Below are 227,694 nucleotides of genomic sequence, written 5' to 3' on the forward strand. Positions count from 1 at the left end.
CTGCTGACCGGACTGCCCGACCCGGCGGACGCGGCGGCCAAGCTGAGCCGCCATGTGCCGCTGGTGGTCACCAAGCAGGGTGCGCGCGGAGCACTGGTGGCCGCGTCCGGGGCGATCGCCGCGCGGATCCCGGCGGCCCCGGCCACGCCCCGGGACACGACGGGCGCGGGGGACGCGTTCACCGGGGCGTTCCTGGCGGCGCTGCTCGCGGGGGCAGAGCCGGAGGAGGCTGCGACGGAAGGGTGCGAGGCGGGGGCGATGGCGGTCGAGACAGTCGGAGGGAGACCCATGAGGAGCGTGCGGTAGCCCCGGCAGGCTCCGCCGTGCCCGGCGACGGCCCTTTCCCCTCGACCTCCCGGCTCTTACTCCTTGCGGCCCCACGCCGAGATCATCGGAGCGGTCGCCAGGTCCATCGTGCCGGAGGCGACGTTGGCCAGGTGCCGGTCGATGTCCTCGTCCGTGGCGAGGCCCGCGGAGACGAGCTGGTCGCGGATCTGCCGGATCGTCGCGGATTCGAGCGCCGCACAGGCCGGAGAGGCGAGCGGGAAGTAGGCGTCGGCCTCGACCCGGCTGAGGCCCCCTTCCCGCAGCAGACGCGGGAGTCTGCGGCCGTAGGAGAGGTCGGCGCCGCGTTCGGCGAGCAGCGTACGGAAGCCCTCGCGCAGGCGGTTGGCGAGCCTCTGCTCGGGGCCGTACTCGTCCGGGCAGCTCTGCTGACCGGACTGCCCGACCCGGCGGACGCGGCGGCCAAGCTGAGCCGCCATGTGCCGCTGGTGGTCACCAAGCAGGGTGCGCGCGGAGCACTGGTGGCCGCGTCCGGGGCGATCGCCGCGCGGATCCCGGCGGCCCCGGCCACGCCCCGGGACACGACGGGCGCGGGGGACGCGTTCACCGGGGCGTTCCTGGCGGCGCTGCTCGCGGGGGCAGAGCCGGAGGAGGCTGCGACGGAAGGGTGCGAGGCGGGGGCGATGGCGGTCGAGACAGTCGGAGGGAGACCCATGAGGAGCGTGCGGTAGCCCCGGCAGGCTCCGCCGTGCCCGGCGACGGCCCTTTCCCCTCGACCTCCCGGCTCTTACTCCTTGCGGCCCCACGCCGAGATCATCGGAGCGGTCGCCAGGTCCATCGTGCCGGAGGCGACGTTGGCCAGGTGCCGGTCGATGTCCTCGTCCGTGGCGAGGCCCGCGGAGACGAGCTGGTCGCGGATCTGCCGGATCGTCGCGGATTCGAGCGCCGCACAGGCCGGAGAGGCGAGCGGGAAGTAGGCGTCGGCCTCGACCCGGCTGAGGCCCCCTTCCCGCAGCAGACGCGGGAGTCTGCGGCCGTAGGAGAGGTCGGCGCCGCGTTCGGCGAGCAGCGTACGGAAGCCCTCGCGCAGGCGGTTGGCGAGCCTCTGCTCGGGGCCGTACTCGTCCGGGCAGCTCAGAGGCTGCAGCGCCGGGTCCGCGTCCTCGATCAGGAGGCGTCCGCCGGGGCGCAGCGCCTTGATCATGGAGTGCAAGGCCCTGTCCCTGTCCGGGACGTGTACGAGGACGAGCCGGGCGTGCACGAGGTCGAAGTCCTCGCCGGGGGGTTCTTCCGTGCCCACGTCGTGAGTGCGGACCTCGATGGGAGGCTGTGCGGCCTGGGCCGCCCAAGAGGTGTCGATGTCGGTCGCGACGACCTGCCCGGTCGGTCCGACTTTCTTGGCGAGCCAGGAGATCACGGAGGTGCCACCGGCGCCGACCTCCCAGCACCGCCAGCCGAGTCCGATGCCGAACCCCTCGATGTGGCGGAAGGTCGCGGGGTCGAAAAGGGCGGACAACGCCTCGAACCGCCGGCCTGCCTCGGTCTGCCGGTTGTCGAGAAGGTACCCGTCGCTGTGCGTCATGCGGAGATCATCGCAGTCGGGGTGCGGTCCGTGCGGGGCGACGCTCCGCAGGGCCTGCCTGGCCCCCGCCCAGAGCGGCGGACAGCCCAGGCGCCAAAGCGGAATGTTCCGTTTCCACAGGCTTCTCCGGCGATCGCGGCGGACTGGCAGACTGGCTCGCGACGGCGCAGAGTGCGGCGCGAGGAGATCCACGCAAGGAGATCCAGATGTCCATGGCAGGGAATCTGCGGAAGGTCACGAGTCTCGGCAGGGTCGGCGGCCTCCGCAAGGTGGCAGGGTTGGGGCGGCGCCGTGCGCGCGTCGATCTGAGCCACCCCGCCCGTTCGCCGCTGGGCTCCGCGGTGGTCAACTGCGTGATCTATCAGGACGGCGTGCGCGTTCCCGGGGGCGGCGATCTCGTCGAGGCCGTGGAGCGGGTCCGCAAGAGGGACGACGGTTTCGTCTGGCTGGGGCTGCACGAGCCGACGGACCAGGAGTTCGCGGGCATTGCCGAGCTCTTCGACCTGCACCCGCTGGCGGTCGAGGATGCCGTGGAGGCGCATCAGCGTCCGAAGCTCGAGCGGTACGGGGACACGCTGTTCGCGGTGTTCAAGACCGTCTGCTACGTGGAGCACAAGGAGTTGACGGCGACGAGCGAGGTGGTGAACACCGGCGAGATCATGGTGTTCATCGGCCCCGCCTTCGTCATCACGGTGCGGCACGGCCGGCACGGTTCGCTCGGCCCGCTGCGCGAGGAACTGGAGGCCGATCCCCAGCAGCTCGCAAAAGGGCCGGCCGCAGTGCTTCACGCGATCGCGGACCATGTGGTGGACGACTACCTCAGCGTCACGGACGCGGTCCAGGAGGACATCGACCAGGTCGAGACGGGCGTGTTCGCGGAGAACGGCGCGCGGCTGGATCCGGGACGCATCTACCAGCTCAAGCGTGAACTTCTGGAGCTGAAGCGTGCGGTGGCACCGTTGCACCGTCCCATCCAGGAGCTGGCCACCCAGCCGATCCGGGTGATCGATCCGGAGATACAGGCGTACTTCCGGGACGTCTCCGACCATCTGCTGCGCGCCACCGAGCAGATAGCAGCGTTCGACGAGCTGCTCAACTCGATCCTGCAGGCGCATCTCGCCCAGGTGAGCGTCGCGCAGAACGAGGACATGCGGAAGATCACGGCCTGGGCCGCGCTGATCGCGGTGCCCACCATGGTCACCGGGGTCTACGGCATGAACTTCGCGTACATGCCCGAGCTGCACTGGAAATTCGGCTACCCGCTGGTCCTCGTCGTGATAGCCGTGGCCTGCGTCGTGCTGTACCGGGGGTTCAAGCGCAACGACTGGCTGTGACCCCGGCGTGGCTCCCGACGGATTGCCGGGTCAACGCGAGGCCGTCCTCGCGTAGACGCTCTCGACCCAGGTGGCGAGCTGATCGTCCGTCAGGTGCTCGGCGAGGTCGGACTCGCTGATCATGCCCACGAGGCGCTTGTTGTGGATGACGGGAAGCCGGCGGATCTGGTGTTCCTCCATCTCGTGGAGCACGTCGCCGACATCGGCGTCCGCGTCGATCCAGCGCGGCGTGCCCTTGGCCAGGTCGCCCGCGGTCACGCGCGAGGGGTCGTGGCCCATGGCCACGCAGCCGACGACGATGTCGCGATCGGTGAGGATGCCGCAGAGCCGCTCGTTCTCGTCGCTGATGGGCAGGGCACCGACGTTGAGTTCGCGCATCAGCTGCGCGGCGCGGTCCAGCGTCTCGTGGGCGGGGATCCACTGGGCACCACGGTGCATGATGTCTCCGGCGGTGGTCATGGGTACCTCCCGGTGCCTGACGGCCGGCGCGGCACGGGACGCACCGCAGGTCCCGGCGCACTTCAATTCTCGCCGGGCCTTCGGGCAAACGCACCCGGAACCACCGGACGGCAGGAGCGCCTCGGAGGCGGCACGGAGGCGGCTTACGCCATCGGGCGGGTGTGTGATCAGCCGTTCCAGGCCGGGTGGCGGGGATCGTCCGCGCGGATCAGTACGTCGGCGACGGAGCCCGGGTCCGTCTCCGCCTCGTAGCGCTCGAACGCGGGCAGGGTCCAGTGTTCCGGCTCGGGCGTACGGCGGCGCAGCGCGCCCGGTGAGAGGAGCACGTGGACGGTCAGGTCGAAGGGGAACCAGTGCCGAAGGAGGAGGGGGCCGTGGAGCAACAGCAGGCCGCCGGGCGGAAGGTGGACGTAGGGACTGCGGGTCGCGCGGTCGGTGACCGGGTCCCAGAGGTCGGGCAGGACACGTCCGTCACCACCGGGCTCGAGGGGGCCGAAGACCTCGCGCCACAGGGCACCGGTGTCGAGCCAGCCGTCATAGTAGGAGTCCAGGTCCCGATGACCGTGCTCGAGGCGGACCGACGCGGGCCGCAGGAAGCCCTCCGCACCGACGACGAGCGAGGGGCGGCCACGTATGCGCAGGGCCTCGGACACGCGCTGGGCGAGGTCACCGGGGCGCGCGGCCGGGGCTCCGTCGAAGGCGATGCGCGGCCAGGGGCTGCCGTCGCCCGGCTTCAGGTCGAGCAGCCGGTCGGCGAGGGTGTCGCCGAGCCGTTCCCAGGTGATCGCTTCGAGTCGCACAGGGCCCATGATGCCGCGCCACGCCGGCAAACCCACTTCACGGCTTGTCCCAGGCGGACGGCACCGGGGCGGTACCGGGCTCGGCCCGGAGCGGAGCGCTGAAGCAGGGCGGGGCCGTCGACGTCAGCCGCGCAACCAGGAGGGAAAAGGGCAGAGGGCGAGCTGCGCCCGTTGCGGTCGGCGCCCGGATGGACGGGGAAGGAGACGGATATGGCACCGACCCCAACTCCCCCGCGATGCGGCGTACTTCTGGTCTTTCAGCCGGTCAAGCGGCGACACTGTGCCGAGTGCCGGAGGGGACCGTTGCCGTTGCTGGTGCTGGAGGAGGGGAAGCCGTGGTGCCTGGAGTGCGCGGATCTCGGGCATCTGGTGTTCCTGCCGCGGGGTGATACGGCGCTGACCCGGCGGGCGCGGGAGGCGAGCGGCCTGTCGGCGGTGGTGGTGCGGTTCAACCGGCGCCACGGCCGGTATGAGCGGCAGGGTGTGCTCGTCGAGGAGGCTGCGCTCGCCCTGGCCGAGGAGCGGTGCCTGGCGGACGCGGAGGCGCGGCGCAGGCGGCGGGCGCGGGACGCGCGGCGGCGGGCGGAGGAGGACGCGCGGTTCACGGAGGCGTTCGCTGCGGAGATCCGGCGACTGTTTCCCGGATGCCCGGCCGAGCGGGCGCGGGCGATCGCGGGCCATGCGTCGGTGCGCGGCAGTGGACGGGTGGGGCGCAGCGCGGCGGGACGGGCCCTGTCGCCGGAGGCGGTCACGGCGGCGGTGCGGGCGTCCGTACGGCATCTGGAGACGCCGTACGACCAGCTGCTGATGGATGGCGTGGCGCGGCCCGAGGCGCGACGGCGCATCGCGGGACGTGTGGAGGCGGTGCTCCGGGAGTGGAGTCTTCGGGAGGCGGCGTGATCCGGGGCCGTCCGGCTTCCGGGGACAGCATGCGGGGAGTTGACATGATCGATGGGCCTTACTTCGTGCTGATCACGATCGGGGTGCTCGCGGCCGGGCTGGTGGCGGGGGTGTGCTGCGCGTTCTCCACCTTTGTGATGAGGGGGCTCGGCTCACTGCCTCCGGCGCAAGGGGTCGCCGCGATGAACGCGATCAACAGGGCCGCGATGACACCGGCGTTCATGATCGTTTTCCTGGGGGCGGCGGTGCTGTGCGCCGTGCTCGCCGTGGTGACGGTCGTGCTCTGGCCGGACGACGGGAAGGCGCCGCTGCTGGTGGGCAGTGCCTTGTATCTCATAGGTGTCTTCGGAGTGACCGCCATGGCGAACGTGCCCCGCAACGACACTCTGCTGCGGATGGACCCCGGCTCCCCCGAGACGGCCGTGTACTGGCGTGCGTACCTGCGGGAGTGGACGTTGTGGAACCACGTCCGGGCGGTCGCCGCGGCCGGCGCCGCGGTGTCGTACGTACTGGCCCTCACCTGAGGCATCAGCCGTAGCGGGGCCCCGATGGCAGGGCGCGCACGGGACCCTGGCGTCGTATCGTGGCACGAGACGATCCGGTATGGACGCAAGGGGGACGGCGATGGCCGATCCCAAGGGTTTTATGACCACACCCCGCGAGGAATGGCCCCGCAGGCCGGTCGAGGAACGGGTGCGGGACTGGAACGAGGTGTACGTCCCCGGTGCCCTGCTGCCGATCATCAGCCGACAGGCGAACCGGTGCATGGACTGCGGGATCCCGTTCTGCCACGACGCCTGCCCGCTCGGAAACCTGATTCCCGAGTGGAACGACCTCGTCTCGCGCGAGGACTGGCGGGCGGCGAGCGACCGGCTGCATGCCACGAACAACTTCCCCGAGTTCACGGGGCGGTTGTGCCCCGCTCCCTGTGAAGCGGGCTGCGTGCTCGCCATCAACCAGCCCGCGGTCACCATCAAGAACGTGGAGGTGGCCATCGCCGACCGGGCCTGGGCGGACGGGTTCGCCCCACCGCGCCCGCCGGAGCGGCTGTCGGGGCGCACCGTCGCGGTCGTCGGATCCGGCCCCGCGGGCCTTGCCGCGGCCCAGCAGCTCACCCGGGCCGGTCACACCGTGGCTGTCTACGAGCGGGCGGACCGGATCGGGGGGCTGCTGCGATACGGGATACCGGCGTTCAAGATGGAGAAGCGGCATCTGGACCGCCGGCTGGAACAGATGCGTGCGGAGGGGACGAAGTTCCGTACGTCCACGGTCATAGGGAAGGACATCGGGGCGGCGGAGCTGCGGTCGCGGTATGACGCCGTGGTGATCGCGACCGGCGCGACGGCATGGCGTGAACTGGACGTACCCGGACGCGAGCTGGCCGGGATCCATCAGGCCATGGAGTATCTGCCGCTGGCGGACCGGGTGTGCGAGGGGGATCTGGAGGTCTCGCCGTTGTCGGCGGCCGGGAAGCACGTGGTGATCGTGGGAGGTGGGGACACCGGGGCGGACTGTCTGGGGACGGCGGTGCGTGAACGGGCCGCGTCCGTGACCCAGCTGGACATCTATCCGCAGCCGGAGCCGGAGCGGAACCAGGACGCCGAGCCGTGGCCGACGTATCCGAAGATCTACCGGTTGTCCGCGGCGCACGAGGAGGCGCGTGATCTGCGCACGGCTCCGGCGGCGGACGCGGACGCGCGGCTGTTCGCGGCGTCCACGCTCCGCTTCACGGGAGACGCGGACGGGCACGTTCGGGAGCTGCATCTGGTCGAGGTCGACGAGCGGCGCCGGCCGCTGCCGGGCTCGGATCGGACACTGCCCGCCGACCTCGTGCTGCTCGCGCTGGGGTTCTCGGGGCCCGACCGGAAGGACGGGATCATCGAGCAGCTCGGACTCGCACTCGACGCTCGCGGCACGATCGCGCGGAACGAGGACTTCGAGACGAGCGTCCCGGGCGTGTACGCCGCCGGGGACTCGGCGCGCGGGCAGTCACTGATCGTGTGGGCGATCGCGGAGGGGCGGGCCGTGGCGGCGGCGGTGGACCGGCGGCTGTCCGGCGGGACGTCACGCCTGCCGGCACCGATCGGTCCGTACGACCGCCCGATGACGGCGTGAGCAAGCGGGACCCGGTGGGCACCCGGCGATGGTCCCGTCAGGTGCCCACCGGTCGCGGCCGCTGCGGCGTCGCTGCGCCGCGCAGGACGTGTCCCGGCCCTGTCGTCGGGCTATCCCTTGCGCCCCACCGCCCCATACCCCGGAATGACCCCGTCGTCCTCGCCCGGGACCGGTTCGCCGAGTTCCGGGTGCCATTTGTGGACCACCTCGACGCCGGGGTCGACGAGGTCGAGGCCGTCGAAGAAGCGGGCGAACTCCTCGCGGGAGCGGAGCGCCAGTGTGACCCCGGCCGCCTTGAGCTTCTCCGTGGCCGCCGCCGACTCCTCCGGGGTGAAGTCGGCCGTGGCGTGGGTCATCACCAGGTAGCTGCCGGAGGGCAGTTCGGACAGCAGGCGGCCGACCAGGTCGTGGGCGCCGTCCTCGTCGGAGACGAAGTGCAGCAGCGCGACAAGGGACAGCGCCACGGGCTTGGAGAAGTCCAGGACCTTCCTGGCCCCCTCGACGATGGCCGCGGGGTCCCGCACGTCGGCCTGCAGGTACTCGGTCGCGCCTTCGGGCGTGCTGCGCAGCAGGGCAGCCGCGTGGGCCAGCACGATCGGATCGTTGTCGCAGTAGACGACGCGCGCCTCGGGCGTGATCCGCTGGGCTATCTGGTGCAGGTTCGGTTCCGTCGGGATGCCCGTGCCGATGTCCAGGAACTGCCGCACGCCGTTGTGGGCCAGCCAGCGTGTGGCGCGGTGCATGAACGCGCGGTTGACGCGTGCCATCACCGGCACCCTCGGGTCGAGGGCGAGCATCTGCCGGCCCATCTCCTCGTCGACGGGGTAGTTGTCCTTCCCGCCGAGGTACCAGTCGTACATGCGCGCGGGGTGCGGCTTGCTCGTATCGATGACGACGGCGTCCTGGGCGGGGTCCTGCCCGGTCATGAGGAACTCCGTAGGTGTCTGGGGAACTCAGTGGTCAACTGAACGCCAAGTTGGTGATGCGAATGACAACAGGGGGGGCACCAAGGTGGTTATGACAGCAGGAAGTCCGCCTCCCCCGCCTTGGCACCTTCGATGAACGCGGTCATCTCGTCGGAGGTGTAGATCAGCGCGGGCCCGTCCGGGTCCGTGGACTGGCGGACGGCGATCCGGCCGTCGGGCAGCTTCATCGCCTCCAGGCAGTTGCCGCCGTTGCCTCCGCTCCACGGCTTGTGCCAGCCCTCGCTGCCCAGTTCACGGGCCGGCATGCCGTTGTAGACGCGTTTGCGCGGCGTGATGCGGTCCATTCACAGCTCCTTGCGGAGATCCTCGAGGATCTCCTTCGTGCGTTGTGCAGGGGCGGCCTGGGCCGCCATGCGGTCCATGACCTCGAGGTGGGTCGCCACCTCGGTGCGCGCGTCCAGGTAGACGGCGCCGGTCAGGTACTCGCTGTAGACCATGTCCGGCAGTTCTGACATGGCGAACCGGAACAGGACGAAAGGCCCGTAGGTCCCGGGGTGGGGGCCCGAGGAGAACTCCAGCACCTGCAACGTCACATGGGGCAGTCGCGTGACCTCCAGCAGCCGTTCGACCTGGGCCCGCATGACCGCCGGACCGCCGACCGGGCGGCGCAGCGCGGTCTCGTCCACCAGGGCCCAGATACGGGGCGCGTCGTCGCGCGTGAGCAGTTCCTGACGCTGCATGCGCAACGCCACATGACGCTCGATGTCCTCGGGTCTGGTCTGCCCGATGGCGCCCGACTTCAGGACGCCTCGGGCGTACTCCTCGGTCTGCATGAGGCCGGGTACGAAATGGGGCTCGTACTGGCGGATTAGTGCGGCCGCGCCCTCCAGGCTGACGTACATCGAGAACCAGCCCGGAAGAATGTCGTGAAACCGCTGCCACCAGCCCGGCCTGTTGGCCTCCTCGGCCAGTTGGACGTAGGCCTCGGCCTCCTCGTCGCTCACCCCGTACGCCTTCAGCAGGAGTTGCAGGTAGGGGATTTTGAGGGCGACCTCGGCGGTCTCCATGCGGCGGACGGTGGCGGGTGCGACGCGCAGGATACGCGCGGCCTCCTCCCGCTTGAGGCCCGCACGTTCACGCAGGTCCAGCAGGCGTCGACCGAGGACCACCTGACCGACCGTCGGCGCCGAGCGCGGCTCGCTCACCTCGCACCCTCCCGTCCTTTTGGCGCGGACTGCCCAGGCGGCACCGTTCGAATTCTTTCCGCACCGCCGCCCGCACATGTTCGATTGCGGTTCACGGACTTTCGACGCGGGCTCCGGACTCTGACGTCCGTATCTCAGACCTCAACCGGCGCCGTTCGGCCTGCCGTTGCGAGCAGTGTGCCATGCCCCTCCTCGGAGTCACACAGCACTCTGCAATTTTCAGAGTGACTCTTGCCAAGTGTTCATGTCACGGCGATAGTGGCAAGCGTGATTCCGCCCGCGTCGTTAGGAACAGACGCCCCCGCAGACCGGTCCGGCATGGGTGGCGCCTCAGGGCTGCGTCCCGACGCGGCCGCCGAACGCCGGTTCCGCTTCCAGCTGGCCGCGCACCCGGCCTCCGTGGCGCGGGCCCGGCAGCTGACGCGTGCCCGGCTGGCCGGCTGGGCGGTGTGCGAAGACACGTGCGCCACTGCCGCACTGGTCGTCTCCGAACTGGTGACCAACGCGATCGTGCACACCGCCGGGGAGCACGTCGTATGTGAACTGCACGACGAGGGCGACCTGGTGCGCATAGGCGTGCGCGACGAGGGTTGCGCCCCCGGCGAGCCGCGGCCCGCGCGGCAGCGCCCCGAGGAGGAGCACGGGAGGGGATTGCTTCTCGTCGCGGCTCTGTGCCGCTCCTGGGGAGCCCAGGAGGCGGGGCCCGGGCTGCTGGTCTGGGCGGAACTGGCACGCGAGGCCGACCAGTCGGCGCCCGCCCGAGTCGCCCGCCCGACGCAGCCGTCCCGGGACCTGTCGTGTTCCGGCGACAGGTCCCGGGCGCGGGAGGAGGCGACGCGGCCCGATCCCGGCAGGGAAGGGGCGATGGCGCGGTCCGACCCGGGCTGGAGCGCCAAGAAGCCGCCCGCGGAGGGCGGTGCGCGTTTCGATCCCGGCCGGAGTGCCGAGCGGCTCCCCGCGGACGGTCGGGGTTCCGAGATGGAGCCGTCCCTGGGGACGGGGACCGCATGGGTGTGAGGGGGACGCAGACCGCGGGCCCTGGGGTCACCCGGGTCCTGAGCCTGGACTCGCTGGCCCGTCTCGACCGGGCGCGCCGGGCGTCCGGCGCGGCGTCCAGCCGGCTCCCTCTGCCCGACGGCATGACCGTGCCGCTCGGCTGCGACGCGGTGGCCGTGCCCGCCCGCTACGGGCCCTTGGTGCTGCCCAGACTGCCGCGGCTTGGCTGTGTGTACGCCGACCGGGCCGACTGGTGGTGGATCGTACCGTCCGACTCCGACGTCGCCCTGGACTGGCCGGCACCCGCCCGATACGCCCGCGGCGCGCTCGTCCCGGACGCGGAGAGCGTCCCCGAGCTCATCCGCCGCACCGACGACAGCGTGCCGTACACCCCGCCGATCCCCTTGTATCTGGCGCTGTGCCGGGTCACGGGCGCCACTCCGGCATGGGCACGCCCGATCAACGCGTGACCGTACGGCCGCCCCATGTCATGGGGCCGCGCGCGTAACGGCATGACGCACGCACACGTGCCTTGCGAACGCCCGCAAGGTGTCCCCTGACGGTTGCAGGCGCCACTGACGCTTGCAGGCGTGCCGCTGACGACTGAGACGTGTCTTTGAGGGCTGCGGCGTGCCGCCCATGACTGCGTCGCGTACGCGCCCCTGCCGTACCCGACCGGTGCAGCGGTCACTCGGCGGCGTCGGCCCCTCGCACGACCACCAGGAACGCGTCCGTCATGAGGTCCATCACGACCTCCGCGGGCTGCCCCTCCACGCGCCGCGCCTGCGCGAACTCCTCCGCGGGCCACGAGCCCCGCGGCCCGCCGGCGGGAAAGCGCGCCAGCACTGTTCGCCCGTTCACCCTGTACCTCCTTGCAACGCCGTGTCTCGGCGAGCCGATCACGGTCGACTCCTAGAGTTAAACGCTGAGCTTGGGTGAACGGCGCATTAAGTGACGCTACTGAGACGCATTTGACACGCGGCCAATGCGAGATCGGGGCGAATTCACCGGACAGCCCGATTTGCCAGAGGCTCGGACCTGCCGCGCGTGGGCCGCGACCGCAGGGGCGCCACGGCCGCGATGGCTTGCGCTACACGGCCAAGGGCAGCCGCGGGGTCTCCTCCGTGCCCAGTCCGGCATGCGCACGGTGCTCGGCGAGTTCGTCGAGCAATTCGGCGAGCCGTTGGCGGTGCCGGGGCGTGAGGCGCCCGCTGTCATCCAGGTGCACGGCACAGGCGGTGGTGGTGTCGACGAGTCGTTCGAGTGTCGCGGCCACCTCGTCGGTGCCCTCGGTGTGGCGGGCGAGAGCGGGATGCTCGGCGGCGGCGAGGTCGATCGCAAGGCGGGCCTCGGCGAGCGCGCGGTAGGCCTCGCGGCGCAGCGCCCAGCGCCCGGCCCGGTCGTCCTCCCGGGTCAGGACGTGCGCGAGGTAGGCGTGTGCCGCGTCCACCGCGCGTACCAGCCGGGCCCGTACGGTGCCGCCGCGCTGCCCCGGTGCCGGCAGATGCCCGACGAGCAGCACGATCCCGCAGGCCAACAGCGTCTCCCCGATACGGCTCCAGGAGGCCTGGGACTCGCCGCCGACCATGACCAGGGCGAGGACGAGGACCGTGACGACCGCGGTCTGCGCGGCGAAGTGCCGTGTGGCGACCGGGATGAGCGCCCCGCACAGCGCCACGATCGTGACGAGGCCCGCGGGCCGGGGCACGACGGCGGCGAGGGCGGCGAAGGCGACGGCACCCAGCACCGTCCCGGCCGCCCGGCACAGCACACGGGAGACCAACGGCCCGAGGTCGGGCTTGACGAGGAAGACGGCGGTGGCGGGCATCCAGTACCAGTGGGTGTGGTGCCCATACCAGTGGGTGTGATGCAGGGCCTGCGCGATGGCGGCGCTGGCGCCGAAGCTGAGGGCGACGCGGAGTCCGTACTCGCGTCCCCCGGCGCCCAGGACGGTGCGCAGCACGGAGGCGGCGGTACGGCGCCGGGCGTGCAGGCCGTGTCCGTCGCCGCCTCGGTCGAAAGTGTCGGCGGCGTGCAGGAGAGCGTCGTCGAGGGCGCGCAGCGCGGGGGCGGTGCGGGTCGGCGCGGGCAGCGGTCCGGTGTGCGTGTTGCCGCGTACGGCGGCAGCGAGGCGGCGCGGCCCCTGCGCTGCCCGTGCGGGAACGGAGTCCCCGGCCCAGGCGAGCGCGGTGGCGGCCTCGGCGAGAGGGAGAGCGGCGGCGTACTGCGCGTGCAGGCGCCGTTCGGCGGAGGACGACGCGCACCGCCGCAGCCGGGGCCCGGCGAGGGCGTCCTGGGCGTGGTCGAGGGCGGCGGTCAGGGCCGCCCTCCGCGCGGTGGCGTCCGCAGTGGCGGTGGCGAGGAGCAGGTCGGCGATGGCGTCGTACACCCCGGCGACGGCGTCGCGTTCCCCGTCGAAGCGGTAGTCGCCGGTGGTCGCGCCGGGCGTCGGCAGCACCAGGCGCAGCGCGAGCAACCAGCCGGCCCCGGCGAGGAAGGCGAGGGCCCGCTGCCAGCCGCTCTCGGGCAGCGGCATCCCGGCACCGATGGCCGCGCCGACGAGCAGTTGCGTACCGGCCCCGGAGGCGACGGGCCCTATGGCGCTGACGGCTCCGGCGACGAGTCCGAGGACGGTGAGCACGAGAGTGAGGAGGACGGCTTCGGTGTGCTGTCCGGCATACGTCCCGGCGAGCAGCCCGCCGGCCCCCGCGAGCGCGGGCGCCCCGAGCCGCTGCACGGAGGCCCGCCGGCTGCCGGGCCGGTCGTTGATCCCGGCGAGCATGGCCCCGAGGGCGGCGAGGACACCGGCCGACGTACGCCCGACGAGCAGGGCGGCCGACAGCAGCGGTCCCGCGGCGAGCGCCCCCCGGGCGACGGCACTCCAGGGCACGGGACCACGCTGGGCACGCAGGGCGTGGGCGAGCCAGGGCGGCAGGGCGAACACGGGACGCGACACAGGGCTCCTGTCCGGACGAGGGCGGGGATGTGCCTTCGGGCGACGGTGGCCGGGCGGTGTGGGGTCCACGGTAGGGCGTGTTCTTGGAGCGAAGAGGACGTGAGCGTTTCAGCGGTGTGAAAGGGCGGGCGGGGGGCGTGTTCTTTATGAACGCAACCCCACGCCGCCAAGATCGTCGCTCACGCCCGGATGAGTGCCTCTGCAGCAGCGACCGACCGGGTCAACGACTCCGGGTCCGGGCCCAGGCCCGCGATGATGTCGTCAGCCGCTCTGAGTCCTGCACGCTCCAGCAGTCGTTTTTCGTTGGTCACCCATTCCCCGCGCGCAGCGAGAACGGCATGTGCCGCTTGGGCGGTTGCCACCGCGATGGCACCGGCGACCTCCGTCCGCCGTCCGGCCGGGGCGTGGTTGGCCTTGGCGTATGCGAGCGTCGCTCGTGCGGTGCCGAGCCATCGCGCGGGCGCGCTCGTGCGCAGCTTCTCCGGGTAGCGGGCGGGGCGTGGGATCGCTCCGCGCAGGACTCGGTTGACGGCCAGTTCGGCGACCAGCAGGTACGTCGGGATTCCGGCCAGATGGAACAGCAGCGGCTCGACCTGGAACCGCCCCTCTTCCGCCTCCGTGAGAACGCGGTCGACAACGTCCAGGTCCCGGTAATGGACGTCCACGCGGCGGCCCTCGATCGTCAGCCAGGCACCGCCGTTGAAGACGCCGCCGCCCCAGCCGCCGATCTCCGAGACCTCGCCCTCCCAGCCGACGGACCGAAGGTCGTCCGGGTCGAAGGGGCCCCGGTAGTAGACGGCCAGATCCCAGTCGCTGGCCGGCGTGTGGATGCCCTGGGCGCGAGAGCCGCCGAGGGCGACGGCACGGACCGCGGGGAGGGCGGCCAGGCGGTCCGTCACGGCGTCGAGGAACGTGTCGTCGTCGGTCACCGTCTGCGTCACCGAGGCGTTCCCGTTCACCTGGTCCCCTTCCTCGCAGGTACGACGCCCGCAGGTACGCCCACGGTAGTCCGGCGCGAGCGGTACGTCGCCGGGATTTCGAGCGGTTGCGGTGACGGGACCGTTCCGCCTCACCCCCGCCCCCACACCCTCCGTTTCGGCAGTGGCTTCGCCCAGCTGCCCGCCCGACTCGTCGACAGGCCCAGGGAGACCAGGGACTCAGCGAGCTTCACCGCCGCGGCCACCCCGTCGACCACCGGAAGCCCCAGCTTCTCCCCCACCGCCCGCTGCAGCCCGGTCATCCCGGCGCAGCCCAGGACCAGGACCTCGGCGCCGGCCGCGCGGGCCCGTTCGGCGGCGGTCACGAAGGCCTCCTCGGTGCGGGCCGTGTCGCCGAGGTCGAGGACGCCGATGCCGGTGCCGACCACGGCGGCGCAGTTCTGCAGGACGCCCGCCGTGTACAAACTGTCCTCGATCTGCCCGCACGAGCGTTCCAAGGTGGTGACGACCCCGAACCGCCGCCCGAGCAGGCACGCCAGGTGCGCCGCGGCTTCGGTGATGTCGACGACCGGCACGTCCAGCAGTTCCCGCGCGCCCTCGCGTCCGTGCTCTCCGAAGCCCGCCATGACGACGGCGTCGTACGGGCCCTCGTAGGTGCGCAGTGCGTCGAGGACGGCGGCGGCCGAGAGATAGCTGTCGAGCCAGCCCTCCGCGGACTCGGGCCCCCACAAGGGGGTCAGTCCGGTCACGGCGGTGCCCGGGCCGGCGGCGGCCCGGGCACCACGGAGGATCTCCTCGGTCATCTCCTGCGTGGTGTTGCAGTTGGTGACGACGATCCGCACGCTCAGCCCTCCACGACGGCGGCGGCCGGAGCGACGGCCGGAGCCGAGCGCTCGGATCGGCACAGCACCAGGTACAGCGCCGCGGACAGCGCGGTCCCGATGAACCACGAGTACGGGGCCACCGCGCTGAAGTCCTTGACCAGCGCAAGCACCGCCGCGACCGCCGCCGAGGGCAGGAACGCCCACAGCGCCTTGGGGTTGACCCCCTTGCGGTAGTGGTAGCGGGACCCGGGTTCGGCGCTGAAGAGCTGGTCGACGTCGATGCGGCCGCGCTTCACCCAGTAGTAGTCGAGCATGATCACACCGAACAGCGGGCCGAGGAAGGCGCCGAGGCCGCCGAGGAAGTAGTTGACGACGGTGGGGTTGGAGAAGAGGTTCCAGGGGGTGACGACCAGCGCGGCGACCGTGCTGATCATGCCGCCGACCTTGAAGCTGATCTTCTGCGGCCAGACGTTCGCCAGGTCGTAGGCGGGTGAGACGAAGTTGGCGACGATGTTGACGCCCATGGTGGCGACGGCGAAGGTGAAGGCCGCCAGCACCAGCACCCAGGTGTTGCCGATCTTCGCGACGAGCATCGCCGGATCGGTGATGGCCTCGCCGAACACCTTGATGGAACCGGCCGTGACGATGACCGACACGATCACGAAGGCCGTGGAGTTGACCGGCAGACCCCAGAAGTTGCCGCGCTTGACGGTTGTGTAGCCGGGAGCGAAGCGGGAGAAGTCGCAGAAGTTCAGCATCAGGGTGCCGTAGGTGGCGAGGATGAGCCCGACGGCGCCGAACCACTGCCGCCACTGCTCGCCCACGGATACCGGGTGAGGCGTGGAGGTGAGCGAGATGCTCCAGTCGGCCTTCGCGAGGATCCAGACCGCCAGCGCGATCATCACCAGCCAGATGGCGGGACCGCAGAAGTCCTGGAACTTCCGTACCGACTCCATGCCCTGGCTGATGATCAGCGCCTGGATCAGCCACAGGGCGACGAACGACGTCCAGCCGAGCGCGTTGAGGCCGAGGAAGGAGTGGTGGGTCCACGACGTCAGGCCCGGCCAGGCGGCGAGCAGCATGACGTTGACGGCGACGGACGCGAGGTAGGTCTGGATGCCGTACCACATGATGGCGATCACGGCCCTGATCAGGGCGGGGATATTGGCGCCCCAGACCCCGAAGCTGATCCGGCTGACTACGGGGAACGGGACCCCGTGCCGCTGGCCGATCCTGCCCATCATGTTCATCCCGAGGTAGATGAGGACGAAGCCGACGAGCAGGGAGGTGAAGATCTGCCAGACGTTCATGCCGAGGACCAGCAGGCCGGCGGCGAAGGTGTAGTTGCCGAGGTTGTGGACGTCGGACATCCACATGGCGAACAGGTCGAAGACCTTCCACTTGCGCTCGGCGGCGGGTGCGAGGTCTTCGTTGGTGAGGCGGGGGTCGGGGACGAACGCTGGGACGCCGGTGGCTTCGGCGCGGTCGGCGAGGGACACGGGGCCTCCATGGGCGAGGGGACGGAGGGGCCTTTCAGTACGATCCGTGCGGGTCGATGGCGGGGAGGGGACGTCCGGATGGGGGCCGGATGCCGGTGCGGTCCGGGTGGGGGCCGGATGCCGGTGCGGTCCGGGTGGGGTCCGGGTGCCGGTGCTTCTCGAGCAGGAACCAAGGCGGGGTGTTTGGTATACCAAACTGCCGTCATGGTCTCGCCGTCAACCGTTCCGACCGATGTCCGTCCTGTTACACCTCCGTAAAACACCCTCCGAGTCCGCGAAGATGACCCCATGACGAAGATCGAACCCCTGGGCGCGGTGCGCGAGCGGGTGCTCGCCACGTTGCGGCAGGAGATCATCGCGGGGCGGCTGCGCCCGGGCGACCGCCTGGTCGAGCGCGAGCTCGCCGAGCGGTTCGGGGTCTCGCGCGTCCCGGTCCGGGAGGCGATCCGCGCACTGGTCGCCGAAGGGTTCGTGCTCTTCGAGACGCCGCGCAGAACCGTCGTGCGCCGGCTGACCCCGACCGACGTCAAGGAGCTCTTCGAGCTGCGCGAGGCCCTCGAGGTCTACGCGGCCGGGCTCGCCTCTACCCGGGCGGGCGAGAAGGACCTGGCGGAACTGGCGGAGCTGCTGGACCAGGCGGCGGCCGCGACCGCCGTCGGCGACGCCGAGACGATCACAGACATCAACACCCGTTTCCACGACCGGATCCTCGCCATGGCCGGCAACAGCCTGCTGATCTCGGTCATGGAACCGGTCGACGGACGGCTGCGCTGGCTCACCCGCCAGAACGAGGAGTGGCCCCAGCTCCTGACCGAACACCGCGAGCTGTACGAGGCGATCGCCTCCGGCGACCCGAACCGCGCCCGCGCCCACGCCCTCGCCCATGTGCGCGCCAACTACCGCTCCACGGTGCGGCATCTGTTCGGAGACGGAGAGCTGCTGCCCTAGGGCCTGTCGTCTACGGCTCGACCGGAAGACCCGCCGCGTCCGCCGCCGTGCGCAGTACGTCCCGCAGCATCCGAGGCGTGAGCCGACCCGTGAAGGTGTTGCGCTGGCTGACGTGGAAGCAGCCGAAGAGTTCCAGTCCGTCCAGTGACACCCGGGCCCCGTGCCCGAAGGCGGGCCGCGGCCGGGGAACCGCCCAGCCGGCCTCACCGAGCGCGGTCAGCGCGGCCTGCCAGCCGAAGGACCCGAGCGCGACCACGGACCGCAGCGACGGACGCAGCAGCCGCAGCTCCTGCACGAGCCATGGCCGACATGTGTCCCGTTCCTCGGGCGTCGGCTTGTTTGCGGGCGGAGCACAGTGCACGGGAGCGGTGACGCGTACGCCGTACAGCTCCAGGCCGTCGTCGGCGGACACCGACGTGGGCTGCGACGCCAGACCCACGTCGTGCAGCGCCGCGTACAGCACGTCCCCGGAGCGGTCTCCGGTGAACATCCGTCCGGTCCGGTTTCCGCCGTGGGCCGCGGGGGCGAGGCCGATGACGAGCAGCCGTGCGTCCTGCGGTCCGAAGCCCGGCACCGGCCGCCCCCAGTACGTCCAGTCGGCGAACGCGGCGCGCTTGGTGGCGGCCACCTCCTCGCGCCATGCGACCAGGCGCGGGCAGGCACGGCATCCCGTGATCCGCTCGTCCAGCCGGGCGAGGCTGCTGCTGTCCATGCCTCCACGGTAGGCCGGGCGACGGAGACCCAAAGCGGCACCCCGCTGCCTGGCCTTCAAGCGCGGAAACGGCGTCGGGTCCCCCGGGCTCGACGAGCTAAGGTCGGGAGCATGGCTTCTGAGGGTGCGGACCACGAGACGACGGGCGGGACCGAGGGGGCCCGCGCGGCTGCGGCACACCGGGACTCCGGGACGCGCGGCGAGGACGAGGCGGACCGGCGGGACTCCGGCACGGGCGCGGACGGCCGAGCCACCGACGCCCAGCCCTCCCCGCAGCCGGCGGACGCCGCACCGACCGCCATGGACCCGAAGACCGCCGCCGCGGTGGCCGCCGCCGAGGCGGCCGGCCCGGGGAACGGCGAGAGCGTCCGCATCGACAGCTGGATCTGGTCGGTACGGCTCGTCAAGACCCGCTCGATCGGCGCCGCGGCCTGCCGGGGCGGGCACGTGCGGGTGAACGGCGAGCGTGTGAAGCCCGCGTACAACGTGCGCATCGGCGACGAGGTGCGCCTCAGGCACGAGGGCCGGGAGCGGGTCGTCGTCGTGAAGCGTCTGATCCGCAAGCGTGTCGGCGCCCCGGTGGCCGTGCAGTGCTACATCGACAACAGCCCGCCCCCGCCGCCCCGCGAGGCGATCGCCCCGGCAGGTGTCCGCGACCGTGGCACGGGCCGGCCCACCAAGCGCGACCGCCGCGAGACGGAACGCCTCCGCGGCCTGGCCGCGGCCGCGGGCGGCGGCTTCGCGAGCGGCCTGGGCACACAGGGCCGGCCCGGCGGCCGGCGCCGGACCAAGGGTGGGAGTTGAGCTACGCCGCCCGCACCGCCCTGACCCATGTCCGGTCGTCCGTCAGATACCTGTCCACGCGCAGTCCCGCCTCCGCCAGCGCCTCCTCGAACTGCTGTCTGCTCAGGGGCCGGGAGAGGAACATCTGAGTCCAGGTCGCGTCCGGGAATTCGTACTCCGCGCGTACCGAGTTGACCCCGTCCCCCACCGGCTCCGCGGACACGATCCGTACCGTGAAGCCGCTCGGGTCGATCCGTTCACGTGGCAGGTTCGTGTGGTAGTCCTCGCCCTCCCTCTGGATCAGCACGCATCCGCCGTCGGCCACGTGCCGGGCGCAGGTCCGCAGCAGTCGTCTGCGCACCCCGACGTCCCCGGCGTGCACGAGGAACGACGCCAGCAGCACCACGTCGAACGTCTCGCCCAGGTCCAGGGACTCGATCGGGCTGCATATCGTGCGTGCGCCGCGCACCCGCTCCAGCATCTCCGGTGACTCGTCCACCGCGGTGACCGTGACACCGCGCTCCAGCAACGGATGGGTCATCCTCCCCGCCCCGCTGCCCAGTTCCAGGATGTGCGCCCCCGTCGGCACGGCCGCGGCGACGATGTCCGGTTCGTCCCCGGGCGGTAATCGTGAGTACAGCTCGACGGCACACCCGTCGGGTGTGATCACGCCGGGGCCCGTGCCTCCGTAACCGGTCCGCATCTTCTGCTTCATGCCCGTCCAACGGGCCGCCACGAGTGCCCCGTTCCCGGCCTGCTGTCACCCGATGGGGTGAAACGTTCGAGGGTCGAACGGCTTCACAGCGCGAACCAGCCGTGGCCCCCGTACCAGTGCCCGCCCGCCCGCAGATGATCCCCCACCGCCCGCTCCACACTGCTCCGCCGGGGCAGCTCTCCGACCGGCAGCTCCGGGTCGCCGAAGACGAAGCCGACCGGTAGCCCGTCGTCCGGTGTCGTGTCCTGGTAGGCGAGTTCGAAGCGATCCTGGAAGCGGATGATGTTGGAGTCCGCCGGAAGATACCGCTTGAGCTGGGGATCGAGCAGCCAGGAGTGGCACACGGCGATCTCATGGCGCTCGTCGGGGTAGTGCCGGGCGAAGAATGCCCGTGCCAGCGTCAGGGACCGCTCGCAGGCGGACGGGGACAACGGGCCACTGAAGTCGGGTATGTGCAGGCTCAGACAGAGGTCGCCGGGCCCGTGCACCCGGCCCGCCGCCGCGACGGCCCGCCCGGTGCGCTGTCCCAGGCGCGCCCGCTGGAACTGCAGCCGCCCCAGTTGGAACAGCTCCCCATGAAAATGGAGCGCGATCCACCAGGGGAAGAGCAACCCGCCCGTGCCACTGCGTCGGCGGTGCACCGCCATGTGCCGGCCGAGGTCGGCGAGCGTGCGCCGGGACACCTCCTCCGGGATGCCGCGCTCGCGGTGGTACGCCCGCACGTACGGCAGCGCCGCGACGAAGACGTACACGGGGAAGAGCCGTCCGAGCGGCCCCGCCGACGCGGGGAACTGCGGTGGTTCCCAGCCCTTGCCGATCTCCCCCATGTCCCGTACCAAGCGGGCGACGCACCGCTCCAGCAACGCCGTCGCCTCCGGGTCCCGGCCGAGCCGGGCGCGCTGGGCGACGAGTTCGTTGATGTCCTCGTGGGGCACGGACAGGTCGAGCAGGACGTCGGGCAGCTCGTCCGCGTCGGGCAGGGCGGCCTGGACGCGGGTGTCACCGTCGCTGTCGAGGTCCCTCAGCCACTCGGCGAGCCGCGCGTCCGCCCGCAGCGTCTCCAGCAGCACCGTTGCCTCCCCACACGGACCGGGCCCCGCTGCGGTTCGCGGACGCCCGGATCCGGTCACCGTCCCATGGTGAACGTGCACCACGAAGGGTACTGGTGCCTTGAGGAGCAGTGAGAGCGATGCGTACGGGCAGTGAACCGGCGACGGCGCGCAGTGCGCTGCGGGCTCGCTTCTGGCTGAGCCTGTGGGGCTTGGTGTGGGCCACTTTCGGCACGGTCGTGTTCGCGCTCATCGGCCGGCCGGGCTGGGCGGCCGCGTGCGGTGCGCTGTGGCTGGTCGCGGCCGTGGACATGACCGTGATCGTGCGGCACATCCGTCAGGGCCCGCACTGGCAGCCGGGCCGTGAGGTCCCGCCGTACCCGCCCCCGGAACGCCGCGGCCGCTAGGTGATTGACCTGGAGCGTTGTTGACGCGGCTGATCGGTGGGTGGCCGCTGAGCGGATCCCGCGGGCGGCGCGGGCCGCGGACGCACGCGCCAGGTCGCGCGATGCCGAGCCGAGGCCGAGCTGATCGGGAGCGCGGCCCCAGGGTCTTTCGTTTGGATCAGGCCCCGCGAGCCCGGCATGATCCAAACGAGAGGCCCTAGGCGTCGAAGCGTGCCGCCTTCAGGTACTGAGGGTTCGGGTCCAGTGCGGCGGCCAGCCGGAAGTGCCGCTTCGCCTCGTCGTGCCGTGCCTGGCGCTCGTAGGTGCGGGCGAGTGCGAAGTGCGCGTACGCGTTGTCCGGCTCGCGTTCCAGCACGATGCTGAACTCCAGTTCGGCCGGTCGTAGTTGCGCGGCGGCGAAGAAGGCACGCGCGCGAAGCAGCCGGGCGGCGGTGTTCTCGGGGTGGGCGGCGATCACGCCGTCGAGCAGCTTGACCGCGCCCCGCGGGTCCCGCGCGGCGAGGAGTTGCTCCGCGGCGCGGAAGTCGATGACATGCGTTTCCGGAGTTGGTCCGGTGGAATCGCTGGTCTCGGGCACGGCAGAGTCCTTCCCTTACTGCACCGGTTCAACGCCCCCGCGGGCGGACGCTATTCCGGGGAACGGCGCGCTCTGCGGACGAGTTCCTCCCATACGTCCCTTACCCGCTGCTTCAGCTGCTCCAGGGGCACATCGTTGTCGATCACGATGTCCGCGACTTCCAGGCGCTTCTCCCGTGGTGCCTGGGCGGCCATGCGGGCGCGTGCGTCCTCCTCGGTCATACCGCGCAGACGGACCAGCCGGTCGAGCTGGGTGGCGGGGCTCGCGTCGACGACGATCACGAGGTCGTAGAGCGGGGCCAGCCCGTTCTCGGCGAGGAGGGGGACGTCGTGGACGACCACGGCGTCGTCGTCAGCGGTGGTCTCCAGTTCGCGGGAGCGGGCGCCCACCAAGGGGTGCACGATCGAGTTCAGGACCGCGAGCTTGTCCGGGTCGGCGAAGACGATGGAGCCCAGCCTGGGGCGGTCCAGGCTGCCGTCCGCGGTGAGGATGTCCTCGCCGAACGCCTCGACGACCGCCGCGAGCCCGGGAGTGCCCGGAGCGACGACCTCGCGTGCTATGCGGTCCGCGTCGATCAGTACGGCCCCGCGCTCCACGAGCAGCCGCGACACCTCGCTCTTGCCGGCGCCGATACCGCCGGTCAGGCCCACCTTCAGCATGCCGGGAAGCTTACGGCCTGCCACCGACAATGCCGGTGGCAGGCCGCGGGTCGGGCTGTGGGCCCTGGACTCAGCTGTCGCCCTCGCGCTCCGCGAGGAAGCGCTCAAACTCCTGGCCGATCTCGTCCGCGGACGGGATCTCCATGGGCTCGGCGAGCATGTTGCCGCGTGTCTCGGCGCCCGCGGCGGCATCGTACTGGTGCTCGAGCCCCTGGACGAGCCGCACCAGGTCCTCGTCACCCTCCCGGATCTGCCGCTCGATCTCCGTCTGCGTGCGGTGCGCGTCGTTGCGCAGGGAGTGCGCGACGCTCGGCAGGACGAGTCCGGTGGCGGCCGTGATGGCCTCCAGGACGGTGAGCGCGGCGTCCGGATACGGGGAGCGGGCGATGTAGTGGGGGACGTGCGCGGCGACGCCCAGAACGTCGTGTCCGGCCTCAGCGAGCCGGTACTCGATCAGGGACTCGGCACTGCCCGGTACCTGCGCCTCCTCGAAGGGGCTACGGTGACCTGGCACCAGGTCGGTGCGGTTGCCGTGCGGGGTCAGGCCCACCGGCCGGGTGTGCGGCACGCCCATGGGGATGCCGTGGAAGTTCACGGACAGACGGACGCCGAGCCGCTCCACGATCTGTCCCACGGCCGCGGCGAACCGCTCCCACTCCACGTCCGGCTCGGGCCCCGACAGCAGCAGGAAGGGCGCTCCGGTGGCGTCCTGGAGCAGGCGCACCTCGATGTTGGGGACCTCGTAGTCGGTCCAGCGGTCGCGCCGGAAGGTGAGCAGGGGACGGCGGGCGCGGTAGTCCACGAGCCGGTCGTGGTCGAAGCGGGCCACGACCTGCTGGGGCAGCGCGTCGAGGAGCCCGTCGACGATCAGGTCGCCGGTCTCTCCCGCGTCGATGTATCCGTCGAAGTGGTAGAGCATGACCAGTCCGGCCGATTCCTGGGCGAGCGCCATGTCGACGACGGCGAGGCCCTTCGGCTCCCATGCGTACAAACCCTGCGGATCAAGCACTGTAGACCGCTCCTCCTCGTGTTCGTACGGCACAACGCGGGCCGGGGCACGGTCATTCCCGGTTCGCGCACCGGGAGTACGGCCGTCACAGCCGACAGTGGCCGGGCCCCGGAACGCGTCTGAGGGCCCGCCCCACAGGGGACGGGCCCTCAGTCATCGGCTAACGCCTAGCCGCGAGCGTTCAGCTCTGGCCGCCGGCCAGCTTCTCGCGCAGGGCCGCCAGCGCCTCGTCCGACGCCAGGGCGCCGGAGTTGTCGCCGCCCTCGGAGGAGTACGAACCGCCGGTCGCGGCCGGAGCGGCGGCCTCGCCACCCTCGGCAGCGGCAGCGGCGTCCGCCTCGCGGGACTTGATGACCTGCTGCTGGTGCTGCTCGAAGCGGGCCTGCGCCTCGGCGTACTGGCGCTCCCACTCCTCGCGCTGCTTCTCGTAGCCCGGCAGCCAGTCGTTGGTCTCCGGGTCGAAGCCCTCGGGGTAGATGTAGTTGCCCTGGTCGTCGTAGGACGCGGCCATGCCGTAGAGGGTCGGGTCGAACTCGACGGCGGTCGGGTCGGCACCGAAGGACTCGTTGGCCTGCTTCAGGGACAGCGAGATCCGGCGACGCTCGAGGTCGATGTCGATGACCTTGACGAAGATCTCGTCGTTGACCTGGACCACCTGCTCCGGGATCTCCACGTGGCGCTCGGCCAGCTCGGAGATGTGGACCAGACCCTCGATGCCCTCGTCCACGCGGACGAACGCACCGAACGGAACCAGCTTCGTGACCTTGCCGGGCACGACCTGGCCGATCTGGTGGGTGCGGGCGAACTGCTGCCACGGGTCTTCCTGGGTCGCCTTCAGCGACAGGGAGACACGCTCGCGGTCCATGTCGACGTCGAGAACCTCGACGGTGACCTCCTGGCCCACCTCGACGACCTCGGAGGGGTGGTCGATGTGCTTCCAGGAGAGCTCGGAGACGTGGACCAGACCGTCGACGCCACCCAGGTCCACGAAGGCACCGAAGTTGACGATCGAGGAGACGACACCGGACCGGACCTGACCCTTCTGCAGGGTCGTGAGGAAGGTCTGGCGGACCTCGGACTGGGTCTGCTCCAGCCAGGCGCGGCGGGACAGGACCACGTTGTTGCGGTTCTTGTCCAGCTCGATGATCTTGGCCTCGAGCTCCTTGCCGACGTACGGCTGCAGGTCGCGAACGCGGCGCATCTCGACCAGGGAGGCCGGCAGGAAGCCACGGAGGCCGATGTCGAGGATGAGACCACCCTTGACGACCTCGATGACGGTACCGGTGACGATGCCGTCCTCTTCCTTGATCTTCTCGATGGTGCCCCAGGCACGCTCGTACTGGGCGCGCTTCTTCGAGAGGATCAGGCGGCCTTCCTTGTCCTCCTTCTGGAGGACCAGGGCCTCGATCTCGTCGCCCACGGCGACGACCTCGTTCGGGTCGACGTCGTGCTTGATCGAGAGTTCGCGGCTCGGGATGACACCTTCGGTCTTGTAACCGATGTCGAGCAGGACCTCGTCCCGGTCGACCTTCACGATGACGCCGTCGACGATGTCGCCGTCGTTGAAGTACTTGATCGTCTCGTCGATCGCTGCGAGGAACGCTTCCTCGTTACCGATGTCGTTGACCGCTACCTGCGGGGTGGTGGCGGTGGTCTCGGTGCTGCTCGTCATGTGGAAAAGGGCTCCGGTACGGACATTGAAGTCGTAGGTACTGCTCACGCTGGAGCCCGTTTCGCTCTGCAGAAGCCGGACAGCCAAGGAAGCGCCCCACCAGCCGACTGGTGGTGGCGCCTCGACAACCGAGGGGACATACAACAGATGCGAGCGCAGCCTGCTACGTCTGAGGTGCGCAGGCCCGCAGCGCAACTTGTAGCATACGGGGGCAGCCGGACAGGGTCAATGCGCGAAGGCGCACACCCGGGGCGGATCGCCGCATTCCCGGCACAAGTCACCGTGCGACACCGGCCGCACCCGGCCGATTCCACGAGACCGTGCAGGCCACAGGACCCTCTTCCGTGACACCGCCGCGTCAGGCTGGACGGAAGAGTACGACGAGGGAGCCCATCATCCAAGAGGCCGAACAGTTCGAACCGGAAGCCACCCGACGCGCGGCGGGTGTCACGGAGAGTTCCCGGGCCAACCGGGGCTGGTGGGACCGGAACGCGGACGAGTACCAGATCGAGCACGGCACGTTCCTCGGCGACGACCGCTTCGTCTGGGGGCCCGAGGGCCTGGACGAGGTCGAGGCCGAGCTGCTGGGCCCGCCCGAGGACCTGAAGGGCAAGGACGTCCTGGAGATCGGTGCCGGCGCGGCGCAGTGCTCCCGCTGGCTCGCCGGGCACGGCGCCCGCCCTGTGGCCCTGGACCTCTCCCACCGCCAGCTCCAGCACGCCCTGCGCATCGGCGCCGGCTTCCCCCTGGTGCAGGCGGACGCCTGCGTCCTGCCCTTCCGGGACGCCTCCTTCGACCTGGCGTGCTCGGCGTACGGGGCGCTGCCCTTCGTGGCGGACCCGCGGCTGGTGCTGCGCGAGGTGCACCGGGTGCTGCGCCCCGGCGGCCGTTTCGTGTTCTCGGTGACCCATCCGATCCGCTGGGCGTTCCCGGACGAGCCGGGACCGGAGGGCCTCGCGGTCTCGGCCTCCTACTTCGACCGCACGCCGTACGTGGAGCAGGACGACGAGGGCCGGGCGGTGTACGTCGAGCACCACCGCACGCTCGGCGACCGGGTACGGGACATCGTGACGTCCGGCTTCCGGCTCGTCGACCTGGTCGAGCCGAAGTGGCCGGCCTGGAACACGTCCGAGTGGGGTGGATGGTCGCCGCTGCGCGGCGGACTGATCCCGGGGACGGCGATCTTCGTGTGCGAACGGGACTGAGGTACCGAGGGACCGGTTCCGGCCAATCTGCGGGTGTGGCGGCCGCGCGCGTATGCCGGCCGTACCGGCAGGGCACAAACGATGAGTCGACATATCACCCTCAAGGCCGCGCTCCGCGGTGCCAGGCGGTGGGGGGTACGCGCATGCACGTCTGCCCGGTCTGCCGGCGAGGGGACAGGACCACCCGGCTCCGCACGTACTGGAGGACGCTGTCGCCCGAGGCGCGCGCCGGGGCACCGCACCTCGCGCGGCCCGCACTGGACGAGGAGCGCTGGGCGGCGCCGCTCGGGCTCCTGACCGTGGGCTGCGCCCTGCTCGTGTCGGAGGTGTGGCTGGGGTTCGTCGGGCTGGCCGGCGGGGGCCTGTGGCTGGTGTCCCTGCGCGGCAGCGTCACGCAGGCGGCGCGACAGCGGGCCGACTGGCGCAGGCAGCTGTTCTGCCTGCGGTGCCGGCACGTCTTTCTTCCGTGACCCGGCCGCCTGGAACACTGGTGCGGTGATCCGCCGCGACGCTCTCGACCGCCTGCCCGTCCGTTCCGCCGTGCCCGCTCTTCGGGCCGCTCTGGGCGAGCACGGTGCGGCGGTGCTGTGCGCGCCGCCGGGCACCGGCAAGACGACGCTCGTGCCGCTCGCCCTGGCGGGGCTGCTGGGCGGCGGTCCCGCTCGGCGGGTGGTGGTGGCCGAGCCACGGCGGATCGCGGCGCGGGCGGCGGCCCGGCGGATGGCGTGGCTGCTGGGCGAGAAGACCGGTGAGAGCGTCGGCTACACCGTGCGTGGGGAGCGTGTGGTCGGGCGGCACGCGCGCGTGGAGGTCGTCACCACCGGTGTGCTGTTGCAGCGGCTGCAGCGGGACCAGGAGCTGGCGGGCGTCGACGTGGTCGTTCTCGACGAGGTCCACGAGCGGCACCTGGACGCCGACACGGTCGCCGCCTTCCTGCTCGATGTGCGTCAGACGCTGCGGCCGGAGCTGGAGTTGGTGGCTGCCTCCGCGACGACGGACGCGGTGGGCTGGGCACGGCTGCTGGGCGGGGCACCGGTCGTCGAGGCGGAGGGCGTGTCGTACCCCGTGGAGCTGGTGTGGGCGCCGCCCGCGCGTCCCGTGCGGCCGCCGCACGGGATGCGGGTGGATCCGGCGCTGCTCGCGCATGTGGCGTCGGTGGTGCGGCGGGCGCTGGCGGAGTGCGAGGGGGACGTGCTGTGCTTCCTGCCCGGTGTCGGGGAGATCGCGCGTGTGGCGGGTCATCTGGGGGATCTGGGCGGCACCGAGGTGCTCCAGGTGCACGGGCGGGCGCCGGCGGCCGTGCAGGAGGCCGTGCTCTCGCCGGGCTCGGCACGGCGTGTGGTGCTGGCGACGGCCGTGGCGGAGTCGTCCCTGACCGTGCCGGGGGTGCGGGTGGTCGTCGACTCCGGTCTCGCGCGCGAGCCGCGGGTCGACCACGCGCGGGGGCTGAGCGCGCTGACGACGGTACGGGCCTCGCAGGCGGCGGGTCGGCAGCGGGCGGGACGGGCGGGGCGTGAGGCACCGGGCCGGGTGTACCGCTGCTGGTCCGAGGCGGAGGACGCGCGGCTGCCGCGTTACCCGGCGCCGGAGATCCGGCTGGCCGATCTGACCGCGTTCGCCTTGCAGGCGGCGTCCTGGGGCGACCCGGACGCGTCCGGGCTGGCGCTCCTCGACGCACCGCCGCCCGGGGCGATGGCGGCGGCGCGGTCGGTGCTGACGGCGATCGGCGCGGTGGACGCGGCGGGACGGGTCACTGAGCGGGGCGTACGGATGTCCCGGCTGGGACTGCATCCACGGCTGGCGCGGGCGCTGCTGGACGCGGCCCCGCGTGTGGGCGCGGAGCGGGCCGCGGAGGCGGTGGCTCTGCTGAGCGAGGAGCCGCCGCGGGAGTACGGCGACGACCTGGCGACGGTGTGGCGGGCGGCCCGGCGCGGGGGCGACGCGTACGCGGGGCGCTGGAGGGAGGAGGTGCGCCGACTGCGGGCCGCGGCGGGCGACGTGCCTGCCGGTGCTGCGGAGGCGGGCGACGACCATGTGGTCGGACTCGTCGCCGCGCTCGCCTTCCCGGAGCGGCTCGCGCGGGCCGATGACGGCTCCTGCCTCATGGTGAACGGCACCCGCGCCGAGCTGAGGGAGGGGTCGGGGCTGCGCGGCGCCCCGTGGCTGGCGGTGGCCGTGGCCGACCGGCCCGTCGGTGCGGGGCACGCGCGCGTGGGGCTCGCCGCCGTGGTCGACGAGGACGTGGCGCGGCGGGCGGCCGGGGCCCTGTACTCCACGGGCGAGGAGGTGCACTGGGCCGACGGGGACGTCGTCGCCCGGAGTGTCGAGCGGCTCGGGGCCCTCGAGCTGGCGGCACGGCCGCTGCGGGACCCGGCGCCCGCCCTCGTACGTCGGGCCCTGCTGGAAGGGCTGCGGCAGGAGGGCTTCGGTCTGCTGCGATGGTCCCCTCAGGCCCGTGTGCTGCGGCAGCGCCTCTCCTTCCTGCGACTGCACCTGGGCGAGCCGTGGCCGGACGTCCGGGATGACGCGCTCCACGCGCGCGTGGACGAATGGCTGGAGCCCGAGCTGAGCCGTGCCCGGCGGCGGGCCGACCTCGCCCGGATCGACGCGGGGCAGGCCCTGGCCCGGCTGCTGCCCTGGTCCACCGGGGAGGCCGCCCGGCTCGACGAACTCGCCCCGGAGCGGCTCACCGTCCCGAGCGGGTCCGCCATCCGGATCGACTACGCCGACCCCGAGCGGCCCGTGCTCGCCGTGAAGCTGCAGGAGATGTTCGGGGTGCAGGCCTCGCCCGAGATCGCCGGTGTGCCCGTCGTCGTGCACCTGCTCTCCCCCGCCGGGCGGCCCGCGGCCGTCACCGCCGACCTCGCCTCCTTCTGGCGGGACGGCTACCGGGCCGTACGGGCGGAGCTGCGCGGCCGCTACCCCAAGCACCCCTGGCCGGAGGACCCGGCCACCGCGGAGCCGACCCGGCACACGAACGCGCGGCTCAGGCGGTGACCGGCTCGGGCTCCTCGACCGCGGTGGGCTCCGGGTCGTCCGGGCGGCGGCCGCGCGCCTCCAGATAGAGGGACAGCGACAGCAGGGCGGCGCCGAGGATCAGGAAGCCCCGCGGCAGCCAGGACGTCAGCAGCAGGATCAGCAGGCGGTTGTGCTCGACCAGGGCGACCGTCGAGGCGATGTAGTCCTCGCGCATCTTCACCTGCCCCGCGAAAACCGTGACCCTGTCACGTCCCCCGAGGAGCGTGCCGCCCCGCAGTTCCTCCTTGTGGATCTCCTCGCCGTAGACGGGCGCGCCGGTCAGGGGTTCGACCCAGAACTTGCGGACCGTCGTGTACCAGCGGGTCGTGCCGGTCTTCGCGACCGACTCGGGGGTGATGCCCTCGACGGGCATGATCTTGGGGAAGGGGACCTTGGTCCACGGGATCGTCTGTTCGAAGTAGTAGACCTTGACGCCCCGGAAGGTCCGCGTGCCCTTGTAGTGGATGGGGCGGGTGACGCGGGCTTGGGCGTCGAAGTACTCGTAGTCCCGCTTCTGGGTCAGGAACGGCCATTTGAACTCGATGCCGTCACGGTGGACGGGGTCGCCGTCGACCATCTCGCCGGTGGCGTGGACGGGTTCCTGGCTGTGGGCGTCGAAGATGTACCGCTCCGGGATGCGGGACACCATGGCGCCGTCGGGTCCCTGCACATAGGACAGGCCGTCCCAGACGACCACGTCCCGGCCCGCGGTCTGCTCGATCTTCTCAGCGGCCTCCACGTTCCCTCTGAGGGTCTGCACGATGATGACCCTGGGGACCGTGCGGGACGTCATGGTGCCGTAGTCGAGGAGGGTGGCGTTCTTCGCCTCGAGGACCATGGTCTGGTACTGGTTCGCGGGGACCTTGGCCAGGCGCGGGAAGGCGTACCAGCGCAACAGTGGGGACAGCGCCGTGAAGAACACGGCGAAGGCGAGCAGGAACAGGCCGGCCTTGCGGCGCATCTCGCATCCTCCCTGTGCGCGCGTCACGGATGGCTGGGGACCGTCGTCAGCAGTGGTTTCGGGGACGTCGTGCCGGACGGCGAACCCAGGGCCGTCAGGCCGAACACCAGGACGAACGCCGCGGCCAGGCCGATCGCGGCGGCGATGAGGGCGCGCATACGGGCCTCCCGGGACGGCAGCCGGCACACGGAAACTGATGGGCCGTCAGGTCCGGCACCGTAGCAACGGAGGCGTGAGATGAGAACAGGACGGACGAAAAGGCGGCGGCGCCCCTCCACGGTGGAGGGGCGCCGCCGTCGTACGTTCCCAGCCGGCCCTACGAGCTGGGGCTCGGGCTCGGGCTCGGGCTCGGGGACGAGTCGGCCGCCGCGACCTTCAGCTCGACCGTCAAAGTGGCCCCGCCCGCGGTGGTGATGCGGAGCAGGAATGTGCCGGTCGTGTCGTCGGCGTACAGCTTCGGCAGCTTCAGCAGGCCGTCGGCGTCGGTCTTGAGGCCTGTGAGGGTGCGTACGGTCTTGCCGCTCGCGTCCTTGAAGTAGGGGCCCTTGTCGTTCTCGGTCGGGTCGTCGGCCGACTTGACGAGCGTCGCCGTGGCCGCGACACCGTCCGCGACGGCGCCCTTGTACGTGGCCTTCACCTCGACCTGGTCCGCGAACTCACCGCCCGGCGTGCAGGTCGGCTCGGTGTCGCTGGTACGGACGAGGGTGTCGGCCTGGCGTTCGACGACGGTGGCCGAGTAGTCGAGACCGGTGACCATGCGGCCGACGACCAGGGCGCGGACCGTGAAACCGCCGGTCTTCTGGCCGGCGACGAGCGCGGGCGCGGTGGCCTTGCCCGAGCTGTCGGTGACGACGGTCGCGACGGTCTCCCCACCGGTGAAGGTGGCGTCCGTGTCGCCCATGATCGAGAACCGCACCCGGACCTTCGACACGGCCTTCCCGGCCTTCGTGACGGCCTTCACCACGACTTTCCGGTCGAAGGTGTCGCCCGTCTTCGCGGAGAGCTGCCCGGTGCCGCTGTCGGCCAGGTGGTCCACCGTGTCGGTGGGGGTGGGGGTGGGGGTGGGGGCGGGCGGCGTCGGCTTCGGAGTGGTGGGCTTGCTCGGCGACGGGGTGGGGGTGGGGCTGGTGCTGCCGCCGGCGGTGCTGGGCTTGCTGGTGTTCCTCGGCTTCGGGTCGGGGCTCGCACCGGAGTTCCGGTCGCTGCGGTGCGAGGGCAGGGTGCCCGTGCCGTCCGGGATCGAGTGGGTGCCCTTGCGGTAGTACTCGTACCAGGACAGAACGGTGTTCAGGTAGTCCTGCGAGTTGTTGTAGCTGAGAATCGCGGCGTTCATGTCGGCCTGCACCGACAGGTCACGGTCCGCGCGGCACAGGTAGTGCGCGGCGGCCAGAGCGGCGTCGTAGACGTTGTTGGGGTCCTTGACGCCGTCGCCGTTGCCGTCGCGGCCCGCCCACGCCCAGGTGGACGGGATGAACTGCATGGGCCCGACCGCACGGTCATAGGTGCCGTCGCCGTCGTAGGCGCCGTTGTCGGTGTCCTTGATGCTGGCGAAGCCGTTGCCGTTCAGGACCGGGCCGAGGATCTTCGTGTACGTGGTGCCGTCCGCGTCGACCCGGCCGCCCTCGGCCTGGCCGGACTCCACCTGGCCGATGGCGGCGAGGAGTTGCCACGGCAGATTGCAGCCGGGCTTGGAGCTCTGGACTTCCGCCGCGGCCTTCTTGTAGGCGTCGAGGACGGTGGCGGGTATGCCGCCCTGCCCTGTGCCGGAAGGGCCCGTGGTGGGCGTGGCGCTGGGGCCGGGCGACTCGGTGGGGCTGTTGAGCGGGGGCAGGTCGGTGTAGTAGCCGCCGTTGCCGGTGGCGGTGTCACCGCCGCTCGTGTTGCCGGTCGTCTCGGGCGTGGACTGCGCGCCGGTGGCCTGTCTGCCCTGGTCGTCGCTGGTGACTCCCGGGGCCTGGGATGCCGCCAGAGCCGCGACCGCGGCCGCGGCCAAAGCCGTGGTTGCCGCCCCCTTGCGCAGCCTCCTGCCGAAACGCGCCGCCATTGAGTGAACCCCTCCCGTCGACGACCTGGTGTGTGCTGCTCTGCTGTGTCCGTGTGTTCGACCACGCACCCGTGCGCGGCGACCCAGTGACCCTACGACAACTTGCGACCCCTCGACACCGGTTGGTGCCCGGTTTTCACCAGTTGGTCATCCTCCGCTTGGGGTGGACGCAGAAGCAGGGCGGTCGCCTCACCTTTCTCATGCGTCCCTCATACTGGACGTTCGGGATCGCCGGGTGGTTGTGCTCGGTCAACATCTGCGGCGGGAGGCGTCGTGCCGTTCACGCTCAGCCATGCCGCGGCCGTCCTGCCGGCCGTGCGCGGGGACGGGTCGGGACGCGGGCGGCTGGTACCCGCCGTTCTCGTCGCGGGATCGTTCGCGCCCGACATGACCTACTTCGCGGCGAGCGTGGTGTCGGGGGGCATGGAGTTCGGCACGGTCACGCACTCCTTCACAGGGGTGTTCACCGTCGATGTGCTCATCGCATGGGCACTGGTGGGGTTGTGGCTGGCACTGCGGGAGCCGTTGGTGGCGCTGCTGCCGCCGGCGGCGCAGGGGCGGGTGGCGGCGCTGGTGCACTGCGGTACACCGCTGCGCAAGGTCTCGTTCGCACTCCTGGCGCGGTGGTACGTCTCCGCGGTACTGGGCGCGCTGACGCATGTCGTGTGGGACGCGTTCACGCACATCGGCCGGTGGGGGGTACGGCTGTTGCCCTGGCTTACGCAGCCGATGGCGGGTGCGCCGCGCTACACGTATCTGCAGTACGGGAGTTCGGCCCTGGCGGCCGTCGTGATCGCCGTGTTCGTGGCGGTCGCGCTGCGGCGGGCGTCCGCCGGTTCGTCGGCGGTGTCGGCGCTGCCAGTGCTGTCGTGGGCGGACCGGTGGCTGGCGGCGGCGGTGATCGGCGGGTGCGCGGCGGCGGGGGCGGTGCAGCGGGCGTCGCGGTGGTGGGCCTACTGGGGAACCCACGCGAAACCGTGGGAGGTGATCCCGCCGACGTGCTTCGGCGCGGGCGCGGGCCTCGCGGTGGGGATGGCGCTCTATGTGACCGGGGTCCGGGCCCTGCGCCGCACGCCCCCGGACCGCCAGGGCACCGATCGGGAACCGGCTCGACCGGCGTCACGCTGAGCGCCTCAGGGTCACCCGGGGTGGACTGCCCGGACCCGCGGGTTGCTGCGGCGACGGGCGACAGTCGCCCCGTCGCGCGCCTGGCAGGCGCCCCCACCCTCGAACCGGCTTCAACGGCTCGGGCGGGGGCAGCCCCACAACGCCGGTCCTTGGCGAGCAAACGCTGCCCGCCGGGCGACGCTCAGTGCGCCGCCGACTCCCAGTCCGTCCCGTAGCCCACCGAGACGTCCAGTGGTGCCCGCAGCCGTACCGCTGCTGCCATTTCCCGGCGGACCAGGTCCTCCGTCTGCTGACGTTCGCCGGGGGCGATCTCCAGCACGATCTCGTCGTGGACCTGGAGGAGCATCCGGGACTTCAGGCCCGCCTCACGCAGCGCCCGGTCCACGTTCAGCATCGCAATCTTGACGATGTCCGCCGCCGTGCCCTGGATCGGGGCGTTCAGCGCCATCCGTTCGGCCATCTCTCGACGCTGGCGGTTGTCGCTGTTCAGGTCGGGCAGATAGCGGCGGCGGCCGAAGAGCGTCTCGGTGTAGCCCGTCGCCCTCGCCTCGTCCACCACACGGCGCAGATAGTCGCGCACCCCGCCGAACCGCTCGAAGTACGTGTCCATCAGCGCGCGGGCCTCCGCGGCCTCGATGTTCAGCTGCTGGGACAGGCCGAACGCCGACAGCCCGTACGCCAGACCGTAGGACATCGCCTTGATCTTGCGCCGCATCTCCGCGTCGACCGCGTCACGGCCGACCCCGAAGACCTGGGAGGCGACCGTGGTGTGCAGGTCCTCGCCGGAGGTGAACGCCTCGATCAGACCCTCGTCCTCGGACAGGTGGGCCATCACGCGCAGCTCGATCTGGCTGTAGTCCGCGGTCATCAGGGATTCGAAGCCCTCACCGACCACGAAGCCCCGGCGGATCGCCCTGCCTTCGTCCGTGCGCACCGGGATGTTCTGCAGGTTCGGGTCCGTCGACGACAGGCGGCCCGTCGCGGCGACCGTCTGGTTGAACGTGGTGTGGATGCGGCCGTCCGTCGCGATCGTCTTGATCAGGCCCTCGACCGTCACCCGCAGCTTCGCCTGCTCCCGGTGGCGCAGCATGATCACCGGCAGTTCGTTGTCCGTCTGGGTCGCCAGCCACGCCAGTGCGTCCGCGTCCGTCGTGTAGCCCGTCTTCGTCTTCTTCGTCTTCGGCAGGCCCAGCTCACCGAAGAGGACCTCCTGGAGCTGCTTGGGCGAGCCCAGGTTGAACTCGTGCCCCGCCGCGGCGTACGCCTCCTTCACCGCCTGCTGGACGGCGCCCGCGAACATCTGCTCCATGGTCTCCAGATGCGCTCGGTCCGCGGCGATGCCGTGCCGCTCCATCCGGGCCAGCAGCGCGGAGGTGGGCAGCTCCATGTCGCGCAGCAGATCCGCCGCACCGACCTCCCGCAGCTTCTCCTCGAACGCCTGGCCGAGGTCCAGGATCGCCCGGGCCTGGATCATCAGCGCCTCGGCCTCGGCGCCCTCGTCCGTGCCGAAGGCCAGCTGCCCGTCCGCCGTGGCCGCGGGCGCCAGCTCACGGCCCAGGTACTCCAGTGAGAGCGCGTCCAGCGCGAAGGAGCGACGGCCCGGCTTGACCAGGTACGCGGCGAGCGCCGTGTCCATGGTCACGCCCTGAAGGGACCAGCCGTGCTCGGGAAGGACGCGCATCGCGCCCTTGGCGTTGTGCAGGACCTTCGGCCTGGCCGGGTCGGCGAGCCACTCCGCGAACGCCCTCTCGTCGGCCTCGTCCAGCTCCGCCGGATCGAACCAGGCCGCCGCGCCGTCGGCCGCGGCGAGCGCGATCTCGGCCACCGCGCCCGTGCCCAGCGCCCACGAATCGACCGTGGCGACACCCAGGACCTGTGTGCCGTGCTCGGTGAGCCACGGCTTCAGCTCGCCCGCACCCAGCACCGCCCCGTCCAGCTCGACGCCGTCCGCCACGACCGGGTGCACTTCGACCTCCTCGGCGCCCGGGTCGACGGCGAAGAGCCGCTCGCGCAGCGAGGGGTTCCTGATCTCCAGGGTGTCCAGGACCATGGCGACGGCCTTGCGGTCGTACGCGGCGCGCCTGAGGTCGGCGACCGCCTTCGGCAGCTCCACCTGCCGCTCCAGCTCGGTCAGCCGGCGGTTCAGCTTCACCGACTCCAGGTGGTCGCGCAGGTTCTGCCCGGCCTTGCCCTTGACCTCGTCGACGCGCTCGACCAGCTCCGCGAACGAGCCGAACTGGTTGATCCACTTCGCCGCCGTCTTCTCACCGACGCCCGGGATGCCGGGCAGGTTGTCCGACGGATCGCCGCGCAGGGCGGCGAAGTCCGGGTACTGCGCCGGCGTGAGCCCGTACTTCTCGAACACCTTCTCCGGGGTGAACCGGGTCAGCTCCGAGACGCCCTTGGTCGGGTACAGCACCGTCGTGTGCTCGCTGACCAGCTGGAAGGAGTCGCGGTCGCCGGTGACGATCAGCACCTCGAAGCCCTCTGCCTCGGCCTGGGTGGCGAGCGTGGCGATCACGTCGTCCGCCTCGTACCCCTCGACCGCGAAGCGGGCGGCGTGCATGGCGTCCAGCAGCTCGCAGATCAGCTCGACCTGGCCCTTGAACTCGTCCGGGGTCTTCGAACGGTTCGCCTTGTACTCGGTGAACTCCTCCGAGCGCCATGTCTTGCGGGAGACGTCGAACGCCACCGCGAAGTGCGTGGGCGCCTCGTCGCGCAGCGTGTTGGCCAGCATCGACGCGAAACCGTAGATCGCGTTCGTCGGCTGGCCGGTCGCGGTGGTGAAGTTCTCCGCGGGCAGCGCGAAGAACGCGCGGTAGGCCAGGGAGTGCCCGTCCATGAGCATCAGCCGGGGACGGTCGCCGCCGGTGGTCTTGTCGGTCTGCTTCGATGCTGTCTCTGCCACGCCCCCGATCCTGCCACGCCCCACTGACACTCGGCCCCCGCCGTGGGGTCCTGCGGCGGCCGGGCGGGGCCTCGCGGTGCGCGGACGGTGCCGCAGCGCCCCGCGAGGCCAGGTGCAGGACCGGCGCCGGCCCGTCGCTGCCGAAACTCGCGCATCGTTGCCTGTTCCGCAACCCTTGCATGATGCGCAACCATGGCCTCTCCCCTCCACACACTGCCGTCGTTGTCGGCAGCGCGTGCGAGGATCAGAGACGTAGTTCACGGGTGCCGGTGAAGGAGAGCGCAGCGATGGCAACGAAGCCGCCCACGGGCGATCCGGTTCAGGACGCTCCGCAGGTCGCCGAGCCCAAGCACGCCGCGGCGGGGCTGCCGGCGATCGGGCACACCCTGCGCATCGCCCAGCAGCAGATGGGCGTGCGCCGCACCGCCCTGACCCTCCTGCGCGTCAACCAGAAGGACGGCTTCGACTGCCCTGGCTGCGCCTGGCCCGAGCCGGACCACCGGCACAAGGCGGAGTTCTGTGAGAACGGCGCGAAGGCGGTGGCCGAAGAGGCCACCCTGCGCCGGGTCACACCCGAGTTCTTCGCCGCGCACCCGGTGAGCGACCTCGCCGGCCGCAGCGGCTACTGGCTGGGCCAGCAGGGGCGGCTGACGCACCCCATGTACCTGCCGGAGGGCGCCGACCACTACGAGCCGGTCACCTGGGAGCGTGCCTTCGACATCATCGCCGAGGAGATCGCCGCCCTCGACTCCCCCGACCAGGCCGTGTTCTACACCTCCGGCCGCACCAGCAACGAGGCCGCGTTCCTCTACCAGCTGTTCGCCCGCGAGCTGGGCACCAACAACCTGCCCGACTGTTCGAACATGTGCCACGAGTCGTCCGGCTCCGCACTCTCCGAGACGATCGGCATCGGCAAGGGCAGCGTCCTGCTCGAGGACCTCTACAAGGCGGACCTGATCATCGTCGCCGGGCAGAACCCCGGCACGAACCATCCGCGCATGCTCTCCGCCCTGGAGAAGGCCAAGGCGAACGGCGCGCGGATCATCAGCGTCAACCCTCTGCCCGAGGCGGGCCTGGAGCGGTTCAAGAACCCCCAGACACCCAAGGGCCTCACCACGGGCGCCGCGCTCACCGACCTGTTCCTGCAGATCCGCATCGGCGGCGACCAGGCCCTCTTCCGCCTCCTGAACAAGCTGATCCTCGACACAGAGGGCGCGGTCGACGAGGAGTTCGTCCGCGACCACACCCACGGCTTCGAGGAGTTCGCGAAGGCCGCCCGCGCCGCCGACTGGGACGAGACGCTCACGGCGACCGGACTCACGCGCGAGGAGATCGAGAAGGCCCTGCGGATGGTCCTCGCCTCGCAGCGCACCATCGTCTGCTGGGCGATGGGCCTGACCCAGCACAAGCACTCGGTTCCCACCATCCGCGAGGTGGTCAACTTCCTGCTGCTGCGCGGCAACATCGGCCGCCCCGGTGCGGGCGTGTGCCCGGTGCGCGGTCACTCGAACGTGCAGGGCGACCGCACGATGGGCATCTTCGAACGGCCCGCGCCCGCCTTCCTGGACGCCCTGGAGAAGGAGTTCGGGTTCGCGCCGCCGCGCGAGCACGGCTACGACGTCGTCCGGGCCATCCGCGCGCTGCGGGACGGCGAGGCCAAGGTCTTCTTCGCGATGGGCGGCAACTTCGTGTCCGCCTCCCCCGACACGGAGGTGACGGAGGCCGCCATGCGGCGCGCCCGCCTGACCGTGCACGTGTCGACGAAGCTGAACCGCTCGCATGCGGTCACCGGCGCGCGCGCCCTGATCCTGCCCACCCTCGGCCGCACCGAGCGCGACCTTCAGGGCGGCGGCGAGCAGTTCGTCACCGTCGAGGACTCCATGGGCATGGTCCACGCCTCCCGCGGCCGTCTGGAGCCCGCGAGCCCGCACCTGCTCTCCGAGCCGGCCATCGTGTGCCGCCTCGCCCGCCGGGTCCTCGGCGCCGACAGCAAGGTGCCGTGGGAGGAGTTCGAGAAGGACTACGCGACCATCCGCGACCGCATCGCGCGCGTGATCCCCGGCTTCGAGGACTTCAACGCGCGCGTGGCCCGCCCAGGCGGATTCGCGCTCCCCCACGCCCCCCGCGACGAGCGCCGCTTTCCCACCGCCACCGGCAAGGCCAACTTCACGGCTGCCCCCGTGGAGTACCCGAAGCTGCCCGAGGGCCGGCTCCTGCTGCAGACCCTGCGCTCCCACGACCAGTACAACACCACGATCTACGGCCTCGACGACCGCTACCGGGGGATCAGGAACGGCCGCCGCGTCGTCCTGGTCCATCCCGAGGACGCCCGTGCGCTCGGCGTGGCGGACGGCTCGTACGTCGACCTGGTCAGCGAGTGGCAGGACGGCGTCGAGCGGCGCGCCCCCGGCTTCCGCGTCGTGCACTACCCCACCGCGCGGGGCTGCGCGGCCGCCTACTACCCCGAGACCAACGTGCTGGTCCCTCTGGACGCCACCGCCGACACGAGCAACACCCCCGCGAGCAAGTCCGTGGTGGTCCGCCTGGAACAATCGGCGACCGACTGAGCGTTTGCTCAGCCACAGTCGAGTGACCGATCACCACGAACGGAGCCGTGCCCCATGGGCGAGCAGCACACCGTGAAGTTCCCCCAGGAAGTCGTCGACGAGTACGCCGCGCTCGGCGTCGACCTGCCCGCCCTCTTCTCCGCCGGGCACCTCGGCACGCGGATGGGCGTCCAGATCGTCGAGGCGTCCGCAGAGCGCGTCGTCGGCACCATGCCGGTGGAGGGCAACACCCAGCCGTACGGACTGCTCCACGGCGGCGCCTCCGCCGTCCTCGCCGAGACCCTCGGCTCGGTCGGCGCCATGCTGCACGGCGGCAGCTCCAAGATCGCCGTGGGTGTCGACCTGAACTGCACCCACCACCGCGGGGTGCGCTCGGGCCTGGTCACCGGCGTGGCCAGCCCCGTCCACCGGGGGCGCTCCACCGCGACGTACGAAATCGTCATCAGCGACGAGAGCGGCAAGCGCGTGTGCACCGCCCGCCTCACCTGCCTGCTGCGCGATGTGCAGCCCGGCGACGAGGCGCACCTGCGCACGGCGGACTGAGCCGCGAAAGCCCGTGGCGCGCACGGCCGTTGCCCCCGGACACCCGGCGGCTTAGCGTCATGGCATGACAACGGGAGGAGTTTCCCGGCCGGGGCTGACGGCGTGCGGGGTCTGGCTCGGACTGGCGCTGCTGACGAGCACGGTGGCCACCGGCTGCGGCGCCTCCGGCCAGAGCGACGTCACGAGCGCGGGAGGGATCGCCTCCCCCTCGACGTCGCCACGGGCCACGCCCGACGAGGAGTTGTGCACGCGGGTCGTCGCCTACTGGTCGCGCAAGGTGCTGGACACCCACACCTACGGGGACTACCAGTCGATGGGGCTCTCCAACGGTCAGTGCGGGATCCTCCGGACAGTCGTGGACGCCGCGCGGGCCGAGAAGAGGCTTCAAGGCCCCGAAGCCGCCCGCAAGCTGATCGACCGTCAGTCCCGCGAGGGGTGTGCCGCCTGGTACCGCACCGGCGGCCCGAGCAAGGGCCCGTGGGGTTGAGCGGCATAGGCCCCCTCGAGCCGGGCGAGGGCACGCACGCGGGGGACGCGGACCCGGACGGTGTCCCCGGTGTCCGCCGTGGACCTCTCGCCCGACTGTTCGACCGGCACCGCCGTACGGCCCTCACGGCCGCGACAGCCGCCGCCCTCCTCGCGGCCGGCGGCTATGTCTATGCGACCAGACCCCACAAGCCACCGGCCCCGGCCCCGCCGTACCCCTCCCAGGTGGTCGACATCACCTATCTGCACAGCGAGGCCCCGCCCCGGGGCGCACCCGCCGGGAGCTTCAGTTTCGAGGTCGCACTGCGCGTGCAGTCCGGCCCACCGGTCACCGTGACACGGATGGCCCAGCCCTACGCCGGCCTGTCGCTGACCTCCGAGCCCTCCGTCCCTTTCCGGACAGCGGCAGGATCCCAGCGCAAGATCACTGTCACGATGCACGTGACGGATTGCGGGAAAGCGCCGGAGAACGCCGGACTCCCTTTCCTGGACGTAACTCTGCGTAATACGCGTGCAATAGAGGCTCACAGTTACATACCCGGGTCACGGTATGCGCACGACCTCTCGGAAGCCCTGCAAGTCGCCTGCAGCAACCGTTCCAGGTAATCACCAAAACGGCCGAGACACCTGAACGCACCCCGGCGCGTCCTGCGAGTTCTCACTATGCGGACTGGGCGAATCAGTCCGAATTCCGCTCTTCCGCCCACCCAGTACCGCTCTCCATTACCCGATGTCATAACAAGAGCGTCACAGCCTCGTTCAACCTCTCCTTTACCTCCCCCACAGCCGCTTAGAGTCACGGCCAGTCACCGCGCGGTCTGAATGTCACTTCGGCCCAGCGCTCGACTCGGCCGCTTCCAGGGGGGAGGGCCGTGCCAGGGAAAGGACTGATCGTGCGTCAACGTTCGCTCATCGCCATCACCGCCGCGCTGGCGGCGGGAGCACTCACCCTCACCGCCTGCGGCTCGCGCGACAGCGGCGACAAGGGCTCGTCCGGCAACGGTGGTACCACCGTCACCATCGGAGTCGACGCCCCGCTGACCGGCGACCTGTCCGCCATGGGCCTGGGTATCAAGAACTCGGCCGACCTCGCTGTCAAGAACGCCAACAAGCAGAACTACGTCAAGGGCATCACCTTCAAGATCGAAGCCCTCGACGACCAGAAGCAGCCGTCCCAGGGCCAGCAGAACGCCACCAAGCTCGTCGCCGACAAAAACGTCCTCGGCGTCGTCGGCCCGCTGAACTCCTCCGTCGCGCAGTCCATGCAGAAGGTCTTCGACGACGCCAAGCTGGTCGAGGTCTCCCCGGCCAACACAGGCCCCTCCCTCACCCAGGGCCCGGACTGGCAGACCAAGAAGGTTCGCCCCTACAAGTCGTACTTCCGCACCGCGACCACGGACGCCATCCAGGGCCCGTTCGCCGCCCAGTACATCTTCAACGACGCCAAGAAGAAGAAGGTCTTCGTCATCGACGACAAGAAGACCTACGGCGCGGGCCTCGCCGCCACCTTCACCGACGAGTTCAAGAAGCTCGGCGGTCAGGTCGTCGGCACCGAACACATCAACCCCGACACCACAGACTTCTCCGCGGTCGCCACCAAGGTCAAGCAGTCCGGCGCCGACATCGTCTACTACGGCGGCGAGTACCCGCAGGCCGGCCCCCTCAGCAAGCAGATCAAGGCCACCGGCGCCAAGATCCCGCTGGCCGGCGGCGACGGCATCCAGGACAAGACCTACGGCCAGCTGGCCGGTCCCGAGGCCACCGGCGACCTCGCCACCTCGGTCGGCGCCCCCGTCGACACCCTCCCCTCCGCCAAGCAGTTCGTCGCCGACTACAAGGCGGCCGGTTACAAGGACGGATACTCGGCCTACGGCGGTTACTCCTACGACTCCGCCTGGGCCATCATCGAGGCCGTGAAGAAGGTCGTCGAGGACAACGGCGGCAAGCTGCCCTCCGACGCCCGGGCCAAGGTCACGGCCGCCATGCAGAACGTCTCCTTCGACGGTGTGACCGGCAAGGTCTCCTTCGACGAGTTCGGTGACGCAACCAACAAGCAGCTCACCGTCTACGCCATCAAGAACGGTGCTTTCGAGGCGGTCAAGTCCGGCACCTTCACCGGCTGACCGAAGCCTGCACCATCCTCACGAGCCGCGCGGGGCGCTGTTCCACTGGCGTCCCGCGCGGACTCACATCCGGCCACATCCGTCGAACTTTTCCGAACGTCTCGGAGGACATGCGGTGAACGAACTGCCGCAGCAGCTGGTCAACGGCCTGCTACTGGGATCCATGTACGGGCTGGTCGCCATCGGCTACACAATGGTCTACGGCATCGTCCAGCTCATCAACTTCGCCCACGGCGAAATCTTCATGACCGGCGCCTTCGGCGCCCTGACGGTCTACGCGTACGTGCTGCCCGACGGCACGTCCATGTGGATCGCCCTGCCGCTGATGCTCATCGGCGCCATCCTGGTCGCCGTTCTCGTCGCCGTGGGAGCGGAACGATTCGCCTACCGCCCCCTGCGCAACGCGCCGCGCCTGGCACCCCTCATCACCGCGATCGGCCTCTCCCTCGCCCTCCAGCAGGCGGTCTGGGCCTGGTACCCCGACGCCAAGTCCGCCCGCACCTTCCCGCAGATCGACGGAGGCCCCTTCCACATCGGCAGCGTCACCATCCAGACAGGTGACGTCTTCCTCCTCATCGCGGCCCCCATCAGCATGGCCATCCTCGCCTACTTCGTCATGAGGACCCGCACCGGACGCGGCATGCAGGCCACCGCACAGGACCCCGACACCGCCAAGCTCATGGGCGTCGACACCGACCGCATCATCGTGATCGCCTTCGCCCTCGGCGCCACCTTCGCCGCAGTCGGAGGAGTCGCCTACGGCCTCAAGTACGGCCAGATCGACTTCAAGATGGGCTTCCTCCTCGGCCTCAAGGCCTTCACCGCGGCCGTCCTCGGTGGCATCGGCAACATCTACGGCGCCATGATCGGCGGCGTCGTCCTCGGCATCGCCGAAACCCTCGCCGCCGCCTACATCGCCGACCTCCCCGGCATGGAGAAGTTCGGCAGCCAGTCCTGGGCAGACGTCTGGGCCTTCGTACTCCTCATTCTCGTGCTCCTGTTCCGGCCCCAGGGCCTGCTCGGCGAGCGCGTCGCGGACAGGGCGTGACACCGATGACCACACAGACCACCGCACCCGACACCCCCAGCGCCCCCACCGCCGGCACCGCCCCCGGCCTCATCGGCATCCCGCCGCACATCGGCCGCGCCCTCGCCACCGCCGGCGGCGCCCTCACCGTCGTCTCCACCTTCCTCTCCTGGACGTGGACCGACGCCTTCCCCGGCAACCTCACCATCAACGGCTACCCCGGCGGACTGCAGATCCTCGTCCTCATCGGCGGCGCCCTCACCACCCTCTTCGCCCTCGCCTCCTACGGCGTCAAAGGCCTCACCTGGCTCGTGCCCGCCGGCGCCGACGCGGCCATCAAATTCGCCGCCCTCACCGCCTTCGCCACCGCCTGGTACACCGTCCTGTCGATCAGCGTCGAACTCGGCGGCCTCGTCAACCTCCAACCCGGCGGCTTCATCGTGGCCGTCACCAGCCTCGCCGCCCTGCTCGGCGCCCTCGCCCTGCCCTTCGAACGGCCCCAGCCCGACCCGATCGACCCCGACGACACCTCCTGGGAACACTTCAAGCACAAGGCCGCCCACCAGTGGGAGACGGTCAAAGCCGCCTTCGCCTCCGGCACGGCCCGCCCCGTCGGCAAACTGCCCGCCTACGCCGAGATCCTCATCATCGTCGCCGTCCTCGCACTCGGCCTGACCGTCTTCACCTACGGCATCGGCACCCAGTACGACGAACTCTTCATCGGCTTCCTGATCACCGCAGGCTTCGGCTTCGCCGCGCTCAACAAGGCCGGTCTCATCAACCAGGCCTCCCAGATCACCGCACGCCACCAGTCCATCACCACATGCGGCGCCTTCATCGCGGCGGCCCTGTTCCCCTTCACCCAGACCGACGACCAGTACGCGACCCTCGGCGTCTACATCCTCATCTTCGCCACCGTCGCCCTCGGCCTGAACATCGTCGTCGGCCTCGCCGGCCTGCTCGACCTCGGATACGTCGCCTTCCTCGGCGTCGGCGCCTACGCCGCGTCCCTGGTCTCCGGCTCCCCCAGCTCACCGTTCCACGTGCACTTCCCCTTCTGGGCCGCCGTCATCATCGGCGCCCTCGCCTCACTGGTCTTCGGCGTCCTCATCGGCGCCCCCACCCTGCGGCTGCGCGGCGACTACCTCGCCATCGTCACCCTCGGCTTCGGTGAGATCTTCCGCATCACCGCCAACAACCTGGACGGCACCTCCGGACCGTCCCTCACCAACGGCTCCAACGGCATCTCCTCGATCCCGAACCTCGACATCCTCGGGTTCGACTTCGGCGCCCAGCACAGCATCGCCGGCTTCACCATCGGCCGCTTCGCCAACTACTTCTTCCTGATGCTGATCATCACCGCCGTCGTCGTCCTCGTCTTCCGACGCAGCGGAAACTCCCGCATCGGACGCGCCTGGGTCGCCATCCGCGAAGACGAGACCGCCGCCCTCGCCATGGGCATCAACGGCTTCCGGGTCAAGCTGATCGCCTTCGCCGTCGGCGCCTCCCTCGCCGGCCTCGCCGGCACCGTCCAGGCCCACGTCACCTACACCGTCACACCCGAGCAGTACCTCTTCGCCGGCCCCATCCCGCCCAACTCCGCCTTCCTGCTCGCCGCAGTCGTCCTCGGCGGCATGGGCACCATCAGCGGCCCCCTCATCGGCGCCGCACTGCTCTTCCTCATCCCCAACAAGCTCCAATTCCTCGGCGACTACCAGCTCTTCGCCTTCGGTGTCGCACTCATCCTGCTGATGCGCTTCCGTCCGGAGGGCGTCATCCCGAACCGGCGCCGGCAGCTCGAATTCCACGAAGAGGCGGAAGCGCCCACAGTCCTCAGCACGACAGGGGCCTGACCACCATGACCACCGACACCACCACCACGGACACCACCCCGGGAGCCACCGCCCCCGGCCAGACCGTCCTCGACGCACGCGGCGTCACCATGCGCTTCGGCGGACTCACCGCCGTGCGAGGCGTCGACCTGACCGTGAACAGCGGCGAGATCGTCGGCCTCATCGGCCCCAACGGCGCCGGCAAAACCACCTTCTTCAACTGCCTGACCGGCCTGTACGTCCCCACGGAGGGCGAAGTCCGCTACAAGGGCAACGTCCTGCCGCCCAAGTCCTTCAAGGTCACCGCCGCAGGCATCGCCCGCACGTTCCAGAACATCCGCCTGTTCGCCAACATGACGGTCCTGGAGAACGTGCTCGTCGGAGGCCACACCCGCACCAAGGAAGGCTTCTGGTCCGCCGTCCTGCGCGGCCCCGGCTTCCACAAGGCCGAAGCAGCCTCCCGCGAACGCGCCATGGAACTCCTCGAGTTCGTCGGCCTCGCAGACAAGGCCGAACACCTCGCCCGCAACCTCCCCTACGGCGAGCAGCGCAAGCTCGAAATCGCACGAGCGCTCGCCAGCGAGCCCGGCCTGCTCCTGCTGGACGAACCGACCGCCGGCATGAACCCGCAGGAAACCCGCGCCACCGAGGAACTGGTCTTCGCCATCCGCGACAAAGGCATCGCCATCCTCGTCATCGAGCACGACATGCGGTTCATCTTCAACCTCTGCGACCGCGTCGCCGTCCTCGTCCAGGGCGAAAAACTCATCGAAGGCGACAGCGCCACCGTCCAGGGAGACGAACGCGTCATCGCCGCCTACCTCGGCGAACCCTTCGAAAACGCCCCCGGCGAGGAAGAGATCGCCGAAGTCGAAGCCGCCGAAGCAGCGGCCGAGACCACGACGGACGCCGCGCCCGGCAAGGAGAACGACCGATGACCGCACTGCTCGAAGTCGAAGACCTCCGAGTCGCCTACGGCAAGATCGAAGCCGTCAAGGGCATCTCCTTCAAGGTCGACGCCGGCCAGGTCGTCACCCTCATCGGCACCAACGGCGCCGGCAAGACCACCACCCTGCGCACCCTGTCGGGCCTGCTGAAGCCCGTCGGCGGACAGATCAGATTCAACGGCAAATCGCTGAAGAAGATCCCCGCCCACCAAGTGGTCTCCCTGGGCCTCGCCCACTCACCCGAGGGCCGGCACATCTTCCCCCGCATGACCATCGAGGACAACCTCCGCCTCGGAGCGTTCCTGCGCAACGACAAGCCAGGCATCGAAAAGGACATCCAGCGCGCCTACGACCTCTTCCCCATCCTCGGAGAACGCAGGAAGCAGGCCGCAGGCACCCTCTCCGGCGGCGAACAGCAGATGCTCGCCATGGGCCGCGCACTGATGTCCCAGCCGAAGCTGCTCATGCTCGACGAACCCTCCATGGGCCTCTCGCCGATCATGATGCAGAAGATCATGGCGACGATCGCCGAACTGAAGTCCCAGGGCACGACCATCCTGCTCGTCGAGCAGAACGCCCAGGCGGCACTCTCCCTGGCCGACCAGGGGCACGTCATGGAGGTCGGCAACATCGTCCTCTCGGGGACGGGCCAGGACCTGCTGCACGACGAGTCGGTGCGCAAGGCGTACCTCGGCGAGGACTGAGCGCGCTCTCTCTCGGCCACACGCCGAACGACGAGGCCCGCACCCCGTGGCAACGGGATGCGGGCCTCTCCGCTGTACCGACGGGGATGTCAGCCCTTGGCGGCCTTCTTCTCCTCCGCGTCCTGAATGACAGCCTCCGCAACCTGCTGCATGGACATACGACGATCCATCGACGTCTTCTGAATCCACCGGAACGCAGCCGGCTCCGTCAGCCCGTACTCCGTCTGGAGGATCGACTTCGCCCGATCCACCAGCTTCCGGGTCTCCAGGCGCTGCGAGAGGTCAGCGACCTCCTTCTCCAGCTCCTTCAACTCCGTGAACCGCGAGACAGCCATCTCGATGGCCGGAACGACATCACTCTTGCTGAACGGCTTCACCAGATACGCCATCGCACCCGCGTCCCGCGCCCGCTCCACGAGGTCACGCTGCGAGAACGCCGTCAGCATCAGCACCGGCGCGATACGCTCCTCGGCGATCTTCTCCGCCGCCGAGATGCCATCGAGCTTCGGCATCTTCACATCGAGAATCACCAGGTCGGGCTTGTGCTCACGGGCCAGCTCGACGGCCTGCTCGCCATCGCCGGCCTCACCGACGACGGTGTAGCCCTCCTCCTCGAGCATCTCTTTGAGATCGAGCCGGATGAGCGCCTCGTCCTCGGCGATGACGACACGGGTCGTCAGCGGAGGCACGTGCGACTTGTCGTCGTCGGGTACGGGCTGGGGCGACTCGGCGGCGGTCACGGGGGCTCCTCGTTCAGGGCAGGGGTACTGCTGACAAGAGCCTACCTAGCTGCGGTAAGGTAGTGAGCACGGAGTCGGCCTTAACCTTCGATTCCTAGGGCCCCGGTAGTCCAATTGGCAGTAGACAATGGTCTCAAACACCATACAGTGTGGGTTCGAGTCCCACCCGGGGCACTTTTCCTTTGATTCCAAGGTCGCCCAACCCGTAGCGGATGTTCCCGTTCTCGTGAACATCCGCTATTTGGCGCGTGCCGTCACCATCGTTAACCCATGGTGGCCGCATGAACCTTCATGGCACTGAAGTACGACAGCGGGCGCTCACACTGCTGCGCAACGGCGAGACGAACGCCGATGTGGCTCGGAAGCTCAAGGTGCCGAAGGGGACAATCAGCTACTGGAAACACATGGACCGAGCCAAGCGCGGCGAGTGTCCCGGTCGCGTTCAACGGCCACCATGTCCGCGATGCGATGAGGCACTGAACGGTTCGGCATACGCCTACCTCCTCGGCCTCTATCTCGGAGACGGCCACATCGTTCGGAATCGCGCCATGCGGTCACCCAGCCTGTCGATCGCATGCGCCGACGCGCATCCCGGGCTCCTGAGCCAGTGCGAGATCGCCATGCGCGCGGTGTTCCCGAACAACTCAGTGTGCAGGGTCCGCCGGAAAGGGTGCTGGGAGGTGAAGCTGTACTCCATGCACATGTGGTGCCTGTTCCCACAGCACGGCCCCGGGAAGAAGCACGAACGCCGCATCGCCCTCGAACCCTGGCAGCAGGCCCTCGTCGACGCGCACCCCTGGGAATTCATCCGTGGCCTCATCCACTCCGACGGCTGCCGTATCACCAACTGGACCACCCGGCTCGTCGGTGGTGAACGCAAGCGCTACGAGTATCCGCGGTACTTTTTCACCAACACGTCGACCGACATCGTCAAGCTCTTCACGGACACTCTCGACAAGGTGGGCGTGGAGTGGAAATCGCTCAACCAAAGCCGCGCTGCCGTGACGATCTCCATCGCCCGCAAAGCCTCCGTCGCCCTCATGGACGCCCACGTTGGCCCCAAGTACTGACCGACTACTTCGGGCTGTCGTCCTCCCCGATGTGATGCACCCGGACCATGTTCGTCGAGCCCGACACCCCCGGCGGCGAGCCCGCCGTGATCACCACCACGTCGCCCTTCTGGCAGCGGCCGTACTTCAGCAGCAGTTCGTCGACCTGGTCGACCATCGCGTCCGTGGAGTCCACGTGCGGTCCCAGAAACGTCTCCACGCCCCAAGTGAGGTTGAGCTGCGAGCGCGTGGCCGGCTCGGGGGTGAAGGCGAGGAGCGGGATCGGGGAGCGGTAGCGGGAGAGGCGGCGGGCGGTGTCGCCGGACTGGGTGAACGCGACGAGGAATTTCGCGCCGAGGAAGTCGCCGATCTCCGCTGCCGCACGGGCGACGGCGCCGCCCTGGGTGCGGGGCTTGTTGCTGTCGGTCAGGGGCGGTAGGCCCTTGGCGAGGAGGTCTTCCTCGGCGGCCTCGACGATGCGGGCCATGGTCCTGACCGTTTCGATGGGGTAGTTGCCGACGCTGGTCTCGCCGGAGAGCATCACGGCGTCGGTGCCGTCGATGACGGCGTTTGCCACGTCGGAGGCCTCGGCGCGGGTGGGTCGGGAGTTCTCGATCATCGAGTCGAGCATCTGGGTGGCGACGATGACGGGTTTGGCGTTCCGCTTGGCGAGTTTGATGGCGCGCTTTTGGACGATCGGGACCTGTTCGAGTGGCATTTCGACGCCGAGGTCGCCGCGGGCGACCATGATGCCGTCGAAGGCGGCGACGATGTCGTCGATGTTCTCGACCGCCTGGGGTTTTTCGACCTTGGCGATGACGGGGAGTCGGCGGCTTTCTTCGTCCATGATGCGGTGGACGTCCTTGATGTCCCGGCCGCTGCGCACGAATGAGAGTGCGATGACGTCGAAGCCGGTGCGCAGGGCCCAGCGGAGGTCGTCTTCGTCCTTTTTGGAGAGTGCGGGGACGGAGACGGCGACTCCGGGCAGGTTCAGTCCCTTGTGGTCGGAGACCATGCCGCCTTCGACGACGGTGGTGTGGACGCGGGGGCCGTCGACGGCGGTGACCTGGAGGCAGACTTTGCCGTCGTCGACGAGGATGCGTTCGCCGGGGGTGACGTCGGTGGCGAGGCCGGCGTAGGTGGTTCCGCAGGTCTGGCGGTCTCCTTCGGCGCCTTCTTCGACGGTGATGGTGAAGGTGTCTCCGCGTTCAAGGAGTACGGGGCCTTCGGTGAAGCGGCCGAGTCGGATCTTCGGGCCCTGAAGGTCGGCGAGGATTCCGACGCTGCGGCCGGTTTCGTCGGCGGCCTTTCGTACGCGTTGGTAGCGCTCCTCGTGTTCGGCGTAGGTGCCGTGGCTGAGGTTGAAGCGGGCGACGTCCATTCCGGCTTCGACCAGTGCCTTGATCTGGTCGTATGAGTCGGTGGCGGGGCCCAGAGTGCAGACGATCTTTGCTCGGCGCATGGTGCGAGCCTATGACTTACCGGCCGGTAGAGAATTCGTTGTGCGTGACTCCTCAACAACCTTTGAGTGAAGCCTTGTTGCCAAGTGTTGAATTGTGCGGCCTCCCGCTCCGATGAGCATCCGAGGGAAATTGCCGCGGCATATTCACCGGCACCGGGGCCCCGGGTCGAGGGGGCGGGGCCCCCGGGGGCTGCTCCGCAGGCCGCCGAGGTCACCGGATCGCAACCTGCGGGGACTGTTGCCGTTGGTCATGTTCGGGTCAGAATCTACGCGCGTCGTTGACCTTTTCCCGAGGAGCTCGAGAGATGCCGTTGAACCGCCGGAAGTTTCTGAGGAGATCCGCTGCGACCGGGGCGGGGGTGGCGCTGGCGGGTGCCGCGGCGGCTCCGGCGGCCGAGGCCGCCCCCGCGGAGAGGGCCCGGAAGCGGTATGCGCTGACCGTGATGGGGACGACGGATCTGCACGGTCACGTCTTCAACTGGGACTACTTCAAGGACGCGGAGTACGCGGACAAGGCGGGCAACGCGCAGGGCCTGGCCCGGATCTCGACGCTGGTGAATCAGGTGCGCGAGGAGAAGGGCCACTGCAACACGCTGCTGCTGGACGCGGGTGACACGATCCAGGGCACGCCACTGACGTACTACTACGCGAAGGTTGATCCGATCACCGCTGAGGGCGGTCCGGTGCATCCGATGGCGCGGGCGATGAACGCGATCGGGTACGACGCGGTGGCGCTGGGGAACCACGAGTTCAACTACGGCATCGAGACGTTGCGGAAGTTCGAGGCGCAGTGCGACTTCCCGCTGCTGGGTGCGAACGCGCTGGATGCGAAGACTCAGCGGCCGGCGTTCCCGCCGTACTTCATGAAGACCTTCCGTGTGCCGGGCGCTCCGCCGGTGAAGGTCGCGGTGCTCGGTCTGACGAATCCGGGTATCGCGATCTGGGACAAGGCGTATGTGCAGGGCAGGCTGACGTTTCCGGGTCTGGAGGAACAGGCGGCGAAGTGGGTGCCGAGGCTGCGGTCGATGGGTGCGGATGTGGTCGTGGTGTCGGCGCACTCGGGTGCGTCGGGCACGTCGTCGTACGGTGATCAGGTGCCGTACGTGGAGAACGCGGCCGCGAACGTGGCGCGGCAGGTGCCGGGTATCGACGCGATTCTGGTGGGGCACGCGCATGTGGAGATCCCGGAGTTGAGGGTCACCAATGAGCGGACGGGCCAGACGGTCGTCCTGTCGGAGCCGCTGTGCTACGCCGAGCGTCTCACGCTGTTCGACATCGACTTGGTGTTCGACAAGGGTCGGTGGGAGGTCGAGTCGGTGTCAGCGTCGCTGCGGAATTCGAACACGGTCGCCGACGACCCGAAGATCACCAAGCTGCTGTCGGACGCGCATGCCGCCGTGGTGACGTATGTCAATCAGGTGGTCGGCAAGGCGACGCAGACGCTGACGACAGTGGAGGCGAGGTACAAGGACGCGCCGATCATCGATCTGATCACCAGGGTGCAGGAGGATGTCGTCAGGGCGGCGCTGGTGGCCACGGAGTTCGCGTCGCTGCCGGTGATCGCGCAGGCGTCGCCGTTCTCTCGGACGTCGGAGATCCCGGCGGGGGATGTGACGATCCGGGATCTGTCGAGTCTGTACGTGTACGACAACACGCTGGTGGCGAAGCTGATGACGGGTGCGCAGTTGCGGGCGTACCTGGAGTACTCGGCGGAGTACTTCGTGCAGACGGCGGCGGACGCGCCGGTCGATATGGAGAAGTTGACGAACGCGGGCGGTCGGCCGGACTACAACTACGACTACGTCTCGGGTCTGGCGTATGACATCGACATCGCGCAGCCGGCCGGTTCGCGGATCAGGAATCTGTCCTTCTTCGGGGCCCCGTTGGACGACGGGCAGCAGTTCGTTCTGGCGGTGAACAACTACCGCGCGAACGGTGGCGGTGCCTTCCCGTATGTGGCGTCGGCCAGGGAGCTGTGGTCGGAGTCGACGGAGATCCGGACCCGGATCGCGGAGTGGGTGACGGCGAAGGGGGTCCTGGATCCGAAGGACTTCGCGTCGGTGGACTGGCGGCTGACGCGGGACGGCACGCCCGTCTTTTGATGGCCGCTGAGGGTTGAGCAGGTCAGGCGGGCGGCGCCGGCGCGGGTTTTCGTGTCGGCGCCGCCTGGTTTCCCAGGCTTCTACCGTTCGTCGACGAGTGGGGTGAGGATCTGGGGCCGTCGGCTGGGCGGGATGCGGTCGGGCTGCTGGAGTCCGAAGGTGGTGAAGGCGGTTCGGCGGGGCAGGGGGTAGGGCTCTTTGCCGGTGAGGGAGTTGAGGATGGTGGCGCTGCGCCAGGCGGCGAGGCCGAGGTCGGGGCTGCCGACGCCGTGGGTGTGGAGTTCGGCGTTCTGGACGTAGACGTGTCCGGTGACGGTGGGGTCGAGGATCATGCGGAAGTGGTCGTCGATGCGGGGGCGGCCGCTCGAGTCGCGGTGCAGATAAAGGTCGAGTCCGGCGAGGAGGCGGCCGAGGGGGCGTTCGCGGTAGCCGGTGGCGAGGACAACGGCGTCGGTGGTGAGGCGGGAGCGGGTGTCCTGCTGGACGTGTTCGAGGTGGAGTTCGATTCGGGTGGTGCCGACGCGGCCGGCGGTGCGGACGCGGACTGCGGGGGTGAGGACGGTGTCGGGCCAGCCGCCGTGCAGGGTGCGTCGGTAGAGCTCGTCGTGGATGGCGGCGATGGTGCCGGCGTCGATGCCCTTGTGGAGTTGCCATTGGGCGGAGACGAGGCGGTCGCGTACGGGTTCGGAGAGGGCGTGGAAGTAGCGGGTGTAGTCGGGGGTGAAATGTTCGAGGCCGAGCTTGGAGTACTCCATGGGGGCGAAGGCTTCGGTGCGGCCGATCCAGTGGATCCTCTCGCGGCCGGCCGGGCGGTGGCGCAGCAGGTCGAGGAAGACTTCGGCGCCTGACTGGCCGGAGCCGATGACGGTGATGTGGTCGGCGGCGAGGATCGTGTCGCGGTGCTGGAGGTAGTCGGCGGCGTGGATGACGGGTAGGCCGGGGGCTTCGACGAGGTGTTCGAGGGGTTCGGGCACGTGGGGTTCGGTGCCGACGCCGAGGACGATGTTGCGGGCGTGGGTGCGGCCGAGGGCTTGGACTTGGCCGGCTGTGTCGAGTTGGGTGTAGTCGACTTCGAAGACGTCGGCGTCGGGGTTCCAGCGGACGGCGTCGATCTGGTGTCCGAAGTGGAGTCCGGGCAGGTTGCCGGCGACCCAGCGGCAGTAGGCGTCGTATTCGGCGCGCTGGATGTGGAAGCGTTCGGCGAAGTAGAAGGGGAAGAGGCGGTCGCGGGTCTTGAGGTAGTTGAGGAAGGACCAGCGGCTGGCGGGGTCGGCGAGGGTCACCAGGTCGGCGAGGAAGGGGACTTGGAGGGTGGCGCCGTCGATGAGGAGGCCGGGGTGCCAGTCGAAGCCGGCGCGTTGTTCGTAGAAGGCGGTGTCGAGTTCGGCGAGGGGGTGGGCGAGGGCGGCGAGGGAGAGGTTGAACGGGCCGATGCCGATGCCGACGAGGTCGCGGGGTGCGTCGGGTTCGTGGTGGGTCGGGGTGGTCATCGGGGCGTGCTTCCTTCCACCAGGTTCAGGAGTGCGGCCAGGTCGCCGGGCCGGGTGTGGGGGTTGAGGAGGGTGGCTTTGAGCCACAGGCGGCCGTCGAGGCGGGCGCGGCCGAGGACGGCGCGGCCGTCGTTCAGGAGGGTGCGGCGGACGGCGGCGACGGTGTCGTCGGACGCTCCGGTGGGCCGGAACAGGACGGTGCTGATGGTGGGCGGGGCGTGCAGTTCGAAGGCAGGGTGGGCGGCCAGGAGGTCGGCGAACTCGTGTGCGAGGGCGCAGACCTCGTCGACGAGGGTGCCGAGTCCGGTGCGGCCGAGCGTCTTGAGGGTGACGGCGATCTTGAGGATGTCGGGGCGCCGGGTGGTGCGCAGGGAGCGTCCGAGGAGGTCGGGCAGGCCGGCGTCGGTGTCGTCGTCGGCGTTGAGGTAGTCGGCGCGGTGGTGCAGCGTGTGCAGGTCGTGGGGGTCGCGGACGGCGAGGAGGCCTGCGGCGACCGGCTGCCAGCCGAGTTTGTGCAGGTCGAGGGTGACGGTGTGGGCGCGCTCCAGGCCGGTGAGGAGGGCGCGGTGGCGGTCGCTGAAGAGGAGTCCGCCTCCGTAGGCGGCGTCGATGTGGAGGCGGGCGCCGTGGGTGGCGCACAGGTCGGCGAGGGCGGGCAGGGGGTCGATGAGGCCGGCGTCGGTGGTGCCTGCGGTGGCGGCCACCAGAACGGGTCCGCGGGGGCCGGCCAGGTCGGTGAGGGCGGCGTGGAGGGCGGCGGGGTCCAGGGTGCCGCGCGGGGTGGGCAGGACGACGGGCTGCGGCAGTGCGAGGAGCCAGGCGGCGCGGGTGAGGGAGTGGTGGGCGTTGGCCCCGCAGACGAGGCGGACGGTGCCGTGGGCTTCGCGGGCGAGGAGGAGGGCGAGCTGGTTGGCTTCGGTGCCGCCGGTGGTGACGAGGGCGGTGGCGGTTTCCGCCTCCGGGGCGCCTGTGTCGGCGTAGACCTCTTGGGCGAGTGCGCGGGTGACGAGCGTTTCGAGTTCGGAGGCTGCCGGTGCCTGGTCCCAGGAGTCGAGGGAGGGGTTGAGGGACGAGGCGGCGAGGTCGGCGGCGGTGGCGACGGCCAGGGGCGGGCAGTGCAGGTGGGCGGCGCACAGCGGATCGGCGGGGTCAGCGGCGCCCTCCGCGAGGGCGCGCACCAGGGCTCGTACGGCGTCCGGGTCGCCCTTGTCCGGCAGGACGTCGCCGACGGCGTCGCGTACTCGGGCGGCGACCGCGGTGGGGCCGCCGGCGGGCAGGGGGCCGCCGCGCGCTCGTGCGCCCTCGTGCAGGGCGTCGAGGACGGTGGCGAGCAACGGCCGCAGGGCGCTCGGTCCGTCGGGTCCTGAGGCGAGGGGCGGCAAGCTCATGGGATGTCCTCCCGGGGGCGCGCGGCAAGGGTAGTCAAGCCTGGCGGCAAGGGGGTTCGACACGCCCGAAGAGGACAACGATCAGACCTGAATGCAGGTACTGCCCCGGTGAGGACAGGAACGGGAAAGGGCGGCGGGGGCGGCGCGCGCGGCGCGCGTTCGGCGCCCGGTGGTGAGCCGGGCGCCGGTCTGTGGGGAGGCCGGCCCCTTACGCCTCGCGGATGCGCAACGCCCGGGCCAGGTCGTCGAGTTCGTCGACGAGCCTGCGGCGCAGCGCCGGGGTGGGGTCTGCTTCGCGCAGGCACTGTTCGCCGCGGCGGAGGGTGTCCTCGCTCACGGCGTGGCGGGGGAACGCCCAGCGGCCGGCGGCGGTGGCGATGGCGGGGCCGCGGCGGGCGGCGACGGCCGGCGCGTCGGTCCAGTAGCGGTCGACGTACTCCTCGACGAGGTCGGCCTGCTCGGGCTGCCAGAAGCCCTGGGCTGTGGCGGTGAACAGGTAGTTGGACAGGTCGTCGGTGGTGAACATCGCCTCCCAGGCGCGCCGCTTCGCCTCCTCGTCGGGCAGAGCGGCGCGGCAGCGGGCGGCGCCTTCCTGGCCGGTTGCGCTGGGGTCGCGGGCGAGTTCGTCGGCGATCGTGGCCTCGTCGACGGCGCCGAGGACGGCGAGGCGGCCGAGGATGCGCCAGCGCAGTTCGGGGTCCAGTTCGGGTCCGCCGGGCACGGTTCCGTCGGCGAGCCAGGCGGCGATGGTGTCGGGGTGGGCTGCGGCGTCGATGAAGTGGCGCACCGCAATCAGGCGCAGCCCCGGGTTGTCGCCGTCCTCGGTGCGGCGGATGAGGTCGCGGCACAGTGCGGTGAGGGTGGCGAGGGCGGCGGGGCGGGCGAGGGGGGTACCTCCCTGCTCGAGCGGAGTCGAGAGCTTGGCGGAGGGCAGGTAGCGGTCGGCGATGTGGCCGGAGGCGAACGCGAGGACGCCGTCGACGAGGGCCAGGTCGGTCTCGTGCGGGAGGTGGGTGCGGGCGGTGTCCAGGTAGGTGGTGGCGGGCAGCCGGGCGTCGCGGACGGCGTCGCGCAGGGCGTTCCACACGACGGCGCGGCTGAGCGGTTGCGGCAGCCCGGCCAGAGCGTTCTGGACGGTTTCGAAGGACTCGGCATCGAAGCGGACCTTGGCGTAGGTGAGGTCGCCGTCGTTCAGCAGGAGCAGGTCGGGGCGCTTGCCGAGGGGCTGGGGCGCGGCCTGCGGGATGTCGAGGTCGAGGCGTTCGCGCAGGGCGAGGGCGCCGTCGTCGGCGATGTGGTGGTCGTAGAGGCCGACGCTGATGCGGTGCGGGCGGCTGCCGTCGTGGTCGACGGTGAGCGCGTAGGTGCCGTCGGCGGCCTGGGTGAGGTGCGGGGTGAGGGTGTCGACGCCGGTGGTGCGCAGCCAGGCGTCGGCCCAGGCGTGCACGTCGCGGTCGGTGGCGCTCGCGAGGGAGTCGATGAAGTCGGCGAGGGTGGCGTTCCCGAAGCGGTGGCGGGCGAAGTGGGCGTTGATGCCGGCGAGGAAGTCCTTCTCGCCGAGCCATGCCACCAGTTGCCGCAGCGCGGAGGCCCCCTTGGCGTAGGAGATGCCGTCGAAGTTGAGGAGCGCGGAGGCGGTGTCGTCGACCGCTTCGGGGGCGACGGGGTGGGTGGAGGGCCGCTGGTCGGCGTCGTAGCCCCAGGCCTTGCGGGCGACGCCGAAGTCGGTCCAGGTGTCGGTGAAGCGGGTGGCTTCGGTGAGGGTCTGGTAGCCCATGTACTCGGCGAAGGACTCGTTCAGCCAGATGTCGTCCCACCAGCGCAGGGTGACGAGGTCGCCGAACCACATGTGGGCCATCTCGTGGGCGATGACCATGGCGCGGGTCTGGCGCTGGGTGTCGGTGACGGCGGAGCGGTAGACGAACTCGTCGCGGAAGGTGACGAGGCCGGGGTTCTCCATGGCTCCGGCGTTGAACTCGGGGACGAACGCCTGGTCGTAGGAGTCGAAGGGGTAGGGCTCCTCGAACTTCTCGTGGTAGCGGTCGAAGCACTGGCGGGTGATCTCGAACAGTTCGTCCGCGTCGGCGTCGAGGTGGGGGGCGAGGGAGCGGCGGCAGTGGATGCCGAAGGGCAGCCCGCGGTGCTCGGTGGTGACGGAGTGCCACGGTCCGGCGGCGACGGCGACGAGGTAGGTGGAGATGAGGGGGGTGGTGGCGGCGCGCCACAGGCCGTCGCCGTCGTGGGTGGTGATGCCGTTGGCGAGGACGCTCCAGCCCTCGGGTGCCTTGACGGTGAGGTCGAAGACGGCCTTGAGGTCGGGCTGGTCGAAGGCGGCGAAGACGCGCTGGACGTCGTCCAGGAACAGCTGGGTGTAGACGTATGTCTCGCCGTCGGTGGGGTCGGTGAAGCGGTGCATGCCCTCGCCGGTGCGGGAGTAGCGCATGACGGCCTCGATGCGCAGTTCGTGCTCGCCGGCGGTGAGGTCCTTCAGCGGCAGCCGGTTCTCGACGAGGGTGGTGGGGTCGAGGGGCTGTCCGTCCAGGGTCGCGGAGCGCAGCTCGGCGGGCTTGAGTTCGACGAAGGTGTCCCCGGCCGTGCGGGCGGTGAAGCCGATGACGGTACGGGAGTCGAAGGTCTCGTCGCCGCCGGTCAGGTCGAGGGAGATCGCGTAGCGGTGGACGTCGAGGAGCCGGGCACGGGTCTGCGCTTCGTCGCGCGTGAGTACGGACATGGGGGACATGCTGCCCGATGCCGCCGAGCGGGCACAGGGGCGGTCCGGTACACGCGCTATGTCCGTCCGTCGTCGCGTGCGCTGGTGGGTGCGCGGGGCGGCTCGGTGGCGTGGTCGTCGCGCTGGCCCGGGAGGCGGGGCTCCGGGTGCGGCAGGGCGCGTGCCGGGGGCGCGGTGCCTTCCTTGAGCCGGGCGCGCAGGGCGCGGACCTCCTGCTCCAGCGTCCGGGAGCGCTGGTGGGCGTTGTAGAGGTAGCGGACCTTGGTGCGCAGGGCCCAGGGGTCGACGGGCTTGGTCACGAGGTCGGCGACACCGAGCGCGAAGGCGGCGGAGGTGAGTTCGGCGTCGATGCCGAAGCCGGTGAGCAGGATGACGGGGATGTGCTGGGTCTGCTCCACCCGCCGCATGTAGCGCACGACGTCGAGACCGCTGACCTTGGGCATGCGCACGTCGAGGAGCAGAAGGCCGACCTGGCCGCGCAGCACTTCCTTGAGTGCGGCATCGCCATTGGTCGCGCGGGTCACGCGGTAGCCCAGTGGGGCGAGGGCGCTTTCCAGCGCATAGAGCGTGTCCACATGGTCGTCGACGATGAGAATCCTGGCATCAGACGGCATGGCCCGAGGTCCCCTCGCTTGGGCAACCAGCTTATGCCGGAACCGTCTTACCGCGCGCACCTTTGACCGGACAAAGAGCCTTTCGGCCGATTCGGAAGACGTACGCATGTCCGACGGGCGTTCGATCGATCGAGCATATGTCCGCCTGGTCGGTGCGCGGTGGCGCCCGGGTGGCCGACTGCCTGCCGGGCGCGACCGCGGCCGTGCCGCCCGGGTCCGCGGCCGCCCGGGTCCGCGACCGCTCGGCAGTCGGCGGCCCTCCCGGCGGGCCGGACCCTCGTGCATCCCCGGCGCGGCACGTGCGGTGAGGTGCGGAAGACGCGGCGCGGGAGGCGCGGCGCGGGAGGCGCGGCGCGGGAGGCGCGGCGTAGAAGGCGCGCCACAGGGAGGCGGGCCGGCCGCGGATGTCACTCCGTGGGGGTGTCCGTCGCCGATGTGGCGTCCCCGGCGATGCTCTCGTGGTGGCGGATGACCTCCGCGATGATGAAGTTGAGCAGCTTCTCTGCGAACGCGGGATCAAGTTTCGCGCTCTCGGCGAGCCGGCGCAGCCGGGCGATCTGAGCGGCCTCCCTGGCCGGATCGGCGGGCGGCAGCTGGTGCGCGGCCTTGAGGTGGCCGACCTGCTGGGTGCACTTGAAGCGCTCGGCGAGCATGTGGACGACGGCGGCGTCAATGTTGTCGATGCTGTCGCGCAGCCGGGCCAGTTCGGCGCGCACGGCCGGGTCGACGTCTCCGGTGGTGCTGTGGCGGGTGGTCATGGGCGACCACCCTACGGGGCGGGCCGTTCCTCGATCATCGGCGTCCGAAGTGCGGATCGCTCCCCTCCGCGCGCCCGGCGCACGACCGCCCGCCGAGGGCGCACCGCCCCGGTGGCGCGGCGCCGCGTGTACGCTCCCGCCCCCGACCGCGAGCCCGCCTACAGTGGAAGCACAGCCGGCGTCTTTAGGGGGTGCGGACGTGGCGAACGGCGGACCGGTCGAGCACGGCTATCCACATCTGGACACGGTGCGGGCGGCCATCACCGCCCTGTACAAGCGGCTCTCGTACGACACCATCCGCACCTTCGCGACCAGTGTGCTCCCTGCCGACGTCGCCTTCTGCGACCAGGACGACCTGCACCTGGGGGCGCAGCGGGTGGCGCGCGAGTTGGTGCGGCACTACCGGCTGCCGGACGCCCGGGTGATCGTCAGCTTCCGTGAGATGACGCACGCGGCGAACGTCGAACTCGCTGCGGGTCCCGAGTACTTCGTGGAGCTCAACGACCGGTTCCGCACCCATCGCCGGGACATCGGCGCGGCCCTCGCGCACGAGGTGATGCATGTCTATCTGCACCGTCTCGGCCTCTCCTTCCCCGGCACGCGTGACAACGAGATCCTCACCGACACGGCGGCGACCTACCTGGGCGCGGGCTGGCTGCTGCTGGACGCCTTCCGCGAGGACGGGGTGTCGTCGCAGAAGCTCGGCTACCTCACCCCGGAGGAGTTCGGCTACGTGCTCGCCAAGCGGGCGCTGGTGTTCGGGGAGGACCCCGCGGTCTGGTTCACCAGCCCGCAGGCGTACACGGCGTACATGAAGGGCATGGCGCAGGCCCGCCGTGACGAGCAGCAGCCGCCGCTGACCGCGGCCGGCTGGGCGGGTCGCCGCCGCTACGCCAGGGACCGCCGCTCGGCCCAGGACCACCTGACCGTCGGTCCGCACCCGGGTGTCCCGTACTCCTTCACCCCGGCCGGCCGCGACCCGCTGCGCGTCTGCTTCCCGTGCCCGACCTGCCACCAGCGGATCCGGGTGCCGGTACGGGGGCGGGTGCGGGCGCGCTGCGGACTGTGCCGCACCGTACTGGAGTGCGACACGTAAGCTCCGGCCGTCGCCCGGAGCGACCGGAGCGCCGCGTGCGAGGGTGCGGCCGTCTCCCGGAGGGACCGGAGCGCCACGTGTGAGGTGCGGCCGCCTCCCGGAGAGACCGGAGCGCCGCGTGCGAGGTGCGGCCGTCGCCCGAGGCGACCTGTGAGGCGGCTCGGAGGCGGCGCAGAGGTGGCACAGAACACCTCATATGTCTTTGCGTCCGCGGCCCTCTCGGAGCGAGGGTCGAGTCATGAACACGCACGAGCCGCCGGGGCTGTTCGCGGCGGTGTACGCAGGGGACGAGGACGCGGTCCTCCGGTTGCTGCGCACGGGTACGAGCCCGGAGTCGACGGATGAGGAGGGCCAGACGGCCCTGTATCTGGCGGCGGTGAGCGACGCTCCGGGCGTCGCACGGCTGCTGCTGGCGGCAGGCGCCGACCCCGACCGGCTCAGCGCGGGCGCCGACGCTCCCCTGTGCGGCGCCGCCTGCGGGGGCCATACCGAGGTCGTACGGGCGCTGCTGGCGGCCGGGGCTGATCCGGATCTGGAGGAGGGGTACGGGTTCCGGGCGCTGACATGGGCGGTGCAGCGGGGCCATGCCGAGGTCGTCCGGCAGCTGCTCGCGGCCGGTGCGAACCCGGACCTGCCCGGCCCCGCCGGGGAACTTCCGCTGGTGGCGGCCGCCCGCCGCGGGTCCCCCGCCTGCGTGCGGGCCCTGCTGGACCATGGCGCCCGGGCACGGCGGGAAGCACTCGCCGAGGCGCGGCGCTGGCTGGCACTGGACGTCGCGGCCGAGCTCCGGGCGGGCCTGGAGGCGGCATACGGCCCAGGGCACGAGTACGTCACGCGGCGCTGGGAGCAGGAGCCCGGCACGGTGACCGTCGAGGTCGCCCTGGTGCGCGACGGCCGGCCGGCGGCGGGGAACGACCAGCAGACGGGACACCGCCTGATCGTGGACCTGTTGCAGACGGGGCCCGGCGCCCTCACCGGGTGAGGCGCACAAGCGGGGGCGCGGACCTCGTGGCCCACGCCCCCGAAGCTCCTGTGGCGCTCACTCCTCGTGCGCGGCCACCGCCCGCCGGGGCAGTGCCGTGCACAGCGCCGCGCACAGCACGAACACGCCCGTCACCCAGGGCATCGCCCCGGTCAGCGCCCGCGTCGGACCATGCGAGATGTGCTCGAAGAACACGGTGCCGACCACGGCCGCCCCGAGCGCTCCGCCGAACTGCTGGGCCGTGGAGAAGATGCCGGACGCGGCGCCCGCGAGATCGCCGGGCACGGCGGACAGCACGACGTTGACGAGCGGTACGACCAGCAGGCCCAGCCCGGCGCCGGCGAGCACCAGGCCCGGTACCAGCGGCCAGGCCCCGGTGTGCGTGGCGGGCGCGCCGTGCACCGCCGCCCGGACCAGCCCGAATCCGCCCGCCATGAGCACCGCACCCGCACCGAGCACCAGCCGCCCGAACCGCACCGCCAGCCCGTCCGCGATCGGCGCGGTCAGGAAGCTGCCGGCGGAGAACGCCACGGTCACCACACCCGCCTGCATGGGCGTGTAGCCCTCGCCGCCCTGGAGCCAGATCGCGAAGATCAGGAAGAAGCCCTGCATGCCCAGGGAGAACAGGAGTTGGACGAGGAAGCCGACGGAGAACGCCGGCAGCCGGAACGCCCGCGCAGGCAGCAGCGGCACCGTCCCCGCTCCGCGCCGTCGGGCCTCGTGGACGCCGAGCCCGACGACCGCGACGATGCCGGCGACGAGGCAGATCCAGCCCCACAGCGGCCAGCCGTTGACGCGTCCCTGCACCAGCGGCAGCACGATCGCCACCAAGCCCGCGGCCAGGACCAGGCTGCCGAGGACGTCCGGGCGTCCGGCCGACCGCTCCTTCGTCGCGGGGACGAGCACGAGTCCGGCCGCGAAGGTGACGGCGGCGACGGGGACGTTCACCAGGAACACCGACCGCCAGCCCCAGCCGAACAGATCGGCGTCCGTGAGCAGCCCGCCCAGCAGCAGTCCGATCGCGGAGGCGAACCCGGCGACGGCCCCGTACATCCCGAAGGCGGCGCCCCGCTCCCGGCCCTGGAACAGCGTCCGGAACGAGCCGAGGACCTGCGGCAGCAGCACCGCGGCCATGACGCCCTGCACGGCCCGGGCAGCGATCAGCTGACCCGGTGACTGGGCGATCCCGCACCCCAGGCTGGCCAGCCCGAAGCCGGCGGTGCCGAGGAGGAAGAGGCGACGGCGGCCGAACCGGTCACCGAGGTGCCCGGAGATGATCAGTGCGGCCGCGAAGCCCAGCAGGTAGGCGGAGACCAGCCACTGCAGGGCGTTCTGCGCGGCGTGCAGATCACGGCCGATGGACGGGATGGCGACGTTCACGATGGTCCCGTCGAGCAGGTCCATCAGGGCCGCCACCATCATCACGGCGGCAGCGGCCCAGCGGCGCGGATACGACTCCGCCACCGGTGCTGAGGTGGCGGCGAGGGTTGAGCTCATGGTGACTCCCGGCGACAACGGCCGTTGGCACGGCCCGGATTTATTTCGTTCGACCTAACGAAAGACTTGCATCGAGAGGGCGCGGGGCGCAAGTCCTTAGTTCGTCCGAACGAAATACTTGCTAGCCTGATCCCATGAACAGCGCTGAGACGGATGGCACGACCGGGAGCCGGGGCCCGGCAGCGGTCGCGGTGGACGACGAGCGGCGGGCCAGGGCGCTGGAGCAGCTCATGGCCGTGGGGCGGCAGCACAGCGCTGTCACGGTGATGTTCCATTCGGCGATCGCCGCGAAGCAGGGGCTGAACGCCACGGAGGAGAAGACCCTGGACTTCCTCGAGCGGCGCGGCCCGCTCACCGCGAAGGACCTCGCCGAGCTGACCGGTCTGGCTCCCGCGTCCGTCACGGGGCTCGTCGACCGTCTGGAGTCCAAGGGGTTCGTGCGCAGGGTCAAGCACCCGACGGACAAGCGGCGTGTGCTCGTGGAGCTGAACCAGCGAAAGCTCGGCGAGTTCGCCGTGTTCTTCGAGGAGTGGGCGCGGGACATCGTCGATGCGTGCGAGGAGTTCAGCGCACAGGAACTGGAGACCGTGGTCCGGTTCTTGGCGGTGATGTCCGAGCGGCAGAGCAAGTTCGTGGCCCGCCTGTCCGAATAGGACGCACGGACCCTCGCCATCGGCTCCCGACCCCTGGCACTCGCTGCCGGCCCCTGGCACCCGACTGCCGGCCCCTGCCCGGCTCCCGACCCCTGGTACCCGGCTTCCGGGTCCTGGCTTCCGGGTCCTGGCACCCGGCTTCCAGCCCCTGGCTTCCGCGTCCTGGCTTCCGACTCCTTGGACTCCCGGCCTCAGCCGGCCCCGGCCCCGTACACCGCCCCCGGCGTCTCGGCCTCCGCCAGGAGTTTCAACGCCGCCTCCCCCGCCTCGGCGGGGGTCCACCGCGCACCCTTGTCCGCTGTCGGGCCCCGCCTCCAGCCCTCCATGACGCTGATCCTGCCGCCCTCCGCCTCGAAGACCCGGCCGGTGACGCCGGCGCTCACGGTGGACCCCAGCCAGACCACCAGGGGCGAGACGTTCTCCGGGGCCATGGCGTCGAAGCCGGCGGCGGGTGCCGCCATCGTCCCGGCGAACGTCCGCTCGGTCATCCGGGTGCGCGCGGCGGGCGCGATGGCGTTGACCTGCACTCCGTAGCGTCCGAGTTCCGCCGCCGCGACCAGCGTCAGGGCCACGATCCCGGCCTTGGCCGCGCTGTAGTTCCCCTGCCCCACCGAGCCCAGCAGTCCGGCGCCGCTACTGGTGTTGACGACCCGGGCGCAGGGGGCGCGCCCCGCCTTGGCCTCGGCACGCCAGTGCGCCGCCGCGTGTTTCAGCGGCAGGAAGTGTCCCTTGAGGTGGACGCGCACGACCGCGTCCCATTCGTCCTCGTCGAGATTGACCAGCATCCGGTCGCGCAGGAAGCCGGCGTTGTTGACGAGGGTGTCCAGCCGCCCGTACGTGTCCAGGGCGGCCGCCACCAGGGACGCGGCACCGGCACTGGTCGCGATGTCACCGCCGTGCGCGACCGCTTCGCCACCGGCCGCACGGATCTCCTCGACGACCTGCCCGGCCGGACTCTCGGCGCCGGGTGTGCCGTCGAGGCCGACTCCGAGGTCGTTGACGACGACCCTCGCTCCCTCGGCGGCGAACGCGAGGGCGTGGGCGCGTCCGAGACCGCGGCCCGCGCCGGTGACGATCACCACCCGGCCGTCGGCGACACCGGTCACGGCATGCCTCCTGTTCCTGTTTCCGAAGCGCCCTCGCCGTCCTTGTTGACGGTCGCCGCGTCAAGGAACGCCGGGCGTTCCCCTCCCCCGTGGACGAGGAGGCTCGCTCCGGTGATGTACGCGGCGGCGTCCGAAGCGAGGAAGACGGCGGCCTCGCCGATGTCGGACGGCTCGGCGAGACGTCCGAGCGGGACGGTGCGGGAGACGGCCGCGACGCCGTCCACGTCGCCGTAGTGGAGAGAGGACTTTTCCGTCCGGACCATCCCGACGACCAGCGTGTTGACCCGCACCTCGGGCGCCCATTCCACGGCCATGGAGCGGGCGAGGCTCTCCAGTCCGGCCTTGGCCGCCCCGTAGGCGGCGCTGCCCGGTGAGGGGCGGCCGCCGCTCACACTGCCGATCATCACGATCACTCCCCGGGCGCGCCGGAGGTGCTCGTAGGCGGCGAGGGAGACGGTCAGGGGTGCGAGGAGGTTGAGTTCGACGACTCGGGCGTGCCGTTCGGGCCCGGCGTCGGCGAGGAGCCGGTAGGAGGTGCCGCCCGCGTTGTTGACGAGCACGTCGATTCGGGGCAGGGGCGGTGCGGCGAAGACGTCGCGTACGGCGTCCGGGTCGCGCACGTCGAGCGGGACGAACTCGGTGCCGGGCAGGGCGGCTTCGGGCGGCCGGCGGGCGCAGACGACGACCCGGGCACCCGCCGCGACGAACGCCCGGGCGATGCCGGCGCCCACGCCGCGGGTGCCGCCGGTGACGACGGCCGTACGGCCCCGCAGGTTTTCCACAGGCTCTCCCACCGGCTCGCGGCGACTGCTAGCTTCGAATCGCACCTAACAAACGTTTGGTGGAAAGGTAGCTGATGTGCCCATGGGTGTCTCCACCTCGTGCCCGGAAAAAGGGGTCACCGTCGTCACGGTCGACTTCCCGCCGGTGAACGCGTTGCCGGTGGCCGGCTGGTTCGCCCTGGCCGACTCCGTGCGGTCGGCGGGCCGCGATCGGGAGGTCCGCTGTGTCGTGCTGGCCGCGCCGGGGCGCGGTTTCAACGCGGGTGTGGACATCAAGGAGATACAGGCCGAGGGCAGCGGCGCGCTGATCGGGGCCAACCGGGGGTGCTACGAGGCGTTCGCGGCGGTGTACGAGTGCGAGGTGCCGGTCGTCGCCGCGGTGCAGGGGTTCTGCCTGGGCGGCGGGATAGGGCTCGTCGGCAACGCGGACGCGATCGTGGCGAGCGAGGACGCCGTCTTCGGGCTGCCCGAGCTGGACCGGGGCGCCCTGGGTGCGGCCACGCATCTGGCGCGGCTCGTCCCACCGCATCTGATGCGTGCCCTGTACTACACCGCGCGCACCGTGACGGCGGGCGAGCTGCACGCGCACGGCTCGGTGTGGCGGGTCGTGCCGCGGGACGGGCTCAGGGCTGCGGCGCTGGAGCTGGCCGGTGAGATCGCCGCCAAGGACGGTGAGCTGCTCCGGCTGGCCAAGGCCGCGCTCAACGGCATCGACCCGGTCGACGTGCGCCGTAGCTACCGCTTCGAGCAGGGCTTCACGTTCGAGGCGAACCTCAGCGGGGTGGCCGGCCGGGTCCGGGACACCTTCGGGAAGGAGGGCGGATAGGTGGGGGACAAGACGATGACCGCCGCGGAGGTCGTCTCCCGGCTGGAGAGCGGCATGACCCTCGGCATCGGGGGCTGGGGCTCGCGCCGTAAGCCGATGGCCCTGGTGCGGGCGCTGCTCCGCTCCGGGATCACCGATCTGACGGTCGTCTCCTGCGGCGGTCCGGACGTCGGCATGCTCGCGGCAGCGGGGCGGATCCGAAGACTTGTCGCCGCGTTCACGACGCTGGACTCGATCCCGCTCGAACCGCACTTCCGGGCGGCCCGGGAGAGCGGTGCGCTGGAGCTGGCGGAGGTCGACGAGGCGATGTTCCTGTGGGGGCTGCGCGCGGCGGCGAACCGGCTGCCGTTCCTGCCGGTGCGGGCGGGAGTCGGCTCGGACGTGCTGCGGGTCAACCCGGGCCTGCGGACGGTGACGTCGCCGTACGGGGACGGGTGGCCCTTCACCGGCGACGGCGGGACGGCCTCGCCGGGCCCGAGCGAGGAGTTCGTGGCGATGCCCGCGTTGCGGATGGACGCCGCCCTGGTGCACGTCAACCGTGCCGACCGGCTGGGCAACGGCCAGTACCTGGGCCCGGACCCGTACTTCGACGACCTGTTCTGCGAGGCGGCCGACGCGGCGTACATGTCGTGCGAGCGGATCGTGGACACCGCGGAGCTGACGAAGGAGGCCGCACCGCAGACCCTGTTGATCAAGCGGCACACCGTGACGGGGGTGGTCGAGGCTCCGAACGGCGCGCACTTCACGTCCTGCGCACCCGACCACGACCGGGACGAGGCTTTCCAGAGGCACTATGCGACCACCGAGTGGTCCCGGTTCGCCGGGCGGTTCCTCGCCGGGGACGAACACGCCTACCAGTCGGCCGTCCGGGCCTGGCACGAGGAGCGGTCATGAGCGGAGTGAGCCGCGCGGAGTACTGCGTGATCGCGTGCGCCGAGGCCTGGCGCGGCGCCGGGGAGATCCTCGCGAGCCCCATGGGCCCCATCCCCTCGATCGGAGCGCGGCTGGCGCGGCGGACCTTCTCCCCGGACCTGCTGCTCACCGACGGCGAGGCGATGCTGGTGGGCGCCGACGGCACGGTGGAGGGCTGGTTGCCGTACCGTCAGCATCTGGAGCTGGTGGCCGGCGGTCGGCGGCACGTGATGATGGGCGCGAGCCAGATCGACCGCTTCGGCAACCAGAACATCTCGCGCATCGGGGACTGGGCAGAACCCCGGCGGCAGTTGCTCGGGGTGCGCGGAGCGCCGGTCAACACCCTCAATCATCCGACCAGTTACTGGATACCGCGGCATTCACGGCGGGTGTTCGTCGAGCGGGTCGACATGGTGTGCGGGGTGGGATACGACCGTGCGGCACGGCACCCGGCCACCGCCCGTTTCCACCGCATCGCGCGCGTCGTGTCCGACCTCGGTGTCTTCGACTTCGACACCCCGGACCGCTCGATGCGGCTCGCCTCGCTGCATCCGGGGGTGACGGTGGAGGAGGTGCGGCAGGCGACGGGCTTCGAACCGACGGTCCCCGACGAGGTTCCGTGCACCCGTGAACCTACGCCTGAGGAGCTGCGGTTGATCCGTGAGGTGATCGATCCGGAGGGCATACGGGAGCGCGAGGTGCCCGATCGGGTCGGTGAGGGCGGGGGGCGCTGATGGACACCGCGTTCACCCGGCTCGTCGGGGTCCGGCATCCCGTGGTGCAGACGGGCATGGGCTGGGTGGCCGGGCCCCGTCTGGTCTCCGCCGCGGCCGGCGCGGGTGCGCTCGGGATCCTCGGCTCCGCGACCATGACGCTCGACCAGTTGCGGGAGGCGATACGGGAGGTGAGGGCGCGGACGGACGCGCCGTTCGGGGTGAATCTGCGGGCGGACGCCGGGGATGCGGGTGACCGAGTGCGGATGCTCGTGGAGGAGGGCGTGCGGGTGGCGTCGTTCGCGCTGGCGCCGTCGGCTGAGCTGATCGCCGGCCTGAAGGCGGCGGGGATCGTCGTGATTCCGTCCGTGGGAGCGCGGCGGCATGCCGAGAAGGTGGCCTCCTGGGGTGCGGACGCGGTGATCGTGCAGGGCGGCGAGGGCGGCGGTCACACGGGTGAGGTGGCGACGACCGTGCTGCTGCCGCAGGTGGTGGACGCGGTCGACATCCCGGTGGTGGCGGCTGGCGGCTTCCGCGACGGGCGCGGGCTGGTCGCGGCGCTGGCGTACGGGGCGGCGGGCATCGCGATGGGCACGCGCTTCCTGCTGACGTCGGACTCGACGGTGCCCGAGGCGGTGAAGGCGCGCTATCTGGCGGCGTCGGTGCGGGATGTGACGGTGACGACGGCGGTGGACGGACTGCCTCATCGCATGCTGCGCACGTCGTTCGTGGACTCGCTGGAGCGGGCGGGCCGGGTGCGGGCGCTGCTGCGGGCGGTGCGCGGGGCGTCGGCGTTCCGGAGGCTGTCGGGTCTGACGTGGCCGCGGATGATCCGCGACGGCCTCGTCCTGAAGCACGGCAAGGACCTGAGCTGGGGCCAGGTACTGCTGGCGGCGAACACGCCGATGCTGCTCAGGGCCGCGATGGTTCAGGGGCGGACGGATCTCGGGGTGATGGCGTCCGGGCAGGTCGCCGGGGTGATCGACGACCTGCCGTCGTGTGCGGAGCTGGTGGAGCGGATCATGACGGAGGCGGAGGAGGTGCTCGGGGTCCTGGAAGGGTTCAGAGCCGTTCGATGATCGTCACGTTGGCCTGACCGCCGCCCTCGCACATCGTCTGCAGGCCCAGGCGGCCGTCGGTGCGTTCGAGTTCGTTCAGGAGGGTGGTCATCAGCTTGGCTCCGGTGGCGCCCAGGGGGTGGCCGAGGGCGATGGCGCCGCCGTTGACGTTGACCTTCTCCGGGTCGGCGCCGGTCTCCTTCATCCAGGCCAGGACGACCGGGGCGAACGCCTCGTTGATCTCGACGAGGTCGATGTCGTCGATCGTGAGCCCGGTCTTCTTCAGGGCGTGCGCGGTCGCCGGGATCGGGGCCGTCAGCATGCGGATCGGGTCCTCGCCGCGCACCGAGAGGTGGTGGACCCGGGCGCGCGGGGTCAGCCGGTGTTCCCGTACGGCCCGTTCCGAGGCCAGCAGCAGGGCCGCCGCGCCGTCGGAGACCTGCGAGGAGCAGGCGGCGGTGACGGTGCCGCCCTCCAGGACCGGCTTCAACTCGGCCATCTTCTCCAGGGAGGTGTCCCGGCGCGGGCCTTCGTCGACCGTGACGTCCCCGTAGGCGACGGTCTCCTTCTCGAAGCGGCCCCCGTCGATGGCGCGCACCGCCCGCTGGTGCGAGCGGAGGGCGTACTCCTCCTGGTCGCGCCGGGTGATGCCCCACTTCGCGGCGATCATCTCGGCGCCGACGAACTGGTTGACGGGTTGGTCGCCGTAGCGGGCCCGCCAGCCCTCGCTCCCCGCGAAGGGTCCCTCGGTCAGCCCGAGCGGTTCGGCGGCCTGACGGGAGGCGAAGGCGATCGGGATCTGCGACATGTTCTGCACGCCGCCCGCGACGACCAGGTCCTGGGTGCCGGACATGACGGCCTGCGCCGCGAAGTGCACGGCCTGCTGGGAGGAGCCGCACTGCCGGTCGACGGTCACGCCGGGCACCTCCTGCGGCAGCCCGGCGGCCAGCCAGCAGGTGCGGGCGATGTCCCCGGCCTGCGGTCCGACGGTGTCCAGGCAGCCGAGGATGACGTCCTCCACGGCCGCCGGGTCCACTCCCGAGCGCTCCATGAGGGCTTTCAGTACGTGCGCGCCCAGGTCGGCCGGATGGACTCCGCTGAGCCCGCCTCGGCGCCGCCCGACGGGCGTACGGACCGCTTCGACGATGTAGGCCTCGGCCATGGTGGACTCCCTCGTACAGGACGACGGTTCGCATACGGCTGCTCACGTACTGCTGTGCTCCTGCTGTTCTTCGCGTACGGCGATCCCGTCGAGCACCATCGACAGGTACTGGCGGGCGATCTCCTCCGGGCTGTGCTGTCCACCGGGCCGGTACCAGGAGGCGGCGACCCACACGGTGTCGCGCACGAACCGGTAGGTGAGCCGGACGTCGAGGTCGGCCCGGAAGACCCGGTCGGCGACGCCCCGTTCCAGGGTCGACAGCCATGCCTTCTCGAACTTGCGTTGCGACTCGGCGAGGAACGCGAACCGTTCCTGTGCCGCGAGCTGCTTGGACTCCTTCTGGTAGATCGCGACGGCCGCGCGGTGCCGGTCGATCTCCCGGAAGGACTCGGTGACCAGTGCTTCCAGCGTCTCCCGCGGACCGAGGCCGGCGTCCAGGACGGTGTCGTAGCCGTCCCACAGCTCGTCCAGGAAGGTGCGCAGGATCTCCTCCAGCATCGACTCCTTGGAGTCGAAGTGGTAGTAGAGGCTGCCCGCGAGCATTCCGGCGTGGTCGGCGATCGTGCGGACGGTGGTGGCGTTGTAGCCCTGCTCGGCGAAGACCTCGGCGGCGGTGTCGAGGAGTTCGCGGCGGCGGGCGGGCGCGGCGGTCACCTGGGGCTTCTTGGTGGTCGGCTTGGTGGGCACGGTTCCATTGTGATCCCCGGGGCGCGGGTCCATCGCCGGGCCTAGGGATGCCGGCTGCTGACGGCGACGACCTCACCGGTCATGTACGAGGAGTAGCCGGACGCCAGGAAGACGATCACGTTGGCCACCTCCCACGGCTCGGCGTGCCGTCCGAACGCCTCCCTCGCGGTCAGCTCGTGAAGCAGTTCGGGGGTCGTCACCTTCGCCAGGTGCGGATGCAGGGCGAGACTCGGCGCGACCGCGTTGACCCGCACCCCGTACGGGGCCGCCTCCATGGCCGCGCACCGGGTCAGGGCCATCACGCCCGCCTTCGCGGCGGCGTAGTGCGCCTGTCCGGCCTGGGCGCGCCAGCCGAGCACCGAGGCGTTGTTGACGATCACGCCGCCGGTCTCCTTCATGGCGCGCAAGGCCGCGCGCAGGCACCGGAAGGTGCCGTTCAGTGTCACGTCCAGCACGCGCGACCACTGCTCGTCGGTCATGTCGACGAGCGCGGCGGTGCCGCCCAGGCCGGCGTTGTTGACGACGACGTCGAGTCGGCCGTGGGTGCGGACGGCGGTGTCGAACAGGGCCCGGACCTGCGTCTCGTCGGTGACGTCGCACGGCAGCGCGGTCACCGAGCCCTCGAACTCCCCGGCCAGCTCCGCCTCGTACTGCTTGAGGCGGCGCACGTGCGCGTCACTGATCAGAACGCGCGCGCCCTCCTCGAGGAACCGGCGCGCGGTCGCGCCGCCGATCCCCGCACCGGCCGCCGCGGTGATCACGGCGGTGCGCCCCCGCAGCAGCCCGTGGCCGGGTACGTACGCCGGGCTCTCGACGCCTGTCATGGGTCCACGCTAACCTACCAAACACTTGTTAGGGAAGATTGACGAAGAGCGGCGGAAGGACGAGCGCGTGGACCTGACCCACTCCCCCGCGGACGAGGCCTTCCGCGCCGAGGCCCGGGCCTGGCTCGCGGCGCACGTGCCCGCGGCCCCGCTGCCCTCCCTGGAGACCGAGGAGGGCTTCGCGGCGCACCGGGCGTGGGAGGCGGAACTGGCCGCGGACCGCTGGTCGGTGGTGTCCTGGCCGGCCGCGTACGGCGGACGGGACGGGGGGCTGGTGCGGTGGCTGATCTTCGAGGAGGAGTACTACGCGGCGGGCGCACCGGGCCGGGTGAGCCAGAACGGGATCCATCTGCTGGCGCCCACTCTCTTCGACCACGGCACCGAGGAGCAGCGGTCCCGTGTGCTGCCGCCGATGGCGTGCGGGGAGGTGGTCTGGGCGCAGGCGTGGTCGGAGCCGGAGGCCGGTTCGGACCTGGCCTCCCTGCGGTCGAGGGCGGTGCGCACGGACGGCGGCTGGTGCTTGAGCGGGCAGAAGACGTGGTCGTCGCGGGCGGCCTTCGCGGACCGTGCGTTCGGGTTGTTCCGCAGCGATCCGGAGGCACCGAAGCACCAGGGGCTGATCTACCTGATGTTCGACCTGCGCGCGCCCGGGGTGACGGTCCGGCCGATCGACCGCCTCGACGGGAAGCCGGCGTTCGCCGAGCTGTTCCTGGACGAGGTGTTCGTGCCCGACGAGGACGTGATCGGCGAGCCGGGCGAGGGCTGGCGGATCGCGATGTCGACAGCCGGCAACGAACGCGGGCTCACCCTCCGCTCCCCCGGCCGCTACCTGGCCGCCGCCGACCGGCTGGTGGAGCTGTGGCGGCAGCGCGGATGCCCGGTGCGGGCACAGGACCGGGTGGCCGACGCGGTGATCGGCGCCCGCGCCTACCAGCTCTTCACGTACGCGGGCGCGTCCCGCTTCCTTCAGGGCGAGCCGCTGGGTCCCGAGTCCAGCATGAACAAGGTCTTCTGGTCGGAGTACGACATCGCGCTGCACGAGACGGCGCTCGATCTGCTGGACGAGGAGGGCGAGTTGGCGGACACCGACTGGGCGGAGGGGTATGTCTTCTCCCTCGCGGGGCCCCTCTACGCCGGCGCGAACGAGATCCAGCGCGACATCATCGCCGAACGCCTGCTCGGCCTGCCGAAGGGCCGCCGCTGATGCTCCCGCTCACGAAGGGCCATGGCTGATGCGTTTCCTGCTCACCGAGGAACAGCGCGCGTTCGCCCGCTCGTTGGACGCGCTGCTGGCCGCTGCCGACACCCCCTCGCTCGTACGGTCCTGGAGTGCCGGCGACCCCACGGCGGGCCGGGCGCTGTGGTCCCGGATCGCGGAGGCGGGCGTCTTCGCGCTGGCGGTCCCGGAGGAGTTCGAAGGGGTGGGCCCACTGCCCGTGGAACTGGTCGTGGCCTTCGTGGAGTTGGGGCGGCACGCGGTTCCGGGCCCGCTGGTGGAGACGGTGCTCGCGGCGGCCCTCCTCTCCGCACGGCCCGAGCCCGCCGGGCGGCTGCTGCCCCAGCTGGCGTCGGGCAAGGCGCTGGCCACGGTGGGCGCACCGTACGCCCTGGACGCGGACACCGCGGACCTCGTCCTCGCGCTCAGGGACGGCCAGGTGTGGCGGTCGCCGGGCGCCCGGGACATACGCCCGTCCCTGGACCCCGCCCGGCGGCTCGCCACCCCGCTCCCCGGTGGGGAACTGCTCTCCCCCGTCATCCCCCCGGACGCCGTCCTCTGGGCCCGCCTCGCCACCGCGGCTCAGGCGCTCGGCGTAGGGCTGGCCCTCCTCGACAGGACCGTCGCCCATGTCGGGCAGCGCGTCCAGTTCGGTGTCCCGACAGGCTCCTTCCAGGCCGTCAAGCACCGTCTGGCCGACGCCAGGACAGCCCTGGAGTTCGCGCGTCCGCTGCTGTTCGGAGCGGCCCTGTCCATGACCCCGACGGACGTGGCCGCCGCCAAGGTCGCGGCCTGCGAGGCGGCGTACGCGACCGCCCGGACCGCGCTCCAACTGCACGGGGCGATCGGCTACACCGCCGAGTACGACCTGTCTCTGTGGCTCACCAAGGCGCGTGCGCTGCGCACGGCGTGGGGTGGGCCCGCGCAGTGCCGGGCGGTCGTCCTCGGTGCCCGGGGGTGAGGCGTCTCATCCGGCCACGATGCCCCGTGCCCGTGCCGCAGCCAGCCACTGCGGGAACTCGCCCACGAGCCGGTCGTACAGTTCGGTGTCGGGCACCGTCCGTGGGTCCCGACCGGCATGGAAGAACCCGGCGTTGTCGACGGCCCGCTTCTGCGGCACCGGGAGCTCGTCGAGCTTGCGCAGGAAATCGAACTGCCTGCTGTCCGGATCCCCGAACCCGATGAACTGCCAGAACATCGGCAGTTTCGCCGCCTTGCAGAGATGGCGCTCCGCGGCGAACTTGTCGATGGGGCCGCCGTCGGTCTGGAAGACGACCAAGGCGGGGGCCTTGGAGCCGCTGTCGAGGTAGTGGTCGATGACGGCGTCCATCGCGAGGTGGTAGCTGGTCTTGCCCATGTGCCCGAGACCGGCGACGATCCGGTCGATACGGCCCCGGTGGTCGGCCAGGGAGATGTCGGAGACGGTGTCGACATCGGTGGAGAAGAAGACGACCGGCACGCTCCCGTCGTCGTCGAGGTGCGCGGAGAGCCCCAGCACCTGTTCGGCGAGCGCCTGCACGCTGCCGTCCTTGTAGTAGGGCCGCATGGACCCGGAGTAGTCGACCACGAGGTAGACGGCGGCCCGCTGCCCGTCGAGGCCGTGCTTGCGCAGCGAGACCCCGGCGGTCTTGTACAGGCTGACCAGCGCGGGGGCGCTCTGCTCCACCTTGGTCAGACTGATCGCGGCCATGCCGGCTCCCCCTCGGTGCGGTGCGGGAACGTCGAGGTTACGCCACGACAGCCGCTCAAAGCGGCGGCGCCTGCCAGATCGTCCGGTCGGGGACAAGTTGGCAGGCGCCGTCTCGGGGGGTCTGGGGGAAATCCCCCAGATTGCCCGCCCGTACGCCTTTGTACGGGACATATATGAGTGACCGTCAGGTCACGTTGGAGCCGTCAGACCGTCAGTGCGCGGTCGGTCGGCCGGATCGGAGCCGGCAGGTCGCTGGCGCCGGTGAGGTAGCGGTCGACGCCGCGGGCGGCCGAGCGGCCCTCCGCGATCGCCCAGACGATCAGCGACTGGCCGCGGCCGGCGTCACCGGCCACGAACACGCCCGGCACGTTCGTCTGGAAGTCGGCGTCGCGCGCGATGTTGCCGCGCTCGTCCAGCGCCAGACCGAGCTGCTCGACCAGGCCGTTCTGCTGGTCGGTGCCGGTGAAGCCCATGGCGAGGGTGACCAGCTGGGCGGGGATCTTCCGCTCGGTGCCCGGCTTCTGCGTCAGCTTGCCGTCGACGAACTCGACCTCGGCCAGGTGCAGCCACTGCACGTTGCCGTCCTCGTCGCCCTCGAAGTGGGTCGTCGAGGCGGAGTAGATCCGCTCGCCGCCCTCCTCGTGGGCCGAGGTGACCTTGTAGAGGATCGGGAAGGTCGGCCACGGCTGGTTCGTCGGGTGCCGCTCGTCGTTCGGGCGGGGCATGATCTCCAGCTGCGTGACGGAGGCCGCGCCCTGGCGGTGGGCCGTGCCCACGCAGTCCGCGCCCGTGTCACCGCCGCCGATCACGACCACGTGCTTGCCCTCGGCCGAGATCGGGGGGGTGACGTAGTCGCCCTCCTGGACCTTGTTGGCCAGGGGCAGGTACTCCATCGCCTGGTAGATGCCCTTGAGCTCACGGCCGGGGACCGGGAGGTCGCGGGCGGTGGTGGCGCCCGCGGCGATCACGATCGCGTCGTACCGCTTGCGCAGGTCCGACGCCTTCAGGTCGCGGCCGATCTCGATCCCCGTACGGAAGCGGGTGCCCTCCGCGCGCATCTGCTCGATACGGCGGTTGATGTGCCGCTTCTCCATCTTGAACTCGGGGATGCCGTACCGGAGCAGACCGCCGATGCGGTCCGCGCGCTCGTAGACGGCGACGGTGTGGCCGGCCCGGGTCAGCTGCTGGGCGGCGGCCAGACCGGCGGGGCCGGACCCGATCACCGCGACCGTCTTGCCCGACAGGCGCTCGGGGGCCTGCGGCTTGACGTCACCGCTGTCCCACGCCTTGTCGATGATCGAGACCTCGACGTTCTTGATGGTGACCGGCGGCTGGTTGATGCCGAGCACGCACGCCGACTCGCACGGGGCGGGGCACAGACGGCCCGTGAACTCCGGGAAGTTGTTCGTGGCGTGCAGCCGCTCGGAGGCTGCCGTCCAGTCCTCGCGGTAGGCGTAGTCGTTCCACTCGGGAATCAGGTTCCCGAGCGGACAGCCGTTGTGGCAGAACGGGATGCCGCAGTCCATGCACCGGCTGGCCTGCTTGCTGATGATCGGCAGCAGGGAGCCGGGGACGTAGACCTCGTTCCAGTCCCGGACGCGCTCCTCGACGGGGCGGGACTTGGCGACCTCGCGGCCGTGGTTCAGGAAGCCCTTGGGATCAGCCATTGGTCGCCGCCTCCATCATCTTCTCGTGGGTCTCGGTCTCGGAGAGACCCGCTCGCTCGGCGGCGTCCTTGGCGGCGAGCACTGCCTTGTACGTGCTGGGGATGATCTTGCTGAAGCGGGCCACGGCCGTGTCCCACTCGGCGAGGAGCTTCTCGGCCACGGTGGACCCGGTCTCCTCCTGGTGGCGGCGCACCACGTCGTGCAGCCACTGCTTGTCGGCGTCGTCCAGGGCCTCGACGGCGCCCAGGTTGCCGGCGTTGACGTTGTCGCGGTCCAGGTCGATGACGTACGCGACACCGCCCGACATACCGGCCGCGAAGTTGCGGCCCGTCTCGCCGAGGACCACCGCGTGGCCACCGGTCATGTACTCGCAGCCGTGGTCGCCCACGCCCTCCGAGACGACCAGCGCACCGGAGTTGCGGACGCAGAACCGCTCGCCGACCTTGCCCCGCAGGAACATCTCGCCGCTGGTGGCGCCGTAGGCGAGGGTGTTGCCCGCGATGACGCTGTACTCGGCGAGGTGGTCGGCCGCACGGTCCGGGCGGACGACGATCCGGCCGCCGGAGAGGCCCTTGCCGACGTAGTCGTTGGCGTCGCCCTCCAGGCGCAGGGTGACACCGCGCGGCACGAAGGCGCCGAAGGACTGGCCCGCGGAGCCGGTGAAGGTGATGTCGATGGTGTCGTCGGGCAGGCCCGCGCCGCCGAACTTCTTCGTCACCTCATGGCCGAGCATGGTGCCGACCGTGCGGTTGATGTTGCGGATCGCGACCTGGGCGCGCACCGGCTGGGCGTCGGCCTGGGAGTCCGCGTTCAGGGCGTCGGCGGCGAGCTTGATCAGCTCGTTGTCGAGCGCCTTCTCCAGACCGTGGTCCTGCGCGATCACCTGGTGGCGCACCGCGCCCTCGGGCAGCTCGGGCACGTGGAACAGCGGCTCCAGGTCCAGGCCCTGGGCCTTCCAGTGGTTCACCGCGCGGGTGACGTCCAGGACCTCGGCGTGGCCGACGGCCTCCTCGATGGAGCGGAAGCCCAGCTCGGCCAGCAGCTCGCGGACCTCCTCCGCGATGAACCGGAAGAAGTTCACGACGAACTCGGCCTTGCCGGAGAACCGCTCGCGCAGCACCGGGTTCTGCGTGGCGATGCCGACCGGGCAGGTGTCCAGGTGGCAGACGCGCATCATGACGCAGCCGGAGACGACGAGCGGAGCGGTCGCGAAACCGAACTCCTCGGCGCCGAGCAGCGCGGCGATGACCACGTCACGGCCGGTCTTCAGCTGGCCGTCGGTCTGCACGACGATGCGGTCGCGCAGGCCGTTGAGCAGCAGGGTCTGCTGGGTCTCGGCGAGACCGAGCTCCCAGGGGCCGCCGGCGTGCTTCAGCGAGGTGAGCGGCGAGGCGCCCGTGCCGCCGTCGTGGCCGGAGATGAGGACGACGTCCGCGTGCGCCTTGGACACACCGGCCGCGACCGTGCCGACGCCGACCTCGGAGACCAGCTTCACGTGGATGCGGGCCTGCGGGTTGGCGTTCTTCAGGTCGTGGATCAGCTGCGCCAGGTCCTCGATGGAGTAGATGTCGTGGTGCGGCGGCGGGGAGATGAGCCCCACGCCCGGCGTCGAGTGCCGGGTCTTGGCCACCCACGGGTACACCTTGTGGCCGGGCAGCTGGCCGCCCTCGCCGGGCTTGGCGCCCTGGGCCATCTTGATCTGGATGTCGTCCGCGTTGACCAGGTACTCGGAGGTCACGCCGAAGCGGCCGGAGGCCACCTGCTTGATCGCCGAGCGGCGCGCCGGGTCGTACAGGCGCTCCGGGTCCTCGCCGCCCTCACCGGTGTTGGACTTGCCGCCCAGCTGGTTCATGGCGATGGCGAGGGTCTCGTGCGCCTCCTGGGAGATGGAGCCGTACGACATGGCGCCCGTGGAGAACCGCTTGACGATCGACGAGACCGGCTCGACCTCCTCGATCGGGATCGGCCCCCGGTCCGACTTGAAGCCGAACAGGCCGCGCAGCGTCATCAGGCGCTCGGACTGCTCGTTCACGCGGGCCGTGTACTTCTTGAAGATGTCGAAGCGGCCGGTGCGCGTGGAGTGCTGGAGGCGGAAGACCGTCTCGGGGTCGAACAGGTGCGGCTCGCCCTCGCGGCGCCACTGGTACTCGCCGCCGATCTCCAGCGCGCGGTGCGCGGGAGCGATGCCGGAGGCCGGGTAGGCCTTGGCGTGGCGGGCGGCGACCTCCTGGGCGATGACGTCGATGCCGACGCCGCCGATCTTGGTGGCCGTGCCGTTGAAGTACTTGTCGACGAAGGCCTCGTCCAGGCCGACGGCCTCGAAGACCTGGGCGCCGCGATAGGAGGCGACCGTCGAGATGCCCATCTTGGACATGACCTTCAGGACGCCCTTGCCGAGGGCGTAGATCAGGTTGCGGATGGCCTGCTCGGGCTCGGCGCCGGGCAGGAACGTCCCTGCGCGGACGAGGTCCTCGACGGACTCCATCGCCAGGTACGGGTTGACGGCTGCGGCGCCGTAGCCGATGAGCAGGGCGACGTGGTGGACCTCGCGGACGTCGCCCGCCTCGACCAGCAGGCCCACCTGGGTGCGCTGCTTGGTGCGGATGAGGTGGTGGTGGACGGCCGCGGTGAGCAGCAGCGACGGGATCGGCGCGTGCTCGGCGTCCGAGTGCCGGTCCGACAGGACGATCAGACGGGCGCCGTTCTCGATGGCGGCGTCGGCCTCGGCGCAGATCTCCTCCAGGCGCGCGGCGAGGGCGTCACCGCCGCCGTGCACCCGGTACAGGCCGGACAGCGTGGCGGCCTTGAAGCCGGGCATGTCGCCGTCGGCGTTGATGTGGATGAGCTTGGCCAGCTCGTCGTTGTCGATCACCGGGAAGGGCAGCACGACGCTGCGGCAGGAGGCCGCGGTCGGGTCGAGCAGGTTGCCCTGCGGGCCCAGCGAGGAGCGCAGCGAGGTGACCAGCTCCTCGCGGATCGCGTCCAGCGGCGGGTTGGTGACCTGCGCGAACAGCTGGGTGAAGTAGTCGAAGAGCAGGCGCGGACGCTCGGACAGCGCGGCGATGGGCGAGTCGGTGCCCATGGAGCCGATCGGCTCGGCGCCGGTCTTGGCCATCGGCGCGAGGATGACGCGCAGCTCCTCCTCGGTGTAGCCGAAGGTCTGCTGGCGGCGGGTGACCGAGGCGTGGGTGTGCACGATGTGCTCACGCTCGGGCAGGTCGCCCAGCTCGATCTCGCCGGCCTCCAGCCACTCGGCGTAGGGCTGCTCGGCGGCGAGGGTCGCCTTGATCTCGTCGTCCTCGATGATCCGGTGCTCGGCGGTGTCCACGAGGAACATGCGGCCGGGCTGCAGGCGGCCCTTGCGGACGACCTTGGCGGGGTCGATGTCGAGGACGCCGACCTCGGAGCCGAGCACGACGAGACCGTCGTCGGTGACCCAGTAGCGGCCGGGGCGCAGACCGTTGCGGTCGAGCACGGCGCCGACCTGGGTGCCGTCGGTGAAGGTGACGCAGGCCGGGCCGTCCCAGGGCTCCATCATCGTGGAGTGGTACTGGTAGAAGGCGCGCCGGGCCGGGTCCATGGAGTCGTGGTTCTCCCACGCCTCCGGGATCATCATCAGCACGGAGTGCGGCAGGGAGCGGCCGCCGAGGTGGAGCAGCTCGAGCACCTCGTCGAAGGAGGCCGAGTCGGAGGCGTCCGGGGTGCAGATCGGGAAGATCCGCTCCAGCTTCTCCTGCGGGCCGAACAGGTCGGAGATCAGCTGCGACTCACGGGCGACCATCCAGTTGCGGTTGCCCTTGACCGTGTTGATCTCGCCGTTGTGCGCGACGAAGCGGTACGGGTGGGCGAGCGGCCAGCTCGGGAAGGTGTTCGTGGAGAACCGCGAGTGGACGAGCGCGACGGCCGTGGCGAAGCGGCGGTCGGACAGGTCCGGGAAGAAGGGCTCGAGCTGGCCGGTGGTCAGCATGCCCTTGTACACGATCGTGCGCGCGGACAGCGACGGGAAGTACACGCCGGCCTCGCGCTCGGCGCGCTTGCGCAGCACGAACGCCTTGCGGTCGAGGTCGATGCCCTTGCTCACGCCGTCCGTCACGAACAGCTGGCGGAAGGCGGGCATCGTGGAGCGGGCGGTGGCCCCGAGCAGCTCGGGGGCGACCGGGACCTCGCGCCAGCCCAGGACGGTCAGGCCCTCCTCGGCGGCGATCGCGTCGATCGCCGAGGCGGCCTCGGCGGTGCCGTCCTCGGGCAGGAAGGCGATACCGACGGCGTAGGCGCCCGCCTCGGGCAGTTCGAATCCGGCCACCTCGCGGAAGAAGGCGTCGGGGACCTGGGAGAGGATGCCGGCGCCGTCACCCGAGTCGGGCTCGGAGCCGGTGGCACCGCGGTGTTCCAGGTTGCGCAGAACCGTGAGCGCCTGCTCGACCAGCGCATGGCTCGCCTCGCCGGTGAGGGTGGCCACGAAGCCGACGCCACAGGCGTCGTGCTCGTTGCGGGGGTCGTACATACCCTGCGCAGCAGGGCGAGCATCCATGAAGGACCAGTTCTGGCCATTCGCGGAGTGCTGGGACGGCTGGCGCGGCGTACGCATCGGCTCTCCCGTCGTCGTCATGTGGCATATGCAGGTGCCGAGGGACGACGTTGGCCCTCTGCGAAGAGTCAAAATTTCGTGCAGGTTACATGATGGAGCGGTTCTCGGGAACCGGGATAGACCGTTCCAACATGCGGACATCGCCGGGGCATGGCGCGGGTTCCACGCACGGCGATGGAGTGGAGGGGGCACAACCGGACAGATCAGTGTCCGTCGACCCTGGTACGGAGAGCAACATCGCCCACCGTGAGGGGTGCGGAGCAGGCCTCATTGCCCGCGGCGCGTACGGCTCATGCCCGCTGGTTAAGCACGCGAAACCGTCGAGTAACAACTATTTATGCGGCCCCTCGCATAACTAGCCTGCGCTTATCGTACGGCCGTACCGAACAAAGTGCCCAGGACGTACGTCACACCCGCCGCGGCACCACCGAGGGCGAGCTGCCGGAAGCCGCTGTACCACCAGCTGCGAGCGGTCACCTTGGCCACGACGGCGCCACAGGCGAAGAGCCCGAGGAGCGCGAGAAGGACGGCGGGCCACAGGGCGTGGGCACCGAGCAGGTAAGGCAGGAGGGGCAGCAGGGCGCCGAGCGCGAAGGATCCGAAGCTGGAGACGGCGGCCACCAGCGGGGAGGGCAGGTCGCCCGGGTCGATGCCGAGCTCTTCGCGGGCGTGTATCTCCAGGGCCTGCTCGGGGTCGCGGGACAGCTGCTTGGCGACCTCGCGGGCCAGCGCGGGCTCGACGCCGCGCGCCTCGTACAGCGCCGCCAGCTCCTCCTCCTCGTCCTCCGGGTGCTTCCGCAGCTCCCGCCGCTCGACATCGAGCTCGGCCTCGACCAGCTCGCGCTGGGAGGCGACGGAGGTGTACTCGCCGGCGGCCATGGAGAAGGCCCCGGCGGCCAGACCCGCGAGGCCCGTGATGATGATGGTCTGCTGGCTGACGGAACCGCCGGCGACACCCGTCATCAGGGCCAGGTTGGACACCAGCCCGTCCATCGCGCCGAACACGGCCGGGCGCAGCCAGCCACCGTTGACATCCCTGTGGGTGTGGTTGTCCCGGTGCGCCTCGTGCAGCGTCGCCTCGGTCTCGATGATGGCCATGAAGTCCCCCAGGAAGCTTAGGCAAAGCTAAGTTTGGACAAGTTCTATCTTTCGACAACCAAGAACCTACGCCTTGAATTTCCGTCCCGCCAGCAAGGAAAGGCTGGGCTAACCAGCACCTTTGCCTCTCTGTGCTCATCCGTGACCGATGGCGCTCAGATGCCGGACGGGTGATGCTGAGGTCCGCGATGCGCTGCGCAACGGTTTCGGGGGGACAGATCCGCACAGGGGGCGCCCCGAGAGGAGAGGCACCGTATGACCGTCGCCTGCAGTCCCCCCGTGCCGGCGCCCGAGGACGCCGCCCGCCCCAGGGAACGGGCGCGGGGCGCGTTGCTCGGCCTCGCCGTCGGGGACGCGCTGGGGGCGCCCGCCGAGAACCTGAAGCCGTCCGAGATCCGGGCCCGCTGGGGTCGCATCACGGGGTTCGTCACCGAGGAGCCGTGCGGCACGGACGACACCGAGTACGCCATCTTCTCGGGGCTGCTGCTGGCCCGGCACGGCTCGGCGCTCACCGTGGCGCATGTGGAGGCGGCCTGGCACGAGTGGATCGCGGACCGGGACGAGGGGCCGTTCCGGGGGGCGGGCTTCAGCGAGCGCGGGACACTGGAGAACCTGCGCCGGGGCCTTGCCGCCCCCCTCTCCGCGCAGCACCGGCACGCCTGGAGCGACGGGCTCGCCATGCGTGCGGCGCCCTTCGGGGTGTTCGCCGCGGGCCGCCCGGCCGAGGCGGCGCGGCTGGTGGCGATCGACGGCTCGGTGAGCCATGAGGGCGAGGGCATCCACGGCGGCCGGGCGGTCGCGGCCGGCGTCGCGGCGGCGATGACCGGAGCGTCGACCAGCGCCGTGGTGGCCTCGGCCCTCGCGGCCGTCCCCGAGGACTCGTGGACCGCCCGCTCGCTGCGCCGCGCGGTCGCCGTGGCCCACCTGGGCGCCCGCGCGGTCCGCTCCGCCGTGGCGATCGACGGCTACCCCTGGACGGACCTCGCGCCAGAGGCGGTCGCCCTGGCGTTCGGCGCGTACGTGGCGGCAGGCGGCGACTTCCGGGAGTCGGTGCTCGCCGCGGTCAACATGGGCCGCGACGCCGACACCACGGCGGCGGTCGCGGGCGCCCTGGCGGGCGCGTCCCGCGGGATCGCGGCGATCCCCCGAGAGTGGGCGGCGGCGATCGGCCCGGCACGCGGCCGCTGCCTGCCGTCCGTGCGGGGGCACCACGTCCTGGACGTGGCCGATCTGCTGACGCCGGGGGACGGGGGGCAGTGGGCCGCCGGAGTCCGCGGGGAGAGGGCCGCTCAGGCCCGCGGGGCCGGGGGAGCGCGGGTCCCGGAGAGGGGGCCGGGCGTGCGGGGCGGCGGAGCCGTGCGGCTCGACGACCAGAGACCCGAACGCCAAGACGGCCACGAACACCTGCGGCTCGACGACCAGGGAGCCGAACGCCAAGACGGCCACAAACGCCCGCGGCTCGACGACCAGAGACCCGAACGCCGCGACGGCGAGGAAGACGTACGGCGTGACGTACGTGCGCCACTCGGTGCGGTGCCGTACGACCGGACGCAGGGGAAGCCGTGAGCGGGCCTCGACGGATCGAGGGTCTGCTGCTCGGGCTCGCCGTCGGTGATGCCGCCGGGTGGCCCGCCGCCCGGCACCGGGCCGCACGGATGCCCGAGTGGACCCGGCGGCTGACCAGGGAACTCGACACCTTCGCCGAGGAGAACGCGACCACCACCCTGCCGGTGCCGATCGCCCTCAACCAGTCGCCGCAGCCGTTGCGGCTCGGGCCGTCGGACGACGCGGAGTGGGCGGCCTTCACGGCCGAGGCCCTGCTGCGCGCCAAGGATGCCGACGCGCTCGGCGGCGTCGACCGGCAGTGCGGACTACGAGCCGCCCTCGACCGGACCTGGAACGCCCTCGCCACCGAGGTCGCCGCCGCGGCCGACCGCACCCCCGAGGCCGAGACGGCCCTCATGCCGTTGCGCGCCCGGATCTCCGTCCGCGCGGGCCTCGGCAACCTCGCCACCGGGCTGCGCCCGCCCGCCACCGGGCACGACAACCCGCACTACTTCGACGACGCTGCCTGCGTACGGGCCTGCGTGCTCGCCGTGGCCCACCCGGGCGAGCCCGAAGTCGCCGCCGAGCTCGCCGAGTTCGACGCCCGCTACACCCAGGACGGCGACGGGGTGCACGGCGCCCGCGCCATGGCCGCGGCCCTCTCGCTCGCCCTGGCCGGGGAGGCGCTCGACAACTGTGTGAGGGCCGCGCTGGCCGAACTCCCCGAGTCCACCGAGATCGGCCGCAACGCCCGGCACGCCCTGAAACTGGCCCACGACGGCGAGGGCGCCTTCCGCGTCGTCCCCCTGCTGGAACATCAGATCGTCGACCACGTCTACAGCTACGGCGTCGCGGCCGCGGAGACCGTCCCGGTCGCCCTCGCCCTCGCGACGGCAGCCCAGGGGCGCATCGCGGAGGCGGTGCCCGCCGCCGCCTGCCTGTCGCGGGTGGCCGACTCCGCTCCGGCCCTCGCGGGCGCACTCACAGGAGCCCTCGGCGGCGGCGCGGCGATCCCGTCCCCCTGGCGCGACGCCTGCCGCACCCTCGCGGGCTGTGCACTGCCCCACCTGACCGGCACGGACCTCGTACACCTCGCCGAACTCCTGGAGACGACGGAACTGGCCACTGTCGGTGAATGATTCGGGCATGACGCCCATTCCTGACGAGTCGGTCCCCCTGGACGAACGCATCACCGGCGCCCTGGTCGGCGCAGCCGTCGGCGACGCCCTCGGCGGTCCCGTCGAGGGCCACTCCCCCGAGCAGATCGTCGAACGGCACGGCGGCCGGGTGCACGGGATCGTCGGACCCTGGCACGGCGACGCCTGGCGCACGGCCCGCCCCGTCGCCCCGTACCACAAGGGCGACGGCCACGTCACCGACGACACGTTGATGACGCACGCGCTGGTACGGGTGTACGCGGCCGTCCGCGACCACCTCGACGCGTACGCGATCGCGGAGCACCTGGTCCCGGACCTGATGTCGAACCCGCGCTGGATCCCGGAGCTGGAGGCGGAGGCACTCCCGCTGCACCGCGTCTTCCTGGCCGAGAAGTGGCTCGTGACACGGCTTCACTACGCCCATGCGGACCCGCGGGAGGCAGGCGTCGGCAACATCGTCAACTGCGGTGCCGCGATGTACACGGCGCCGGTCGGCCTGGTCAACGCGGCCAACCCCGAGGGCGCGTACGCGGAGGCCCTGGACCTGGCGGGCGCGCACCAGTCCTCGTACGGCAGGGAGGCGGCCGGGGTACTCGCGGCGGCGGTGGCGGCGGCCTGCGCACCGGGCGCGACACCGGACTCGGTCGTGGCGGCGTGCCTGTCGCTGGCGAAGGACGGGACGCGCGCCGCGATCGAGACGGTCTGCGACGCCGCCTCCCGCTACCCGGACTTCGAGTCGGCGCTCCGTCCGCTGCGGGAGGCGGTGGCGCCGTACGACACCGTCGGCCCCGACTACCGCGCCCCGTCCCTGGGCGCCCGCCGACCGTCCCGGCTGCACGCGATCGAGGAACTCCCGGTGGCGCTCGGCATGGTGGTCGTGGCGCGCGGCGACTACCGGCACGCGGTGCTCGGTTCGGTGAACTACGGCCGGGACTGCGACTCCATCGCCACGATGGCGGGCGCGATCACGGGCGCGCTGGGCTCACAGGTCCCGTCCGACTGGGCGAAGGCGGTCGCGGAGGCGAGCCGCCTCGACCTGCACGCCCCGGCCCGGACGCTCACGGAGGTCACCCGGGAGATCTTCGCCCGGGACGTGCGCCGCCGCCGGTCCCACGAAGCGGCCTTCGCCGCGCTGGGAGGCTGAGGTGCTCCGACTGACCTGGGTCCAGCCCGAGGACCTCCTCGGCCATGAACTCCGCCAGGCGGAGCAGGACGGACGGGAGCCGTCGGCGATCGCGGCGAGGTGGAGGGCGGCGGGCGGCCCACCTGCGCCCCTGACCGCCGGCGCGTCACCGGTTACGGCGTCCCCGTACCTGCGCCTGCTCGCAAAGGACTTGCTGGACGAACTGGCCGACCTGCCGAGCAGCTTGGCGGAACACGAGCCGACGGACCTGGCCCGGATCAGGGCGCTGTGCCGGAACTGGCCTGCTCGAACTGCGGGCAGTCGTGCCGCTGGGATGGCACCGGTGGAAGCTGGGGGAACCCCCTCTGGGGCAGGCACCCCGCAAGCGCAGGCGGGCGAAACCCACCCCCGAGCAATCCCCACCGAGGCGCACCTCGAAGCCGCCTGGCTGGGACGAGCCGCCGGCTGCCTCCTCGGCAAACCGGTCGAAAAGCTCCCCCTGGACGGCATCCGCCGACTCGCCGAAGCCACCGGCAACTGGCCGTTGCACACCTGGTTCACGGCCCGCGGGCTACCCGCAGACCTGGCCGAGCAGTACCCGTGGAACCGTCGCTCCGCAAAGAACTCCCTCGCCGAGAACATCGACGGCATGCCCGAGGACGACGACCTCAACTACCCCCTGCTGAACCTGCTGTTGCTCGGCCGCCACGGCAAGCACTTCACCACCACCGACGTCGCCCGGCTCTGGCTCGACGAACTCCCCGCCGCCCGCACCTTCACCGCAGAACGCGTCGCCTACCGCAACCTCCTGTCCGGCATCGAACCCCCACGCACCGCCCGCCACCGCAACCCCTTCCGCGAATGGATCGGCGCCCTCATCCGTGCCGACGTGCACGGCTGGACCAACCCCGGCGACCCGGCCGCCGCGGCCGAACAGGCCCACTGCGACGCCACCCTCACCCACACCGGGAACGGCGTCTACGCGGCGATGTTCACCGCGGCCGCCATCGCCGAGGCGGCCACCGGCGCCCACGACGTCCACCACTGCCTGCGCACCGGCCTCACCGTCGTCCCGCCCGCCTCCCGCCTCGCACGCGCGGTCCGCCACGCGATCCGACTGGCCGAATCCACCCCCGACTTCGACGCGGTGGTCGACGAACTGCACGCCGCCCACCGCGGCTACCACTGGGTCCACGCCATCCCCAACACCGCCCTGATCGCCGCCGCCCTCACCCACGCCGACGGCGAGTTCACCGGATCCATCTGCCGTGCGGTGTCCGGAGGGTGGGACACCGATTCGAACGGCGCGACGGCCGGCAGCATCGCCGGACTGCTGGCCGGACATCCCACCGCGCTCCCCGACCGCTGGACCACTCCCCTCAAGAACCGGCTCGCCACGTCCGTCGGCGACTTCAACGGCATCGGCTTCGATGCCCTCGCCCACCTCACCCACCGGGAGGCCCACCGCTCATGACCGCACCTCTCGCCGGCCTCCGCGTGCTCGACCTCGCGACCCTCTTCGCCGGCCCGCTCGCCGCCACTCTGCTCGGTGACTTCGGCGCCGAGGTCATCAAGGTCGAGCACCCGGCCCGTCCCGACCCCTCCCGCGGCCACGGCCCGACGAAGCACGGCGTAGGGCTGTGGTGGAAACTGCTCGGCCGCAACAAGCGCACGATGACACTCGACCTGTCCAAGCCGGGTGGCCGTACGACACTGCTGCGGCTCGCCGAGACCGCCGACGTGATCGTCGAGAACTTCCGCCCCGGCACCCTGGAGAAGTGGGCCCTGGGCTGGGACGAGCTGTCCGCCGCGAACTCCCGTCTCGTGCTCGCCCGGGTGACCGCGTTCGGCCAGTTCGGCCCGTACGCGCACCGCCCCGGCTTCGGCACGCTCGCGGAGGCCATGAGCGGGTTCGCGGCGATCACCGGGGAGCCGGACGGGCCGCCGACGCTCCCGCCGTTCGGGCTGGCCGACTCGATCGCGGCCCTGGCGACGGCGTACGCGGTGATGACCGCACTGGCGGCCCGGGAACGCACCGGGACGGGCCAGGTGGTGGACATGGCGATCATCGAACCGATCCTCACCGTCCTGGGCCCGCAGCCCATCTGGTACGACCAGCTGGGCCACGTCCAGGGGCGCACCGGCAACCGCTCCCAGAACAACGCCCCGCGCAACACCTACCGCACCGCGGACGGCGGCTGGGTCGCCGTCTCGGCCTCCGCCACGTCCGTCGCCGAGCGGGTGATGCGCCTGGTCGGCCGCCCCGAGCTGATCGACGAGCCGTGGTTCGGGACGGGCGAGGAGCGGGCCCGGCACGCGGACGTGCTCGACGAGGCCGTCGGCGGATGGATCGCCGGCCGCACCCGCGCGGAGGTGCTGAAGGCGTTCGAGGACGCGGAGGCCGCGGTGGCGCCGGTGCAGGACGTGCGCGAGGTGATGACCGACCCGCAGTACGCCGCGCTGGGCACGATCGCCACGGTCCCGGACGATCCGGAGCTGGGCCGCCTACGGATGCAGAACGTCCTGTTCCGCCTCTCCGCCACGCCCGGCGCGATCCGCTGGGCCGGCCGTCCGCACGGCGCGGACACGCGGGCGGTCCTGAGCGAACTGGGCCTGACGGCTCCCGAGATCGCCGCGCTCGAGGCGGAGGGTGCGCTATGACCCCTCTCACCCTGCTGTACGCGCCCGGGGACCGCCCGGAGGTGGTGGGCAAGGCGCTCACCTCCGGGGCGGACGTGGTGCTGGTCGACCTGGAGGACGCGGTCGCCCCGGACCGCAAGGCGTACGCGCGGGCGGCGACGGCGGAACGTCTCGCGCAGCGCCCGCCGGTGCCGGTCCATGTCCGGGTGAACGCGCTGGACAGCCCCTGGGGCGAGGCGGACCTCACGGCGCTCACGACGCTCGTGGGTCTCACGGGGCTACGCCTGCCGAAGGTGACGTCGCCCTCGGACGTCGTCCGTGTCGCGCGACGTGCCGTACGGGCGGACGGCACGGTCGTCCCCCTCCACGCCCTTCTGGAGACGGCCCTGGGGGTGGAGCGCGCGTTCGCGATCGCGTCGGCGCATCCGGCCGTGCGGGGCATCGCGCTGGGCGAGTCGGACCTCCGGGCCGACCTGGGCGTACGGGAGGACGCGGGGCTCGACTGGTCGCGGGCGCGGGTGGTGGTGGCGGCCCGGGCCGCCGCGCTGCCGCCGCCGGCCCAGTCGATCTACCCGGACACACGGGACCTGGAGGGCCTCGCGGCGTCCTGCGCGCACGGCCGCAGCCTGGGCTTCCTGGGCCGGGCGGCGATCCATCCCCGTCAGCTCCCGGTCATCGAACGCGCCTACGCACCGACCCCGGAGGAGATCACGCGAGCGGAGGAAACCCTCAAGGCCGCCGCCCTGGACCAGGGCGCCCAGGCCCTCCCCGACGGCCGCTTCATCGACACGGCGGTGGTGAGAGAGGCGTACAGAACCCTGTCGTTGGCCCGCCGGAGGCGTTGAGGACCGCACACGCGCCGGGGCGCCGTATCCACTGGATACGGCGCCCCGGCAACGCAGGAACGTCCCTCAGCCCTTCTGGGCCGACTCGGCCTCGTCCTGCGACGTCTTCGCGGTCCCCTCGGCCTCCGCCTGCTCCGCGGCCTTCGGAACCGTCGGCTTCTCGTCCTCCGGCTCGGGCTCGCCCTTCTGCTCCGGCTCCCCGGAGTCGGCGTCCCCCTCGGCCTCGCCGTCGGCAGCACCCGGCTCGACCTCTGCCTCCCGGCCCGGCCTGACCCGCGACGACACCACCATGTACGTCACGGCCAGCAGGAACACCAGAATCGCGGTCCAGTCGTTCAGCCTGAGGCCCAGGATGTGGTGCGCGTCGTCGACCCGCATGTACTCGATCCAGCCGCGGCCCACGCAGTACGCGGCCACGTACAGCGCGAACGCCCGGCCGTGCCCCAGCTTGAAGCGGCGGTCCGCCCAGATCACCAGGAACCCGACCCCGATGCACCACAGCGACTCGTACAGGAACGTCGGGTGGTAGTAGCCCGGCACCCGCCCGTCCGTGGAGGAGGTGATGTGCAGCGCCCACGGCAGATCCGTCGGCCGCCCGTACAGCTCCTGGTTGAACCAGTTGCCCCAGCGTCCGATCGCCTGCGCGAAGGCGATCCCGGGTGCGACGGCGTCGGCGTACGAAGGAAGCGTGATGCCCCGGCGACGGCAGCCGATCCACGCGCCGACCGCACCGAGCGCGATCGCGCCCCAGATGCCGAGCCCGCCCTGCCAGACCTTGAAGGCGTCCACCCAGTCACGGCCCTCGCTGAAGTACAGCTCGTAGTCCGTGATCACGTGGTAGAGCCGCCCGCCGACCAGGCCGAACGGCACGGCCCAGACCGCGATGTCGGCCACCGTGCCCGCCCGGCCGCCCCGGGCGATCCAGCGTTTGTTGCCGAGCCACACGGCTACGAAGACACCGATGATGATGCAGAACGCGTAGCCGCGCAGCGGAATGGGGCCGAGGTACAGCACTCCGCGCGAGGGGCTGGGAATGTAGGCAAGTTCCATGGCAGGAACGACGCTACCCTGCCGGACACGCAGCGTGGCAACCCACCCGGCTACGGGTCCATAACGTACGACTCCCCCGGCCTATCGGACACCGGGGATCGCGGGCGCCCACGGCCTCAGGACTTGCCTGCCGCCTGCACCATCTGCTTCAGCTTGGCCGGTGTCATCGTGCGGTCCTCGAAGAGGTTCTTCCCGCCGAGGAGCACCGTCGGCGTGCCGGAGAAGCGGGCGCTCTGGAACGCGGCGTTCGACTTCACCACCCAGCTGTCGTGCGTGCCGTCCTTGACGCACTTCTGGAAGGCCGGGCTGTCGAGGCCGCCGACCTTGCCGGACAGCTCGATCAGCTTGGCCTTGTCCGCGAACGTGTCCTGCGTCTCCTTGGGCTGGTTGTCGTACAGCACGTCGTGGTAGCTCGAGAACTTTCCGGCGTCCTGCGCGCACGCCGCCGCGCCCGCCGCTGCGCGGGAGCCGCTGCCGCCCAGATTTCCGTCGATGAGCGTGACCAGGTGGTACTCGACTCTGAGCTGTCCGGCGTCGACCAGCTGGTGGATCGTCGGGCGGTAGGCGGTCTCGAAGGCCCGGCAGGCCGGGCAGCGGAAGTCCTCCCACACCGTGAGGGTCGACTTGGCGGAGTCCTTGCCGACGGGGATCGCGAGGGCACCCTTGCCCGTCGCCCCGGAGGGCGCGATGGCGGGGCCGGATGCGCCGCTCCTGCCGCTCTTGCCGGCGTTCGCCGCCAGGACGCCCACCACCGTCGCCAGCGCCAGGACACAGACGACCGAGGCGCCCACGATCAGCGCGCGGCGGCGCTTGTCCGCGGCCCTCTGCTTCTGTCGCTCGACCGCCAGCCGCTCGCGGGCGTTGCGCTTTCCTTCACGGTTCTTCTCGCTCACATCCGGCAGAACGAACCGGGGAGGCGCAGCGCGCCTCCCCGGCCTCAGGTCCACTCGTTCGAGTGAGCGGTATGCCGCTCTCAGCTCACACGCTGCCGCGGACGCCTTCCGCCAGCTCGCCCGCCAGCGTGCGTACCCCCTCGAGGGCCGCCGCCTCGTCGGGTGCGTCCAGCATCCGCTTCACGAACGCCGAGCCGACGATCACGCCGTCCGCGAAGCCGGCCACCTCGGCGGCCTGGGCCGCGCCTGAGACGCCGAGGCCGACGCAGACCGGCAGGTCGGTGGTGGCGCGGGTGCGCCGGACCAGGTCCTGGGCCTGCGCGCCGACCGTCTCGCGGGTGCCGGTGACGCCCATGAGCGAGGCCGCGTAGACGAAGCCGGAGCCCGCCGCGGTGATCTCGGCGAGCCGTGCGTCCTTGCTGCTGGGCGCGACCACGAAGACCGTGGCGAGTCCGTGCTTCTCAGCGTGCTCCCGCCACAGGGCCGACTCCTGCACGGGCAGGTCGGGCAGGATGCAGCCCGCGCCGCCCGCCTCGGCCAGCTCGGCGGTGAAGCGCTCGACGCCGTAGCGGTCGATCGGGTTCCAGTACGTCATCACGAGAATGGGCTTGCCGGTGGACTCGAAGGCCTCGCGGACCGTGCGCATCACGTCGGCGATCTTCACGCCGCCGCGCAGCGCGATGTCGTCGGCGGTCTGGATGACGGGGCCGTCGAGGACGGGGTCGCTGTGCGGCAGGCCCACCTCGACGACGTCGGCGCCGCCGTCGAGGACCGCCTTGATGGCGGCGATGCCGCCGTCGACGGTCGGGAAGCCGGCCGGCAGATAGGCGATGAGCGCGGACCGGCCCTCCGCCTTCGCGGCGGCGAGGGTGTCGGACAGCAGTTGGATGTTCCCGCTCACTGGGCGTCCCCCTCGATCTCCGCGGCGTCGGTGTCGGCGTCCGCGGCGACGGACGCGTCGGTGTCGTACAGGCCGAAGTACCGGGCGGCGGTGTCCATGTCCTTGTCGCCGCGCCCCGACAGGTTGACGACGATCAGCCCGTCCTCACCGAGCTCCCTGCCGACCTCCAGGGCACCGGCGAGGGCGTGGGCGCTCTCGATGGCCGGGATGATGCCCTCGGTGCGGGACAGCAGGCGCAGCGCCTGCATGGCCGCGTCGTCGGTGACGGCCCGGTACTCGCCGCGGCCGCTGTCCTTGAGGTAGGAGTGCTCGGGGCCGATGCCCGGGTAGTCGAGGCCCGCGGAGATCGAGTAGGGCTCGGTGATCTGGCCTTCGTCGTCCTGCAGGACGTAGGACCGGGAGCCGTGCAGGATGCCGGGCTCGCCGGCGGTGAGGGTGGCGGCGTGCTCGCCGGTCTCGACGCCGTGTCCGGCGGGCTCGCAGCCGATGAGGCGTACGCCCTCGTCGGGGATGAAGGCGTGGAAGAGGCCGATGGCGTTCGACCCGCCGCCCACGCAGGCGATGGCGGCGTCCGGCAGCCGCCCGGCGCGCTCGAGGAGCTGCCGCCGCGCCTCCACGCCGATCACGCGGTGGAAGTCGCGCACCATGGCCGGGAAGGGGTGGGGGCCCGCGACGGTGCCGAAGAGGTAGTGGGTGTGGTCGACGTTGGCGACCCAGTCGCGGAACGCCTCGTTGATGGCGTCCTTGAGGGTGCGGGAGCCGGACTTCACGGCGATGACCTCGGCGCCGAGCATGCGCATGCGGGCGACGTTGAGGGCCTGCCGCTGGGTGTCGATCTCGCCCATGTAGATGGTGCACTCGAGCCCGAACAGGGCGCAGGCGGTGGCGGTGGCGACGCCGTGCTGGCCGGCGCCGGTCTCCGCGATGACCCGCGTCTTGCCCATCCTCCTGGTGAGGAGGGCCTGCCCGAGGACGTTGTTGATCTTGTGTGAGCCGGTGTGGTTGAGGTCCTCGCGCTTGAGGAACACCCGTGCGCCGCCGGCGTGCCGGGCGAACCGCGGCACCTCGGTGAGGGCGCTGGGCCGGCCGGTGTAGTTCACGAGCAGGTCGTCGAGTTCGCGGGCGAACTCGGGGTCGGCCTTGGCCTTCTCGTACTCGACGGCCACCTCGTCCACGGCGGCGACGAGCGCCTCCGGGATGAACTTGCCGCCGAACGCGCCGAAGTAGCCCTCGGCACTGGGGACCCGGCCTTCCGGGTCGGGGATGAAGAACTCGCTGGGCATGCGGAAACCTCACGGTGAGTTGTGAATACCAATCGCCGTGGGGGCGGGGCTGATCAGTCGGCCTCGGGCCACCTGTGGCTCACCGCGCCGACGCGGCCGGGCCTCATGGTCGGGAACTGCCCCGCGCCCCTTGCGGGGCGCTGCCATCGCATGCCGTTGACCTGCCCCGGCTCGTCACCGATGACATACCGCACCCGGCGCCCGTGCACCCGGCGTGCAGGCGCGCGGCAGCCGCGGGGGCGGCAGCCGCGGGCCAGGCGGGCGTACCGGTCCCTGGTCGTCACGATGGTCGGAACAGTCATCGGCGCTCACCCTACAGGGACGTCAGTCCCGCCCGTGGCGCAGTGCCGGATGTGCGCCCGCGGCCACCAGGTCGGCGACGGCCGTCTTCGGGTCGCGCCCGGTCACCAGGGACTCGCCGACGAGTACGGCGTCGGCGCCCTCGTTGGCGTACGCGATCAGGTCGTGCGGTCCGCGGACCCCGGACTCGGCGACCTTGACGATCCCGCCGGGGATCTCGGGGGCGACCCGCTCGAACGTGGTGCGGTCCACCTCGAGGGTCTTGAGGTTGCGCGCGTTGACGCCGATGACCTTGGCTCCGGCGTCCACCGCCCGCTCGACCTCGTCCTCGTCGTGCACCTCGACGAGCGGGGTGAGCCCGATGGAGACCGCGCGTTCGATCAGCGACTCCAGGGCCGGCTGGTCGAGGGCGGCGACGATCAGCAGCGCGAGGTCGGCGCCGTACGCCCGGGCCTCCCACAGCTGGTAGGAGGTGACGATGAAGTCCTTGCGCAGCACAGGGATGTCGACCCGGGCCCGGACGGCCTCCAGGTCGGCCAGCGAGCCGCCGAAGCGGCGCTGCTCGGTCAGGACGGAGATGACGGCCGCGCCGCCCGCCTCGTAGTCCGCGGCGAGCCCCGCCGGGTCGGCGATCGCGGCGAGCGCACCCTTGGACGGGCTGGAGCGCTTGACCTCGCAGATCACCTTGACCCCGTCACCGCGCAGGGCGGCGACGCCGTCCTTGGCGGCGGGAGCCTTCGCCGCGCGCTCCTTGAGCTCGTCGAGGCTGACGCGTGCCTGCCGCTCCGCGAGGTCGGCACGGACTCCGTCGATGATCTCGTCGAGCACACTCACGCGAGCGGCCCCCTTCCTGACGGTTGACGATGGGGTGAGGTCCACGGGGTCGGGCCTCGGTCCACCGGAGCCGCCTCGGCGGGCGAAACCGATGGTCACTGCGATGGTATCCGGAGCACGGCCCAAGGCTCACATCCGGTGGCGGCCGGTCCCATTACCTGGACATTCACAGATTGATCACGGGTGCAGCCAGCCACCGAACGGCAGGTTCCGGACAACGGTGAAGACCAGTACCAGTGCGCCCAGGCTCCACAGCTGCACCGGCGTGAGGTCGATCCGCAGCGCTCGTCCCCGTACCGCGAGCACCGCCCACACGGTCCACACCACGGCGAAGACCAGGAAGCCGGTGACGGCGAGAGCGTTGTCGTGCAGCGCCGTGAGGACGTCCCCGTGGACGAAGGCGTGTGCGCTGCGCAGTCCGCCGCAGCCGGGGCAGTACACGCCGGTGTAGCGCAGCAGCGGACAGACCGGGTAGTGGCCGGGTCGGTTCGGGTCCACCGCTCCGACGTAGGCGAAGGCCCCGGCGACGGCCGCGAGCACCCCGGCGGGCACCGCGATGCGACGGAGCGCGGCTGCGCCGCCGGTGCCGCCGTGGTGCGGGGTCACGCTCGGGGATTCAGCGTTCATCCCACGCATTCTGCCCGCCCGCCGCCGCGGGTGCGCGGGTACGCGAGAGGCGGCTCCCGTACGCACCGTGCGGGGCCGCCTGTCGTCCGGAGCCGGGGGAGGGCTCAGTGCTCCGTCGCCTCCGCGGGCTGGTGCGCCGAGTGCGCCTGCGTCTTCGGCTGGCCGAGACCCATCTGGCGCATGATGCCGCCGACGACGCCACCGAGGACGCAGAGCGCGATGCCCGCCCAGAAGCCGACCGGCTGGGCCATCACGGTGAAGGCGCCCGAGACGCAGAAACCGATGAAGGCGATGATGACACCGGTCCAGGCGGCCGGGGTGTGACCGTGGCTGCTGCCCGCCATGACTTGCTCCTTGTTGGCTCTATGTGCGTGGGTGAGTCGAAGCTCGGCGCCCATTGTCCCGTACCCGTGCGTATGGGGTGAGCGCGGGGTCTCACTGTCCGATTCGGGGCTCGGAGCGCCTCCGGGGCACCCCTTCGGCTCAGGCGCCGGTGGGGTCCTCGCCCCGGTCGAGGGCCTTCCACAGGTCCTCGGGACGGTCGGGGTCGACGGGCTTCGTCCGGCGCGGACGGGGGGTGCCGTCGCGCTCGTAGCGGCCGGACATCGCGGGCCACAGCCGGCCGTAGCGCAGGGCGAGCAGCCCGGCGAGGAGGAGCAGCGCGCCGCCGGCGGCCGCGACGTACGGCCACGCGGAGTGCGTGAGCGCGGTCGCGGTCGCGGAGGTGTCACCGGCCGCCTGTGCCGCCTTCTCGTCGAGCGCGGAGTTGTCGGAGGCGCCCAGCAGCGCGGCGGCGATGGTGCCGGCGCCGGAGAGTGCGAGCAGCAGGGAGACGAGGAGGCGCCCGGTGCTGCGGACGGCGAAGACGGCGACGAGTGCGGCGAGGCCCACTATGGCGAGGGCCGCGGGGACGCCCGTGACGTCGCTGCCCTTGGCGGTCAGCGAGTAGTCGCCGCCGGCCACCGCCACGGTCCCCGCCGACCAGCTCTGCCGGGTGGAGAGCAGCGCCACGGCAGCGCCGGCCGCCCCGCACAGCAGGGCGACGGCGAGGCTGCGCCGGGCGGGCCGGAGGGGTGCGGCGGCCTCGGAACGGGGGTGAGGTACGGCAGTCACGTACTCCACTATCGCCTGAACCCCGGCAGAACCGTCATCCGGGGTCCGTCAACCCATGACCGCACCACCGTTTCCCCATGGGCATCCCAGCGTCAGGCCATGCGCTCCCCGTCGAAGGCAAAAAGAAGTCACAGCTTCAACGTTCTTCTTGTTGTCGTGCGCAGGACATTCATAGGTTCTGCGCGGTCGTCGCGCACACCCACGCCGACGGCTGTACGGCGCACCCCCCACATGTCTCTCCGGTTCACCCACTCATGGAGGACGTACGTTGCGCAGAACCGTTTCCGCCGGTGCCGTGGCCACACTGGCCACCGCCGCCCTCGCCCTGGCCGCTCCCGTCGGCCAGGCCGCGTCCACCACATCCACGGCGCACGGCGTCACCGTCGCGCACTCGTGCGCGGCCCCGACGCAGAAGAACGTCATGGCCTGCAACGCTCTCAAGGTCACCGCGGGCACCCCCAGGTCCGCACACGCGGAGAGCGACCTGACGGCCGCGGCCACCCCCGCCGGCTACGGCCCCGCCTCGCTGCAGGCGGCCTACAAACTGCCCTCGTCGACCGGCGGTTCGGGCCAGACGGTGGCGATCGTCGACGCGTACGACGACCCGAACGCGGAGGCCGATCTCGCCGTCTACCGCTCCCAGTACGGCCTGTCCGCCTGCACCACGGCGAACGGCTGCTTCAAGAAGGTCGACCAGAACGGCGGCACGAGTTATCCGCGCGGCGACTCCGGCTGGGCCGAGGAGATCTCCCTCGACCTCGACATGGTCAGCGCGGCCTGTCCCAACTGCAAGATCCTCCTGGTGGAGGCGAGCTCGGCGAGCATGACGAACCTCGGCACGGCCGTGAACACCGCGGTGAGGCTGGGCGCGAAGTTCGTCAGCAACAGCTACGGCGGCAGCGAGTCCTCCAGCGACGCGACGTACGACTCCTCGTACTTCAACCACCCTGGCGTCGCCATCACGGTCTCCTCCGGTGACAACGGCTACGGCGTCGAGTACCCGGCCGCCTCCAAGTACGTGACGGCGGTGGGCGGTACGTCGCTGAGCACCGCGTCCAATGCGCGCGGCTGGACCGACACGGTGTGGAGCGGGGCGGGCTCCGGCTGCTCGGCGTATGACGCCAAGCCGGCCTGGCAGAGCGATGGCGGGTGCGCGAAGCGCACCGTCGCCGACGTATCGGCGGTCGCCGACCCGAACACCGGCGTCGCGGTCTACGACAGCTACCGCTCGGCCACCGGCTGGATGGTCTTCGGCGGCACCAGCGCCTCGGCGCCGCTGATCGCGGCGACGTACGCGCTGGCGGGCGCCCCGTCCTCCGGCTCGTCTCCGGCGTCCTTCCCCTACGCCCACCCGTCGGCGCTGTACGACGTCACCAGCGGCTCCAACGGCAGCTGCTCCGGTTCGTACCTGTGCACCGGCACCACCGGGTACGACGGGCCCTCGGGCCTCGGTGTCCCGAACGGCACGGCGGCGTTCACGGGCTGACCGTCACGGCGACGTGAGCCTGTTGGCCGTGTGCACCGCGCGGAGGACGGCGGCCGCCTTGTTGCGGCACTCGTCGTCCTCCGCCACCGGGTCGGAGTCGGCGACGATGCCGGCTCCGGCCTGCACGTACGCCGTGCCGTCGCGCAGCAGGGCCGTACGGATGGCGATGGCGGTGTCGGAGTCGCCCGCGAAGTCGAGGTAGCCGACGCAGCCGCCGTACAGCCCGCGCCGGGACGGCTCGAGCTCGTCGATGATCTGCATCGCGCGCGGCTTCGGCGCACCGGAGAGGGTGCCCGCCGGGAAGCAGGCGGTGAGCACGTCGAAGGCCGTGCGCCCGGCCGCGACCCGTCCGGTGACCGTCGAGACGATGTGCATCACGTGGGAGTACCGCTCGATCGACATGAAGTCGACGACCTCCACCGAGCCGGGTTCGCACACCCGGCCGAGGTCGTTGCGGCCCAGGTCGACGAGCATCAGGTGCTCGGCGCGCTCCTTGGGGTCGTCGAGCAGCTCCTCGGCGAGGGCCTGGTCCTCCTGCGGGGTGGCGCCGCGGTGCCGGGTGCCGGCGATGGGGTGGACCATGGCCCGGCCGTCCTCGACCTTCACCAGGGCCTCCGGGGACGACCCGACGACGTCGAACGCATCTCCGTCGCCGCAGGGGAACCGGAACAGGTACATGTACGGCGAGGGGTTGGTGGCCCTGAGCACCCGGTAGACGTCCAGCGCGCTCGCGGTGCACGGCGTCTCGAAGCGCTGCGAGGGGACGACCTGGAAGGCCTCGCCCGCGCGGATGCGCTCCTTGATGTCCTCGACCGCGTCCCGGAAGTCCTCGCCGCCCCACCGGGCGGTGTACTCCGGCAGTTCGGAGGGCGGCAGGACGGCCGGGGGCTGGGCGACCGCGCGGGACAGGTCGGCCTCCATGGCGTCGAGGCGGGCCACCGCGTCCGCGTAGGCCTCGTCGACGCCCGTGTCGAGGTCGTTGTGGTTGATCGCGTTGGCGATCAGCAGGACCGAGCCCTCCCAGTGGTCCATGACCGCCAGGTCGCTGGTCAGGAGCATGGTCAGCTCGGGCAGCTTCAGGTCGTCGCGCTCGCCTGGGCCGATCTTCTCCAGGCGGCGCACGATGTCGTAGCCCAGGTAGCCGACCATGCCGCCGGTGAAGGGCGGCAGGCCCAGGTCGTGGGCGAGGTCGCGGGGCGTGTGCAGGGCCTCGATGGTGGCCCGCAGGGCGGCCAGCGGGTCGCCGTCCGTGGGGACGCCGACGGGCGGGGTGCCGAGCCAGTGGGCCCGGCCGTCGCGCTCGGTCAGGGTGCCGGCCGAGCGGACGCCGACGAAGGAGTAGCGCGACCAGGACCGGCCGTTCTCCGCGGACTCCAGCAGGAAGGTTCCGGGGCGCTCCGCCGCGAGTTTGCGGTAGAGCCCGACCGGGGTGTCGCCGTCGGCGAGGAGCTTGCGCGTGACCGGGATGACGCGGCGGTCGGTGGCCAGCTTGCGGAACGTCTCGAGGTCCATGGCGGCCGACCTTACTGATCCGCGGACGCCGGGGAGGAGGCGGCGTCCTTGAGCAGCACGTCGGCGTCGAAGCAGGTGCGGTCGCCGGTGTGGCAGGCGGCGCCCACCTGGTCGACCTTGACCAGCACGGTGTCGGCGTCGCAGTCGAGCGCGACCGACTTCACGTGCTGCACATGGCCCGAGGTGTCGCCCTTGACCCAGTACTCCTGACGGCTGCGCGACCAGTAGGTGCAGCGGCCGGTCGTGAGGGTGCGGTGCAGTGCCTCGTCGTCCATCCAGCCCAGCATCAGCACCTCACCGGTGTCGTACTGCTGGGCGATGGCGGGGAGCAGCCCGTCGGCGCTGCGCTTGAGGCGCGCGGCGATCTCGGGGTCCAGGCCGCTGGGCCTGCTGGGCGAAGGCGTGCTGGTCATGCGGACCATTGTGCCGCGCCGCACCGACATGCCCGGTCACCGTCCGCTGCGCGGACCGGTCCCCCGGTCGTACGCTGACTGCATGTCGACCCATGCCAAGCGTGAACGACTCCTCCTCGCGGACCTGTTGGAGGCCACGGGCCCCGACGCGCCCACGCTGTGCGAGGGCTGGAAGACCCGTGACCTCGCCGCGCACGTCGTGGTGCGCGAACGCCGTCCGGACGCCGCCGGGGGCACGCTGATCAAGCAGCTCGCGCCGCGCCTGGAGAAGGTGATGGAGGAGTACACCGCGAAGCCGTACGAGGAGCTGATCCAGCTGGTCCGTACCGGCCCGCCGCGCTTCTCGCCCTTCTCCCTGAAGCAGATCGACGAGGCGGCCAACACGGTCGAGTTCTACGTCCACACGGAGGACGTGCGCCGGGCGCAGCCCGACTGGACGCCGCGGGAGCTGGACCCGGTCTTCCAGGACGCCCTGTGGTCCCGCCTGGAGCGCACGGCCCGCCTGACCGGTCGCGGCGCCCCGACGGGCCTGGTCCTGCGCCGCCCGAACGGCCAGACGGCGGTCGCCCACCGGGGCACCCCGGTGGTGACGGTCACCGGCGAGCCCTCGGAACTGCTGATGTTCGCGCTGGGTCGGCAGCGGGTGGCGGACGTGGAGCTGGACGGCGAGAAGGAGGCGATCACTCAGGTGCGGGAGACGAAGCAGCTGGGGATCTGAGCGGGCGGCTCAGCGGGGAAGTTCGGCCCGGCGCAGGTCGCGGGCGCCCAGGAGGACGACCCCGGCCAGCCCGCAGACCGCCGCGCTGACGACGAACACCGGGCCGGTGCCCCAGGCGCCGATGGCGGCGGCGGTCAGCGGCATGCTGAGCGGGGCGAGACCCAGGCTGACCAGGCTGGAGACGGCGGTGACACGGCCCAGGTAGGCGGGCGCGGCCTGGGTCTGCAGCAGGGCGCCGCACATCGCGCCGCTGAGTCCGGCGAGGAGGCCGATGAGCAGGGCCACCCCCGCAGCCGCCGCGGCAGCCGGCACGCAGGCGAGGGCGCCGATCGCCACGGAGCCCGCGAGGATCGCGTACGAGGCCACATGCCCCGCGTGAGACACCGTTCCGCGCACGGCCAGCAGCAGCGAGACAGCCGCCGCCCCGGTCCCGAAGCCGGCCAGCACCCAGCCCATCCCGGAGGCCCCCCAGCCACGCTCGTCGGCCAGCAGGGTCAGGCCCACGTTGAGCGGTCCGACGAACCCGAGGTCGCCGAGGGCGATGGCCAGCACCAGCGGGGCGAGGATGCGATGCCGGCGGATGTAGCGCAGGCCCGCCACCAGGTCGCGCCAGGCGGTGGTGTCCCGGGCGCCCGGGTTGTCGTCCGGGGGCAGTTCTCGCATGCGCACGGAGACCAGCAGCGGTACCGACACGGCGATCAGCAGCCCGGCGAGCCCGAAGGCGGCCGCCGCACCGCCGCACGCCACCCCGAGTCCGCCCAGCGGCGCGCCGGCCACGCTCGCGAACCGGTACGCCAGGCCCCGCAGGCCCTGGACGCGGGCAAGCTGTCCCTTGGCCGTGATCCGGGCCGGCAGGGCTCCGACGGCGGGTACGAACACCGCGTCGACCGTGCCGAAGACCAGCGCCAGCAGGGCCAGCGGCCACAGGCCGCTGGTGACGAACAGCAGGGCCGCCACCGCCAGCACGGCCGCGCAGCGCACGGCGTCGCTGCCGATCACGACCTTCCGGGGCCCGAGCCGGTCGACGACCACTCCCCCGCCCAGCATCAGTAACGCCCGCGGCAGGGCGCTGACCGCCATCACGGCGCCCGCCTGCGCGGGCGACCCCGCCCGGACCGCCGCCCAGGAGAGGGCGATGTAGTAGACGTTGTCGCCCATCATCGACGCGGTGTAGGCGGCGAGCCAGCGCAGGACGTTGCCATCGCGGTGGGCAGGTCGCTCGGCGGCGAGCAGCCCGGCGGAGGTCGCGGGCACGGTGCTCAAGGCAGTGTGGCCTCTTTCAGGGACGGTAGGGGAATCCGTACACGTGGAGCGCGACGTTCTCACGCCCTTCGGTCTCACCGGCGGCCGCGCGGGCGCGCGCCTGCTCGTTGTGCTTCCTGATCAGGGCGTCCAGCTCGCGGGAGAGATCGGCCAGTTCGGCGGCCGTCATGCGCGGCAGGTACTCGGAGTCGATGGCGGCGCCGTTCCACTCGGAGCCCCAGTGGGGTCGTTCGTCGAGGTGGCGGAGGTAGAGCTCGCTGCGCTGCTCGTGGAAGAGCCGGGAGGCCGCGGTGTGCGCGGCCACCTTCTCCGGAGCATCCCTGAAGTCCTCCTCATGGATGCTGATGCCGTCCGACGCGGGCTGCCACCAGCGTTCGCGTCCGTCCTCGCTCTGCGGCTCGGCCTCTTCGATCAGCCCGTGTTCGGCGAGCTTGCGCAGGTGGTAGCTGACCAGCGACACGGCCTCGTCGACCAGTTCCGCGAGCCGTGAGGCGGTGGCCACCCGCTCGAGGTACAGCGCCCGGAAGAGCTTCATCCGCAAGGGATGCGCGAGTGCCTTCAGCGTGCCCATGTCGTTGATCCGGCGGTCCTCCCTGCTTGCCATGCCGCCACGGTAGATACGAGAGAAATATTGCGCAATAGATATTGCGCAACTTCCCTTTCGCATCTCCCCGTGAAAAAGCCCCGGCCACCCCACGGTGACCGGGGCCCAAACTCAGCGCGGCGTCACCTCACGGGGTGGCCCGCCTCCCGCAGCGTCTGCTTCACCTCTCCGATCCGCAGGTCCCCGAAGTGGAACACCGACGCCGCCAGGACCGCGTCCGCGCCCGCCGCGACGGCCGGGGGGAAGTGGGTCAGTGCGCCCGCGCCGCCGGAGGCGATGACCGGGACCGTGACGTGCTTGCGGACGGCCGCGATCATCTCCAGGTCGTAACCGTCCTTCGTGCCGTCCGCGTCCATCGAGTTCAGCAGGATCTCGCCCGCGCCCAGCTCCGCCGCCCGGTGCGCCCACTCGATCGCGTCGATGCCGGTGCCGCGGCGGCCGCCGTGGGTCGTCACCTCGAAGGAGCCGGACGAGCCATCGCGCGAAGGCGTGCGGCGCGCGTCCACCGAGAGCACCAGAACCTGGCGGCCGAAGCGCTCAGCGATCTCCCGGATCAGGTCCGGACGGGCGATGGCGGCCGTGTTGACGCCCACCTTGTCGGCGCCCGCCCGCAGCAGCTTGTCCACGTCCTCGGCCGTCCGCACCCCGCCGCCGACGGTCAGCGGGATGAACACCTGCTCGGCGGTGCGGCGCACCACGTCGTACGTCGTCTCCCGGTTGCCCGAGGAGGCGGTGATGTCCAGGAACGTCAGCTCGTCGGCGCCCTCGGCGTCGTACACCTTCGCCATCTCGACGGGGTCGCCCGCGTCGCGCAGGTTCTGGAAGTTGACTCCCTTGACGACCCGGCCGTTGTCCACGTCCAGGCAGGGGATGACTCGGACCGCCAGGGTCATGAATCCACGGCTCCTCTTGCTGCTTCTAGCCTCTGAAGGCTTCCAGTTCCACTTCCACCAGGATGCGCGGGTCGACGAAACCCTCCACCACCAGCAGGGTCGCCACCGGGCGCACCGAGTCGAACAGCTCCTTGTGGGCGCGGGCCACCTCGTCGACGTCCCGCTGATGCGTCAGGAACATCCGGGTCCGGACGACCGACTCCGGGCCGAGACCGAACTCGGCGATCGCCTCCAGCGCGCTGGTGAAGGCCACCTTCGCCTGCTCGTACGGGTCGCCCTCCCCGTAGAGCACGCTGCCCTTGAAGGACGTCGTGCCGCCCACCAGGACGCGGTCGCCCGCCGCGACGGCGCGCGAGAAACCGAAGGACTCTTCCCAGGGACTTCCGCTCTGCACGCGCCGTACGGCTTCCGACGTCATGACGACACAGCCTCCAAGGCCTCTTCCAGGGTGAACGCCTTCGCGTACAGGGCCTTCCCGACGATCGCCCCCTCAACCCCCGCAGGGACCAGGCCGGCGATCGCCCGCAGGTCGTCCAGCGACGACACGCCGCCGGAGGCGACCACCGGGCGGTCCGTCGCCGCGCAGACGTCGCGCAGCAGCTGGAGGTTCGGGCCCTGCAGCGTGCCGTCCTTGGCGATGTCGGTGACGACGTACCGCGCGCAGCCCTCCTTGTTGAGGCGCTCCAGCGTCTCGTAGAGGTCGCCGCCGTCACGGGTCCAGCCGCGGCCGCGCAGCGTGGTGCCGCGGACGTCCAGGCCCACCGCGATCTTGTCGCCGTGCTCGGCGATGACCCTGGCGACCCACTCGGGGGTCTCCAGGGCGGCCGTGCCGAGGTTGACGCGCGTGCAGCCGGTGGCCAGGGCGGCGGCCAGGGTGTCGTCGTCGCGGATGCCTCCGGACAGCTCCACCTTGATGTCCATCGCCTTGGTCACCTCGGCGATCAGCGCGCGGTTGTCCCCGGTGCCGAACGCGGCGTCCAGGTCGACCAGGTGCAGCCACTCGGCGCCCGCCCGCTGCCAGGCGAGGGCGGCCTCCAGCGGGGAGCCGTAGGAGGTCTCCGTGCCGGACTCGCCGTGCACGAGGCGGACCGCCTGGCCGTCGCGGACGTCGACGGCGGGGAGGAGTTCGAGCTTGGCCATGTCTCTACAGGGTTCCGATCCAGTTGGTGAGCAGCTGCGCGCCGGCGTCGCCGGACTTCTCGGGGTGGAACTGCGTGGCCCACAGGGAGCCGTTCTCCACGGCCGCCACGAACGGCTTGCCGTGCGTCGACCAGGTCACCTTGGGGGCGCTCATCGCCGGGTTGTGCGTCTCGAGCTGCCAGTCGTGGACGGCGTAGGAGTGCACGAAGTAGTAGCGCGCGTCCGCGTCCAGCCCGGCGAACAGCTCGGAGTCGGCCGGTGCCTCGACCGTGTTCCAGCCCATGTGGGGCACGACGTCCGCCTGGAGCTGCTCGACCCGGCCGGGCCACTCGGCGAGGCCCTCGGTCTCGACGCCGTGCTCGATGCCGAGGCCGAACAGGATCTGCATGCCGACGCAGATGCCCATCACGGGGCGCCCTCCGGCCAGCCGGCGGTCGATGATCCAGTCGCCGCGCGCCTCCTTCAGCCCCTGCATGCAGGCGGCGAAGGCGCCGACGCCCGGCACCAGCAGGCCGTCGGCGTTCATGGCGCGGTCGAAGTCGCGGGTGATCTCCACGTCGGCGCCCGCGCGCGCAAGGGCGCGCTCGGCGGAGCGGACGTTGCCGAAGCCGTAGTCGAAGACGACGACCTTCTTGGAGGTCTTCGACGTCTTTCGGGGAGTGCTCGGGGTGCTCAATTCCACACCTCCAGACGCATGACGCCCGCGACGAGACACAGCGCCGCGCCGATCGAGAGCAGCACGATCAGGCTCGTGGGCATCTTCTGCTTGACGAAGGAGATGATCCCGCCGACGAGGAACAGGCCGACGACGATCAGTACGGTCGAGGTGCCGTTCATGGCTTACAGCGCGCCCTTCGTGGACGGGAGGATGCCGGCCGCGCGCGGGTCGCGCTCGCTGGCGTATCGCAGGGCCCGGGCCAGCGCCTTGAACTGGCACTCCACGATGTGGTGGGCGTTGCGCCCGTAGGGCACGTGCACGTGCAGCGCTATCTGGGCCTGGGCGACGAAGGACTCCAGGATGTGCCGGGTCATCGTGGTGTCGTACTCGCCGATCATCGGCGCCATGTTCTCGGGCTCGGTGTGCACGAGGTACGGGCGGCCGGACAGGTCGACGGTGACCTGGGCGAGGGACTCGTCGAGCGGGACGGTGCAGTTGCCGAAGCGGTAGATGCCCACCTTGTCGCCGAGCGCCTGCTTGAAGGCGGCGCCGAGCGCGAGGGCGGTGTCCTCGATGGTGTGGTGCGAGTCGATGTGCAGATCGCCGTCGGTCTTCACGGTCAGGTCGAACAGACCGTGCCGGCCCAGCTGGTCGAGCATGTGGTCGTAGAAGCCGACGCCGGTGGCGATGTCGGTCTTGCCGGTGCCGTCGAGGTCGATCTCGACGAGGACCGAGGTCTCCTTGGTGGTGCGCTCCACGCGCCCAACGCGGCTCATGCGCTCTGCTCCTTCGGGGGTGTGGGGGTGTCCCCCACAAGACACTGCTTGGGGGTGTGGGGGTATCCCCCGCAAAACACTGCACGTACCGCGTCGAGGAACGCGTCGTTCTCCTCCGGGGTCCCGGCGGTGACCCGCAGCCACCCCGGTACGCCGTTGTCCCGGACCAGCACGCCCCGCTCCAGGATCTTCCGCCAGGCCTCGTGCGCGTCGGGGAAGCGCCCGAACTGCACGAAGTTGGCGTCGGACTCGGTGACGTCGTAGCCGATCGCGCGCAGCTCGGCGACCAGCCGGTCCCGCTCCGACTTCAGCTGCTCGACGTACTTCAGCAGCGTGTCGGTGTGCTCCAGGGCGGCCAGGGCGGTCGCCTGGGTGACCGCCGACAGGTGGTAGGGCAGCCGGACCAGCTGGACGGCGTCCACGACCGCCGGGTGCGCGGCGAGGTAGCCGAGCCGCAGGCCGGCGGCGCCGAACGCCTTCGACATGGTGCGCGAGACGACGAGATTCGGCCGACCTTCGAGCAGCGGCAGCAGCGAGGAGCCGTGGCTGAACTCGATGTACGCCTCGTCCACGATCACCATGGACGGCTTGGCCGCCTGCGCGGCCTCGTACAGGGCGAGGACCGTCTCGGGCGGGACCGCGTTGCCGGTGGGGTTGTTGGGAGTGGTGATGAAGACGACGTCCGGCCGGTGCTCGGCGATCGCCTTCTCGGCGGCGGCGAGGTCGATCGTGAAGTCCTCGTTGCGCGGGCCCGAGATCCAGCCGGTGCCCGTGCCGCGCGCGATGAGCCCGTGCATCGAGTACGACGGCTCGAAGCCGATCGCGGTGCGGCCGGGCCCGCCGAAGGTCTGCAGCAGCTGCTGGATGACCTCGTTGGAGCCGTTGGCCGCCCACACGTTCTCGAGGGCGACTTCGTACCCGCCGGTCCTCGTCAGGTACTCGGCCAGCCTCGTGCGCAGTTCGACCGCGTCCCGGTCCGGGTAGCGGTTCAGGCCGCGGGCGGCCTCGCGAACGCGCTCGGTGATCCGTTCGACCAGCGGCTCGGGCAGCGGGTACGGGTTCTCGTTGGTGTTCAGCCGTACGGGCACGTCGAGCTGGGGGGCGCCGTAGGGGGTCTTGCCGCGCAGCTCGTCCCGGACGGGAAGATCGTCGATTCCGAAGCTCACTTGCTCTCAGGCACCTTCCAACCGAACCTTGCCTTGATCGCCGCGCCGTGCGCGGGCAGGTCCTCGGCGTCCGCCAGCGTCACCACGTGGTGCGCCACCTCGGCCAGCGCGTCCCGCGTGTAGTCGACGATGTGGATGCCGCGCAGGAAGGACTGGACGGACAGGCCGGAGGAGTGGCAGGCGCAGCCTCCGGTCGGCAGCACATGGTTGGAACCGGCCGCGTAGTCGCCGAGGGAGACCGGCGCCCAGGGGCCGACGAAGATCGCGCCCGCGTTCCTGACGCGGTCCGCGACCGCGGCGGCGTCGGCGGTCTGGATCTCCAGGTGCTCGGCGCCGTACGCGTCGACGACGCGCAGGCCCTCGTCGATGCCGTCGACCAGCACGACGGCGGACTGCTTGCCGGCCAGCGCCGGGCGGATCCGGTCCTCGATGTGCCTGGTGGCGGCGACCTGCGGCTCGAGCTCCTGCTCCACGGCGTCCGCGAGCTCGACGGAGTCGGTGACGAGGACGGCGGCCGCCAGCGGGTCGTGCTCGGCCTGGCTGATCAGGTCGGAGGCCACGTGCACCGGGTCGGCGGTGGAGTCGGCGAGGATCGCGATCTCGGTGGGGCCGGCCTCGGTGTCGATGCCGATCCTGCCGGTGAAGTAGCGCTTGGCGGCGGCGACCCAGATGTTGCCGGGACCGGTGACCATGTTCGCGGGCGGGCAGGACTCGGTGCCGTACGCGAACATCGCGACGGCGGTGGCGCCGCCGGCCGCGTACACCTCGTCGACGCCGAGGAGGGCGCAGGCGGCGAGGATCGTCGGGTGCGGCAGGCCGTCGAACTCGGCCTGGGCCGGAGAGGCCAGGGCGATCGACCCGACACCGGCCTCCTGGGCCGGGACCACGTTCATGATCACGGACGACGGGTAGACGGACCGGCCGCCGGGCGCGTACAGACCCACGCGGTCCACCGGCACCCACTTCTCGGTCACCGTGCCGCCGGGCACCACCTGTGTGGTGTGCGTGCTGCGGCGCTGCTCGCGGTGGACGAGACGGGCGCGGCGGATGGACTCCTCCAGGGCCGCGCGGACGGCCGGGTCGATCTGCTCCAGCGCGTCCTTCAGGGCCTGGTCCGGAACCCGGACCGATGTGAGGCGCACTCCGTCGAACTTCTCGGCGAAGTCGATCAGCGCCGCGTCGCCACGATGATGCACGGCTTCGCAGATCGGACGCACCTTCTCCAGTGCGGCCGAAACGTCGAAGTCGGCTCGGGGCAGCAGGTCGCGCAGGGCGGGGCCCTCCGGGAGGGCGTCGCCGCGCAGATCGATTCGGGAGATCACAGCCCCAATTCTCGCAGACGGCACCGACGGGCCGGACGGCCGTATCAATGGCTGATACAGAGCGTGGACGGGCGGACGGCTCGGTGGCGGGCCGGTCGGGCGCGGGCGGCAGGGGACGGATCGGTGGGAGACACGGCGTGTCGCAGCCGGGGCGGAGCGCTCGGTGAGCGGTGCCGGGCCGGCTGGCCGGATTCGATGGGTGGGGGCAGGGGGCGGAAGATCCCCTTCACCTTCGGCGTTCGGGCCGTCACTCAGCGGGCATGAACGGTCGTACGAAACCCGCGAGTAGCTGGGGAGGAAGGAAGAGCCGTGACCGAGGGTGCCGGCATCCGTGTCGACTACGTGCCGGACGGACTGACCGCCACGGAGGCCGGAATGTGGCAGGCCTTCCGCAACGGCAGCGAGTACGACCTGCGCGACGGGGACCCTGCCGTGGACGATCCGCACGGCGACCGGACCTGGGGGCCCGAGCGCAGCGTGCGGGCCCGGATCGTGGCCTGGCTGCTCCTCGACGGCCCTCCCGCGCTCGCGGGACGGGTCTCGTCCCTGAAGCTGACCGGCATCCGGATCACGGACACCCTGGATCTCGCGGGCGGCACGGTCGTGCCGTACGTCGAGCTGAACGGCTGCCGGTTCGAGAAGGAGGTCCTGCTGCCGGAGGCCCGTTTCACGACCGTGCGGCTCGTGGACTGCTCGGTGCCGCGTCTTGAGGCGGCGCGCCTGCACACGGAGGGCGACCTGCATCTGGCGCGCTGCCGGTTCCAGGGCGGGGTGCGGCTCACGGACGCGCACATCGGCACCGACCTGATGCTCAACCAGGCGGTCGTCCACCGCGACCGGCGCGGCCGCTCGATCTCCGCGGACGGGCTGACCGTCGGCCAGGACCTGCAGGCCGACATGCTGGAGTCGCACGGGGAGCTGAGCATGCGCAGCGCCAAGGTCGGCGTGTCGCTGAGCCTGCGCGGCGCCCGCCTGACCAACCCCTACACCCGGCTGGCCCTGAACGCCCCGCAGCTGACGGTCGAGCGCACCCTGTACCTGACTCCGGCGGGCGTCGGCAATCCGCTGCAGAGCAGTGGCATCACGCCCGCGCGCGGCACCCGGGTGCAGCGCTTCGAGTGCCGGGGCGGGATCCGGCTGGACGACGGGCGGTTCGGGGACGCGGTCGACCTGGACCGGGCCCGGTTCGTCCTCGACGACGACCAGGAGCTGTCGCTGCGCCGGGTCCAGACGCCCGAGCTGCGCTTCCTGGGCGACCGGCCCGAGCGGGGCAAGGTGGTCCTCTCGGGCGCCCGGATCGTGAACCTGGTGGACCGGTGGACCAGCTGGCCCGGCCTCGGGGATCTCCACATGGGCGGTTTCGCCTACGAGAACCTCGTGCCGCAGGACGCCTTCCCGCTCGCCCGACGTCTGGCGTGGGTGGCGGCGGCCACCGCCGAGTACAACCCGGAGCCGTACGAACGGCTCGCGGCCGTGCTGCGCAACTCCGGCGAGGACGAGGACGCGCGCGAGGTTCTGCTCGCCAAGCAGCGGCGCCGCCGCGAGACACTGCCGCTCGCGGCCAAGCTGTGGGGGTACGTACAGGACTGGACGGTCGCCTACGGGTACCGGCCCGGCCGCGCCGCGGTGTGGATGGCGGTGCTGTGGGCGGCGGCGTCGATCGCGTTCTCGCACGCGAGCCATCCGCCGGTCAACAAGGACGGGCATCCGACGTGGAACCCCTCCCTGTTCGCCCTGGACCTGCTGCTGCCGGTCATCGATCTCGGCCAGGCGGGCCAGTGGCGTCTGAACGGGGCCTGGCAGTGGCTGTCGACGGCGGTGATCCTGCTCGGCTGGATATTGGCCACGACGGTCGCGGCGGGGGCGACGAGGCTTTTGCGACGCAGTTGATCCTGTGTGACGGAAGGGGCCTGCGCATAGAGGTTCATCAGCGACCAAACGGTTACTTTTTACCCGTTCTTGAACTTCGCCCGTACAACCAAACGCGGGTTACGCGTTTGTGCTGGCGCCTCCCCGACCTGCGGCTTTTCAATGGACGACACCATGGCAATGCTCCGCCCCTTCATCCGTACGCCACGGATGGCTCGCACCTCCTCGCGCCTCGCCGACGGGTTGCCCGCCGATGACGAGGTCCTTCTCGACGCGCCCGACGACCGCCTGGCGCCCGCCCTGGTGGCGGCGGGCCGCGGCGACTACGGTCCGGTGGCCGAACTGCTCGCGGCCACACGTCAGGCCGCCGAGTGGGAGGACCGCGACCGGTACGTGACACGGCTCGGCGCCTTCGCCCGCTCGCGCGACGAATGGCTCACGGACTGGCACGAGGCCGCCCCGCACGATCCGGACGCCGCTTTGGTCAGCGCCCAACTCGCGGTGGCCCGCTGCTGGGAGTCGCCGGCCCGCGTCGAACTCCTGCGCAAGGTCGGCCCGTTGGTCACCGCGGCGACCGAGGGCGATCCCCGGGACCCGGTGCCGTGGCGGGTGGCGCTCGACCATGCCCGCGGCGCGCACGCCCGCCACACCGAGTACGAGCGGCTGTGGGCCGAAGCCGTGCGCCGCTCCCCGCACCACTACGGCTGCCATGTCGCCGCCCTGCAGTACCTGTCGGCCGCGTGCAGCGCCCAGTGGGGGAGGACTCCGCACAGGCCCGGTGACTCGCACTGGGAGTGCTTCGACTTCGCCGAGACCGCCGCGCAGGACGCCCCGCCGGGCTCCCTGGTGCAGGCGCTGCCCGTGCGCGCCGCGTTCAAGTACCTGGCGGAGGGCGACGGAGTGGTCGTGACCCGGGGACGACTGGACGCGGCGGCCGACCGGGCGATCGCGCTGTCGTCGCGGTTCGCGGCCGCCGATCCGTGGCCCGCGGAGATCCGCAATCTCCTCGTCTTCGTCCTGGTCCGGCTGGAGCGCTGGCAGGACGCGCTCACACAGCTGAGCATGACCGGCCCGTACGCCACGTCGTTCCCCTGGGACCGGATCTGCGACGACCCGCTGGGCCGGTTCCTTCAGGTGCGGGAGGCGGTGCGACGGGCGGCGGTGTCGCCGGTTCCGCCGCACATGTCCGAGCGGCTTCTGCCGCTGATCCCTCCCCCCGGCAGGCAACTGATCGGGCACCTGAACGACCACACCGGCCACATGCCCCGCTGCGACCATTAGGCTTTCGGGTCGTGACCACCGTCCGGCTCCCGCTCTTCCCGCTGAACTCGGTGCTGTTCCCGGGGCTCGTGCTCCCGCTGAACATCTTCGAGGAGCGCTATCGCGCCCTGATGCGCGACCTGTTGAAGACCCCCGAGGACGAACCGCGCCGGTTCGCCGTCGTCGCCATCCGCGACGGCCACGAGGTGGCGCCGAGCGCGCCGGGCATGCCGGATCCCACGGCGCTGCCCGAGCGCGGGCCCGCGGCCGGCTTCGGGTCCGACCCGTCCAAGGCGTTCCACGCGGTGGGCTGTATCGCGGACGCGGCGACGATCCGGGAGCGGGCCGACGGCTCGTTCGAGGTCCTGGCGACGGGCACGACCCGCGTCCGTGTGCTCTCGGTCGACACCTCCGGCCCGTATCTGACGGCCGAGCTGGAGGAGCTGCCGGAGGAACAGGGCGACGAGGCGGGCGCGCTGGCCGAGGGGGTGCTGCGGGCGTTCCGGCAGTACCAGAAGCGGCTGGCGGGCGCGCGGGAGAGGTCCCTGTCGGCGGGTACCGACCTCCCGGACGAACCGGCAGTGGTGTCGTACCTGGTGGCGGCCGCGGTGATGCTGGACACGCCGACGAAGCAGCGGCTGCTGCAGGCGCCCGACACCGCCTCCCGCCTGCGCGACGAGCTGAAACTGCTTCGCTCGGAGACGGCCATCATCCGTAATCTGCCGTCGTTGCCGGCGACGGAGCTGACGCGGACGCCGACAAGTCTGAACTGACGCACAAACGCACAGTCGTAACGGGACGCGAAACGGGAACGGCCGGATGGCGAAGAAGTCGAAGAAGCAGCAGCAGCCCGGAGGGACACCGGCGACGGTGGCCCTGACGGCGGCCGGAGTGGAGTTCACGGTCCACGCCTACGACCACGACCCGTCCCATCCGTCCTACGGCGAGGAGGCGGCCGAGGCGATGGGTGTCTCCCCCGACCGGGTGTTCAAGACGCTGGTGGCCGACGTGGACGGGGCGCTCGTGGTCGGGGTGGTCCCGGTGGCGGGTTCGCTGGACCTGAAGGCGCTGGCCACGGCGGTGGGCGGCAAGCGGGCGGCGATGGCGGACCCGGTGCTCGCGGAGCGTACGACGGGCTACGTACGCGGCGGCATCTCGCCTCTCGGCCAGCGCAAGAGGCTCCGCACGGTGCTGGACGAGTCGGCGTCCTCGCACACCACGATCTGCGTGTCCGCCGGCCGCCGGGGCCTGGAGGTGGAGCTGTCCCCCGAGGACCTGGCCAAGCTCACGGAGGCGACGCTGGCACCGATCGCCCGTGCCTGACCACTCGACGGACGGCCCGTCCTCGGCTAGTACGGAAACATGTCGAAGAGGACACGCAAGCGCAAATGGCGCATGAAGAAGGGCCACGCCAACCACGGCCACCGGCCGGCGTGACCACCACCCGTCACAACAGCGCCGGACGAGCCTCTCGAGCCCGTCCGGCGCACGAGCGCTTTTGAGCGCCGGGCTACGCCTGCGGCGCAGCCGCCCCGTACGGATCGGGATCCCGCGGAGCGAACAGCGCCGTCAGCCCCAGGTGCACCACCAGCGCAGCCACCGACCACGCCAGCAGCGCGCCCTTGGCCCCGAGCTTCAGCGGCGCGGAGAACGTCACTCCCTTACCCACGGCCTTGGCGTGCGCGATGACGTTGTGCGGGGGCCCCAGCCAGACCCCCAACCGCCACGCGAGCAGCGACCCCAGCAGTCCGCCCACACAGAGCGCCACCACCAGCGGCACCCCGCCCCGCTTGCGCACCAGGAAGACGACCAGCGCACTGAGCACACCGAAGCCGGCCGCGAGCAGTGTGAACGTCCCGTCCACCCCGATCGCCTGCTCACCCTCGGTGTCCTTCAGATAGACGACCCAGCTGTTGTCGACCTTGTCCCCCACCAGCGGCACATGCGGCGCCAACCACCACCACAGCACCCCGAGCAGCGCCCCGGCGAGCGCGACGCCCACCGTGATCAGGGCCGCCTCGCGCACCTCGGTCTTCATACCGGGTCCGTCCGCCCCGTAGACGGCCGTGGCACCGTGCGGTGCCGGCCCGATCCCCACAGGCTCGGACACGGCGTGCCACGCCTCGTGTGAAGAGTGCGGGGACTGTTCATGCGGCGGCGGAGGCGGAGTCAACGGAGCGGTCACCTTCACATCCTGCCAGGCGTGTCTGTCAGCCGCGTCACCGGACGGCCGCCCGGCGGTACGCCCAGGTCGCCAGGGCCAGCGAGGCCACCCCGACGGCAGCGCACACGCCCAGGTCGCCGAGGACGAACGCCCAGTCCGGATGCCCGCCGAAGGTCCGCGCAAACGCCTCCACCCCGTACGTCGACGGCAGCAGGTCGCGCGCGACCTGAATGGCCTCCGGCATCCGGTGCGCCGGCAGCACGCCCAGCAACAGCGCCGCCGACATGCCCAACTGCCCGAGCAACGTGGCCAGTTCGGGCCGCGGCGCAAGCAGTCCCAGTGCGGCGCCGAGCCCGGACAGCGCGGCGCCGGCCAACGGGATCACCGCCGCGAGAACCCACAGGTGGGCGAGCGGCAGCCCGAACAGCACGCACCCGAAGACTGCGGTCACCAGGGTCCCGGGCACGGTGAAGGAGGCATACGCCGCCGCGGCGCCCAGCACCACCGCCGCGGCCGGCACCGGCAGCGTGGCGTAGTGGTCGAGCCCGCCGCTGCCGCGCAGCTGGCCGAAGTACTGGGCGAGCAGGTTCAGACCGACGTACGCGACCACGAGCACCGACGATCCGGCGACCACGGACCACGCGTCGCTCCCGCCGCCGCTCACCACCCCGCGCATCATGATCATGATGCCGATCGACTGGAAGGTCGCCACGAACAGCAGCGGGATCCGCGCGACCCGCGCCCTGGACAGCTGGGCCCGGTACACGGCGGCCATCGACGGCCACAGCCGCGCCCGCGGCCCGAGGGCGGCGCCGTCCACGGCACCGTCGTCCGTCGCCCGGGCGCCGGGCAGAACCCCGGCGGGTACGACACTCACCTCGCGCTGCTCCTCTTCGTTTTCCCCAAGGTCCCCGTGGAGCTCCCCCCGGAGCTCCATACGGACACGACGGCCCCCGCGCTCATGCCTTCACCAGCCCCTGACCGCTGCCGCCGAGCGTCAGATAGACGTCCTCCAGGCTGGGCGTGGCCAGGGTGAAGTCGTCGAGGGCGGCGAAGGCGGCCCCCCCGGTGACGGTGGCCACGGCCGCGCGCGCCTCCTCGGGGGCCATCCGCAGCGACCAGCGGCGCCCGGACTCCACGGCGCGGGTGCGCAGCGCGGCGACCTCGGGCACCTCCAGGGGCGCCCGCTCACGCCACACGAGTTCGACGCGGACCTCCCCGGCGACGCGCTCCTTGAGCCCGGCCGGGGTGTCGCAGGCGATGATCCTGCCCCGGTCGAGGACGGCGACCCGGTCGAGGACGGTCTCCGCCTCGATGACGTTGTGGGTGACCAGCAGGACGGTCGTCCCGAGCTCGGCCCGCCGCCGGTCCACGGCGGCCCACACCGCGCGGCGGGCGACCGGGTCCATGCCGGTGGTCGGCTCGTCGAGCACCAGCAGCGCTCGCTCCCCCATCAGCGCGGCGGCGAAGCAGGCGAGCCGGCGCTGGCCGCCGGAGAGCTTCTTCAGCGGCCTGGAGGCGATCGGTGCGAGCCCGAGTTCGTCGAGGACGGCGTCCCGTTCCTCGCGGGCGTGCCGCAGGTCGAGCCCGCGCAGCCGTCCGGTGGTCTCGGCGGCGAGCGAGACGGTCAGCTCGTCCAGGGCGGTGGACTCCTGGCCGAGGTAGGCGAGGATACGGGCAGCCCGCTCGGGGTGGCGCACGATGTCGTGCCCGAGGATCTCCACGCTGCCGCTGTCGGGCCGCATCAGTCCGGTCAACTGGCGTAGGAGGGTGGACTTGCCGGCGCCGTTCGGTCCGAGCAGTCCGAAGATCTCGCCGCGCCGGATGTCCAGCCGTACGTCGTCGGTGGCCCGCACCTCGGGGGCCCCGGGCGTGCCGCGCCGCCCTCGTACCGCCGGATAGGTTTTGGTCAGCCCGCGCACGGCGCACACGACGTCGTCACTGTGCCGTGGTGCCGTTGCGCTGCGCTTGCTCACAAAGGACGAGGGTAAGGGGTCCCGCCCGCCGAGCGGTTCCCGGGGCCCGCCGGGGCCGAGGTCCGAAGCGGTGTGTCATTCGCCGGCGGGCGCCTCCGCCGCCGTGCGCTGGTCGATCTCCCGCCAGAAGCCCGCCCGGATCGCGTACCGGTCGTGTTCGTCGATCTGGTCGTCCTTGTGGGCGAGCAGGCCGAAGCGGGCCGCGTACCGCAGCAGCTCACCGTCGATGCGGTGCGGCACCCGCGGGTACATGCTCGACAGCTTCTGCAGGTGGGAGGGGTCGGCGAGGCGGGAGATCCACCGCCGGGCGAAGACCTGCCCCACCTCGTAGGGGTCGCCGCCGACCGTGGTGATGTCCTCCTCCCGGTCGGCCCACCGCTGCTCCGCGGTCGTCAACTGCGCCAGCGTCGGCAGCGAGGCGGCCTCGGGCGACTCGGCCGCGACGGGGCGGTCCACCCAGCCCTTGTCCGACGACCAGCGAAGCGTCGCCCCGGCGGGCTGCTGCGCGGTCTGCGGGGCCCGCAGCGCCGCGAGGTCCTTCGGGGTCGGTACGCCCTTGGCGACCGGCACCCGATCCTGGGCGCCGTTGTGCGACGCGGCCGCCTGGACGTGTTCCGGCTCGGCGGCGGGTCGCTCCGTGGCGGCCGTGAGCGCCGAATCGGGCAGCGGCGCCGACAGGATCGCGGCGATCTCCGGCCGGGGCGCGGGCGGCGGCGCGCACACCCCGCCCAGCTCCTTGGGCCGCACGGCCTGGGTGATCCACGCCCGGTCGAGCACGCGTCGCTCGTCGGCCTCGGCGACCAGGTCCTCGGACTGGTTGTAGTCGCCGTCCGCGGCCTGCACGGCCCACAGGTGCACGGCGACCCCGTGCTCCTTGGCGGCCATCATGCCCGGCAGCAGGTCCCCGTCACCGGTGACGAGCACGACGTCCGAGCACGCGCGGTTGCGGGCCAGCTCCGTCAGCTCGGCGTGCATCGCGGCGTCGACGCCCTTTTGCGCCCACCGCCCGTCGCTGCGGGTCAGCGCGCCGAGACGCACGGTCACCCGGGGCATCACGCGCAGCCGGCGGTGCTCCGGCTGCGGTACGCGGTCGGGAGCGCCGTCGAACCAGTAGATGCGCAGCAGTGGCCGCCCGGTGTCGGCCTCGGCGCGCTCCCGCAGTCCCTGGATGAGGGCGGCGTGATCGACGGTGATCCGGGACCTGGAGGGTTCCCCGGCGAGGAGGCTGGCGGCAGCCCCGAGCAGATACCCGGCGTCCACCAGGACGATGCAGCGGTCCACGCGATCCACCCTCTTTCCGGGAGGTTTGCTTCGGGCTTGCTTCGAGTCTGCCCGACGGCGGAGAGGTTAACGGCCGGAACTCGATCTTCGGCGTGGCGTATCCGGGGGACCGGGACGCGAAGAGCTGTGTCACGCAGGGTAATTGTCCGACATGCGGTTGATGTCAGGCTATGTGAATCTGGTCCCGGCCCTGGCCCCTAGTCCCCACAGGAGGCATCACCATGGCCAAGAACAAGAACCGCAAGCAGGGCGGCCCGCAGAACCGCTCCCCGAAGGGCGAGCAGGCGCAGGAGCACACCCAGCGGCCCGCGGCGGAGACGCACACGTCTCCGATGGCGCAGACCCCGGGCAGCCCGGCGGATGTTACCCGTAAGAAGCAGAAGAGCTTCGGCCACAACTGACGCCTGCACAAGGGCTGATGCCGAGGCCCGCGCACGAGGGCCGACGCAGAAAGATAAGGGGCGCACCCGGTCTCGGGTGCGCCCCTTATCTGCTGAGTCACTCCGGGTGATCAGCCCGCCAGGCAGGACGGGCCGAGAAGGACCTTCAGGTCGCCGTAGAGGGCGGGGTCCGGCTTGACGCGATGGCGGTCCAGGCGCAGGACCGTCGTCTTGCGCGGCCCCTGGAGCTTGATCCGCACCTCGCTGTCGCCCTTGTGCTGGCTGAGGATCTCGCCGAGGCGGCTGACCATCGGCGGGGTGACCTTCACGGCCGGGATGGTGAGCACCACGGGGGCGTTGGTGCCCGCGTTGGACAGGTCCGGAACCATCAGTTCCATCGCGACCAGCCGGGGCACGTCCTCCCGCTTGTCGAGGCGGCCCTTGACGAACACCACGGCGTCCTCGACGAGTTGGGTGGACACCAACTGGTAGGTCGCCGGGAAGAACATGCACTCGATGGAGCCGGCGAGGTCCTCGACCGTGGCGATCGCCCACGCGTTGCCCTGCTTGGTCATCTTGCGCTGCAGGCCGGAGATGATGCCGCCGATGGTGACGACCGCGCCGTCCGCGTGCTCGCCGCCGGTGAGCTGGGCGATGCCCGCGTCGGCCTTGTCGGACAGCACGTGCTCCAGGCCGAAGAGCGGGTGGTCGGAGACGTACAGACCGAGCATCTCCCGCTCCTGGGCGAGCAGATAGGTCTTGTCCCACTCCTCGTCGGTGAAGGTGACGTCGAGACCGAAGCCGGGCTCGCTGCTCTCCTCCTCCATGCCGCCGAAGAGGTCGAACTGCCCCTCGGCTTCCTTGCGCTTGACCGCGACCACGTTGTCGATCATCGGTTCGTACTGCGCCATCAGGCCCTTGCGGGTGTGGCCGAGGGAGTCGAAGGCGCCGGCCTTGATGAGCGATTCCGTCGTCCGCTTGTTGCAGACGACCGCCTCGACCTTGTCCAGGTAGTCCGGGAAGGACGCGTACTTCCCCTTGGCCTTGCGGCAGCGGATGATCGACTCGACGACGTTCGAACCGACGTTGCGCACGGCGGAGAGGCCGAAGAGGATCACGTCGTCGCCCTGCGCGGCGAAATTCGACTCGGACTCGTTGACGTTCGGCGGCAGCACCCTGATGCCCATGCGACGGCACTCGTTCAGGTAGACGGCCGACTTGTCCTTGTCGTCCTTCACCGAGGTGAGGAGCGCGGCCATGTACTCGGCGGGGTGGTTCGCCTTCAGATAGGCGGTCCAGTACGAGACCAGGCCGTACGCGGCCGAGTGGGCCTTGTTGAACGCGTAGCCGGCGAACGGGACCAGCACGTCCCACAGCGCCTGGATCGCCTCGTCGCTGTAGCCGTTCTTGCGGGCGCCCGACTGGAAGATGACGAAGTTCTTCTCCAGCTCCTCCGGCTTCTTCTTGCCCATCACGCGGCGGAGGATGTCGGCCTCGCCGAGCGAGTAGCCGGCGATGATCTGGGCGGCCTTCTGCACCTGCTCCTGGTAGACGATCAGGCCGTAGGTGACGTCCAGGACCTCCTTGAGCGGCTCCTCCAGCTCGGGGTGGATCGGCGTGATCTCCTGCTGCCCGTTCTTGCGCAGCGCGTAGTTCGTGTGGGAGTTCATGCCCATCGGGCCCGGCCGGTACAGGGCCGACACGGCGGAGATGTCTTCGAAGTTGTCGGGCTTCATCAGCCGCAGCAGCGAGCGCATGGGGCCGCCGTCGAACTGGAAGACGCCGAGGGTGTCGCCGCGCTGGAGCAGCTCGAAGGTCGTGGGGTCGTCGAGCGGGAGGCTCAGGAGATCGATGTCGATCCCCTTGTTCGCCTTCACCATCTTGACGGCGTCGTCCATGATCGTGAGGTTGCGCAGGCCCAGGAAGTCCATCTTCAGCAGGCCGAGCGACTCACAGCTCGGGTAGTCCCACTGGGTGATGGTCACGCCGTCGGTGTGCCTCACCCAGACCGGGACGTGCTCGGTGATGGTCTCGCTGGACATGATCACGCCGGCCGCGTGCACGCCCATCTGCCGCACCAGTCCCTCGACGCCGCGTGCGGTGTCGATGACCTTCTTCACGTCCGGCTCGTTCTCGTACATCGACCGGACCTCGCCCGCCTCCGAGTAGCGGGGGTGGCTGGGGTCGGTGATGCCGGACAGCGGGATGCCCTTGCCGAGGACGTCGGCGGGCATGGCCTTGGTGATGCGGTCGCCCATCGCGTACGGGTAGCCGAGCACGCGCGCGGAGTCCTTGATCGCGTTCTTGGCCTTGATGGTGCCGTAGGTGCCGATCATGGCGACCTTGTCGGCGCCGTACTTCTCCGTCACGTACCGGATCACCTCGACGCGCCGGCGCTCGTCGAAGTCGATGTCGACATCGGGCATCGAGATGCGCTCGGGGTTGAGGAACCGCTCGAAGATCAGGCCGTGCGGGATCGGGTCGAGGTCGGTGATGCCGAGGGCGTAGGCGACGATCGAGCCTGCGGCCGAGCCACGGCCGGGGCCCACCGCGATGCCGTTCTTCTTGGCCCACATGATGAAGTCGGCGACCACGAGGAAGTAGCCCGGGAACCCCATCTGGATGATGACGTCCATTTCGTACTCGGCCTGCTTCATGCGGTCCTCGGGGATGCCGCCCGGGAAGCGGCGCTCCATGCCGCGGCGGACCTCCTCCTGGAACCAGGTGACCTCGGTGTACCCCTCGGGGATGTCGAACTTGGGCATGAGGTCGCGCTTGACGAACATGCCCTCGGTGTCGACCATCTCCGCGATCAGCCGGGTGTTCTCACAGCCCTCCTGCCAGGCGTCCGAGGAGTCGATGGCGTACATCTCCTCCGTGGACTTCAGGTAGTAGCCCGTGCCGTCGAACTTGAAGCGGTCCGGGTCGGAGAGGTTCTTGCCGGTCTGGATGCACAGCAGGGCGTCGTGGGCGGACGCCTCGTGCGCGTACGTGTAGTGCGAGTCGTTGGTGACCAGCGGCGGGATGCCGAGCTTCCTGCCGATCTCGAGCAGGCCGTCGCGGACCCGGCGCTCGATCTCGATGCCGTGGTCCATCAGCTCCAGGAAGTACTTGTCCTTGCCGAAGATGTCCTGGTAGTCGGCGGCCGCCTTCAGAGCCTCGTCGAAGTGGCCGAGGCGCAGCCGGGTCTGCACCTCGCCGGAGGGGCATCCGGTGGAGGCCACGATCCCCTCGGACCACTGGGCGATGGTCTCCTTGTCCATGCGGGGCCACTTCTGCAGCCAGCCCTCGGCGTACGCGTCGGAGGACAGGCGGAAGAGGTTGTGCAGGCCGGTCCTGTTCACCGCCCACATGGTCTTGTGGGTGTAACCACCGGAACCGGAGACGTCGTCCCTCTTCTGGTGCGGCTGGCCCCAGAGGATCTTGCGCTTGTTGCGCCGGGACTCGGGGGCGACGTACGCCTCGATGCCGATGATGGGGGTGATTCCGGCCTTCTTCGCGGAGTGGAAGAAGTCGTACGCCCCGTGGAGGTTGCCGTGGTCGGACATGGCGATGTGGGTCATGCCCATCTCGTTGCACGCGTTGAACATGTCCTTCAGCCGCGCGGCACCGTCCAGCAGCGAGTACTGGGTGTGGACGTGCAGGTGCGTGAACGGCGGCTTTGACACGGTTCGAGCCTCCAGGGCAAACATTACGTCGACGGTGTCCCCCGGTCGCGGACAGTCTGGGGGACAGCGTCGAAGTCTATGCCTCGGCACTGACACCCGGAGGCGTCCGGCGCGTACCTTCATGCGGAGAAAACGTGGGCACTCCACCACACCGCCGGACGTTGGCGTGAGGGAAAACCCGCGGAAGATCAACCCCAAACGTCACGCACCACCCGTACCAGGAGGCACCCAGCGATGTCGGTTCCGCAGCTCAGCGCCGAGCAACGCGGTGAGGAGATCCTCACCGTCTTCGACACCGCCTTCGGCGAGCTGCTCGCCGCCGACCCGGCCGCGTTCCGCGTGAAGTTCCGCAAGATGGCGGCCTCCGCGTTCGCGTTCTACCGGGGCACGGCGTGCCTCTTCTACCACGACCTGGACGCGGACAGGCGCGGCGGCCCGTACCTGGACGACCGCACCTCGCGGGTGTGGATCCACGGCGACCTGCACGCCGAGAACTTCGGCACCTACATGGACTCCACGGGCCGCCTGATCTTCAACGTGAACGACTTCGACGAGGCGTACGTCGGCCCCTTCACCTGGGACCTGAAGCGCTTCGCGGCCTCCGTGGCGCTGATCGGGTACGCGAAGGCGCTCAGCGACGACCAGATCACCGAGCTGGTCCGCATCTACGCCGCGGCCTACCGGGAGCGCGTCCACGCCCTGGCCACCGGCGCCAAGAGCGACGAGGTGCCGCCCTTCACCCTGGACACCGCCCAGGGCCCGCTGCTGGACGCGCTGCGCGACGCCCGCTCGCTCACCCGCTTCGGGCTGCTGGACTCGATGACCGAGATCCGCGACTTCGAGCGCCGCTTCGCGCCGGGCAGCGGCTCCATCGAGCTGGACGCCGCCACCCGCTACAAGGTGCTCGCGGCCTTCGACGGCTACCTGGAGACGCTGCCGGAGACGTCCCTGGCCCGTCCGGACTCCTACCGCGTGAAGGACGTCGTCGGCCGCCGCGGCATCGGTATCGGCTCGGCCGGCCTGCCGTCGTACAACATCCTCCTCGAGGGCCACAGCGACGCCCTGGAGAACGACGTCGTGATCTACATCAAGCAGGCCCAGACCCCGGCCGTCTCCCGGCACATCACGGACCCCGCGATCCGCGAGTACTTCCAGCACGAGGGCCACCGCACGGTGATCTCCCAGCGCGCCCTGCAGGCGCACGCCGACCCGTGGCTGGGCTGGACCGAGCTGGACGGCGCGGGCCAGCTGGTCGCCGAGGTGTCGCCGTACGCGGTGGACCTGGACTGGGGCGACATCGACGACCCGGAGGAGATCGCCTCGGTCGTCGCCGACCTGGGCCGCGCCACGGCCGCCATGCACGCGGCGGCGGACGACCAGTCCGGCGAGTCCCTGGTGCCCTTCTCCACCGAGCGGGCCATCGACGCGGCGATCGCCGCCGACGAGGACGGCTTCGGGGAACTGCTGGTGGACTTCGCCCACACCTACGGGGCACGCGCGCGTGCGGACCACCAGATCTTCGTGGACCTGTTCCGCAACGGCCGGATTCCAGGTCTGTGACGGAAGGGCCCGGTACGGGAATCCTTTAGTGTTCCCTTACAGGAGCACGTGACACACTCTCCTCTGCGATGGACATATCCGGGACCCACCTCAGAGCCGTACGCGCGGCGCTGTTCACGGCACTGGTCGTGACACTCAGCACCGCGTCGCACGTGCTGCTGTCCGAGGTCCCCCTGCCGATGGGGACGGTGGCCGCGATAGCCGCCGCCGTCTTCGTCGTCGCGTACGCGCTGGCGGGCCGTGAGCGCGGCTTCGGGAAGATCGCCGCCCTGCTGGTGCCGCTGGAGCTGACCGCGGACACGGTGTTCACCACCGGCCAGCACGCCTGCTACGGCAGGGCGGGCGGCCCGGTCACCGGCCCGCTGCGCTCGGTGGGCCTGGACCTGCTGTGCAGCGGTGGCAGCGTGGGCACCCCGCTCAGCCGGGTCACCGGCACCGGCACCGGCAGCGACCGGATCGCGGCGCTCCTGGCGCACGCCGACCCGGAGACCGCCTGGCTGCTGCTCGCCGCCCACGTCAGCGTGGGGCTGCTGGCCGCCGCCTGGCTGCGCCGCGGCGAGCGGGCGCTGGCCCAGCTGCTCGGCGCGGTGGCCGCGACCACGTTCCGGCCGCTGCTGCTCGCGGTCGCCGCGGTGACGGTACGGCTCGCTCCGGCCCGTCGGGTCCCGCGCCCGGCGCCCCGGATCGCCGCCCTGCGCACCCGCCTCTTCGTGCACTCCCTGGGACGGCGTGGACCGCCGTGCTCGGTCGCCCTGGTCTGAGCGACACCCCGAGCACCCCAGTCCCACCCTTACTCCGCGCACGACGATGCGCGTCCCCGAGGAGATCACCCATGAGCAAGCGGAACAGCCAGGCGGCGAAGACGGCGGCCCGTGAGCGGCTGCGCGCCGAGCGCGAGCGGCAGGCCAAGCGCGACAAGATCAAGCGGCAGCTGATCGTCGCCGGCTCGGTCGTCGCCGTGCTCGCCGTCGCCGGCGGCGTCGGCTACGCCGTCGTGCAGAACAACAAGCCCAGTCACTGGGAGGCCGCGAAGAGCGAGAAGCTCGTCGCGCCGGCCAACACCTCCGGCGCGAACGGCACCACGGTCGTGATCGGCAAGAGCAGCGCCAAGAAGACCCTGGTCATGTACGAGGACCCGCGCTGCCCGATCTGCGCCCAGTTCGAGCAGACGGTCGGCTCGACCGTCAAGAAGGACGTCGACGAGGGCAAGTTCAAGATCCAGTACGTCGGTGCCTCGTTCATCGACACCAACACCCAGGGCGAGGGCTCCAAGAACGCCCTGAGCGCCATGGGAGCCGCGCTGAACGTCAGCCCCGAGGCGTTCCTCGAGTACAAGACCGCTCTGTACTCGGCGAAGTGGCACCCGGAGGAGACCGAGGACAAGTTCAAGGACGACAGCTACCTGATCAAGGTCGCGAACACCGTCCCCGCCCTGAAGGACAACGCGGCGTTCCAGAAGGCCGTGAAGGACGGCACCTATGACAAGTGGGCGCTGGACATGTCCGATGTCTTCAACAAGAGCGGGGTGCAGGGCACGCCGACCCTGAAGATGGACGGCAAGACGCTCACCGGGTCCGACGGCAAGAACGCGCCGATGACGGTGGCCGAGTTCGACACGGCGATCGACAACGCGCTCAAGTCCTGACCGGTCCCCCGGGCGGGCCTGAGCGGTCAGGCGGACAAAGAGCGGGCGAACTTTGCGTGTTCGCCCGCTCTTTGCGCGTACCGGTCAGTAGTCTGCTCGGCCGTGACCAGTCGACACAGATCATCCGAGAGCGCCAACTCCCTTTCCCCCCGCCGCCGTACGGTCGTCAAGGCCGCGGCGGCGACGGCCGTTCTGGGCGCCCCGCTCGCCGCCGCCCTTCCCGCCCGGGCCGCCGCCGACACCCCGGCCTTCCTGCACGGCGTGGCCTCCGGTGACCCACTGCCCGACGGCGTCCTGCTGTGGACCCGGGTGACACCCACCGCGGAGGCGACGCCCGGCTCCGGGCTCGGGCCCGACACCGAGGTGAGCTGGGTGCTCGCCAAGGACAAGGCGTTCACAGCGATCGTCGCCAAGGGATCCGTCACCGCGACCGCCGCCTCGGACCACACCGTGAAGGCCGACGTCCGGGGGCTGGAGCCGGCCACCGACTACTGGTTCCGCTTCTCCGCGGGCGGCACCGACTCCCCCGTCGCCCGCACCCGCACCGCGCCGGCCGCCGACGCCGCCGTGTCAGGCTTGCGCTTCGGTGTGGTCTCCTGCGCCAACTGGGAGGCCGGCTACTTCGCGGCGTACCGGCACCTCGCCGCCCGGGGCGACCTGGACGCGTGGCTGCACCTGGGCGACTACATCTACGAGTACAAGACCGGCGAGTACGCGGCCCGCGGCACCGTCGTGCGCCCGCACGCCCCGGCGAACGAGATCATCACGCTCACCGACTACCGGATCCGGCACGCGAAGTACAAGACGGATCCCGACCTGCAGGCCCTGCACGCCAAGGCACCGGTCATCGCCATCTGGGACGACCACGAGTTCGCCGACAACGCCTGGTCGGGCGGCGCGGTCAACCACACCGAGGGGGCCGAGGGCACCTGGACGGCCCGCAAGGCGGCGGCCAAGCAGGCGTACTTCGAGTGGATGCCGGTCCGCTCGGCCGTCGAGGGCACGACCTACCGCCGGCTGCGCTTCGGCAAGCTGGCCGACCTCTCCCTTCTGGACCTGCGCTCCTTCCGCTCGCAGCAGGCCTCCACGGGCAGCGGTTCCGTCGACGACCCGGACCGCACGATCACGGGCCGCGCCCAACTCGACTGGCTCAAGGCGGGCTTGAAGGCGTCCGACACCACCTGGCGGCTGGTCGGCAACTCGGTGATGATCGCGCCGTTCGTCATCGGCTCGCTCTCCGCGGACCTGCTCAAACCGCTGGCCAAGCTGCTGGGGCTGCCGCAGGAGGGCCTCGCCGTCAACACCGACCAGTGGGACGGCTACACCGACGACCGCCGTGAACTGCTGGCCCATCTGCGGGCCAACGCGATCCGGAACACCGTGTTCCTGACCGGCGACATCCACATGGCCTGGGCCAACGACGTCCCGGTCGACGCGGGCACCTACCCGCTGTCCGCCTCCGCCGCCACCGAGTTCGTGGTCACCTCGGTCACCTCCGACAACCTCGACGACATCGTCAAGGTTCCCGAGGGCACCGTCTCGGCGGTGGCCGCGCCGGTCATCCGCGCGGCCAACCGGCACGTCCACTGGGTGGACACCGACCGTCACGGCTACGGCGTGCTGGACATCACCGCCGAGCGCGCGCAGATGGACTACTACGTCCTGTCCGACCGCACTAACGCGAGCGCCACCTCGTCCTGGGCGCGGTCGTACCGCACCCGCAGCGGTACACAGAAGGTCGAGCGGACGTACGACCCGGTGTAGGCCGCCGGGAGCCCGCTACAGGCTGTCGAGGAAGCCGAGCGCCACCCGCCAGGTGGCCTCGGCCGCCTCCTCGTCGTAGTCCGGCAGGTCCGGGTCCGTGTACAGGTGGCCCGCGCCCGCGTACCGGTAGATCTCCACGTCCGCGCCCGCTCTGCCCATCTGCAGGTACCAGGCGCTGAGCCAGTCGTCCGTCTCGAACGGGTCCGGCTCCGCGACGTGCAGCTGGACCGGCAGGGCGTCCACCGAGGCGCTCGGCGCGATGTCCGAGGTGCCGTGCAGCAGCAGGAGTCCGCGCGCCTTGTGGTCGCCCAGCGCCAGGGTCTGCCCGATGGACGCGCCCAGCGAGAACCCGGCGTACACGAGTCCTCGCTCCGAGTAGGGCGCGGCGGCCAGGACGGCCCGCTTGAGCAGCTCTTCCTTCCCGATCTCGTCCTTGAAGGCCATGCCCTCCTCGACCGTCTCGAAGGTGCGGCCGTCGAACAGGTCGGGGGTCCACACCTCGTGCCCGGCGGCGCGGAGCCGGTCGGCGGCGGCCCGGACGGCCGGCCGCAGCCCGTACGTCGAGTGGAAGAGCATGATGTTCATGAGCCCATGGTGCCAGCCGGGACGGACAACGCCGTGCGCTGCGCGGCAGCGGGTGTTCTTGGCCACAGGTTCACGGCGGGCCCCACTGGTTACGTTCCAAGGATGGAGAACGTACTGCGCCCGGTGATCGTCGTCGGCGGCACGGTCGGACTCACCCTGCTCATCGGGTGGGGCACGGACGTCCTGCTGCGCAAGGCGAACGCCCGGCACCCCGAGACGCCCCTGTGGGGTCTGCTGCGCCGCGGCCGCATCCCCTACCAGCTCGTGTTGTGCACGGCCCTGCTGAGGGGCTCCTACGACCAGGCCAAGGTGCTCCAGGCGCATCAGGTCGGCATCGGCCGGACGCTCACCCTGGTGCTGATCGGTTCCGCGGCCTGGCTGGTGATCCGCATCGCGGGGGCCGTGGTCGAGACGACGTACAGCCGCTACGCCCGCGCCCACCACGACCCGGCCCGGGTCCGGCGCGTGCGCACCCAGGTCACGCTGATCATGCGCGTGGTGTACGCGACCGTCGGGGTGGTGGCGGCCAGCGCGATGCTGCTGACGTTCCCGGCGATGCGCACGGCCGGCGCCTCGCTGCTGGCCTCGGCCGGCATCCTCGGCATCGTCGCCGGTGTCGCCGCACAGTCCACGCTCTCCAACCTCTTCGCCGGGCTGCAGATCGCGTTCGGCGACATGGTGCGGCTCGGCGACACGGTGGTCGTGGACGGCGAGTGGGGCACGGTCGAGGAGATCACCCTGACGTTCCTGACCGTGCGCACCTGGGACGAGCGGCGGATCACCATGCCGGTGTCGTACTTCACCTCCAAGCCCTTCGAGAACTGGTCGCGCGGCAGCGCCCAGATGACCGGCATCGTCTACTTCCACGTCGACCACACCGCGCCCGTGGACGCGATGCGCGACAAGCTGCGCGACATCCTGCGCCACTGCCCGGCGTGGGACGGCCGGGCCTACGGCCTCCAGGTCACCGACTCGACACCCAACACCATGCAGGTGCGGGCGCTGGTGACCGCCAAGGACGCGGACGACATATGGACGGCGCGGGTCACGGTGCGCGAGGAGCTCATCCGCTGGCTGGCCGAGGAGCATCCCTACGCGCTGCCGCGGGTCAACACTGCGGGCGCCATACCTCCGCCCGGCTGGAACGGTCACTCCTCGCGCGACGGACAGTTCCACAAGGCGTACGAACAGCAGCGGGCGGGCCGGGGATGATCCCCGCCCACGTCAGCGGCCGCGTTCTGCGCCGCCGTTGACCTGGATCACCTGCGCGGTGATGTGGCGGGCGCCGGGGGACGCCAGCCAGTGCAGGGTGGCGGCGACGTCGCCGGGCGTGGCGGCACGTCCGATGGATGTCTCGGCGATGAGCCGCTCGCGCCGCGCCGGGTCCATCGCTTCGCCGAAGAACTCGGTGTCCTCGACATAGCCGGGCGCGACCACGTTCACCGTGACGCCGCGCGGCCCGAGCTCCCGGGCCAGATCGAAGGCGTACGGGTGCAGGGCGGCCTTGGAGGCGGCGTACGCGCCGCTGCCGGAGCCGCGGTAGGCGGCGATGGAGCTGAGGAACAGCACCCGGCCCCCGGGGGAGGCGAGCCGGTCCCGCAGTGCCTCGGTGAGCAGGGCCGCGGTCAGCACGTTCAGCCGGAAGTTGACGGTCCAGGTGTGCGCGACGGTTTCGAGCGGATCTTCGATGTCGGCCTTGGGTTCCAGGAGCCCGCTGCCGCCCGCGCTGTTGACGAGGACGTCCACGGTGCCCAGCTCGTCGGCCACGAACCGGGCGACGCCGCGCACGGCGTGCGGGTCGCTCAGGTCGGCCGCATAGGTGAGCGCCCCGGGCACGTCGGCCTTCTCCAGCACCTCCGCCCGGCGTCCGAGGAGCAGCACCCGGTCTCCGTCCGCCGCGAAGGCCCGCGCCGCCGCAAGGCCGATCCCCGTGCCACCGCCACTGATCACCACGTTGCGCGTCATGATCCGATCGTACAAAAGCCGCTTAAGGTGAGGCGATTGCTCTTCCGGGCGGGTCGCGGGACGGCCCGGCGGCGGATGTCAGCGCAGGCTGCGGACGTCCAGGTGGCGCAGCACCCGGTCGACGATCTCCGGGTCGGCACCCGGTTCGCTGCGTGCCGCCAGCACCTCGTGGCGTGCCGCGCTCAGCATCTCCCCGTGGATCCTGCGTACCCGTTTGACGCGCCGGGCCCGCTGCTCGTGTGCCTCGCGCCGCTCCTCGTCCCCGAGGTCGGGGCTGATACGGGCGCCGATGTCGAAGGCCCGCCGCAGCAACTGCTCGGACAGCTCGTCCGGCAGCTCCTCGACCTGCTCGATCTCCTTCAGCCTGCGCTTCGCCGCCTTGGCCGCGCGAACCGCCAGCGCGTGCTCGAACTCCTTTTCGCTCTCCGTGTCGGCCCGCACGTTCAACCTCCGCACCAGCCACGGCAGCGTGAGCCCCTGGAGCACGAGCGTGGCGATGATCACCCCGAAGGCGATGAAGACGATCTCGTCCCGGCCGGGGAAGGGCGATCCGTCGTCCATGGTCAGTGGAATGGCCAGGGCCAGCGCCACCGACGCCACGCCCCGCATGCCCGACCACCACATGACGACGGTCTCCCGCCAGGACACCGGGATCTCCTCGTCGTAGTTCCGTTTGGCGTGCAGCCGCTTGGTCAGCCAGGTCGCGGGCAGCAGCCACGCGAGGCGGACGAACACCACGACGGCCACGATCGCGGCGGCCCAGCCGAGCATCTCGCCCCACCGCCCGGACGCGGTCCGGATCGCGTGGTGCAGTTCCAGCCCGATGAGCCCGAACGCGATCCCGGTGACCAGGGTGTCCACGACGTCCCAGAACGTGTGCCCGGCGAGCCGCATCATCACATCGTCCGGATCGGCCGCGTACTCCGCCAGGAACAGTGCGGTGACCAGCACGGACAGCACACCGGAGCCGTGCAGCTCCTCGGCCAGGACATACGAGGCGTAGGGCACGAGGAGCGTCAGGCCGATCTGCAGGGTGGCGTCGCCGAGCAGGTCGAGCAGCTTGTTGGCGGCCCAGCCGAGGGCGCACCCGACGGCGAGGGCGACGACCGCGGAGAGCGCGAGTTCGACCAGGGCGTGCGGCAGCGAGAACGTTCCGCTGACGGCGGCGGCGATCGCGACGTGGTAGAGCACGATCGCCGTCACGTCGTTGAACAGGCCTTCGCCCTCCAGGATCGACACCAGGCGGCGGGGCAGCCCGAGCTGTCCCGCGACGGCGGTCGCCGCGACCGGGTCGGGCGGCGCGACCAGGGCGCCGAGCGCCACCGCCGCGGCGACCGGCAGCCCCGGCACGACCTCGTGGGCGACGGCGGCCACGCACACGGTGGTGACGAACACCAGCGCGACGGCCAGCAGGAAGATGGGCCGCTTGTTGGCCGTGAACTGCCGCCACGACGTGCGGCGCACCGCCGCGTACAGCAGCGGCGGCAGCAGCGCGGGCAGGATCAGCCCGGGCGGGATGTTGACGTTGGGCACGAAGTCGAGCAGGGCGAGCACGATCCCGAGCAGGGTCATCAGCACCGGCGCCGGCAGCCGGAGCCGGTCCCCCACCGGGACGCTCACCACGGCCCCGAGCAACAGCAGCAGGAACAGGGCCAGTTGGTCCACGGTGAGCGCTCCGGGAGGTTCGACGTTCACACAGCAGGTCTCAAGCCTGCCATGCCACCCTTCTCACCCGTTTTTCCTGCTTCACTACAGAGAGCGCCGCATCGATCGGTGCGGTATCCCCGCGTCGGGGAACTCCGGCCCGTACGCCGCGTAGCCCAGCCGCTCGTAGAAGCCCAGCGCCTGGGTCTGCGCGTGCAGGTCCACCGCCGTCAGACCACGCGCGCGTGCCGCGTCCTCGATGGCCCGCACCAGCTGGGCGCCGACGCCCAGGCCGCGTGCCTCCCGCGTCACCGCCAGACGCCCGAGGGAGCCCACGGACGCGTCGCCGCCGTTCTTGGCGGCGGCCGCCTCCCCGTGCAGCAGCCGGCCCGTACCGAGCGGCACGCCGTCCTCCCGGACGGCCAGGACGTGCACGGCGGCGGCGTCGTACGTGTCGTACTCGATGTCCTCGGGCACGCCCTGCTCGCCGACGAAGACCTCCTTGCGGACCGCGAAGCACGCCTCGCGGTCGGCGGGCTCCTCGGCGATCCGCACGACGTAACCGGCGTTCCCGGCGCTCATGCCCAGCTCTCCTCGCGCACCTTGTCCAGCGCCTTCTGCAGGTCGGCGGGGTAGGCGCTCTCGAACTCCACCCATTGCCCGTCCCCCGGGTGCTCGAAGCCGAGGCGTACGGCGTGCAGCCACTGGCGGGTCAGGCCGAGCCGCTTGGCGAGCGTCGGGTCCGCGCCGTACGTCAGGTCGCCGACGCACGGGTGCCGGTGGGCGGCCATGTGGACGCGGATCTGGTGCGTACGCCCCGTCTCCAGCTTGACGTCGAGCAGGGACGCCGAGCGGAAGGCCTCGAGCAGGTCGTAGTGCGTGACCGAGGGCTTGCCGTCGGCCGTGACCGCCCACTTGTAGTCGTGGGTGGGGTGGCGGCCGATGGGTGCGTCGATGGTGCCGCTGGTCGGGTCGGGGTGGCCCTGGACGAGCGTGTGGTAGCGCTTGTCGACCGTGCGCTCCTTGAACTGGCGCTTGAGCGACGTGTACGCGTACTCCGACTTGGCCACCACCATCAGGCCGGACGTGCCGACGTCGAGGCGGTGGACGATGCCCTGGCGCTCGGCGGCGCCGGAGGTGGAGATCCGGTAGCCGGCCGCCGCCAGGCCGCCGATCACGGTCGGACCGGTCCAGCCGGGGCTGGGGTGCGCGGCGACGCCGATCGGCTTGACGATCACGACCACGTCCTCGTCGTCGTGCACGATCTCCATGCCCTCGACCGGCTCGGCGACCACCTGCACCGGCGCGGGCGCCTGCGGCATCTCGACCTCGAGCCAGGCGCCGCCGCGCACCCGCTCCGACTTGCCGACCACAGCACCGTCGACCTGCACCTTGCCCGCCGCGGCCAGCTCCGCGGCTTTGGTGCGGGAGAAGCCGAACATGCGGGAGATGGCGGCGTCGACGCGCTCGCCCTCCAGGCCGTCGGGCACGGGCAGGGTACGGATCTCGGGAAGGGTGCTCACCCGTCGAGTATGCCGGACGGGTCCCCCGGCCCCGAGAGGAGCCTGTGGACAACGGCCTCGGGCCTTGTGGACTGCCCCGCGATCTCAGTCCTTGTGGACGGTGCCGTCCGGGTCGAGCCCGCGGAAGGACAGCAGCACGATGAGGATGCCGCCGCAGACGATCGCCGAGTCGGCCAGGTTGAAGACCGCGAAGTGCTTGGGCGCGATGAAGTCGACGACCGCGCCCTCGAACACGCCCGGCGAGCGGAAGATCCGGTCGGTGAGGTTGCCGAGCGCGCCGCCGAGCAGCAGGCCGAGGGCGATCGCCCAGGGCAGGCTGTAGAGCTTGCGGGCGAGCCGGGCGATCACCACGATCACCGCCGCCGCGATCACCGTGAAGATCACGGTGAAGGCCTCACCGAAGCCGAAGGCCGCACCCGGGTTGCGGATCGCCTCGAACTTCAGCCAGTCCCCGATGATCTCGATCGGCTCGTGGTGCTCCAGCTTCGCGACCACGATCAGCTTACTGATCAGGTCGAGGGTGTACGCGAAGGCGGCGACCGCGAACAGGACCGCGATCCGGCGCCTGCCCCTGGGGCGCTCGGCGGCGCCGGAACCAGGCGCCTGAGCTCCGGCGCCCTCGGCCGGGCCCCGCCCGTCGGACTGCTCCGGCCCGGCCGCGTCTGGGATGTCCGGCGTACCGATGATGCGCTCCGCCTCTGCCACGTGAATCCCTCAACTTAGGTGCCCTGACTGGACGAGACTACGACACCATCGCGCCGGATCCCGTGTTCAGGCGGGGCTCATGGGCGGCGTTCCCGCTTCTGCTTGCACTCCACGCACAGGGTGGCACGCGGAAATGCCTGCATACGGGCCTTGCCGATGGGGTTGCCGCAGCTCTCGCACAGGCCGTAGGTGCCGGAGTCGAGACGTTCCAGGGCGTGTTCGGTCTGTTCGAGCATCTCCCGGGCGTTGTGGGCGAGCGCCATCTCGTGCTCACGGGTGATGTTCTTGGTGCCGGTGTCCGCCTGGTCGTCGCCGGCGCCGTCCCCGGAGTCGCGCATGAGGCCGACCAGCGCCTGTTCGGAGGCATCGATCTCGCCGCGCAGCCGCAGGGCCTCGGACTCCAGCTCTGCGCGCGCCTCGGCCACCTCCTCGGGGGTCCACGGGTCCTCTCCGGGGCGCACCGCCAGTTCCCCGGGCTCGGCCGCGGCGATCCTCGCCTTGGGGACCGCGGTGGGGCCCGTGTCCGCCGTGGCCGTCCCAGGAGTCTTCTTCGCAACCACCGTCGTGGCTCCCGTCTGCTTCGCGGCCTCGACCTCGCTCGCCTTCTTGGCCGTGCTCTTCTTGGCCGCACTCTTCGTAGGGGTGCTTTTCGTCGTGCCGCCCTTCGCGGCGCCCTTGTCGGCGGCGGCCTTGGAGGGGGCCGCCTTTCCGGCGGCGGCTTTCTTGGCCGCCGTCCTGGGGGTGACGGCCTTCTTGGCCGCCGTCTTCGGGGTGACGGCCTTCTCGGCCGCCGTCTTCTTGGCAGCGGCCTTCTTCGCTGCCGCCTTCTTAGCGACGGTGCTGGTCACCGGAGCCTCCTTGCCGGGCGCCGCCTTCTTCGCCGCCGCCTTCTCGGGAACAGTGCCGGGTGCTGCCGCCTTCTCGGCAACGACACCCTTGGTTGCCGCCTTTTTGGCCGCCGCCTTCTTGGTGACGGACTTCTTGGCCGCCTTCTTGGTGACGGACTTCTTGGCCGCCGCCTGCTTCGGGACGGCCTTCTCAGCCGCCGCTGACTTCTTGGCGACGGTCTTCCTGGCCGGTGCCGTCCGGGTGGTGGTCTTCTTCGCCACCGTCTTCTTCCCGGCGGTCTCCTTCACCACCGCCTTTTCCGCGACGGTCTTCTTCCCGGCGGGCTTCTTCGCCGCCGTCTTCTTCGCGGCGACGCTCTTCTTCGCCGCCGTCTTCCTGGTGGCGGTGCCGGTCGCCGCCTTCTCACCCGCCGGACGCTCGGGGTCGCCTTCCTTCCCGGCCGCCTTCTTCGAGGGTGCCGCCTTCGACTCCTTCCGGTGGGCGCCGGCCTGCCCGGCGGTCGCCTTGCTGGAGGCCTTGCTCCCACTGGTCCGCTCGCCCGTCCCGGCAGCCGTCGCCCTCATCGCGCCCGGCCCCTCCGAGGCGTTCACGAGGTCCGTCGCCCCACCGGGGGCGGCGGTTGCCGCTCCAGCGCCCCTGGGCGCCGCCGTGCTCCTTCCCTGCGCGCCCGTCCCCCCGGCCCCGTGCGCACCTTTCCCGGCCCCGGCCCCGGCCCCGGCCCCGGTGGCAGCCTGGCCCAGCCGGCCGGCCGTCCCCGCCGTCCGCCTCGCCCCCGCCGTATGGGCGGTCTCCTTTCCGTCCACGTTCCTGGCCGCCACACCGCCGGAGGCAGCCGCACCCGTGGTTCTGCCGGACGCCGACTGCTGTACGGCGGTCTTCTTCACCACCATGGCCGCGGCCCCTTCACATATTGTGATCTTGCGCGCGAGTCGTGCTGGGACGATAAATCGACTTCTGGCCCGCGGCAACGGGGCACGCCCGCGAATCGCCCGCCACGCGCGTGCGCCGCGGCGAGCCTGCATCCGTTGTGCCCAGCTCTCCGCCCGGTAATCCGCCGGACCCGCGCTCCCCGAATCCGGCAGACCGGCGTCTCGCCATTCGGGTCACCCGCGGACCGGTCGCACCCCCGGCCGCCGGAGCGGGAAATCCGGTCGGCCGCCGTCCGTGCGGCGCCGTACACTGGGCGGAGCGAAAAAGCGTGGATGGGGACGAGTAGCGGCGTACGCAGCCCAGAGCGACCCGGGGACGGTGTGAGCCCGGGGGCGAGCGCGACGTGAAGATCACCCCGGAGCCGCCGGAAGAACGCCCCAGCGAGAGCCCAGGGGCCAGTAGAACCGGCTTCGCGACCCCAATGAGGGGGCTCACCGGCGCGTACGGCGCACCGGGGAGCCAAGGAGGGTGGTACCGCGGGAGCGCGCCGCACACGGCGTACGGAGAATTCTCGGAATTCCCGGCTCTCGTCCCTCCGACGGAAGCAGCACGTCCGCCGGAGGAAGATCGATGACGCAGTACCGCCAGGTGCCCGCCCAGGTCGACCTGCCCGCGCTCGAGCACGAGGTGCTCGACTTCTGGCGCGAGCAGAAGATCTTTGCCAAGAGCCTGGAGCAGTCCGAGGGCCGCCCCGAATGGGTGTTCTACGAGGGCCCGCCCACCGCCAACGGCATGCCGGGCGCCCACCACATCGAGGCGCGCGTCTTCAAGGACGTCTTCCCCCGCTTCCGCACCATGCGCGGCTACCACGTGGCCCGCAAGGCCGGCTGGGACTGCCACGGCCTCCCGGTGGAGCTGGAGGTCGAGAAGGAGCTCGGCTTCAGCGGCAAGAAGGACATCGAGGCGTACGGCATCGCCGAGTTCAACGCCAAGTGCCGCGAGTCCGTGACCCGCCACACCGACGCCTTCGCCGAGCTGACGACCCGCATGGGTTACTGGACGGACCTCGACGGTGCCTACCGCACGATGGACCCGGCCTACATCGAATCCGTCTGGTGGTCGCTCAAGCAGATCTTCGACAAGGGGCTCCTGGTCCAGGACCACCGCGTCGCCCCCTGGTGCCCCCGCTGCGGCACGGGCCTGTCGGACCACGAGCTGGCGCAGGGCTACGAGACGGTCGTGGACCCGTCGGTCTATGTCCGTTTCCCGCTCACCTCCGGTCCGCTGGCCGGCGAAGCCGCGCTCCTGGTGTGGACGACGACCCCCTGGACGCTGGTCTCGAACACCGCGGTCGCCGCGCACCCCGACGTCACCTACGTCGTCGCCACGAACGGCGAGGAGAAGCTCGTCGTCGCCGAGCCGCTCGTCGGCAAGGCGCTCGGCGAGGGCTGGGAGACCACGGGCCAGACCTTCACGGGCGTCGAGATGGAGCGCTGGACGTACCAACGTCCCTTCGAGCTGGTCGAGTTCCCCGCCCCGGCCCACTACGTGGTGAACGCCGAGTACGTCACGACCGAGGACGGTACGGGTCTGGTCCACCAGTCCCCCGCCTTCGGTGAGGACGACCTCAAGGTGTGCCGCGCGTACGGCCTGCCCGTGGTCAACCCGGTGCGCCCCGACGGCACCTTCGAGGAGGACGTCCCGTTGGTCGGCGGCGTCTTCTTCAAGAAGGCGGACGAACGGCTCACCGAGGACCTGCAGCAGCGCGGTCTCCTCTTCAAGCACATCCCGTACGAGCACAGCTATCCGCACTGCTGGCGCTGCCACACCGCGCTCCTCTACTACGCGCAGCCGTCCTGGTACATCCGCACCACGGCGATCAAGGACCGCCTCCTCGAGGAGAACGAGAAGACCAACTGGTTCCCGGAGACCGTCAAGAACGGCCGGTACGGCGACTGGCTGAACAACAACATCGACTGGGCGCTGTCCCGCAACCGCTACTGGGGCACCCCGCTGCCGATCTGGCGCTGCGAGGACGGTCACCTCACCTGCGTCGGCTCCCGCGCGGAGCTGACCTCGCTGACGGGCGCCGACCAGTCGGAGCTGGACCCGCACCGCCCGTTCATCGACGAGGTCACCTTCGCCTGTCCGCTGGACGGCTGCGGGAAGACGGCCACGCGCGTGCCCGAGGTCATCGACGCCTGGTACGACTCGGGCTCGATGCCGTTCGCGCAGTGGGGCTACCCGTACAAGAACAAGGAGCTGTTCGAGTCCCGCTACCCGGCGCAGTTCATCTCCGAGGCCATCGACCAGACCCGCGGCTGGTTCTACACGCTGATGGCGGTCGGCACCCTGGTGTTCGACAAGTCGTCGTACGAGAACGTCGTCTGCCTGGGCCACATCCTCGCGGAGGACGGCCGCAAGATGTCCAAGCACCTGGGCAACACCCTGCAGCCCATCCCGCTCATGGACCAGCACGGCGCGGACGCGGTGCGCTGGTTCATGGCGGCCGGCGGCTCCCCGTGGGCGGCGCGCCGCGTGGGCCACGGCACGATCCAGGAGGTCGTCCGCAAGACGCTCCTCACCTACTGGAACACGGTCGCCTTCCAGGCCCTGTACGCCCGCACCTCGAACTGGGCGCCGAGCGAGGCCGACCCGGCCCCGGCCGACCGCCCGGTCCTGGACCGCTGGCTGCTGTCGGAGCTGCACGCGCTCACCGACCAGGTGACGCAGGCGCTGGAGGCGTACGACACCCAGCGCGCCGGCAAGCTGCTGTCCGCGTTCGTCGACGACCTCTCCAACTGGTACGTCCGCCGCTCCCGCCGCCGCTTCTGGCAGGGCGACAAGGCCGCACTGCGCACGCTGCACGAGGTCCTGGAGACGGTGACGAAGCTGATGGCGCCGATCACCCCGTTCATCACCGAGCGGGTGTGGCAGGACCTGATCGTGCCGGTGACCCCGGGCGCCCCGGAGTCGGTGCACCTGGCGTCCTGGCCGGAGGCGGACCTGTCGGCGATCGCCCCGGAGCTGTCGCAGCAGATGGTGCTGGTGCGCCGTCTCGTGGAGCTGGGCCGTGCCACGCGCGCGGAGTCGGGCGTCAAGACGCGCCAGCCGCTGTCGCGTGCGCTCGTCGCGGCGGCCGGCTTCGAGTCCCTGGACAAGGAGCTGCACACGCAGATCACGGAGGAGCTGAACGTCTCGTCCCTGGCGTCCCTCTCCGAGGTCGGCGGTTCCCTGGTCGACACCACGGCGAAGGCGAACTTCCGGGCGCTGGGCAAGCGTTTCGGCAAGCGCGTCCAGGACGTGGCCAAGGCCATCGCGAATGCTGACGCGGCGGCGCTGTCCCTGGCGCTGCGCGAGGGCACGGCGTCGGTGGAGGTCGACGGCGAGACCGTCACCCTCGCCCCGGACGAGGTGATCATCACGGAGACCCCGCGCGAGGGCTGGTCGGTGGCGTCCGACTCGGGCGCGACGGTCGCCCTCGACCTGGAGATCACCGAGGAGCTGCGGCAGGCGGGCCTCGCCCGTGACGCGATCCGGCTGATCCAGGAGGCCCGCAAGAACAGCGGCCTGGACGTCGCCGACCGCATCGCACTGCGCTGGACCGCGACGGACCCGGCGGTCATCGCGGCCCTGACCGAGCACTCCGGTCTGATCGCCGAGGAGGTCCTCGCCACGGACTTCGCCCAGGGCGAGGCGGACGAGAGCTACGGTGAGCCGTTCACCGACGAGGGCCTGTCCCTGACCTTCCGCCTGCGCAAGGCGTAAGGCACACCCGAGGCCCGGGCCCGCCGAAAAATCTCGGCGGGCCCGGGCCTTCGGCGTTGCGTCCGTACGCACAGCCGCTCCCCGGTCCGAACACGGGCGCCAAGGACTTCGCACGAAAGAGATGCCACACGAAAGGGCGGGGCCCCGGATCGAGATCCGGGGCCCCGCCCTGAACGCTGCCGACGCCTACGGCGTCTTCACGACCCTCAGTTGTCGTCCTCGTCGATGAGGAACCCGCGCATCGGCGAGGGCGCCTGGCCCATCGGCGACGGGCCCTGCGGACGGACCGGTGCCATCGGCTGGGTCATCGCCGGGGACATCTGCTGCTGGCCGCCGTAGGACGGAGCGGACGGGGCCGGAGCACCGCCCATCGTCTGGTTGCCGCCGTACGACGGGGCGCTCGCGCCCGCCGGGGCCATCGACGGCGCCGACGGCGACGGCAGGGAAGCCGTGGCCGGGGTGCGCGGCGGGGCCAGCGAGTCGTCGGCCTGGGTCTCCAGCTGACGCAGCTGCGACTCCAGGTACGACTTCAGGCGGGTGCGGTACTCGCGCTCGAAGCCGCGCAGGTCCTCGACCTTGCGCTCCAGCGTGGCGCGGGCGGACTCCAGGGAGCCCATCGCGACGCGGTGCTTCTCCTGCGCGTCCCGCTCCAGGGCGTCCGCCTTGGCACGGGCGTCGCGCTCCAGACCCTCGGCGCGGCTGCGGGCCTCACCGACGATCTTGTTGGCCTCGGCGCGGGCCTCGGCGATCGCCTGGTCGGCGGTCTGCTGGGCCAGCGAGAGAACACGCGCGGCGCTGTCGCCACCGGGACCCTGGCCGGGCATGCCCGGACCACCCATGGGGCCGCCCATCGGACCGCCCATGGGGCCACCCATCTGCTGCTGCATCGGGGGCTGGCCACCCATCGGCCCCTGACCCATCGGACCCTGGCCCATCGGACCCGGTCCCTGGGGACCTCCCTGACCGCCGCCGGGGCCGGCCGGCAGCTGCGGGGCACCGCTCGGCAGCTGGGGCGGGCCACCCATGGGGCCGCCCATCTGCTGCTGCGGCGGGCCCGATATCCCGGCGGGAACGGGCGCCCCGGGACCGCGCATCCCCTGCTGCTGATGCTGCTGGTCCTGGCCCTCCGGGGGCTTGCGCATGTTCTGCTGGTTCTGCGCGGCGGCACGAGTGGCGGCGGCCAGTTTGGCGCGCAGGTCCTCGTTCTCCCGGAGCAGGCGGGTCAGTTCGGCTTCGACCTCGTCGAGGAAGGCATCGACCTCGTCCTCGTCATAGCCTTCTCGGAGGCGGACGGTCGTGAACTGCTTGTTCCGAACGTCCTCGGGGGTCAGCGGCATGTCTTCACCTCAACGTAGTCATCGGCAGTCGGCAAGACCGTATCGTCCACATTCACCTCGCGAAGCTGCCCACGATCGAGATCAGGATGTAGACGATGATCATCAGTACGAAGAAGGACAGGTCGAGCGCCACGCCCCCGAGACGCAACGGCGGGATGAACCGCCGCAGAAGCTTCAGCGGTGGATCGGTGACAGTGTAGGTGGCCTCCAGAACGACCACCATCGCCTTGCCGGGTTGCCATGAGCGGGCGAACTGGAAGACGTAGTCCATGACCAACCGGAAAATCAGCACGACGAGGAAGCACATCAGCGCGATGTAGACAACCTGTAGGAACACGCCCATGGTCCGCGCTTCCCTCTCCCCTGCTCCCGTGCCGTCTTTCCGGTCGTGCGTCTCAGCTCTGGTTGAAGAACCCGCCCTCTGCGATGCGGGCCTTGTCCTCCGCCGTGACATCGACGTTAGCAGGCGACAACAGGAACACCTTCTGCGTCACCCGCTCGATGCTGCCGTGAAGACCAAACACCAAACCGGCCGCAAAGTCGACAAGTCGCTTCGCATCTGTGTCATCCATCTCAGTCAGATTCATGATCACAGGAGTGCCCTCACGGAAGTGTTCCCCGATGGTACGGGCCTCGTTGTAGGTCCGGGGGTGCAGCGTGGTGATCCGGTACGGCTCTCGTTCGGACACGACCTTGGGCATGATCACCGGTGCGTTCTTCTCCAGACTCTGGCGTTCTTGTGTGATGGACGCCACGGGCGCGATGCGGGCCGGACGCCCGGATTCCGCGGGTAGCGAAGCGGAAGGCGACACCGGATCGCGCGGCGCCGGCGGCTGCACCACGCGTACCGATTCGTCCCGTTGGGGCTGAATCGCCTGGTGCGCCTGGTGCGTCGGTTCGTGCCGCCTGCGGTCCCGCTCCGGCTCCGGATCGAGCTCGGGCTCGAAGTCGTCATCGGGGTCGAAACCCCGGCCGTCGTACCCATCGTCCTCCACGAGGCCGAGGTAGACCGCCATCTTGCGCATCGCGCCGGCCATGCTCTGAGTCCTCCGCTCTGTGGTGGATCGGCTGACGACTGCCAAGTGCCCGCGATCCACGAGGTCGTTACGCCCGCCTAGCAGCGGTAATGACCATATTTTCTGCTGTGGTCCGACTTCTTGGCGACGTTACCCGAGCCTGGGTCGGACTCCGAGTACCGCAGTGCCGACGCGCACATGTGTCGCCCCGGCCGCAACGGCCTCCTCGAGGTCCGCACTCATTCCTGCCGAGACCATGGTGGCAGCCGGATGGGCCCTGCGCAGGTCGGTCGACAAATCCATGAGCCGCTCGAACGCCGCCCGTTGACGCCCCGCGTACGCGCCGGTGAGCGGCGCGACCGTCATCAGGCCGTCCAGCCGCAGCCCCGGCGCGCTCGCGACGAGGTCGCCCAACTCTTCGATTCCTTCGGGCGCCACACCTCCGCGTTCCCCTCGGCCGCTCGCCCCCGCGTCGAGCGCGACCTGGATGAGACAGCCCACCTCGCGCCCGGCCCGTACGGCCTCCTTGGACAGGGCCGTCACGAGCTTGGAACGATCGACGGACTGCACAAGATCCGCGTAACCGACCACGGATCGCACCTTGTTGGTCTGCAATTGACCGACAAAATGCCACGAAAGCGGCAGATCCGAGCAAGCCGCCGCCTTGGGTGCCGCGTCCTGATCGCGGTTCTCGGCGACGTGCCGCACACCGAGTTCCGACAGAATCCGCACATCGGAGGCGGGATAGGTCTTGGTGACCACGATCAGGGTCACCTCCTCGCGCTTGCGCCCGGCGGCCGCGCACGCGGCGGCGATCCGGTCCTCCACCTTTGCGAGGTTTGCTGCGATGTGATCCCTACGGTCCGTCATGCCCCATCAGTCCAGCCAGACATAGCCCGCGAGCCGCCCGGTCGTCCGGTCACGGCGGTACGAGAAGTGATCGTGCGACTCCAGCGTGCACACCGGCGACTGCGCCCGGTCGCGCACCCCGAGCCGGTCGAGCTGCGCGTGCACGCCGGCGGTCACGTCGACCGCGGGAGTGCCCCAGCTCGTTTCGGCGTGCGCCGCCGGTTCCACGGCGGACACCTCTGCGCGCATCGCCTCCGGCACTTCGTAGCACCGGCCGCAGACCGCGGGTCCCGTGCGGGCGACGATCCGGGACGGGTCGGCGCCCAGTTCCATCATCGCGCGGACGGCGGCGGGGACGACTCCGGCCACCATGCCGGGCCGGCCGGCGTGGGCGGCGGCCACGAGGCCGGCGACCGGGTCGGCGAGCAGGACGGGGGTGCAGTCGGCGGTGAGCACCGCGAGGGCGAGACCGCGCCGGGCGGTGACGATCGCGTCCACCTCGGGCACCGGGTTTTCACCCCAGGGGGCGTCCACCACGGCCACGTCGGCACCGTGCACCTGGTTCATCCACACCACCCGGGCCGGATCGAGGCCCAGCGACTTCGCGGCCAGCTCCCGGTTGGTGCGTACGGCCTCGGGGTCGTCGCCGACCGCGCCGCCGAGGTTGAGCTCCTCGTACGGAGCGGCGCTCACCCCGCCCCACCGGTCGGTGAAGGCGAAGTGCGCGCCGCTCAGGGTGTCGCGCTGTCCTATCACTTGAGGAAGTCCGGTACGTCCAGCTCCTCGGCCGCGCTGTCCGAGTAGGTCCGCGACGGCGGCACCGACGGCGGGGGCACCGGGAGGTCGGCCACCGGCTCCGGGGCGGGCTCCGGGGCCTCCTTCGGCGTGACACTGCCGAGCGAGCCGAAGGACGGGCGGCTCTCGGCGGGGCGGGCCGGCTCCTCGCGCTTGAGCGAGGACGAGCCGAGGACGTTCTCCCGCTTGGCCGGGGGCTGGCCGCCGTCGAAGCCGGCGGCGATCACGGTGACCCGGACCTCGTCGCCGAGGGCGTCGTCGATCACGGCACCGAAGATGATGTTGGCTTCGGGGTGGGCGGCCTCGCTCACCAGCTGGGCGGCCTCGTTGATCTCGAACAGGCCGAGGTCGGAGCCGCCGGAGATGGACAGCAGCACACCGCGGGCGCCGTCGATGGACGCCTCGAGGAGGGGCGAGGAGATCGCCATCTCGGCCGCGGCCACCGCGCGGTCGTCGCCGCGGGCCGAGCCGATGCCCATGAGGGCGGAACCGGCCTCGGACATCACGGACTTGACGTCGGCGAAGTCGAGGTTGATCAGACCGGGCGTGGTGATGAGGTCGGTGATGCCCTGGACACCGGAGAGCAGGACCTGGTCGGCCGACTTGAAGGCGTCGAGGACCGAGACCTGGCGGTCCGAGATGGACAGCAGCCGGTCGTTCGGGATGACGATGAGGGTGTCGACCTCTTCGCGGAGGGCCGCGATGCCGTCCTCCGCCTGGTTCGCGCGGCGCCTTCCCTCGAAGGTGAACGGGCGCGTGACCACGCCGATGGTGAGCGCGCCGAGCGAGCGCGCGATGTTGGCCACGACGGGCGCGCCGCCGGTGCCGGTGCCGCCGCCTTCACCGGCCGTCACGAAGACCATGTCGGCCCCCTTGAGGACCTCCTCGATCTCCTCGCGGTGGTCCTCGGCGGCCTTGCGGCCGACCTCCGGGTTGGCCCCGGCGCCGAGTCCGCGCGTGAGTTCCCGGCCGACGTCCAGCTTGACGTCGGCGTCGCTCATCAACAGAGCTTGCGCGTCGGTGTTGATGGCGATGAACTCGACGCCCTTGAGACCGACCTCGATCATCCGGTTGATGGCATTGACACCACCGCCGCCGACACCGATGACCTTGATGACTGCGAGGTAGTTCTGCGGTGCTGCCACGTCGAAGGCCTCTCGCCTCGAATTACGTTGCCGTCGCCCCACGGGTGACCCGCGGCTCGACGGCAGATGCCGAATGGGACGGTCCGAACGCCGACCCGAACCCTAACCCTGAAGTTTAGGGTTACCAGTGTGTCTGTTCCTTGGACTCTTCCGAACAGGACACTAAGTCGACAAGTGGCGCCCGTTCAACGAACACGCCGAACCTCCCGCTTTTCTTTTCACCCTATGTGATCAGCCGTAGCAGTGCCCAACCAGGGTGCTGGCCTGCGCGGATGTGCGTCAACTCCCCGATGACGCCGGGGCGGTGGGGACGCTGACATCGAAGTGACGCGCGCCGGACGCGGCTTTCATCAGCGCGGTGAGCGCGGCGGCCTTCGCGCGGCCCCTCTCGCTGCTGCCCCACAGCACGGTCCGTCCCCCGGTCAACTCCAGCGAGATGGCGTCATAGGAACGGACTCTGACGGTCCGGACGTCCCGCTTGACGCCGGCCGGTACGTCCTGGGCCACGAGGGCGGCCTCGCGAAGCATCCGGTCGGTGCCGAATCGGCGCCAGCCGGCCGACTTGGACACCGTCAATTCCAGGGCCGGGATGCCGTTCGGGGCCTGCGAAACCGTGGCGAACCGTACACCTTCCCTGTCCACTTCGACGAACTTTCCGCCGTTTTTGATAACCAGAACCGGAGTACGTTCAGTCACTTTCAGCCCGATTCCATGGGGCCAGGAGCGGACGGCGTCAATCGTGTCAATTCGGGGCAGTTTCCGGCGCAGACGCGCCTCGATCGCCTCGGTGTCGACGGAAATCAGCGGCGATCCGATCCGCACTCCGGCCGCCTCGCGCACCTGCGCCGCGGTCAGCACCCGGGTTCCGGAGACGGACACGCGCTCCACGCGCAGCCACGGGGAGCCGTACAGCAGCCAGAGCGAGCCGCCGACCGCCAACACCACCGCGAGCGAAAGGATGATGAGCATACGAAGGGCGCGCAGCCGCCTCAGGCGGGACGGCCTGGGCGGGCCGGGCCGAACCTGCTTCCGCTCACCGCGCTCGGCGGTCGTCGGTCCGGCCACGGTTCCTGCCTTCCCTCAAGCTGTCACTGGCGGCGCGAGGCGATCGCCTCGTGCACCATGCCGACCAACAGTTCGTCGGCGTCACGGCGGCCGAACTCGCTGGCGGCACGGGACATCTGGTACAGCCGGTGCGGGTCGGCGAGCACCGGCAGGACGTTCTGCTGGACCCACTCGGGCGTGAGCTCCGCGTCGTCGACCAGCAGTCCGCCGCCGGCCTTGACCACCGGCTGGGCGTTCAGCCGCTGTTCGCCGTTGCCGATGGGCAGCGGAACGTACGCGGCCGGCAGCCCGACGGCGGAGAGTTCGGCGACGGTCATCGCGCCCGCGCGGCAGAGCATCATGTCGGCCGCCGCGTACGCGAGGTCCATCCGGTCCAGATAACTTACCGGGATGTAGGGCGGCATCCCCGGCATCTGGTGCACCTGCGGCAGTTCGTTCTTCGGGCCGACCGCGTGCAGGATCTGGATGCCGGACTGCTGGAGGTACGGGGCGACCTGCTGGACGACCTCGTTGAGCCGGCGGGCGCCCTGCGAGCCGCCGGAGACCAGCAGCGTCGGCAGGTTCGGGTCGAGACCGAAGGCGGCGCGGGCCTCGGGCCGTACGGCGGCGCGGTCCAGGGTGGCGATGGAGCGGCGCAGGGGGATGCCGATGTAGCGGGCGCCGCGCAGCTTGCTGTCCGGAGTGGAGACGGCGACCTGGGCGGCGTACCGCGAGCCGATCTTGTTGGCGAGGCCGGGGCGTGCGTTGGCCTCGTGGATGACGATCGGCACGCCGAGGCGCTTGGCGGCCAGGTAACCGGGCAGTGCGACATAGCCGCCGAAGCCGACGACGGCGTCCGCCTTGGTGCGCTCGAGGATCTGCTCGGCCGCCTTGATCGTGCCCCGCAGCCGCCCGGGGACCGTGATCAGCTCGGGGGTCGGCTTGCGCGGCAGGGGGACGGCGGGGATCAGCGCGAGTTCATAGCCCCGCTCGGGGACGAGCCTGGTCTCCAGCCCTCGCTCCGTGCCCAGGGCCGTGATCCCCACGGTCGGGTCCTGCCTGCGCAGGGCGTCCGCGAGGGCGAGCGCGGGCTCGATGTGGCCGGCGGTCCCCCCACCGGCGAGTACGACATGCACCGAAATTCACCGCTCTCCGGACGAACGCGCCGCCGAGGCACGCCGTCGCATCGTGTTCCATCTCCGAGGCCCCCGGTCAGACACGGAGCCTCCCGCCCGCTTTCTACCAAAGCGGGGTTGCCGCATCGCAAGCGCCGCCCGCGCAGCGGGCTCGTCGCGCGCGAAGGCGATCAGCAGCCCGATGGCGAACATGGTCGGCAGCAGGGCGGACCCTCCGTAGGAGAACAGCGGGAGCGGGACGCCGGCGATCGGCAGCAGGCCGAGCACCGCACCGACGTTGATCACGGCCTGGGCCATGATCCAGGTGGTCACGCCTCCCGCGGCATACCTCACGAAGGGATCCTCCGTGCGTCCGGCCACGCGGATACCCGCATAGCCTAGAGCCGCGAAGAGGGCCAGTACCGACAGCGTGCCCGCGAGGCCGAGTTCCTCACCGGTGACGGCGAAGATGAAATCTGTGTGCGCCTCGGGGAGTTGCCCCCATTTTTCCACACTGGCACCGAGCCCGGAACCGAAGATTCCGCCCGAGGCGAGGGCGTAGAGGCCGTGCACGCCCTGCCAGCAGATGTCGTTCGGACCCGGATCGGTCGCGCCGATGCAGGCCAGGCGGTTCAGGCGGTGCGGGCTGCTCTCGATGGCGAGGGCGCCGAGCACCACGGCGACGCCCAGCACGCCGGCGAACAGCCGCGTGGGCGCCCCGGCCAGCCACAGCAGTCCGAACAGGATCGCGGTCAGGATGATCGTCGTACCCATGTCGCCGCCCAGCATGATCAGTCCGAGCAGCAGGAACGCCATCGGAACGAGCGGCACCAGCATGTGTTTCCACTGTGTGAGCAGCCGCTTGTCCTGCTTGCGCGCGATCAGGTCCGCACCCCACAGCACGAGCGCGAGCTTGCCGAACTCACTGGGCTGGATCTGGAAGGAGCCGCCCAGCGAGATCCAGTTCTGGTTGCCGTTGACCGACACGCCCACCCCCGGCACCTGCACCAGGACGAGCAGGAAGAGGGCACCGGCGAGGATCGGGTACGCCAGCGCCCGGTGCAGCTTCACGGGCATCCGCGAGGCGACGAGCATCAGCAGGGCCCCGATCGCGGCCGCCAGGAACTGCTTGCGGAAGAAGTACGACCCGGGCAGCGACATCTGCAGCGCGGTGATCTGGGAGGCCGAGTAGACCATCACCAGACCCAGCACCGTGATCAGCAGACTGCTGCCGAGGATCAGGTAGTAGGCGGTGAGGGGCCTGTCCCAGGCCCGCCGCGCCTGCGCGACGAGCCGGGTGAGGGCGTTGTCGCGCGGCGGCGGGGCGGTGGGGAGGCGCTTGGGCGCACGCGGCGTGGTACGGCTACTGGCTGCCACCGGTCACCTCATCGTCGCCGTGACACCGGCGGACCGCCGCCGACGAATCACCAGCCACATATGACTCACGCGTCCTCCAAGGATCCCCAGGCCACCGGCGGCGGCCGAGGCCCGGCGTCAGGCGCCCGCGCCCTCACCGAGTTCGCGAACGGCCTCCGCGAACGCATCCCCACGCTTGTTGTAGTTGGCGAACATGTCCATCGAGGCACAAGCAGGGGCCAACAACACGGTGTCACCCGCATGCGCCAGCCTCCGCGCCTCGGCCACAGCCGCCCGCATCGCCCCAGTGTCGGTCCGTTCGAGGTCCACCACGGGTACTTCCGGCGCGTGTCGCGCGAGGGCTTCACGGATCAGCGCCCGGTCCGCACCGATGAGCACCGCACCCCGAAGCCGCTTGGCCGCGCCCGCGACCAGCTCGTCGAAGGTCGCCCCCTTGGCGAGCCCGCCCGCGATCCACACGATCGACTCATAGGCCGCCAACGAGGCTTCAGCGGCATGCGTGTTGGTGGCCTTGGAGTCGTCGACGTACGCGACGCCGTCCACATCCGCGACGTGCGCGATGCGGTGCGCGTCCGGCCGGAAGGCGCGCAGGCCGTCCCGTACGGCCTTGGCGGGCACCCCGAAGGCGCGCGCGAGGGCCGCCGCCGCAAGGGCGTTGGCGATGTTGTGCGGGGCGGGCGGGTTGACGTCCGAGACCTCCGCCAGCTCCTGCGCGTTCTTCTGCCGGTCCTCGACGAAGGCGCGGTCCACCAGAATGCCGTCCACCACGCCGAGTTGGGACGGCGCGGGCGTGCCCAGCGTGAAGCCGACGGCCCGGCAGCCCTCCTCGACGTCCGCCTCGCGCACCAGGTCCTCGGTGGCCTTGTCGGCGACGTTGTAGACGCAGGCGACCCGATTGCCCTCGTAGATACGGCCCTTGTCCTTGGCGTAGGCCTCCATCGAGCCGTGCCAGTCGAGGTGATCGGGCGCCAGGTTCAGTACGGCGGCGGAGTGGGCGCGCAGCGACGGGGCCCAGTGGAGCTGATAGCTCGACAACTCCACCGCCAGCACGTCGTACTTCTCCTCGCCGAGGACGACGTCGAGCAGGGAGACCCCGATGTTGCCGACGGCGGCCGTGCGCAGGCCCGCCGCCTTCAGGATGGAGGCGAGCATCTGCACGGTCGTGGTCTTGCCGTTGGTGCCGGTGACCGCGAGCCAGGGGGCGGCGTCGGGGCCGCGCAGCTGCCAGGCGAGCTCGACGTCGCCCCAGACCGGCACGCCCGCCTCCGCGGCGGCGGCGAACAGCGGCTTGTCCGGCTTCCAGCCCGGCGCGGTGACGATCAGCTCGGTGCCCTCGGGCAGGGTTTCGCCGTCGCCGAGCCGGACCGTGATCCCGAGCGCCTCCAGCTCCGCGGCCTGGGCCCGGGCCCGCTCGTCGTCGCCGTCGTTGACGACGGTCACGACCGCGCCGAGACCGTGCAGCACCCTGGCCGCCGGGATGCCCGAGACGCCGAGCCCGGCGACGGTGACGTGCTTGCCCTGCCAGTCGGTCACTTTTCCGCTGCCCATCCTGCATAGAAGATGCCCAGTCCGACGACCACGCAAATACCCTGGATGATCCAGAACCTGACCACCACCAGGACCTCGGACCAGCCCTTGAGCTCGAAGTGGTGCTGGAGCGGCGCCATCCGGAAGACCCGCTTGCCGGTGAGGCGGAACGAGCCGACCTGGATCACGACGGACATGGTGATCAGCACGAACAGGCCGCCCAGCAGCGCGAGCAGCAGCTCGGTGCGGGAGCAGATCGCAAGGCCGGCCAGCGCGCCGCCCAGCGCGAGCGACCCGGTGTCGCCCATGAAGATCTTGGCGGGTGAGGTGTTCCACCACAGGAAGCCCAGGCAGGAGCCCATCAGCGCGGAGGCGACGATGGCGAGGTCGAGGGGGTCGCGCACCTGGTAGCAGGCCGACGGGTTGGTCAGCGTCATGGCGTTGGCGCAGGACTCCTGGAACTGCCAGACGCCGATGAACGTGTACGCGCCGAACACGAGCACGGACGCGCCGGTGGCGAGGCCGTCGAGACCATCGGTGAGGTTCACGCCGTTCGACATGGCGAGGATCATGAACAGCGCCCAGATGACGAACAGCACCGGGCCGATGGTCCAGCCGAAGTCCTGCACGAAGGAGAGCTTGGTGGAGGCCGGGGTGTTGCCGTGGCTGTCGGCGAACTGCAGCGCCAGCACCGCGAAGGCGACGCCGACGATCAGCTGTCCGGCCATCTTGGCCTTGGCGCGCAGACCGAGCGACCGACGCTTGACGATCTTGATGTAGTCGTCGAGGAAGCCGACCAGGCCCATGCCCGCCATCAGCGCGAGCACCAGCAGCCCTGAGTAGTTCGGCGGGTAGCCGGTGATCAGCTTCGACAGGAAGTACGCGGCGATCGTCGACAGGATGAAGGCGATGCCGCCCATGGTCGGCGTACCGCGCTTGCTGTGGTGCTCGCGCGGGCCGTCGTCGCGGATGTACTGACCGTAGCCCTTGCGGGCCAGCAGCTTGATCAGCAGCGGGGTGCCGATCAGGGTCAGGAAGAGGCCAATGACTCCTGCGAACAGGATCTGCTTCATCATCGGGCGGCAACCTCACCCTCGGCACCGGTCTCGAGCAGCGCCTGCGCCACGCTCTCGAGCCCGACCGACCGGGACGCCTTCACGAGTACGACGTCTCCCGGGCGCAACTCGCTGCGCAACAGGTCGATCGCCGCCTGTGCGTCGGACACGTGCACCGACTCCTCACCCCACGAACCCTCGTTATATGCGCCCAGTTGCAGCCAGGACGCTTCCCTGCCCCCGACCGCGACGAGCTTGCTGACGTTGAGCCGGACGGCGAGCCGTCCGACCGCGTCGTGCTCGGCGAGCGCCTCGTCCCCGAGCTCGGCCATCTTGCCGAGCACCGCCCAGGTCCGCCGTCCCCGGCCCATGGCGGCCAGCGCGCGCAGGGCGGCTTTCATGGACTCCGGGTTGGCGTTGTAGGCGTCGTTGACGATGGTCACGCCGTCAGGGCGCTCGGTGACCTCCATCCGCCAGCGGGAGAGGGAGCCCGCCTCGGAGAGCGCGACGGCGATCTCGTCTGCGGACATGCCCAGCTCATGGGCGACGGCGGCCGCGGCGAGCGCGTTCGACACGTGGTGCTCACCGTACAGGCGCATGGTCACATCGGATGCACCGGAGGGTGTGTGAAGCCTGAAGGCGGGCTGTCCGCTGTCCGTGAGTCTCACGTTCTCGGCGCGTACGTCCGCTTCGTCGGACTCTCCGAAAAGGATCACCTTCGCCTTCGTACGGGAGGCCATGGCACGCACGTACGGGTCGTCGGCGTTGAGGACCGCGATGCCGCCGGCGTCCGAGGAGGGCAGGCTCTCGACGAGTTCGCCCTTCGCCTGTGCGATCTGTTCGCGGCCGCCGAACTCGCCGATGTGGGCGGAGCCGACGTTGAGCACGACACCGACCTTCGGCGGGGTCAGCTCGGTGAGGTAGCGGATGTGGCCGATGCCGCGGGCGCCCATCTCCAGGACGAGGAACCTGGTGTCCTCGGTGGCGCTGAGGGCGGTCAGCGGCAGCCCGATCTCGTTGTTGAGCGAGCCGGGTGTGAACACGGTCGGCGCCTTGCGCCGCAGCACCTGGGCGATGAGGTCCTTGGTGCTGGTCTTGCCCGCGGAGCCGGTGAGGGCCACGAGGGTCGCCCCCAGCCGTGAGACGACGTGACGCGCGAGGGCGCCGAGGGCGGCCTGGACGTCGTCCACGACGATCGCGGGCACGCCGACGGGGCGTGATGCCAGGACGGCGGCGGCACCGGCCTCGACGGCCGTCTGCGCGAAGTCGTGGCCGTCCACGCGTTCGCCGACGAAGGCGACGAAGAGGCAACCGGGCCCCACCTCGCGGGAGTCCCGGACGACCGGCCCCGTGACCTGGACGGACGGGTCCGGTATGTCATGCGTCTGCCCGCCGACGACTTCTGCGATCTCGGCGAGGGAGAGGGCGATCACAAGTTCATCCCTGGGTGTTCTGGATAGCTTCGCGAAGCACCTGGCGGTCGTCGAAGGGACGGACCACTCCGGCGATGTCCTGGCCCTGTTCGTGGCCCTTGCCCGCGACGAGCACGGTGTCCCCGGGCCGCGCGCGGGCGACGGCGGCTGCGATGGCGGCGGCCCGGTCCTCGAAGACCTGGACCTCGCCGCGCTCGTGCGCGGGCACGGACGCGGCGCCCTGGAGCATGGTGGCGAGGATCGCGAGGGGATCCTCGGAGCGCGGGTTGTCGGAGGTCAGTACGGCGGTGTCGGCGAGCCGGGCCGCGGCGGCGCCCATCGGGGCGCGCTTGGTGGTGTCACGGTCGCCGCCGCAGCCGATGACGACGTGCAGCCTGCCCTCGGTGACCTTGCGCAGGGCGCGCAGCACCGATTCCACGGCGTCGGTCTTGTGGGCGTAGTCGACGACCGCGAGGTAGGGCTGCCCGGCGTCCACGCGTTCCAGGCGCCCGGGGACGCCCGGTACGGCGGCGACGCCGTCGGCGGCGGTCTGCGGGTCCAGCCCGGCCTCGGCGAGGGCGACGATCGCGGCGAGGGTGTTCGCCACGTTGAACGGGCCCGGCAGCGGCGACCTGGCGGCGATCCGCTGCTCCTTGGGGCCGATCACGGTGAACGTGGAGTCCAGCGGGCCGATGTGGACGTCCTCGGCACGCCAGTCGGCGTCCGGGTGGCCCACGGCGGAGTACGTGACGACCGGGACGCCGGCCTCCTTGGCGAGCCTGCGGCCGTACTCGTCGTCGAGGTTGACCACACCGAGCCTGCTGCGCTTCTCCGTGAACAGCTGCGCCTTCGCCCGGTAGTAGTCCTCCATGTCGGAGTGGAACTCCATGTGTTCCGGGCTGAGGTTGGTGAAGACGGCGACGTCGAACACGCAGCCGTCGACGCGGCCGAGGACCAGCGCGTGGCTGGAGACCTCCATGGCGACGGCTTCGACCCCGCGCTCGCGCATGACCGCGAACAGGGCCTGCAGGTCGGTGGCCTCGGGGGTGGTGCGCTCGGACTTGATGCGGGTCTCACCGATGCGCATCTCGACCGTGCCGATGAGTCCGGTGGACCGGACCGTCTTCAGGCCGCCCTCGACGAGGTAGGCGGTGGTGGTCTTGCCGGAGGTGCCGGTGATGCCGATCTGGAGCAGGTCACGGCCGGGGTGGCCATAGATCGTGGCGGCCAGCTCGCCCATCCGTGCGCGCGGGTCGTCGACCACCAGGACCGGCAGGCCGGTCGCGGTGGCGCGCTCGGCGCCCGTCGGGTCGGTCAGCACGGCGGCCGCGCCGAGTCCGGCGGCTTGGGTGACGAAGTCGGCGCCGTGCGCTCGGGCGCCGGGCAGGGCGGCGTACAGGTCGCCGGGACGCACGGCGCGCGAGTCGTGGGTGATGCCCGTGACCTCGGCGACGCCCTCCGGGGCGGTGACACCCAGCTGGCCGGCGAGCTCCGCGAGGGGTGTGGCGGAGACGTGCTGCGGCCTGGGCGGTCCCGGATATGTCACGGAAGCGCCCTTCTGAGTGGTGGGGGACTGATCAGCGTGTGGCACGGCGGTGAGCGTACCCGGCGCACCCCCCGGGGGGCGAAAAGGGAGCCCGCGCGAAGCCCGGTCCGACAAGGGCGGTGGTGGGAGACGGGTGGGCGAGGGCGGGGTGTGGTTCCCGGGATCGGGAGTGTTCGTTGTCACGAGCTGGTTCCTCGTCGGTCTTTCCCGTAGTGCTTCGTAGAGCTGATCATGGCGTGAACGTGACGGGCAGGTTCGCTGGGGCGGCTCCGGTGGGTGGGACCTGGAGGGTCTTCAGGGCGAACTCCATCACCTGCTTGAAGACCGGGCCACAGATGTCGCCGCCGTAGTAGCTGCCCTTGGTGGCGTTCTGGATGGCGCAGTAGACGGTGACGCGCGGGTTGTCCGCGGGGGCGAAGCCGGCGAAGGAGGACGTGTAGCCGCGGTACCTGCCGGTGGCCGGATCCACGCGGTTGGCCGTACCCGTCTTGCCCGCGACCCGGTAGCCGGGGATGCGCGCCTTGCTGCCGGTTCCCTGCCCGTCGTCCACGACGGCCTCCAGCATCTGGGCGAGCGTCTTCGCCGTCTTGTCGCTGACGACCCTGGTCTTCTCGGGCTGCGGGGCCGGGGTGAAGCGGCCGTCCGGGCCCTTCGTGCCGCGCACCAGGGTGGGCTCGACGCGCACGCCGCCGTTGGCGATGGTCGAGTAGACGGACGCGGCCTGCACCGCGTTGATCGACACGCCCTGGCCGAAAGGAATCGTGTACTGCTGGGAGGTCGACCACTTGGCGGCCGGCGCGAGGATGCCGGCGGTCTCACCCGGGAAGTCGAGCCCGGTGGGGCGGCCGATGCCGAATTTACGCAGGTAGGAGTAGAGGACCTGGTTCGCCTGCGCCTGCGTCCTGCCGAGCTGGCCGGCCGCCAGGATGGTGCCGATGTTGCTGGACTTGGCGAGGACGCCGTTGAGGGTCAGGTACCACGTCTTGTGGTCGACGTCGTCCGCGAAGAGCCGGTCGCCCCGGTGCAGCCGATTGGGCACGGTGACGTGGGTCAGCGGGGTCGCGGCGTTCTCCTGGAGCACGGCCGCCATGGTCATGACCTTGGCGGTGGAGCCGGGCTCGTACGCGTCCTGCACGGCGGCGTTCCCGAGGGCCGCCGCGTTGGCGTGCGCGAGGTCGTTGGGATCGAAGCCGGGCGAGTTTGCCAGGGCCAGGATCTGGCCCGTCCGGGTGTCCTGCACCACGACGTACCCGCGGTCCGCCCCGGACTTCTTCACCTGTTCGGTGATGGCGCTCTGGGCGGCCCACTGGATGTCCCGGTCGAGGGTCAGTTCGATGTCGGAACCGGCCACGGCGGGTGTCTCGGCGGAGCCCGCGGTCGGCACCAGACGGCCGCCGGACTGGGCGTAGCGGATCTTGCCGTCCTTGCCCGCCAGTTCCTGGTTCATCTGCTGCTCGATGCCGCCGGCGCCCTTGCCGTCGGCGTTGACCCAGCCGAGTACCCCGGCGGCGAGGTCGCCGTTGGGGTAGACGCGCTTGTTGGTGGGCTCGGCGAGAACGCCGGCGAGGACGTTGGCCGTGTTCGGGTCCGTCCTCGCCTTGGCGGCGAGGGTGTTCTTCAGATCCTTGATCTGCTTCCACACCTGGGGGGTCTGGCGGTGGGCGAGCAGCACGTACTGGGTGTCCGGGGTCTTGAGCTTCCTGGCGACCTCGGCGGTGTCCTGGCCGATGATCGGCGCGAGCAGCGCGGCTGCCTGCTCGGGGGCGTCCGCCACCTTGGTGGCCTGGGGCGTGAAGAGCGTCGGGTCGGCCGTGATGTCGTACGCGTCCACGCTGCTCGCCAGTTCGACACCGTTGCGGTCGGTGATCTCGCCGCGGACGGCGGCCAGGGTGCGGCCGACGTAGCGGTTCTGGTCGGCCTTGGCGGTGTACGCGCTCGCGTCCACGGCCTGCACCTGGAGCAGCCGTACGACGAAGGCGGTCATCACCAGGGTCAGTGCGAGGCCGATCAGGCGCAGCCGGGGGCGGGGGCTGCCGAGCCGGATGGTGCGCGGGGCGGGGCGGCGGGCCGGGGCCGGGCGGTGTGCCGGGCGGGCGCCGGGGCCCGGGCGGCGCCGGGCGTCGGGGCGCACCGGCCGGGCGGGGCCGGGCACGCGACGGCGCGGCGGTTCCCTGTCGGACACTTCCGTCACCTGCCGGGGGTCGGGGAGGGGTGTACGGGCTGAGTCGGGGACGCGGCCGTCCGGGCGGCCGGGGTCGACGACGCAGCCGTGCGGGCGGCCGGGGTCGACGACGCGGCCGTGCGGGCGGCGGCCGGATGGGTGGAGCGGGACGGCGACGGCGGTGCCGCCGGGCTGGGGCTGGTGCCGAGCGCCTCGGGCGGGCGCACGGCGGCGGTGCTCGCCGAGGCCTGCTGACCGACGGGCCCGGGGACGCCCTTGACGGTGCCGTCGGGGTTCAGGAAGACGGGGTCGCCGCCGGGGACCATGCCGAGTTCGCGGGCCCGCCGCTGGAGCGCGTCGGGCGCGGAGTAGGCGTCCACGTCCCGCTGGAGGGCCTGTTCCTCGTCGGTGAGGTTCTTGGTCTGCCGTTGCAGGTCGTCGAGCTTGAACGCGCCCTCGCTGAGCGCGGAGTTCAGCATGAGGAGCGCGATGAGGCCGCCGCCGAGCAGCAGGACGACGAGCAGCACGAAGGGGGTGCGGGCGGCCCGGCTGCCGCCGGCGGGGATCAGCCGGGCGAGCCGGGCTGCCCGGCCCCTGAGTTCGGGTTTGCCGCTCACAGGCCCTCCCGCCGCGCTTCCACACCCTCCTCGCGTCCCCTGCTCACTCGCCCACCCCTTTCGTGCGCCTCACTCGGTTGTCGTACGGCTCACTCGGTGCCCTGGCTCACTCGACGTCCTCACGGACGCGCTCTGCACCACGCAGACGTGCCGGGGCCGCCCGGCGGTTCTCGGCGATCTCCTCCTCGGTGGGAAGTTCGGCACCGCGGGTGAGGAGCTTGAGCCGGGGCTGGTAGCGCTCGGGGACGACCGGCAGCCCGGGGGGCGCTGTGCTCGCCGCCCCCGCCGCGAACACCTGCTTGACCAGGCGGTCCTCGAGCGAGTGGTAGGAGAGGACGGCGATCCGGCCGCCGACGGACAGCGCCTTGACGGCCGCGGGAATCGCCCGTTCCAGAACGGCGAGCTCGCCGTTGACCTCGATGCGCAGCGCCTGGAAGGTGCGCTTGGCCGGGTTGCCGCCGGTTCGCTTGGCCGCCTGCGGGAGCGCGTCGCGGATCAGCTCCACCAGCCGCGCGCTGTTGGTGAACGGCTCCTTCTCACGCTCGCGCACGATCGCGGACACGATCCGCTTGGCCTGCTTCTCCTCGCCGTACGTTCGCAGGATCCGCACCAGGTCGCCGGCCGGGTAGGTGTTGAGGACCTCGGCGGCGCTGATGCCCGTCGTCTGGTCCATGCGCATGTCGAGCGGGGCGTCCTGGGCGTAGGCGAAACCGCGCTCCGCCTCGTCGAGTTGCATGGAGGAGACGCCGAGGTCGAAGAGCACACCCTGGACGCGCGGAACGCCCAGCCGGGCGAGGACGTCGGGCAGTTCGTCGTAGACCGCGTGCACCAGAGTGGCGCGGTCACCGAAGGGGGCCAGGCGCTCCCCGGACAGGCGCAGCGCCTCCTTGTCGCGGTCCAGCCCGATGAGCCGGGCTTCGGGGAACCGCGTCAGGAGCGCCTCGCTGTGGCCGCCGAGCCCGAGGGTGCAGTCGACGACGACGGCTCCCGGCTCGTCGAGGGCCGGGGCCAGCATGTCCAGGCACTGCCGGAGCATGACGGGCACGTGTCGACTCTGGGACAAGGGGGCCTCTCAGATCCGGCGCGGCCCGCATCGCACCGCCAGGTCCCCGCCCGCTCACAAGGCGGCCTGCCGGCGCCGGAAGCGTCAGCCGACCGGGAGCGGGAGGAGGCCGAGCCGTACGTACGCGCCGCGCACGCGGGGAGTCATCGGCGTCCGCCGACGTCTCCGGGTGAACAGTGGCGGGGAGAGCGTCTCGCCTCCCGCTTCGCGTCACTTTAGTCCACCCTGTCTCGCGGTCAATCAATGGGCCTGTGTGTGGCGCCACCGCCCGCCACGGCGGGAGGATTCGAAAGCATTCACCCATCCGGTGGATGTTTCGCGTCACGTGTGGATTACCTCACAACATGCCGCCGTGGCGTTTTTTGTCCCTGTCCACAGCGGGCCGAGATCGCCGATGACCAGTAACGTCATGGGTATGACGACTTCCGCATCCGTACCCGCCGGTCCCGAAGGCGCCATAGTGGGCTCCGTCACCGAGCGCCTCGTCGAGGCCAACCAGCGCTACGCCACCGCTTTCACCGATCCCGGGATGGACGCCCGTCCCGTGCTCGGCGTCGCGGTCGTGGCCTGCATGGACGCACGCCTCGACCTGCATGCCGCGCTGGGCCTGAAGCTGGGCGACTGTCACACCATCCGCAACGCGGGCGGCGTGGTCACCGACGACGTGATCCGCTCCCTCACCATCAGCCAGCGGGCGCTCGGCACCCGCAGCGTCGTGCTCATCCACCACACGGGCTGCGGCCTGGAGTCGCTGACCGAGGAGTTCCGGCACGAGCTGGAGATGGAGGTCGGCCAGCGGCCCTCCTGGGCGGTCGAGGCGTTCCGCGACGTGGACCAGGACGTGCGGCAGTCGATGCAGCGGGTGCGCACCTCGCCGTTCCTGGTGCACACGGACGACGTGCGCGGTTTCGTGTTCGATGTGAAGACGGGCCGACTGCGGGAGATCGATCCGGCGTAACGGCACGTTCCGGGCTCCCACCCCGTACTCCACCCGCCGTCAGCGTGCCGACGGGAAAAGTCCATTCGGACAAAGATCCCGGCCCTGGTGCGTCAAAAAGCCCGTAAGGCCGACATATCGCGGCCAGTTATCCACAGGCGAGTGACACGAATCGGTAACGGCGGCAAGATTGCGGGTTGTGGCGTCACGCGGAACTTCCCACGCGTGGTGTCCGTGTTTCGGGGTGGGCCGGTCCGCACAGCAGAGCGTCGGCCCGGAGAAAGAACGGGCCGAGGAGGGCCGGGTGACGACCTATGACGATCGAGCGAGCCTCACTGATCTGACCGCCACTGTGGAGCGCGTCCTCAGATCGGTGGAAGGAGTGATCGAGGGCAAGCCCGAGGTCGTACGGCTTTCGCTGACCGTGCTGCTCGCCGAGGGGCACCTTCTGATCGAGGACGTCCCCGGCGTGGGCAAGACCATGCTCGCCAAGGCACTGGCCCGGTCCATCGACTGCTCGGTGCGGCGCATCCAGTTCACGCCCGACCTGCTGCCCTCGGACATCACGGGCGTGTCCATCTGGGACCAGCAGCGGCGGGACTTCGAGTTCAAGCCGGGCGCCATCTTCGCCCAGATCGTGATCGGCGACGAGATCAACCGCGCCTCGCCCAAGACCCAGTCCGCGCTGCTGGAGTCGATGGAGGAGCGGCAGGTCACCATCGACGGCCAGACGTACGAACTGCCCAGCCCCTTCATGGTGGTCGCCACCCAGAACCCGGTCGAGATGGAGGGCACCTATCCGCTGCCCGAGGCCCAGCGCGACCGCTTCATGGCCCGTGTCTCCATCGGCTACCCCAGCCCCGAGGCCGAACTGCAGATGCTCGACATCCACGGCGGCGTCAGCCCCCTGGACGACCTCCAGCCGGTGGCGCACGCTCACGAGATCGTGAAGCTGGTGGAGGCCGTCCGCGGTGTCCACGTCGCCGAGACGGTCCGGCGCTACGCGGTGGACCTGGTCGCCGCCACACGCACGCACCCCGACCTCAGACTCGGCGCCTCGCCGCGCGCCACACTGCACCTGCTGCGCGCGGCGAAGGCCTCCGCCGCCCTGGCCGGCCGGGAGTACGCGCTGCCGGACGACGTGCAGGCGCTCGCCGTGGCGGTCCTCGCCCACCGGCTGCTGCCCACCGCCCAGGCCCAGCTCAACCGCCGCACGGCGGAACAGGTCGTGCAGGAGATCCTGCAGAGCACCCCCGTGCCCGCCGGGCCCCAGCAGCAGCCCGGCCTCACCATGGGTCGCGGCTTCGGCCAGCAGCCGCCCCGGAGGCTCTGATGAGCCACGGGGGGACGGCGCGCACCGCCGAGGAGGACCGGGGCGGACTGCGCGCCGCGCTCGCCGGGCTGACCACGCGCGGCCGGTCCTTCCTGGCCGCCGGTGTGGCCGCCGCCATCTGCGCCTACGTGCTCGGCCAGAGCGAGTTGCTGCGGGTGGGCATCCTGCTCGCGGTACTGCCCCTGGCGTGCGCCACCGTGCTGTACCGCACGCGTTACCGGGTCGCGGGCAGCCGCCGTCTGTCCCCCTCGCGGGTGCCCGCGGGGTCCGAGGCGCGGGTCCATCTGCGGATGGACAACGTCTCGCGGCTGCCCACCGGGCTGCTGATGCTCCAGGACCGGGTGCCCTACGTCCTCGGGCCGCGCCCCCGGTTCGTCCTGGACCGGGTGGAGGCGGGCGGCCGCCGCGAGGTGTCCTACCGCGTGCGTTCGGACCTGCGTGGCCGGTACCCGCTGGGCCCGCTCCAGCTGCGGCTGACCGACCCCTTCGGGATGTGCGAGCTGACCCGCTCCTTCTCCACGTACGACACCCTGACGGTCATCCCGCGCGTGGAGCCGCTGCCGCCGGTCAGGTTCGCGGGCGAGTCGCAGGGGTACGGCGACGGGCGGCAGCGCTCGCTGGCGCTGGCCGGCGAGGACGACGTGATACCGCGCGGGTACCGGTACGGCGACGACCTGCGCCGGGTGCACTGGCGCTCCACCGCGCGCTACGGCGAGCTGATGGTGCGCCGGGAGGAGCAGCCGCAGCGGGCCCGGTGCACGGTGCTGCTCGACACCCGGGCGATCGCCTTCCAGGGCGCCGGCCCGGACTCGGCCTTCGAGTGGGCGGTGACGGGCGCGGCGTCCGCGCTGGTGCACATGCTCGAACGGGGCTTCTCCGTGCGGCTGTTGACCGACACGGGCAGTTCGGTGCCCGGTGAGGGCGCGGACGGGTTCGCGGGTGCGAGCCAGGAATCCGCGGACGCGGCCGGGCTGATGATGGACACACTCGCCGTGATCGACCACTCGGACGGCGCGGGTCTTTCGCGCGCCTACGACGTGCTGCGCGGCGGGAACGAGGGGCTGCTGGTGGCGTTCTTCGGCGATCTCGACGAGGAGCAGACCGCGATGGCCGCCAAGATGAGCGGGCGCAGCGGCGGCGCGCTCGCGTTCGTGCTGGACAGCGACGACTGGGGGCGGGAACCGACCGATGTGCCGGGCCCGGGCGACCGGAGCGGGGAGCGGCTGCGGCTGCTGCGCGAGGCGGGCTGGACCGCCGTGCCCGTGCCCCGGGGCGGGTCCCTGACGGAGCTGTGGCGTGAGGCGGACCGGCAGCACACGGGCGTGGGCGCCCTGAGCGGCGCGGAGGGACGGTCATGAGCGGGCGGGCGCGTCTGGCGCTGTGTGCCGCGGCGGCGACGCTGATGACGTCGTGCGCCCTGCTGCCGCTGGTGAGCCCGACCACCTGGTTGTTCCAGGCGGCGATGCTGGTGGCGGTGGTGACCGGGGTGGGCGCGGCGACCCGGCGGGTGCCGCTGGCGCGTCCGCTGACCCTCGCCTGCCAGGTGGTGGTCGCCCTGCTGCTGCTCACGCTGGTCTTCGCCCGGCAGCAGGCCCTGGCCGGGTTCGTCCCCGGTCCCGACGCCTTCCAGCACTTCGGGGAGCTGCTGCAGTCGGGCAGGGACGACGTCGGGCGGTACACGAGCCCGGCGCCGCTGACGCCCGGGATCCGGCTGATGATGGTCGGCGGGGTGCTGCTGATCGGACTCCTGGTGGACGCGCTGGCGGTGACGTTCCGCACGGCGGCCCCGGCCGGACTGCCACTGCTCGCGCTGTACGCGGTGGCGACGGCCCTGTCGCACGGCGGAGCCGACTGGGTGTGGTTCCTGGTGGCCTCGGGCGGCTATCTGATGCTGTTGCTGGCCGAGGGCCGCGACCGGCTGTCCCAGTGGGGGCGGGTCTTCACAGGCGCCCCGCGCCAGGGAGGCGGGGACTCCGGGGGCGCGGTGGCTCCCGTGCGCACCGGGCGGCGGATCGGCGCGGTGGCGCTGGGCATCGCCCTGGTGGTGCCACTGGCCCTGCCCTCGCTGCCGGGCGGGCTGCTGGACGGCACCGGGGCCGGGGTGGGCGCGGGGCTCGGCGACGGCAACACGATCTCCGCGGTCAACCCGCTGGTGTCGCTGCGCGACAGCCTGAACGTGGACCAGGACCGCCAGGTCATGGCGTACCGCACCAACACGGACGACACCCAGGACATGTACCTGAGGATCGTGGCCCTGGACGACTTCGACGGCACGACCTGGAAGCCCGCCCAGCGGCACATCACCTCCGTGCCGGACTCGTTCCCGACGCCGACCGGACTCGCGGGCGGCGTGCGGCGGACCGAGATCGAGACGCGGATCTCGGCGGCGGACTGGTACGCGCAGGACTGGCTGCCGATGCCGTACCCGGCGACGAGCGTGAAGATCAAGGGCAGCTGGCGGTACGAGCCGGTGGGCCGCACGCTCGTCGGCGACCACGGGCAGAACACGCGGGGCGTGCAGTACGACGTCAAGAGTCTGATCGTGCAGCCGACGGCGGAGCAGCTGGCCGATGCCCCTGAGCCGTCGGCGTCGCTGAAGCACGAGTTCACGAAGGTGCCGTCCTCGCTGCCCGCCGTGGTGGCAGAGACGGCCCGCAGGGTGACGGCAGGGTCGTCGAACCACTACGAGCAGGCGGTCAAGCTCCAGGACTACTTCGCGGTCGACGGCGGCTTCACCTACAACACGCAGGTGCAGGTCGGCACCGGACCGAACGCGATCGCCCGGTTCCTCAGGGACAAGCAGGGCTTCTGCGTGCACTTCTCCTTCGCGATGGCCGCGATGGCGCGGACGCTGGGGATACCGGCGCGGGTCGCGGTGGGCTTCACCCCTGGGTCGCCGCAGGCGGACGGATCGATGTCGGTGGGGCTGCGGGACGCGCACGCGTGGCCTGAGCTGTACTTCGAGGGCGTGGGCTGGACCCGTTTCGAGCCGACCCCGAACCGGGGCTCGACCCCGTCCTACACGCAGTCGAACACGCCGACCGGGGAGATTCCGGTGGTGCCGCGGCCGTCGCTGTCGTCGTCGACGGCGCCGTCCACCGCGCCGTCGGCGAGCGAGAGCTGCTCGGCGGCCCTGCGGAAGATCGAGGGATGCCCGAGTCAGTCCTCGCAGATCGCTGCGGGCTCCGGCGACGACGGGCCGCCGTGGTACCGCGTGCTGTTGTGGGCGCTGCTGGGTCTGGTGCTGGTGGCGGTGCCGCTGACGCCGATGCTGTGGCGGCTCAGGAGCCGGTCGGTGCGGTTGGCCTCCGCCCAGCACGCCCCGTCCGCGCAGCCGCTCGCCCGCGTCCGCCGCAGGGATCGCGGCGGTGAGCGGTATGCGGACGAGATCGGGATGACGGTGCTGCCCGGTGAGACCGCCTCGAGCCGGGCGACCGAGGTGGCCGTGGGGCACACCCTGGCCGTCTGGCGGGAGCTCACGGACACGGCGTGGGACTACGGCATCGCGCCGGACGACGCGCTGACGCCGCGGAAGGCGGCCGAGCGGATCGTGCGGCTGGGCCGGCTGGATCCCGAGACGGCCGGGTCCGTGCACCGGGTGGCGGGCGCGGTGGAGCAGGTGCTGTACGCGCCGGAGCCGCGGTCCGAGACGGGCCTGGTGGACGACGTGCGCAAGCTGCGAGTGTCCCTGCGCTCCACGGCCGGTCGCCGCACCCGCCTCCGCGCGATAGTGGCCCCTCCCTCGGCGATGCGCGCCGTATGGGCGGCGGGGGACCGCTGGGCCGACCTGAGGACGCGCTGGGCGACCCGCTGGGCGGCCCTGACTCGCCGCCCGTCGGAGCAGCAAGGGGGCTGACACGGGGTGCCGCCCGCCCTGTCGACGGGGCGGGCGGCACCCCGGGACTGCGCTCGGCGCAGATGGCCTGGGACGGCGACCCCACCCCTCAACGGCCTGAAGGGGCACCCCAGCGGCCTCGCCGTCGGTCGCACGACGTCTCCGGGCCGGGCCTGCAGGCGCTACCGGCTCGCCGCTGCGGCCCGCCAAGGCCGGTAGGGCCGGTAGGGGTACGGGCACAAAAACAGGGGCGACCTTCCGGTCGCCCCTGTTGCGTCACGTCTGCGGCTACTGGCCTTGTTCGTCCCGTCGGCGCTGCCAGCGTTGTTCGATGCGGTCCATCACGGAGCGTCGCTGACGCACCTGTCGGCGGATGCCCGGCGCTCCCTGCTCACCCGGCTTGGGAACCTTGCGCCAGCCGGTCACCACGAGCACCGCGCAGCCCAGCATGACGAGGAATCCCACCACGCTGATCCAGATCTGCTTCGCGACCATTCCGGCCATGAGGAGCGCGATACCCACGAGGAAGCCCGCGACCGCCTGGTAGACCCGCCGCCGGGTGTACGTACGCAGCCCGCTTCCCTCAAGCGCCGACGCGAACTTGGGATCTTCGGCGTACAGCGCTCGCTCCATCTGCTCGAGCATGCGCTGCTCGTGCTCCGAGAGCGGCACGGAGTCCTCCTCATCGTGCAGTCGCCGGGGCGACCGGGGGTCCCCTTCAGGATAGGCAGGGAATCGCCCCCTTGAAACCCGCCCCTCTACGCCAATTGGCCAACCGGAATCCGCCACGCCCGTCCCGGCTCACTGAGATCTTCATTCCCCAGCGGCCGACCCGTCATGCCGGTCGGTCTCCCTCGATCATACGGCGCGGACCGCCCGATCGGGGGGCCTGTGGCGTACTCCATCCGCCGCCAAGCCGCTGATCAGCGGGGCGCCGCGAACAGGCCGCTCAGGACTCGGCGGCCCCTGTGGTCTCACCCAGCACGTGCAGCTGCGTCGCCACCGAGTGGAACGCCGGGGACTCGGCCGCCGCGGCCTCCAGCTTGAGCAGCGCCTCCAGCGCGCCCGGCTCGGTGTCCACCAGCACCCCGGGCACCAGGTCCGCGAAGACCCGCACGCCGTGCACCGCGCCCACGCTCAGGCCCGCGTCCTGGACGAGTGCGGTGAGCTGTTCGGCGGTGAAGCGGTGCGGTACGGGGTCGCCCTCGCCCCAGCGGCCGTTCGGGTCCTGCAGCGCCTGGCCGGCCTCCTTGAAGTGCCCGGCGAGGGCCCGCGCGAGCACGGCACCGCCGAGGCCCGCGGCGAGCAGGCTGAGGACACCGTCGGGGCGCAGGGCCGCGACGGCGTTGCGGACGCCCTCGGCGGGATCGTCGACGTACTCCAGGACGCCGTGGCACAGCACCACGTCGTAGCCGCCGCGCTCGACCACGTCGAACAGGCCGTGCGCGTCGCCCTGCACGCCCTGCACCCGGTCGGCGACACCGGCCTCGGCGGCCCGGCGCTCCAGCGCGAACAGCGCGTTCGGGCTGGGGTCGACGACGGTGACGCGGTGGCCGAGGCGGGCGAGGGGCACGGCGAAGTTGCCGCTGCCGCCGCCGGTGTCGAGGACGTCCAGCACGTCCCGCCCCGTGGCCTTGACCCGGCGGTCGAGGGCGTCCTTGAGGACCTCCCAGACCACGGCGGTACGGAGAGACGCGCGGGGGCGAGTGGGGTCCGACACGGCAGTTGACTCCTCGGCGCGGCACCGCCTGGTGTTCGGCGGAGCGATCGGACGGCCTTCCGACCCCTGTTACCAGGGCGAAAGACTTCAGGCGCCTCCACCCTATTGCCTCCGTCCCCGCCCCGGACCCCTCACCCCACCCGGATCCTCACCCCGCGTCCGGCATCTCCCGCTCCGCCTCCTGTCGCGGCTGCGGAAGCACCGGCTGGAGCACCAGCATCCGCTCGACCAGGCGCAGGAACATCGCCACGTCCCGTATCAGGTCGTCCGCGTCCCGGGTGCCGGCCGCGCCGCGGATGCCGGCCTCGGCGCGGGCGCGACGGGCGGCGCCGGAGGCGAACAGCGCGCTCCACTCGGTGAGTTCGGGTGCGATCTCGGGGAGCACTTCCCAGGCGCTGCGGATCTTCGCGCGGCGCCGCGCGGTCGGCTCCGGGCGCCCGCGCGCGGCGAGCACGGCGGCGGCGGTGCGCAGGGCCGCCAGGTGGGCCGTCGCGTACCGCTCGTTCGGCGTTTCGAGAAGGGTGGCCTCCTCCAGTGCGGCGCGGGCCTGGGCCAGCAGGTCGAGCGCGGCGGGCGGGGCCGTGGCCCGGCGCAGCACGGGGTGCACGTCGCTCGCCGGGCCGGTCAGTGAGGGGGCAGGGCCGGTGGCGCGGCGCCGGCGTGCGGCGGCTGCGTGGTGACTGGCCATGACGAACCTCCTGTCGTCTGTGTGACGGCACGCCCTGATACGGGCTGCCGTATGTGCCCATCGTGGGGTATGGCACTGACAATCCGTTCTGACCTGCTCTTTTGCTTCGCTCAGAGGTTCGGAGTAGTTTTTGCACTGACCAGTCAGTTCAAAAACCGAGTTACCGGGGTCCTGTGACCGGACCCCGGGACTGGGTGCCCCACCCAGGGGAACGAGGGGGGACATGGACATGCAGGGGACGGCGGCCGGGGTCGCCGTCAGCGCCGCCGGCTTCGGGCTGAAGGGACCGCGCGGCTGGGCCTTCCGGGGCGTCGGCCTCGAGGCGGAGCCCGGCTCGCTCATCGCCGTCGAGGGCCCCTCGGGCTCCGGCCGGACCTGTCTGCTGCTCGCGCTCACCGGACGGATGAGGCCGAGTGAGGGACGGGCCGCGGTCGGCGGGCACCGGCTGCCCAAGGAGATGTCCGCCGTGCGCCGGATCAGCGCGCTCGCGCACGTGCCCGGCGTCACCGACCTCGACCCGGCCCTGACCGTGGGCGAGCACCTGCGCGAACACGCCCTGCTGGAAAGCCGGTTCGGGGACTCCCTGCGGGCGCTGCTGCGGCCCAGGAGCATGGGGGTACCCCCTGCTCGAGCGAAGTCGAGAGCTTGGGGCGGGAGGGCGGCCGAGACGGCACGCCGGATCGACACCGCCCTCGCCGCCGCCGGACTCGACCCGGAACAGCTGCCCAAGGGCCGCCGGACCGCCGTACGCGACCTGGAGCGACTGGAGGCCCTGCGGCTGTCCGTGGCGCTGGCCCTGATCGGCCGGCCCCGCCTGCTCGCCGTCGACGACGTCGACCTGAAACTGTCCCCCGCCGAACGGGCGGAGGCCTGGGGCCTGTTGAGGTCGCTGACCGAGGACGGGACGACCGTCCTCGCGGTGTGCGCCGAGGCCCCCGAGGACGCCGTCGTGGTGTCGACGGCCCCCGGCGCGCGGCACGCGCGCGAGGAGACCACCCCCGACGAGCCGACCGAAGACGGCGACGACGACAAGGAGACGGCGGATGCGCTCGCCGAGACTGGCCGCGCTTGAGCTCAGGCGGTTCGGCAGGGGAAAGCTGCCGCGTGCGGCGCTGGTCGCGCTCCTGTTGCTGCCGCTGCTGTACGGCGCCCTGTACCTGTGGTCGTTCTGGGACCCGTACGGGAGGCTGGACCGCATCCCCGTGGCGCTCGTCGACGACGACAAGGGCACGACCGTCGCCGGCCGCAGGCTCACCGCGGGCGACGACCTCGTCAAGGGCCTGCTCAAGAGCGACACCTTCGAGTGGCACCGGGTGAGCGCCGCCGAAGCCAGGAAGGGCGTCGAGGACGGCACCTACTACCTGTCGCTGACCATGCCGTCCGACTTCAGCGCCAAGATCGCCTCCAGCTCCGGAAGTTCCCCCGAGACGGGCGCCCTTCAGGTGCGGACGAACGACGCCAACAACTACATCGTCGGGCAGATCTCCAAGACGGTGTTCGCCGAGGTGCGCGCTGCTGCCTCCACCAAGACGTCGCGGTCGTTCCTCGACCGGATCTTCATCTCGTTCTCGGACATCCACGGGGCCACCGTCAAGGCCGCCGACGGCGCCGACCAGCTCACGGGCGGGATCGGCAAGGCGGAGAAGGGCGCCAAGGACCTGGCCGACGGGTTGAAGGAGGCCAAGAGCGGCAGCGGAAAGCTGTCGAGCGGCCTGACGAAGCTCGACCAGGGTGCGGGCGCCCTCCAGGACGGCGCCCAGCAGGTGGCGGACGGCACCCAGGCGCTCGCCGACCGGGTGCACGGCGCGGCCGACCAGGTGCGGCCCTTCCTGAAGAAGGACGGACGGCAGATCGCCGACACCGCGACCCTGGTGGCCGACTCGGCGGGCGTCATCAGCGGGCACCTCGACGCCTTCGTCACCACGGCCCCCGTCGCCGAGAAGGGCACGCGTGAAGCGTCCGAGACGCTGGACGCGGTGTACGAGAGGCGCTGTGTGAGCCAGGTCCTGCCCGACCCCGCGTGCGCGGACCTGAAGAAGGCGAAGGACGCCGCCGCGGACGCCGCACGGCTCGCCAAGGACGTGAACACCGTGGTGCGGGACTACCACGGCGACATGACCGCGATGCGGCAGGACCTGAAGACCCTCCAGCAGCAGGCCCGGGCGCTGGCAAAGGCCGCACCGCACCTGTCCGGCGACCTCGACGACGCGGTCTCCAAGGTGGACGCGCTCAACAAGGGCGCCGCCGAGGTCGCCAAGGGCGCCCGGACCCTGCACACCGGCCTGGGCACCGCCCGGGCCGGGGTGGCCGACCTGGACTCGGGCATCGGCAAGCTGGAGACGGGCGCTTTCGACCTGAACGGCGGCATGTACAAACTCGCCGACGGCTCCGGGAAGCTCGCCGGCGGGCTGCACGACGGCGCGGGCAAGATCCCTGACTACGACAAGCAGGACCGCGACCGGCGCACCCAGGTCATGGCGGACCCGGTGCAGCTCGCCTCCCGGGACCTGCACCACGCGCCCAACTACGGCACCGGTTTCGCCCCGTACTTCATCCCCTTGTCCCTGTGGGTGGGCGCGATGGTGGCGTACATGCTGATGCCGCCGATGAACCGGCGCGCGCTCGCGGCGGGCGCCTCCGCCTGGCGGATCGCGCTGGCGGGCTGGCTGCCGGTGGCCGCCGTGGGCGTGCTGCAGACGGCCGCCCTGATGGCCGTGCTGCACTGGGCGATCGGCCTGGAGATGACGCGCGCGGCGGGGACGATCGGGTTCCTGTTCCTGGTGGCGGCGTGCTTCGCGGCGCTCGTCCAGTGGCTGAACGCGCGTTTCGGGGCGGCGGGCCGGATCCTCGTCCTCGCCCTGCTGATGCTCCAGCTGACGTCCGCGGGCGGTACCTACCCCGTGCAGACCTCTCCGGGCTTCTTCAACGCCATCCACCCCTTCCTGCCGATGAGTTACGTCGTCGAAGCGCTGCGGAGGCTCATCACGGGCGGCGGCCTCGGTCCCGTGTGGCAGGCGTGCGCCGTGCTCACGGCGTTCACCGCGGGCGCCCTCGCGCTGACCGCCCTGTCGGCCCGGCGCAGGCAGGTGTGGACGCTCGACAGGCTGCACCCGGAGCTGAACCTGTGAGGTCCGGGCCATCCCGCCGGGCCGTTCCTGTGAGAATCAGGCCCATGGAACGCAGCAGCGCCGCTACGTCGGGCGGCTCCAGCCGCCGCGAGGCGACCCGGCAGAAGCTCTACGAGGCGGCCGTCACCCTGATCGCGGAGCAGGGCTTCTCCGCGACCACCGTCGACGAGATCGCCGAGCGGGCCGGGGTCGCGAAGGGCACGGTCTACTACAACTTCGCGAGCAAGTCCGTCCTCTTCGAGGAGTTGCTGCGGCACGGTGTGGGGCTGCTCACCGCCTCCCTCAGGGACGCGGCCGAGCAGAGCGACCGGGCGGGCGGTACCAAGGTGGACGCGCTGGACGCCATGATCCGCGCCGGGCTGGCCTTCATCGCCCGCTACCCGTCCTTCACCCAGCTGTACGTGGCCGAGCTGTGGCGCACCAACCGGGCCTGGCAGTCCACGCTCATGGTGGTCCGGCAGCAGGTCGTCGCGGCCATCGAGGACGTGCTGCGCGCAGGTGTCGAAAGCGGCGAGTTCAGCGACGAGATCGACGTCCCGCTGACGGCCGCGGCCCTGGTCGGCATGGTGCTGGTGGCGGCGCTGGACTGGCAGTCGTTCCAGCCCGAGCGCTCCCTGGACGACGTCCACGCGGCGCTGTCGCGGCTGATCCAGGGGCGCGTGAGCGGCGGCCGGTAGGGCGCCCGGACGGCCGTCGGGGCGCTCGGACGATCGATGGCGCCCGGCAAGACGAAAGCGCCGGTTCGTGGTGGCCGCGCCTTGGCGCGCCCCCTCGAACCGGCACTCCGTCGTGCCCCCGTGACCCCCGTTCGGTCCTTCCCCCGGGTCTCCCCCTGCCTCGCTTCCGCCGCAGAAGTGCCGGCGGAAGGAGCGGTCGAGGGCGGGCACCGTTCCGCCGCCCCGTGTCGGCGGTGCCGGAGCCGTGCCCCTTTCCGTGCCTCCACTGTCTCGTCCGGGCGGGCCTGACCCCATCCGCGCAGCTACTCATCTCTCCGGCTAGGTACGGATACTCAGGCCCTGAGTGCTCACCCCCACGGCACGGATGCACGGAAAGCGCCGGTCACAGGCCCGCGGCCGGATTGTCGGCGGCGGCCGATAAGGTCGCAGGCATGGCACGGATTGCGGTGATCGGCGCCGGGATGGGCGCGATGGCGGCCGCCGCCCGGCTGGCCGTCGCGGGCCACCGGGTGGTGGTGTACGAGCGTACGGAGACGTACGGCGGTGCGGTGCGCCGTTTCTCGCGCGACGGCTTCTCCTTCGACACCGGCCCGGGCCTGCTGCCGCTGCCCGCGGTCTACCGCGACCTGTTCGTCAAGACGGGCAAGGAGCCGCTGGAGGACTGCGTCGAACTGGTCCAGGTGGACCCGTCGTCACGGCACGTCTTCGCGGACGGCACCGAGGTGGCACTGCCCAACGCCTCGCGCGCGGGGGTGGTGTCCGCGCTGGACGCGGCGCTGGGTGCGGGAGCGGGCGGGCGCTGGGGCGACTTCCTGGTACGGGCGCGCGAGGCCTGGGACCGTACGCGCCGTCCGCTCCTGGAGGAGCCGCTGTGGCCCGACTGGCAGGTGCTGGCGGAGAAGGAGCCGTATCCGGCTGTGCCGCACAAGCGACTGCTGCGTACGCGCCGGGCCGGCACGCTCGCCGAGGTCGGCGCCTGGGAGCTGCGCGATCCGCGCCTTGTGGCGGTGCTGGAGAGCCACGCCCTGGCCTGGGGCCTGGACCCCCGGACGACGCCGGCGAGCGCGGCCGTGCTGCCGTACATGGAGCACGCCTTCGGAATGTGGTACGTCCGGGGCGGGATGCGGGAGCTGGCGCGCGCCGTGTACGAGCGGTGCCTGGCCCGCCGGGTGGAGTTCGTCTTCGGGACCGAGGTCACCGGGATCGTCGAGAAGGACGGCCGCGCGACGGGGGTGGAGCTGGCCGACGGTGTCACGGCGGAGACGGACCACGTGGTGGCCGGGGTCGCGCCCGCCGTCCTGGACCGCCTGGTACCGGGGACGGCGGCGCGCGCTGCGGACGAGGTCGCGCCGCAGCGCGGGATGCCCGGCCGGCTGACGGTGTTCCTGGCGCTGCGCGGGGGCCGGCCGGAGGGTGCCGCGCACCGGACGGTGGTCCACACGGCCGACCGCGAGGGCGAGCTGCACCGGCTGTTCGGGGAGTCCGCCGGGCTTCCGGCCTCCGCGACGGTGGCCGTGCTGCGCCCGGACGACCCCGCGCTGGTGCCCGACACGGCGCACGAGGCGGTCACGCTGACGGTCACGGTGCCCCAGGGACTGGAGGTCTCCGAGTCCGACGTGGACCGGATCGTCGCCGCCGCCGGGCGTGCGATACCCGGCCTGGCCGACCGTGTCCTGTGGCGAGAGGTGCGCACGCCCGCCGATGTCGCCGAGGACACCGGAGCGCCCGGCGGCGCGGTGCCGGCGCCGGCTCTCGCCGCGGCCGGGGGCCGTCTGCTGCAGCCGTCCAACAGCACCCGTACACCGGGCCTGTTCACGGTCGGCGGCTGGTCCCACCCCGGTGGGGGTCTCCCCCACGCCGGCATGTCGGGCGCCCTGGTGGCCGGGCTCATCGTGGAGGGGCCGGACTTCCGGGGCTCCCAGTGACCGACCCGGGGTCCACGGCTCCGGGACGTCAGAAGCGGTAGCGCTCGTCGTAGCCGTTGCCGTGCGGGGTGCCGTTGTCCTGGTAGGGGTACGGCTGCTCGGGCGGGAGTTCGCCGCCGAGCGCTTCGTCGGTGGTGCGCTGCTGGGGCACCCAGACACCGCCGGGCGGGGTCTCGCCGTAGGTGCCGGTGGCGTACTGGTCCTGACCGTAGGCGTGCTGTCCGTACTGCTGCCCGCCGCCGTACGTGGTGTCGTACGAGCCGCCGCCGTAGGTCCCCGTGCCCTGGTACGGGTCGGAGTACCCGCCGTACTGCTCCTGGCCGCCCTCGTAGCCGTAGTGCTGCTGCTGGCCGTATCCGGAGTAGCCGTCGTAGGCGTAGGCCTGCTGCTCCTGGGGCTGCTGCTCGTGGGGCTGTCCGGCGGTGCCGTAGGCGGCATCCGCGTAGACGCCGTAGGAGCCGGTCTCCTCGGGCAGGGGCTGCGGCTGGTAGACGGCGGTGGCCTCGGCCGCGGTCTCCGCGGTCGGGGCGGTCCCCGGGCGGGAGAAGACGTCGTCGTGGTCGTCCTCGTCGTACGCGTCGTCCTGGCGGTACGTTCCGGCGGGCATGGTCGTCGTCGCGGCCGCCGGCTCGACGTCGGTGTCCTCCGCCGCCTCCTCCTGACGGGCCTTCTCGCCCCGGCGGCGCTTGCTGCCGGTGCCCGTGCCCTCGCGCGGGCGGTTGCCGACGGCCCAGCCGGCCGCGAAGCCGCGGCGGAACGACAGGGTGACGTAGGTCTGCCCGACCGCGAAGGCGGCGGCGCCCAGGCCGATGACCACGACGGATTGGATGAGCACGCCGAACACGACGCCGAGGAATCCGACGAACGCGAGCAGCCGCCAGCGCAGGCGTGCCTTGTACTGCAGCAGCACCTCACCGAGCAGCCACAGTGCGACGATGCCGAACGCGATGTAGAGGACCGTCCAGCCCATGTACGCCCCTCTCCCAGTGGCCGCTACGCAGTGTGTCGTATACGGGTGCGGCGGTCTAGGCCCGCTGCGGGTGGTGCAGGCCCAGGTTCTCGTAGATCTCGAGCGTCGCCGTGGAGTTGTTGAGTGTAATGAAGTGCAGTCCGGGGACTCCCTCGGCCAGCAGCCTCGCGCAGAACTCCGTGGCGAAGTCGATGCCGATCGAGCGTACCGCCGCCGGATCGTCCTTCGCCGCCAGGATCCGCTCCTGAAGGCCGTCGGGGAGGGCGGCGTTGCTGAGCTGGGGCAGCCGCTCCAGCATCCGCACGCTGGTCACGGGCATGACCTCGGGGATGACCGGGGTCTCGCAGCCGGCCGCGGCGACCCGGTCCCGCAGGCGCAGGTACGACTCCGGCTGGAAGAACATCTGCGTGATCGCGTAGTCGGCGCCGGCCCGGCACTTGTCGACGAAGTGCGCGACGTCGGTGTCCCAGTCGCTGGAGCGGGGGTGCATCTCAGGGAAGGCGGCGACGCCCACGCAGAAGTCGCCCGACTCCTTGATGAGCCGGACGAGTTCGGCCGCGTAGGTCAGGCCCCTGGGGTGCGGCACCCACTCGCCCATGGGGTCGCCGGGCGGGTCGCCGCGCACCGCGAGCATGTTGCGGATCCCGGCGTCGGCGTACTGGCCGATGATGTTGCGCAGCTCGGCGACGGAATGGTTGACCGCGGTGAGGTGGGCGACCGGGGTGAGCGTCGTGTCGGCGACGATCTGCTCGGTCTCCTTGACCGTGCCCGCACGGGTGGAACCGCCGGCGCCGTACGTGACGGAGACGAAGTCGGGGGCGACCGCCTCGACCCTTCGAAGCGCGCTCCACAGGTTCCGCTGGCCCTTGGGGGTCTTCGGCGCCGAGAACTCGAACGAGTACGTCGTCTTGCCGGTGGCGAGGATGTCGCGCACGGTCCGTGCGCGATCAGTCCTCGTGGATGCGGTTCCGAGGGCCATAGTCGCAGGTTAGCCAGGGCACGGCGGTCCCCCAACCGGACGCCTGCGATTTGCCCGAATTGCCGACTTGTTGTCCACCCATCGGACAACACGGGGGCAGGACCGGCCTCCGGGCGCCCTACGCGGCGCGCAGTCGCTTGGCGAATTCGGCCGCCGCCGCGCCGGGGTCGTCCGCCTCCGTGATCGCGCGCACGACCACCACGCGGCGGGCGCCGGCCTCCAGGACCTGGTCCAGATTGCCGAGGTCTATGCCGCCGATGGCGAACCAGGGGCGGCCGGTGCCGAGCGCGGCGGTGTGGCGCACCAGGCCGAGGCCGGGGGCGGGGCGGCCGGGCTTGGTGGGGGTGGGCCAGCAGGGGCCGGTGCAGAAGTAGTCCACGCCCTCCTGGACGGCGGCGGCCTCGGCCTCCGCCTCGGAGTGGGTGGAGCGGCCCATGAGGATGTCGTCGCCGAGGATGGCGCGGGCCGCGGGGACGGGGAGGTCGCCCTGGCCGAGGTGCAGGACGTCGGGGCGGGCGGCGTGGGCGACGTCCGCGCGGTCGTTCACCGCGAGGAGCTTGCCGTGGCGGGCACAGGCCTCGGTGAAGACCTGGAGGTGCTCCAGTTCCTCGGCGGCCTCCATGCCCTTCTCGCGCAACTGCACGATGTCGACGCCGCCGGCGAGGACCGCGTCGAGGAACTCGGCGAGGTCGCCCTGGCGCTTGCGTGCGTCCGTGCACAGATAGACGCGGGCGTCGGCGAGCCGGGCGGTGCGGGCGGTTTCGGGCACGGTGGTGTCCCCCCGTTGTCGGTGGCGTACGGGCCGCGGCGGGGCGCGGTCGGCCGGAGCCGGGGCGTGTCCCTTGGCCCGCGGCCCGTACGCCGGACGGTTGTTCTTGTGTGCCGGCCTGATCAGACCGGAACCGGTCCGATCGGGTCGGGTCCGATCGGGTCCGGTCCGATCAGGCCGGATCGATCAGACGGCGAGCGCCTGCGCGCGGCGCTTCACCTCCGTGCCGCGATTCTCGCTGAGAGCCTGCGCGGGGGTGCCGGGCAGGGTCGGGTCGGGGGTGAAGAGCCACTCGATCATCTCTTCGACCGTGAAGCCGTCGTCCCGCAGCAGGGTCAGGGTGCCGGACAGGCCCTTGACCACCTTGTCCCCGTCGATGAAGGCGGCGGGGACGTGCAGCGCCTTGTTCTCGCCTCGGCGAACGGCGATGAGCTGGCCCTCCTTGACCAGCTGCCGCACCCGGGTCACCTCCACGCCGAGGGCTTCGGCGATGTCGGGCAGGGTGAGCCAGGCGGGGACGAGAGCATCGATCTTTGCGTCAATCTCGGTCACGGGATCAAGCGTGCCATCCCGGACTGACAGTCGGAAGCGGAGCGCCTCCGGCGGGGTGAGAGCGGAGGGGGTGGTTGCGCCCTACGCCGTCGCCTCCTTCAGCGGGCGGGACGGGTCCGACAGCAGTGCGGGGTTCATGGGGACGCCCGATTCGATCAGGCGGCGGCCCTGCGCCAGGTCCCGGGGGCGGCCCACGGCCAGCAGGGCCACCAGGCGGCCCTCGCGAAGCCAGCAGACCGTCCAGGCCGCGCCCTCGGGGTCGCCGCGCCACACCGTCGTGTCGGCGGACGCGTGGTGGCCCACGTACTGGACGAACCGGCCGAACTGCTCCGACCAGAAGTACGGCACCGGGTCGTACGCCACCGGTGTCTGGCCGATGATGTTCGCGGCCACCGTACGCGGTCCCTGGAGGGCGTTGTCCCAGTGGTGGACGAGCAGGCGCTCCTCGTAGCGGCCCGACGGGAAGGACGCGCAGTCACCGACCGCGTACACGTCCGGCAACGAGGTGCGCAGATGGTCGTCGGCCAGCACCTCGCCGTGCACGCCCAGCTCGATCCCGGACCCGGCCAGCCAGGCCGTGGCGGGCCGGGCCCCGATGCCCACCACCACCGCCCCGGCCGGCACCCGGGAGCCGTCGTCCAGCACCACCGCCCCCGGCTCGATGCGCTCCACGCGCGCGTGCGTGCGCAGCTCGGCCCCGCTGTCCGCGTACCAGGCCGTCATCGGCGCCGCCACCTCCGCCGGCAGTGCCCCGGCGAGCGGCCGGTCCGCGGCCTCCACCACGGTCACCGCGCAGCCCGCCTCGCGCGCGGCGGTGGCGAACTCGGCGCCGATCCAGCCCGCGCCGACGACCACGATGTCGTGCTGCCGGGCGAGCACCGGCCGCAGCCGCTCGGCGTCGTCCAGCGTGCGCAGCAGATGCACGCCGGGGACGCCCTCCGCGCCCGGCAAGCGGATCGGTTCGGCCCCGGTCGCGATGACCAGGACGTCGTACGCGACGGGGCCCCGCTCGGTGTCCAGCTCGTGGTCCTCCGGGCGCAGGCCGGTCGCCTCGCGGCCCAGCTCCAGCTCGATGTCCAGCGCTTCGAAGTCGACGTCGAAGGCGGAGTCCTCGGCCTTGCCGAGCAGCACCGCCTTGGACAGCGGCGGCCTGTCGTACGGCTGGTGCGGCTCCGCGCCGATCAGCGTCACACCGCCGGCGAAGCCCTGTTCCCGCAGGGCGACCGCGGTCTGCACCCCGGCCATGCCCGCGCCCACGACGACGACGCGCCGTGCCGTACCGCCCCGTGCCTGCGTCTGCTCGCTCACCTGATCACCATAGACAACTGACGAATTGTCAGTCAGGGGGCGTGCTGAGTGACGTCCTGCACAGCCCTGGGCCGGGGGGAGGCTGTCTTACAAGTGCGGCGCTCCGCGGGCTAGGGTTGCCACCGTAAGCACTCGCGGGAGCCCGGCGCACCGGGCTGAGAGGGAGGCTGGGACGGCCTCCGACCGTACGAACCTGATCCGGGTCATGCCGGCGAAGGGAGGGGCTGGACGCCCATGTCGCGTACACCGGACGAACCGTCGACATCGCGCGATGCGTCGACCGTGTCGGACGTCCTCGTCATCGGGGGCGGGATCATCGGTCTGGTCACCGCCTGGCGGGCGGCGCAGCGCGGGTTCGCCACGGCCGTGGTGGATCCGGAGCCGGGCGGCGGAGCCGCGCAGGTGGCCGCCGGAATGCTGGCCGCCGTCACCGAGCTGCACTACGGGGAGCAGACGCTGCTCGCCCTGAACCTCGCCTCCGCGCGCCGTTACCCGGACTTCGCCGCCGAGCTGACCGAGGCCACCGGCCGGGACCTGGGCCACCGCCGCTGCGGCACGCTCGCCGTCGCGCTCGACGCCGACGACCGCGCCGAGCTGCGCGAACTGCACGCCCTTCAGCAGCGCTCGGGGCTGGAGTCGGAGTGGCTGAGCGGGCGGGAGTGCCGCCGTCTGGAACCGATGCTCGCGCCGGGTGTGCGCGGGGGGCTCAGGGTCGACGGCGACCACCAGATCGACCCGCGCCGCCTCGCCGCGGCCCTGGTGACGGCCTGTGAACGCGCCGGGGTCGTCTTCCACCGGGTGTGGGCCGAGCGGCTCACGGTGGTGCGGGAGCGGGCCTGCGGGGTGCGGACCGCCGACGGCACCGAGCTCGCCGCCGGGCAGATCGTCCTCGCCGCGGGCAGCCTCAGCGGGCGGCTCGCGGGCGTCCCGGACGACGTCCTGCCGCCCGTACGTCCCGTGAAGGGGCAGGTGCTGCGGCTGACCGTGCCCGAGCGGTACGCGCCGTTCCTGAGCCGTACGGTGCGCGCCGTCGTCCGCGGTGGCGCGATCTACCTCGTGCCGCGCGAGAACGGCGAGCTGGTGGTCGGCGCGACCAGCGAGGAGCTGGGCTGGGACACCACGGTCACCGCGGGCGGGGTGTACGAACTGCTGCGGGACGCGCACGAGCTGGTGCCCGGGATCACCGAGCTGCCCCTCACCGAGACGCGGGCGGGTCTTCGCCCGGGCTCCCCGGACAACGCGCCGCTGCTCGGCCCCACCGAGCTGGACGGCCTGCTGCTGGCCACCGGCCACTACCGCAACGGTGTCCTGCTCACCCCGGTCACCGGCGACATCATGGCGCACGTGCTGACCACCGGTGAGCTTCCCGAGGAGGCCCGTCCCTTCACCCCCCGGCGTTTCACCGCCGCCGCAGTCACGGAGCAGCCCGTATGAACATCTCGGTCAACGGGAAGACCCGCGAGGTCACCCCCGGTGTCGCGCTCGACGCGGTGGTGCGGAGCCTGACCGCCGCCCCCTCGGGCGTGGCCGCCGCCGTCAACGAAACCGTCGTACCGCGCGCGCAGTGGGCGTCGACGTCCCTCAGCGAGGGAGACCGCGTCGAGGTCCTCACCGCCGTCCAAGGAGGCTGACCCATGGCTGACGATCCCTTCGTCCTCGGAGGCACGACCTACTCGTCCCGGCTGATCATGGGAACGGGCGGCGCGCCCAGCCTGGACGTGCTGGAGCGGGCGCTGGTGGCGTCCGGCACGGAGCTGACGACGGTCGCGATGCGGCGCGTCGACGCCTCGGTGCACGGCTCGGTCCTGTCCGTGCTCGACAAGCTGGGCATCCGGGTGCTGCCGAACACCGCGGGCTGCTTCACCGCGGGCGAGGCCGTGCTCACCGCCCGCCTCGCGCGCGAGGCCCTCGGCACGGATCTGGTCAAGCTGGAGGTCATCGCCGACGAGCGGACCCTGCTGCCGGACCCGATCGAGCTGCTGGAGGCGGCCGAGACGCTGGTGGACGACGGCTTCACCGTGCTGCCGTACACGAACGACGACCCCGTGCTCGCCCGGAAGCTGGAGGACGTCGGCTGCGCCGCGATCATGCCGCTCGGCTCCCCGATCGGGTCCGGGCTCGGCATCCGCAACCCGCACAACTTCCAGCTGATCGTGGAGCACGCGCGCGTGCCGGTCATCCTGGACGCGGGGGCGGGCACGGCGTCGGACGTGGCGCTGGCGATGGAGCTGGGGTGCGCGGGTGTGATGCTCGCCTCGGCGGTGACCCGGGCGCAGGAGCCGGTCCTGATGGCGGAGGCCATGCGGCACGCGGTGGAGGCCGGCCGGCTCGCCCGCCGGGCGGGCCGTATCCCGCGCCGGCACTTCGCTCAGGCGTCGTCTCCGATGGAGGGCATGGCCCGGCTGGACCCGGAGCTGCCGGCCTTCTGAGCCGGACCGGAGGAGGTCGCGTCACAGGTCGGCTGCAGTCGGGCTCCGGTGTCCTCGCAGCGGACGGTGAGTGACAGTGCGCCCTCGTAGACTCACCAGCGTGGATACGACCCTTCAGGACCCTCTCGTCGGGCAGGTGCTCGACGGCCGCTATCGCGTCGACGCGCGGATCGCGGTCGGCGGGATGGCCACGGTCTACCGGGCCCTGGACACCCGCCTGGACCGTGTGCTCGCGCTGAAGGTGATGCACCCGACGCTGGCGGCCGACGGCTCGTTCGTCGACCGCTTCATACGGGAGGCCAAGTCGGTCGCCCGTCTCGACCACCCGAACGTCGTGCAGGTTTTCGATCAGGGTGCCGACGGCTCGTACGTCTACCTCGCCATGGAGTACGTCGCCGGCTGCACCCTGCGGGACGTGCTGCGCGAGCGCGGGGCGCTGCAGCCGCGCGCGGCCCTGGACATCCTGGAGCCGGTGCTGGCCGCCCTGGGGGCCGCGCACCGCGCCGGGTTCGTGCACCGGGACATGAAGCCGGAGAACGTCCTCATAGGTGACGACGGCCGGGTCAAGGTGGCCGATTTCGGCCTCGTCCGGTCCGTCGACACCGTCACCAGCACGACGGGCGCCGTCCTCGGCACCGTCTCCTACCTCGCCCCGGAGCAGATCGAGCACGGCACGGCCGACCCGCGGGTCGACGTGTACGCGTGCGGGGTCGTCCTCCACGAGATGCTGACCGGCGCCAAGCCGCACCACGGCGACTCCCCCGCCCAGGTGCTCTACCAGCATCTGAACGAGGACGTGCCCCCGCCGTCGGCTGCCGTGCCCGGGCTGTCCGTCGAACTCGACGACCTGGTCGCATCGGCGACCGCGCGCAACCCCGAGCTGCGCCCGGCGGACGCGGTGGCGCTGCTGGGTCAGGTGCTCCAAGCCCGTGGCGCGCTGACCGACGAGCAACTGGACGCCGTGCCGCCGGGGGCCGTCGCCGCGGAGCACGACAACGCCGAGGACCGCACGAGCGTGATCCCGCGCCTGCTGCCGACCCGCCCCGTGGGCGAGGACCGGGAGGCCGTCCTCAACCGGACGAGCCGGCTTCAGACCCCGCCGCCCGAGCCGCCCCGGCGCCCGGCGCGGCCCCGGCGCGGGCTGTACGCGCTGGTCCTCGCCGTGCTGGTGGTGTTCGGTGTGGGCACGGGGGTCTGGTACATCAACTCGGGCCAGTTCACCAAGGTCCCGCCGCTGCTGGCGAAGACGGAGGGCGAGGCACGGGCCAGGCTGAAGAAGGCCGGTCTCGAGGTCAAGCAGGTCAAGCACGCCTACAGCGACACGGTGAGGCGCGGCACGGTGATCAGCACCGATCCGGCGGTGGGTGCGCGGATCCGCTCCCACGACGCGGTGACGCTGACACTCTCGGACGGTCCCGAGACGGTGCAGGTGCCCGATCTGAAGGGTTACCCGCTGGACCAGGCGCAGGCCCGGCTGAAGAAGGACGGCCTGGTGCCGGGCATGGTCACACAGGCGTTCAGCGAGGACGTGCCCAAGGGCTCCGTGATCGGCACGGACCCGGAGGCGGGGACCGAGCGGCACGGCGGTTCGGCGATCGCGCTCACCGTCAGCAAGGGCAGCCCGGTGGACGTGCCCGACGTGGTGGGCGCCTCCATCGAGGACGCGACGTCACAGCTCCAGGACGTGGGCCTGCAGGTGAAGATCGCCGACACGCAGGTCACCTCCGAGTACGACGCCGGGAAGGTCGCCCAGCAGTCGCCGGGCGCGGGCAAGCAGGCCGGTGAGGGCGACACCGTCACGCTGACGCTCTCCAAGGGCCCCGAGATGGTCCAGGTGCCGGACGTGACCGGGCAGAACGTCGACGACGCCAAGAAGGCGCTCGAGGCCGCGGGTTTCCAGGTCGAGGAGGACCGGGGTCTGCTGGGCCTGTTCGGCGACACGGTGAAGAGCCAGTCGGTCAAGGGCGGGGACAAGGCTCCGAAGGGTTCGACGATCACGATCAAGATCCGCTAGCAGGCCGATGGCCGAGGACCGGGCGCCCGGGACGGCGTGACACCCTTGGGGGGTGAGCACTGAGCAGTCCCCCGGCGCCCCCGGATCCTTCGGCCCCTCCCGCAACCCGATCGGCAGCCACGTCCCGGTGGCCGGTGGGCTGAACTCCGTCGGGCTGGCCTACGCCCGCGACATCGGGGCCGAGACGGTACAGGTCTTCGTGGCCAACCCGCGCGGCTGGGCGACGCCCGTCGGCAGTCCGCGTCAGGACGAGGAGTTCCGGGCCGCGTGCGCCGCCGAGTCCGTCCCGGTGTACGTCCACGCGCCGTACCTGATCAACTTCGGCTCGCACACCGAGGCGACCGTGGACAGGTCGGTGGAGTCGCTGAGGCACTCGCTGCGGCGCGGCCGCCGGATCGGGGCGCGGGGCGTGGTCGTGCACACCGGCAGCGCGACCGGCGGCCGGGACCGTTCGGTGGCGCTGAAGCAGGTACGGGAGCGCATGCTGCCGCTGCTGGACGAGCTGACGCACGACGACGACCCGTGGCTGCTGCTGGAGTCGACCGCGGGCCAGGGGGCCTCACTGTGCTCCCGCACCTGGGACTTCGGGCCGTACTTCGAGGCCCTGGACGCCCATCCCAAGCTCGGTGTCTGCCTGGACACCTGCCACATCTTCGCGGCCGGGCACGACCTGACCGGGCCGGACGGGGCGCACCAGACGCTGGACCTGCTGGTGGACACCGTCGGCGAGGGCCGGCTCAAACTGATCCACGCCAACGACTCACAGGAGGCGGTCGGCGCCCACCGGGACCGTCACGCGAACATAGGCGCCGGCCACATCGGCGAGGCCCCGTTCCGCGCGCTGATGACGCACCCGGCTACCGAGGGCGTGCCGCTGATCATCGAGACGCCCGGTCGCAAGGAAGGGCACGCGGCGGACGTGGAGCGGCTGAAGAAGCTGCGGGACGGCTGACCCGTAGCCGCCCCGGGGTCAGAGCTCGGGGCCGTCCCCGGGCTCCTCCTGGTAGGAGTAGCGCTGCTCCTTCCACGGGTCACCGATGTTGTGGTACCCGCGCTCCTCCCAGAAGCCGCGCCGATCGGTGGTCATGTACTCGACGCCGCGGACCCACTTGGGGCCCTTCCAGGCGTACAGGTGCGGCACGATCAGGCGCAGCGGGAAGCCGTGTTCCGCGGTGAGCAGTTCGCCGTCCTTGTGCGTGGCGAAGATCGTGCTGTCGGAGGCGAAGTCGGACAGGCGCAGATTGGAGCTGAATCCGTACTCCGCCCACACCATCACGTGGGTGACGGTGGGCGCGGGCGGGGCGATCTCCAGGATGGTACGGGCCGGGATGCCGCCCCATTCGGCGCCGACCATGCTGAACTTCGTCACGCAGTGCAGATCGGCCACGACGGTCGCGTACGGCAGTGACGTGAACTCCTCGTGGTTCCAGCAGCGCTTCTCGCCGTCCGCGGTGGCGCCGAAGACCCGGAACTCCCAGCGCTCGGAGCGGAACTTGGGCACGGGACCGTAGTGCGTGACCGGCCAGCCCCGCTGGAGTCGCTGTCCCGGCGGAAGCTGTGACCGTGCCGTTTCTCCAGATTCGCGCTCCACCGGATGACCCATGACTCCATCCTGACAGACCGCGGAGGGTGCACATGACCAGCCCGGTTTCAATTTGGGACATCTCATACTAAGCGTGAACTTACTGGACGCTCCTGGGAGCCAGTGCCATGATGCGGCGCAGCCCGCTCGTCCCCGCCCGGAAGGATCCCCGCCATGCAGGGCGACCCAGAGGTCATCGAATTCCTCAACGAGCAGCTCACCGGTGAGCTGACCGCGATCAACCAGTACTTCCTGCACGCGAAGATGCAGGAGAACCTCGGGTGGTACAAGCTCGCCAGGTACACGCGGCGGGAGTCGTTCGACGAGATGAAGCACGCGGAGGTGCTCACCGACCGCATCCTCTTCCTCGAGGGCCTGCCGAACTACCAGCGACTCTTCCATGTGCGGGTGGGGCAGACCGTCAGGGAGATGTTCGAGGCGGACCGGCAGATCGAGGTGGAGGCGATCGACCGGCTCAGGCGCGGGATCAAGGTGATGCGGGAGAAGGGCGACATCACCTCCGCGAACATCTTCGAGTCGATCCTGGCGGACGAGGAGCACCACATCGACTACCTGGACACCCAGCTGGACCTGCTGGAGAAGCTGGGCGACGCGCTGTACATCTCCCAGGTCATCGAACAGCCGGAGAGCTAGGGTCTTTCGTTTGGATCCGGCATGATCCAAACGAAAGGCCCTACGCGGCTTCTTCCAGGCCGGAGAGGCCGGCCAGGCCGGACAGCGCCGGCTCGGCGATCTCGGGGCGGGGGCACGCGCCGCGCCCCAGCAGCGCCTGGATCCTCCGTACGCAGGAACCGCAGTCCGTGCCCGCCTTGCAGGCGGAGGCGATCTGCCGCGGAGTGCAGGCGCCGTTCTCCGCGTGCTGCCTCACCTGCTGCTCGGTGATGCCGAAGCAACTGCAGACATACACGCGGTACACCTCCCGCCGAGATCGATAAGGCAAACCTAACCTTACCTGTCCCGCCGGGGGTGCAACAGCAGAGTGGGGCGCGGATCGTGTGATCCGCGCCCCACTCGCGTCGGTCGGCGCCCGCGGGCTACTGGTCCCGGTACATCTCCGCGACGAGGAACGCCAGGTCCAGCGACTGGCTGCGGTTCAGCCGCGGGTCGCACGCCGTCTCGTAGCGCTGGTGCAGGTCGTCGACGAAGATCTCGTCGCCGCCGCCCACGCACTCGGTGACGTCGTCGCCGGTCAGCTCCACGTGGATGCCACCCGGGTGCGTACCGAGCCCCTTGTGGACCTCGAAGAAGCCCTTGACCTCGTCGAGCACGTCGTCGAAGCGGCGGGTCTTGTGCCCGGAGGCCGCCTCGAACGTGTTGCCGTGCATCGGGTCGGTCACCCAGGCCACCACCGCGCCGGACGCCGTGACCTTCTCCACCAGCTCGGGGAGCCGGTCACGGATCTTGTCCGCGCCCATACGGACGATGAAGGTCAGCCGACCGGGCTCGCGGTCCGGGTCGAGGCGGTCGATGTACCGCAGCGCCTCCTCGGCCGTCGTGGTCGGGCCGAGCTTGATGCCGATCGGGTTGCGGATCCTCGAGGCGAACTCGATGTGCGCACCGTCCATCTGCCGGGTGCGCTCACCGATCCACACCATGTGCGCCGAGACGTCGTACAGCTGCCCGGTACGGGAGTCGGTGCGGGTCAGCGCCGACTCGTAGTCGAGCAGCAGCGCCTCGTGCGAGGAGTAGAACTCGACGGTCTTGAACTCCTCCGGGTCGGCCCCGCAGGCGTGCATGAAGTTCAGCGCGTTGTCGATCTCGCGCGCCAGCTGCTCGTAGCGCTGGCCGGACGGCGAGGACTTCACGAAGTCCTGGTTCCAGGCGTGCACCTGGCGCAGGTCGGCGTAGCCGCCGGTGGTGAAGGCACGCACCAGGTTCAGCGTGGACGCCGAGGCGTGGTACATGCGCTTCAGGCGCTCCGGGTCCGGGATCCGCGACTCCTCGGTGAACTCGAAGCCGTTGACGGAGTCGCCCCGGTACACCGGCAGCGTCACCCCGTCGCGGGTCTCGGTCGGCTTGGAGCGCGGCTTGGAGTACTGGCCGGCGATACGGCCGACCTTCACCACCGGCACCGAGGCGGCGTACGTGAGCACGGCGCCCATCTGGAGCAGCGTCTTGAGCTTGTTGCGGATGTGATCGGCGGACACCGCGTCGAAGGCCTCGGCGCAGTCGCCGCCCTGGAGCAGGAACGCCTCGCCCCTGGCGACGGCTCCCATCCGGGCGCGCAGCTGGTCGCACTCGCCCGCGAAGACGAGCGGCGGATACGACGCGAGGTCCGCGATCACCTTGCGCAGAGCCTCGGGGTCGGGGTACTCGGGCTGCTGCGCCGCGGGCAGGTCTCGCCAGGTGTTGCCAGCGCTGGCGCTGGTCTTAGCGTTCACGGTCACCCCCTAAACATTACGGGGTCGTGTCCACCGCTTATCGATGCGCTCGACTGATGAGACGGGTCGTCCCGTCCGGGACGGGCGTTCGTGTAGGGTGCGGGACATGTTCGCGCACTCGACCCAGAACCAGAACTGGTGGTGGACCGCTCGTCCGGCGGCCCACTGACTGCGCGTACGCACGACTTCGCGAAGGCCGCCCGAGGGGCGGCCTTCGGCGTTTTCGCGACCGGGCCGTTCCCTCTCACCTCACTGAGAAGGACACCGCCCATGAACCTGTTCGACCTGCTGGACGACCCCCGCCCGTTCGCCCTGCTGCGCCGCCGCACCCCGGGGCGCGACCAGGACACCGTCGAGGTGCTGACCGGCCCGGTCGGCCGTTTCGAGCGCCTGGCCGACCTGCCCGACGAGGCCCTCGCCCTCATCCCGTACCGCCAGATCCGCGAGCGCGGCTTCGACGTCCGCGACGACGGCACACCGCTGCTGGCGCTCACGCCCGAGGAGTCGTACGAGATCCCCCTGGAGCAGGCACTGGCGCAGTTGCCCGGGCACGACGTCCGGGTCGAGGACGGCGGCTTCGACGTCCCCGACGAGGAGTACGCCGGGATCGTCGGGCGGGTGCTGGAGGAGGAGATCGGGCGGGGCGAGGGCGCCAACTTCGTGATCCGGCGGACGTACGAGGGCCGTATCCCGGGGTTCGGACGGGCCGACGCCCTCGCACTCTTCCGGCGGCTGCTGGTCGGGGAGCGGGGCGCGTACTGGACCTTCGTCGTGCACACCGGTGACCGGACTCTGGTGGGGGCCAGCCCCGAGGTGCATGTGCGGATGTCCGGTGGAACGGTCGTCATGAACCCGATCAGCGGCACCTACCGCTATCCCGCGGGCGGCCCGACCCCCGAGGACCTGCTCCGCTTCCTGGCCGACGGCAAGGAGATCGAGGAGCTGTCGATGGTCGTCGACGAGGAGCTGAAGATGATGTGCACGGTCGGTGACATGGGCGGGGTCGTCGTCGGGCCGCGCCTGAAGGAGATGGCCCACCTGGCGCACACCGAGTACGAGCTGCGCGGGAAGTCCACGCTGGACGTGCGCGAGGTGCTGAAGGAGACGATGTTCGCGGCGACCGTCACCGGGTCTCCCGTGCAGAACGCCTGCCGGGTGATCGAGCGCCACGAGGTCGGGGGCCGGGGCTACTACGCGGGGGCGCTGGCGCTGCTCGGCCGGGACGCCGGAGGCGCGCAGACCCTCGACTCCCCCATCCTCATCCGCACCGCCGACATCGCCGGAGAAGCCGAGAGCGGCGCAGGAAGGTTGCGGGTGCCCGTCGGGGCCACGCTGGTGCGCGGCTCCGACCCGGCGAACGAGGTCGCGGAGACCCACGCCAAGGCGGCCGGGGTGCTGGCGGCACTGGGGGTACGGCCCGGACGGCCGCGCGAGGAACTCGTACGGCCGAACCTGGCGGAGGACCCGCGGGTGCGGGCGGCGCTGGACGGGCGGCGGGAGAAGCTCGCCCCCTTCTGGCTGCGGATGCAGGAGCGGGCCTCGGAGCTGACCGGGCACGCGTTCGTCGTGGACGGCGAGGACACGTTCACCGCGATGCTCGCGCACGTCCTGCGCTCGACCGGTCTGGAGGTGACCGTACGGCGGTACGACGAGCCGGGGCTGCGGGAGGCGGTGCTCGCCCACTCCGGTCCCGTGGTGCTCGGGCCGGGGCCGGGCGACCCCTCGGACCTGGCCGATCCGAAGATGCGGTTCCTGCGGGAGCTGACGGCCCAGGTCATCCGGGGCCACCGGCACGGGGTGCTGGGCGTCTGCCTGGGCCATGAGCTGATCGCGGCCGAGCTGGGCCTCGAAATCGTCCGCAAGGAGGTTCCGTACCAGGGCGCCCAGACGGAGATCGACCTGTTCGGGCGGCGGGAGACCGTCGGCTTCTACAACAGCTTCGTGGCGCGCTGTGACGACGACGCGGCGGCCGAGCTGGCGGCGCACGGGGTCGAGGTCAGCCGCAGCGCGACCGGGGAGGTCCACGCTCTGCGCGGGGGCGGGTTCGCCGGGGTGCAGTTCCACCCGGAGTCGGTGCTGTCGGTGGGTGGCGCGGGCGTCGTACGGGAGCTGCTGGACGGGCTGGCCGCCGCGGGCACGAGCCCGTTCGCGGAGCGGCGGCCGGCACTGTAGAGGGCGACCGGCGCTGTGTCAGACGCGGAGGGCGCGGCCGGGGTGGGACCGCCCCGGCCGGGTTCCTCGAGGGGCGACGTCAGCCGAAGAAGACGCCGACCTCCTGGTACAGCTTCAGGTCGACCGTCTTCAGCTTGGCGGTGGCCTCGGAGAGGGGGACGCGGACGATGTCCGTGCCGCGCAGGGCGACCATCTTCCCGAAGTCGCCCTCGCGGACGCAGTCGATGGCGTGCAGGCCGAAGCGGGTGGCGAGCCAGCGGTCGAAGGCGCTGGGCGTGCCGCCGCGCTGGACGTGACCGAGCACGGTGGTCCGGGCCTCCTTGCCGGTGCGCCTCTCGATCTCCTTCGCCAGCCACTCGCCGACGCCGGAGAGGCGGACGTGCCCGAACGAGTCCAGCGACCCGTCCTTGAGCACCATGTCGCCGTCCTTCGGCATCGCCCCCTCGGCCACGACCACGATCGGCGCGTACGACGCCTTGAACCGGGACGTCACCCAGGCGCACACCTGGTCGACGTCGAAGCGCTGCTCGGGGATGAGGATGGCGTTGGCGCCGCCGGCCAGCCCGGAGTGCAGGGCGATCCAGCCCGCGTGACGCCCCATCACCTCCACCACCAGTACCCGCATGTGGGACTCCGCCGTGGTGTGCAGGCGGTCGATCGCCTCCGTCGCGATGTTGACGGCGGTGTCGAAGCCGAAGGTGTAGTCCGTGGCGGACAGGTCGTTGTCGATGGTCTTGGGCACGCCGACGACGTGGACGCCGTACTCGTCGGACAGGCGCGCCGCGACCCCGAGGGTGTCCTCGCCGCCGATCGCGACGAGCGCGTCGACCTCCTCCTTGGCGAGGTTGTCCTTGATGCGGCGGATGCCGTTCTCCTGCTTGAGGGGATTGGTGCGCGAGGAGCCGAGGATGGTGCCGCCGCGGGGCAGGATGCCGCGCACGGCGGGGATGTCGAGCCGGACGGTGTCGCCTTCGAGGGGACCCCGCCAGCCGTCCCGGAAGCCGACGAAGTCGTAGCCGTACTCCTGCACGCCCTTGCGCACGATGCCCCGGATGACGGCGTTGAGCCCGGGGCAGTCGCCGCCTCCGGTCAGTACTCCGACCCGCATGGAAATGTCCCTTCGCCGCGGTTGCCTGGTGCAGGTCACGCTAATAGTGACCCAGGTCACTTCGGCATGGGCGGGAAGGTCAATTCCGGTGAATTGTCCGGCAGTTGATCACCGTCAATCCACCCGAAAGCGGGACACCCCTCCGGAGATTGACGTGGTCGGGGTTCCTTTGCGGCCCGGCCGGGGCCTACTCGCCGTCGAGTCCCCGCTCGATCGCGTACCGGACCAACTCCACCCGGTTGTGCAGCTGGAGCTTGCCCAGGGTGTTCTGGACGTGGTTCTGCACGGTGCGGTGCGAGATCACCAGGCGTTCGGCGATCTGCTTGTAGCTCAGGCCCTTGGCGACCAGGCGCAGCACCTCGGTCTCACGGTCGGTCAGCCGCGGTGCCTTCGGCTCGTCGGCGCCGGCGGCGGGGGCCGGTTCGGAGGCGAGGCGGCGGTACTCGCCGAGGACGAGCCCCGCGAGGCCCGGGGTGAACACCGGGTCGCCGACCGCCGTGCGGCGCACCGCGTCGATCAGCTCCTGAGTGGACGCCGACTTCAGCAGGTAGCCGGTCGCACCCGACTTCACGGCCTCCAGCACGTCCGCGTGCTCGCCGCTGGCCGACAGCACCAGCACGCGCAGCGCCGGGTCGGCGCCGACGAGTTCCTTGCAGACCTGGACGCCGGGCTTGGCCGGCAGGTTGAGGTCCAGGACGAGCACGTCCGGCGAGGCGGCTCGGGCCCGGCGCACGGCCTGCTCACCGTCCCCCGCGGTGGCGACGACCTCGAACCCGGACTCGGCGAGGTCACGCGCGACGGCGTCCCGCCACATGGGGTGATCGTCGACCACCATGACCCTGACCGGGCCCTGCCCCGGATCGTCCGTCGTCGTGCTGCTCTCCGTCACCGCTGCTCCGCCTTCCCCCGTGCCGCCTTCAGGTCCTGCCCGTCCCTCACGGCCTTCGGTAGCTTCAGTTCCACTTCCGTGCCCTGACCCGGGACCGAGATCCACTCGGCCGTGCCGCCGATGTCGCGCAGACGGCCGCGGATCGACTGGGCCACTCCGAGGCGTCCCTCCTGCTCGGCGCGGGCGAGGCGTCCCTCCGGGATGCCGGGCCCGTCGTCCCGCACGGTCACCGCGATCCCCTCCGGCTCGTCCTCGACCAGGATCCAGGCGCGGGCGCCCTCCCCCGCGTGGCGGTGGACATTGTCCAGGGCGGCACCGACAGCGGCGGCCAACTCCCGTGCCACGGCCGGGGCGAGCGGCACCGGGCAGCCCGGTTCGGACAACGTCACCCGGGCGCCCGCGTACCGGGCGAGCAGGGTGCGCAGGTCGACCGGGCCTTCCTCGGCGTCCGGCTCGTCGACCGCGCGGACGACCGCGCCGAGCGCCGCGTCCTCCGACACCCGCGACGGCGGCACCAGGCCCCCGGAGACCAGGGTGCGCAGCGCCACCTCCTGCTCCCCGGCCAGCCGGCCCAGCTCCGCGGCCTCACCCCCGAGCGCGGTGCCGCGCCGCTGCACCATGGCGAGCACCTGGAGCACGCTGTCATGGATGCCCCGGGCCAGGCGCTCCCGCTCCCGGGTCGCGGCCTCGATCTCCAGCGCGCGGGCGAGGGTGCGCTCCGAGGCGCGGGCGACTTCGACGACGTAGCCGATCGCGATGGAGGCGACCCAGACGAGGACCACGTTGTGCACGGTGTCCCGGGCCGGGGAGCCGCGCTCGATCAGGTTCGCCGCGGCGACCGGTGTGGAGGCGAAGGCCGCCCAGCGCCAGCCGCCCTTGAGCGCGTACGCCAGGACCGACCCGGCGGTCCATATCGACGGCAGGGTCGGGCCGCCCGAGGCGATCCGCTCGTGCGAGGCGGCGACGGGCGTGAGGAGGATGCCGGTGAGCGCGATGGTGAGGTCGACGGCCAGGAACCACCTGGTGCAGCTCGCCGCGTTCGCGACCCGGGGGAGCGTGGCCAGGGTCCACACGCTCAGCACCAGGTAGTAGGCGATCGCCGGCCAGGGCCGGGTGAACGTGTCGTAGGCGGTCGCGAAGAACCCGATCGCGTACAGCATCGTCAGGACCCGGTACCCGGCCAGGGCACGCCACAGCGGCTGCTCGACGGACATCCTGATGACACGCTCGCGCTTGGCCATGTCCCCCCTCTTTTCCGGCCCTTCCCCGCCGCCCCAGCCGTGCGGGCCGTGTCCTAAGAGCCCGCCGGTCCCTTCCCCGCGTCCTTCTGCGCTTCCTTCTGCGCCTGCTTCTCCGCCTTGGCCGCCTCCGCGATCTGCCGCTTGGCGGCGGTCGCGTAGATGTCGACGTACTCCTGGCCGGAGAGCTTCATGATCTCGTACATCACCTCGTCGGTGATCGCGCGCAGCACGAACCGGTCGTGCTCCATGCCCTGGTAGCGGCTGAAGTCCAGCGGCTTGCCGATCCGGATCCCCGGCCGCATCAGCTTGGGGATGACCTTCCCCGGCGGCTGGATCTTCTCGGTGTCGATCATGGCGACCGGGATGACGGGCGCCCCGGTCGCGAGCGCCACGCGCGCGAGGCCGCCGGGCTTGCCGCGGTAGAGGCGGCCGTCGGGCGAGCGCGTGCCCTCCGGGTAGATGCCGAACAGCTCGCCGCGCTCCAGCACCTCGATGCCGCTCTTGATGGCGGCCTCGCCGGCGCCGCGCGCTCCGGAGCGGTCGACGGGAAGCTGGCCGACGCCCTTGAAGAAGGCGGCGGTCAGCCGGCCCTTCACACCGGGCGTGGTGAAGTACTCGGCCTTCGCGATGAAGGTCACCTTGCGGTCGAGCACCGCGGGCAGGAAGAACGAGTCGGAGAAGGACAGGTGATTGCTCGCCAGGATCGCGGGGCCCTCGGCGGGAACGTTCTCCAGGCCTTCCACCCACGGCCTGAAGGCGAGCTTCAGCGGCCCCCCGATGGATACCTTCATCGCGCCGTACAACAACCGAGTGCCTCCTGTGTCTGTAGATCAGACCTTAACGCGGCCCGCCGACAAAGGATCCGACGACCCTGGTCGGTGTCAGTGCCGTCGCGTACGGTGAAGTACCTGCAATCGACGTGCCCAGCCCCTTTTCATGAACAGGAGACCGACGTGCCGGTCCTCCCCGGAGCCGAGCCGTACCGCCACGAGGGCGGGGAGATCGGCGTCCTCCTCTGCCACGGCTTCACCGGTTCCCCGCAGTCGCTGCGCCCCTGGGCGGAGCATCTGGCCGAGCGCGGCCTCACCGTCTCGCTGCCGCTGCTGCCCGGGCACGGCACACGCTGGGAGGACATGCAGCTCACCGGCTGGCAGGACTGGTACGGGGAGGTGGACCGCGAGCTGCGCGCCCTGCGCCGGAGCTGCGCGCAGGTGTTCGTGGCCGGCCTGTCCATGGGGGGCGCCCTGGCCCTCCGGCTGGCCGCCAAGCACGGGGACGCGGTCAGCGGCGTCATCGTGGTCAACCCGGCGAACAAGGTGCACGGCCTGTCCGCGTACGCCCTGCCGGTCGCCCGCCACCTCGTGCGGACGACGAAGGGGATCGCCAGCGACATCGCCAAGCCGGGCAGCGTGGAGCTGGGGTACGACCGGGTGCCGCTGCACGCGGCGCACTCGTTGCGGAACTTCTTCCGGGTCGTCGACGGCGAGCTGCCGCAGGTCACCCAGCCGCTGCTGCTCCTGCACAGCCCGCAGGACCACGTGGTGCCGCCGGCCGACTCGGCCCGGATCCTGAGCCGGGTCTCCTCCACGGACGTGCGGGAGATCCTGCTGGAACAGAGCTACCACGTGGCGACGTTGGACCACGACGCGGACCGGATCTTCGAGGAGAGCCACGCGTTCATCGGCCGGCTCGCGCCCAGTGTCGGCAAGGAAGGGACGGCCGCAGGTGGCTGAGCACGACTCCGACCGCGAGGACCGCGAGCCGGACGAGAAGGGTGTGCCCTTCGACGAGGAGGCCGCGTGGGCGGCGATCGTCGCGGGGTACGGCGAGGAGCCGCCGGACCCGCCGGGTTCGAAGCCGTTCAAGCCGGTCGAGGACCTCGCGCTGCCCGACTGGGAGCCGAACAGCGTCACGTTCAAGGACGACGAGACGAAGGACGGACCGGTGAAGCCGCTGGGCAGCTCGGTGTCCTTCGCCCCCGGGGTGGGCCCCCGGGACTACGCGCCGCCGGAGCCGTCCGAGGACGACTTCGACGAGGACGACGAGGGCCACTTCGTGCCGCCGGAGCCGCCGCCGCTGCCCGCGGCGGACACGACGGCGAAGTTCGCGTGGCTCTCGGTGATCGGCGGCCCGGTGCTGCTTCTGCTGGCGGTCGTGCTGGGCTGGAGCATGACCTGGTGGCTCGCCACGCTCGGCGTCGGCGGCTTCCTGGGCGGCTTCGCGACCCTGGTCGTACGCATGAGGACGGACGACGACGGGGACGACGAACCGGGTCGCGGCGCGGTGGTCTGACGCGCTGGTCCGGCGCGGTGGTCCGATCCCCTACGAGGCGGGGACCCTCAGGGCGGCGAGCACCGGAAGGTGGTCCGTGGCCGCGGTGAGGTCCCGCTCCGTCACGCCGGGGTGGCCGAGGGGGACCCCGCAGCCGAGGACCTCGATGCCGCGGGTGGCGAAGACGGCGTCGATACGGCGCGGGGGGCCGGAGCGGGTCCAGGTGTGCTCACCGCCCCAGGGGGCGGTGGCCCAGGCGTCCTGAAGGTCGGCGGCGAGACGCTTGAAGGTGGGCCCGTCCGGGGTCTCGTTGAGATCGCCGCCCGCGATCGCGTGCTCGACGCCCATCGCGGCGAGGCGGTCGAGGAGCATGCCGCCCTGTTCCTGGCGCTCGTCGTCCTGAAGGCTCAAGTGGCAGCCGATGACGCCGAGCCGGGCGCCGCCGAACCGCACGATCGCCGTCGCGAAGCCGCGGCGGTGCAGGCCGGGGGTGAGGGGCAGCAGGACGTCCTCGGTGCGCTCGACGGTGGCCCGCAGCGAGCAGAGCAGGGCCGGTCCGGCGGCGGTGGCACCGCCCGAGAGGATCACGAGGCCGGAGGCCGCCGCGAGCCGGGCGAGCTTCTTGCGCCACCGGAAGAAACGGGGGGCCTCCTGGACGAGCACGAGGTCGGGGGCGCAGGCGCGGATGACGCGCGCGAGCGCGTCGGTGTCGTCGCGCATCGACCGGATGTTGTAGCTGAGCACCCGGAGGACGGCGGATCCGTCGGCTTCGGTTCGGGAGTCGGGCAGCAGCGGGTCGGAGGTCGCCATGCGGATCAAGATACGCCGCACCCGGCTGCGGCTCCGCAGGGGTTGTTCGCCCCCGCCGCCCCTACCCGTCCCGTCCCGTCCCGTCCCGGGGGCTCCGCCCCCGAACCCCCCTGCGGGGACTGCGTCCCCTGCACCCCGCCTGCCTGCACTGGGCACACGGCGTCCTACGTGGACCTACGTCGACCTGGGAGTTCCGCCCGCCCGCGCGATGACACGGGGCTCCGCCCCGGACCTCGGGAGACCCCGCCGACTCCCGGGAACGCCGGCCGACACCAGGCACGCCGTTCGCCGGAAACCGCCCTCAGCCCACGCACCGAACGGGCCCCACCCCCGACCCCGAAGAACCCGCCGACCCCCGCCAGAACGCCGACCGGCCCCAGGCACACCTTCGCCAGAAACCACCCTCAGCCCACTCGCCGGTTCCCGCCGGAACGGCTGCGCCCGCCGGGCCCCTGGGGGCGCGGCGGGCGCTGTTGTGCGTGGAACGGGAGTTACATGATCGGGTCCGGCTCGCGGGCCAGGTCCGCCGCGCCCACCAGGCCCGCCTTGTTGCCCAGCTGGGCCGCGATCACGTCGGCGACCGGGCGCCAGTTGCCGCCCACCAGCCAGCGCTTGTAGGACTTGCGGATCGGCTCCAGGACCAGTTCGCCCTCGTCGGAGAGGCCGCCGCCGACGATGAACGCCGAGGGGTCGAAGAGCGAGGCCAGGTCGGCGAGGCCCGCGCCGGCCCAGCGGGCGAGTTCGCGGTAGGAGTCCACCGCCACCGGGTCGCCCTGGCGCGCGGCCATCGAGATGTGCTTGCCCTCGATGCCGTCGGGGGTGCCGTCGCCCAGCGACAGCAGCACCTCCGCGTTCTCGGGCGTCGCGTTCGCGCGCTGCTTGGCGTAACGGACCAGCGCGCGGCCTGACGCGTACTGCTCCCAGCAGCCCTGCGAGCCGCAGCCGCACAGCAGCCCGTCCGGGACCATCCGGATGTGGCCGAACTCGGCGGCCACGCCGAAGTGCCCGCGGCGCAGCTTGTTGCCGATGATGATGCCGCCGCCGAGGCCGGTGCCGAGCGTGATGCAGATGACGTTGCGGTGGCCCTTGCCCGCGCCGAACTTGTACTCGCCCCACGCGGCCGCGTTCGCGTCGTTCTCGACGACCACCGGGAGGCCCACGCGGGCCTCGACCTTCTCCTTCAGCGGCTCCTGGCGCCAGTCGATGTTCGGCGCGAAGTAGACCGTCGAGCGCTGACGGTTGACGTATCCCGCAGCACCGATTCCCACGCCGACGATCTCGTGTCCGGCACGGGCGCCCTCGACGGCAGCGGCAATGGCGTCCACGATGGCCTCGGGCGTGCCCGGAGTCGGCACCTTGTGGGTCGAGAGGATGTTGCCTTCCTCGTCGACCACACCGGCCGCGATCTTCGTGCCGCCGATGTCGACGCCGATGGTGAGTCCCATGAATCCCTCAGTTTCGGTCGAGCCCCGCTACGGCCCACCGTACCCGAGGGGCCGTAAGGGTGTCGGACAGCTCCCTCCGCCCCCGAAACCCGGGCCTCCGCGGCCTCTGACGGCTCTCCCTGCCAGCCTAGTCGAGGTCGATGTGCTCGCCGGGGCCCTCGTCCCCGTCCTGTCGGCGGGGGTCCATGTCGCCGGACGCGCGGTTGGTCCAGCGCCGCTCCTGGGCCTCGACCGCGGAGCGGTAGGCCGCGAGCAGCTCCGAGCCGGCCGCCGCGAGGTGGTCGAAGACGTCCGGGTTGCGCTCGATGACCGGCTCCACCGCTGCCTTGGCCTGCTGTACGACCTGGCGGACCATCTGCTGGGCCGTGCCCGACGCCGCCGCGCCGAGCAGCGGCGCCTGCAGCCCGGACAGCTTGTCCGCGACGGCGTCGACGAGTTTCTTCAGCTCCTCGGCTGCCGAGCCGGACGGCGAGCCGTACCGGGCCCGGCGGCGGGCCTTCTCCGCGGCGAGGTCCTCGGCGCATGCTGTCGCCCAGGCGTCGGCGTCGGTCACCCGCACTTCCTCGGCCTCCTCCTGAGCGGCGTCGGAGGAGGGGCGCTCTTCGCTCATGGCGGACTCCTGACTGCGGTTCGTACTCCCGACGTTACCCGAACGGGGGTACGTGCTTCATCAGATGAAGCCGGGGGCGCGCACCACCCCTACGAGGTGCGCGGCCACAGCTCCGGGTCCGGTGCGAAGCGGATGCGCAGCTCGCCCTCGCGCAGCGCCGCCCCGGCCACCGTGCAGCGGCGCAGCGCCGACGGAAGGGGAACGATGCGGCGGAAGGGCCCCGCGGTCACCACGATCTCGTCGCCGCGCCGGACGAGGTCCAGTTCCTCGCGTATCGCGCCGGGCAGCGGGATGTGCCACACGAGCACTCCGTCCTCGGCGAGCCGGTCCGTGACGGGCCACTCGGCCGGGGAGGGCGCCGGGTTGACGTCCGGGACCGCGAGCGCGGCGAGGTCGTCGGCGCCGCGCGGGTCGTGGCCGAGGTGCGAGACGCCGTGGACGGCGTACGCGCCCTGCCACTCCTGAAGGGTCTTGCGCTGCTGGGCGGCGAGCTGCGCGAGCCAGGCGTCGTGGCCGCTGTCGGGCAGGACGCGGTTCGCGACCAGGGTCTCGGGGCGCAGGGTGCGCAGGGCGAGGCCGGCGACGGCGGTACGGACCGCGTCGGCGGCGGCAGGGCCCGGTTCGGCGACCAGCCACACGCTCGTGGCGCGGTCGGCGAGGACGGCCTCTACGGCGGCCAGTTCGACGTCCCAGCGGGCGCTGGTCTCGTACAGCCACTCGGCGGGCATCGGCACGCCCGCGAGCCGGCCGAGGACGGGGCGCAGGGCGCGCGCGGCCTGCCGCTCCGGCGGGAGCAGCCGGCGCAGGTAGCGGCGGAGTTCCTCGGGCAGACCGAGGAGGACCAGCGCCTGCGGAACGGGAGGCAGGTCGACGACGAGGAGGTCGTGGGACTCGGAGAGCGCGGTGTCGCGCACGGCGCGCAGCAGGGCGAGTTCCTCGGCGCCGGGCAGGGGGGTGACCTCCTCCGCGTCCAGCGGGGCGGCGCCGAGGAGGTCGAGGGCGGTGGCCGCGCGGTCCTGGAAGGCCACGAGGCCGTCGCGGAAGCGGGCGGCGGCGTCCGGGCGCCAGGCGGTGAGGCCGGGTGCGGCCTCGACGGGGCGGGCGCCGGTGGGGACGCCGAGTACGGCACCGAGGGTGTCGGTGCGGTCGGCGCTGAGCACGAGGGTGCGGCTGCCCCGGCGGGCGGCGTTCAGCGCGGTGGCCGCGGCGACGGTGGTCCGGCCGGAGCCGCCGGGGCCGGTGATCAGGATGGTGCGCATGACCGTGAACGGTAACGGAGAGGTACCGCCGCGACGCGACAGCACCCTCGCGTGCCGTGGCCGTCACCTGCCCCCGGCCGGACGTCACCTCTCCCGGACTCGGAGGCGGTTACTTCTCCCCCGACTCCACCCGCTTCTTCAGCCCGGCCAGCGCGCGGTCGGTGATCACCTTCTCCGCCTTGCGCTTGATCATGCCGAGCATCGGGATCTTGACGTCGACGGTCAGCCGGTAGGTCACCTCGGTGGCGCCGGCACCGGCCGGCTTGAGCAGGTACGAGCCGTCCAGGGAGCGCAGCATCTGCGACTTGACGAGGGTCCAGGAGACCTCGCTGTCGCCCGTCCAGGTGTACGCGAGCGTCTGGTCGTCCTTGATGGCACCCGCGTCCATCACGAGGCGCACCTGCTCGGCGCGGCCCTGCTCGTCGGTGGAGAGGACCTCCGCCTCCTTCACCTCGCCCGTCCAGTCCGGGTAGCGCGCGAAGTCGGCGATCACCCGCATGACGTCGGCCGGAGCCGCCTCGATCGTGATGCTCGAGCTGGTGTGTTCCGCCATCGCCGTGGCTCCTCCAGATGCGGTCCGGTGAGGGAGGGTGGTGCGCCGTGCGCACGCGTGTGCAGCGTGAAGGCTACCGCGCAGGCGCGACGCCGGTACCACCCCACCTGGGCTTGGGCCGACGGGGCCGTCTCGGAGCCCGGGCGCCGCCCCGCGGGCCGCTCACCACTCCAGTACCCAGGGCTTCCCGCTCCCCGCGAAGTGCCCCACGTTCACGCACTCCGTCGCCCCGATCCGCATCCGGCGCACCAGCGGCTGGTGGACGTGGCCGAACAGGGAGTACCGCGGCCGGGTGCGGCGGATGGCGTCGAGCAGGGCCCGGCTGCCGCGCTCGAAGCGGCGCGCCACCGTGTCGTAGACCAGTTCCGGGACCTCCGGCGGGATGTGGGTGCACAGCACGTCCACCTCCCCCACGGCCTCGATCTTGGCCGCGTACTCCTCGTCGCCGATCTCGTACGGGGTCCGCATGGGGGTGCGCAGGCCGCCGCCGACGAAGCCGAAGGTCCAGCCGCCGATCTCCACGCGTTCGCCGTCCAGCACCCGGGTGCCCTCGCCGGCGTACTCGGGCCACAGGGGCGGCATGTCGACATTGCCGTAGGTGGCGTACGTCGGGGTGGGGAACGCGGCGAACAGCTCGGCGTACTGCCGGCGCACCGCCTTCTCGATCGCGGCGGCCCGGTCCATGCCCACTCCGGCCCACAGCTCGGCGCCGAACGCGCGCGCCTCCTCGTAGCGGCGGGCGGTGCGCAGTTCCACCAGCCGGTCGGCGTTCTCCGTGCCGAACAGGTCGGCGAATATCCCGCGCGAGTGGTCGGCGTAGTCGAGGAAGAGGATCAGGTCACCCAGACAGATCAGGGCGTCCGCGCCCTCGCCGGCCTTGGCCAGGTCGCGCACGTTGCCGTGCACGTCGCTGACCACGTGGACACGCGTCCTGGTGTTACCGCCCGATGTGGGTGCCATGACGATCAAGCGTAAGGCTGTGGGGCAAACGTGAACAGTAGCGGCGGGGCCTGCGGTTACTGGCCGGTAAGTCAAGGGGTGGACTACTGTGCGCCGAGGAACGCCAACACGTGTGACGCACGGAACATCTCGTCGGGACCCCCTGTCGGAGAAGCCATACCGGCGGGTAACGTCCGGGCAGTCCAGTCGTGCTCAGGGTTTCAACCAGTGAATCCCGGAGGAATCCCGAGCACCTGACCGAGCCTTGGACCGCACCGTCGCAGCACACAGAGTCGTGGCGTCGGCGCCCTGTGAGGAGCAGCAGTCTTGCGCGAGTTCAGCCTTCCGGCTTTGTACGAGGTCCCTGCGGACGGAAACCTGACCGACATCGTTCGCAGAAACGCCGCGCAGCATCCGGACGTCGCCGTCATCGCCCGCAAGGTCGCGGGCGCCTGGCAGGACGTCACCGCCACGGCCTTCCTCGCCGAGGTGCAGGCCGCGGCGAAGGGCCTGATCGCCTCCGGAGTGCAGCCGGGCGACCGGGTGGGCCTGATGTCGCGGACCCGCTACGAGTGGACGCTGCTGGACTTCGCGATCTGGAGCGCGGGCGGGGTCACCGTGCCGGTGTACGAGACCAGCTCGCCGGAGCAGGTGCAGTGGATCCTCAGCGACTCGGGCGCGACCGCCTGCATCGTGGAGCAGGACGCGCACGCCGCGGCCGTCGAGACGGTGCGCGAGAAGCTGCCCGCGCTCAAGCACGTCTGGCAGATCGACGCCGGGGCCGTGGAGGAGCTGGGCCGCGTCGGCCGGGACGTCAGCGACACGGCGGTCGAGGAGCGCAGCTCCCTCGCCAAGGCCGACGATCCGGCGACGATCGTCTACACCAGCGGCACCACCGGGCGCCCCAAGGGCTGTGTGCTGACCCACCGCAACTTCTTCGCCGAGTGCGGGAACGTCGTGGAGCGGCTGCGCCCCCTGTTCCGTACCGGCGAGTGCTCGGTCCTGCTCTTCCTTCCGCTCGCGCACGTCTTCGGGCGTCTGGTGCAGATCGCGCCGATGATGGCGCCGATCAAGCTGGGCTGTGTCCCGGACATCAAGAACCTCACCGACGAACTGGCCGCGTTCCGGCCGACGTTGGTCCTCGGCGTGCCGCGCGTGTTCGAGAAGGTGTACAACTCGGCGCGCGCCAAGGCGCAGGCGGACGGCAAGGGGAAGATCTTCGACAAGGCGGCGGACGCGGCGATCGCCTACAGCAAGGCGCTGGACTCGCCGTCCGGTCCGTCCCTCGGCCTGAAGATCAAGCACAAGGCGTTCGACAAGCTCGTCTACAGCAAGCTGCGCGCGGTGCTGGGCGGCCGCGGCGAGTACGCCATCTCCGGGGGCGCCCCCCTGGGCGAGCGCCTGGGCCACTTCTTCCGCGGCATCGGCTTCACGGTCCTGGAGGGCTACGGCCTGACCGAGTCCTGCGCGGCGACGGCGTTCAACCCGTGGGACCGGCAGAAGATCGGTACGGTCGGCCAGCCGCTGCCGGGTTCCGTGATCCGCATCGCGGACGACGGCGAGGTGCTGCTGCACGGCGAGCACCTCTTCAAGGGCTACTGGAACAACGAGGCCGCGACCGCCGAGGCGCTGGCCGACGGCTGGTTCCACACCGGCGACATCGGCACCCTCGACGAGGACGGCTACCTCAGGATCACCGGCCGCAAGAAGGAGCTCATCGTCACCGCGGGCGGCAAGAACGTGGCCCCCGCGGTGATCGAGGACCGCATCCGGGCGCACGCGCTGGTCGCGGAGTGCATGGTGGTGGGCGACGGGCGGCCGTTCGTGGGCGCGCTCATCACGATCGACGAGGAGTTCCTGGGCCGCTGGGCGGCCGAGCACGGCAAGCCGGCGGGTTCCACCGCGGCGTCGCTGTGCGACGACCCGGATCTGCTCGCCGCGGTCCAGGACGCGGTCGACGACGGCAACGCCGCGGTGTCGAAGGCGGAATCGGTGCGGAAGTTCCGCATTCTGCCCTCCCAGTTCACCGAGGAGTCGGGCCACCTCACGCCGTCCCTGAAGCTCAAGCGGAACGTGGTGGCGAAGGACTACGCGGAAGAGATCGAGGCCCTCTACCGGAAGTAGCCGGCCCCCTCTCACGGCTTACGTCATGGCGCGGTGTCCTCGGAAAGGACCCGCGCCATGGTGCGTTCCGCGAGCGCGGTGATGGTGAGGAACGGATTGACGCCGAGGTTGCCCGGCACCAGGGAGCCGTCGGTGACGTACAGCCTCGAGTAGCCCTTCACCCGGCCGTGGTCGTCGGTCGCCCTGCCCAGCACGCAGCCGCCGAGCGGGTGGTACGTGAAGTCGTCGGCGAAGACCTTGCTGCCGGCGCCGAAGAGGTCGTACCGGTAGATGGTCGCGTTGGCGGCGTTGATCCGGTCGAAGAGCTTCTTGGCCATGCTCGCCGAGACGGCGCTCTGGGCGGCGTTCCAGCCGAGTTTCACGCCGTCGGTCGAGGGGTCGTACGTGAACGAGGCCCGCTGAGGGTTCTTGGTGATCGCCAGATAGAGGCTGACCCAGTGCTCGAGCCCCGTCGGCAGCGGGGCGATCTCGGCGAAGACGGGATTGCCGGCGTTGGCCCAGTCGTCGATGCCCATCACGGGGATGGTGGACTCGTCGGCACCGACCGTGTCCCAGACGTGGTTGGCACGGCCGAGCATCACGTTGCCGTTGGTGCCCCAGCCGGTGCCGACGCTCGCGTCGAGCGCGGGCAGGGTGCCCGTCTCCCGTGCGCGGACCAGGAGTTCGGTGGTGCCGATGCTGCCCGCCGCGAGGAAGAGGTACGTGCACCCGTACTGCTTGGTCTCGACGACCGCGCCGGTCACGTCGATCCGGTCGGCGGTCAGTACGTAGGTGCCGTCGGCGGCTCTTCGGATCTCCCTGACCCGCTCCAGGGTGTTGATGGTCACGTTGCCGGTGCCGAGCGCGGAGGCGAGGTAGGTCTTGTCGAGGCTGCGCTTGCCGTGGTTGTTGCCGTAGATGACCTCGCCGGCGAGTGCGGACCTGGTGGCGGTGCCGTCCGCCTCGCGCCGCATGTAGGCGAAGTCGTAGACGTTGGGCACGAAGGTGGTCTTCAGGCCGGTGTTCGCGGCGGCCTTCCGGGAGGTGCGGGCGAACCGGTACCACTCGGTCGACTCGAACCAGGCGGGGTCGATCGTGTTGACGCCGAGCATGGAGCGGGCGCGCGGGAAGTAGGTGCCGTACATCTCGGTGGCGTCGACGGTGGGGAACTGCTCGCTGAAGTACGACTGGAGGGGTGTGACCGCCATGCCGCCGTTGACGAGGGAGCCGCCGCCGACGCCGCGGCCCACGTACACGGACATGGCGTCGAAGTGCACGCGGTCGAGGACGCCGGGATAAGGGCTGATGTCCCGGTTGACGACGTCCAGCCAGAGGAAGGTGGCGAGCGGGGCCTCGGTGCGGGTGCGGAACCACATGGATCTGCGGTCCGGGGCGCTGGTGGAACAGAACACCGTGCCGTCGGGGCCGGGGTTGTTCCACAGGCGGCCCATCTCCAGGACGAGGGTGCGGATGCCGGCCTGGCCGAGGCGGAGGGCGGCTACGGCGCCGCCGTAGCCGGAGCCGATGACTATCGCCGGGGCGGATTCGACTGCGTCGGGCTCCGCAGCGTGGGCCGACTGCAGGTTGATGCGGGTGAACCCCAGTGTGGCTGCCGTTTGGAGGGCTGCGACGCCCAAGATCTGACGGCGCGTCAGTTTCGTTGTCATGGGCGCAGCATCGGCGGATTTTTGGGTTCCGGCTAGATTTCCGGCGCCATCCGGGGTGTCCCGTTCTCCGGCGGGGCGACTGCGGGCCGTCTGTGGTTGATCGCGCCCACGCGGCGGAGCCGCATATCGATACAGCCCCGCGCCCCTGATGAGCGCACCCCTCCTCAAAGAAGTTCCCGGAGCCTCTCCGCCAGCAGGTCCCAGCGCCACTTCTCCTCGATCCACTGCCTGCCCCGCTCGCCCATCCTGCGGCGCAACTCCGGATCTCCCAGGAGGGTGATGATGCGGTCCGCCGTCTCCTCCTCCGAGCCGCCCCGCACCACCCATCCCGTCTCGCCGTCCAGGACCGCGTCCGGGGCGCCGCCCGAGTCGCCGGCCACCACCGGGAGCCCCGTCGCCGAGGCCTCCAGGTAGACGATGCCGAGGCCCTCCACGTCCAGGCCGCCCCTGCGGGTGCGGCACGGCATCGCGAAGACGTCGCCCGCCCCGTAGTGCGCGGGCAGCCGGGACCAGGGCACGGCGCCCGTGAAGTGGACCGCGTCGGCGACCCCGGTCTCCTGGGCGAGCCTGCGCAGGTCCCTCTCGTAGGGACCGCCCCCGACGATCAGCAGGACCGTCTCCGGCTCCACGGCGAGGATGCGCGGCAGCGCCCGGATCAGGGTGTCCTGGCCCTTGCGCGGGACCAGGCGGGAGACGCAGACCACCACCGGGCGGTTGGTGAGCCCCAGGCGGGCGCGGACCTCGTCGCCGCCCGAGCCGGGGTGGAAGGTCTTCTCGTCGACGCCCGGCGGCAGCTGCACCATCCGGTCGGCCGCCTGAGGGGTGAGCGCGGTGGCGATGCGGGAGCGGGTGTACTCGCCGAGGTAGGTGATCGTGTCCGTGGACTCGCCGATGCGCCGCAACAGGGTCCGTGCAGCGGGCAGTTGGGCCCAACCCGCCTCGTGGCCGTGCGTGGTGGCGACCAGGCGCCGCGCGCCGGCCCGCCGCAGCGCCGGGGCCATCAGGCCGAGCGGTGCCGCCGCCCCGAACCACACCGAGGTGCAGCCGTGCTCCCTCAGCAGCCCCACGGCCCGCCGGGTCGCGGCCGGCGTCGGCAGCAGCATCGTCGTCCGGTCCCGTACGACGGTGAAGGGCTGCTCGGCGTCGAAGGCGGCCGTCGCCTCGGCGCCCTCCCGGCCGCGCTTCCAGGTGGAGGCGTAGACGACCAGCCGGTCGGGGTCCAGGCGGAGCGCCATGTTGTGCAGGAACGCCTGGATACCGCCGGGGCGCGGCGGAAAGTCGTTGGTCACGATGAGGGTCTTGTGCATCGTCGTCGACAGTACCGAACCGGTTGTGCGACCGTACTCACAGCGCCTTACGGTCGCGTTTGCCGCCCCCCGCCCGGCTCGACGCGAGATCATGGCCCTTCGACGACGGCGATACCGGACGCGTGAGGACAGGGACTGAAGGTGTACATGGCGGGCGCACGGCGCATTCCGGTCTGGCTGCTGCTCGCCACCTGGCTGCTGACGAGACTCGTCCTGCTGCTCTTCGTCTTCAAGGTGTGGGTCTTCCCCGGACCGGACGTCACCAGCGACGTCTCGGTGATCTACCAGGGCTGGTACGAGACCCTGCGCACCGGCAGCTTCCCCCAGGGCGACGTCACCTGGCAGTACCCGCCCGCCGCGGCGCTCGCGATCCTGTCCCCCGGGCTGCTGCCCTTCCTGCAGTACGCGCAGGCGTTCTTCGTGCTCGCCTGCGTCGCCGACCTGGCGGGCTTCGGCCTTCTGCTGTACGCGGGCCTGAGGCGCGGCAAGTCCCTGCGCGGCGCCTGGGTGTGGGTGGTCGGGGTTCCGCTGCTCGGCCCGACGGTGTACGCCCGCTACGACCTGATGGTGACGGCCGTGGCGGTCGCCGCGCTGCTGGCCGGGATGCGCCGTCCGCGGCTGATGGGAGCGCTCGCGGCGTTCGGCGCGCTGCTGAAGGTGTGGCCGGCGCTGCTGCTGGTGGGCGCCGGCAGGCGACGGGCCTGGGTCTCGGCCGCCGCGACGGCGGGCGCTCTCGCCCTGCTGTTCGCCGTGGCGATGCCCGGCGCCTTCTCCTTCCTGACCGCCCAGCGCGACCGCGGCACCGAGGTGGAGTCGCTGGGCTCGCTGGTGTTCCACGTGGCCCGGCACCACGGCTGGGAGGGCCGGGTGATGCTCAACTACGGCTCGGTGGAGTTCCTCGGCCCCTACGTCGACTGGGTCAGCGCGGCGGCCCTCTTCCTGACCGTGATCGCGTTCGGCTGGCTGCTGCTGTGGCGGGTGAGCGTGCGCCGCCTGCCGCCGCACGCGCTCGCGGACGCGGCCTTCGTGGCGGTGCTGCTGTTCACGCTCACCAGCCGGGTGATCAGCCCGCAGTACATGGTGTGGCTGGTCGGGCTCGCGGCCGTCTGCCTGTGCTTCCCCGGCAGCCGGATGCTCCTGCCCGCCGGGCTGGTCCTGGCCGCCTGCCTCGCCACGGTCCTGGAGTTCCCGGTGTACTTCTCGAACGTCGTGGCGAGCGACCGGCTGGGCGTCACCCTCCTCGCCACGCGCAACGGCCTGCTGCTGCTCGCCGCGCTGACCGCGGCCAGGGCGCTGTGGCGCACCACGGTCTCCCGCCCGACCGCGACGGTGCCGCATCAGACCGCCCGCACCCAGGAGACGCTCACACCCTCCTGAGTGACGCCCCCGCTCGATGCCGGGCCGAAGCGGCCGTGCTCTCAGCCGAGTTGGGACCGCAGATACGCCCGCCACTGCTGCGTGAACTTCTCCGGGGTCGTGCCGAGCACCCTTGCGAGGGCCGTCTCGACCGATCCCTCACGCTTCCCGTGGTCGCCGACAGCCCGGTAGAAGTCGTTCAGCCGGGCCTCGCCCCAGCGGTCGGCGATCATCCGGCAGGCCATCCAGCCGCTTTCGTAGGCCTGCGCCAGTTTCCCCGCGTCCCCGGAGAAGGCGAAGTCGGAGTCCCGCGGCGGCGCGGACAGAGCGGTGCCGAGCCCGACGGCGCGCTCGAGTTCGGGCGCCACCTGGGCGGGGGTCCGGCCGGTGCGACGGTAGCCGACCCAGTCGGCGTACCCCTCGGAGAGCCACAGGGGTGTGGCCGCCGTGGTGTGGCGGCGGGTGGCGACATGGGTGGTCTCGTGGGTGAGGACCACCTGTTTGCCGAGGTCGCCGAGGACGCCGTAGGCGTCCGGGTTGACGGTGATCCGGTCCGCGGGCGCCGTCCCGCTGCCGCCCACCTCACCGGTGGTGACCGCGGCTATCCCCCGGTACCCGGACGCCGGAGCGCCGAGCAGCGCCGCCATGCCCTCCAGCGACTTCGGTACGAGCACCACGACCCGGCCCGGCCAGCCGGTGCCCCACGCCTCGGTGACGGCGGGCACCGCCCGGTCCGCGAGGCGCGCGTACTCCCGCAGCGTCTCCCGCGGTTGCCCGACGCCGAGCACGAGGCTGTGCGCTCCGCGAACCGCCTCGACGGCGCCCTGGTCCCACAGTTGCCGGGCGGCCTTCCGCGCCGGCTCGTCCGAGGTGAGGTACCAGCGTCCGCCGGTGCGGGTCAGCCGCAGCGAGCGGGCGGCGGTGACCGGCGCCCGGTCGTATCCCCTGACGCGGTAGCGCAGTTCGGCGTCGGCGGTGGCCTGGTCACCGGTCAGGTGAACGGCGGTGAGCCGGTACGACCAGGCGGCCAGCGGCACGGCGCGCAGGTTGTCGAACCCGGCGGCGCCCGCCGTGCGGGTCTGGGTCGCGAGGAACGCGGAGCGGTCGCCCTCCAGGACCGCCGTCGCCCGCCGTTCGAGCAGCTGCCGCACGGCGGCCGTCCCGTTCCCGGCGGGGGCGGCGCCGCCACAGCCGACGAGCCCGGCCAGCAGCAGGACACAGCACGCCACGATCTTCGACGCACGCCCACGATCAGCCACCGTCCGATCGTACGCGGCGCCCGCCCGCCGCTCGCGCGCCGGTTTCGGCCGCTGACCGGTGCCTTCAGGGCCTGGTGACCGAGGCGATCGGCATCATGCCGACCGGGTCGTAGCGCACCGCCGCCCCCGGATGGGGTGCGTGGATGACCTGGCCGTTGCCGACGTACATCGCCACATGGCTGGCGTCGGAGCGGTAGACCACCAGGTCCCCGGGCTGGGCCTGGGACAACGGCACCTGGCGGCCGGCGTACCGCTGCTCCTGCGAGGTGCGCGGCAGTCCGACGCCCGCCCGCGCGTACGCCCACTGCATGAGGCCCGAACAGTCGAAGCCGCCCGGCCCGTTGGCGCCCCACACATACGGGCGGCCGAGCGCGGAGCGGGCAGCGGCGACGGCCGCCGCCGCGCGGGAGTCGGGCACCGCGGCGGGGGTGAGGGCGGGCACCTCGCCGGCGGAGCGGGAGGCCCGCTGGTAGGCGGTGCGCTCCTCGGCCGGCAGGGAGTTCAGCAGCCGCTGTGCCGCGACGAGCTTCCGCTCCACGGCCTTCTTGTGCTGCGCGACCGCCTCGCGGTTCTTCTCCAACTGGGCGAGCTCACCGGCCACCACCGCACGTTCCCGGGCCAACCGGCGCAGCGCTCCCTGGAGTTCCTTGAGCTGCCCGGCCTGGCGGGCGCCGATGCGGTCCAGCACGGCCGCCTTGTCGAGGTACTCGCCGGGGTTGTCCGACAGCAGCAGCGCGAGGGAGGAGGCGAGTCCGCCGGAGCGGTACTGCGCCCCGGCGAGCGCACCGAGCGCGTCCCGCATGCTGTTGACGCGGTCCTGCTGCCGGGCGACGCGGTCCTGTGCCCGACCGACGTCCCGGCGCAGCGCGTCAGCGCGTTCCCCGGCCTTGTTGTAGGCCTCGGTGGCCTGCTCCGCCTCCCGGTACAGCTGGTCCACCGTGGCCCGGGTGTCGCGTGGCGCGGCGTTCGCCGGTACGGCGCCCAGTGTCGCCGCGGCCGCCGCTGCGGCGGACAGTACGGCGGCTGCCCTCTTCAGGGCTCGGTTGGACTCCGCGGCGCTGGCGCCCTGGCGCATGCCGGACGGTGCAAGGCGGCGATGGGACCCCACGACCGGTCGCTCTCCTTCCGCTGAGGAACCGCCCGCCGGGCGGCGGGGGAAACGCGGCAGACAGTAGCGGGATGATCACCGCCGGTCCAAAGACCTCGAGAGGCCGACAGAGCGACGCCCCGCCGCTGACGCAGGTCATCGGCGGGGCGTGGAGTCAGCGGCAGTCGCTGGAATTCGCTCGTTCGGGCGGTGTGGTGTCGTGCGGTTCGAGGAACCGGGTAACCGGGTCGGTCTCGGGACCGGGATTCAGACCCGGACGCCGAACATGAACGGTCCGCCGATCGTGGACATCGACTCGTAGCGGACGACCGTGCCGGTGCGCGGGGCGTGCAGGATCTGACCGTTGCCCGCGTAGAGACCCACGTGGTGGATGTCGTTGAAGAAGAAGACCAGGTCGCCGACCTGGAGGTCGTTGACCGAGTAGATGCGGGTGCCTATGTTCGCCTGCTCCTGCGAGGTACGCGGGATGGAGACGCCGGCCTGCGCGTACGCCCAGGAGGTCAGGCCCGAGCAGTCGTAGGCGTTGGGGCCCGTGGCGCCGTAGACGTACGGCTTGCCGATCTGGCTCTGGGCGGCGGAGAAGGCGGCTCCGGCCCGGCCGGAGCCGACGCCGACGGAGACACTGAGCGCGCTGCGCTCGCTGGCCCGGCTGGCGCGGTCCTGGTCGGCCTGGAGGGCGGCCCGCTGCTGGGCGGTGAGGCTGTTGAGGAGCTTCTGCGCCGCGGCGAGCTTGCCCTGGACTTCCTGCTTCTTCTTGCCCAGTTCGGTGCGGGTGGCGGCGAGGTCCTTGAGCTTGTCGGTGGCTTCCTGCCGCTCCTGGGCCAGCTCGCGCTGTTTCTCCTGGATCTTCTTCAGCGCCTCGACCTGCTGGCTGCTCAACTGGTCGAGGGTGGACGCCTTGTCGAGGTAGTCGTCCGGGTTCGAGGAGAGGAAGAGCTGGAGGGAGGGGTCGATGCTGCCGGTGCGGTACTGGGCGCTGGCCATGGTGCCGATGCCGTCGCGCAGCTTGTTGAGCTCGTCCTGGCCGCGGGCGACCTTGTCCTGGAGGGTGGAGATCTCCTTCTGGAGCTGCTCCTGCTTCTCCTTGGCCCCGTTGTACTGCTCGGTGGCCTTCTCCGCGTCCTCGTAGAGCTTGTCGACCTTGGACTTGACCTCGTCCACGCTCGGCTTGGCACTGGGCGCCGCATTGGCGGCGTTCGCGCTGAACGCGACAGCGGCGGCGGCTGCGGTGGTCAGCACGGTCACACGTGCACGGCTCGGCTGTTTGGGTCGACGGTGGGACGCCACGGAAGCAGGCTCCTTCTTCTGAGTGATCACCCGCTCGGAGGTTCGAGGCCAGACCCTAGTGACCTTGTCGTGATGAATTCAAATCCTCACACCAAAAAATCCAGTCTCGCAATGCATTCTTTGCACATGAGCCACAGGAAGTGAGGCAACCCTGACGCTACGTTGCGCGACGGTTCCGTCAATTCGGGCATTGAGCCTGTACGTTGCGGTTGGTGACGTAGGTGATCTCAGGCCCGATTTCAGCCGCGTGAGAGACGCTTCAGCAGCACCGCCGAAGCAACCGGGCGCGCTCCCGCCCTCGCGACCCCGTCGGCCACCTCGCGATCCGTGGAGGCGACGATGACGGGCCGGCCCGGCGGCTCGGCGCGCACCAGCTGGCGGATCAACTCGTCGGCGGTGACGCCCGGTTTGGAGAACAGCACCCGCACCCCGCGCGGCGGCGCGAGCAGCACGGGTGCGGCCAGTTCGGCCCCGTCGAAGACACAGGTGACCTCGGCACCGGTCTGCGCGGCGAGTTGGGAGAGCTGACCGAGGAGCCTCAGACGCTGCTTCTCCAGCGGCATCTGCGGATAACCGGTCTTGGTGACGTTGTAGCCGTCGACGACCAGATGCACCTGGGGCAGTGCGAGCAACTGGTCGAGAATCGCGGGGTCGTTCTCGGACAGCGCACGGGCGGCGATGTCCTTCGGGGTCATTCGTCCTGGTTCGACCGCGTCCACCGTCTCCGCCGGCCGTACGGAGACCGGTGGCAGCGCCAGTTCACGGCGCAGCCCCTGGGCCGCGTCGAGCAGGGTGTCGAGCAACAGCCGTACCCTCATGTCCTCGACGCTGCGTCCCTCGCGCGCCGCCCTGCGGGTGGCCTCCAGGGTGGCCTCCGCCTCGCCGAGGCGTGCCTTGAGCCGCCGGGTCTCGCTCTCGGCGGCGGAGAGCTGGGCCTGCCCTTCGGCGCGCACCGCCTCGATCTCGCCCTGGACCTTGCGCAGGGCGGCCTCGCCGCGTCTGACGTCACTGAGGGCGGCTCGCAGTTTGCGGTGAAGCGAGTCGGCCTCCTTGCGGGCCGCGTCCAGCTCCGCCCGCAGCCGCTCGGTCTCGGCGCGGGTGTGCTCGCGTGCGGCCGCCAGCTCCGCGCGCAGCCGCTCCAGCTCGGCGCGGCTCTCCTCGTCGGCGCGCTCGGCGTCGACGCGCTGGGCCTCCTCACCGGCGGCGGTCACCAGCTTCACCCAGCCCGCCGGGCGCAGTACATAGGCCGCGGCCGCCACGTCGAGCGGGTCCGCGGCCGGGGGCGGCGAGCCGGAGTCCAGGGCGCCGGCGAGCTCCGGCTGGGCCTCTCTGAGCTTCTCGGCGATGCGCTGCCGGAACAGCGCGTCCGTCTCCACGGCCGCCGCCATGGCGTTGCCGGCGAACTTGGCCCGGCGGGTCGGGGTGAACCGGGCGTACTGGCGCAGCTGTGCGGGCAGTTCGGCGAGCGTCAGCCCGCCGAAGCCGTCGGACACGATCTGCACGACCCGGCGGCGCACGCCGTCGGGCAGCGGACGGTCGAGCACCTCAGCGGTGCCGTCGACCGGCCCCCCGCCTGTGGTCTCAGCCATCCCTCACCCCATACGCCCTGCGGGGCCGCCTCCCTCAGGAGCCGGCGCCCGGCCTGTCCACGAGTTCCACCTGGTCGACCGCGTTGCACCAGCGGCAACGGACCGACTCGATGGTCTCACTGACCACCTCGCGCTCCTCGACCTTCGGCTCCCCGGCCAGATCGAGGTGCACGTACTCGACGACCTTCGACGAGCGGGTCACGTCGAAACGGGTGAGGTTGCCGCAGAGCGTGCAGCGCCAGCGGGTCGTCTCCGTCGGCAGGGGAACCGTCATCGTGGGTGCTCTTCCTTCTTCCAGTCTCCGTGATGCGCCAGTTTCCCTGGAGCGTGTGGCTCGTAACCCTACGGCCTGGCGAGTACCCGCCGCCCGCCCGTTCCACGGCGGCGAGGCACTCTGTGCGTATCGGTCCGGTTACGCCATGCTCTGTACCATGATCAGCACCTGGACCAGGTCGGCCGTGGGAGCGCTGCGCGGACAGTCGGCGCCGGTGACGTACGGGCTGATCGTCCTGTGTTGCGCGCTCTTCGTCGTCGGACCGGCCGCGGGGTTGAGTCCGGCCTACGGGACCGGGGACGCGCTGCTCGCCGCGCAGCGGGCCTACTTCGCCCGCTGGGGCGTGGTGCCGGTGGAGCTGTTCAGCGGGGCGCCGCGGGCGGCGCTCACGCCCGCGACCGCGCTGTTCGTGCACGGCAGCTGGGTGCATCTGCTGGGCAACATGCTCTTCCTCTACGTCTTCGGGGCCATGGCCGAGGAGCGGATGGGGCATGTGGAGTTCGCCCTGTTCTACCTGGGATGCGGCTGTCTGGCGTTGCTGGGGTACGCGGCGGCCAACGCGGCGTCGGCGCAGACGCTGGTCGGAGCGTCCGGGGCGATCTCCGCGGTCCTGGGTGCGTTCCTGTTCCTCTTCCCCAAGGCGCGGGTGACCAGTCTCTTCCCGTTCCTGTTCTTCCTGCCGCTGAGGTTCCCGGCGTGGGTGGTGCTGCCGTTCTGGGCGTCCCTGCAGTGGATGGCGGCCGGCCGGGCCTCCCAGGGGCCCGGGGTGGCCTACCTGGCCCATCTGGTCGGGTTCTCGCTGGGGTTCGTCTACGCGTCGGTGCGCTACACGCGTACGAGTAGGGTGAAACCACCAGCCGAGGCCCCCGAGGGAGAACAGCAGCCGTGATCACCGCGATCGTGCTCATCAAGACCAGCGTGGACCGGATCCCCGAGATCGCGGAGCGGATCGCCTCGCTGGATTCCGTCAGCGAGGTCTTCTCCGTCACGGGGACGTACGACCTGATCGCCATGGTGCGGGTGAGGGAGCACGAGGAGCTGGCGGACGTCATCCCCGGGCGGATCAGCAAGATCCCGGGGGTCGAGGCGACGGACACCCACGTGGCGTTCCGTACGTACTCCCAGCACGACCTGGAGGCGGCGTTCGCGATCGGGCTGGACTCCTGATCCGCCCGATCCGCTGAACACCGCCTCACCGGCCCTGCCGGCTCAGACCGCCGGGACGCAGCGGCCGTTCTCCGTGCGGTACTGCCACCGCGCGCCGTCGCTGACCAGTTCCTTCACGGCGTTGACGAAGCGCTCCACATGCTCGTCGGGGGTGCCGGCGCCGAAGCTCACCCGGATCGCGTTGAGGGACTTCTCCCCGGGCGTCGCCTCGGGGGCGCCGCACTCGCCCTGGGTCTGGGGGTCGCTGCCGAGCAGGGTGCGGACCAGCGGGTGGGCGCAGAACAGGCCGTCGCGGACGCCGATGCCGTACTCGGCGGAGAGCGCGGCGGCGAAGTGGGAGCTGTTCCAGCCCTCGACGACGAAGGAGATCACGCCGACGCGGGGGGCGTCGTCGCCGAAGAGGGAGAGGATCCTGACCTCGGGGACGTCGGCCAGGCCCTCCCTGACCTTGCGGATCAGGTGCTGCTCACGGGCGACCAGGGTGTCGAAGCCGGCCTCGGCGAGGGCCTTGCAGGCAGAGGCGATGGCGTAGGCGCCGATCACGTTCGGGGAGCCGGCCTCGTGGCGGGCGGCCGTGTCGTGCCACTCCACGTCCACTCCCCCGTCCGTCCTGCGCGACACCTTGCGGCTGGCGCCGCCGCCCGCGAGGTACGGCTCGGCCTGGCGCAGCCAGTCGGCGCGCCCGGCCAGGACTCCGGAGCCGAAGGGGGCGTAGAGCTTGTGGCCCGAGAAGGCGACCCAGTCCACGTCCAGGTCCTTGACGGACACCGGGTGGTGCGGGGCGAGCTGGGCGGCGTCCAGGACGATACGGGCGCCGTGCGCGTGGGCTGCCGCCGCCAGCTCGCGCACCGGCCACAGCTCGCCGGTGACGTTGGAGGCGCCGGTGACGCAGACCAGGGCCGGGCCGTAGGGGTCGCGGTCGGCGAGGGCGCGCTCCAGGGTCTCGACGGCCTGCCGGGGGCTGCTGGGGGCGTCGAGGTAGGTGACCCGGGCGTCCCGCCACGGCAGCAGGGAGGCGTGGTGCTCGGTCTCGAAGACGAAGACCTGGCAGTCGGCCGGGAGGGCGGCGGCGAGAAGGTTGAGCGAGTCGGTGGTGGAGCGGGTGAAGACCACCTGGTCGGTGTCGCGGCAGTCGAGGAACTCGGCGACCGTGCGGCGGGCGTTCTCGAACAGGTCGGTGGACAGCTGGGAGAGGTAGCCGGCGCCGCGGTGGACGCTGCCGTAGTAGGGGGCGTACGCCGCCACGTCGTCCCAGACGCGCTGCAGCGCGGGGGCGCTGGCCGCGTAGTCGAGCGCGGCGTAGGTGACGTCGCCGCCGGTGACGAGCGGGACGGTGACATCACGGCCCAGAACGGGCAGCGGGGCACAGACGGACTGGTCGGCGGCAAGGGTGGAGACGGACATGGGTGTACTCCCGTAGAGCAGGCGAGACTCACCGGTGCCGGAGGCGCGCACGGGCGCAGCGGTGTCCACGGCACGGAGAAGGTGAAAGGAAAAAAGGGATGCGGAGGCGGGGCTCTGCGGCCCTAACGCATTCGCTTGCTCACGGAAGGCTCCCTCGAACGACCAGGACCCCTGGAAGGCACGAGGGGTCCGCGCTTGCCGCAGACCTCGCTGCCTGCGACCTGGTCTTCACCCGGGGCACCCCGCCACGGACGGAGGGTTGCCGGACAGCCGGCCGGGGCCGAATGACTGTCGCTCATGACCTGATGTGGAAACTACGGCAGGTGATCACCTGCTCGCAACTTCTGTCCGTATACCGGGACGGGCGGACCCGTCCCGGTCGTCACCGAACCATGTGGTGCTTCGAGCGCCGCCCCCAGCGCATGCCGAACAGGATGAGGCTGGCCAGGAACACCACTATGCCGATGATCAGGAGGTAGAACAGCCCCTTCGCGACCGCGCCGATGATGCCGAGGGCGACCGCCGCGAGGATCAGGAACAGGAAGACCGCCATGATGACCACTTCCTTCGGCCCGGGGGTCAGCGGCGCGCGAGGCGGCGTCCGCGGTCGGCACCGGGCTCGTAGGCCCTGTCGTAGTGTTTGAAGATCTCTTCTTCCCGCTCGACCGGCAGCACGTCGTCCACGCCGATGGACGGCGCCTTGCGTACCTGCCCCTTGGAGTGGGCCACCTGGACGTATCCGGGTCCCACCGTCGCCTCGTCGATGGGGACGAAGACGAGCCTCTGCCGGGTCACCATCCCGGTGCGGACGGTGGCCATGGCGGGCGTGTCGGTGGTGGTGTCGACGTACACCGCCTCCAGAGACCCGATCTTGCGGCCCTTGGCGTCGATCACGTCCCGGTTGCGCCACTCGCGGATATCGGCTGTATGGATCATGCCCAGCCTCCTTGCGGCCCGCGGAGGGGAGCTGCCTTTGTCTCACTGTACTCCAGCCAGCCTGACCTGGCCTTTTCCGCGGGCGCGCTCGGCGTCAGGCGTTGCTGGCGGCCACCCACCGCTCCAGGGCACGCTTGGCCGCGCCCGAGTCGATCGACTCGGCGGCCTTGGCCATGCCGGTGCGGATCTGGTCCGCCAGCGGGCCGTCGCCCGGCTCCAGCGCCACCAGGGCCGCAGCCGAGTTCAGCAGCACGGCGTCCCGTACCGGGCCCGTCTCCCCGTCGAGGAGGCGGCGGGCGACCTCGGCGTTGTGGGACGGGTCGCCGCCGCGCAGGGCCTCCACCGGGACCAGTTCGATACCGGCGTCCCGCGGATCGAAGGTCTCCTCGGTGACCTTGCCGTCGCGGACGACCCAGACGTGGGAGGTGGCCGTCGTCGTCAGCTCGTCGAGGCCGTCGTCGCCGCGGAACACCAGGGAGGAGTTGCCGCGCTCGGCGAGCACACCTGCGATCATCGGCGCCAGGCGCGGGTCTGCCACGCCGACCGCCTGGGCCTTCACCTTCGCCGGGTTGGTCAGCGGGCCGAGGGCGTTGAAGACCGTCCGGATACCCAGCTGACCGCGCGCGGCGGCGACGTGGCGCAGCGCGGGGTGGAACTTCACCGCGAAGCAGAAGGTGATGCCCGCCTCCTCCGCGACCTGCGCGACCCGCTGGGGCGTCAGGTCGAGGTTGACGCCCAGCTTCTCCAGGACGTCCGAGGATCCCGACGCCGACGAGGCCGCGCGGTTGCCGTGCTTGACGACCTTGGCCCCCGTGCCGGCCACCACCAGCGCCGACATCGTGGAGATGTTCACCGTCTTCGCGCCGTCGCCGCCCGTGCCGACGATGTCGACCGTGCGGCCCGACACCTCGATCACGTTGGCGTGCTCGTACATCGCCCGGACCACACCGGTGATCTCCTCGACGGTCTCGCCCTTGGCCCGCAGCGCCACCACGAACCCGGCGATCTGCGCGTCCGTCGCCTCGCCGCGCATGATGCGGTCCATCGCCCAGGCCGTGTCGTCCGCGCTCTGGTCGCGGCCCTCGAGGAGCCCGTTCAGCACCTGGGGCCAGGAACGGCCCGCCGCGGTGTCGCCTCCAGCGGGGTGCACAGCGCTCATAAGCCGCTCCTGGGTCGGTGTCCCGGACTACGGGACGCGAGTCTCGAACGAGTCCACCCTATCCAGCCGGGGGCATGGCGAAGGGCCCCGTCCTCCCCCAAGCTCTCGACAAGCTCGAGCAGGGGGGCCGGACGGGGCCCTTTACCGTGGCGTGGCGTGCAGCGATCAGTGGTGGCCGTGGCCGCTCGTGATCTCCTTGTACTCCTCGACCGTGGGCTTGGGGATCTGGTTGTTCTCCCCGTAGTACGCGTTGCTGAGCTTGGCACGCAGCTTCGCGGAGCCCTTGATCTTCCGCTCGACGCCGTTCTCGTCGACCGTCGGGCCGAGCTCGACCGGCTTGTACTGCTCGTGTGCCGTGAGCGTGTGCAGCTGCTCCTGGCTGAGCGGCTCGTGGACCTCGATGAACTCACCGTGCGGCAGCCGCTTGATGATGCCCGACTCGCGGCCGTGCAGCACCTTGTCGCGGTCCCGGCGCTGCAGGCCGAGGCAGATCCGCTTGGTGACGATGAACACGAGCACCGGCACCACGAAGAAGGCGACGCGGACGAACCAGGTGATCGCGTTGATCGACAGGTGGAAGTGGGTGGCCCACAGGTCGTTGCCACCACCGACCAGCAGCACGAAGTACCACGAGATCCAGGCGGCACCGAACGCGGTGCGCGTCGGCGCGTTGCGCGGGCGGTCCAGGATGTGGTGCTCGCGCTTGTCGCCGGTGACCCAGGACTCGATGAACGGGTAGACCGCGATCGCGACCAGGACCAGCGGGAAGATCACCAGCGGGACGAACACGCCCAGGACGAGCGTGTGACCCCAGAAGTTGATCTCCCAGCCCGGCATCGTGCGGATCAGGCCCTCGGAGAAGCCCATGTACCAGTCGGGCTGGGCGCCCGTGGACACCTGGTCCGGACGGTAGGGGCCGATGGCCCAGATCGGGTTGATGGTGGCGATCGCCGCGATGGCCGCGATGACGCCGAAGACCAGGAAGAAGAAGCCTCCGGCCTTGGCCATGTACACCGGCATCAGCGGCATGCCGACGACGTTGGTGTTCGTCTTGCCGGGGCCCGCGAACTGCGTGTGCTTGTGGTAGACGACCAGGATCAGGTGGCCGACCACCAGGCCGAGCATGATGCCCGGCAGCAGCAGGATGTGGATCGAGTAGAAGCGGGCCACGAAGTCGCCGCCCGGGAACTCGCCGCCGAAGAGGAAGAACGACAGGTACGTGCCGACGATCGGCACGGACAGGATCGCGCCCTCCATGAAGCGGACACCGGTGCCGGAGAGCAGGTCGTCCGGGAGCGAGTAACCGGTGAAGCCGGTGAACATGCCGAGGACGAACAGCAGGAAGCCGAACAGCCAGTTGATCTCACGCGGCTTGCGGAACGCGCCGGTGAAGAACACGCGCATCATGTGCACGAACATGCCGGCGAGGAAGATCAGCGCCGCCCAGTGGTGGATCTGCCGGACCAGCAGACCGCCGCGGACGTCGAAGCTGATGTGCAGCGTCGAGTTGAACGCCTCGCTCATCAGCTGGCCCTGCAGCGGCACGTAACTGCCGTGGTACACCACCTCGTTCATCGACGGGTGGAAGAACAGCGTCAGGTAGACACCCGTGAGGATGATGATGAGGAAGCTGTAGAGGCAGACCTCGCCCAACATGAACGACCAGTGGTCGGGGAAGATCTTCCGCATGTTCGACTTGGCCAGGGTGTAGATGCCCAGGCGTCCGTCGGCCCAGTCGGCGACGCGCTCGCCGGCCGGTGCCCGTCCGCGAGACGCGGACCCGTTGCTCGTTGTAGTGCTCATCCGCGCTCCCAGAAGGCAGGACCGACGGGCTCCTCGAAGTCGCCGAGCGCTTCGAGGTAACCGTCCGCGTTGACGCCGATGCGCAGCTGCGGCAGGGCGTGACCGGCCGGGCCGAAGATGACCCGGGCACCGTCGGAGAGGTCGAAGGTGGACTGGTGGCACGGGCAGAGGACGTGGTGCGTCTGCTGCTCGTACAGGGAGATCGGGCAACCGACGTGGGTGCAGATCTTGGAGAACGCCACGATGCCCTCGTGGGACCAGGACAGTTCCTTCTTGTCCTTGATGTTCTCCGGCTGCAGCCGGACGATCATCAGCGCCGCCTTGGCGATCTCCTTCTGGAAGTCCTCGCTGGTCTCCTCCAGGCCCTCGGGCTTGGCGAAGGTGAGCGAACCGACCTGGACGTCCGAGGGACGCAGCGGCTGGTTCGTGTTCATGTTGACGAGGAGCTTGCCCTTGGACCACATGGTGTGGCGCAGCTTCGTCCCGGGCAGCGGGCCGAGGTCACGCAGCAGGAAGAGGCCGGAGAGCGGGAACATGGCCAGCGCGCCGAGCATCGTGGTGCGGATCAGCTTGCGGCGGCCGATCACCGACTCCTTGGCGCCCTGCCGGAAGTCGGTCATGACCTTGGCCTTGACCTCGGGGGACGCCTCGACCGGGTGACGCTCGTCGGCGATCTCCACGTCGGACATCAGGGTGCGGGCCCAGTGGACCGCGCCCGCGCCGATCGTGAACAGCGCCACGCCGAGCGTCAGGCCCAGCGCGAAGTTCATCGCGCTGAGGTGCCCGATCGGGAAGACGTAGATCGACTTGTCGTTCGGGATCCCGACGTACGAGGCGATGAAGCCGATGGTGGCCAGCATCGACACGGTGAACAGCAGGGCGACCGTGCGCTCGGAGCGCTTGGCGGCCCGCTCGTCGATGTCCTGGATGCGGTGCTCGTGGGGCGGCAGCCCCGGGTCGGCGAACGGGTTCTCCTCGTCCGCGACGGCTACCGCGCCGGACTCGGTGTCCTGCTCAGCGGGCAGGTTCTCTTCTGGAATGTCGTGGCTACTCATGACTTCTTGGCCTTTGCGGTCCGAGCGGCGACCCAGACGGCGACGACGATCAGCGCGCCGAGGCCGAAGATCCAGGCGAACAGGCCCTCGGAGACCGGGCCGAGGCCGCCCAGCTTGAGACCGCCGGGGTTCTCGGTCTGGTCACCGTTGACCGCGTTCAGGTACGCGATGATGTCCTTCTTGTTCTGCTGCGACAGCGTGGTGTCCGGGAAGGACGGCATGTTCTGCGGGCCCGTCAGCATGGCCTCGTAGATGTGCTGGGGGGCGACACCCTCGAGGCTCGGGGCGAACTTGCCGTGCGTCAGCGCGCCGCCCTCACCGGTGAAGTTGTGGCACTGCGCGCAGTTCGTACGGAAGAGCTCACCGCCCTTGGCGATGTCGGCGCCTTCCGGGCTGTAGTCGTTCTTCGTCGGGATCGCCGGTCCGGCGCCGAGGGACGAGATGTACGCCGCGAGCTGGTCGATCTGGGTCTGGTTGTAGATCGGCTTCTTCCGCGGCACCTGGGCGCCCTGCGAGGTGGCGGCCGGCATACGACCGGTGCCGACCTGGAAGTCGACGGCCGCGGCACCCACGCCCACCAGGCTCGGACCGTCGGAGCTGCCCTGACCGTTGGTGCCGTGGCAGCTGGCGCAGCCCACCTGGTAGAGCTTCTTGCCCTCGTCGATGGCGAGGGACTGGGCGGTCGTATCGGCCTGCGCCTGGGTCGCGGGCGCGAACGCTGCGTACAGCCCCCCGGTGGCCGCCAGCGCGAGGAGTAGGACGACGACAGCCGCCAGCGGATGGCGTCGTCGTGCGGAGAGCTTTTTCACGGATTACCCCGGTGTCAGGATCTTCTGCGTCGATGCTTCTGGAGGTGGATCGGGTCGTCGGGGGCGATCGGCTCCCCCGGTCGGGGACCGTCCGCCGCGCGGCGGCCGACTACCGGATCATGTAGATCGTGGCGAAGAGGCCGATCCAGACGACATCGACGAAGTGCCAGTAGTAGGACACGACGATGGCGGCGGTCGCCTGCTCATGGGTGAACCTGCGCGCCGCGTAGGTGCGGCCCAGGACCAGCAGGAAGGCGATGAGACCACCCGTCACGTGCAGGCCGTGGAAGCCGGTGGTCAGGTAGAACACCGAGCCGTACGGGTCCGAGGACAGCGAGAGGCCGTCCTTCTTGACCAGCTCGGTGTACTCGAAGATCTGACCGCCGACGAAGATCGCACCCATGATGAAGGTGACGATGAACCAGCCCCGGAGCTTCTTCACATCCCCGCGCTCGGCGGCGAACACGCCGAGCTGGCAGGTCAGGGAGGAGAGCACCAGGATCGTGGTGTTCGTCGCCGAGAACGGGAAGTTGAGATGGCTCGCCATCTCCTTCCAGTGAGCCGGCCCGGTCACCGATCGCAGGGTGAAGTACATCGCGAAGAGGGCCGCGAAGAACATCAGCTCGGAACTCAGCCAGATGATGGTTCCGACGCTGGTGAGGTTCGGCCGGTTGACCGACGGGTGCGCGTGCCCGGTTTCTACTGTCGTTGCTGTCGCCACGACCGACATTATGTCGGTCGCTTATCTCGCCCTCACTCCGGGGGGTGCCGTTCGGAGTGTCCGTACCGTCTGTAGTGCCCGGATGGCGCACCGAAGGGGGGTGCACGCCGGTGTCCACCCGGTGTTGCAGGGGGTAGCATCCGCACCGATGGTCCGTTCCGTACGACGACGACGTCCCGGAGGGAAGCATGCAGCCGACCGCCACGGTGCTGGTCTACAGCGACGACTCCAACACCCGCGCCCAGGTGCGGCTGGCCTCCGGCCGCAGGCCGGCTCCGGACGTTCCCGAGGTGGAGTTCGTGGAGTGCGCCACGCCGGGGGCCGTGCTCAGGGAGCTGGACAAGGGCGGCATCGATGTGTGCGTGCTGGACGGCGAGGCCGTGCCGATGGGGGGCATGGGCGTGTGCCGGCAGATCAAGGACGAGATCTTCAATTGTCCGCCGGTGCTGGTGCTGATCGCTCGGCCTCAGGATGCGTGGCTCGCGACCTGGAGCCGCGCGGATGCGGCTGTGGCGCTGCCGGTCGAGCCTGTCGAGTTCGCCTCTGCTTTGGCCGGGCTGTTGCGGCGTAGGGCCCTTTCGAGCGCCTGAGAGCCGGTTCCCGGCGTTTTGCCTCGTGCCCCTTCCAGGGGCGCTCAGACGCTCTCCGGGCTCAGTCGTGCCGTCATCGCGGGGTTCGAGGTGTCGGGCGTCAGGGCGCTGCCCTTCTGCCACTTCTCCCAGTCCACATTCCAGTCGCCGAAGCCGTTGCCGAACGGTTCCATCTGTTTGCCGCCCGAGTTGACGACCTGGACGATGTCGCCCTGCCGGACCGTGTTGTAGAACCACTGGGCGTACGAGGTGCTCATCCCCGTGCAGCCGTGGCTGACGTTGGCGTACCCCTGGGAGCCCACGGACCAGGGGGCGGCGTGCACGTACTCGCCGCTCCAGGTGACCCGGGCCGCCCAGTAGACGTTCAGGTCGTAGGAGTCGCTGGAGCCCGCCGAGATGCCGATGGTGGTTCCGCGCATCCGTACGACGTAGCTCTTGTTCAGGATCACCTTGACGCCGTTGCGTGTCTCGTAGCCGGGCTTGCCGGTGGTGATGGGGATCTGCTTGATCACCTGACCGTTCTGGTAGACCGTCATCCGGTGTGACGCGGAGTCCGTGACGGCGATGACGCTGTCCCCCGTGGTCAGCTTCACGGGCTTGGTGTCGCCGCCCCAGAGGCGTTCGGCGATCTTCACGCCGGCGAGGTTGCTGTAGGCGGTGACGGTGGCGTGGACGGGCCAGTAGTCCTTGGGGCGGTAGTGCAGCGTCTTGTCGTCCACCCAGTACCAGGAGCCCTCCACGGCGGGCACCGAGTCCACCCTGAGGGCACGCTCGACGATGGCCCGCTGTCCCCTGTCCTTGACGGGCTGGCTGAGGGTGGCCGTGACGGGCTGGCCGACGCCGTAGGTCCCGGAGTCCGGGCCGAAGGTGACGTTCAGGACCTTGCTGGTCTTCGGGGTGCCGGTGTCGATCTCCAGGGTCTTGCGGCCCGGGTTGCCGTCCTCGTCCTCCGTGCTGACCTGCACCGTGTAGTGGGTGCCCGCGGCCAGCGGCGAGGTGCTGTGCCAACGGCCGCCGTCGGCGGAGAGTTCGCCGGCGACGTAGCGTCCTCGGGAGTCGGTGGCGGTGACGTCCGTGATGCGCGCGTCCGAACCCGAGGCGGTGATCTCCAGTGGTTTGTCCGGGTCGACCTGCTTGCCGTCGCCGACCGGTGCGTTGAAGGCGATGTCGTCCGCCGCGTCGTACGGCTTCGCCGCCGGGTCCCCGTCCCCGCCGCAGGCGACGAGACCCGCACCGAGGGCGATCACCAGCAGGGTGCAGCCGACGACCGTGCCGTTCCTCAAGAACGCTGTGTGGCTCATGCCCTCACGCTAGGAACGTCCGTCAAGCATGGCGCGCCGGGCAATCCGTGTGGGGGACGTGAGGCGCGGCAAAAGAGGGAGCCCGGACACTCCAGGCGGTGTGTCCGGGCTCCCGTCGCGCTCGGTGCGTGTTACTGGGTGCGGTTCTCCCCGCGGTAGTACTCGAAGACCCAGCCCCACAGGCCCACCAGGATCAGCGGGGCCGAGAAGTACAGCAGCCACCAGCCGATCGCGATCGCCAGGAAGGCGAACGCTCCACCGACGCCGAGGGCGAGCGGCTGCCAGCTGTGCGGGCTGAAGAAGCCGATCTCACCGGCGTCGTCGGCGACGTCGGCCTCCTTGTCGTCCTGCGCTCCCGCGTCGACCCGCCGGGCCGTGAAGGCCAGGTAGTAGCCGATCATCACGCTCAGGCCGAAGGCCAGGAAGAGCGCGGTGGTGCCGGCCGGCTCCTTCGACCACAGGCCGTAGATGACGGCCATGACGAGGATGAAGACGGACAGCCACAGGAACATCTTGCCCTGGATCTTCACTTGCCGGCCTCCTTGCCACCAGCGACGCCCTTGCTGCCGGCACCCGCGTACTCGAGCTGCTCGAGCGCGGCGATCTCCGGGTGGTGCAGGTCGAAGGCGGGCGATTCGGAGCGGATCCGCGGCAGCGTGAGGAAGTTGTGCCGCGGCGGCGGGCAGGAGGTCGCCCACTCCAGCGAACGGCCGTAGCCCCACGGGTCGTCGACGCCGACCGGCTTGCCGTACTTGGCCGTCTTCCACACGTTGTAGAGGAACGGCAGGATCGACAGGCCGAGCAGGAAGGAGGAGATCGTCGAGATCGTGTTCAGGGCGGTGAAGCCGTCGGCGGCGAGGTAGTCCGCGTAACGACGCGGCATGCCCTCGGCGCCCAGCCAGTGCTGCACCAGGAACGTGCCGTGGAAGCCGATGAACAGCGTCCAGAACGTGATCTTGCCCAGGCGCTCGTCGAGCATCTTGCCGGTGAACTTCGGCCACCAGAAGTGGAAGCCGGAGAACATCGCGAAGACGACGGTGCCGAAGACCACGTAGTGGAAGTGCGCCACCACGAAGTACGAGTCCGAGATGTGGAAGTCCATCGGCGGCGAGGCCAGGATGACACCGGTCAGACCACCGAACGTGAAGGTGATCAGGAAGCCGGTCGCCCAGAGCATCGGCGTCTCGAAGGACAGCGAGCCCTTCCACATCGTTCCGATCCAGTTGAAGAACTTCACGCCGGTGGGGACGGCGATGAGGAACGTCATGAAGGAGAAGAACGGAAGCAGCACGCCACCGGTGACGTACATGTGGTGCGCCCACACCGTCACGGACAGACCGGCGATGGCGATGGTGGCGCCGATGAGGCCCATGTAGCCGAACATCGGCTTACGGCTGAAGACCGGGATGACCTCGGAAATGATTCCGAAGAACGGTAGGGCGATGATGTACACCTCTGGATGGCCGAAGAACCAGAAGAGGTGTTGCCACAGCAGTGCGCCGCCGTTGGCCGCGTCGAAGACGTGGGCGCCGAACTTGCGGTCCGCCTCCAGGGCGAACAGCGCGGCCGCCAGGACCGGGAAGGCCAGCAGCACGAGCACACCGGTCAGCAGCACGTTCCACACGAAGATCGGCATGCGGAACATCGTCATGCCGGGGGCGCGCATGCAGATGATCGTGGTGATGAAGTTGACCGAGCCGAGGATCGTGCCGAAGCCGGAGAAGGCCAGACCCATGATCCACATGTCGGCGCCGACACCCGGCGAGCGGACCGCGTCCGACAGCGGGCTGTAGGCGAACCAGCCGAAGTCGGCCGCACCCTCCGGAGTGAGGAAGCCGCCGACCGCGATGAGCGAGCCGAACAGGTAGAGCCAGTAGGCGAACATGTTCAGCCGCGGGAAGGCCACGTCGGGCGCGCCGATCTGGAGCGGCATGATCCAGTTCGCGAAGCCGGCGAACAGCGGCGTCGCGAACATCAGCAGCATGATCGTGCCGTGCATCGTGAACGCCTGGTTGAACTGCTCGTTCGACATGATCTGCAGGCCCGGACGGGCCAGCTCGGCGCGCATGAGCAGCGCCATCACGCCGCCGATCAGGAAGAACGCGAACGACGTCGTCAGATACAGCGTGCCGATCGTCTTGTGGTCGGTGGTCGTCAGCCACTTGATGACGACGTTACCGGGTCGCCTGCGCCGTACCGGCAGCTCGTTCTCGTACGACTCTGCTGCCGCGGCACCCTGGGGTTCGTTGAGGATGCTCACAGGTTGTTCGTCTCCCGGTTCTTCTCGTGGCTCGTCTGCGCGATGCCGGCGGGAATGTAACCGGTCTGCCCCTTCTTCGCGAGGTCCTTGAGGTGCTGCTCGTACGCTGCGGGCGAGACGACCTTCACGTTGAACAGCATCCGGGAGTGGTCGACGCCGCAGAGCTCGGCGCACTTGCCGCGGAAGGTGCCCTCCGCATTGGGGGTCACCTCGAAGGCGTTGGTGTGGCCCGGGATGACGTCCTGCTTCATCAGGAACGGCAGCACCCAGAAGGAGTGGATGACGTCACGCGAGGTGAGGATGAAGCGGACGGTCTTGCCCTTGGGGAGCCACAGGGTGGGACCGGGGTTGCCCGTCTGCGGGTTCCGCGTGGCGGGCGTGCCGAAGTCGTAGACACCGCCGGCGTTCGCCGGGAAGTCGTTCTTGAACCGGTCCGGAATCGCGACCAGGTTCTTGTCGGTCTTCGCGTCGCCCGTCACCCCGTCCACGGGGGTGATGTAGTTGAAGCCCCAGCTCCACTGGTAGCCGACGACGTTCACGGTGACGTCGGGCTTCTTGGAGAGGCTGAGGAGCTTCGACTCGTCGCGGGCGGTGAAGTAGAAGAGCACCGAGACGATGATGAGCGGGACGACCGTGTACAACGCCTCGATCGGCATGTTGTACCGGGTCTGCTGGGGAACCTCGACCTTGGTGCGGCTGCGACGGTGGAACATCGCGCTCCACAGGATCAAGCCCCACACCAGCACGCCGACGGCGAGCGCGGCCGCCCAGGACCCCTGCCACAGGGAGAGGATCCTCGGAGCCTCTTCCGTGGTCGGGGTGGGCATACCAAGGCGGGGGAAGTCCTTGTATGTGCAACCGGTTGCGGTCGCCAGGACCAGGCCCGCGGTCAGTGCCTGCAGCAGCTTCCGCCGCATCGGGCGCCGCGGCGAGCGGTCGGAGCCGTTGGGACTCACGTAGCGCCTTCCCGAGAGTCTCGCCCGCGCGGTTGGCTGCGGCCTTCTCGCTGGTCGGTCGCCGCCCTGCGTCGGGCAGGGGTTTGGATGTTTATGCGGACCAAACCCTACTCGACGCCATCCGGCGGTTCGCGGGGAGGGTGCCGTACGCGCCGCGGGTTGCGCCGGGGCGCCTAATAGCCCGGAGGTACGGCTTGTGCGGCGAGTGCGGGTGGTTTGTGGTTGATCGCGCAGTTCCCCGCGCCCCTTCAGGGCGTTTAGCGTTGCCCTGTGGGCTACTTCGACGCTGCTTCCGGTGCTCCCCTTCATCCCGTCGCCCGGCAGGCTCTGCTGGCCTCGCTCGATGAGGGGTGGGCCGATCCCGCACGCCTGTACCGCGAGGGGCGGCGGGCGCGGTTGCTGCTGGACGCGGCGCGGGAGGCGGCCGCCGATGCCGTGGGCTGCCGACCGGACGAGTTGGTCTTCACCTCCTCCGGAACGCGGGCGGTGCACGCGGGGATCGAGGGGGCGCTGACGGGCCGCCGCCGGGTCGGACGCCACCTGATCGTGTCAGCGGTCGAACATTCCTCGGTGCTTCATTCGGCGGAGGTGTTCGAGGCGTCGGGCGGGACGGTGACCCGGGTGCCGGTCTCGCGCGCGGGCGCGGTCACCCCCGAGCAGTACGCGGAGGCGTTGCGTCCGGACACCGCGCTGGCCTGCCTGCAGTCGGCCAACCACGAGGTGGGCACGGTGCAGCCGGTGGCCGAGGTGGCCGAGGCGTGCCGGGCGGCCGGGGTGCCGCTGCTGGTGGACGCGGCGCAGTCGCTGGGCTGGGGTCCGGTGGAGGGCGACTGGTCGGTCCTGACGGCCAGTGCGCACAAGTGGGGCGGGCCGTCGGGTGTCGGGCTTCTCGCGGTGCGCAAGGGGGTGCGGTTCGCACCCCAGGGGCCCTCGGACGAGCGGGAGTCGGGGCGGGCGGCCGGGTTCGAGAACATCCCGGCGATCGTGGCGGCCGCGGCCTCGCTGCGGGCGGTACGGGCGGAGGCGGCCGAGGAGACCCGGCGGCTGCGGGAGCTGACGGAGCGGATCCGGGCGCGGGTGCCGGAGCTGGTCCCCGATGTGGAGGTGGTGGGCGATCCGGTGCGCCGGCTGCCCGGGATCGTCACGTTCTCCTGTCTCTACGTCGACGGAGAGACGCTGCTGCACGAGCTGGACCGCGCGGGCTTCTCCGTCTCGTCCGGTTCGTCCTGCACGAGCAGCACGCTGACGCCCAGCCATGTGCTGAAGGCGATGGGGGTGCTGAGCGAGGGCAACGTGCGCGTGTCGCTGCCGCCGGGGACGCCGGCGGAGGACGTCGAACGGTTCCTCGAGGTGCTGCCGGAGGCGGTGGCGGGGGTCCGGGAGAAGCTGGGAGCGCCCTCCCCGCGGACCGCCGGGCCGGAGGACGCCCTGGTCGTCGACGCCCTCGGCAAGCGCTGCCCGATCCCGGTGATCGAGCTGGCCAAGGTCTTCGGGGACGCCCCGGTCGGCGGCACGGTCCGCGTCCTGGCGGACGACGAGGCGGCGCGCCTGGACATCCCGGCGTGGTGCGAGATGCGGGGGCAGGAGTACGTGGGAGAGGAGCCGGCGGAGCGGGGGTCGGCTTACGTGGTCCGCCGGCTCTCCTAGGGCGAGTCGTGGCCTCGCTGCGGCCTCAGGCCAGGTGTTCCTGGACCTCCGCGGCGGCCTCGTCCCCGTACGCCTTGGTGAAGCGTTCCATGAAGTGCGCCCGCCGCAGCTGGTACTCCTGCGTGCCCAGCGTCTCGATGACCAGGGTCGCGAGCATGCAACCCACCTGGGCCGCCCGCTCCAGCGTGACCCCCCACACCAGCCCGGAGAGGAACCCGGCCCGGAAGGCGTCGCCGACTCCCGTCGGGTCCACCTTCGCCGTCTCCTCGGGCACTCCGACCTCGATCGGGTCCTCACCGACGCGCTCGATGCGCACACCGCGGGAGCCGAGCGTGGTCACCCGGTGGCCCACGCGGCCCAGGATCTCGGAGTCCGACCAGCCCGTCTTGGTCTCGATGAGCCCCTTCTCGTACTCGTTGGAGAAGAGATAGGTCGCCCCGTCCAGCAGTATCCGGATCTCGTCGCCGTCCATACGGGCGATCTGCTGTGAGAAGTCCGCGGCGAACGGGATGGACCGGGAGCGGCACTCCTCCGTGTGGCGCAGCATCGCCTCCGGGTCGTCGGCGCCGATGAGGACCAGATCGAGGCCGCCCACCCGGTCGGCGACCGTCTTGAGCTCGATGAGCCGGGCCTCGCTCATCGCGCCGGTGTAGAAGGAGCCGATCTGGTTGTGGTCGGCGTCGGTGGTGCACACGAAGCGGGCCGTGTGCTGGGTCTCCGAGATCCGCACGGAGTCCGTGTCCACTCCGTGTCGGTCCAGCCAGGCACGGTACTCGTCGAAGTCGGAGCCGGCCGCGCCGACCAGGATCGGCTTGGTGCCGAGCTGTCCCATACCGAAGGCGATGTTCGCGCCCACCCCGCCGCGGCGTACGTCGAGGCGGTCGACCAGGAAGGAGAGGGAGACCGTGTGCAGCTGGTCCGCGACGAACTGGTCGGCGAAGCGGCCGGGGAAGGTCATGAGGTGGTCGGTGGCGATGGAGCCGGTGACTGCGATACGCACGGCTAGGACACGCTCCTGGGGCGGAGGGGATGGACAGTTCACGCTACCCGGTCCACCGGGCCCTCTGAAGCAGGCGAAACTACCCGATGGTAGATCTTTCCCGGTGGGCTCCGGCCTGCCTACGGTGCGGCCATGACGAAGCTCGAGGTCCTCGGCACCGCCCCGCTCGGCACGGAACCGGAAGGAGACCTGGCGTCGCTGCGCGGCGACTGCGCCCGCATGGTCCCGCACTGGGCCGCACCCGCGAAAGCCGCTCCCGTGCCGGTCTCACCGTCCCTGATCCACGGGGTCAGCGTCCCGCCCGCTTCCGCCCGCCTCCTGGACGCGATGTCCGACTACGGGGACTGATACCGCGCCGGGCCGACCGGCGCACCCGGGAGGGAACCGTGCGCTCCCCCGCCGCGTCCCATCGCCGTCCCCCGTAAGAGCGAGGCGGGATACGACCTTCCGTGCCCCTTTTCCGGCACGGCGGGGTCTCCTGGGACAGCGTGGAGCCGAAGGAGCGATGCGGTGAACACCGAGCGACCCGACGACGTGAGCGAGCCGGCGGACGTCCCCGAGGGTGGGGGCGGCGCCGTGCCGCGACGGCGTTCCCCGGTGGTGGTCGCCTCGGTCGCGGCCGCGGTCCTGCTGGTCGGGGGCGGCGGGGCGTATCTGGCCACGACCCTGTCCGGCGGGACGGGCGGCTCCTCCGCACCGGGTGGTGACGGCGCTCCCCCGCCGCTGGCCCTCGACGGCCGTGGCGGGGTCGGCTCGCCGGGCATCGCGGTGGGCGAGCCGAACCCGTACGGCACGACGTACCGTGCGGCGGGCAAGCTGCCCGGCGGCCCCGGGTCGGCGCCCGTGTACTGGGCGAAGGGCGAGGTGACGCGGGACGAGGTGGCCCGGCTCGCCAAGGCGCTGGACGTGAGCGGCACGCCGCAGCGGGCCGGCGGCGCCTGGACGGTGGGCGGCGGCAAGGACGGGGCGCAGCCGCTGCTGCGGGTGGCCGGACAGGCGCCGGGGATGTGGACGTTCAGCCGGTACGGGCCCGGGTCCGACGACCTGTGCCGGGGCACCAAGGTGTGCGCCTTCGCACAGGGCTCCGCCGAGGGCTCCTCCTCCGTGGTGAGCGAGGCCGTGGCGAAGCGGGCCGCCGCCCCGGTGCTGAAGGCGCTCGGCCAGGACGACGCCAAGCTCGACGCGCACCAGGTCCTGGGCTCCCTGCGGGTGGTGAACGCCGATCCGCAGGTCGGCGGGCTGCCCACGCACGGCTGGTCGACCGGTGTCCAGGTGGCCGCGGACGGCCGTGTGGTGGGCGGCAGCGGCAGTCTGAAGGCGCCGGTCAAGGGAGCGGTGTATCCCGTGCTCGACGCGAAACGGACGCTGGAGCTGATGAACGGCGCGCCGTCGTACGGCCGCAAGGGCATCGGCGGCTGCGCCAGTCCCGTACCGGTGAAGGAGCGGGACGAGAAGCCGTGCGGGGCGTCCACCGCGGCGCCGAAGCGGGCGTCGGCGACGGTGGAGGGCGCGGTGTTCGGGCTGGCCCGGCACTCCGTGGACGGCCAGGCGGTGCTGGTGCCGTCGTGGCTGTTCGAGGTACGGCCGACCGGGGACGGGGACGGCCTCACGGTGACGTACCCCGCGATCGACCCGCAGTATCTGACCACTCCGCAGCCGCCGGGGCAGCCGAGCCGGGCGCCGTCCCCGGGTACGAGCGCTCCGGGTGGGACGCCGTCCCCGGCGCCCACGAAGCATGACGTGAAGGTGATGGGCTACACCGCCGACGGCCGGGACCTCACCATCGCCTATGAGGGCGGGGTGTGCGCCGACTACGCGGCGTCCGTGAGCGAGGGCTCGGACAAGGTGACGGTGACCGTGACCGAGACGCCCTGGCGGGGCAAGGTCTGCATCATGATCGCCAAGGTCTACCACCAGACGCTGCATCTCAAGGCGCCGCTGGGCGACCGCCAGGTGGTCGGTTCGGACGGCACTCCGATTCCGAAGGGGACGGTGCCCGCCGACGGGGCGGGGCCGCCGCTCGCGCGGTAGGAGGCTCCACGGACGGACGAAGGCGGCGCCCCCGAGTGGGGACGCCGCCTTCACACGCCTACCGGTGGGCGCTGCTCAGCTGAAGGAGTCGCCGCAGGCGCAGGAGCCCGTCGCGTTCGGGTTGTCGATGGTGAAGCCCTGCTTCTCGATGGTGTCGACGAAGTCGATCGTCGCGCCGCCCAGGTACGGGGCGCTCATGCGGTCGGTGACGACCTTGACCCCGCCGAAGTCCTTCTCCACGTCGCCGTCGAGCGTGCGCTCGTCGAAGAAGAGCTGGTAGCGCAGGCCGGAGCAGCCGCCGGGCTGGACCGCGACGCGCAGCGCCAGGTCGTCACGGCCTTCCTGGTCGAGCAGGGCCTTGACCTTGGCCGCGGCGGCGTCGGTCAGGATGATGCCGTCGGTGACGGTGGTGGTCTCGTCCTGTACGGACATCTACATCTCTCCCGGGTTGTACGGAGACTGCTTGCCGACGAGTGCAACCGGCGTGGCCGCGGATTCATTCCGGGCCCGCGCGCGTCTTTTCGCGTCTCGCTTCTTCCTCATGCTCGCATACACGCCGGAACACGCACACCGGCCTGTGGAGGGACGGCCGTGGGGGCCGGGATTCACGTCACATCGACGCTATGGCCATCGTCAAAGTGACATGAAGCGGTTATGATAGATAGCGTCAATTCGACGAAAAGGCTTGTCCCGCATGTCCCGCCGGCCCACCTGAAGGGCCGGCGAGCCGCAGAACAGAAAGGGTGCGTGTCGTGACCACCGCCCAGACCCAGGAGCTCGACGTACAGCCGACGCCCCTCGCCCTCCTGCTCCTCGGCCGTGAGGCCGA

At 71.2% G+C, this 227,694-nt stretch carries 210 protein-coding genes, 1 tRNA gene, 2 pseudogenes and 2 riboswitches (1 of these 215 only partly in view); of the genes and pseudogenes, 82 read left to right on the forward strand and 131 right to left on the reverse strand.

What is annotated here, in order from left to right; genetic code table 11:
* The coding region (locus tag SY2F82_RS00005; RefSeq protein WP_236041012.1) for a PfkB family carbohydrate kinase at positions 1–306 on the forward strand (306 nt) is incomplete at its 5' end.
* A gap of 56 nt (positions 307–362) precedes the next feature.
* On the opposite strand, the pseudogene SY2F82_RS39635 reads toward SY2F82_RS00005, so the two are convergent.
* Positions 363–707, reverse strand: a pseudogene (locus tag SY2F82_RS39635) (SAM-dependent methyltransferase); the annotation flags it as partial.
* On the opposite strand from SY2F82_RS39635, the pseudogene SY2F82_RS39640 reads away from it, so the two are divergent.
* Positions 705–1,016, forward strand: a pseudogene (locus SY2F82_RS39640) (PfkB family carbohydrate kinase); the annotation flags it as partial. The pseudogenes SY2F82_RS39635 and SY2F82_RS39640 sit on opposite strands and share 3 nt — an antisense overlap.
* A gap of 56 nt (positions 1,017–1,072) precedes the next feature.
* Here SY2F82_RS39640 and SY2F82_RS00020 read toward each other — a convergent pair.
* The gene (locus tag SY2F82_RS00020) at positions 1,073–1,867 is read right to left on the reverse strand and encodes a methyltransferase domain-containing protein (RefSeq protein WP_200416817.1); all 795 of its coding nucleotides are present in this window, start codon (positions 1,865–1,867) and stop codon (positions 1,073–1,075) included.
* A gap of 206 nt (positions 1,868–2,073) precedes the next feature.
* Between SY2F82_RS00020 and corA the strand changes: the two genes are divergently transcribed.
* Positions 2,074–3,201, forward strand: coding sequence for a magnesium/cobalt transporter CorA (corA, locus tag SY2F82_RS00025; RefSeq protein ID WP_200416818.1), 1,128 nt, complete (start codon positions 2,074–2,076; stop codon positions 3,199–3,201).
* A 30-nt stretch (positions 3,202–3,231) separates the two neighbouring features.
* On the opposite strand, the gene SY2F82_RS00030 is transcribed toward corA, so the two are convergent.
* Both SY2F82_RS00030 and SY2F82_RS00035 read right to left on the reverse strand, forming a co-directional pair.
* Entirely contained in the window at positions 3,232–3,660 is a 429-nt protein-coding gene (locus SY2F82_RS00030; protein ID WP_200416819.1) for a CBS domain-containing protein, read from the reverse strand.
* A 167-nt stretch (positions 3,661–3,827) separates the two neighbouring features.
* Positions 3,828–4,469, reverse strand: coding sequence for a uridine kinase (locus SY2F82_RS00035; protein ID WP_200416820.1), 642 nt, complete (start codon positions 4,467–4,469; stop codon positions 3,828–3,830).
* 201 nt (positions 4,470–4,670) lie between these two features.
* Between SY2F82_RS00035 and SY2F82_RS00040 the strand changes: the two genes are divergently transcribed.
* The 3 genes from SY2F82_RS00040 (at position 4,671) to SY2F82_RS00050 (ending at position 7,475) form a co-directional block, all read left to right on the forward strand.
* Complete coding sequence (locus SY2F82_RS00040) at positions 4,671–5,360, forward strand: DUF2293 domain-containing protein (protein WP_200416821.1); 690 nt, start codon at positions 4,671–4,673, stop codon at positions 5,358–5,360.
* Positions 5,361–5,404: 44 nt separating this feature from the next.
* Positions 5,405–5,884, forward strand: coding sequence for a DUF1772 domain-containing protein (locus SY2F82_RS00045; RefSeq protein ID WP_200416822.1), 480 nt, complete (start codon positions 5,405–5,407; stop codon positions 5,882–5,884).
* Between the two features lie 100 nt (positions 5,885–5,984).
* Positions 5,985–7,475 carry a glutamate synthase subunit beta gene (locus SY2F82_RS00050; protein ID WP_200416823.1) on the forward strand — a complete coding sequence of 497 codons (1,491 nt, stop codon included), beginning with the start codon at positions 5,985–5,987 and terminating at the stop codon, positions 7,473–7,475.
* Between the two features lie 110 nt (positions 7,476–7,585).
* Here the strand turns inward: SY2F82_RS00050 and SY2F82_RS00055 are convergent, their stop codons facing one another.
* The 3 genes from SY2F82_RS00055 to SY2F82_RS00065 all read right to left on the reverse strand — a co-directional run bounded on the left by SY2F82_RS00055 (position 7,586) and on the right by SY2F82_RS00065 (position 9,606).
* Positions 7,586–8,401, reverse strand: coding sequence for an SAM-dependent methyltransferase (locus SY2F82_RS00055; protein ID WP_200416824.1), 816 nt, complete (start codon positions 8,399–8,401; stop codon positions 7,586–7,588).
* 89 nt (positions 8,402–8,490) lie between these two features.
* Positions 8,491–8,745 (reverse strand): DUF397 domain-containing protein, encoded by a 255-nt coding sequence (locus tag SY2F82_RS00060; protein ID WP_103839625.1) that lies wholly within the window; start codon positions 8,743–8,745, stop codon positions 8,491–8,493.
* Positions 8,746–9,606 (reverse strand): helix-turn-helix transcriptional regulator, encoded by an 861-nt coding sequence (locus SY2F82_RS00065; protein WP_200416825.1) that lies wholly within the window; start codon positions 9,604–9,606, stop codon positions 8,746–8,748.
* Positions 9,607–9,924: 318 nt separating this feature from the next.
* On the opposite strand from SY2F82_RS00065, the gene SY2F82_RS00070 reads away from it, so the two are divergent.
* Both SY2F82_RS00070 and SY2F82_RS00075 read left to right on the forward strand, forming a co-directional pair.
* Entirely contained in the window at positions 9,925–10,623 is a 699-nt protein-coding gene (locus SY2F82_RS00070) for an ATP-binding protein (RefSeq protein ID WP_200416826.1), read from the forward strand.
* Positions 10,614–11,072 (forward strand): hypothetical protein, encoded by a 459-nt coding sequence (locus SY2F82_RS00075; protein WP_200416827.1) that lies wholly within the window; start codon positions 10,614–10,616, stop codon positions 11,070–11,072. The genes SY2F82_RS00070 and SY2F82_RS00075 overlap by 10 nt, the downstream gene beginning before the upstream one ends.
* Before the next feature lie 217 nt (positions 11,073–11,289).
* On the opposite strand, the gene SY2F82_RS00080 is transcribed toward SY2F82_RS00075, so the two are convergent.
* From SY2F82_RS00080 to SY2F82_RS00100, 5 genes are all read right to left on the reverse strand, one after another.
* Positions 11,290–11,463 (reverse strand): hypothetical protein, encoded by a 174-nt coding sequence (locus SY2F82_RS00080; RefSeq protein ID WP_200416828.1) that lies wholly within the window; start codon positions 11,461–11,463, stop codon positions 11,290–11,292.
* A gap of 229 nt (positions 11,464–11,692) precedes the next feature.
* Positions 11,693–13,558 carry an FUSC family protein gene (locus tag SY2F82_RS00085; protein ID WP_200416829.1) on the reverse strand — a complete coding sequence of 622 codons (1,866 nt, stop codon included), beginning with the start codon at positions 13,556–13,558 and terminating at the stop codon, positions 11,693–11,695.
* 179 nt (positions 13,559–13,737) lie between these two features.
* Positions 13,738–14,517 (reverse strand): nucleotidyltransferase family protein, encoded by a 780-nt coding sequence (locus SY2F82_RS00090; protein WP_236041014.1) that lies wholly within the window; start codon positions 14,515–14,517, stop codon positions 13,738–13,740.
* A 110-nt stretch (positions 14,518–14,627) separates the two neighbouring features.
* The gene (locus SY2F82_RS00095) at positions 14,628–15,338 is read right to left on the reverse strand and encodes an aspartate/glutamate racemase family protein (RefSeq protein WP_200416830.1); all 711 of its coding nucleotides are present in this window, start codon (positions 15,336–15,338) and stop codon (positions 14,628–14,630) included.
* A gap of 2 nt (positions 15,339–15,340) precedes the next feature.
* A complete protein-coding gene (locus tag SY2F82_RS00100; RefSeq protein WP_200416831.1) occupies positions 15,341–16,819 on the reverse strand; it encodes an NCS1 family nucleobase:cation symporter-1 in 1,479 nt (492 codons plus the stop codon).
* Between the two features lie 288 nt (positions 16,820–17,107).
* On the opposite strand from SY2F82_RS00100, the gene SY2F82_RS00105 reads away from it, so the two are divergent.
* Positions 17,108–17,767, forward strand: coding sequence for a GntR family transcriptional regulator (locus SY2F82_RS00105; RefSeq protein ID WP_200416832.1), 660 nt, complete (start codon positions 17,108–17,110; stop codon positions 17,765–17,767).
* Between the two features lie 10 nt (positions 17,768–17,777).
* Here the strand turns inward: SY2F82_RS00105 and SY2F82_RS00110 are convergent, their stop codons facing one another.
* Complete coding sequence (locus tag SY2F82_RS00110) at positions 17,778–18,479, reverse strand: uracil-DNA glycosylase (RefSeq protein ID WP_200416833.1); 702 nt, start codon at positions 18,477–18,479, stop codon at positions 17,778–17,780.
* 111 nt (positions 18,480–18,590) lie between these two features.
* On the opposite strand from SY2F82_RS00110, the gene SY2F82_RS00115 reads away from it, so the two are divergent.
* Entirely contained in the window at positions 18,591–19,283 is a 693-nt protein-coding gene (locus SY2F82_RS00115; protein ID WP_374707106.1) for an RNA-binding S4 domain-containing protein, read from the forward strand.
* A gap of 1 nt (position 19,284) precedes the next feature.
* Here the strand turns inward: SY2F82_RS00115 and SY2F82_RS00120 are convergent, their stop codons facing one another.
* Entirely contained in the window at positions 19,285–19,977 is a 693-nt protein-coding gene (locus tag SY2F82_RS00120; RefSeq protein ID WP_236041016.1) for a bifunctional 2-polyprenyl-6-hydroxyphenol methylase/3-demethylubiquinol 3-O-methyltransferase UbiG, read from the reverse strand.
* Between the two features lie 83 nt (positions 19,978–20,060).
* Positions 20,061–21,047: an acyltransferase domain-containing protein gene (locus SY2F82_RS00125; protein ID WP_200416834.1), complete on the reverse strand. Its 987-nt coding sequence runs from the start codon at positions 21,045–21,047 to the stop codon at positions 20,061–20,063.
* Positions 21,048–21,166: 119 nt separating this feature from the next.
* Here SY2F82_RS00125 and SY2F82_RS00130 point away from each other — a divergent pair, with 119 nt between their 5' ends.
* Positions 21,167–21,433 carry a DUF6343 family protein gene (locus tag SY2F82_RS00130; RefSeq protein WP_200416835.1) on the forward strand — a complete coding sequence of 89 codons (267 nt, stop codon included), beginning with the start codon at positions 21,167–21,169 and terminating at the stop codon, positions 21,431–21,433.
* Positions 21,434–21,629: 196 nt separating this feature from the next.
* Here SY2F82_RS00130 and SY2F82_RS00135 read toward each other — a convergent pair whose 3' ends face one another.
* The 4 genes from SY2F82_RS00135 to rpsA all read right to left on the reverse strand — a co-directional run bounded on the left by SY2F82_RS00135 (position 21,630) and on the right by rpsA (position 25,350).
* The gene (locus SY2F82_RS00135) at positions 21,630–22,010 is read right to left on the reverse strand and encodes a tetratricopeptide repeat protein (RefSeq protein WP_200416836.1); all 381 of its coding nucleotides are present in this window, start codon (positions 22,008–22,010) and stop codon (positions 21,630–21,632) included.
* Between the two features lie 50 nt (positions 22,011–22,060).
* The gene (gene coaE / locus SY2F82_RS00140; RefSeq protein ID WP_200416837.1) at positions 22,061–22,669 is read right to left on the reverse strand and encodes a dephospho-CoA kinase; all 609 of its coding nucleotides are present in this window, start codon (positions 22,667–22,669) and stop codon (positions 22,061–22,063) included.
* Positions 22,670–22,739: 70 nt separating this feature from the next.
* Entirely contained in the window at positions 22,740–23,678 is a 939-nt protein-coding gene (locus SY2F82_RS00145) for a PAC2 family protein (protein ID WP_200416838.1), read from the reverse strand.
* 181 nt (positions 23,679–23,859) lie between these two features.
* Complete coding sequence (gene rpsA / locus SY2F82_RS00150) at positions 23,860–25,350, reverse strand: 30S ribosomal protein S1 (RefSeq protein WP_103839640.1); 1,491 nt, start codon at positions 25,348–25,350, stop codon at positions 23,860–23,862.
* Positions 25,351–25,694: 344 nt separating this feature from the next.
* Between rpsA and SY2F82_RS00155 the strand changes: the two genes are divergently transcribed.
* The 3 genes from SY2F82_RS00155 to hrpB all read left to right on the forward strand — a co-directional run bounded on the left by SY2F82_RS00155 (position 25,695) and on the right by hrpB (position 29,552).
* Complete coding sequence (locus tag SY2F82_RS00155) at positions 25,695–26,555, forward strand: class I SAM-dependent methyltransferase (protein WP_200416839.1); 861 nt, start codon at positions 25,695–25,697, stop codon at positions 26,553–26,555.
* A 143-nt stretch (positions 26,556–26,698) separates the two neighbouring features.
* Positions 26,699–27,025 (forward strand): hypothetical protein, encoded by a 327-nt coding sequence (locus tag SY2F82_RS00160; RefSeq protein WP_200416840.1) that lies wholly within the window; start codon positions 26,699–26,701, stop codon positions 27,023–27,025.
* 25 nt (positions 27,026–27,050) lie between these two features.
* Complete coding sequence (gene hrpB / locus SY2F82_RS00165) at positions 27,051–29,552, forward strand: ATP-dependent helicase HrpB (protein WP_200416841.1); 2,502 nt, start codon at positions 27,051–27,053, stop codon at positions 29,550–29,552.
* Here the strand turns inward: hrpB and SY2F82_RS00170 are convergent.
* From SY2F82_RS00170 to SY2F82_RS00180, 3 genes are all read right to left on the reverse strand, one after another.
* On the reverse strand, positions 29,542–30,534 hold the full coding sequence (locus tag SY2F82_RS00170) for a DUF3068 domain-containing protein (RefSeq protein ID WP_200416842.1): 993 nt from the start codon (positions 30,532–30,534) through the stop codon (positions 29,542–29,544). The genes hrpB and SY2F82_RS00170 overlap by 11 nt on opposite strands.
* A 23-nt stretch (positions 30,535–30,557) precedes the next feature.
* Entirely contained in the window at positions 30,558–30,692 is a 135-nt protein-coding gene (locus tag SY2F82_RS00175; RefSeq protein WP_200416843.1) for an SPW_0924 family protein, read from the reverse strand.
* 158 nt (positions 30,693–30,850) lie between these two features.
* On the reverse strand, positions 30,851–32,578 hold the full coding sequence (locus SY2F82_RS00180; RefSeq protein ID WP_200416844.1) for a lytic transglycosylase domain-containing protein: 1,728 nt from the start codon (positions 32,576–32,578) through the stop codon (positions 30,851–30,853).
* Between the two features lie 273 nt (positions 32,579–32,851).
* Between SY2F82_RS00180 and SY2F82_RS00185 the strand changes: the two genes are divergently transcribed.
* Positions 32,852–33,706 carry a DUF4184 family protein gene (locus tag SY2F82_RS00185; RefSeq protein WP_200416845.1) on the forward strand — a complete coding sequence of 285 codons (855 nt, stop codon included), beginning with the start codon at positions 32,852–32,854 and terminating at the stop codon, positions 33,704–33,706.
* Between the two features lie 181 nt (positions 33,707–33,887).
* Here SY2F82_RS00185 and polA read toward each other — a convergent pair whose 3' ends face one another.
* Complete coding sequence (gene polA / locus SY2F82_RS00190; RefSeq protein WP_200416846.1) at positions 33,888–36,614, reverse strand: DNA polymerase I; 2,727 nt, start codon at positions 36,612–36,614, stop codon at positions 33,888–33,890.
* Between the two features lie 287 nt (positions 36,615–36,901).
* On the opposite strand from polA, the gene SY2F82_RS00195 reads away from it, so the two are divergent.
* From SY2F82_RS00195 to SY2F82_RS00230, 9 genes are all read left to right on the forward strand, one after another.
* Positions 36,902–39,181 (forward strand): FdhF/YdeP family oxidoreductase, encoded by a 2,280-nt coding sequence (locus SY2F82_RS00195; RefSeq protein WP_200416847.1) that lies wholly within the window; start codon positions 36,902–36,904, stop codon positions 39,179–39,181.
* Between the two features lie 54 nt (positions 39,182–39,235).
* Positions 39,236–39,724, forward strand: a complete 489-nt coding sequence (locus SY2F82_RS00200) for a hotdog fold thioesterase (protein ID WP_200416848.1) — start codon at positions 39,236–39,238, stop codon at positions 39,722–39,724.
* Positions 39,725–39,788: 64 nt separating this feature from the next.
* Positions 39,789–40,211: a hypothetical protein gene (locus SY2F82_RS00205; RefSeq protein ID WP_200416849.1), complete on the forward strand. Its 423-nt coding sequence runs from the start codon at positions 39,789–39,791 to the stop codon at positions 40,209–40,211.
* Complete coding sequence (locus SY2F82_RS38580; protein WP_236041017.1) at positions 40,208–40,816, forward strand: Tat pathway signal sequence domain protein; 609 nt, start codon at positions 40,208–40,210, stop codon at positions 40,814–40,816. The genes SY2F82_RS00205 and SY2F82_RS38580 overlap by 4 nt, the downstream gene beginning before the upstream one ends.
* 287 nt (positions 40,817–41,103) lie before the next feature.
* The gene (locus SY2F82_RS00210) at positions 41,104–42,333 is read left to right on the forward strand and encodes a branched-chain amino acid ABC transporter substrate-binding protein (RefSeq protein ID WP_200416850.1); all 1,230 of its coding nucleotides are present in this window, start codon (positions 41,104–41,106) and stop codon (positions 42,331–42,333) included.
* Between the two features lie 115 nt (positions 42,334–42,448).
* A complete protein-coding gene (locus SY2F82_RS00215; RefSeq protein WP_200416851.1) occupies positions 42,449–43,381 on the forward strand; it encodes a branched-chain amino acid ABC transporter permease in 933 nt (310 codons plus the stop codon).
* A 5-nt stretch (positions 43,382–43,386) separates the two neighbouring features.
* Positions 43,387–45,213, forward strand: coding sequence for a branched-chain amino acid ABC transporter permease (locus SY2F82_RS00220; RefSeq protein WP_200416852.1), 1,827 nt, complete (start codon positions 43,387–43,389; stop codon positions 45,211–45,213).
* Positions 45,214–45,218: 5 nt separating this feature from the next.
* Entirely contained in the window at positions 45,219–46,130 is a 912-nt protein-coding gene (locus SY2F82_RS00225; RefSeq protein ID WP_200416853.1) for an ABC transporter ATP-binding protein, read from the forward strand.
* A complete protein-coding gene (locus tag SY2F82_RS00230) occupies positions 46,127–46,843 on the forward strand; it encodes an ABC transporter ATP-binding protein (protein WP_200416854.1) in 717 nt (238 codons plus the stop codon). The genes SY2F82_RS00225 and SY2F82_RS00230 overlap by 4 nt, the downstream gene beginning before the upstream one ends.
* Positions 46,844–46,932: 89 nt before the next feature.
* On the opposite strand, the gene SY2F82_RS00235 is transcribed toward SY2F82_RS00230, so the two are convergent.
* A complete protein-coding gene (locus SY2F82_RS00235; protein WP_103839653.1) occupies positions 46,933–47,583 on the reverse strand; it encodes an ANTAR domain-containing response regulator in 651 nt (216 codons plus the stop codon).
* Positions 47,584–47,682: 99 nt separating this feature from the next.
* Between SY2F82_RS00235 and SY2F82_RS00240 the strand changes: the two genes are divergently transcribed.
* Together SY2F82_RS00240 and SY2F82_RS00245 are read left to right on the forward strand one after the other, a co-directional pair.
* Positions 47,683–47,757: transfer RNA gene (locus SY2F82_RS00240), tRNA-Leu, on the forward strand.
* A 107-nt stretch (positions 47,758–47,864) separates the two neighbouring features.
* Positions 47,865–48,653 (forward strand): helix-turn-helix domain-containing protein, encoded by a 789-nt coding sequence (locus tag SY2F82_RS00245; RefSeq protein WP_200416855.1) that lies wholly within the window; start codon positions 47,865–47,867, stop codon positions 48,651–48,653.
* Between the two features lie 4 nt (positions 48,654–48,657).
* Here SY2F82_RS00245 and pyk read toward each other — a convergent pair whose 3' ends face one another.
* Positions 48,658–50,094, reverse strand: coding sequence for a pyruvate kinase (gene pyk, locus SY2F82_RS00250; RefSeq protein WP_200416856.1), 1,437 nt, complete (start codon positions 50,092–50,094; stop codon positions 48,658–48,660).
* A 305-nt stretch (positions 50,095–50,399) separates the two neighbouring features.
* On the opposite strand from pyk, the gene SY2F82_RS00255 reads away from it, so the two are divergent.
* On the forward strand, positions 50,400–52,196 hold the full coding sequence (locus tag SY2F82_RS00255) for a bifunctional UDP-sugar hydrolase/5'-nucleotidase (protein ID WP_200416857.1): 1,797 nt from the start codon (positions 50,400–50,402) through the stop codon (positions 52,194–52,196).
* An 80-nt stretch (positions 52,197–52,276) separates the two neighbouring features.
* Here SY2F82_RS00255 and SY2F82_RS00260 read toward each other — a convergent pair whose 3' ends face one another.
* From SY2F82_RS00260 to SY2F82_RS00280, 5 genes are all read right to left on the reverse strand, one after another.
* Positions 52,277–53,686, reverse strand: coding sequence for a lysine N(6)-hydroxylase/L-ornithine N(5)-oxygenase family protein (locus tag SY2F82_RS00260; RefSeq protein ID WP_200416858.1), 1,410 nt, complete (start codon positions 53,684–53,686; stop codon positions 52,277–52,279).
* Positions 53,683–55,074 carry an aminotransferase class V-fold PLP-dependent enzyme gene (locus SY2F82_RS00265; RefSeq protein ID WP_200416859.1) on the reverse strand — a complete coding sequence of 464 codons (1,392 nt, stop codon included), beginning with the start codon at positions 55,072–55,074 and terminating at the stop codon, positions 53,683–53,685. The genes SY2F82_RS00260 and SY2F82_RS00265 overlap by 4 nt, the downstream gene beginning before the upstream one ends.
* Before the next feature lie 208 nt (positions 55,075–55,282).
* Positions 55,283–57,805, reverse strand: a complete 2,523-nt coding sequence (gene pepN / locus SY2F82_RS00270; protein WP_200416860.1) for an aminopeptidase N — start codon at positions 57,803–57,805, stop codon at positions 55,283–55,285.
* Between the two features lie 56 nt (positions 57,806–57,861).
* On the reverse strand, positions 57,862–58,419 hold the full coding sequence (locus tag SY2F82_RS00275) for a two-component system response regulator (RefSeq protein WP_200416861.1): 558 nt from the start codon (positions 58,417–58,419) through the stop codon (positions 57,862–57,864).
* 407 nt (positions 58,420–58,826) lie between these two features.
* On the reverse strand, positions 58,827–59,177 hold the full coding sequence (locus SY2F82_RS00280; protein WP_200416862.1) for a chorismate mutase: 351 nt from the start codon (positions 59,175–59,177) through the stop codon (positions 58,827–58,829).
* A 199-nt stretch (positions 59,178–59,376) separates the two neighbouring features.
* On the opposite strand from SY2F82_RS00280, the gene SY2F82_RS00285 reads away from it, so the two are divergent.
* Positions 59,377–60,273, forward strand: a complete 897-nt coding sequence (locus SY2F82_RS00285) for a hypothetical protein (protein WP_200416863.1) — start codon at positions 59,377–59,379, stop codon at positions 60,271–60,273.
* 238 nt (positions 60,274–60,511) lie between these two features.
* Positions 60,512–61,255, forward strand: a complete 744-nt coding sequence (locus tag SY2F82_RS00290; RefSeq protein WP_200416864.1) for an ankyrin repeat domain-containing protein — start codon at positions 60,512–60,514, stop codon at positions 61,253–61,255.
* A 57-nt stretch (positions 61,256–61,312) separates the two neighbouring features.
* On the opposite strand, the gene SY2F82_RS00295 is transcribed toward SY2F82_RS00290, so the two are convergent.
* On the reverse strand, positions 61,313–62,752 hold the full coding sequence (locus tag SY2F82_RS00295; protein WP_200416865.1) for an MFS transporter: 1,440 nt from the start codon (positions 62,750–62,752) through the stop codon (positions 61,313–61,315).
* A 134-nt stretch (positions 62,753–62,886) separates the two neighbouring features.
* Between SY2F82_RS00295 and SY2F82_RS00300 the strand changes: the two genes are divergently transcribed.
* On the forward strand, positions 62,887–63,405 hold the full coding sequence (locus SY2F82_RS00300) for a MarR family winged helix-turn-helix transcriptional regulator (protein WP_200416866.1): 519 nt from the start codon (positions 62,887–62,889) through the stop codon (positions 63,403–63,405).
* Between the two features lie 191 nt (positions 63,406–63,596).
* Here SY2F82_RS00300 and SY2F82_RS00305 read toward each other — a convergent pair whose 3' ends face one another.
* Together SY2F82_RS00305 and SY2F82_RS00310 are read right to left on the reverse strand one after the other, a co-directional pair.
* Positions 63,597–64,511, reverse strand: coding sequence for an SDR family oxidoreductase (locus SY2F82_RS00305; protein WP_200416867.1), 915 nt, complete (start codon positions 64,509–64,511; stop codon positions 63,597–63,599).
* Positions 64,508–65,284 carry an SDR family oxidoreductase gene (locus SY2F82_RS00310; RefSeq protein ID WP_200417746.1) on the reverse strand — a complete coding sequence of 259 codons (777 nt, stop codon included), beginning with the start codon at positions 65,282–65,284 and terminating at the stop codon, positions 64,508–64,510. The genes SY2F82_RS00305 and SY2F82_RS00310 overlap by 4 nt, the downstream gene beginning before the upstream one ends.
* Positions 65,285–65,375: 91 nt before the next feature.
* On the opposite strand from SY2F82_RS00310, the gene SY2F82_RS00315 reads away from it, so the two are divergent.
* The 4 genes from SY2F82_RS00315 to SY2F82_RS00330 are packed head-to-tail and all read left to right on the forward strand — an operon-like array spanning position 65,376 to position 68,823.
* A complete protein-coding gene (locus SY2F82_RS00315; protein WP_200416868.1) occupies positions 65,376–66,119 on the forward strand; it encodes an enoyl-CoA hydratase family protein in 744 nt (247 codons plus the stop codon).
* Positions 66,120–67,013, forward strand: coding sequence for a CoA transferase subunit A (locus SY2F82_RS00320; protein WP_200416869.1), 894 nt, complete (start codon positions 66,120–66,122; stop codon positions 67,011–67,013).
* On the forward strand, positions 67,010–67,765 hold the full coding sequence (locus SY2F82_RS00325) for a CoA-transferase subunit beta (RefSeq protein ID WP_200416870.1): 756 nt from the start codon (positions 67,010–67,012) through the stop codon (positions 67,763–67,765). Before SY2F82_RS00320 ends, SY2F82_RS00325 begins: the two co-directional genes overlap by 4 nt.
* Positions 67,765–68,823 carry a nitronate monooxygenase family protein gene (locus SY2F82_RS00330; RefSeq protein WP_200416871.1) on the forward strand — a complete coding sequence of 353 codons (1,059 nt, stop codon included), beginning with the start codon at positions 67,765–67,767 and terminating at the stop codon, positions 68,821–68,823. The genes SY2F82_RS00325 and SY2F82_RS00330 overlap by 1 nt, the downstream gene beginning before the upstream one ends.
* On the opposite strand, the gene SY2F82_RS00335 is transcribed toward SY2F82_RS00330, so the two are convergent.
* Genes SY2F82_RS00335 through SY2F82_RS00345 form a run of 3 tightly spaced genes read right to left on the reverse strand, consistent with a single transcriptional unit; the run spans position 68,807 to position 71,475 of the window.
* Complete coding sequence (locus SY2F82_RS00335; RefSeq protein ID WP_200416872.1) at positions 68,807–69,964, reverse strand: acetyl-CoA C-acetyltransferase; 1,158 nt, start codon at positions 69,962–69,964, stop codon at positions 68,807–68,809. The two genes, SY2F82_RS00330 and SY2F82_RS00335, sit on opposite strands and share 17 nt — an antisense overlap.
* Before the next feature lie 42 nt (positions 69,965–70,006).
* Positions 70,007–70,651: a TetR/AcrR family transcriptional regulator gene (locus SY2F82_RS00340; RefSeq protein ID WP_236041018.1), complete on the reverse strand. Its 645-nt coding sequence runs from the start codon at positions 70,649–70,651 to the stop codon at positions 70,007–70,009.
* A 41-nt stretch (positions 70,652–70,692) separates the two neighbouring features.
* Positions 70,693–71,475, reverse strand: coding sequence for an SDR family oxidoreductase (locus tag SY2F82_RS00345; RefSeq protein ID WP_200416874.1), 783 nt, complete (start codon positions 71,473–71,475; stop codon positions 70,693–70,695).
* Positions 71,476–71,542: 67 nt separating this feature from the next.
* On the opposite strand from SY2F82_RS00345, the gene SY2F82_RS00350 reads away from it, so the two are divergent.
* Positions 71,543–72,679 (forward strand): acyl-CoA dehydrogenase family protein, encoded by a 1,137-nt coding sequence (locus tag SY2F82_RS00350; protein ID WP_200416875.1) that lies wholly within the window; start codon positions 71,543–71,545, stop codon positions 72,677–72,679.
* A 28-nt stretch (positions 72,680–72,707) separates the two neighbouring features.
* Positions 72,708–73,652 carry an acyl-CoA dehydrogenase family protein gene (locus tag SY2F82_RS00355; protein ID WP_200416876.1) on the forward strand — a complete coding sequence of 315 codons (945 nt, stop codon included), beginning with the start codon at positions 72,708–72,710 and terminating at the stop codon, positions 73,650–73,652.
* A gap of 6 nt (positions 73,653–73,658) precedes the next feature.
* Here SY2F82_RS00355 and SY2F82_RS00360 read toward each other — a convergent pair whose 3' ends face one another.
* The 4 genes from SY2F82_RS00360 to SY2F82_RS00375 all read right to left on the reverse strand — a co-directional run bounded on the left by SY2F82_RS00360 (position 73,659) and on the right by SY2F82_RS00375 (position 81,734).
* Positions 73,659–74,381, reverse strand: coding sequence for a VWA domain-containing protein (locus tag SY2F82_RS00360; protein ID WP_200416877.1), 723 nt, complete (start codon positions 74,379–74,381; stop codon positions 73,659–73,661).
* A 203-nt stretch (positions 74,382–74,584) separates the two neighbouring features.
* A complete protein-coding gene (locus SY2F82_RS00365) occupies positions 74,585–76,048 on the reverse strand; it encodes a glutamate synthase subunit beta (RefSeq protein ID WP_200416878.1) in 1,464 nt (487 codons plus the stop codon).
* Positions 76,041–80,636, reverse strand: a complete 4,596-nt coding sequence (gltB, locus tag SY2F82_RS00370; RefSeq protein WP_200417747.1) for a glutamate synthase large subunit — start codon at positions 80,634–80,636, stop codon at positions 76,041–76,043. Before gltB ends, SY2F82_RS00365 begins: the two co-directional genes overlap by 8 nt.
* Positions 80,637–81,002: 366 nt before the next feature.
* On the reverse strand, positions 81,003–81,734 hold the full coding sequence (locus SY2F82_RS00375) for a VIT1/CCC1 transporter family protein (RefSeq protein WP_200416879.1): 732 nt from the start codon (positions 81,732–81,734) through the stop codon (positions 81,003–81,005).
* 255 nt (positions 81,735–81,989) lie between these two features.
* On the opposite strand from SY2F82_RS00375, the gene SY2F82_RS00380 reads away from it, so the two are divergent.
* From SY2F82_RS00380 to SY2F82_RS00405, 6 genes are read left to right on the forward strand one after another with little or no spacing between them, the layout of a single operon-like run.
* Positions 81,990–83,300, forward strand: a complete 1,311-nt coding sequence (locus SY2F82_RS00380) for an ADP-ribosylglycohydrolase family protein (protein ID WP_236041019.1) — start codon at positions 81,990–81,992, stop codon at positions 83,298–83,300.
* Positions 83,297–84,418: an ADP-ribosylglycohydrolase family protein gene (locus tag SY2F82_RS00385; RefSeq protein WP_200416880.1), complete on the forward strand. Its 1,122-nt coding sequence runs from the start codon at positions 83,297–83,299 to the stop codon at positions 84,416–84,418. Before SY2F82_RS00380 ends, SY2F82_RS00385 begins: the two co-directional genes overlap by 4 nt.
* A gap of 7 nt (positions 84,419–84,425) precedes the next feature.
* The gene (locus tag SY2F82_RS00390) at positions 84,426–85,580 is read left to right on the forward strand and encodes an ADP-ribosylglycohydrolase family protein (protein WP_200416881.1); all 1,155 of its coding nucleotides are present in this window, start codon (positions 84,426–84,428) and stop codon (positions 85,578–85,580) included.
* Between the two features lies 1 nt (position 85,581).
* Positions 85,582–87,033 carry an ADP-ribosylglycohydrolase family protein gene (locus tag SY2F82_RS00395; protein WP_200416882.1) on the forward strand — a complete coding sequence of 484 codons (1,452 nt, stop codon included), beginning with the start codon at positions 85,582–85,584 and terminating at the stop codon, positions 87,031–87,033.
* Positions 87,030–88,220: a CaiB/BaiF CoA-transferase family protein gene (locus tag SY2F82_RS00400; RefSeq protein WP_200416883.1), complete on the forward strand. Its 1,191-nt coding sequence runs from the start codon at positions 87,030–87,032 to the stop codon at positions 88,218–88,220. Before SY2F82_RS00395 ends, SY2F82_RS00400 begins: the two co-directional genes overlap by 4 nt.
* The gene (locus SY2F82_RS00405) at positions 88,217–89,044 is read left to right on the forward strand and encodes a CoA ester lyase (RefSeq protein WP_200416884.1); all 828 of its coding nucleotides are present in this window, start codon (positions 88,217–88,219) and stop codon (positions 89,042–89,044) included. The genes SY2F82_RS00400 and SY2F82_RS00405 overlap by 4 nt, the downstream gene beginning before the upstream one ends.
* Positions 89,045–89,110: 66 nt before the next feature.
* On the opposite strand, the gene lgt is transcribed toward SY2F82_RS00405, so the two are convergent.
* The 9 genes from lgt to SY2F82_RS00450 form a co-directional block, all read right to left on the reverse strand.
* Positions 89,111–90,094, reverse strand: a complete 984-nt coding sequence (gene lgt, locus SY2F82_RS00410) for a prolipoprotein diacylglyceryl transferase (protein ID WP_200416885.1) — start codon at positions 90,092–90,094, stop codon at positions 89,111–89,113.
* A 116-nt stretch (positions 90,095–90,210) separates the two neighbouring features.
* Entirely contained in the window at positions 90,211–90,987 is a 777-nt protein-coding gene (locus tag SY2F82_RS00415) for a thioredoxin domain-containing protein (protein ID WP_200416886.1), read from the reverse strand.
* 85 nt (positions 90,988–91,072) lie between these two features.
* The gene (gene trpA, locus SY2F82_RS00420; protein WP_200416887.1) at positions 91,073–91,888 is read right to left on the reverse strand and encodes a tryptophan synthase subunit alpha; all 816 of its coding nucleotides are present in this window, start codon (positions 91,886–91,888) and stop codon (positions 91,073–91,075) included.
* On the reverse strand, positions 91,885–93,171 hold the full coding sequence (trpB, locus tag SY2F82_RS00425; RefSeq protein ID WP_200416888.1) for a tryptophan synthase subunit beta: 1,287 nt from the start codon (positions 93,169–93,171) through the stop codon (positions 91,885–91,887). The genes trpA and trpB overlap by 4 nt, the downstream gene beginning before the upstream one ends.
* 53 nt (positions 93,172–93,224) lie before the next feature.
* Entirely contained in the window at positions 93,225–93,473 is a 249-nt protein-coding gene (gene trpM, locus SY2F82_RS00430; RefSeq protein WP_200416889.1) for a tryptophan biosynthesis modulator TrpM, read from the reverse strand.
* Positions 93,474–93,495: 22 nt separating this feature from the next.
* The gene (gene trpC / locus SY2F82_RS00435; protein WP_200416890.1) at positions 93,496–94,305 is read right to left on the reverse strand and encodes an indole-3-glycerol phosphate synthase TrpC; all 810 of its coding nucleotides are present in this window, start codon (positions 94,303–94,305) and stop codon (positions 93,496–93,498) included.
* Positions 94,306–94,482: 177 nt separating this feature from the next.
* Complete coding sequence (locus SY2F82_RS00440) at positions 94,483–94,941, reverse strand: DUF2752 domain-containing protein (protein WP_200416891.1); 459 nt, start codon at positions 94,939–94,941, stop codon at positions 94,483–94,485.
* A 95-nt stretch (positions 94,942–95,036) separates the two neighbouring features.
* Positions 95,037–95,276, reverse strand: coding sequence for an HGxxPAAW family protein (locus tag SY2F82_RS00445; RefSeq protein WP_200416892.1), 240 nt, complete (start codon positions 95,274–95,276; stop codon positions 95,037–95,039).
* A gap of 139 nt (positions 95,277–95,415) precedes the next feature.
* Complete coding sequence (locus tag SY2F82_RS00450; protein WP_200416893.1) at positions 95,416–96,054, reverse strand: TIGR02234 family membrane protein; 639 nt, start codon at positions 96,052–96,054, stop codon at positions 95,416–95,418.
* A gap of 259 nt (positions 96,055–96,313) precedes the next feature.
* On the opposite strand from SY2F82_RS00450, the gene SY2F82_RS00455 reads away from it, so the two are divergent.
* Positions 96,314–97,531, forward strand: a complete 1,218-nt coding sequence (locus tag SY2F82_RS00455; RefSeq protein WP_200416894.1) for a S53 family peptidase — start codon at positions 96,314–96,316, stop codon at positions 97,529–97,531.
* A 3-nt stretch (positions 97,532–97,534) separates the two neighbouring features.
* On the opposite strand, the gene SY2F82_RS00460 is transcribed toward SY2F82_RS00455, so the two are convergent.
* Together SY2F82_RS00460 and hisI are read right to left on the reverse strand one after the other, a co-directional pair.
* Complete coding sequence (locus SY2F82_RS00460) at positions 97,535–99,043, reverse strand: anthranilate synthase component I (protein WP_200416895.1); 1,509 nt, start codon at positions 99,041–99,043, stop codon at positions 97,535–97,537.
* Positions 99,044–99,054: 11 nt separating this feature from the next.
* Positions 99,055–99,456 (reverse strand): phosphoribosyl-AMP cyclohydrolase, encoded by a 402-nt coding sequence (gene hisI, locus SY2F82_RS00465; RefSeq protein ID WP_200416896.1) that lies wholly within the window; start codon positions 99,454–99,456, stop codon positions 99,055–99,057.
* An 82-nt stretch (positions 99,457–99,538) separates the two neighbouring features.
* On the opposite strand from hisI, the gene SY2F82_RS00470 reads away from it, so the two are divergent.
* Positions 99,539–100,174 (forward strand): TIGR03085 family metal-binding protein, encoded by a 636-nt coding sequence (locus tag SY2F82_RS00470; protein ID WP_200416897.1) that lies wholly within the window; start codon positions 99,539–99,541, stop codon positions 100,172–100,174.
* 9 nt (positions 100,175–100,183) lie between these two features.
* On the opposite strand, the gene SY2F82_RS00475 is transcribed toward SY2F82_RS00470, so the two are convergent.
* The 10 genes from SY2F82_RS00475 to hisD form a co-directional block, all read right to left on the reverse strand.
* Positions 100,184–101,437, reverse strand: a complete 1,254-nt coding sequence (locus SY2F82_RS00475; RefSeq protein WP_374707107.1) for an MFS transporter — start codon at positions 101,435–101,437, stop codon at positions 100,184–100,186.
* Between the two features lie 16 nt (positions 101,438–101,453).
* Positions 101,454–102,041 carry a transcriptional regulator gene (locus SY2F82_RS00480; RefSeq protein ID WP_200416898.1) on the reverse strand — a complete coding sequence of 196 codons (588 nt, stop codon included), beginning with the start codon at positions 102,039–102,041 and terminating at the stop codon, positions 101,454–101,456.
* Between the two features lie 122 nt (positions 102,042–102,163).
* A complete protein-coding gene (gene hisF, locus SY2F82_RS00485) occupies positions 102,164–102,934 on the reverse strand; it encodes an imidazole glycerol phosphate synthase subunit HisF (RefSeq protein WP_200416899.1) in 771 nt (256 codons plus the stop codon).
* A gap of 25 nt (positions 102,935–102,959) precedes the next feature.
* Positions 102,960–103,352, reverse strand: coding sequence for a RidA family protein (locus SY2F82_RS00490; protein WP_200416900.1), 393 nt, complete (start codon positions 103,350–103,352; stop codon positions 102,960–102,962).
* Positions 103,349–104,074, reverse strand: coding sequence for a bifunctional 1-(5-phosphoribosyl)-5-((5-phosphoribosylamino)methylideneamino)imidazole-4-carboxamide isomerase/phosphoribosylanthranilate isomerase PriA (gene priA / locus SY2F82_RS00495; protein ID WP_200416901.1), 726 nt, complete (start codon positions 104,072–104,074; stop codon positions 103,349–103,351). Before priA ends, SY2F82_RS00490 begins: the two co-directional genes overlap by 4 nt.
* A gap of 4 nt (positions 104,075–104,078) precedes the next feature.
* The gene (hisH, locus tag SY2F82_RS00500) at positions 104,079–104,750 is read right to left on the reverse strand and encodes an imidazole glycerol phosphate synthase subunit HisH (protein WP_200416902.1); all 672 of its coding nucleotides are present in this window, start codon (positions 104,748–104,750) and stop codon (positions 104,079–104,081) included.
* Positions 104,747–104,911 (reverse strand): hypothetical protein, encoded by a 165-nt coding sequence (locus SY2F82_RS00505; protein ID WP_200416903.1) that lies wholly within the window; start codon positions 104,909–104,911, stop codon positions 104,747–104,749. The genes hisH and SY2F82_RS00505 overlap by 4 nt, the downstream gene beginning before the upstream one ends.
* 3 nt (positions 104,912–104,914) lie before the next feature.
* Positions 104,915–105,508: an imidazoleglycerol-phosphate dehydratase HisB gene (gene hisB, locus SY2F82_RS00510; RefSeq protein WP_100825690.1), complete on the reverse strand. Its 594-nt coding sequence runs from the start codon at positions 105,506–105,508 to the stop codon at positions 104,915–104,917.
* Positions 105,505–106,674: a histidinol-phosphate transaminase gene (locus SY2F82_RS00515; RefSeq protein ID WP_200416904.1), complete on the reverse strand. Its 1,170-nt coding sequence runs from the start codon at positions 106,672–106,674 to the stop codon at positions 105,505–105,507. The genes hisB and SY2F82_RS00515 overlap by 4 nt, the downstream gene beginning before the upstream one ends.
* The gene (gene hisD, locus SY2F82_RS00520) at positions 106,671–107,996 is read right to left on the reverse strand and encodes a histidinol dehydrogenase (RefSeq protein WP_200416905.1); all 1,326 of its coding nucleotides are present in this window, start codon (positions 107,994–107,996) and stop codon (positions 106,671–106,673) included. The genes SY2F82_RS00515 and hisD overlap by 4 nt, the downstream gene beginning before the upstream one ends.
* Before the next feature lie 309 nt (positions 107,997–108,305).
* Here hisD and SY2F82_RS00525 point away from each other — a divergent pair, with 309 nt between their 5' ends.
* The 4 genes from SY2F82_RS00525 (at position 108,306) to ybaK (ending at position 112,448) form a co-directional block, all read left to right on the forward strand.
* Positions 108,306–109,886 (forward strand): oxidoreductase, encoded by a 1,581-nt coding sequence (locus SY2F82_RS00525; protein ID WP_200416906.1) that lies wholly within the window; start codon positions 108,306–108,308, stop codon positions 109,884–109,886.
* A 153-nt stretch (positions 109,887–110,039) separates the two neighbouring features.
* Positions 110,040–111,146 (forward strand): hypothetical protein, encoded by a 1,107-nt coding sequence (locus SY2F82_RS00530; protein WP_236041021.1) that lies wholly within the window; start codon positions 110,040–110,042, stop codon positions 111,144–111,146.
* A gap of 11 nt (positions 111,147–111,157) precedes the next feature.
* On the forward strand, positions 111,158–111,898 hold the full coding sequence (locus SY2F82_RS00535) for an LON peptidase substrate-binding domain-containing protein (RefSeq protein ID WP_200416907.1): 741 nt from the start codon (positions 111,158–111,160) through the stop codon (positions 111,896–111,898).
* 46 nt (positions 111,899–111,944) lie between these two features.
* Positions 111,945–112,448 (forward strand): Cys-tRNA(Pro) deacylase, encoded by a 504-nt coding sequence (ybaK, locus tag SY2F82_RS00540; protein WP_200416908.1) that lies wholly within the window; start codon positions 111,945–111,947, stop codon positions 112,446–112,448.
* 187 nt (positions 112,449–112,635) lie between these two features.
* Here ybaK and SY2F82_RS00545 read toward each other — a convergent pair whose 3' ends face one another.
* The 4 genes from SY2F82_RS00545 to SY2F82_RS00560 form a co-directional block, all read right to left on the reverse strand.
* Entirely contained in the window at positions 112,636–113,310 is a 675-nt protein-coding gene (locus SY2F82_RS00545; protein WP_200416909.1) for an AAA family ATPase, read from the reverse strand.
* Between the two features lie 34 nt (positions 113,311–113,344).
* The gene (locus tag SY2F82_RS00550) at positions 113,345–114,166 is read right to left on the reverse strand and encodes an ABC transporter permease (protein WP_103839892.1); all 822 of its coding nucleotides are present in this window, start codon (positions 114,164–114,166) and stop codon (positions 113,345–113,347) included.
* Positions 114,167–114,248: 82 nt separating this feature from the next.
* Positions 114,249–115,220: an ABC transporter ATP-binding protein gene (locus SY2F82_RS00555; RefSeq protein ID WP_200417749.1), complete on the reverse strand. Its 972-nt coding sequence runs from the start codon at positions 115,218–115,220 to the stop codon at positions 114,249–114,251.
* A 120-nt stretch (positions 115,221–115,340) separates the two neighbouring features.
* Positions 115,341–116,546: an NYN domain-containing protein gene (locus tag SY2F82_RS00560; RefSeq protein WP_200416911.1), complete on the reverse strand. Its 1,206-nt coding sequence runs from the start codon at positions 116,544–116,546 to the stop codon at positions 115,341–115,343.
* A gap of 221 nt (positions 116,547–116,767) precedes the next feature.
* On the opposite strand from SY2F82_RS00560, the gene SY2F82_RS00565 reads away from it, so the two are divergent.
* Entirely contained in the window at positions 116,768–116,947 is a 180-nt protein-coding gene (locus SY2F82_RS00565) for a hypothetical protein (RefSeq protein ID WP_200416912.1), read from the forward strand.
* Between the two features lie 110 nt (positions 116,948–117,057).
* Here the strand turns inward: SY2F82_RS00565 and dnaE are convergent, their stop codons facing one another.
* Positions 117,058–120,594, reverse strand: a complete 3,537-nt coding sequence (gene dnaE, locus SY2F82_RS00570; RefSeq protein WP_200416913.1) for a DNA polymerase III subunit alpha — start codon at positions 120,592–120,594, stop codon at positions 117,058–117,060.
* 234 nt (positions 120,595–120,828) lie between these two features.
* Between dnaE and SY2F82_RS00575 the strand changes: the two genes are divergently transcribed.
* From SY2F82_RS00575 to SY2F82_RS00590, 4 genes are all read left to right on the forward strand, one after another.
* Complete coding sequence (locus SY2F82_RS00575; RefSeq protein ID WP_200416914.1) at positions 120,829–122,154, forward strand: DUF2252 domain-containing protein; 1,326 nt, start codon at positions 120,829–120,831, stop codon at positions 122,152–122,154.
* Between the two features lie 68 nt (positions 122,155–122,222).
* Complete coding sequence (locus tag SY2F82_RS00580; protein WP_200416915.1) at positions 122,223–122,915, forward strand: hypothetical protein; 693 nt, start codon at positions 122,223–122,225, stop codon at positions 122,913–122,915.
* Between the two features lie 71 nt (positions 122,916–122,986).
* The gene (locus SY2F82_RS00585; protein ID WP_200416916.1) at positions 122,987–123,799 is read left to right on the forward strand and encodes a DsbA family protein; all 813 of its coding nucleotides are present in this window, start codon (positions 122,987–122,989) and stop codon (positions 123,797–123,799) included.
* A gap of 102 nt (positions 123,800–123,901) precedes the next feature.
* Positions 123,902–125,563 carry an alkaline phosphatase gene (locus tag SY2F82_RS00590; RefSeq protein ID WP_200416917.1) on the forward strand — a complete coding sequence of 554 codons (1,662 nt, stop codon included), beginning with the start codon at positions 123,902–123,904 and terminating at the stop codon, positions 125,561–125,563.
* Positions 125,564–125,578: 15 nt separating this feature from the next.
* Here the strand turns inward: SY2F82_RS00590 and SY2F82_RS00595 are convergent, their stop codons facing one another.
* The gene (locus SY2F82_RS00595; protein WP_200416918.1) at positions 125,579–126,148 is read right to left on the reverse strand and encodes a dienelactone hydrolase family protein; all 570 of its coding nucleotides are present in this window, start codon (positions 126,146–126,148) and stop codon (positions 125,579–125,581) included.
* A gap of 102 nt (positions 126,149–126,250) precedes the next feature.
* Here SY2F82_RS00595 and SY2F82_RS00600 point away from each other — a divergent pair, with 102 nt between their 5' ends.
* On the forward strand, positions 126,251–127,360 hold the full coding sequence (locus tag SY2F82_RS00600) for a mechanosensitive ion channel family protein (RefSeq protein ID WP_200416919.1): 1,110 nt from the start codon (positions 126,251–126,253) through the stop codon (positions 127,358–127,360).
* A gap of 12 nt (positions 127,361–127,372) precedes the next feature.
* On the opposite strand, the gene SY2F82_RS00605 is transcribed toward SY2F82_RS00600, so the two are convergent.
* From SY2F82_RS00605 to SY2F82_RS00630, 6 genes are all read right to left on the reverse strand, one after another.
* Positions 127,373–128,113, reverse strand: coding sequence for an SDR family NAD(P)-dependent oxidoreductase (locus SY2F82_RS00605; RefSeq protein WP_200416920.1), 741 nt, complete (start codon positions 128,111–128,113; stop codon positions 127,373–127,375).
* 78 nt (positions 128,114–128,191) lie between these two features.
* Positions 128,192–129,778: a Na+/H+ antiporter gene (locus SY2F82_RS00610; RefSeq protein ID WP_200417750.1), complete on the reverse strand. Its 1,587-nt coding sequence runs from the start codon at positions 129,776–129,778 to the stop codon at positions 128,192–128,194.
* An 84-nt stretch (positions 129,779–129,862) separates the two neighbouring features.
* Positions 129,863–130,339 carry a GNAT family N-acetyltransferase gene (locus SY2F82_RS00615; protein WP_200416921.1) on the reverse strand — a complete coding sequence of 159 codons (477 nt, stop codon included), beginning with the start codon at positions 130,337–130,339 and terminating at the stop codon, positions 129,863–129,865.
* Positions 130,336–131,280 carry an RluA family pseudouridine synthase gene (locus tag SY2F82_RS00620; RefSeq protein WP_200416922.1) on the reverse strand — a complete coding sequence of 315 codons (945 nt, stop codon included), beginning with the start codon at positions 131,278–131,280 and terminating at the stop codon, positions 130,336–130,338. The genes SY2F82_RS00615 and SY2F82_RS00620 overlap by 4 nt, the downstream gene beginning before the upstream one ends.
* A gap of 84 nt (positions 131,281–131,364) precedes the next feature.
* Positions 131,365–131,985 (reverse strand): signal peptidase II, encoded by a 621-nt coding sequence (gene lspA, locus SY2F82_RS00625; protein WP_200416923.1) that lies wholly within the window; start codon positions 131,983–131,985, stop codon positions 131,365–131,367.
* A 77-nt stretch (positions 131,986–132,062) separates the two neighbouring features.
* Complete coding sequence (locus SY2F82_RS00630; protein WP_236041023.1) at positions 132,063–133,397, reverse strand: TraR/DksA family transcriptional regulator; 1,335 nt, start codon at positions 133,395–133,397, stop codon at positions 132,063–132,065.
* 937 nt (positions 133,398–134,334) lie between these two features.
* Between SY2F82_RS00630 and ileS the strand changes: the two genes are divergently transcribed.
* Positions 134,335–137,472: an isoleucine--tRNA ligase gene (gene ileS / locus SY2F82_RS00635; protein ID WP_200416925.1), complete on the forward strand. Its 3,138-nt coding sequence runs from the start codon at positions 134,335–134,337 to the stop codon at positions 137,470–137,472.
* Between the two features lie 206 nt (positions 137,473–137,678).
* On the opposite strand, the gene SY2F82_RS00640 is transcribed toward ileS, so the two are convergent.
* From SY2F82_RS00640 to rsmH, 16 genes are all read right to left on the reverse strand, one after another.
* Positions 137,679–138,809, reverse strand: a complete 1,131-nt coding sequence (locus tag SY2F82_RS00640) for a DivIVA domain-containing protein (RefSeq protein WP_200416926.1) — start codon at positions 138,807–138,809, stop codon at positions 137,679–137,681.
* Between the two features lie 52 nt (positions 138,810–138,861).
* The gene (locus SY2F82_RS00645; RefSeq protein WP_103839876.1) at positions 138,862–139,152 is read right to left on the reverse strand and encodes a YggT family protein; all 291 of its coding nucleotides are present in this window, start codon (positions 139,150–139,152) and stop codon (positions 138,862–138,864) included.
* Positions 139,153–139,204: 52 nt separating this feature from the next.
* Entirely contained in the window at positions 139,205–139,846 is a 642-nt protein-coding gene (gene sepF / locus SY2F82_RS00650) for a cell division protein SepF (RefSeq protein ID WP_200416927.1), read from the reverse strand.
* Between the two features lie 129 nt (positions 139,847–139,975).
* Positions 139,976–140,695, reverse strand: coding sequence for a YggS family pyridoxal phosphate-dependent enzyme (locus SY2F82_RS00655; RefSeq protein ID WP_200416928.1), 720 nt, complete (start codon positions 140,693–140,695; stop codon positions 139,976–139,978).
* 6 nt (positions 140,696–140,701) lie between these two features.
* On the reverse strand, positions 140,702–141,430 hold the full coding sequence (gene pgeF, locus SY2F82_RS00660; RefSeq protein ID WP_200416929.1) for a peptidoglycan editing factor PgeF: 729 nt from the start codon (positions 141,428–141,430) through the stop codon (positions 140,702–140,704).
* A complete protein-coding gene (gene ftsZ / locus SY2F82_RS00665; protein WP_200416930.1) occupies positions 141,427–142,614 on the reverse strand; it encodes a cell division protein FtsZ in 1,188 nt (395 codons plus the stop codon). The genes pgeF and ftsZ overlap by 4 nt, the downstream gene beginning before the upstream one ends.
* Before the next feature lie 279 nt (positions 142,615–142,893).
* Positions 142,894–143,679, reverse strand: a complete 786-nt coding sequence (locus tag SY2F82_RS00670) for a cell division protein FtsQ/DivIB (RefSeq protein WP_200416931.1) — start codon at positions 143,677–143,679, stop codon at positions 142,894–142,896.
* A 23-nt stretch (positions 143,680–143,702) separates the two neighbouring features.
* On the reverse strand, positions 143,703–144,794 hold the full coding sequence (gene murG / locus SY2F82_RS00675; protein WP_200416932.1) for an undecaprenyldiphospho-muramoylpentapeptide beta-N-acetylglucosaminyltransferase: 1,092 nt from the start codon (positions 144,792–144,794) through the stop codon (positions 143,703–143,705).
* A gap of 6 nt (positions 144,795–144,800) precedes the next feature.
* Entirely contained in the window at positions 144,801–146,150 is a 1,350-nt protein-coding gene (ftsW, locus tag SY2F82_RS00680; protein WP_200416933.1) for a putative lipid II flippase FtsW, read from the reverse strand.
* A 117-nt stretch (positions 146,151–146,267) separates the two neighbouring features.
* Positions 146,268–147,698: a UDP-N-acetylmuramoyl-L-alanine--D-glutamate ligase gene (gene murD, locus SY2F82_RS00685; RefSeq protein ID WP_200416934.1), complete on the reverse strand. Its 1,431-nt coding sequence runs from the start codon at positions 147,696–147,698 to the stop codon at positions 146,268–146,270.
* Complete coding sequence (mraY, locus tag SY2F82_RS00690; RefSeq protein ID WP_200416935.1) at positions 147,680–148,753, reverse strand: phospho-N-acetylmuramoyl-pentapeptide-transferase; 1,074 nt, start codon at positions 148,751–148,753, stop codon at positions 147,680–147,682. Before mraY ends, murD begins: the two co-directional genes overlap by 19 nt.
* Positions 148,750–150,165: a UDP-N-acetylmuramoyl-tripeptide--D-alanyl-D-alanine ligase gene (gene murF / locus SY2F82_RS00695; RefSeq protein WP_200416936.1), complete on the reverse strand. Its 1,416-nt coding sequence runs from the start codon at positions 150,163–150,165 to the stop codon at positions 148,750–148,752. The genes mraY and murF overlap by 4 nt, the downstream gene beginning before the upstream one ends.
* A gap of 4 nt (positions 150,166–150,169) precedes the next feature.
* Complete coding sequence (locus SY2F82_RS00700) at positions 150,170–151,690, reverse strand: UDP-N-acetylmuramoyl-L-alanyl-D-glutamate--2,6-diaminopimelate ligase (protein ID WP_200416937.1); 1,521 nt, start codon at positions 151,688–151,690, stop codon at positions 150,170–150,172.
* Between the two features lie 229 nt (positions 151,691–151,919).
* Positions 151,920–153,872 (reverse strand): penicillin-binding protein 2, encoded by a 1,953-nt coding sequence (locus SY2F82_RS00705; protein WP_308437736.1) that lies wholly within the window; start codon positions 153,870–153,872, stop codon positions 151,920–151,922.
* 5 nt (positions 153,873–153,877) lie between these two features.
* On the reverse strand, positions 153,878–154,468 hold the full coding sequence (locus tag SY2F82_RS00710; protein ID WP_200416939.1) for a septum formation initiator family protein: 591 nt from the start codon (positions 154,466–154,468) through the stop codon (positions 153,878–153,880).
* A 106-nt stretch (positions 154,469–154,574) separates the two neighbouring features.
* Complete coding sequence (gene rsmH / locus SY2F82_RS00715) at positions 154,575–155,531, reverse strand: 16S rRNA (cytosine(1402)-N(4))-methyltransferase RsmH (RefSeq protein WP_200416940.1); 957 nt, start codon at positions 155,529–155,531, stop codon at positions 154,575–154,577.
* Between the two features lie 415 nt (positions 155,532–155,946).
* Between rsmH and SY2F82_RS00720 the strand changes: the two genes are divergently transcribed.
* The 4 genes from SY2F82_RS00720 to SY2F82_RS00735 all read left to right on the forward strand — a co-directional run bounded on the left by SY2F82_RS00720 (position 155,947) and on the right by SY2F82_RS00735 (position 161,657).
* Entirely contained in the window at positions 155,947–156,489 is a 543-nt protein-coding gene (locus SY2F82_RS00720; RefSeq protein ID WP_200416941.1) for a carbonic anhydrase, read from the forward strand.
* 283 nt (positions 156,490–156,772) lie between these two features.
* A complete protein-coding gene (locus SY2F82_RS00725; protein ID WP_200416942.1) occupies positions 156,773–157,801 on the forward strand; it encodes a MoxR family ATPase in 1,029 nt (342 codons plus the stop codon).
* Positions 157,801–159,159, forward strand: a complete 1,359-nt coding sequence (locus SY2F82_RS00730; RefSeq protein ID WP_200416943.1) for a DUF58 domain-containing protein — start codon at positions 157,801–157,803, stop codon at positions 159,157–159,159. The genes SY2F82_RS00725 and SY2F82_RS00730 overlap by 1 nt, the downstream gene beginning before the upstream one ends.
* The gene (locus tag SY2F82_RS00735) at positions 159,156–161,657 is read left to right on the forward strand and encodes a DUF3488 and transglutaminase-like domain-containing protein (RefSeq protein WP_200416944.1); all 2,502 of its coding nucleotides are present in this window, start codon (positions 159,156–159,158) and stop codon (positions 161,655–161,657) included. The genes SY2F82_RS00730 and SY2F82_RS00735 overlap by 4 nt, the downstream gene beginning before the upstream one ends.
* A gap of 267 nt (positions 161,658–161,924) precedes the next feature.
* On the opposite strand, the gene SY2F82_RS00740 is transcribed toward SY2F82_RS00735, so the two are convergent.
* From SY2F82_RS00740 to SY2F82_RS00750, 3 genes are all read right to left on the reverse strand, one after another.
* Positions 161,925–162,308, reverse strand: a complete 384-nt coding sequence (locus tag SY2F82_RS00740) for a DUF3040 domain-containing protein (protein WP_200416945.1) — start codon at positions 162,306–162,308, stop codon at positions 161,925–161,927.
* Between the two features lie 277 nt (positions 162,309–162,585).
* Entirely contained in the window at positions 162,586–163,356 is a 771-nt protein-coding gene (locus tag SY2F82_RS00745; protein WP_200416946.1) for a bifunctional 2-polyprenyl-6-hydroxyphenol methylase/3-demethylubiquinol 3-O-methyltransferase UbiG, read from the reverse strand.
* A gap of 148 nt (positions 163,357–163,504) precedes the next feature.
* A complete protein-coding gene (locus SY2F82_RS00750; RefSeq protein ID WP_200416947.1) occupies positions 163,505–164,044 on the reverse strand; it encodes an SAV_6107 family HEPN domain-containing protein in 540 nt (179 codons plus the stop codon).
* A 223-nt stretch (positions 164,045–164,267) separates the two neighbouring features.
* Here SY2F82_RS00750 and SY2F82_RS00755 point away from each other — a divergent pair, with 223 nt between their 5' ends.
* The 4 genes from SY2F82_RS00755 to SY2F82_RS00770 all read left to right on the forward strand — a co-directional run bounded on the left by SY2F82_RS00755 (position 164,268) and on the right by SY2F82_RS00770 (position 169,774).
* Positions 164,268–165,116, forward strand: coding sequence for an ATP-binding cassette domain-containing protein (locus SY2F82_RS00755; protein WP_236041025.1), 849 nt, complete (start codon positions 164,268–164,270; stop codon positions 165,114–165,116).
* Entirely contained in the window at positions 165,088–167,172 is a 2,085-nt protein-coding gene (locus tag SY2F82_RS00760) for a YhgE/Pip domain-containing protein (RefSeq protein ID WP_200416948.1), read from the forward strand. The genes SY2F82_RS00755 and SY2F82_RS00760 overlap by 29 nt, the downstream gene beginning before the upstream one ends.
* A 44-nt stretch (positions 167,173–167,216) precedes the next feature.
* Complete coding sequence (locus tag SY2F82_RS00765) at positions 167,217–167,849, forward strand: TetR/AcrR family transcriptional regulator (RefSeq protein ID WP_200416949.1); 633 nt, start codon at positions 167,217–167,219, stop codon at positions 167,847–167,849.
* Positions 167,850–168,280: 431 nt separating this feature from the next.
* Positions 168,281–169,774 carry an NAD(P)/FAD-dependent oxidoreductase gene (locus SY2F82_RS00770; protein WP_200416950.1) on the forward strand — a complete coding sequence of 498 codons (1,494 nt, stop codon included), beginning with the start codon at positions 168,281–168,283 and terminating at the stop codon, positions 169,772–169,774.
* Between the two features lie 28 nt (positions 169,775–169,802).
* On the opposite strand, the gene SY2F82_RS00775 is transcribed toward SY2F82_RS00770, so the two are convergent.
* The 5 genes from SY2F82_RS00775 to SY2F82_RS00795 form a co-directional block, all read right to left on the reverse strand.
* Positions 169,803–170,744, reverse strand: coding sequence for a hypothetical protein (locus SY2F82_RS00775; protein ID WP_200416951.1), 942 nt, complete (start codon positions 170,742–170,744; stop codon positions 169,803–169,805).
* 55 nt (positions 170,745–170,799) lie between these two features.
* Positions 170,800–171,723: a methylenetetrahydrofolate reductase [NAD(P)H] gene (gene metF / locus SY2F82_RS00780; protein ID WP_200416952.1), complete on the reverse strand. Its 924-nt coding sequence runs from the start codon at positions 171,721–171,723 to the stop codon at positions 170,800–170,802.
* Positions 171,724–171,841: 118 nt separating this feature from the next.
* Entirely contained in the window at positions 171,842–172,492 is a 651-nt protein-coding gene (gene thiE, locus SY2F82_RS00785) for a thiamine phosphate synthase (RefSeq protein WP_200416953.1), read from the reverse strand.
* A gap of 186 nt (positions 172,493–172,678) precedes the next feature.
* Positions 172,679–173,044, reverse strand: coding sequence for an Rv2175c family DNA-binding protein (locus SY2F82_RS00790; RefSeq protein WP_200416954.1), 366 nt, complete (start codon positions 173,042–173,044; stop codon positions 172,679–172,681).
* Between the two features lie 81 nt (positions 173,045–173,125).
* Entirely contained in the window at positions 173,126–174,352 is a 1,227-nt protein-coding gene (locus SY2F82_RS00795) for an NAD(P)/FAD-dependent oxidoreductase (protein ID WP_200416955.1), read from the reverse strand.
* A gap of 124 nt (positions 174,353–174,476) precedes the next feature.
* Positions 174,477–174,589: riboswitch (TPP riboswitch) on the forward strand.
* Between SY2F82_RS00795 and thiO the strand changes: the two genes are divergently transcribed.
* The 5 genes from thiO (at position 174,587) to SY2F82_RS00820 (ending at position 179,747) form a co-directional block, all read left to right on the forward strand.
* Positions 174,587–175,786: a glycine oxidase ThiO gene (gene thiO, locus SY2F82_RS00800; protein WP_200416956.1), complete on the forward strand. Its 1,200-nt coding sequence runs from the start codon at positions 174,587–174,589 to the stop codon at positions 175,784–175,786. It overlaps the preceding riboswitch by 3 nt.
* Positions 175,783–175,983 (forward strand): sulfur carrier protein ThiS, encoded by a 201-nt coding sequence (gene thiS / locus SY2F82_RS00805; protein ID WP_200416957.1) that lies wholly within the window; start codon positions 175,783–175,785, stop codon positions 175,981–175,983. Before thiO ends, thiS begins: the two co-directional genes overlap by 4 nt.
* 3 nt (positions 175,984–175,986) lie before the next feature.
* Positions 175,987–176,781, forward strand: a complete 795-nt coding sequence (locus tag SY2F82_RS00810; RefSeq protein WP_200416958.1) for a thiazole synthase — start codon at positions 175,987–175,989, stop codon at positions 176,779–176,781.
* A gap of 100 nt (positions 176,782–176,881) precedes the next feature.
* Positions 176,882–178,795 carry a Stk1 family PASTA domain-containing Ser/Thr kinase gene (gene pknB / locus SY2F82_RS00815; RefSeq protein ID WP_200416959.1) on the forward strand — a complete coding sequence of 638 codons (1,914 nt, stop codon included), beginning with the start codon at positions 176,882–176,884 and terminating at the stop codon, positions 178,793–178,795.
* 52 nt (positions 178,796–178,847) lie between these two features.
* Entirely contained in the window at positions 178,848–179,747 is a 900-nt protein-coding gene (locus SY2F82_RS00820; protein WP_200416960.1) for a deoxyribonuclease IV, read from the forward strand.
* An 18-nt stretch (positions 179,748–179,765) separates the two neighbouring features.
* On the opposite strand, the gene SY2F82_RS00825 is transcribed toward SY2F82_RS00820, so the two are convergent.
* Complete coding sequence (locus SY2F82_RS00825) at positions 179,766–180,398, reverse strand: sulfite oxidase-like oxidoreductase (RefSeq protein WP_200416961.1); 633 nt, start codon at positions 180,396–180,398, stop codon at positions 179,766–179,768.
* Positions 180,399–180,551: 153 nt separating this feature from the next.
* On the opposite strand from SY2F82_RS00825, the gene bfr reads away from it, so the two are divergent.
* The gene (gene bfr / locus SY2F82_RS00830; protein WP_103843029.1) at positions 180,552–181,031 is read left to right on the forward strand and encodes a bacterioferritin; all 480 of its coding nucleotides are present in this window, start codon (positions 180,552–180,554) and stop codon (positions 181,029–181,031) included.
* A gap of 40 nt (positions 181,032–181,071) precedes the next feature.
* Here bfr and SY2F82_RS00835 read toward each other — a convergent pair whose 3' ends face one another.
* Both SY2F82_RS00835 and SY2F82_RS00840 read right to left on the reverse strand, forming a co-directional pair.
* Positions 181,072–181,314: a bacterioferritin-associated ferredoxin gene (locus SY2F82_RS00835; RefSeq protein ID WP_200416962.1), complete on the reverse strand. Its 243-nt coding sequence runs from the start codon at positions 181,312–181,314 to the stop codon at positions 181,072–181,074.
* A gap of 118 nt (positions 181,315–181,432) precedes the next feature.
* Positions 181,433–182,785 carry a class II 3-deoxy-7-phosphoheptulonate synthase gene (locus SY2F82_RS00840; protein WP_200416963.1) on the reverse strand — a complete coding sequence of 451 codons (1,353 nt, stop codon included), beginning with the start codon at positions 182,783–182,785 and terminating at the stop codon, positions 181,433–181,435.
* 100 nt (positions 182,786–182,885) lie between these two features.
* Between SY2F82_RS00840 and SY2F82_RS39775 the strand changes: the two genes are divergently transcribed.
* Complete coding sequence (locus tag SY2F82_RS39775; RefSeq protein WP_351226422.1) at positions 182,886–182,948, forward strand: trp operon leader peptide; 63 nt, start codon at positions 182,886–182,888, stop codon at positions 182,946–182,948.
* Between the two features lie 101 nt (positions 182,949–183,049).
* Positions 183,050–184,951 (forward strand): anthranilate synthase family protein, encoded by a 1,902-nt coding sequence (locus tag SY2F82_RS00850; RefSeq protein WP_200416965.1) that lies wholly within the window; start codon positions 183,050–183,052, stop codon positions 184,949–184,951.
* 79 nt (positions 184,952–185,030) lie between these two features.
* On the opposite strand, the gene SY2F82_RS00855 is transcribed toward SY2F82_RS00850, so the two are convergent.
* From SY2F82_RS00855 to SY2F82_RS00870, 4 genes are all read right to left on the reverse strand, one after another.
* Positions 185,031–186,059: a 6-phosphofructokinase gene (locus tag SY2F82_RS00855; RefSeq protein WP_200416966.1), complete on the reverse strand. Its 1,029-nt coding sequence runs from the start codon at positions 186,057–186,059 to the stop codon at positions 185,031–185,033.
* Positions 186,060–186,246: 187 nt separating this feature from the next.
* The gene (locus tag SY2F82_RS00860) at positions 186,247–186,894 is read right to left on the reverse strand and encodes a response regulator transcription factor (protein ID WP_200417752.1); all 648 of its coding nucleotides are present in this window, start codon (positions 186,892–186,894) and stop codon (positions 186,247–186,249) included.
* 50 nt (positions 186,895–186,944) lie between these two features.
* The gene (macS, locus tag SY2F82_RS00865) at positions 186,945–188,189 is read right to left on the reverse strand and encodes a MacS family sensor histidine kinase (RefSeq protein ID WP_200416967.1); all 1,245 of its coding nucleotides are present in this window, start codon (positions 188,187–188,189) and stop codon (positions 186,945–186,947) included.
* A 53-nt stretch (positions 188,190–188,242) separates the two neighbouring features.
* Positions 188,243–188,980: a 1-acyl-sn-glycerol-3-phosphate acyltransferase gene (locus tag SY2F82_RS00870; RefSeq protein WP_236041027.1), complete on the reverse strand. Its 738-nt coding sequence runs from the start codon at positions 188,978–188,980 to the stop codon at positions 188,243–188,245.
* A gap of 162 nt (positions 188,981–189,142) precedes the next feature.
* Between SY2F82_RS00870 and SY2F82_RS00875 the strand changes: the two genes are divergently transcribed.
* Together SY2F82_RS00875 and SY2F82_RS00880 are read left to right on the forward strand one after the other, a co-directional pair.
* Complete coding sequence (locus SY2F82_RS00875; RefSeq protein ID WP_200416968.1) at positions 189,143–189,922, forward strand: carboxylesterase; 780 nt, start codon at positions 189,143–189,145, stop codon at positions 189,920–189,922.
* Positions 189,915–190,481 carry a hypothetical protein gene (locus tag SY2F82_RS00880; protein WP_200416969.1) on the forward strand — a complete coding sequence of 189 codons (567 nt, stop codon included), beginning with the start codon at positions 189,915–189,917 and terminating at the stop codon, positions 190,479–190,481. Before SY2F82_RS00875 ends, SY2F82_RS00880 begins: the two co-directional genes overlap by 8 nt.
* 30 nt (positions 190,482–190,511) lie before the next feature.
* Here the strand turns inward: SY2F82_RS00880 and SY2F82_RS00885 are convergent, their stop codons facing one another.
* The 6 genes from SY2F82_RS00885 to SY2F82_RS00910 all read right to left on the reverse strand — a co-directional run bounded on the left by SY2F82_RS00885 (position 190,512) and on the right by SY2F82_RS00910 (position 196,097).
* On the reverse strand, positions 190,512–191,270 hold the full coding sequence (locus SY2F82_RS00885) for an endonuclease/exonuclease/phosphatase family protein (protein ID WP_200416970.1): 759 nt from the start codon (positions 191,268–191,270) through the stop codon (positions 190,512–190,514).
* A 491-nt stretch (positions 191,271–191,761) separates the two neighbouring features.
* On the reverse strand, positions 191,762–192,715 hold the full coding sequence (locus tag SY2F82_RS00890; RefSeq protein ID WP_200416971.1) for an ROK family glucokinase: 954 nt from the start codon (positions 192,713–192,715) through the stop codon (positions 191,762–191,764).
* A gap of 127 nt (positions 192,716–192,842) precedes the next feature.
* Positions 192,843–193,325: a DUF5304 domain-containing protein gene (locus SY2F82_RS00895; RefSeq protein WP_200416972.1), complete on the reverse strand. Its 483-nt coding sequence runs from the start codon at positions 193,323–193,325 to the stop codon at positions 192,843–192,845.
* A gap of 89 nt (positions 193,326–193,414) precedes the next feature.
* Positions 193,415–194,584 (reverse strand): ArsA family ATPase, encoded by a 1,170-nt coding sequence (locus tag SY2F82_RS00900; protein WP_200416973.1) that lies wholly within the window; start codon positions 194,582–194,584, stop codon positions 193,415–193,417.
* A gap of 109 nt (positions 194,585–194,693) precedes the next feature.
* Positions 194,694–195,137, reverse strand: coding sequence for an SRPBCC family protein (locus tag SY2F82_RS00905; protein ID WP_200416974.1), 444 nt, complete (start codon positions 195,135–195,137; stop codon positions 194,694–194,696).
* Positions 195,138–195,299: 162 nt separating this feature from the next.
* Complete coding sequence (locus tag SY2F82_RS00910) at positions 195,300–196,097, reverse strand: metallophosphoesterase (protein ID WP_200416975.1); 798 nt, start codon at positions 196,095–196,097, stop codon at positions 195,300–195,302.
* 306 nt (positions 196,098–196,403) lie between these two features.
* Here SY2F82_RS00910 and SY2F82_RS00915 point away from each other — a divergent pair, with 306 nt between their 5' ends.
* A complete protein-coding gene (locus tag SY2F82_RS00915) occupies positions 196,404–198,200 on the forward strand; it encodes a long-chain fatty acid--CoA ligase (RefSeq protein ID WP_200416976.1) in 1,797 nt (598 codons plus the stop codon).
* A gap of 23 nt (positions 198,201–198,223) precedes the next feature.
* Here SY2F82_RS00915 and SY2F82_RS00920 read toward each other — a convergent pair whose 3' ends face one another.
* Both SY2F82_RS00920 and SY2F82_RS00925 read right to left on the reverse strand, forming a co-directional pair.
* On the reverse strand, positions 198,224–199,846 hold the full coding sequence (locus SY2F82_RS00920) for a GMC oxidoreductase (protein WP_200416977.1): 1,623 nt from the start codon (positions 199,844–199,846) through the stop codon (positions 198,224–198,226).
* Between the two features lie 164 nt (positions 199,847–200,010).
* Positions 200,011–201,153 carry a glycosyltransferase family 4 protein gene (locus SY2F82_RS00925; protein ID WP_200416978.1) on the reverse strand — a complete coding sequence of 381 codons (1,143 nt, stop codon included), beginning with the start codon at positions 201,151–201,153 and terminating at the stop codon, positions 200,011–200,013.
* Between the two features lie 147 nt (positions 201,154–201,300).
* On the opposite strand from SY2F82_RS00925, the gene SY2F82_RS00930 reads away from it, so the two are divergent.
* On the forward strand, positions 201,301–202,530 hold the full coding sequence (locus SY2F82_RS00930) for a glycosyltransferase family 87 protein (protein ID WP_200416979.1): 1,230 nt from the start codon (positions 201,301–201,303) through the stop codon (positions 202,528–202,530).
* A gap of 41 nt (positions 202,531–202,571) precedes the next feature.
* On the opposite strand, the gene SY2F82_RS00935 is transcribed toward SY2F82_RS00930, so the two are convergent.
* The 5 genes from SY2F82_RS00935 to SY2F82_RS00955 all read right to left on the reverse strand — a co-directional run bounded on the left by SY2F82_RS00935 (position 202,572) and on the right by SY2F82_RS00955 (position 208,026).
* Complete coding sequence (locus SY2F82_RS00935; protein WP_200416980.1) at positions 202,572–203,768, reverse strand: hypothetical protein; 1,197 nt, start codon at positions 203,766–203,768, stop codon at positions 202,572–202,574.
* A gap of 64 nt (positions 203,769–203,832) precedes the next feature.
* Positions 203,833–204,876 (reverse strand): C40 family peptidase, encoded by a 1,044-nt coding sequence (locus SY2F82_RS00940; protein WP_200416981.1) that lies wholly within the window; start codon positions 204,874–204,876, stop codon positions 203,833–203,835.
* Between the two features lie 246 nt (positions 204,877–205,122).
* Positions 205,123–206,163: an NlpC/P60 family protein gene (locus tag SY2F82_RS00945; protein ID WP_200416982.1), complete on the reverse strand. Its 1,041-nt coding sequence runs from the start codon at positions 206,161–206,163 to the stop codon at positions 205,123–205,125.
* Between the two features lie 239 nt (positions 206,164–206,402).
* Positions 206,403–207,752 carry an NYN domain-containing protein gene (locus tag SY2F82_RS00950; protein WP_200416983.1) on the reverse strand — a complete coding sequence of 450 codons (1,350 nt, stop codon included), beginning with the start codon at positions 207,750–207,752 and terminating at the stop codon, positions 206,403–206,405.
* A 34-nt stretch (positions 207,753–207,786) separates the two neighbouring features.
* Positions 207,787–208,026, reverse strand: coding sequence for a hypothetical protein (locus SY2F82_RS00955; protein ID WP_103843079.1), 240 nt, complete (start codon positions 208,024–208,026; stop codon positions 207,787–207,789).
* Between the two features lie 157 nt (positions 208,027–208,183).
* Here SY2F82_RS00955 and SY2F82_RS00960 point away from each other — a divergent pair, with 157 nt between their 5' ends.
* Both SY2F82_RS00960 and SY2F82_RS00965 read left to right on the forward strand, forming a co-directional pair.
* Positions 208,184–208,915: a rhomboid family intramembrane serine protease gene (locus tag SY2F82_RS00960; RefSeq protein ID WP_200416984.1), complete on the forward strand. Its 732-nt coding sequence runs from the start codon at positions 208,184–208,186 to the stop codon at positions 208,913–208,915.
* Positions 208,912–209,193 carry an Lrp/AsnC family transcriptional regulator gene (locus SY2F82_RS00965; RefSeq protein WP_103843080.1) on the forward strand — a complete coding sequence of 94 codons (282 nt, stop codon included), beginning with the start codon at positions 208,912–208,914 and terminating at the stop codon, positions 209,191–209,193. Before SY2F82_RS00960 ends, SY2F82_RS00965 begins: the two co-directional genes overlap by 4 nt.
* A 42-nt stretch (positions 209,194–209,235) precedes the next feature.
* On the opposite strand, the gene SY2F82_RS00970 is transcribed toward SY2F82_RS00965, so the two are convergent.
* The 8 genes from SY2F82_RS00970 to SY2F82_RS01005 form a co-directional block, all read right to left on the reverse strand.
* Positions 209,236–210,597 (reverse strand): aminotransferase class V-fold PLP-dependent enzyme, encoded by a 1,362-nt coding sequence (locus tag SY2F82_RS00970; RefSeq protein WP_200416985.1) that lies wholly within the window; start codon positions 210,595–210,597, stop codon positions 209,236–209,238.
* Positions 210,598–210,783: 186 nt separating this feature from the next.
* Positions 210,784–210,900: riboswitch (SAM riboswitch) on the reverse strand.
* Between the two features lie 79 nt (positions 210,901–210,979).
* A complete protein-coding gene (locus SY2F82_RS00975; protein WP_200416986.1) occupies positions 210,980–211,150 on the reverse strand; it encodes a hypothetical protein in 171 nt (56 codons plus the stop codon).
* A gap of 26 nt (positions 211,151–211,176) precedes the next feature.
* The gene (locus SY2F82_RS00980; RefSeq protein WP_200416987.1) at positions 211,177–211,533 is read right to left on the reverse strand and encodes a PRC-barrel domain-containing protein; all 357 of its coding nucleotides are present in this window, start codon (positions 211,531–211,533) and stop codon (positions 211,177–211,179) included.
* A 94-nt stretch (positions 211,534–211,627) separates the two neighbouring features.
* Entirely contained in the window at positions 211,628–212,692 is a 1,065-nt protein-coding gene (trpD, locus tag SY2F82_RS00985; protein WP_200416988.1) for an anthranilate phosphoribosyltransferase, read from the reverse strand.
* 165 nt (positions 212,693–212,857) lie between these two features.
* Positions 212,858–214,495: a cytochrome bc complex cytochrome b subunit gene (locus SY2F82_RS00990; protein ID WP_200416989.1), complete on the reverse strand. Its 1,638-nt coding sequence runs from the start codon at positions 214,493–214,495 to the stop codon at positions 212,858–212,860.
* Positions 214,492–215,550, reverse strand: a complete 1,059-nt coding sequence (locus SY2F82_RS00995; protein WP_200416990.1) for a ubiquinol-cytochrome c reductase iron-sulfur subunit — start codon at positions 215,548–215,550, stop codon at positions 214,492–214,494. The genes SY2F82_RS00990 and SY2F82_RS00995 overlap by 4 nt, the downstream gene beginning before the upstream one ends.
* Positions 215,547–216,359, reverse strand: coding sequence for a c-type cytochrome (locus tag SY2F82_RS01000; protein ID WP_200416991.1), 813 nt, complete (start codon positions 216,357–216,359; stop codon positions 215,547–215,549). The genes SY2F82_RS00995 and SY2F82_RS01000 overlap by 4 nt, the downstream gene beginning before the upstream one ends.
* A gap of 109 nt (positions 216,360–216,468) precedes the next feature.
* Positions 216,469–217,089 carry a heme-copper oxidase subunit III gene (locus SY2F82_RS01005; RefSeq protein ID WP_103843096.1) on the reverse strand — a complete coding sequence of 207 codons (621 nt, stop codon included), beginning with the start codon at positions 217,087–217,089 and terminating at the stop codon, positions 216,469–216,471.
* A 179-nt stretch (positions 217,090–217,268) separates the two neighbouring features.
* Here SY2F82_RS01005 and SY2F82_RS01010 point away from each other — a divergent pair, with 179 nt between their 5' ends.
* A complete protein-coding gene (locus SY2F82_RS01010) occupies positions 217,269–217,670 on the forward strand; it encodes a response regulator transcription factor (RefSeq protein ID WP_200416992.1) in 402 nt (133 codons plus the stop codon).
* Positions 217,671–217,714: 44 nt separating this feature from the next.
* On the opposite strand, the gene SY2F82_RS01015 is transcribed toward SY2F82_RS01010, so the two are convergent.
* From SY2F82_RS01015 to coxB, 4 genes are all read right to left on the reverse strand, one after another.
* Positions 217,715–218,971: an Ig-like domain-containing protein gene (locus tag SY2F82_RS01015; protein ID WP_200416993.1), complete on the reverse strand. Its 1,257-nt coding sequence runs from the start codon at positions 218,969–218,971 to the stop codon at positions 217,715–217,717.
* A 131-nt stretch (positions 218,972–219,102) separates the two neighbouring features.
* Positions 219,103–219,501: a cytochrome c oxidase subunit 4 gene (locus SY2F82_RS01020; protein ID WP_200416994.1), complete on the reverse strand. Its 399-nt coding sequence runs from the start codon at positions 219,499–219,501 to the stop codon at positions 219,103–219,105.
* A complete protein-coding gene (gene ctaD, locus SY2F82_RS01025) occupies positions 219,498–221,231 on the reverse strand; it encodes a cytochrome c oxidase subunit I (protein ID WP_200416995.1) in 1,734 nt (577 codons plus the stop codon). The genes SY2F82_RS01020 and ctaD overlap by 4 nt, the downstream gene beginning before the upstream one ends.
* Entirely contained in the window at positions 221,228–222,187 is a 960-nt protein-coding gene (gene coxB / locus SY2F82_RS01030; protein WP_200416996.1) for a cytochrome c oxidase subunit II, read from the reverse strand. The genes ctaD and coxB overlap by 4 nt, the downstream gene beginning before the upstream one ends.
* Before the next feature lie 270 nt (positions 222,188–222,457).
* Here coxB and SY2F82_RS01035 point away from each other — a divergent pair, with 270 nt between their 5' ends.
* Complete coding sequence (locus tag SY2F82_RS01035) at positions 222,458–223,834, forward strand: cysteine desulfurase/sulfurtransferase TusA family protein (RefSeq protein ID WP_200416997.1); 1,377 nt, start codon at positions 222,458–222,460, stop codon at positions 223,832–223,834.
* Positions 223,835–223,859: 25 nt separating this feature from the next.
* Here the strand turns inward: SY2F82_RS01035 and SY2F82_RS01040 are convergent, their stop codons facing one another.
* Entirely contained in the window at positions 223,860–224,834 is a 975-nt protein-coding gene (locus SY2F82_RS01040) for a carbohydrate kinase family protein (protein ID WP_200416998.1), read from the reverse strand.
* A 132-nt stretch (positions 224,835–224,966) separates the two neighbouring features.
* Here SY2F82_RS01040 and SY2F82_RS01045 point away from each other — a divergent pair, with 132 nt between their 5' ends.
* A complete protein-coding gene (locus tag SY2F82_RS01045; protein ID WP_200416999.1) occupies positions 224,967–225,182 on the forward strand; it encodes a hypothetical protein in 216 nt (71 codons plus the stop codon).
* A gap of 162 nt (positions 225,183–225,344) precedes the next feature.
* On the forward strand, positions 225,345–226,865 hold the full coding sequence (locus tag SY2F82_RS01050; RefSeq protein ID WP_236041030.1) for a hypothetical protein: 1,521 nt from the start codon (positions 225,345–225,347) through the stop codon (positions 226,863–226,865).
* A 75-nt stretch (positions 226,866–226,940) separates the two neighbouring features.
* Here SY2F82_RS01050 and SY2F82_RS01055 read toward each other — a convergent pair whose 3' ends face one another.
* On the reverse strand, positions 226,941–227,297 hold the full coding sequence (locus tag SY2F82_RS01055) for an iron-sulfur cluster assembly accessory protein (protein WP_200417000.1): 357 nt from the start codon (positions 227,295–227,297) through the stop codon (positions 226,941–226,943).
* Between the two features lie 320 nt (positions 227,298–227,617).
* Here SY2F82_RS01055 and nadA point away from each other — a divergent pair, with 320 nt between their 5' ends.
* Positions 227,618–227,694, forward strand: partial view of a quinolinate synthase NadA gene (gene nadA, locus SY2F82_RS01060; RefSeq protein ID WP_200417001.1) — the 5' portion only. The gene runs 1,108 nt beyond the window's last position; the window shows 77 of its 1,185 coding nt (coding positions 1–77); its start codon is at positions 227,618–227,620; the stop codon falls past the right edge of the window.

This window comes from Streptomyces sp. Y2F8-2, assembly GCF_014905555.1.
GTDB lineage: Bacteria > Actinomycetota > Actinomycetes > Streptomycetales > Streptomycetaceae > Streptomyces > Streptomyces cynarae.

Bases quoted from the DNA above. Each gene is read 5' to 3' on its own strand.
- SY2F82_RS00020 (WP_200416817.1), bottom strand. From the start codon at position 1,867: ATGACGCACAGCGACGGGTACCTTCTCGACAACCGGCAGACCGAGGCA.
- corA (WP_200416818.1), top strand. From the start codon at position 2,074: ATGTCCATGGCAGGGAATCTGCGGAAGGTCACGAGTCTCGGCAGGGTC.
- SY2F82_RS00030 (WP_200416819.1), bottom strand. From the start codon at position 3,660: ATGACCACCGCCGGAGACATCATGCACCGTGGTGCCCAGTGGATCCCC.
- SY2F82_RS00035 (WP_200416820.1), bottom strand. From the start codon at position 4,469: ATGGGCCCTGTGCGACTCGAAGCGATCACCTGGGAACGGCTCGGCGAC.
- SY2F82_RS00040 (WP_200416821.1), top strand. From the start codon at position 4,671: ATGGCACCGACCCCAACTCCCCCGCGATGCGGCGTACTTCTGGTCTTT.
- SY2F82_RS00045 (WP_200416822.1), top strand. From the start codon at position 5,405: ATGATCGATGGGCCTTACTTCGTGCTGATCACGATCGGGGTGCTCGCG.
- SY2F82_RS00050 (WP_200416823.1), top strand. From the start codon at position 5,985: ATGGCCGATCCCAAGGGTTTTATGACCACACCCCGCGAGGAATGGCCC.
- SY2F82_RS00055 (WP_200416824.1), bottom strand. From the start codon at position 8,401: ATGACCGGGCAGGACCCCGCCCAGGACGCCGTCGTCATCGATACGAGC.
- SY2F82_RS00060 (WP_103839625.1), bottom strand. From the start codon at position 8,745: ATGGACCGCATCACGCCGCGCAAACGCGTCTACAACGGCATGCCGGCC.
- SY2F82_RS00070 (WP_200416826.1), top strand. From the start codon at position 9,925: ATGGGTGGCGCCTCAGGGCTGCGTCCCGACGCGGCCGCCGAACGCCGG.
- SY2F82_RS00075 (WP_200416827.1), top strand. From the start codon at position 10,614: ATGGGTGTGAGGGGGACGCAGACCGCGGGCCCTGGGGTCACCCGGGTC.
- SY2F82_RS00105 (WP_200416832.1), top strand. From the start codon at position 17,108: ATGACGAAGATCGAACCCCTGGGCGCGGTGCGCGAGCGGGTGCTCGCC.
- SY2F82_RS00110 (WP_200416833.1), bottom strand. From the start codon at position 18,479: ATGGACAGCAGCAGCCTCGCCCGGCTGGACGAGCGGATCACGGGATGC.
- SY2F82_RS00115 (WP_374707106.1), top strand. From the start codon at position 18,591: ATGGCTTCTGAGGGTGCGGACCACGAGACGACGGGCGGGACCGAGGGG.
- SY2F82_RS00120 (WP_236041016.1), bottom strand. From the start codon at position 19,977: ATGAAGCAGAAGATGCGGACCGGTTACGGAGGCACGGGCCCCGGCGTG.
- SY2F82_RS00130 (WP_200416835.1), top strand. From the start codon at position 21,167: ATGCGTACGGGCAGTGAACCGGCGACGGCGCGCAGTGCGCTGCGGGCT.
- coaE (WP_200416837.1), bottom strand. From the start codon at position 22,669: ATGCTGAAGGTGGGCCTGACCGGCGGTATCGGCGCCGGCAAGAGCGAG.
- rpsA (WP_103839640.1), bottom strand. From the start codon at position 25,350: ATGACGAGCAGCACCGAGACCACCGCCACCACCCCGCAGGTAGCGGTC.
- SY2F82_RS00160 (WP_200416840.1), top strand. From the start codon at position 26,699: ATGCACGTCTGCCCGGTCTGCCGGCGAGGGGACAGGACCACCCGGCTC.
- SY2F82_RS00170 (WP_200416842.1), bottom strand. From the start codon at position 30,534: ATGCGCCGCAAGGCCGGCCTGTTCCTGCTCGCCTTCGCCGTGTTCTTC.
- SY2F82_RS00175 (WP_200416843.1), bottom strand. From the start codon at position 30,692: ATGCGCGCCCTCATCGCCGCCGCGATCGGCCTGGCCGCGGCGTTCGTC.
- SY2F82_RS00180 (WP_200416844.1), bottom strand. From the start codon at position 32,578: ATGGCGGCGCGTTTCGGCAGGAGGCTGCGCAAGGGGGCGGCAACCACG.
- SY2F82_RS00195 (WP_200416847.1), top strand. From the start codon at position 36,902: ATGGCAACGAAGCCGCCCACGGGCGATCCGGTTCAGGACGCTCCGCAG.
- SY2F82_RS00200 (WP_200416848.1), top strand. From the start codon at position 39,236: ATGGGCGAGCAGCACACCGTGAAGTTCCCCCAGGAAGTCGTCGACGAG.
- SY2F82_RS00205 (WP_200416849.1), top strand. From the start codon at position 39,789: ATGACAACGGGAGGAGTTTCCCGGCCGGGGCTGACGGCGTGCGGGGTC.
- SY2F82_RS00220 (WP_200416852.1), top strand. From the start codon at position 43,387: ATGACCACACAGACCACCGCACCCGACACCCCCAGCGCCCCCACCGCC.
- SY2F82_RS00225 (WP_200416853.1), top strand. From the start codon at position 45,219: ATGACCACCGACACCACCACCACGGACACCACCCCGGGAGCCACCGCC.
- SY2F82_RS00230 (WP_200416854.1), top strand. From the start codon at position 46,127: ATGACCGCACTGCTCGAAGTCGAAGACCTCCGAGTCGCCTACGGCAAG.
- SY2F82_RS00245 (WP_200416855.1), top strand. From the start codon at position 47,865: ATGAACCTTCATGGCACTGAAGTACGACAGCGGGCGCTCACACTGCTG.
- pyk (WP_200416856.1), bottom strand. From the start codon at position 50,094: ATGCGCCGAGCAAAGATCGTCTGCACTCTGGGCCCCGCCACCGACTCA.
- SY2F82_RS00255 (WP_200416857.1), top strand. From the start codon at position 50,400: ATGCCGTTGAACCGCCGGAAGTTTCTGAGGAGATCCGCTGCGACCGGG.
- SY2F82_RS00260 (WP_200416858.1), bottom strand. From the start codon at position 53,686: ATGACCACCCCGACCCACCACGAACCCGACGCACCCCGCGACCTCGTC.
- SY2F82_RS00265 (WP_200416859.1), bottom strand. From the start codon at position 55,074: ATGAGCTTGCCGCCCCTCGCCTCAGGACCCGACGGACCGAGCGCCCTG.
- pepN (WP_200416860.1), bottom strand. From the start codon at position 57,805: ATGTCCGTACTCACGCGCGACGAAGCGCAGACCCGTGCCCGGCTCCTC.
- SY2F82_RS00275 (WP_200416861.1), bottom strand. From the start codon at position 58,419: ATGCCGTCTGATGCCAGGATTCTCATCGTCGACGACCATGTGGACACG.
- SY2F82_RS00280 (WP_200416862.1), bottom strand. From the start codon at position 59,177: ATGACCACCCGCCACAGCACCACCGGAGACGTCGACCCGGCCGTGCGC.
- SY2F82_RS00290 (WP_200416864.1), top strand. From the start codon at position 60,512: ATGAACACGCACGAGCCGCCGGGGCTGTTCGCGGCGGTGTACGCAGGG.
- SY2F82_RS00295 (WP_200416865.1), bottom strand. From the start codon at position 62,752: ATGAGCTCAACCCTCGCCGCCACCTCAGCACCGGTGGCGGAGTCGTAT.
- SY2F82_RS00300 (WP_200416866.1), top strand. From the start codon at position 62,887: ATGAACAGCGCTGAGACGGATGGCACGACCGGGAGCCGGGGCCCGGCA.
- SY2F82_RS00315 (WP_200416868.1), top strand. From the start codon at position 65,376: ATGGGTGTCTCCACCTCGTGCCCGGAAAAAGGGGTCACCGTCGTCACG.
- SY2F82_RS00325 (WP_200416870.1), top strand. From the start codon at position 67,010: ATGAGCGGAGTGAGCCGCGCGGAGTACTGCGTGATCGCGTGCGCCGAG.
- SY2F82_RS00330 (WP_200416871.1), top strand. From the start codon at position 67,765: ATGGACACCGCGTTCACCCGGCTCGTCGGGGTCCGGCATCCCGTGGTG.
- SY2F82_RS00335 (WP_200416872.1), bottom strand. From the start codon at position 69,964: ATGGCCGAGGCCTACATCGTCGAAGCGGTCCGTACGCCCGTCGGGCGG.
- SY2F82_RS00345 (WP_200416874.1), bottom strand. From the start codon at position 71,475: ATGACAGGCGTCGAGAGCCCGGCGTACGTACCCGGCCACGGGCTGCTG.
- SY2F82_RS00355 (WP_200416876.1), top strand. From the start codon at position 72,708: ATGCGTTTCCTGCTCACCGAGGAACAGCGCGCGTTCGCCCGCTCGTTG.
- SY2F82_RS00360 (WP_200416877.1), bottom strand. From the start codon at position 74,381: ATGGCCGCGATCAGTCTGACCAAGGTGGAGCAGAGCGCCCCCGCGCTG.
- SY2F82_RS00365 (WP_200416878.1), bottom strand. From the start codon at position 76,048: ATGGCTGATCCCAAGGGCTTCCTGAACCACGGCCGCGAGGTCGCCAAG.
- gltB (WP_200417747.1), bottom strand. From the start codon at position 80,636: ATGCGTACGCCGCGCCAGCCGTCCCAGCACTCCGCGAATGGCCAGAAC.
- SY2F82_RS00375 (WP_200416879.1), bottom strand. From the start codon at position 81,734: ATGGCCATCATCGAGACCGAGGCGACGCTGCACGAGGCGCACCGGGAC.
- SY2F82_RS00380 (WP_236041019.1), top strand. From the start codon at position 81,990: ATGACCGTCGCCTGCAGTCCCCCCGTGCCGGCGCCCGAGGACGCCGCC.
- SY2F82_RS00390 (WP_200416881.1), top strand. From the start codon at position 84,426: ATGACGCCCATTCCTGACGAGTCGGTCCCCCTGGACGAACGCATCACC.
- SY2F82_RS00400 (WP_200416883.1), top strand. From the start codon at position 87,030: ATGACCGCACCTCTCGCCGGCCTCCGCGTGCTCGACCTCGCGACCCTC.
- SY2F82_RS00405 (WP_200416884.1), top strand. From the start codon at position 88,217: ATGACCCCTCTCACCCTGCTGTACGCGCCCGGGGACCGCCCGGAGGTG.
- lgt (WP_200416885.1), bottom strand. From the start codon at position 90,094: ATGGAACTTGCCTACATTCCCAGCCCCTCGCGCGGAGTGCTGTACCTC.
- trpB (WP_200416888.1), bottom strand. From the start codon at position 93,171: ATGCCCAGCGAGTTCTTCATCCCCGACCCGGAAGGCCGGGTCCCCAGT.
- trpM (WP_200416889.1), bottom strand. From the start codon at position 93,473: ATGACTGTTCCGACCATCGTGACGACCAGGGACCGGTACGCCCGCCTG.
- SY2F82_RS00440 (WP_200416891.1), bottom strand. From the start codon at position 94,941: ATGCGTGGGATGAACGCTGAATCCCCGAGCGTGACCCCGCACCACGGC.
- SY2F82_RS00445 (WP_200416892.1), bottom strand. From the start codon at position 95,276: ATGGCGGGCAGCAGCCACGGTCACACCCCGGCCGCCTGGACCGGTGTC.
- SY2F82_RS00460 (WP_200416895.1), bottom strand. From the start codon at position 99,043: ATGGACCTCGAGACGTTCCGCAAGCTGGCCACCGACCGCCGCGTCATC.
- hisI (WP_200416896.1), bottom strand. From the start codon at position 99,456: ATGACCAGCACGCCTTCGCCCAGCAGGCCCAGCGGCCTGGACCCCGAG.
- SY2F82_RS00470 (WP_200416897.1), top strand. From the start codon at position 99,539: ATGTCGACCCATGCCAAGCGTGAACGACTCCTCCTCGCGGACCTGTTG.
- SY2F82_RS00480 (WP_200416898.1), bottom strand. From the start codon at position 102,041: ATGGCAAGCAGGGAGGACCGCCGGATCAACGACATGGGCACGCTGAAG.
- hisF (WP_200416899.1), bottom strand. From the start codon at position 102,934: ATGACCCTGGCGGTCCGAGTCATCCCCTGCCTGGACGTGGACAACGGC.
- SY2F82_RS00490 (WP_200416900.1), bottom strand. From the start codon at position 103,352: ATGACGTCGGAAGCCGTACGGCGCGTGCAGAGCGGAAGTCCCTGGGAA.
- priA (WP_200416901.1), bottom strand. From the start codon at position 104,074: ATGGCCAAGCTCGAACTCCTCCCCGCCGTCGACGTCCGCGACGGCCAG.
- SY2F82_RS00505 (WP_200416903.1), bottom strand. From the start codon at position 104,911: ATGAACGGCACCTCGACCGTACTGATCGTCGTCGGCCTGTTCCTCGTC.
- hisB (WP_100825690.1), bottom strand. From the start codon at position 105,508: ATGAGCCGCGTTGGGCGCGTGGAGCGCACCACCAAGGAGACCTCGGTC.
- SY2F82_RS00530 (WP_236041021.1), top strand. From the start codon at position 110,040: ATGGCAATGCTCCGCCCCTTCATCCGTACGCCACGGATGGCTCGCACC.
- ybaK (WP_200416908.1), top strand. From the start codon at position 111,945: ATGGCGAAGAAGTCGAAGAAGCAGCAGCAGCCCGGAGGGACACCGGCG.
- SY2F82_RS00565 (WP_200416912.1), top strand. From the start codon at position 116,768: ATGGCCAAGAACAAGAACCGCAAGCAGGGCGGCCCGCAGAACCGCTCC.
- SY2F82_RS00575 (WP_200416914.1), top strand. From the start codon at position 120,829: ATGTCGGTTCCGCAGCTCAGCGCCGAGCAACGCGGTGAGGAGATCCTC.
- SY2F82_RS00580 (WP_200416915.1), top strand. From the start codon at position 122,223: ATGGACATATCCGGGACCCACCTCAGAGCCGTACGCGCGGCGCTGTTC.
- SY2F82_RS00585 (WP_200416916.1), top strand. From the start codon at position 122,987: ATGAGCAAGCGGAACAGCCAGGCGGCGAAGACGGCGGCCCGTGAGCGG.
- SY2F82_RS00595 (WP_200416918.1), bottom strand. From the start codon at position 126,148: ATGAACATCATGCTCTTCCACTCGACGTACGGGCTGCGGCCGGCCGTC.
- SY2F82_RS00600 (WP_200416919.1), top strand. From the start codon at position 126,251: ATGGAGAACGTACTGCGCCCGGTGATCGTCGTCGGCGGCACGGTCGGA.
- SY2F82_RS00605 (WP_200416920.1), bottom strand. From the start codon at position 128,113: ATGACGCGCAACGTGGTGATCAGTGGCGGTGGCACGGGGATCGGCCTT.
- SY2F82_RS00615 (WP_200416921.1), bottom strand. From the start codon at position 130,339: ATGAGCGCCGGGAACGCCGGTTACGTCGTGCGGATCGCCGAGGAGCCC.
- SY2F82_RS00630 (WP_236041023.1), bottom strand. From the start codon at position 133,397: ATGAGGGCGACGGCTGCCGGGACGGGCGAGCGGACCAGTGGGAGCAAG.
- ileS (WP_200416925.1), top strand. From the start codon at position 134,335: ATGACGCAGTACCGCCAGGTGCCCGCCCAGGTCGACCTGCCCGCGCTC.
- SY2F82_RS00640 (WP_200416926.1), bottom strand. From the start codon at position 138,809: ATGCCGCTGACCCCCGAGGACGTTCGGAACAAGCAGTTCACGACCGTC.
- SY2F82_RS00645 (WP_103839876.1), bottom strand. From the start codon at position 139,152: ATGGGCGTGTTCCTACAGGTTGTCTACATCGCGCTGATGTGCTTCCTC.
- sepF (WP_200416927.1), bottom strand. From the start codon at position 139,846: ATGGCCGGCGCGATGCGCAAGATGGCGGTCTACCTCGGCCTCGTGGAG.
- SY2F82_RS00655 (WP_200416928.1), bottom strand. From the start codon at position 140,695: ATGACGGACCGTAGGGATCACATCGCAGCAAACCTCGCAAAGGTGGAG.
- murD (WP_200416934.1), bottom strand. From the start codon at position 147,698: ATGGGCAGCGGAAAAGTGACCGACTGGCAGGGCAAGCACGTCACCGTC.
- mraY (WP_200416935.1), bottom strand. From the start codon at position 148,753: ATGATGAAGCAGATCCTGTTCGCAGGAGTCATTGGCCTCTTCCTGACC.
- SY2F82_RS00720 (WP_200416941.1), top strand. From the start codon at position 155,947: ATGACGACTTCCGCATCCGTACCCGCCGGTCCCGAAGGCGCCATAGTG.
- SY2F82_RS00730 (WP_200416943.1), top strand. From the start codon at position 157,801: ATGAGCCACGGGGGGACGGCGCGCACCGCCGAGGAGGACCGGGGCGGA.
- SY2F82_RS00735 (WP_200416944.1), top strand. From the start codon at position 159,156: ATGAGCGGGCGGGCGCGTCTGGCGCTGTGTGCCGCGGCGGCGACGCTG.
- SY2F82_RS00750 (WP_200416947.1), bottom strand. From the start codon at position 164,044: ATGGCCAGTCACCACGCAGCCGCCGCACGCCGGCGCCGCGCCACCGGC.
- SY2F82_RS00755 (WP_236041025.1), top strand. From the start codon at position 164,268: ATGGACATGCAGGGGACGGCGGCCGGGGTCGCCGTCAGCGCCGCCGGC.
- SY2F82_RS00760 (WP_200416948.1), top strand. From the start codon at position 165,088: ATGCGCTCGCCGAGACTGGCCGCGCTTGAGCTCAGGCGGTTCGGCAGG.
- SY2F82_RS00765 (WP_200416949.1), top strand. From the start codon at position 167,217: ATGGAACGCAGCAGCGCCGCTACGTCGGGCGGCTCCAGCCGCCGCGAG.
- SY2F82_RS00770 (WP_200416950.1), top strand. From the start codon at position 168,281: ATGGCACGGATTGCGGTGATCGGCGCCGGGATGGGCGCGATGGCGGCC.
- SY2F82_RS00775 (WP_200416951.1), bottom strand. From the start codon at position 170,744: ATGGGCTGGACGGTCCTCTACATCGCGTTCGGCATCGTCGCACTGTGG.
- metF (WP_200416952.1), bottom strand. From the start codon at position 171,723: ATGGCCCTCGGAACCGCATCCACGAGGACTGATCGCGCACGGACCGTG.
- thiO (WP_200416956.1), top strand. From the start codon at position 174,587: ATGTCGCGTACACCGGACGAACCGTCGACATCGCGCGATGCGTCGACC.
- thiS (WP_200416957.1), top strand. From the start codon at position 175,783: ATGAACATCTCGGTCAACGGGAAGACCCGCGAGGTCACCCCCGGTGTC.
- SY2F82_RS00810 (WP_200416958.1), top strand. From the start codon at position 175,987: ATGGCTGACGATCCCTTCGTCCTCGGAGGCACGACCTACTCGTCCCGG.
- SY2F82_RS00825 (WP_200416961.1), bottom strand. From the start codon at position 180,398: ATGGGTCATCCGGTGGAGCGCGAATCTGGAGAAACGGCACGGTCACAG.
- bfr (WP_103843029.1), top strand. From the start codon at position 180,552: ATGCAGGGCGACCCAGAGGTCATCGAATTCCTCAACGAGCAGCTCACC.
- SY2F82_RS00850 (WP_200416965.1), top strand. From the start codon at position 183,050: ATGAACCTGTTCGACCTGCTGGACGACCCCCGCCCGTTCGCCCTGCTG.
- SY2F82_RS00855 (WP_200416966.1), bottom strand. From the start codon at position 186,059: ATGCGGGTCGGAGTACTGACCGGAGGCGGCGACTGCCCCGGGCTCAAC.
- SY2F82_RS00860 (WP_200417752.1), bottom strand. From the start codon at position 186,894: ATGGTGGTCGACGATCACCCCATGTGGCGGGACGCCGTCGCGCGTGAC.
- macS (WP_200416967.1), bottom strand. From the start codon at position 188,189: ATGGCCAAGCGCGAGCGTGTCATCAGGATGTCCGTCGAGCAGCCGCTG.
- SY2F82_RS00870 (WP_236041027.1), bottom strand. From the start codon at position 188,980: ATGAAGGTATCCATCGGGGGGCCGCTGAAGCTCGCCTTCAGGCCGTGG.
- SY2F82_RS00885 (WP_200416970.1), bottom strand. From the start codon at position 191,270: ATGGCGACCTCCGACCCGCTGCTGCCCGACTCCCGAACCGAAGCCGAC.
- SY2F82_RS00890 (WP_200416971.1), bottom strand. From the start codon at position 192,715: ATGGGACTCACCATCGGCGTCGACATCGGCGGCACGAAGATCGCGGCC.
- SY2F82_RS00895 (WP_200416972.1), bottom strand. From the start codon at position 193,325: ATGAGCGAAGAGCGCCCCTCCTCCGACGCCGCTCAGGAGGAGGCCGAG.
- SY2F82_RS00900 (WP_200416973.1), bottom strand. From the start codon at position 194,584: ATGCGCACCATCCTGATCACCGGCCCCGGCGGCTCCGGCCGGACCACC.
- SY2F82_RS00905 (WP_200416974.1), bottom strand. From the start codon at position 195,137: ATGGCGGAACACACCAGCTCGAGCATCACGATCGAGGCGGCTCCGGCC.
- SY2F82_RS00910 (WP_200416975.1), bottom strand. From the start codon at position 196,097: ATGGCACCCACATCGGGCGGTAACACCAGGACGCGTGTCCACGTGGTC.
- SY2F82_RS00920 (WP_200416977.1), bottom strand. From the start codon at position 199,846: ATGACAACGAAACTGACGCGCCGTCAGATCTTGGGCGTCGCAGCCCTC.
- SY2F82_RS00925 (WP_200416978.1), bottom strand. From the start codon at position 201,153: ATGCACAAGACCCTCATCGTGACCAACGACTTTCCGCCGCGCCCCGGC.
- SY2F82_RS00930 (WP_200416979.1), top strand. From the start codon at position 201,301: ATGGCGGGCGCACGGCGCATTCCGGTCTGGCTGCTGCTCGCCACCTGG.
- SY2F82_RS00950 (WP_200416983.1), bottom strand. From the start codon at position 207,752: ATGGCTGAGACCACAGGCGGGGGGCCGGTCGACGGCACCGCTGAGGTG.
- SY2F82_RS00955 (WP_103843079.1), bottom strand. From the start codon at position 208,026: ATGACGGTTCCCCTGCCGACGGAGACGACCCGCTGGCGCTGCACGCTC.
- SY2F82_RS00960 (WP_200416984.1), top strand. From the start codon at position 208,184: ATGATCAGCACCTGGACCAGGTCGGCCGTGGGAGCGCTGCGCGGACAG.
- SY2F82_RS00970 (WP_200416985.1), bottom strand. From the start codon at position 210,597: ATGTCCGTCTCCACCCTTGCCGCCGACCAGTCCGTCTGTGCCCCGCTG.
- SY2F82_RS00975 (WP_200416986.1), bottom strand. From the start codon at position 211,150: ATGGCGGTCTTCCTGTTCCTGATCCTCGCGGCGGTCGCCCTCGGCATC.
- SY2F82_RS00980 (WP_200416987.1), bottom strand. From the start codon at position 211,533: ATGATCCATACAGCCGATATCCGCGAGTGGCGCAACCGGGACGTGATC.
- trpD (WP_200416988.1), bottom strand. From the start codon at position 212,692: ATGAGCGCTGTGCACCCCGCTGGAGGCGACACCGCGGCGGGCCGTTCC.
- SY2F82_RS00990 (WP_200416989.1), bottom strand. From the start codon at position 214,495: ATGAGCACTACAACGAGCAACGGGTCCGCGTCTCGCGGACGGGCACCG.
- SY2F82_RS00995 (WP_200416990.1), bottom strand. From the start codon at position 215,550: ATGAGTAGCCACGACATTCCAGAAGAGAACCTGCCCGCTGAGCAGGAC.
- SY2F82_RS01005 (WP_103843096.1), bottom strand. From the start codon at position 217,089: ATGTCGGTCGTGGCGACAGCAACGACAGTAGAAACCGGGCACGCGCAC.
- SY2F82_RS01010 (WP_200416992.1), top strand. From the start codon at position 217,269: ATGCAGCCGACCGCCACGGTGCTGGTCTACAGCGACGACTCCAACACC.
- SY2F82_RS01015 (WP_200416993.1), bottom strand. From the start codon at position 218,971: ATGAGCCACACAGCGTTCTTGAGGAACGGCACGGTCGTCGGCTGCACC.
- SY2F82_RS01045 (WP_200416999.1), top strand. From the start codon at position 224,967: ATGACGAAGCTCGAGGTCCTCGGCACCGCCCCGCTCGGCACGGAACCG.
- SY2F82_RS01055 (WP_200417000.1), bottom strand. From the start codon at position 227,297: ATGTCCGTACAGGACGAGACCACCACCGTCACCGACGGCATCATCCTG.